The organism is Pseudarthrobacter sp. CC4 (assembly GCF_048957775.1).
In the GTDB taxonomy this organism is placed as follows: Bacteria; Actinomycetota; Actinomycetes; order Actinomycetales; family Micrococcaceae; genus Arthrobacter.
Genome location: NZ_JARCCZ010000010.1, coordinates 1 through 173208 on the forward strand (window position 1 = coordinate 1; position 173208 = coordinate 173208).

At 66.8% G+C, this 173208-nt stretch carries 165 protein-coding genes, 3 tRNA genes, 1 pseudogene and 2 riboswitches; of the genes and pseudogenes, 121 read left to right on the top strand and 48 right to left on the bottom strand.

What is annotated here, in order from left to right; all coding sequences use genetic code 11:
- Positions 1 to 420 (bottom strand): annotated as a pseudogene (locus PV768_RS08115) (endonuclease); the annotation flags it as partial.
- A gap of 172 nt (positions 421 to 592) precedes the next feature.
- On the bottom strand, positions 593 to 1231 hold the full coding sequence (locus PV768_RS08120; protein ID WP_157238649.1) for a VOC family protein: 639 nt from the start codon (positions 1229 to 1231) through the stop codon (positions 593 to 595).
- Between the two features lie 165 nt (positions 1232 to 1396).
- Positions 1397 to 1512: riboswitch (SAM riboswitch) on the top strand.
- 43 nt (positions 1513 to 1555) lie between these two features.
- On the opposite strand from PV768_RS08120, the gene PV768_RS08125 reads away from it, so the two are divergent.
- The 4 genes from PV768_RS08125 to PV768_RS08140 all read left to right on the top strand — a co-directional run bounded on the left by PV768_RS08125 (position 1556) and on the right by PV768_RS08140 (position 7002).
- Positions 1556 to 2881, top strand: coding sequence for a bifunctional o-acetylhomoserine/o-acetylserine sulfhydrylase (locus tag PV768_RS08125; protein WP_157238648.1), 1326 nt, complete (start codon positions 1556 to 1558; stop codon positions 2879 to 2881).
- Between the two features lie 98 nt (positions 2882 to 2979).
- Positions 2980 to 3095, top strand: a riboswitch (SAM riboswitch).
- A gap of 12 nt (positions 3096 to 3107) precedes the next feature.
- Positions 3108 to 4223: a homoserine O-acetyltransferase MetX gene (metX, locus tag PV768_RS08130; protein WP_157238647.1), complete on the top strand. Its 1116-nt coding sequence runs from the start codon at positions 3108 to 3110 to the stop codon at positions 4221 to 4223.
- Between the two features lie 180 nt (positions 4224 to 4403).
- Positions 4404 to 5786, top strand: coding sequence for an MFS transporter (locus PV768_RS08135; RefSeq protein WP_321215801.1), 1383 nt, complete (start codon positions 4404 to 4406; stop codon positions 5784 to 5786).
- A gap of 97 nt (positions 5787 to 5883) precedes the next feature.
- Entirely contained in the window at positions 5884 to 7002 is a 1119-nt protein-coding gene (locus PV768_RS08140) for a zinc-dependent alcohol dehydrogenase family protein (protein WP_421092769.1), read from the top strand.
- A 38-nt stretch (positions 7003 to 7040) separates the two neighbouring features.
- Here PV768_RS08140 and PV768_RS08145 read toward each other — a convergent pair whose 3' ends face one another.
- On the bottom strand, positions 7041 to 7964 hold the full coding sequence (locus PV768_RS08145) for a LysR family transcriptional regulator (RefSeq protein WP_157238644.1): 924 nt from the start codon (positions 7962 to 7964) through the stop codon (positions 7041 to 7043).
- Between the two features lie 114 nt (positions 7965 to 8078).
- Between PV768_RS08145 and mmsB the strand changes: the two genes are divergently transcribed.
- Positions 8079 to 8981: a 3-hydroxyisobutyrate dehydrogenase gene (gene mmsB, locus PV768_RS08150; RefSeq protein ID WP_157238643.1), complete on the top strand. Its 903-nt coding sequence runs from the start codon at positions 8079 to 8081 to the stop codon at positions 8979 to 8981.
- 12 nt (positions 8982 to 8993) lie between these two features.
- Positions 8994 to 10478 carry a CoA-acylating methylmalonate-semialdehyde dehydrogenase gene (locus PV768_RS08155; RefSeq protein ID WP_157238642.1) on the top strand — a complete coding sequence of 495 codons (1485 nt, stop codon included), beginning with the start codon at positions 8994 to 8996 and terminating at the stop codon, positions 10476 to 10478.
- A gap of 727 nt (positions 10479 to 11205) precedes the next feature.
- On the opposite strand, the gene PV768_RS08160 is transcribed toward PV768_RS08155, so the two are convergent.
- Genes PV768_RS08160 through PV768_RS08170 form a run of 3 tightly spaced genes read right to left on the bottom strand, consistent with a single transcriptional unit; the run spans position 11206 to position 12976 of the window.
- Positions 11206 to 11724 carry a hypothetical protein gene (locus PV768_RS08160; RefSeq protein ID WP_321215805.1) on the bottom strand — a complete coding sequence of 173 codons (519 nt, stop codon included), beginning with the start codon at positions 11722 to 11724 and terminating at the stop codon, positions 11206 to 11208.
- Between the two features lie 13 nt (positions 11725 to 11737).
- The gene (locus tag PV768_RS08165; protein WP_421092826.1) at positions 11738 to 12160 is read right to left on the bottom strand and encodes a DNA glycosylase AlkZ-like family protein; all 423 of its coding nucleotides are present in this window, start codon (positions 12158 to 12160) and stop codon (positions 11738 to 11740) included.
- Between the two features lie 18 nt (positions 12161 to 12178).
- Positions 12179 to 12976: an SGNH/GDSL hydrolase family protein gene (locus PV768_RS08170; RefSeq protein WP_421092827.1), complete on the bottom strand. Its 798-nt coding sequence runs from the start codon at positions 12974 to 12976 to the stop codon at positions 12179 to 12181.
- A 151-nt stretch (positions 12977 to 13127) separates the two neighbouring features.
- On the opposite strand from PV768_RS08170, the gene PV768_RS08175 reads away from it, so the two are divergent.
- Positions 13128 to 13778 carry an alpha/beta hydrolase gene (locus PV768_RS08175; protein WP_157238640.1) on the top strand — a complete coding sequence of 217 codons (651 nt, stop codon included), beginning with the start codon at positions 13128 to 13130 and terminating at the stop codon, positions 13776 to 13778.
- A 42-nt stretch (positions 13779 to 13820) separates the two neighbouring features.
- On the opposite strand, the gene PV768_RS08180 is transcribed toward PV768_RS08175, so the two are convergent.
- Complete coding sequence (locus tag PV768_RS08180) at positions 13821 to 14048, bottom strand: RNA-binding S4 domain-containing protein (protein ID WP_421092770.1); 228 nt, start codon at positions 14046 to 14048, stop codon at positions 13821 to 13823.
- Between the two features lie 33 nt (positions 14049 to 14081).
- On the opposite strand from PV768_RS08180, the gene PV768_RS08185 reads away from it, so the two are divergent.
- From PV768_RS08185 to PV768_RS08195, 3 genes are all read left to right on the top strand, one after another.
- Positions 14082 to 15080, top strand: a complete 999-nt coding sequence (locus PV768_RS08185) for a DMT family transporter (protein WP_323057642.1) — start codon at positions 14082 to 14084, stop codon at positions 15078 to 15080.
- 144 nt (positions 15081 to 15224) lie between these two features.
- Positions 15225 to 16610, top strand: a complete 1386-nt coding sequence (locus PV768_RS08190) for a glycine--tRNA ligase (RefSeq protein WP_421092771.1) — start codon at positions 15225 to 15227, stop codon at positions 16608 to 16610.
- A gap of 2 nt (positions 16611 to 16612) precedes the next feature.
- Entirely contained in the window at positions 16613 to 17647 is a 1035-nt protein-coding gene (locus PV768_RS08195) for a GNAT family N-acetyltransferase (RefSeq protein WP_421092772.1), read from the top strand.
- A 76-nt stretch (positions 17648 to 17723) separates the two neighbouring features.
- Here the strand turns inward: PV768_RS08195 and PV768_RS08200 are convergent, their stop codons facing one another.
- The gene (locus tag PV768_RS08200) at positions 17724 to 18548 is read right to left on the bottom strand and encodes a lysophospholipid acyltransferase family protein (protein ID WP_421092773.1); all 825 of its coding nucleotides are present in this window, start codon (positions 18546 to 18548) and stop codon (positions 17724 to 17726) included.
- Between the two features lie 8 nt (positions 18549 to 18556).
- Complete coding sequence (locus PV768_RS08205) at positions 18557 to 19312, bottom strand: alpha/beta hydrolase (protein ID WP_157238635.1); 756 nt, start codon at positions 19310 to 19312, stop codon at positions 18557 to 18559.
- 142 nt (positions 19313 to 19454) lie between these two features.
- On the opposite strand from PV768_RS08205, the gene PV768_RS08210 reads away from it, so the two are divergent.
- From PV768_RS08210 to PV768_RS08235, 6 genes are all read left to right on the top strand, one after another.
- Positions 19455 to 20906: a YibE/F family protein gene (locus tag PV768_RS08210; protein ID WP_421092828.1), complete on the top strand. Its 1452-nt coding sequence runs from the start codon at positions 19455 to 19457 to the stop codon at positions 20904 to 20906.
- A 55-nt stretch (positions 20907 to 20961) separates the two neighbouring features.
- Positions 20962 to 22140 carry a tRNA dihydrouridine synthase DusB gene (gene dusB, locus PV768_RS08215; protein ID WP_321215811.1) on the top strand — a complete coding sequence of 393 codons (1179 nt, stop codon included), beginning with the start codon at positions 20962 to 20964 and terminating at the stop codon, positions 22138 to 22140.
- Positions 22124 to 23422, top strand: coding sequence for a deoxyguanosinetriphosphate triphosphohydrolase (locus PV768_RS08220; RefSeq protein WP_157238634.1), 1299 nt, complete (start codon positions 22124 to 22126; stop codon positions 23420 to 23422). Before dusB ends, PV768_RS08220 begins: the two co-directional genes overlap by 17 nt.
- 52 nt (positions 23423 to 23474) lie before the next feature.
- A complete protein-coding gene (dnaG, locus tag PV768_RS08225; protein ID WP_421092774.1) occupies positions 23475 to 25415 on the top strand; it encodes a DNA primase in 1941 nt (646 codons plus the stop codon).
- A 71-nt stretch (positions 25416 to 25486) separates the two neighbouring features.
- Positions 25487 to 25559, top strand: a tRNA-Asn gene (locus tag PV768_RS08230).
- A gap of 125 nt (positions 25560 to 25684) precedes the next feature.
- Positions 25685 to 25760 (top strand) — tRNA-Asn (locus tag PV768_RS08235).
- Positions 25761 to 25810: 50 nt separating this feature from the next.
- Here PV768_RS08235 and PV768_RS08240 read toward each other — a convergent pair.
- The 3 genes from PV768_RS08240 to PV768_RS08250 form a co-directional block, all read right to left on the bottom strand.
- Positions 25811 to 26218, bottom strand: coding sequence for a hypothetical protein (locus PV768_RS08240; protein ID WP_421092775.1), 408 nt, complete (start codon positions 26216 to 26218; stop codon positions 25811 to 25813).
- An 80-nt stretch (positions 26219 to 26298) separates the two neighbouring features.
- Positions 26299 to 26490: a hypothetical protein gene (locus PV768_RS08245; protein WP_421092776.1), complete on the bottom strand. Its 192-nt coding sequence runs from the start codon at positions 26488 to 26490 to the stop codon at positions 26299 to 26301.
- A gap of 4 nt (positions 26491 to 26494) precedes the next feature.
- Positions 26495 to 27724, bottom strand: a complete 1230-nt coding sequence (locus PV768_RS08250) for a multidrug effflux MFS transporter (protein ID WP_370460766.1) — start codon at positions 27722 to 27724, stop codon at positions 26495 to 26497.
- Positions 27725 to 27894: 170 nt separating this feature from the next.
- Here PV768_RS08250 and PV768_RS08255 point away from each other — a divergent pair, with 170 nt between their 5' ends.
- The 6 genes from PV768_RS08255 to PV768_RS08280 all read left to right on the top strand — a co-directional run bounded on the left by PV768_RS08255 (position 27895) and on the right by PV768_RS08280 (position 33221).
- Entirely contained in the window at positions 27895 to 28746 is an 852-nt protein-coding gene (locus PV768_RS08255) for a phage holin family protein (protein WP_421092777.1), read from the top strand.
- Between the two features lie 95 nt (positions 28747 to 28841).
- On the top strand, positions 28842 to 29465 hold the full coding sequence (locus tag PV768_RS08260; RefSeq protein ID WP_321215816.1) for a CDP-alcohol phosphatidyltransferase family protein: 624 nt from the start codon (positions 28842 to 28844) through the stop codon (positions 29463 to 29465).
- The gene (locus PV768_RS08265) at positions 29465 to 30373 is read left to right on the top strand and encodes a DMT family transporter (protein WP_157238629.1); all 909 of its coding nucleotides are present in this window, start codon (positions 29465 to 29467) and stop codon (positions 30371 to 30373) included. The genes PV768_RS08260 and PV768_RS08265 overlap by 1 nt, the downstream gene beginning before the upstream one ends.
- Positions 30374 to 30538: 165 nt before the next feature.
- Entirely contained in the window at positions 30539 to 31735 is a 1197-nt protein-coding gene (locus tag PV768_RS08270; RefSeq protein WP_321215817.1) for a glycosyltransferase, read from the top strand.
- A 76-nt stretch (positions 31736 to 31811) separates the two neighbouring features.
- Positions 31812 to 31885: transfer RNA gene (locus tag PV768_RS08275), tRNA-Ile, on the top strand.
- A 145-nt stretch (positions 31886 to 32030) separates the two neighbouring features.
- Complete coding sequence (locus PV768_RS08280) at positions 32031 to 33221, top strand: acyl-CoA dehydrogenase family protein (protein WP_421092778.1); 1191 nt, start codon at positions 32031 to 32033, stop codon at positions 33219 to 33221.
- Between the two features lie 36 nt (positions 33222 to 33257).
- On the opposite strand, the gene PV768_RS08285 is transcribed toward PV768_RS08280, so the two are convergent.
- Entirely contained in the window at positions 33258 to 33827 is a 570-nt protein-coding gene (locus PV768_RS08285) for a M23 family metallopeptidase (protein WP_321215819.1), read from the bottom strand.
- A gap of 470 nt (positions 33828 to 34297) precedes the next feature.
- On the opposite strand from PV768_RS08285, the gene rpsB reads away from it, so the two are divergent.
- The 6 genes from rpsB to PV768_RS08315 all read left to right on the top strand — a co-directional run bounded on the left by rpsB (position 34298) and on the right by PV768_RS08315 (position 39321).
- Complete coding sequence (rpsB, locus tag PV768_RS08290; protein WP_157238627.1) at positions 34298 to 35191, top strand: 30S ribosomal protein S2; 894 nt, start codon at positions 34298 to 34300, stop codon at positions 35189 to 35191.
- Positions 35192 to 35320: 129 nt separating this feature from the next.
- Positions 35321 to 36157, top strand: coding sequence for a translation elongation factor Ts (gene tsf, locus PV768_RS08295; protein ID WP_157238626.1), 837 nt, complete (start codon positions 35321 to 35323; stop codon positions 36155 to 36157).
- Positions 36158 to 36298: 141 nt separating this feature from the next.
- Entirely contained in the window at positions 36299 to 37036 is a 738-nt protein-coding gene (gene pyrH, locus PV768_RS08300; protein WP_013600472.1) for a UMP kinase, read from the top strand.
- 129 nt (positions 37037 to 37165) lie between these two features.
- A complete protein-coding gene (gene frr, locus PV768_RS08305; RefSeq protein WP_321215821.1) occupies positions 37166 to 37723 on the top strand; it encodes a ribosome recycling factor in 558 nt (185 codons plus the stop codon).
- Positions 37723 to 38646: a phosphatidate cytidylyltransferase gene (locus PV768_RS08310; protein ID WP_157238625.1), complete on the top strand. Its 924-nt coding sequence runs from the start codon at positions 37723 to 37725 to the stop codon at positions 38644 to 38646. The genes frr and PV768_RS08310 overlap by 1 nt, the downstream gene beginning before the upstream one ends.
- Before the next feature lie 90 nt (positions 38647 to 38736).
- Positions 38737 to 39321 (top strand): DivIVA domain-containing protein, encoded by a 585-nt coding sequence (locus PV768_RS08315; protein ID WP_323057635.1) that lies wholly within the window; start codon positions 38737 to 38739, stop codon positions 39319 to 39321.
- Positions 39322 to 39353: 32 nt separating this feature from the next.
- Here the strand turns inward: PV768_RS08315 and PV768_RS08320 are convergent, their stop codons facing one another.
- From PV768_RS08320 to PV768_RS08335, 4 genes are all read right to left on the bottom strand, one after another.
- Positions 39354 to 40820, bottom strand: a complete 1467-nt coding sequence (locus PV768_RS08320; protein WP_321215823.1) for a cation acetate symporter — start codon at positions 40818 to 40820, stop codon at positions 39354 to 39356.
- Between the two features lie 7 nt (positions 40821 to 40827).
- Entirely contained in the window at positions 40828 to 41178 is a 351-nt protein-coding gene (locus tag PV768_RS08325) for a DUF485 domain-containing protein (protein WP_157238624.1), read from the bottom strand.
- Entirely contained in the window at positions 41175 to 41891 is a 717-nt protein-coding gene (locus PV768_RS08330) for a LytR/AlgR family response regulator transcription factor (RefSeq protein ID WP_157238623.1), read from the bottom strand. The genes PV768_RS08325 and PV768_RS08330 overlap by 4 nt, the downstream gene beginning before the upstream one ends.
- A gap of 66 nt (positions 41892 to 41957) precedes the next feature.
- Positions 41958 to 43154 (bottom strand): sensor histidine kinase, encoded by a 1197-nt coding sequence (locus PV768_RS08335; protein WP_421092779.1) that lies wholly within the window; start codon positions 43152 to 43154, stop codon positions 41958 to 41960.
- Between the two features lie 183 nt (positions 43155 to 43337).
- On the opposite strand from PV768_RS08335, the gene PV768_RS08340 reads away from it, so the two are divergent.
- Positions 43338 to 43718: a DUF485 domain-containing protein gene (locus PV768_RS08340; protein ID WP_321215826.1), complete on the top strand. Its 381-nt coding sequence runs from the start codon at positions 43338 to 43340 to the stop codon at positions 43716 to 43718.
- Positions 43715 to 45331: a cation acetate symporter gene (locus PV768_RS08345; RefSeq protein WP_421092780.1), complete on the top strand. Its 1617-nt coding sequence runs from the start codon at positions 43715 to 43717 to the stop codon at positions 45329 to 45331. The genes PV768_RS08340 and PV768_RS08345 overlap by 4 nt, the downstream gene beginning before the upstream one ends.
- Before the next feature lie 116 nt (positions 45332 to 45447).
- Here PV768_RS08345 and PV768_RS08350 read toward each other — a convergent pair whose 3' ends face one another.
- The gene (locus PV768_RS08350) at positions 45448 to 46005 is read right to left on the bottom strand and encodes a hypothetical protein (protein WP_421092781.1); all 558 of its coding nucleotides are present in this window, start codon (positions 46003 to 46005) and stop codon (positions 45448 to 45450) included.
- 161 nt (positions 46006 to 46166) lie between these two features.
- Positions 46167 to 46640: an Lrp/AsnC family transcriptional regulator gene (locus tag PV768_RS08355; RefSeq protein ID WP_157238619.1), complete on the bottom strand. Its 474-nt coding sequence runs from the start codon at positions 46638 to 46640 to the stop codon at positions 46167 to 46169.
- Between the two features lie 194 nt (positions 46641 to 46834).
- Between PV768_RS08355 and pdhA the strand changes: the two genes are divergently transcribed.
- From pdhA to PV768_RS08370, 3 genes are read left to right on the top strand one after another with little or no spacing between them, the layout of a single operon-like run.
- Positions 46835 to 48004 carry a pyruvate dehydrogenase (acetyl-transferring) E1 component subunit alpha gene (gene pdhA, locus PV768_RS08360; protein ID WP_321215828.1) on the top strand — a complete coding sequence of 390 codons (1170 nt, stop codon included), beginning with the start codon at positions 46835 to 46837 and terminating at the stop codon, positions 48002 to 48004.
- The gene (locus tag PV768_RS08365) at positions 48004 to 49014 is read left to right on the top strand and encodes an alpha-ketoacid dehydrogenase subunit beta (RefSeq protein WP_421092782.1); all 1011 of its coding nucleotides are present in this window, start codon (positions 48004 to 48006) and stop codon (positions 49012 to 49014) included. Before pdhA ends, PV768_RS08365 begins: the two co-directional genes overlap by 1 nt.
- Before the next feature lie 8 nt (positions 49015 to 49022).
- Positions 49023 to 50396, top strand: a complete 1374-nt coding sequence (locus PV768_RS08370) for a dihydrolipoamide acetyltransferase family protein (RefSeq protein ID WP_421092783.1) — start codon at positions 49023 to 49025, stop codon at positions 50394 to 50396.
- A 46-nt stretch (positions 50397 to 50442) separates the two neighbouring features.
- On the opposite strand, the gene PV768_RS08375 is transcribed toward PV768_RS08370, so the two are convergent.
- Positions 50443 to 51126 (bottom strand): TetR/AcrR family transcriptional regulator, encoded by a 684-nt coding sequence (locus PV768_RS08375; RefSeq protein WP_421092829.1) that lies wholly within the window; start codon positions 51124 to 51126, stop codon positions 50443 to 50445.
- Positions 51127 to 51337: 211 nt separating this feature from the next.
- On the opposite strand from PV768_RS08375, the gene PV768_RS08380 reads away from it, so the two are divergent.
- Genes PV768_RS08380 through PV768_RS08410 form a run of 7 tightly spaced genes read left to right on the top strand, consistent with a single transcriptional unit; the run spans position 51338 to position 59287 of the window.
- Complete coding sequence (locus PV768_RS08380; RefSeq protein WP_157238616.1) at positions 51338 to 52945, top strand: carboxyl transferase domain-containing protein; 1608 nt, start codon at positions 51338 to 51340, stop codon at positions 52943 to 52945.
- Between the two features lie 8 nt (positions 52946 to 52953).
- A complete protein-coding gene (locus PV768_RS08385) occupies positions 52954 to 55122 on the top strand; it encodes an acetyl/propionyl/methylcrotonyl-CoA carboxylase subunit alpha (RefSeq protein ID WP_421092784.1) in 2169 nt (722 codons plus the stop codon).
- 2 nt (positions 55123 to 55124) lie between these two features.
- Complete coding sequence (locus tag PV768_RS08390) at positions 55125 to 56300, top strand: acyl-CoA dehydrogenase family protein (protein WP_157238614.1); 1176 nt, start codon at positions 55125 to 55127, stop codon at positions 56298 to 56300.
- Between the two features lie 20 nt (positions 56301 to 56320).
- Positions 56321 to 57130 carry a CoA transferase subunit A gene (locus PV768_RS08395; protein WP_323057629.1) on the top strand — a complete coding sequence of 270 codons (810 nt, stop codon included), beginning with the start codon at positions 56321 to 56323 and terminating at the stop codon, positions 57128 to 57130.
- Between the two features lie 2 nt (positions 57131 to 57132).
- Positions 57133 to 57900 carry a CoA transferase subunit B gene (locus PV768_RS08400; RefSeq protein WP_157238612.1) on the top strand — a complete coding sequence of 256 codons (768 nt, stop codon included), beginning with the start codon at positions 57133 to 57135 and terminating at the stop codon, positions 57898 to 57900.
- Positions 57897 to 58451, top strand: a complete 555-nt coding sequence (locus PV768_RS08405) for a MaoC family dehydratase (RefSeq protein WP_421092785.1) — start codon at positions 57897 to 57899, stop codon at positions 58449 to 58451. Before PV768_RS08400 ends, PV768_RS08405 begins: the two co-directional genes overlap by 4 nt.
- Positions 58448 to 59287: an HpcH/HpaI aldolase/citrate lyase family protein gene (locus tag PV768_RS08410; protein ID WP_421092786.1), complete on the top strand. Its 840-nt coding sequence runs from the start codon at positions 58448 to 58450 to the stop codon at positions 59285 to 59287. Before PV768_RS08405 ends, PV768_RS08410 begins: the two co-directional genes overlap by 4 nt.
- Positions 59288 to 59297: 10 nt before the next feature.
- Here PV768_RS08410 and PV768_RS08415 read toward each other — a convergent pair whose 3' ends face one another.
- Positions 59298 to 60767, bottom strand: coding sequence for a lipase maturation factor family protein (locus PV768_RS08415; RefSeq protein WP_421092787.1), 1470 nt, complete (start codon positions 60765 to 60767; stop codon positions 59298 to 59300).
- A gap of 113 nt (positions 60768 to 60880) precedes the next feature.
- Between PV768_RS08415 and dxr the strand changes: the two genes are divergently transcribed.
- From dxr to PV768_RS08450, 7 genes are all read left to right on the top strand, one after another.
- The gene (gene dxr, locus PV768_RS08420) at positions 60881 to 62065 is read left to right on the top strand and encodes a 1-deoxy-D-xylulose-5-phosphate reductoisomerase (protein ID WP_421092788.1); all 1185 of its coding nucleotides are present in this window, start codon (positions 60881 to 60883) and stop codon (positions 62063 to 62065) included.
- Between the two features lie 17 nt (positions 62066 to 62082).
- Positions 62083 to 63414 (top strand): M50 family metallopeptidase, encoded by a 1332-nt coding sequence (locus PV768_RS08425; RefSeq protein ID WP_421092789.1) that lies wholly within the window; start codon positions 62083 to 62085, stop codon positions 63412 to 63414.
- Between the two features lie 126 nt (positions 63415 to 63540).
- Positions 63541 to 64230 carry a MarR family transcriptional regulator gene (locus PV768_RS08430; RefSeq protein WP_323057623.1) on the top strand — a complete coding sequence of 230 codons (690 nt, stop codon included), beginning with the start codon at positions 63541 to 63543 and terminating at the stop codon, positions 64228 to 64230.
- Positions 64227 to 64742, top strand: a complete 516-nt coding sequence (locus tag PV768_RS08435; protein ID WP_421092790.1) for a hypothetical protein — start codon at positions 64227 to 64229, stop codon at positions 64740 to 64742. The genes PV768_RS08430 and PV768_RS08435 overlap by 4 nt, the downstream gene beginning before the upstream one ends.
- 76 nt (positions 64743 to 64818) lie before the next feature.
- Positions 64819 to 65112: a YciI family protein gene (locus PV768_RS08440; protein ID WP_157238606.1), complete on the top strand. Its 294-nt coding sequence runs from the start codon at positions 64819 to 64821 to the stop codon at positions 65110 to 65112.
- Between the two features lie 34 nt (positions 65113 to 65146).
- Complete coding sequence (gene ispG / locus PV768_RS08445) at positions 65147 to 66313, top strand: flavodoxin-dependent (E)-4-hydroxy-3-methylbut-2-enyl-diphosphate synthase (protein WP_013600504.1); 1167 nt, start codon at positions 65147 to 65149, stop codon at positions 66311 to 66313.
- Positions 66276 to 67166, top strand: a complete 891-nt coding sequence (locus tag PV768_RS08450) for a DUF4081 domain-containing GNAT family N-acetyltransferase (RefSeq protein WP_157242576.1) — start codon at positions 66276 to 66278, stop codon at positions 67164 to 67166. The genes ispG and PV768_RS08450 overlap by 38 nt, the downstream gene beginning before the upstream one ends.
- Here PV768_RS08450 and PV768_RS08455 read toward each other — a convergent pair.
- Genes PV768_RS08455 through PV768_RS08465 form a run of 3 tightly spaced genes read right to left on the bottom strand, consistent with a single transcriptional unit; the run spans position 67163 to position 69374 of the window.
- The gene (locus PV768_RS08455; RefSeq protein ID WP_323057621.1) at positions 67163 to 67801 is read right to left on the bottom strand and encodes a TetR family transcriptional regulator; all 639 of its coding nucleotides are present in this window, start codon (positions 67799 to 67801) and stop codon (positions 67163 to 67165) included. The genes PV768_RS08450 and PV768_RS08455 overlap by 4 nt on opposite strands.
- Positions 67798 to 68541 (bottom strand): ABC transporter permease, encoded by a 744-nt coding sequence (locus PV768_RS08460; RefSeq protein ID WP_421092791.1) that lies wholly within the window; start codon positions 68539 to 68541, stop codon positions 67798 to 67800. The genes PV768_RS08455 and PV768_RS08460 overlap by 4 nt, the downstream gene beginning before the upstream one ends.
- Before the next feature lie 11 nt (positions 68542 to 68552).
- Positions 68553 to 69374 carry an ABC transporter ATP-binding protein gene (locus PV768_RS08465; RefSeq protein ID WP_421092792.1) on the bottom strand — a complete coding sequence of 274 codons (822 nt, stop codon included), beginning with the start codon at positions 69372 to 69374 and terminating at the stop codon, positions 68553 to 68555.
- A 459-nt stretch (positions 69375 to 69833) separates the two neighbouring features.
- On the opposite strand from PV768_RS08465, the gene PV768_RS08470 reads away from it, so the two are divergent.
- Genes PV768_RS08470 through PV768_RS08480 form a run of 3 tightly spaced genes read left to right on the top strand, consistent with a single transcriptional unit; the run spans position 69834 to position 73896 of the window.
- Positions 69834 to 71645, top strand: coding sequence for a proline--tRNA ligase (locus tag PV768_RS08470; RefSeq protein ID WP_321215843.1), 1812 nt, complete (start codon positions 69834 to 69836; stop codon positions 71643 to 71645).
- A 7-nt stretch (positions 71646 to 71652) separates the two neighbouring features.
- Positions 71653 to 72447 carry a sulfite exporter TauE/SafE family protein gene (locus tag PV768_RS08475; RefSeq protein ID WP_421092793.1) on the top strand — a complete coding sequence of 265 codons (795 nt, stop codon included), beginning with the start codon at positions 71653 to 71655 and terminating at the stop codon, positions 72445 to 72447.
- Positions 72448 to 72504: 57 nt separating this feature from the next.
- Entirely contained in the window at positions 72505 to 73896 is a 1392-nt protein-coding gene (locus PV768_RS08480; RefSeq protein ID WP_421092794.1) for a pyridoxal phosphate-dependent decarboxylase family protein, read from the top strand.
- A 12-nt stretch (positions 73897 to 73908) separates the two neighbouring features.
- Here PV768_RS08480 and PV768_RS08485 read toward each other — a convergent pair whose 3' ends face one another.
- The 3 genes from PV768_RS08485 to PV768_RS08495 all read right to left on the bottom strand — a co-directional run bounded on the left by PV768_RS08485 (position 73909) and on the right by PV768_RS08495 (position 77056).
- A complete protein-coding gene (locus PV768_RS08485; protein ID WP_421092795.1) occupies positions 73909 to 74952 on the bottom strand; it encodes an aminoglycoside phosphotransferase family protein in 1044 nt (347 codons plus the stop codon).
- A 49-nt stretch (positions 74953 to 75001) separates the two neighbouring features.
- Entirely contained in the window at positions 75002 to 75769 is a 768-nt protein-coding gene (locus PV768_RS08490) for a VIT1/CCC1 transporter family protein (RefSeq protein ID WP_231754787.1), read from the bottom strand.
- A gap of 135 nt (positions 75770 to 75904) precedes the next feature.
- Positions 75905 to 77056 carry a DUF4439 domain-containing protein gene (locus tag PV768_RS08495; RefSeq protein WP_421092796.1) on the bottom strand — a complete coding sequence of 384 codons (1152 nt, stop codon included), beginning with the start codon at positions 77054 to 77056 and terminating at the stop codon, positions 75905 to 75907.
- A gap of 104 nt (positions 77057 to 77160) precedes the next feature.
- On the opposite strand from PV768_RS08495, the gene rimP reads away from it, so the two are divergent.
- The 5 genes from rimP (at position 77161) to rbfA (ending at position 83103) form a co-directional block, all read left to right on the top strand.
- The gene (gene rimP, locus PV768_RS08500; RefSeq protein ID WP_321215848.1) at positions 77161 to 77775 is read left to right on the top strand and encodes a ribosome maturation factor RimP; all 615 of its coding nucleotides are present in this window, start codon (positions 77161 to 77163) and stop codon (positions 77773 to 77775) included.
- Positions 77775 to 78755, top strand: a complete 981-nt coding sequence (gene nusA / locus PV768_RS08505) for a transcription termination factor NusA (RefSeq protein ID WP_104997387.1) — start codon at positions 77775 to 77777, stop codon at positions 78753 to 78755. The genes rimP and nusA overlap by 1 nt, the downstream gene beginning before the upstream one ends.
- A gap of 164 nt (positions 78756 to 78919) precedes the next feature.
- Positions 78920 to 79276: a YlxR family protein gene (locus PV768_RS08510; RefSeq protein ID WP_321215849.1), complete on the top strand. Its 357-nt coding sequence runs from the start codon at positions 78920 to 78922 to the stop codon at positions 79274 to 79276.
- Positions 79277 to 79428: 152 nt separating this feature from the next.
- Positions 79429 to 82344, top strand: a complete 2916-nt coding sequence (gene infB / locus PV768_RS08515; protein WP_321215850.1) for a translation initiation factor IF-2 — start codon at positions 79429 to 79431, stop codon at positions 82342 to 82344.
- Between the two features lie 249 nt (positions 82345 to 82593).
- Positions 82594 to 83103 carry a 30S ribosome-binding factor RbfA gene (gene rbfA, locus PV768_RS08520; protein WP_157238601.1) on the top strand — a complete coding sequence of 170 codons (510 nt, stop codon included), beginning with the start codon at positions 82594 to 82596 and terminating at the stop codon, positions 83101 to 83103.
- Positions 83104 to 83180: 77 nt separating this feature from the next.
- Here rbfA and PV768_RS08525 read toward each other — a convergent pair whose 3' ends face one another.
- Positions 83181 to 84314, bottom strand: a complete 1134-nt coding sequence (locus tag PV768_RS08525; RefSeq protein ID WP_321215851.1) for a ScyD/ScyE family protein — start codon at positions 84312 to 84314, stop codon at positions 83181 to 83183.
- A 180-nt stretch (positions 84315 to 84494) separates the two neighbouring features.
- On the opposite strand from PV768_RS08525, the gene PV768_RS08530 reads away from it, so the two are divergent.
- Positions 84495 to 84980 (top strand): nucleoside deaminase, encoded by a 486-nt coding sequence (locus PV768_RS08530; RefSeq protein ID WP_321215852.1) that lies wholly within the window; start codon positions 84495 to 84497, stop codon positions 84978 to 84980.
- A 2-nt stretch (positions 84981 to 84982) separates the two neighbouring features.
- The gene (gene trxA / locus PV768_RS08535; protein WP_157238598.1) at positions 84983 to 85420 is read left to right on the top strand and encodes a thioredoxin; all 438 of its coding nucleotides are present in this window, start codon (positions 84983 to 84985) and stop codon (positions 85418 to 85420) included.
- Positions 85421 to 85434: 14 nt separating this feature from the next.
- Here the strand turns inward: trxA and PV768_RS08540 are convergent, their stop codons facing one another.
- Positions 85435 to 86592 (bottom strand): pyridoxal phosphate-dependent aminotransferase, encoded by a 1158-nt coding sequence (locus tag PV768_RS08540; RefSeq protein WP_197432391.1) that lies wholly within the window; start codon positions 86590 to 86592, stop codon positions 85435 to 85437.
- A gap of 88 nt (positions 86593 to 86680) precedes the next feature.
- On the opposite strand from PV768_RS08540, the gene truB reads away from it, so the two are divergent.
- The 12 genes from truB (at position 86681) to PV768_RS08600 (ending at position 98375) form a co-directional block, all read left to right on the top strand.
- A complete protein-coding gene (truB, locus tag PV768_RS08545; RefSeq protein WP_421092797.1) occupies positions 86681 to 87619 on the top strand; it encodes a tRNA pseudouridine(55) synthase TruB in 939 nt (312 codons plus the stop codon).
- A 2-nt stretch (positions 87620 to 87621) separates the two neighbouring features.
- Positions 87622 to 87975, top strand: coding sequence for a hypothetical protein (locus PV768_RS08550; RefSeq protein WP_321215854.1), 354 nt, complete (start codon positions 87622 to 87624; stop codon positions 87973 to 87975).
- Positions 87976 to 87994: 19 nt separating this feature from the next.
- A complete protein-coding gene (locus PV768_RS08555; protein ID WP_321215855.1) occupies positions 87995 to 88462 on the top strand; it encodes a hypothetical protein in 468 nt (155 codons plus the stop codon).
- Between the two features lie 235 nt (positions 88463 to 88697).
- A complete protein-coding gene (locus PV768_RS08560; protein ID WP_321215856.1) occupies positions 88698 to 89729 on the top strand; it encodes a TerC family protein in 1032 nt (343 codons plus the stop codon).
- Positions 89730 to 89750: 21 nt separating this feature from the next.
- The gene (locus tag PV768_RS08565; protein WP_421092798.1) at positions 89751 to 90122 is read left to right on the top strand and encodes a helix-turn-helix transcriptional regulator; all 372 of its coding nucleotides are present in this window, start codon (positions 89751 to 89753) and stop codon (positions 90120 to 90122) included.
- Between the two features lie 134 nt (positions 90123 to 90256).
- Positions 90257 to 91240, top strand: a complete 984-nt coding sequence (locus PV768_RS08570; RefSeq protein ID WP_157238593.1) for a bifunctional riboflavin kinase/FAD synthetase — start codon at positions 90257 to 90259, stop codon at positions 91238 to 91240.
- 26 nt (positions 91241 to 91266) lie between these two features.
- Positions 91267 to 92121, top strand: coding sequence for a tryptophan 2,3-dioxygenase (gene kynA / locus PV768_RS08575; RefSeq protein WP_321215857.1), 855 nt, complete (start codon positions 91267 to 91269; stop codon positions 92119 to 92121).
- Entirely contained in the window at positions 92118 to 93377 is a 1260-nt protein-coding gene (kynU, locus tag PV768_RS08580; protein ID WP_321215858.1) for a kynureninase, read from the top strand. Before kynA ends, kynU begins: the two co-directional genes overlap by 4 nt.
- A gap of 181 nt (positions 93378 to 93558) precedes the next feature.
- Entirely contained in the window at positions 93559 to 93828 is a 270-nt protein-coding gene (gene rpsO, locus PV768_RS08585) for a 30S ribosomal protein S15 (protein WP_321215859.1), read from the top strand.
- 243 nt (positions 93829 to 94071) lie between these two features.
- On the top strand, positions 94072 to 96330 hold the full coding sequence (locus PV768_RS08590; RefSeq protein ID WP_157242566.1) for a polyribonucleotide nucleotidyltransferase: 2259 nt from the start codon (positions 94072 to 94074) through the stop codon (positions 96328 to 96330).
- A gap of 125 nt (positions 96331 to 96455) precedes the next feature.
- A complete protein-coding gene (locus PV768_RS08595; protein WP_157238590.1) occupies positions 96456 to 97799 on the top strand; it encodes a M16 family metallopeptidase in 1344 nt (447 codons plus the stop codon).
- Positions 97800 to 97862: 63 nt separating this feature from the next.
- Positions 97863 to 98375 (top strand): DUF1579 domain-containing protein, encoded by a 513-nt coding sequence (locus PV768_RS08600; protein ID WP_323057605.1) that lies wholly within the window; start codon positions 97863 to 97865, stop codon positions 98373 to 98375.
- A 73-nt stretch (positions 98376 to 98448) separates the two neighbouring features.
- On the opposite strand, the gene PV768_RS08605 is transcribed toward PV768_RS08600, so the two are convergent.
- From PV768_RS08605 to moaA, 3 genes are all read right to left on the bottom strand, one after another.
- The gene (locus tag PV768_RS08605) at positions 98449 to 100200 is read right to left on the bottom strand and encodes an HNH endonuclease (protein ID WP_421092799.1); all 1752 of its coding nucleotides are present in this window, start codon (positions 100198 to 100200) and stop codon (positions 98449 to 98451) included.
- Positions 100201 to 100502: 302 nt separating this feature from the next.
- Complete coding sequence (locus tag PV768_RS08610; RefSeq protein ID WP_157238589.1) at positions 100503 to 100769, bottom strand: MoaD/ThiS family protein; 267 nt, start codon at positions 100767 to 100769, stop codon at positions 100503 to 100505.
- Positions 100770 to 100774: 5 nt separating this feature from the next.
- Positions 100775 to 101908 carry a GTP 3',8-cyclase MoaA gene (moaA, locus tag PV768_RS08615; protein WP_421092800.1) on the bottom strand — a complete coding sequence of 378 codons (1134 nt, stop codon included), beginning with the start codon at positions 101906 to 101908 and terminating at the stop codon, positions 100775 to 100777.
- A 294-nt stretch (positions 101909 to 102202) separates the two neighbouring features.
- Here moaA and PV768_RS08620 point away from each other — a divergent pair, with 294 nt between their 5' ends.
- From PV768_RS08620 to PV768_RS08650, 7 genes are all read left to right on the top strand, one after another.
- Positions 102203 to 103723 carry a molybdopterin-dependent oxidoreductase gene (locus PV768_RS08620; RefSeq protein WP_421092830.1) on the top strand — a complete coding sequence of 507 codons (1521 nt, stop codon included), beginning with the start codon at positions 102203 to 102205 and terminating at the stop codon, positions 103721 to 103723.
- A gap of 23 nt (positions 103724 to 103746) precedes the next feature.
- A complete protein-coding gene (gene glp, locus PV768_RS08625; protein ID WP_421092801.1) occupies positions 103747 to 105024 on the top strand; it encodes a gephyrin-like molybdotransferase Glp in 1278 nt (425 codons plus the stop codon).
- The gene (gene moaC, locus PV768_RS08630) at positions 105012 to 105506 is read left to right on the top strand and encodes a cyclic pyranopterin monophosphate synthase MoaC (protein ID WP_157238588.1); all 495 of its coding nucleotides are present in this window, start codon (positions 105012 to 105014) and stop codon (positions 105504 to 105506) included. The genes glp and moaC overlap by 13 nt, the downstream gene beginning before the upstream one ends.
- Entirely contained in the window at positions 105503 to 106033 is a 531-nt protein-coding gene (locus tag PV768_RS08635) for a MogA/MoaB family molybdenum cofactor biosynthesis protein (protein WP_321215864.1), read from the top strand. The genes moaC and PV768_RS08635 overlap by 4 nt, the downstream gene beginning before the upstream one ends.
- On the top strand, positions 106023 to 106496 hold the full coding sequence (locus PV768_RS08640) for a molybdenum cofactor biosynthesis protein MoaE (protein ID WP_321215865.1): 474 nt from the start codon (positions 106023 to 106025) through the stop codon (positions 106494 to 106496). The genes PV768_RS08635 and PV768_RS08640 overlap by 11 nt, the downstream gene beginning before the upstream one ends.
- A 96-nt stretch (positions 106497 to 106592) precedes the next feature.
- On the top strand, positions 106593 to 107363 hold the full coding sequence (dapB, locus tag PV768_RS08645; protein WP_421092802.1) for a 4-hydroxy-tetrahydrodipicolinate reductase: 771 nt from the start codon (positions 106593 to 106595) through the stop codon (positions 107361 to 107363).
- 3 nt (positions 107364 to 107366) lie between these two features.
- Positions 107367 to 107846: a hypothetical protein gene (locus PV768_RS08650; protein ID WP_421092803.1), complete on the top strand. Its 480-nt coding sequence runs from the start codon at positions 107367 to 107369 to the stop codon at positions 107844 to 107846.
- A 54-nt stretch (positions 107847 to 107900) separates the two neighbouring features.
- Here PV768_RS08650 and PV768_RS08655 read toward each other — a convergent pair whose 3' ends face one another.
- Positions 107901 to 109136, bottom strand: coding sequence for a heparan-alpha-glucosaminide N-acetyltransferase domain-containing protein (locus tag PV768_RS08655; RefSeq protein WP_421092804.1), 1236 nt, complete (start codon positions 109134 to 109136; stop codon positions 107901 to 107903).
- An 84-nt stretch (positions 109137 to 109220) separates the two neighbouring features.
- Here PV768_RS08655 and PV768_RS08660 point away from each other — a divergent pair, with 84 nt between their 5' ends.
- The 7 genes from PV768_RS08660 (at position 109221) to PV768_RS08690 (ending at position 117177) form a co-directional block, all read left to right on the top strand.
- Complete coding sequence (locus PV768_RS08660; RefSeq protein WP_370460360.1) at positions 109221 to 109580, top strand: hypothetical protein; 360 nt, start codon at positions 109221 to 109223, stop codon at positions 109578 to 109580.
- Positions 109581 to 109718: 138 nt separating this feature from the next.
- On the top strand, positions 109719 to 110627 hold the full coding sequence (gene dapA / locus PV768_RS08665; RefSeq protein WP_157238585.1) for a 4-hydroxy-tetrahydrodipicolinate synthase: 909 nt from the start codon (positions 109719 to 109721) through the stop codon (positions 110625 to 110627).
- Between the two features lie 41 nt (positions 110628 to 110668).
- Positions 110669 to 112360, top strand: a complete 1692-nt coding sequence (locus tag PV768_RS08670; protein ID WP_157238584.1) for a ribonuclease J — start codon at positions 110669 to 110671, stop codon at positions 112358 to 112360.
- A gap of 134 nt (positions 112361 to 112494) precedes the next feature.
- The gene (locus PV768_RS08675; RefSeq protein ID WP_421092805.1) at positions 112495 to 115413 is read left to right on the top strand and encodes a DNA translocase FtsK; all 2919 of its coding nucleotides are present in this window, start codon (positions 112495 to 112497) and stop codon (positions 115411 to 115413) included.
- Between the two features lie 23 nt (positions 115414 to 115436).
- A complete protein-coding gene (gene pgsA, locus PV768_RS08680) occupies positions 115437 to 116081 on the top strand; it encodes a CDP-diacylglycerol--glycerol-3-phosphate 3-phosphatidyltransferase (protein WP_421092806.1) in 645 nt (214 codons plus the stop codon).
- Positions 116078 to 116557, top strand: coding sequence for a CinA family protein (locus PV768_RS08685; RefSeq protein WP_157238582.1), 480 nt, complete (start codon positions 116078 to 116080; stop codon positions 116555 to 116557). The genes pgsA and PV768_RS08685 overlap by 4 nt, the downstream gene beginning before the upstream one ends.
- Positions 116558 to 116724: 167 nt before the next feature.
- On the top strand, positions 116725 to 117177 hold the full coding sequence (locus PV768_RS08690; protein WP_043793869.1) for a helix-turn-helix domain-containing protein: 453 nt from the start codon (positions 116725 to 116727) through the stop codon (positions 117175 to 117177).
- 78 nt (positions 117178 to 117255) lie between these two features.
- On the opposite strand, the gene PV768_RS08695 is transcribed toward PV768_RS08690, so the two are convergent.
- Positions 117256 to 117789 (bottom strand): MarR family winged helix-turn-helix transcriptional regulator, encoded by a 534-nt coding sequence (locus PV768_RS08695; RefSeq protein WP_157238581.1) that lies wholly within the window; start codon positions 117787 to 117789, stop codon positions 117256 to 117258.
- Between the two features lie 40 nt (positions 117790 to 117829).
- Between PV768_RS08695 and PV768_RS08700 the strand changes: the two genes are divergently transcribed.
- The 6 genes from PV768_RS08700 to dapF all read left to right on the top strand — a co-directional run bounded on the left by PV768_RS08700 (position 117830) and on the right by dapF (position 123394).
- On the top strand, positions 117830 to 118054 hold the full coding sequence (locus PV768_RS08700; protein WP_321215870.1) for a DUF3046 domain-containing protein: 225 nt from the start codon (positions 117830 to 117832) through the stop codon (positions 118052 to 118054).
- Positions 118055 to 118244: 190 nt separating this feature from the next.
- Positions 118245 to 119300: a recombinase RecA gene (recA, locus tag PV768_RS08705; RefSeq protein WP_066274884.1), complete on the top strand. Its 1056-nt coding sequence runs from the start codon at positions 118245 to 118247 to the stop codon at positions 119298 to 119300.
- Between the two features lie 135 nt (positions 119301 to 119435).
- On the top strand, positions 119436 to 119927 hold the full coding sequence (locus tag PV768_RS08710) for a regulatory protein RecX (protein WP_321215871.1): 492 nt from the start codon (positions 119436 to 119438) through the stop codon (positions 119925 to 119927).
- Positions 119928 to 119945: 18 nt separating this feature from the next.
- Positions 119946 to 121505: a tRNA (N6-isopentenyl adenosine(37)-C2)-methylthiotransferase MiaB gene (miaB, locus tag PV768_RS08715; RefSeq protein ID WP_323057596.1), complete on the top strand. Its 1560-nt coding sequence runs from the start codon at positions 119946 to 119948 to the stop codon at positions 121503 to 121505.
- 3 nt (positions 121506 to 121508) lie between these two features.
- Positions 121509 to 122417: a tRNA (adenosine(37)-N6)-dimethylallyltransferase MiaA gene (gene miaA / locus PV768_RS08720; protein ID WP_370460358.1), complete on the top strand. Its 909-nt coding sequence runs from the start codon at positions 121509 to 121511 to the stop codon at positions 122415 to 122417.
- A 32-nt stretch (positions 122418 to 122449) separates the two neighbouring features.
- On the top strand, positions 122450 to 123394 hold the full coding sequence (gene dapF, locus PV768_RS08725) for a diaminopimelate epimerase (protein WP_421092807.1): 945 nt from the start codon (positions 122450 to 122452) through the stop codon (positions 123392 to 123394).
- On the opposite strand, the gene PV768_RS08730 is transcribed toward dapF, so the two are convergent.
- Positions 123366 to 123989, bottom strand: a complete 624-nt coding sequence (locus tag PV768_RS08730) for a class I SAM-dependent methyltransferase (RefSeq protein ID WP_421092808.1) — start codon at positions 123987 to 123989, stop codon at positions 123366 to 123368. The two genes, dapF and PV768_RS08730, sit on opposite strands and share 29 nt — an antisense overlap.
- A gap of 433 nt (positions 123990 to 124422) precedes the next feature.
- On the opposite strand from PV768_RS08730, the gene hflX reads away from it, so the two are divergent.
- Complete coding sequence (gene hflX, locus PV768_RS08735; RefSeq protein WP_157238578.1) at positions 124423 to 126006, top strand: GTPase HflX; 1584 nt, start codon at positions 124423 to 124425, stop codon at positions 126004 to 126006.
- Positions 125999 to 128056 (top strand): ATP-dependent DNA helicase, encoded by a 2058-nt coding sequence (locus PV768_RS08740; protein WP_157238577.1) that lies wholly within the window; start codon positions 125999 to 126001, stop codon positions 128054 to 128056. Before hflX ends, PV768_RS08740 begins: the two co-directional genes overlap by 8 nt.
- A 33-nt stretch (positions 128057 to 128089) precedes the next feature.
- On the opposite strand, the gene lexA is transcribed toward PV768_RS08740, so the two are convergent.
- Complete coding sequence (gene lexA, locus PV768_RS08745; RefSeq protein WP_321215875.1) at positions 128090 to 128824, bottom strand: transcriptional repressor LexA; 735 nt, start codon at positions 128822 to 128824, stop codon at positions 128090 to 128092.
- A 325-nt stretch (positions 128825 to 129149) separates the two neighbouring features.
- Here lexA and PV768_RS08750 point away from each other — a divergent pair, with 325 nt between their 5' ends.
- From PV768_RS08750 to PV768_RS08785, 8 genes are all read left to right on the top strand, one after another.
- The gene (locus tag PV768_RS08750) at positions 129150 to 129566 is read left to right on the top strand and encodes a LysM peptidoglycan-binding domain-containing protein (RefSeq protein ID WP_157238575.1); all 417 of its coding nucleotides are present in this window, start codon (positions 129150 to 129152) and stop codon (positions 129564 to 129566) included.
- Positions 129567 to 129671: 105 nt separating this feature from the next.
- Positions 129672 to 130790, top strand: coding sequence for a histidinol-phosphate transaminase (locus PV768_RS08755; protein ID WP_321215876.1), 1119 nt, complete (start codon positions 129672 to 129674; stop codon positions 130788 to 130790).
- A gap of 59 nt (positions 130791 to 130849) precedes the next feature.
- Complete coding sequence (gene hisB, locus PV768_RS08760; protein ID WP_066274905.1) at positions 130850 to 131476, top strand: imidazoleglycerol-phosphate dehydratase HisB; 627 nt, start codon at positions 130850 to 130852, stop codon at positions 131474 to 131476.
- The gene (gene hisH / locus PV768_RS08765; protein WP_421092809.1) at positions 131473 to 132258 is read left to right on the top strand and encodes an imidazole glycerol phosphate synthase subunit HisH; all 786 of its coding nucleotides are present in this window, start codon (positions 131473 to 131475) and stop codon (positions 132256 to 132258) included. Before hisB ends, hisH begins: the two co-directional genes overlap by 4 nt.
- Positions 132259 to 132417, top strand: coding sequence for a hypothetical protein (locus PV768_RS08770; protein ID WP_197432389.1), 159 nt, complete (start codon positions 132259 to 132261; stop codon positions 132415 to 132417).
- A 40-nt stretch (positions 132418 to 132457) separates the two neighbouring features.
- Positions 132458 to 133204: a bifunctional 1-(5-phosphoribosyl)-5-((5-phosphoribosylamino)methylideneamino)imidazole-4-carboxamide isomerase/phosphoribosylanthranilate isomerase PriA gene (gene priA, locus PV768_RS08775; protein ID WP_157238574.1), complete on the top strand. Its 747-nt coding sequence runs from the start codon at positions 132458 to 132460 to the stop codon at positions 133202 to 133204.
- Between the two features lie 10 nt (positions 133205 to 133214).
- The gene (locus PV768_RS08780) at positions 133215 to 134096 is read left to right on the top strand and encodes an SseB family protein (protein WP_421092810.1); all 882 of its coding nucleotides are present in this window, start codon (positions 133215 to 133217) and stop codon (positions 134094 to 134096) included.
- A 53-nt stretch (positions 134097 to 134149) separates the two neighbouring features.
- Complete coding sequence (locus PV768_RS08785; protein ID WP_421092811.1) at positions 134150 to 135436, top strand: MFS transporter; 1287 nt, start codon at positions 134150 to 134152, stop codon at positions 135434 to 135436.
- A 166-nt stretch (positions 135437 to 135602) separates the two neighbouring features.
- On the opposite strand, the gene PV768_RS08790 is transcribed toward PV768_RS08785, so the two are convergent.
- Complete coding sequence (locus PV768_RS08790; RefSeq protein WP_157238571.1) at positions 135603 to 135989, bottom strand: DUF1844 domain-containing protein; 387 nt, start codon at positions 135987 to 135989, stop codon at positions 135603 to 135605.
- A gap of 385 nt (positions 135990 to 136374) precedes the next feature.
- Here PV768_RS08790 and infC point away from each other — a divergent pair, with 385 nt between their 5' ends.
- The 4 genes from infC (at position 136375) to PV768_RS08810 (ending at position 139156) form a co-directional block, all read left to right on the top strand.
- Positions 136375 to 137364: a translation initiation factor IF-3 gene (infC, locus tag PV768_RS08795; protein ID WP_421092812.1), complete on the top strand. Its 990-nt coding sequence runs from the start codon at positions 136375 to 136377 to the stop codon at positions 137362 to 137364.
- Between the two features lie 118 nt (positions 137365 to 137482).
- Entirely contained in the window at positions 137483 to 137677 is a 195-nt protein-coding gene (gene rpmI, locus PV768_RS08800) for a 50S ribosomal protein L35 (protein WP_009358635.1), read from the top strand.
- Positions 137678 to 137795: 118 nt separating this feature from the next.
- Positions 137796 to 138182 (top strand): 50S ribosomal protein L20, encoded by a 387-nt coding sequence (rplT, locus tag PV768_RS08805; RefSeq protein ID WP_066274920.1) that lies wholly within the window; start codon positions 137796 to 137798, stop codon positions 138180 to 138182.
- 62 nt (positions 138183 to 138244) lie between these two features.
- A complete protein-coding gene (locus PV768_RS08810; RefSeq protein ID WP_421092813.1) occupies positions 138245 to 139156 on the top strand; it encodes a TrmH family RNA methyltransferase in 912 nt (303 codons plus the stop codon).
- A gap of 183 nt (positions 139157 to 139339) precedes the next feature.
- Here the strand turns inward: PV768_RS08810 and PV768_RS08815 are convergent, their stop codons facing one another.
- Positions 139340 to 139615 (bottom strand): GlsB/YeaQ/YmgE family stress response membrane protein, encoded by a 276-nt coding sequence (locus PV768_RS08815; protein WP_066274925.1) that lies wholly within the window; start codon positions 139613 to 139615, stop codon positions 139340 to 139342.
- Between the two features lie 203 nt (positions 139616 to 139818).
- Here PV768_RS08815 and PV768_RS08820 point away from each other — a divergent pair, with 203 nt between their 5' ends.
- Positions 139819 to 140778 (top strand): cation diffusion facilitator family transporter, encoded by a 960-nt coding sequence (locus tag PV768_RS08820; RefSeq protein ID WP_321215881.1) that lies wholly within the window; start codon positions 139819 to 139821, stop codon positions 140776 to 140778.
- A 58-nt stretch (positions 140779 to 140836) separates the two neighbouring features.
- On the opposite strand, the gene PV768_RS08825 is transcribed toward PV768_RS08820, so the two are convergent.
- Entirely contained in the window at positions 140837 to 142045 is a 1209-nt protein-coding gene (locus PV768_RS08825; protein ID WP_157238567.1) for an MFS transporter, read from the bottom strand.
- 160 nt (positions 142046 to 142205) lie between these two features.
- Here PV768_RS08825 and PV768_RS08830 point away from each other — a divergent pair, with 160 nt between their 5' ends.
- On the top strand, positions 142206 to 142655 hold the full coding sequence (locus tag PV768_RS08830; RefSeq protein ID WP_321215882.1) for a (deoxy)nucleoside triphosphate pyrophosphohydrolase: 450 nt from the start codon (positions 142206 to 142208) through the stop codon (positions 142653 to 142655).
- Here the strand turns inward: PV768_RS08830 and PV768_RS08835 are convergent.
- From PV768_RS08835 to PV768_RS08845, 3 genes are all read right to left on the bottom strand, one after another.
- Positions 142652 to 143785, bottom strand: a complete 1134-nt coding sequence (locus PV768_RS08835) for an Rv2578c family radical SAM protein (RefSeq protein ID WP_321215883.1) — start codon at positions 143783 to 143785, stop codon at positions 142652 to 142654. The genes PV768_RS08830 and PV768_RS08835 overlap by 4 nt on opposite strands.
- 70 nt (positions 143786 to 143855) lie before the next feature.
- Entirely contained in the window at positions 143856 to 144599 is a 744-nt protein-coding gene (locus tag PV768_RS08840; protein ID WP_421092814.1) for an SIMPL domain-containing protein, read from the bottom strand.
- 3 nt (positions 144600 to 144602) lie between these two features.
- On the bottom strand, positions 144603 to 145082 hold the full coding sequence (locus tag PV768_RS08845) for a hypothetical protein (protein ID WP_157238565.1): 480 nt from the start codon (positions 145080 to 145082) through the stop codon (positions 144603 to 144605).
- 197 nt (positions 145083 to 145279) lie between these two features.
- On the opposite strand from PV768_RS08845, the gene pheS reads away from it, so the two are divergent.
- The 3 genes from pheS to PV768_RS08860 are packed head-to-tail and all read left to right on the top strand — an operon-like array spanning position 145280 to position 149576.
- Positions 145280 to 146341, top strand: a complete 1062-nt coding sequence (pheS, locus tag PV768_RS08850) for a phenylalanine--tRNA ligase subunit alpha (RefSeq protein ID WP_157238564.1) — start codon at positions 145280 to 145282, stop codon at positions 146339 to 146341.
- 2 nt (positions 146342 to 146343) lie between these two features.
- Positions 146344 to 148887: a phenylalanine--tRNA ligase subunit beta gene (gene pheT / locus PV768_RS08855; protein WP_421092815.1), complete on the top strand. Its 2544-nt coding sequence runs from the start codon at positions 146344 to 146346 to the stop codon at positions 148885 to 148887.
- 20 nt (positions 148888 to 148907) lie between these two features.
- Positions 148908 to 149576: a 4'-phosphopantetheinyl transferase family protein gene (locus tag PV768_RS08860; protein WP_321215886.1), complete on the top strand. Its 669-nt coding sequence runs from the start codon at positions 148908 to 148910 to the stop codon at positions 149574 to 149576.
- On the opposite strand, the gene PV768_RS08865 is transcribed toward PV768_RS08860, so the two are convergent.
- From PV768_RS08865 to PV768_RS08875, 3 genes are all read right to left on the bottom strand, one after another.
- Positions 149573 to 150955, bottom strand: coding sequence for a M1 family metallopeptidase (locus tag PV768_RS08865; protein WP_421092816.1), 1383 nt, complete (start codon positions 150953 to 150955; stop codon positions 149573 to 149575). The genes PV768_RS08860 and PV768_RS08865 overlap by 4 nt on opposite strands.
- A gap of 34 nt (positions 150956 to 150989) precedes the next feature.
- Positions 150990 to 154910 carry a Pls/PosA family non-ribosomal peptide synthetase gene (locus PV768_RS08870; RefSeq protein ID WP_421092831.1) on the bottom strand — a complete coding sequence of 1307 codons (3921 nt, stop codon included), beginning with the start codon at positions 154908 to 154910 and terminating at the stop codon, positions 150990 to 150992.
- Positions 154911 to 155106: 196 nt separating this feature from the next.
- Positions 155107 to 156072 (bottom strand): quinone oxidoreductase family protein, encoded by a 966-nt coding sequence (locus tag PV768_RS08875; RefSeq protein WP_421092817.1) that lies wholly within the window; start codon positions 156070 to 156072, stop codon positions 155107 to 155109.
- 150 nt (positions 156073 to 156222) lie between these two features.
- Here PV768_RS08875 and argC point away from each other — a divergent pair, with 150 nt between their 5' ends.
- The 10 genes from argC (at position 156223) to PV768_RS08925 (ending at position 166345) form a co-directional block, all read left to right on the top strand.
- Positions 156223 to 157266 carry an N-acetyl-gamma-glutamyl-phosphate reductase gene (gene argC, locus PV768_RS08880; RefSeq protein ID WP_421092818.1) on the top strand — a complete coding sequence of 348 codons (1044 nt, stop codon included), beginning with the start codon at positions 156223 to 156225 and terminating at the stop codon, positions 157264 to 157266.
- Positions 157263 to 158429 carry a bifunctional glutamate N-acetyltransferase/amino-acid acetyltransferase ArgJ gene (gene argJ / locus PV768_RS08885; RefSeq protein WP_421092819.1) on the top strand — a complete coding sequence of 389 codons (1167 nt, stop codon included), beginning with the start codon at positions 157263 to 157265 and terminating at the stop codon, positions 158427 to 158429. Before argC ends, argJ begins: the two co-directional genes overlap by 4 nt.
- A gap of 39 nt (positions 158430 to 158468) precedes the next feature.
- Entirely contained in the window at positions 158469 to 159428 is a 960-nt protein-coding gene (argB, locus tag PV768_RS08890) for an acetylglutamate kinase (protein WP_104999686.1), read from the top strand.
- Positions 159425 to 160678, top strand: a complete 1254-nt coding sequence (locus tag PV768_RS08895; protein ID WP_157238557.1) for an acetylornithine transaminase — start codon at positions 159425 to 159427, stop codon at positions 160676 to 160678. The genes argB and PV768_RS08895 overlap by 4 nt, the downstream gene beginning before the upstream one ends.
- Positions 160675 to 161685 carry an ornithine carbamoyltransferase gene (argF, locus tag PV768_RS08900; RefSeq protein WP_421092820.1) on the top strand — a complete coding sequence of 337 codons (1011 nt, stop codon included), beginning with the start codon at positions 160675 to 160677 and terminating at the stop codon, positions 161683 to 161685. Before PV768_RS08895 ends, argF begins: the two co-directional genes overlap by 4 nt.
- Positions 161685 to 162215, top strand: coding sequence for an arginine repressor (locus PV768_RS08905; RefSeq protein ID WP_104997445.1), 531 nt, complete (start codon positions 161685 to 161687; stop codon positions 162213 to 162215). The genes argF and PV768_RS08905 overlap by 1 nt, the downstream gene beginning before the upstream one ends.
- A 46-nt stretch (positions 162216 to 162261) precedes the next feature.
- On the top strand, positions 162262 to 163467 hold the full coding sequence (locus PV768_RS08910; protein WP_009359388.1) for an argininosuccinate synthase: 1206 nt from the start codon (positions 162262 to 162264) through the stop codon (positions 163465 to 163467).
- Entirely contained in the window at positions 163468 to 164883 is a 1416-nt protein-coding gene (gene argH, locus PV768_RS08915; protein ID WP_421092821.1) for an argininosuccinate lyase, read from the top strand.
- 141 nt (positions 164884 to 165024) lie between these two features.
- Positions 165025 to 165573 (top strand): pyridoxine/pyridoxamine 5'-phosphate oxidase, encoded by a 549-nt coding sequence (locus tag PV768_RS08920; protein WP_323057577.1) that lies wholly within the window; start codon positions 165025 to 165027, stop codon positions 165571 to 165573.
- A gap of 10 nt (positions 165574 to 165583) precedes the next feature.
- Complete coding sequence (locus PV768_RS08925; protein WP_421092822.1) at positions 165584 to 166345, top strand: maleylpyruvate isomerase family mycothiol-dependent enzyme; 762 nt, start codon at positions 165584 to 165586, stop codon at positions 166343 to 166345.
- Position 166346: 1 nt separating this feature from the next.
- Here PV768_RS08925 and PV768_RS08930 read toward each other — a convergent pair whose 3' ends face one another.
- Both PV768_RS08930 and PV768_RS08935 read right to left on the bottom strand, forming a co-directional pair.
- On the bottom strand, positions 166347 to 166841 hold the full coding sequence (locus PV768_RS08930; RefSeq protein WP_157238552.1) for a methylated-DNA--[protein]-cysteine S-methyltransferase: 495 nt from the start codon (positions 166839 to 166841) through the stop codon (positions 166347 to 166349).
- Positions 166838 to 168376 carry an AlkA N-terminal domain-containing protein gene (locus PV768_RS08935; RefSeq protein ID WP_421092823.1) on the bottom strand — a complete coding sequence of 513 codons (1539 nt, stop codon included), beginning with the start codon at positions 168374 to 168376 and terminating at the stop codon, positions 166838 to 166840. The genes PV768_RS08930 and PV768_RS08935 overlap by 4 nt, the downstream gene beginning before the upstream one ends.
- 116 nt (positions 168377 to 168492) lie before the next feature.
- Between PV768_RS08935 and PV768_RS08940 the strand changes: the two genes are divergently transcribed.
- The 3 genes from PV768_RS08940 to tyrS are packed head-to-tail and all read left to right on the top strand — an operon-like array spanning position 168493 to position 172796.
- Entirely contained in the window at positions 168493 to 169167 is a 675-nt protein-coding gene (locus PV768_RS08940) for a DNA-3-methyladenine glycosylase (protein ID WP_157238550.1), read from the top strand.
- A 52-nt stretch (positions 169168 to 169219) separates the two neighbouring features.
- On the top strand, positions 169220 to 171448 hold the full coding sequence (locus PV768_RS08945) for a HelD family protein (RefSeq protein ID WP_421092824.1): 2229 nt from the start codon (positions 169220 to 169222) through the stop codon (positions 171446 to 171448).
- A gap of 34 nt (positions 171449 to 171482) precedes the next feature.
- Complete coding sequence (tyrS, locus tag PV768_RS08950) at positions 171483 to 172796, top strand: tyrosine--tRNA ligase (RefSeq protein ID WP_321215896.1); 1314 nt, start codon at positions 171483 to 171485, stop codon at positions 172794 to 172796.
- Positions 172797 to 172801: 5 nt separating this feature from the next.
- Here tyrS and PV768_RS08955 read toward each other — a convergent pair.
- On the bottom strand, positions 172802 to 173208 hold a 407-nt coding region (locus tag PV768_RS08955), incomplete at its 5' end, for a hypothetical protein (protein WP_421092825.1).

Below are 173208 nucleotides of genomic sequence, written 5' to 3' on the forward strand. Positions count from 1 at the left end.
GTGCTGCCAGGAGATGGTTCCGTTGTGCAGGGCTGCGAGGGTCCGGGGCAGGGAGGTGGTCAGGGCGTGGGAGCGGGCCAGCAGGGCTCCGGCTGCCCGGTCACCGATGGCCATGACACAGCTGATCTCGGCGGCGATAGCCCTTTCAAGCGCCTGCACGGGCGGGTCCGGCGGGGCGGCCGCCCGTGCGGTGGCCGCGTAAGTCCCTGCAGCGCTGGCCACCAGCCCCGCCACCCTGGCCTGGACCCCGGCGGCCCCGGCAAGGATGTCCAGGCACCCGTCGGCCAGCCCGGCCAGCGGATCAGCAGCGGAAAACGGCTCCGAACCGCACCCGTCCGCCTCGGCAATGAGCACGGCAAGAGCGGCATTCATGTCCGCAAACGCCTTCGCCCACCGCCGCTTTTCCCATACCAACATCATCGCGGGAGGGTACGACATTATTGGGGGCCGGGTTTGGAGAGTCTGCTTCGGAAATGGATTCGGCCGCCATCGGCAGGTGACGCCGTTGTCACCTGCTGATGGCGGCCGAAGACGAGGAGAGCACGGGGCCCACACCGTGCCGGGCTTGCCGGCACGGTAACCAAGGTAAGGGTCAGATGGTGACGGCCCCGTTGCCGGTCTCGAAAGTTACCGAGAGGATCCCGGGGGTTCCGTGCGGCGCCACCCACTCCACAGCGACGTCCTCCAGCGGCTTCTCGACGGGTTCGCCCAGCCACTCCGTAACCCGGGCTGCGGAACCGGCAATGGTGAGGCAGCTCATCTTGACGTTGCTCTCGTAGGCATTGGACGGGTGCAGGGACGGATCCCCCTCCCACTTGAGCATGTAGGGAACCTGGGGGTCGGCAATCAGGCCCAGGATGCCAATCTGCTTCCAGACCAATTCGCGGCCATCAGGGAACTTGCGGTTTCCGTTGACGGCGGAGCGGCCCAGCCGCTCCTCAAAGGGAGCCAGGTCGTCCACCTCGACGCACCAGCCCATCCAGCCGCCACCCGCGGCAGACCGTGCACGCACAGCCTGCCCGAAAGGGGCCTTGTCGGAAGCGGGGTGGTCCAGGACCTCCACCACCTCGACGTATTTGTGCCCCGCGAGCGGGATGATCATATTCCGGGTTCCGAACCGCGGGTGCACCCCGCCCTTCACTGCCTCAACGCCGAGGGCAGAGGAAATACGTTCGGTGGTGGCAGCCAGGCCATCGTGTTCACAGGCGTAAGAGACGTGATCCATGCGCATGCCAACATCTTGGCACTTTGTGATCGGCCTCTCAGCTAAGGGTACCCTTACCAGGATTTTCCATCCGGGACCCCTGATTTCAACCCGTTCCCGGGCGGAGATCAGGGGGACTATGTTCGTCACAATCCTGTCCCGCACCGGTTTCATGTTCCTACACTGGGCTCAGGTCATGAGTGCCAGCGCCAAGCCCCGGCTCGCTGGCCGGCAACCCTCCATCCGCGGTGGGGTGCCCCGGATGAGGACCTGGCTGTCCGGCAACGGCCGGATGGCAAGCGCGGCCCGCGGTGCCTACAGCATGCCGGGCCCATGTCAGAGGAGCCTTAGTTGTCCAACGGATGGTCTTTTGAAACCCGCCAGATCCACGCAGGACAGGAGCCGGACAGTGCCACCGGCGCCCGTGCACTCCCTATCTACCAGACCACGTCCTTCGTATTCCCAAGCGCGGAAAGCGCCGCCAACCGTTTTGCCCTCGCTGAACTGGCGCCGATCTACACCCGCATCGGCAATCCCACCCAGGATGCCGTGGAACAGCGGATCGCCAGCCTTGAGGGCGGATTGGGAGCACTCCTGCTGAGTTCAGGACAGGCAGCAGAGACTTTCGCTGTCCTCAATATCGCCGAGGCGGGGGACCATATCGTTGCCAGCCCCAGCCTGTACGGCGGGACTTACAACCTGTTCGCACACACCCTAAAGAAGTTCGGCATTTCCGTGACCTTCGTGGCGGACCCGGACAACCTGGACCAGTGGCGCGACGCGGTCCAGCCAAACACCAAGCTCTTCTTCGCCGAAGTGGTGTCCAACCCCCGCCAGGACGTCCTGGATATCGAGGGCGTGTCAGGCATCGCCCATGATGCCGGCGTGCCCCTGATCGTGGACAACACCCTGTCCACCCCGTACCTGATCCGGCCGCTGGAATGGGGAGCGGACATCGTTGTCCATTCCGCAACCAAGTACCTGGGCGGCCACGGATCCGCGATTGCCGGGGTGATCGTGGACTCCGGCAAGTTCGACTTCGGCAAGGACCCTGCGAGGTTCCCGGGCTTCAACACCCCGGACCCCACCTACAACGGGCTGGTGTACGCCCGGGACCTCGGCAAGGACGGTGCCCTGGGCGCCAACCTGTCCTATATCCTCAAGGCCCGCGTCCAGCTGCTCCGGGACCTGGGCTCTGCCGTCTCCCCGTTCAACGCGTTCCTGATCGCCCAGGGCCTGGAAACGCTGAGCCTGCGGGTGGAACGCCATGTTGCCAACGCCACGGAAGTGGCGCGCTGGCTGGAAGGAAGGGACGACGTCGAATCCGTCGCCTACGCGGGGCTGCCCTCCAGCCCGTGGTACGAGCGGGGCCGCAAGTACGGGCCCAAGGGCACGGGCGCGATTGTCTCCTTCAACCTGGCTGGCGGGGCCGAGGCCGGCAAGCGCTTCGTTGACGCGCTGGAGCTGCACTCCCACGTGGCAAACATCGGCGACGTCCGCTCCCTTGTCATCCACCCGGCGTCGACCACCCACAGCCAGCTTTCCCCGGAGCAGCAGGCCGTCGCCGGCGTGACCCCCGGCCTGGTCCGGTTGTCGGTGGGAATCGAACACATCGATGACATCCTGGCGGACCTCGAAGCGGGCTTTCGGGCAGCAAAGGACGCGACCGGGGCCTAGCCGGACGCACAAAGAACCCGAGACGGCGGCACGCCGGGGAAGTCACAACCAGTCACACTCTTGGCAGCAGACGGGGGCTGTTTCGTACACTCGTACCAGGTCATGAGTGCCAGTGACAGCCCCGGCTTGCTGGCCGGCAACCCTCCTTCCGCGGTGGGGTGCCCCGGGTGAAGACCTGGCCTGCCGGTCATTCGACGGCGGGCAAGCGCGTAGAAGAGGTCTTGCCATGACGGTTACCGTCACCCGAACCACCGTCCCCGAGCACGGAATTGTCCGCTATGCCTCCATTGGGGGGCTGGAACTTGAAGCCGGGGGATACCTCCCGGACGTCACGCTGGCCTACGAAACCTGGGGCACGCTCAACGCCGATGCCAGCAATGCCATCCTGATCGAGCACGCCCTGACCGGCAGCACCCACGTGACCCGCGGCGACACGGACGAAGAAGGCTGGTGGGAACAGCTGGCCGGTCCCGGCGCTCCCGTGGACACGGACAAGTTCTTCGTGGTGTCCGTCAACATCGTGGGCGGCTGCTACGGCTCCACGGGGCCGTCGTCGGCCGCCCCGGATGGAACCCCTTGGGGCTCCCGCTTCCCCCTGGTTACCCTGCGTGACAGTACGGTGGCGGAGGCCCGGCTGGCTGACCAGCTGGGCATCAACAGCTGGTTCGCGGTCCTGGGCGGATCCATGGGCGGCGCCCGCGCCCTTGAGTGGGCCGTGACCTACCCCGAGAGGGTGCAGCGCTGCGCCGTCATCTCGGTGGGCGCCGCGAGCACGGCAGAACAGATCGCCTTCGCGCAGGCCCAGACCCTGGCCATCCGGCAGGACCCCCACTTCAACGGCGGCGACTACTACGGCGGGCCCTGCCCCGAAGCCGGGCTGGCACTTGCCCGGCGCATCGCCCACATCACCTACCGGTCCGCCGCTGAACTGGAGGGCCGCTTCGGCCGGGAACCCCAGGCGCCGGAGTCGCCCCTGAAGGGTGAGGCGCTGGCCGCCCGCGGCCGTTACCAGGTGGAAAGCTACCTGGACCACCAGGGCAGCAAGCTCGTGAAGCGCTTCGACGCAAACAGCTATATCGCCCTCACCGAGGCGCTGATGAGCCATGACATCTGCCGGGACCGGGGGACCCTGACCGAGACCCTGGCGAGATCCACCGCCAGGTTCTTCGTGGCCGCCGTGGATTCGGACCGGCTGTATTTCCCGTCCCAGTCCCGCGAACTTGCCGCGGCCCTGCCGGGAGAAGTGGACGTGCATGTCATTGAGGCGCCGATCGGCCATGACGGCTTCCTGACGGAAATAGGCCAGCTGGGCCATCAGCTTCGGGTGCACCTCTCGGCCTAAGGCCGCCCTCGCAGGCACACTTTTGTGCATTTATGCAGATAGCCTCTGCATGATTCGCCGTTGAGCTTGGCGTTCAGGCGGACCATACTCGTTGGGACCCGGCGGTTCGTGGCCAAAATCACACGTCTCCGCCACAGACTGTCCCAGTGGTGTCGAAGAAGACGCCGAAGGAGTTCATCAATGAGTACGGAAAAGTCCGCCGCGCGGCGGCCCGAGGAAACCGACGTCAAGGCCACAGGCCTGAAGAAAGTCGTCACGGCCTCCATGGCCGGCACCGTGGTTGAGTGGTACGAGTTCTTTCTCTACGCCTCCGCCGCCACGCTGGTGTTCGGCAAGATGTTCTTCCCGAACTCCGGAACCGAGCTGGACGGCATCATCGCAGCCTTCGTCACCTACGCCGTCGGCTTCGTTGCCCGACCCATCGGCGGCATCGTCTTCGGCCACTTCGGCGACAAATTCGGCCGCAAGCAGTTGCTGCAGCTGAGCATCATCCTGGTGGGTGTTGCCACCTTCCTCATGGGCTGCCTGCCGACCTTTGCGCAGATCGGCTACTGGGCACCGGCGCTGCTGGTGTTCCTGCGCTTCGTCCAGGGCTTCGCTGTGGGCGGCGAATGGGGCGGCGCCGTGCTCCTCGTCGCCGAGCACAGCCCGAACAAGTCCCGCGGCTTCTGGTCAAGCTGGCCGCAGTCCGCTGTCCCCATGGGCAACCTGCTCGCCACCGCCGTGCTGTTCACCCTGTCCTCCACCCTCTCCCAGGAAGCCTTCCTCGGCTGGGGCTGGCGCGTAGCCTTCTGGCTCTCCGCAGTGATCGTGATCATCGGCTACTACATCCGCACCAAGGTCCAGGACGCTCCGATCTTCCTCGAGGCCCGCAAGGAAGTCACGGTCGAGAACAAGGGCTACGGTGTTGCCGAAGTCTTCCGTCGGTACCCGCGCGGCGTCTTCACCGCCATGGGCCTGCGCTTCGCGGAGAACATCCTCTACTACCTTGTGGTCACGTTCTCCATCACCTACCTGAAGGTGGTTGTGCAGACGGACACCTCCCGTATCCTGCTCCTCCTCCTGGTGGCGCACTTCATCCACTTCTGCTCAGTCCCGCTGGTGGGCAAGATGTCCGACGCACTGGGACGCCGCCCGGTGTACATGGCCGGTGCAATCCTCGCCGGAACCTGGGGCTTCTTCGCGTTCCCCATGATGGACACCGGCAATGACATGGTTATCCTGGCGGCCATCACCATCGGCCTGCTGTTCCACGCCCTCATGTACGCCGGCCAGCCATCCATCATGGCGGAAATGTTCCCCACCCGGATGCGGTACTCGGGCGTTTCCCTGGGCTACCAGGTGACCTCCATCGTGGCCGGCTCGCTCGCGCCGATCATCGCCAGCTCCCTGCTGGGCAGCTTCAAGTCCTCCGTTCCTGTGGCGCTGTACCTGCTGGGCGCCTGCGTGGTAACCGCTATTTCGGTGTACTTCCTCAAGGAAACCCGCGGCATCTCCCTTCATGATGTCGACGCCGCCGACGCCCAGGGCACCGCCGACCTTCTGGCCGCCGCCAAGAAGTAGGCACGGCCAAACGACAACAGAGCAACCCGACTGCCCGGACCTGCGGCCACGCAGGCCCGGGCAGCTGCCTGTCCACCAACATAAAGTCAGGAACACCATGCGAGCAGCAGTCCTCTATTCCACAGTTCCTCCCGGCACCAGCTATGCCGACGCGCAGCCCCTGGTGGTGCAGGACCTCGACCGGCCCGAACCCCGGGCCGGTGAACTGGGCGTCACCATCACCTACTCAAGCCTGTGCCACTCGGACCTGTCCGTGGTGGACGGATCCCGAGTCAGGCCGCTTCCCATGGCGTTGGGGCATGAGGCTGTGGGACGGGTTGCCACGGTTGGTGAGGGCGTCACGGACGTTTCCCCCGGAGACCATGTGGTCCTCGTCTTCGTCCCCAGCTGCGGTGCCTGCCGTGCCTGCCGGGCGGGGCGGCCCGCGCTCTGCCACCGGGCCGCCGAGGTCAACGGCTCCGGTGACCTTTTGCACGGCGAGGCGCTGCTGCGCACGCCCGCGGGGGAGCGGATCAACCACCACCTGGGGGTTTCGGCTTTCGCCGATTACGCCGTGGTGGCGCGGGAGTCAGTGGTGGTCATCGCCGACGACGTCCCGGACACCGTGGCGGCGATGTTCGGTTGCGCCGTGCTCACCGGGATGGGAGCTGTCCTGAACACCGCGGCCGTCCAGCCGGGCCAGGCCGTGGCTGTTTTTGGCCTCGGAGCCGTGGGACTTTCGGCCGTCATGGCCGCGTCGCTCGCCGGAGCGTCCGCCGTGATCGCCATCGATCCCAACGTGGGCAAGCACGGGCTCGCCCTGAAATGCGGCGCAACCGCCGTGGGGACCCCCGACGACGCCCCTCGGCTGATTGCCGAAGCCACCGGTGACGGCGTGGACACCGCCGTCGAAGCCGTGGGATCAGCGCGGGTCATCGCCTCGTGCCTGGAGCACGTGACGCGCGGCGGCGCCGTGGTCTCCGTAGGCCTGCCGCACCCCACCGCAGAATTGACGGTCCCCGCGCTCCAGTTCGCGGGGGCGGGCAAGCGGCTGCTCGGTTCCTACATGGGCGACGCCGTGCCCGGCCGGGACATTCCCCTGTACCTCGGGTATTGGCGCGAGGGCAGGCTCCCCGTTGAGCTGCTGCACACCGACACCAGGCCACTGGCGGAGATCAACGAAGGCCTCGATGCGCTCGCCGCCGGGCAGGTGGTGAGGCGGCTTTTCCAGGCGTGAGGCCGGCCTGGCTGCCTTCAGGCCAGACTGCCAACAGCCTAGGCTGCCAGCAGGTCCTGGCGTTCCGCCACCTCATGCTGAAGTGCACCGATCACGGCCTGCACCCGGGCGGACCGCAGCGATTCCGGCCGGGCCACCGCCCAGATGGGGACCTGGCGCTGGAACGCTTCGGGGAGCACCGGAACGAACTCCGGGTTGTGCGCCACCATGAAGTTCGGAAGCAGCCCGATGCCTGCGCCGCGGCGCACCGCCTCAACCTGGGCAAAGATACTCGTGGCCTGGAAGCTGGACTTCGGCATCGGCAGCTGCGAGGACCGGTGGCCCAGTTCGGCAACCTGGAGGGCCGACTCGACGTAGGAGACGAAGCCGTGCTGCCCCACGCCGTCGGGCGTCTCCGGCAGGCCGCGGGCGGCCGCGTAGGCGGGGCTGGCGTAGAGCCTGAGGAAGTAGTTGGTCAGGAAGATGGCCTGGGCGTTGCTTACGTCGGTGCGGCCGACCACCACTTCCAGGTCCACACCGGAGCGGTTCTGGCTGACCTTGCGCGTGGCGCTCAGCATCTCCACATCCAGCATCGGGTGCCGCTGCTGGAGCCGGACCAGCGCTGGCGTGACGAATTCGGCGCCGAAACCGTCGGAGGTGCTGATGCGCACCATGCCGGACAGGGCATCCCGGTCCTGGCCCGTGACGGCGGCCAGCGACCCCAGTGTTTCTTCAATGGCTTCCGCCGCGGCGACGGCCGAAGCCCCGAGTTCCGTCAGCTCCCAGCCGTGCGGGCTGCGCTCCAGGGTCCGGCCGCCCAACTGCTTGTCCAGGGCGAGGATCCGGCGCGAGATGGTGGTGTGCGTGGTGCCCAGCGTTTCAGCGACGGCGTTGAAACGCCCCAGCCGGGCTACGGTCAAGAGAATCAGCAGGTCGTCCGGACTTGGAAGCCGCGCCACCGCGTGCCTTTCGTTCGTGTGCATCAGTGCACATACCATCTGTGATTTTTCCCCTTGATTGCACTGTAGCAGGGTGTGATGGTGGACACGGACCTCCCGGCCGCCTTCGGCCGGATGCACAGCAAAGGAGCTTATGCCATGGCAGTTGTCGGTTGGATCGGGTTGGGAAACATGGGCGGTTCCATGTCCGGAAACCTCGCAAAGGCGGGGCACGACGTTCGGGGGTTTGACCTCAACCCTGCGGCGCTTGCCGCAGCCGAGGCCGGCGGGGTGAAGCCGGTGGGGAGCATCGCCGAGGCCGTGGCCGGAGCGGACGTGGTGTTCACCATGCTTCCGAAGGGCGAGCACGCCAAGGCTGTCTACCTGGGCGGGGACGGGGTGCTGGCGCATGCCGACACCCGCACACTGCTGGTGGATTCCTCCACCATCGACATCGCCGCAGCGAAGGAACTGCACGACGCCGCTGCTGCCGCCGGCTTCCGCTTCGTGGACGCCCCTGTTTCGGGCGGGATGAGCGGCGCCAAGGCAGGGACGCTGACCTTCATGGTGGGCGGTGAACCGGGCGCCGTGGCCGACGCGACCACCTACATCGGACCGATGGCCGCCAACATCATCCCTACCGGGGGAGCCACCACCGGCCAGGCGGCCAAGATCTGCAACAACCTGATGCTCCTGATCAACCTGGCCTCCACGGCCGAGGGAGCCGTCCTGGCGGACCGGCTCGGCCTGGACAAGAAGGTGTTCTGGGACATCGCCTCCGTTTCCTCAGGGGACAGCTGGGCCCTGAGGACCTGGTACCCCGTTCCCGGCGTGGTCCCCACCGCGGCCTCCAACAACGATTTCGAACCGACGTTTACGGCCGAACTGGCGAACAAGGACATCGGCCTGGCCATCAGCGCTGCCGAGGACACCGGCACACCGCTCGAAATCGGCAAGCACGTCCAGCAGCTGTACCAGCGCCTCATTGATGCGGGCGAGTCCGGCAAGGACTGCTCCATGATCATCAAGCTCGTTGACGGCTCACTGGATTCAACAAAGTAGAAGAGAGACACCATGCAGACCATCCCGCATTACATCAACGGCAGCCTCGTCACCGATGCCGAGCGCTTCGGCCCCGTCTTCAACCCCGCCACCGGAGAGCAGGACAAGCAGGTGGCCCTGGCCTCCGCGGCCCGGGTGGAGGAAGCCATTGCCGCCGCCAAAGCCGCGCTGCCCGCATGGAGGGCAACGAGCCTCGCCAAGCGGACCAACATCTTCTTCCGCGTCCGCGAAATCCTGACCCAGCGGAAGCCTGAGCTGGCTGCCATCCTGACCAGCGAGCACGGCAAGGTACTCTCCGACGCCGAAGGGGAGATCTCCCGCGGCCTCGAGAACATCGAGTTCGCCACCGGGCTGTCCCACATGCTCAAGGGCGAACGCTCAGAGCAGGTGTCCAGCGGCGTGGACGTCCACTCGGTCCGGCAGCCCGTGGGCGTCGTTGCCTGCATCACCCCGTTCAATTTTCCGGCCATGGTCCCGCTCTGGATGATCGGCAGCGCCTTGGCCTGCGGCAACACAGTGCTCCTGAAGCCCAGCGAAAAGGATCCGTCGTCAGCCGTGTTCATTGCGGAGGCCTTCGCGGAGGCGGGCCTGCCTGCCGGCGTGCTGAACGTGGTCCAGGGCGACAAGGAGGCGGTGGACGTCCTGCTCGAGCACCCGGACGTCAAAGCCGTCAGCTTCGTGGGATCAACGCCCATCGCGCAGTCGATCTACAAGCGTGCAGCGGACCATGGCAAGCGGGTCCAGGCCCTGGGCGGCGCCAAGAACCACATGGTGGTCCTGCCTGACGCTGACCTGGACATGGCGGCGGACGCGGCCATTTCGGCTGCCTACGGCTCTGCGGGTGAGCGCTGCATGGCGGTCAGCGTGCTCGTCGCCGTCGGCAATATCGCCGACGACCTCGTCGGGGCCATCAAAACCCGGATGGCCACCCTGAAGATCGGTCCGGGCACCGATCCTGCTTCGCAGATGGGCCCGCTGATCACTGCAGAACACCGCGACAAAGTGGCGTCCTATGTGGCGGGCGCGGAAAACGAGGGCGCCACGGTGGTTGTTGACGGGCGCTCGCAGCAGTTCGATTCAAACGGGTTCTTCATCGGTGTCAGCCTGGTGGACCACGTGAAGCCGGGAATGAAGGTGTACGACGACGAAATCTTCGGCCCCGTCCTGTCCGTGGTCCGCGTGGACACCTACAGTGACGCAGTCCGCCTGGTCAACGACAACGAGTTCGGCAACGGGGTTGCCATCTTCACCCGCGACGGCGGCGCCGCGCGGCAATTCGAGTTCGACGTCGAGGCGGGCATGGTGGGCGTCAACGTGCCCATCCCGGTGCCGGTGGGCACTTTTTCCTTCGGCGGCTGGAAGAACTCGCTGTTCGGGGACACGCACATGTACGGGCCGGAGAGCATCCGGTTCTACACCAGGGGCAAAGTGGTCACCACGCGGTGGCCGGACCCCGCAACGTCGGTGATTGACCTGGGCTTCCCGCAGGTGGACTGAAACCAGCGGCACCCCGTAACAGCAACGCGGGGTCACTTCGCGCCCATCCGCTGCCGGATCTTGGGCCGGACGTGACCTCGCGTTGCTTTCCGTTCAGTTATCGGACCAGAACACCCGAGATCCGGCCTACACCAGTTCCACCCGCTGCTTCACCCTCGTCGACTCCATTCCCCGCCAGCCCGGCGTAGTCGCCCGTACCGCCCTGCAGGCTAATGTGTCCGGAGTTCGTGGAGGTGCCATCGTCTGCAAAGGTGATGAAACATGCTTCATGGCATTGAACGTGCCGGTCCCGTCGTCGCAGGTGTAGACGGTTTTGTTCAGGATCACCAGTTTCCCGGATGTGCCATTATCGGCGGCAAACGCTTTTGGCGAATTCCGGAACGTCCGCCCGCGCGGATCCGGTGCCGAGGGCGATAGCCCCGATGGTTAGTACTGCGACGGCCAATCTCCTGACGGTGGCCATGCTCCACGACCTTTCGAACCTTGTGCTTTTGGAAGGAATCCAGTTAGGGCATCCGTGCCGAATTCCGGGACGGATGCGGACCCCAAAAACGGGGAACGGTCGCGTCAGGCTTCAGGGCCGAGACTTTAGGGCACAGTATCCGCCTGGGGGAGGGGGCTGTTCATAGAATTTGGCCCCCTGAAAGAGCAACGCGGGGTCACTTCATGCCCGACCGTAACGGGATATCGGGCATTAAGTGACCCCGCGCTGCTTTTGCGGGAAGGACTAGCCGTTCATGATTTCGCTGCGGCGGGTCATGTACTCCTCCATGGAAAGTTCCCCGTTGCTGTACTTTTCATCCAGTTCGGCAAGCTTGCGGGCGCGGTAGCCCTGCGGGGCAGACGGCGGCGGGGGAGTTGCGGGTGCTGCGGGCTGCTGCGGGGCTTCAGCGTGGGGGGCCTGCCGGTCGTGGCCCGGGTGCGGCTGCCCGTACGGCGGAAACTGCTGATCCATGGGCGGGACCGGCTGTACGGGCGGCAGGGGCTGGCCGGGCGGGAGCGGCGCGGGCCGGCCAAGCTGGCGGAATCCGCCGCTGAAGTAGTCCTGCTGGGTGAAGCCGTCCCGGGGCTGCTTGCTCTGCGGGCCGTTGGAGCCGGGGAAGATTCCGCCGCCCGGGAACTGCTCGGGGTACCGTCCGGAGAAGCTTTGATCCTGGTTGCGGCGGGCCACGGACTTCCGGTACATCCGCATGGCCATCGGGATCAGGAATGACAAAATGATGATCCAGAAAAACAAGTTGCTCACGGTGCCGTGCCTCTCATGTGTGTCCTTCCAGCTTAGCCCCGCAGTGGATCCGGACGGCCGGGAGCGCGAGGAAGGCGGCGTACCGGTCCACGGCTTCCCGGACTGCCGCTGACAACACTGCCGCTGACAATGGCGGGCGCGGGGAATCACCGGAACCAGGGAGCCGGATATCCAGGTCGCACCCGTCCGGATGCAGCGTATGCCGCCAGGACCCCACCATCCGCCCGTCCAGCAAAACCACGTGCATGGGTTGGCCCTGGAAAAGGAAGGCCGGAGCGCCGCCGCCGATGTAATGCCGCGTGGCGGAGGAGCCCATGATGTATTCGTCGTTGCACTGGATCAGGTCGATCCGTGGCCCGGCTTCGGAGGCAAGCTGCGGGCCCCCGCAGCATTTGGGCGTGAAGCCGCAGCCGCACTGCCGCGTCGGGTTCCATATCCCGGAAGCCTGCCCGCGCTAGCGCCGGGCAGCCTCGGTGCTGCCCAGCGGGCCCTCGCCCGAACCCAACGGAACGCCCGGCCCGAAAACGGGGCCCGGCGTCGGCCGTTTCGCGGTAATGCCGTCACCGGAGGACTGGTTGCGCAGCCGCCGAAGCACCCACGGCACGAAGTACTGCCGGGCCCACACCAGGTCCCCCGAGCGCGCCTCGCGCCATGTGCGGGGCGGAAACGGCTTGGGCTGCAGGGGCTCCAGCGTGTGCTCCACGTTCAACGAGTCCAGCACCATGGCGGCGATGGTGTGGTGGCCCAGGGGGGAGAAGTGCAGCCGGTCCTGGTCCCACATCTGGGGATCGCTGAGCTGGCGGAGGGACCACATGTCCGCGATCACGGCGTCGTGCCTCGCGGCGACGGTCCGCAGGTTTTCGTTGTAGATGGCCACCTTGCTGCGGATCCTGCCGAGCACGGAAGTGCCGGTGTCCGGGCCATTGAAGAGCACCACTGTGGCGCCGCCTATGGCCAGGATCTGGACCACCGAGTCGAGCTTCTCGGCGAGGATGTCGGGGTCTCCGCCCGGACGCAGCAGGTCATTGCCGCCCGCGGAAAGGGTGACAAGATCGGGCTTCAGCGCAAGGCACGGTGCGAGCTGCTGGTCCACGATCTGCTGCAGCAGCCGGCCGCGGACGGCCAGGTTTGCGTAGGCGAAGTCCGGCTTGGTGCGGCTGAGCTCCTCCGCAACCCTGTCTGCCCAGCCGCGGAACGCGCCCGGGCTAGACGGCTCGGGGTCTCCGATGCCCTCGGTGAAGGAATCGCCCATCGCCACGTAGCGGGTCCAGGGGTGGGATCCGGAATGCGCGGGCGGGGTCTGGATGGCACTTTCTTCAGTCACGGTCCCTATCCTGCCTTTCGCTTCGCTGGCTACGCGAACGTAGGTTGTTACCACAAAGTAACTGGTAAGAATGGAAACCATGACTGAAGCCGAAGTATTTCCTGCCCCTGTCGTTTTGTGGTCCCATCCGGAGGACCAGCGCGACGGCAAGCCGCTGCTGGTGCTGCTGCACGGCTACGGAGCCAACGAGCAGGACCTGCTCAGCCTGGCCGACCTGCTGCCCGGCGACTTCGCGGTCGCCTCGATCCGGGCACCCATCGCCATGGGCCCCGGGTTCACCTGGTTCCCGCTCACCGCGTCCATCGACTACTCGCTCGAGCGCGTCAAAGCCGCGTCCTCCTACGTGCTCGAGTGGATCGACGCCATCAGGGTGGGGCACCCGTCCGTGTCCCTGCTCGGCTTCTCCATGGGCATGGCCATGGCCACCACGCTCCTGCGGCAGCGCCCCACGGACTTCGCGGCCGTCGTCGGACTCTCAGGCTTCGTGGTGGACGCCGGCGACGATCCCAGCTTCCGGGATGACGAACTGGACGGGAGCATCCCGATGTTCTGGGGCCGTGACCAGCAGGATCCCGTGATTACTCCGGACAAAATCGACTTCACCATGGGATGGGTGCGCAAGCACGTCAAGCTCACCAAGGTGCTCTACACGGGCATGTGGCACGGGATCAACCAGCAGGAAATCGGGCACGTGGGCGAGTTCCTCACCCACGAGGTGCTGAAGAAGTAGGAAGTACGACGGCGGACGGCGGGCCAGTGCCGGACTGCGGCGTCAGGCCGCGGGCGCTACCACGTGCACGGTCTGCCCGTTCACCGTCACGGTGTCCCCGTTGTGCAGCTGCCGGCCGCGGCGGTCGTCGATCTCTCCATTGACCTTGACGAGCCCGTTCTTGATGAGCTCTGCCGCTTCCACCCCGTCCTCCACCAGGTTGGCGAGCTTCAGGAGCTGGCCGAGGCGGATCATGCTGTCGCGGATGGTGATCTCTTCAACATTGCTCATAGAAGCAATGATGCCTGACGTAAGGTGGATTCAATGACCCCCAGCCCCCGCCTGCCGCTGATCGCAGGCCTTCCCCTGGCGGTGGGCGCTGGCCTCGCCATTCCCGTCCAGGGCCGAATCAACGGGGCCCTCGGAGCCCGCCTCAACGACGGCATCGCCGCTGCTGTGGTGAGTTTCAGCACAGGCCTGGTGTTGATGGTCCTGATCTCGCTGATCCTGCCGCGCGGACGTGCCGGACTTGCCCGGATCCTGCCCGCGGTCCGCACCAGGGCCTTTCCGCGCGTGTATGTCCTGGCCGGCGGCATCGGCGCGCTCTTCGTCTTCGCCCAGTCCTTCACCGTGGGCATCCTTGGCGTTGCCCTGTTTACCGTGGCCACGGTCACCGGCCAGACAGTCAGTGGTCTGCTGGTGGACCGGCTGGGCATTGGGCCGGCGGGCAAAAAATCCGTCACGGGGATCCGGATCATTGGCTGCCTGCTGACCATCGCCGCAGTGGCCTGGGCCGTGTCGCCCCGCTTCACTGGATCGTCGGGGATGGCCTCCGCCGGCGCAGGACCGGACGGCGGCGCGGAGGCCCTCCTGGTTCCGCTCCTGCTGCCCGTGGCGGCAGGGTTCCTGATGAGCTTCCAGCAGGCCATGAACGGAACAGCCACCGTCCACTACGGCACGCCGATCGCTGCAACCCTGGTCAACTTCGTGGCCGGCTCCGCCGTGCTGTGGGCCGCGTACGCCATCAAGGTCTCGGTGGCCGGATGGGGCAACCCGCTGCCGCCGGAGTGGTGGTACTACGCAGGCGGTCCCATGGGCTGCGTGTTCATCGGCCTGGGCGCGCTGCTGGTCCGCAGCCTGGGGGTCCTGGTTACCGGGCTGGGCATGATTGCCGGGCAGCTGCTCGGCTCGCTCGCCCTGGATGTTGTGCTGCCAACTCCGGGAACGGTCGTGGCGCCAGCCACGGTACTGGGCACCATCCTCACCCTCGCCGCCATCATCCTGGCCACCCTGCCGTGGCCGCGGGGCGCGCTGCGCAGGTAGCGGCCGGTAGGCTAGGGCACGCAGCTTTTTCGCTTTCCCTTCATCCGCCCCGCCCGGCAGCCAGAGGTATCCCACCGCTGGTTCCACCGGGCCAGCAAACCGCGGACCGCACCCAGCGGCCCTGTAGAAATTGGAGTTACCCCCATGGCAGCAAAATCCGTTCTCGACCAGGTCATTTCCCTCTCCAAGCGCAGGGGATTCGTGTTCCAGGCCGGTGAGATCTACGGAGGTTCGCGCTCTGCCTGGGACTACGGGCCCCTCGGCGCCGAACTGAAGGAAAACATCAAGCGCCAGTGGTGGCAGTCCATGGTCCGCGGCCGCGAGGACGTGGTGGGCCTGGACTCCTCCGTCATCCTGCCCCGCCAGGTGTGGGAAGCCTCCGGCCACGTGGAGGTCTTCTCCGACCCCCTGGTGGAATGCCTCTCCTGCCACAAGCGCTACCGGGCAGACCACCTCGAGGAAGAGTACGAGGAAAAGAAGGGCCGCCCCGCCGAAAACGGCCTCAAGGACATCGCCTGCGCCAACTGCGGCACCCGCGGCCAGTGGACCGAACCGCAGGAATTCTCCGGCCTGCTCAAGACCTACCTCGGTCCCGTAGCCAGCGAAGAGGGCCTGCACTACCTGCGTCCGGAGACTGCGCAGGGGATTTTCGTGAACTTCAACAACGTCCTCACCACCTCGCGGAAGAAGCCGCCGTTCGGCATCGGCCAGATCGGCAAGTCCTTCCGCAACGAGATCACCCCGGGCAACTTCATCTTCCGCACCCGCGAGTTCGAGCAGATGGAGATGGAGTTCTTCGTTGAGCCCGGCACCGATGAGGAATGGCACAAGTACTGGATGAACGAGCGCATGGCCTGGTACACCGGCCTGGGAATCCGCGAGGAAAACCTGCGCTTCTTCGAGCACCCGCAGGAGAAGCTGAGCCACTACTCCAAGGGCACCACGGACATCGAATACCGCTTCGGTTTCCAGGGCTCCGAGTGGGGCGAGCTCGAAGGCATCGCCAACCGCACCGACTTCGACCTCTCCACGCATGCCAAGGCCTCCGGCACGGACCTGAGCTACTTCAACCAGGCCACCAATGAGCGCTACATCCCGTACGTGATCGAGCCCGCAGCCGGCCTGACCCGTTCCTTCATGGCCTTCCTGGTGGATGCCTACACCGAGGACGAGGCCCCCAACGCCAAGGGCGGCGTGGACGTCCGAACCGTCCTGAAGCTGGATCCGCGGCTGGCCCCGGTCAAGGCTGCCGTGCTGCCGCTCAGCCGCAACGAGGACCTGTCCCCGAAGGCCAAGGCCCTGGGCGCGCACCTGCGCAAGAACTGGAACATCGACTTCGACGACGCCGGCGCCATTGGCCGCCGCTACCGCCGCCAGGATGAAATCGGCACCCCGTTCTGCATCACAGTGGACTTCGACACCCTTGAGGACCAGGCCGTGACCATCCGCGAGCGGGACACCATGAGCCAGGAACGCGTCTCCCTGGACAAGGTGGAGGGCTACCTGGCCGCACGCCTGATCGGCGCCTAGCCATGGCCATCGAATACCGCGAATGGCGGGAAGGTGACGACCTGGCCCTGCTGGAGATCTGGGGCGACCCGGAGACCCAGCAGACCCGCCAGTTCCGGGGCGCGTTGACCCTGTCCTCCGACGGGGGCGGCGGCACGCCGTGGCGCCGCTGCATCGTTGCCGAGGACGTGATCGACGGCGTCGGCATCCCGGTGGCGGCGGGCGTGGTCTACGAGGCGTCGCTGCACCCTGAACGGCTCTGGGCCTACATCGAAGTGGCGCGCGACCACCGGCGCTCCGGCATCGGTGCCACCCTCCTGACGATGCTGCGCCGCGAAGCCGGCCAGTCGCCGTCGGGCGTGTCCAAACTCCGTGCCAAAGTGGAGCCGGGCACTCCGGGGGCCGCTTTTGCGGAGGCCTTCGAGCTGGCCCCCATCCAGCGTTCCCGGCTGGTGGTCATAGAGCCTGGCGCCCTGCGGCTTCCCGTGTTTCCTGCCAAGGACGACGGCGGCGGGCCATCGAACGATGAAAATGCGGGCTCCGACATCGTGATGGACCTGGCCACGGGTTCCGTGGAACTGACCGACGTCGTGGGCAGGTACTACACCGCCATCCACGGCTGGGATTCACCGGGCGTACTGTCAATGGGCCAGGTGCAGAAGCTCTTCCTGGACGACCTCACCGGCGCCCACGGCGCAATCGTGCTGCGGGCCCGGCCTGAATCGGCTTTCGGGGCAGGCGTTGCACCCAGCAGGAAGGGCAGGATCCGGGCCTTCGCCGTGAGCTACGCAGCGCCCGCCAACCCGGACGCGGCACCCGGTCAGGAAGCCGCCGGACCGGAAACGCCCACGGACGTTTTCGTCGGCCATGAACCCGCCCTCGCCGCGGATGATGCTGCAGAAGCGGTCCGCGACATGCTCGCGCTGATCGCGTACCAGCACCCGGTGATGCTGGAACTGGACGACTCCATGACTGCCCTCCGCGCCGCCGTCGAACCCCTGCTCGAAAGCGGCAAGGCGCGGCTGGCCGGGCCGGAAACCCTCATCGTCTCGGACTAAGCAGCCCGGCCGCAACTGAGTAGCGCCAAGTGTCGTTTTGACCGCCCAAAACGACACTTGGCGCTACTTACTTGGGCTACGTTCTGCGGAAAGTACGACGGCGGCGCGTCAGCACGTCTTCGGCGTCCAGCAGCTGCCGCTCGGGTTCAGTCGGGGCGCTGCCGCCCAGGTGCGCGGGCATCCACCAGGCGGCGGGTTCCGGCCGCAGTGGAAAATCGGCGATGCACTTCCCGATCCCGTCCTGGAGCCTGGCCCGGAGTTCCGCAGTGCCGGCGCCAGCATCGTCACCCGGCGCGAATACCAGCGGCTCACCCACGTGGATCCGGACCGGTGCGCGCCATGTCCTTCCGGCCGAGAAGCCGCGGCCGCGGGTGAGGATCCGGTGGGCGCCCCAGACCGCAACGGGGATGACCGGAACGCCGGCTTCGGCCGCCATCCGGACTGCCCCGGTCCTGCACTCGCGCACGGTGAAGCTGCGGCTCACGCCCGCCTCCGGGAACACGCCAAGGTATTCGCCGGCGCGCAGCTTGGCCACCGCTGCGTCATAGGCGTCCGCCCGGCCGGTGTACCCGACCACCACGTGCCCGGCGGCGCTGATGGCGGGCCCGGCAAGCCAATGATCGGCTGCACCCTGGTGGACCAGGAATCGCAGCTCCCCGCGGGACTGTTCCCACAGCAGCAGTTCGGCGGCGGCAAAATCGACATAGCCGAAGTGCGTCACGGCGAAAACGGCGCCGCTGCCCGGAACCACAGACCTGGACGTCCCCGTCCGGGGGCCTGCAGGCGGCAGGTGCTCTGTTCCGCTGCTGATGATCCGGATCCGGAAGATCCGCCGAAGCAGCAGTCCGCAGCCGACGATGACGCGGTAGAAGAGGTCATTGGGTGCGGGTCTCCATGCCATCGAACGTCCTACAGGGTCACCTGGACGGCCGATTCCGGCAGCAGCCTGCTGTAATCCGCAGGCAGGGGAAGCTCAGTCCCGATGCTTTCGGAGAAGGCATTCATCACAAAGCCGGTAGTCAGCGTCTGCCACACCCTGATTTTGCGGAGCATGAAGTGGCCGGCCCCCTTGAGGGCAACATACTGCATGCTGGCTGCCTCGGCAGAGGCACGCCGGGCGAATAGCAGGGACGCCGAGGCGCTGGTCCACCTGTCCGTGGTTCCGTGCACAATAAGAACCTTGCGGTTGGCCACCCCGGATGTGGGAGTTGCGGGGTTGAGCCAGGGGGCAAGGGCGACGACGGCCTCCACACTTGGGTGGTCCGCGGCGATCACAGCGGTGAGCCCGCCCATGGAATGGCCTACCAGGAACACAGGCACGTCCGGGTGCTGTTCCCGGATCTTGGCTAGTGCCCAGCGGGCGTCCTGCAGCGGAGACATGTCATGGCCATTCCAGCCGCGAACGCTGTTGCGGAGCGACCACACGGCCAGCCCGTGCTTCCGCCCGGCGCGGTGCAGGTGCCAGGCGAAGGGCACCATCCTTGCCGGACTCAGGTGCCTGGCCTCCACCGGCTCATGGCTCCGGGATTTGCCCCCGTGCAGGACCAGGGCAACTCCGCGGGTGGGCCCTGACGAATTCCGGACGCTGAGCACTGCCTGCCGCGCAGCGCCGGGTGCTTCGGCAGGACGGGATTCGCCGTTTTCCTCAGTACTGCTGCTGGCCATGCCTGGTACCTCCGAGTCCCCGATGATCCATTTATCAACCCTACGGCGCCGGAAGTAGAGTTCAATGTATGAGGTGCTACTGCTGATGGGGTCCGGTCACTCCCACGCTTCCACAGGCCATTCGGAGCCGACGCCGGAAGCGATGGCCGCCCGACGGAAAGCCAACCGCATCCTGGCGGCGGTGCTGATCCCGCTGACGCTGCTCACGCTGGCGGGAATGGCGATGCTTTGGCCCTCGGGCAGCAAAGAGGGCATTTCCCTGGCCAACCCCTACGCTGCCGCCCCCGGGGTCACCTTCGACACCGGAACCATCCAAAGCGTGGTGACGGAAAACTGCATGCAGGGCGCGTCGCAGCAGGGCCAAAGCCAGCAGGGCCAAAACCAGCAGGCTTCGGGCGACCAGGCCCAGGGCCGGCAATCCCAACAGGGATCGGACTGCACTTTCGCGTTCACGGAGCCGGACAAGGGCGGCAGCCCGGTCAAAGTGGTCATCAACCCGGACGTCGCGAAGTCCCATGGGGTGAAGTCCGGGGACCAGATCCGGTACCTGAACCTGTCCAACGCCCCGGGCGCCTCAGCGGCCCAGGGCTCGCCGGCCTTCATTTTTGTGGACTTCGTCCGGACCCTGCCCATCGTCCTGCTCGCACTGCTGTATGCGGCGGTGGTGATCGCCGTGGCCCGCTGGCGGGGCCTGCGTGCCCTGATCGGGCTTGTCGGCGCCTACTTCGTGCTGGCCAGCTTTATGCTCCCGGGGCTGGTGGAGGGGAAACCGCCGCTGCTGCTGGCCCTGGTTGGGTCCACGGTGATCATGATCGGCGTCCTGTACTTCGCCCACGGATTCTCGGCACGGACCTCCACTGCACTCCTGGGCACCATGTTCGGGCTGGGGATCACGGCGCTCCTGGCCGCCTGGGCCACGGGCGCTGCCAATCTCGCCGGGGTGGGCAGCCACGACGCCACCACCCTGGTGAACACCTCTGCCAATATCTCCATCTCCGGCGTCATCCTGTGCGGGCTCATCATCTCCGGGCTGGGTGTCCTCAACGACGTGACCATCACCCAGTCCTCCGCCGTCTGGGAACTCTATGAACTGGCGCCGGGGAGCAGTGCCCGGAAGCTGTTCACCTCAGCCATGCGGATCGGCCGCGACCACATCGCCTCCACGGTGTACACCATCGCCTTCGCGTACGCCGGCGCGGCCCTGCCCATCCTCATCATCGTGATGCTGTACGACCGCCCGCTCGCGGACACGCTCACCAGCGCGGAACTTTCAGAGGAAGTCATCCGGACCCTCGTCGGCTCCATCGGACTGGTGCTGGCCATCCCCGTCACCACGCTGATCGCGGTTCTGGTGGTCAAGGCCACCGGCGTCCGGGCCGGCGCAGAGGCCGCTGCCCCTGCCGTGGAATCGAAGAGGCCGGGCCGGACACCGGCGGACTCAGCCAGCGGCAACGGCGGCCACACCATCGTGGACGACGTCGAGGACACAGGCGCCCTCGCAGCCGCCGCACTGGAGGGGCGCTCCAGGCGGTCGGCTGCAGGGGAGGACAGCGGGCTTCCCACCCGGCGGGGACGCCGGGCGGAACGGGGCTGACCGGCCCCACACGGGCACGGACTCCCGATTTGCCCGGCTTTGCAACAATAGACAGGTGACTGTTGCAGCAACTACTCCTGCCCCCAAGCTGGAACTCCCGCCCCTGAAGCTGGGTCCCATTACCGTGGACACGCCGGTGATCCTGGCACCCATGGCCGGCATCACCAACTCAGCGTTCCGCCGTTTGTGCCGGGAGTACGGCGGCGGCATGTACGTGGCGGAAATGGTCACCTCCCGCGCGCTGGTGGAGCGGACGCCGGAGTCACTGCGGATCATTTCCCACGACGACGACGAAAAGGTCCGGTCCGTCCAGCTGTACGGCGTGGACCCGGTAACAGTAGGGGCCGCCGTACGCATGCTCGTCGAGGAGGACCGCGCCGACCATATCGACCTCAACTTCGGCTGCCCCGTTCCCAAAGTCACCCGCCGGGGCGGCGGCTCGGCCTTGCCCTGGAAGATCGACCTCTTTACTTCGATCGTGCAGACGGCCGTCAAGGAAGCCTCCAAGGGCAACGTCCCGCTGACCATTAAGATGCGCAAGGGCATCGATGACGACCATCTCACGTACCTCGACGCAGGCCGCATTGCGCGCGATGCCGGCGTTGCCGCCGTCGCCCTTCACGGCAGGACAGCCGCGCAGTTCTACTCCGGACAGGCCGACTGGTCCGCAATCGCCCGCCTCCGCGAGGCGCTTCCGGACATCCCGGTGCTGGGCAACGGCGATATCTGGTCCGCGGAGGACGCGGTCCGGATGGTCCGCGAAACCGGTGTTGACGGCGTGGTGGTGGGCCGCGGCTGCCAGGGCAGGCCCTGGCTTTTCGGGGACCTGCAGGCGGCGTTCGAGGGAAGCGACACCCGGCACAGGCCCAACCTGGGCCAGGTTGCGCAGGGCGTCTACCGGCACGCGGAACTGATGGTGGAGACTTTCGGCGACGAAGGCAAGGCGCTGCGGGAGATCCGGAAACATATTGCCTGGTACTTCAAGGGCTATGTGGTGGGTGGTGAACTCAGGACGCGGATGGCGCTGGTGAACAGCCTCGAAGAGCTGCGCGCCGCGCTGGACGAGCTGGACGTCGACTCGCCCTACCCGGGAGGCGACGCCGAAGGCCCGCGCGGCCGCGCCGGCTCACCCAAGAGGCCTGCGCTGCCGAAGGACTGGCTGGAGTCCCGTGCCCTCAACGCCGACCAGTCGCGGGATATCTCGGCGGCGGAACTGGATGTTTCCGGTGGCTGAAACGCGCACTGCCGCCCCCGTCCTGCCGGGCTACGACACCCATGACTCCGCCCGGTGGGTGGAGGAACCGCCCAAGAACGTCTATCGCTCGGATTTTGAGCGGGACCGCGCCCGCGTGCTGCATTCCTCGGCGCTCCGCCGGCTGGGTGCCAAGACCCAGGTGGTGGCCCCGGACACGGACGACTTCGTGCGGACGCGCCTCACGCACAGCCTGGAAGTGGCCCAGGTGGGACGCGAACTGGGCCGTGCGCTCGGCTGCGATCCGGATGTTGTGGACACTGCCTGCCTGAGCCACGACCTCGGCCATCCGCCGTTCGGCCACAACGGTGAGTCCGCGCTGAATGAAGTGGCCCACGCCATCGGCGGGTTCGAAGGCAACGCCCAGACGCTGCGGCTGCTAACCAGGCTGGAACCCAAGGTGCTGACCCCGGACGGCCAGCCCGCGGGGCTGAACCTCACCAGGGCCAGCCTCGACGCGGCCGCAAAGTACCCGTGGTCCGCGCTGGAGGCCCCGGTGATCCACGGCCAGCGGACCAGCAAGTTCGGCGCTTACGAGGACGACCTCCCCATCTTCAACTGGATCCGGGAGGGTGCCCCGGAGCGCCGGTCCTGCCTCGAAGCCCAGGTCATGGACCTCGCCGACGACATCTCCTATTCGGTGCACGACGTGGAGGACGCGATCGTGGCCGGGCATTTCCAGCTGCGCTGGATGGACAACCCGGACCACCGCGCCCGGGTGGTGGGGTACGCCAAGCAGTGGTACCTGCCGCACAACGACCCGGCCGCCATCGACGCCGCCCTGGCCCGGCTCGAGGCCACGGACGTCTGGGTCCGCGAGGCCGACGGCAGCCGGAAATCCATGGCGGCCCTGAAAAACATGACCAGCCAGCTGATCGGCCGGTTCTGCCAAAGCGCGCTGGAAACCACCCGTGCCGTCTACGGCCCGGAGAACCTGACCCGGTACAGCGCCCAGCTGATGGTGCCGGACGAAACAGTGATGGAAATCGCCGTCATGAAGGGCCTGGCCACCACCTTCGTGATGACCACCGAGCACCGCCAGCCCATCTACGAGCGCCAGCGCGAGGTGCTCCACGCCCTGGTCACGGCGCTGAGCGCCACGGGCGACCGGCACCTGGAACCAATGTTTGCCGCCGATTGGCGGGATGCGGCCGACGACGGCGCCCGCCTTCGCGTGGTGATCGACCAGGTGGCGTCGCTGACCGACGGCTCCGCGCTCGCCATGTACGAACGCCTGGTGGGCAGCCTGCCGTCATTGTGGTGACCGGAATCAGGCGCGGAACTGGAAGGTCAGTGCCCGGGGCTAGGATGGCTCTGTGCCAGGGCTGATCAAACGCGAAGATATCGACGAAGTACGCCAGCGCACGGACATCAAGGAAGTGGTTGACGGCTACGTCACACTCAAGGGCGCCGGCCTGGGCACCTTCAAGGGCCTCTGTCCCTTCCACGACGAACGTTCCCCCTCCTTCACTGTCCGGCCGCAGGTGGGCCGCTACCACTGCTTCGGCTGCGGTGAAGACGGCGACGTCATCGCGTTTGTGCAGAAACAGGACCATAGCTCGTTCCAGGAGGCTGTTGAGAAGCTGGCCGCCCGGATCGGCTACGAGCTCCGGTACGAGGACGGCGGCACCGGCCCCAACCGGGAGGAAGTGGGCCGCCGGCAACGGCTGCTGGATGCCCACAAGATCGCGGACGAGTTCTTTCGCGCCCAGCTGCTGACACCCGGGGCTGCGGAGGCGCGGACCTTCCTGCACGGCCGGGGCTTTGACCGGGCGGCAGCGGAACACTTCGGCGTGGGCTACGCCCCGCAGGGTTGGGACGCCCTGCTCAAGCACCTGCGCGGGCGTGGCTTCACGGACGCCGAGCTGAAGCTCACAGGCATGTTCTCCGCCGGGGGACCCGGAAACCAGCAGAGAATCTATGACCGTTTCCGCGGCCGCCTCATTTGGCCCATCAAGGACATCGCGGGGGACACCATCGGCTTCGGCGCGCGCAGGCTCTACGAGGACGACCAGGGCCCCAAGTACCTCAATACCCCGGAGACGACGCTCTACAAGAAATCCCAGGTGCTGTACGGGATCGACCTCGCCAAGCGCAGCATCGCCAAGGACCGCCAGCTGGTGGTGGTGGAGGGCTACACGGACGTCATGGCGTGCCACCTCGCGGGAATTACGACGGCGGTGGCCACCTGCGGCACAGCGTTCGGCACCGAGCACATCAAGATCGCCCGCCGGCTGTTGTCCGACGACGGCACCGGGGGAGAGGTCGTCTTCACCTTTGACGGCGACGCCGCCGGGCAGAAGGCCGCGCTGCGCGCCTTCGAAGAGGACCAGCGCTTTACCGCCCAGACGTACGTGGCCGTGGAGCCCTCCGGCGCCGATCCCTGCGACCTGCGCCAAAGCAGGGGCGACGAAGCCGTGCACGCCCTGGTCCAGTCCCGCCGGCCGCTGTTCGAGTTTGCCATCCGCACCACCCTGAAGCAGTTCAACCTGGATACGGTGGAGGGCCGGGTGCAGGGACTGAAGGCCTCCGTGCCCGTGGTGGCTGCCATCCGCGACGCCTCCACCCGTACGGGCTACTGCCAGGCGCTGACCGGCTGGTTGGGCATGCCGGACCCCAACGAGGTGCTGCGGCTGGTCAATGCCGAAGTCAAAAACGCCGGCAAGCGCGGCGACCAGGGCGGGGCTCCCGGGCCGGGGCCGCGGACTTCCGCCCCCACCGCCCAACCAGGCGGACCCGGCGTGGCTGCAGGGCCGCCGTCGGGCGCTGTTCCTTCCTACCACCGTCCGGACCCCCGGGACCCCGTGGCGTCCATGGAGCGGCAGGCCCTTGAGGTTGCCCTGCAGGAACCATCGCTGCTGGCCGGCGGGATTTGGGAGCGCTTTTCGGCCGCGCGTTTCGCCACCCCTGCCTTCCAGGCTGTCCATGATGCCATGCGTGCCACGGACCCTGCGCTGACCGGCGACCCCGTCCGATGGGTGGAGCAGGTGATGCACGAGGTCCCCGAACCGTTGCGGCCCCTGGTGTCCGAACTGGCCGTGGTGCCGCTGCCCGCGAGCACTGAGGAAGCCGTCCGGAAGTACTGCCGCGACATCCTGTCACGGCTGTTCGAGCTTCAGATCACACGCGTCAAAGCGGATAAGATGGGCCAGCTCCAGCGGCTGGACCCCGCAGCGGATCCGGAAGCGTACCAGCGCCTTAACCGGGAACTGATGATGCTGGAGATGGAACGCCGGTCCCTGCGGGCGGAAAACTAGCTCCGGACCCCCGGCCGCTCCCTCGATTTCGTTTCCAGCCGGGGTCTTTGCTAGGCTGATACCCGCTTCATTCCTCCTTAGCTCAATTGGCAGAGCATTCGACTGTTAATCGAAGGGTTGCTGGTTCAAGTCCAGCAGGAGGAGCGCACAATCCCCGTTCCGGTCCTCCGGAGCGGGGATTTTTTATGCCCCCGAAAGCCGTCCCGGGCGGCCGGGATCGCCGATTTCACTTTGGCTGGAAACCTTTGCTAATGTCATACCTGCTTCATTCCTCCTTAGCTCAATTGGCAGAGCATTCGACTGTTAATCGAAGGGTTGCTGGTTCAAGTCCAGCAGGAGGAGCCACTAAAAAATCCCCGTTCCTCCGGTGTGGAGGGACGGGGATTTTTGCCTTCCTAGACGAAGTCCATTTCCACCTGCAGGAAGCGCTCCGCTTCGGCGATGGCAGCGATGAACGCCTCCTGCTCGGTGGGGGACTTCCGTGGCTGGCGGGGGTTCCACTCATGGGGCGCCGAATGGATCCGGACGAAGCCGGTTTCCGGCGGGGCGTAAAAGATTCCAAAGCGCTGCACGGGCCATTCGGGGGATGTTTCCGGAGCCACCAGCAACGCGGCCTTGAAGGCGGGGTTGTACCACTGGGCGATGGGACGGCGGCGGTCCTCGGTGAACAGGCCTGCCGCGTAGAGGGCGGCGGACTGGCCGCCGCCCTGGGCACACAACCGCTCCCACCACAGTGGCAGTATCCGGTTATCGCACCGTTGCCACGTGGCCGGAAGTGGCGGTTGATCCTGCCAGTTGGGCACGGACAACATTTTATCGCGCGGGCGGGGTTCGGCGGCAGAGGCCGGCACCGGCACAGGTCGCAAGCCCGGGCGCGGCAGGGTCAGGGACGGTTCCAGGGGCCGGGGTTGACCCGGTACAGCAGGGCCGATCCGGCCACCATCCCCAGCACAATTCCCATGGCAGGATTCCCCAGGGCGCGGCCGGCGAAATAGCCCGCGACGGCGCCGATCACCGCCCCGAGGAAGAGTCCCCTGCGGTTGCGGTGCGGCTTTCGTCCGGCGGTGTTCTTCATGGCGTCAGTGGATCGATGGGACGGTGCGCGGCCGGACTACCAGCCAGAGCGCCGCGATGGCCAGCAGGATGCACACTGCCTGCACCGCTCCCATGGGAGCAGCGCTGGTGATGCCCAGCCAGCCAACCACGGGGGAGATGAGGCCGGCCATCATAAAGGTCGAGAAGCCCAGCAGGGAGGCTGCAGTACCCGCCTGGGCAGCGTGGCCGGCCAGGGCCAGCACCTGGACGCAGGGGAACATGAAGCCCGTACCCATGATGTAGAACCACAGCGGAACCATGACTCCCCACAGGCCAAACCCCAGCTGGTCGAACACCACGATCAGCATGGCCATCAGGAACATCCAGGCTGTGGCGCCGGCAAGGATCCACTGCGGCGGCACCCGACGGATGAGGCGGGAACTCGTTTGGATGCCGGCAACAATGCCCAGCGAGTTGATGCCAAAGAGCAGGCCGTACTCCTGGGGCGAGAAGCCGAAGATGTCCTGGAACAGGAACGGCGAGGCTGAAAGGTACGTGAACAGGCCGCCGAAATTCAGGCCGGCCACCAGGAGCAGGCCGACAAACACGCGGTCGCCGAAAAGGATCCGGTAACGCTGGCGGACCGTCATGCCGCCATGCCGGCGATTTTCCGGGGGAAGGGTCTCCCGCACCAGGAACAGCGAGGCGATGATCACCAGCGTGCCGTAGGCGGCAAGGAACACGAAGATCCCGGGCCATGCCATTACCAGGAGCAGCTGTGAGCCGATCACGGGGGCCAGGATCGGCGCCAGGCCGTTGACCAGGGACATGCGGGAAAACATCTTCACCATCGCGTAGCCGGAGAAAAGGTCCCGGACCATCGCCATGGCCACGACACCGCCGCCGGCAGCACCCACGCCCATAAGGACGCGGAATATGCCCAGGGCGGTGATGTCCGTGGAGAGGGCAGCCCCCAGGGACGCCGCGATGTGCAGCGCCGTGGCCAGGATGAGGGGCGTCCGGCGGCCGAACTTGTCGCTGAACGGGCCCACCACGAGCTGTCCGATCGCAAAGCCCACGGTGGTTCCCGCCAGGGTCAGCTGGACCTGTGCCTCGCTCACTCCCAGGCTCGCCTCCAGGGCGGGGAACGCAGGAAGGTAAAGGTCGATCGTGAACGGACCCAGGGCGGTCAGGGCACCGAGGAGGAGGATGTACAGGAGTTTCCGGCGGCGGCTCAACAGATCGCCCGGATTGCTGGGGATGGTCACGGAGATCAATCCTAGGCCCGCAGCGGCCAACTTTGCAGCGTTGTAGGAGGTGCCGCCCGGCAAGCCCCGAAGTTCGTCCTTAACCTGAATGATAGTTTTGGTGCGGGGACTGTGCGGCTGCACTTTCCCGCAGCACACGGAAGCCGATTCGACCCATGACCAGTAAGGCGGAACCGATGAGCGGACGTCACAGCGGGCGTACCAGCCAGGGATTGCGCATCACAGCGCTCCCAGGGACGCTAAAACTCCTTTTCCGGTTGGCGCCGCGCCAGCTCAATGACGAAATCGCCTTCGCGAAGATCGAGCTCAAGCGCAAGGGAATCCAGGTCGGAGTAGCCGCTGCGTTCTTCGCCGTAGCCCTCGTCTTCCTTTTGTTCCTGGTGGTGGGCCTTATCGTTGCGGCCATCATGGGCCTGGCAACCATCATGCCCGCCTGGCTGGCCGCGCTCCTGGTGTCGGCGGCCTTCCTGCTGATAGCACTTATCGGCGGCCTGATCGGTGCAAGGAAATTCAAGAAGGCCATGCCGCTCCTCCCGGAGGAGACCATCCGCGGCATCAAGCACGATATCGGTGTGGCCAAGGAAGGTTCCGCCTTCAACGCCGCAATCCTGGATCCGCAGAGTCCGGAAGGCAAGGCCGCCAAAGCCGCGAAGGATGAAGCCGCGGCAAAGGCCAAGGCCGAGAAAGCGGCCAAAGCGGCTGAGCACGACAAGGAATTCCCGCACGCATCCGAGCCGGAGCTGGCCCGCCGCCTTAACCAGCGCCGCCACCACCTCACCGAAGTGCGCGACGAACTCGGCACTGAACTGGATGTCAAGACCCAAGCCCGGTACCTGCTGGCCTCCGCCCAGGACAAGCTGCGCGAAGGGCAGGCCCTGGCCGGCCACGGCCGGGATGTTGCAGGGCGGAAGTTCGCCGCCCTGTCCGGGTCCGCCGACCTTGACAAGCGCTGGAAGCCGCTGGCGGCCTTCATCGCCGCGGGGACTGTCTTCCTGGTGCTGGTCCGGAAGCTCCTGCGAACGTACTAGGGCAGGTGGCGGGCCCGTCCCGGTAACCCGCAGAAGGTCCATGGCTGGAACGGCAAGGCGCTCGCAGGGGGCGGCAGGAAGGAAAGGGGCACGGGGTGAAGTTCATTGGTGCCGGCTCCCGTCCCGGACGCCCCCAGGTGGACCATGACCGGGTGTTCACCATTCCCAACCTGCTCACCGTGGTGCGCTTCATGGGCGTCCCGCTCTTCATCTGGCTTGTCCTGGCGCAGAAGGAATACGGTGCCGGCGTAGTGGTCCTGGCGGTCATGGCCGGCACGGACTGGATTGACGGCTACATCGCCCGCCGATTCGACCAGACCTCCAAGCTCGGCCGGGTCCTGGACCCCATCGCCGACCGCCTCGCCCTGATCGCCGTGGCTGTCACGCTGGTGATCGCCGGCGTCGTCCACTGGCTGTACCTGGCCGCGCTGGTAGTCCCGGACGCCGTCCTGCTCGCCCTGACGCTGTCCTTCTTCCGGGGGCACCCGGACCTCCCCGTCAGCGTGGTGGGCAAGGTGCGCACCGGCCTGCTGCTGCTCGGGACGCCGATGCTGGTCCTTTCACGGCTGGATACGGGATTCTCCGGCGAGCTGTTCGTTGCCGCCTGGATAGTGCTCGGGCTTGGCCTGGTTGGCCACTGGATTGCCGCCTACAACTATTTCTGGGCCATCCTGCGGAAGGGCAGAATGCAGGCACAACACGACGACGGGACCACCTGATGGTGTGGATGGCGGTGGTGCTTGCGCTGCTGGGCGCCTTCTGCCTGGCCCTCGGCGCACAGCGCCAGGGAAGCGCCGTCAAGGCGGACACCGGCGGCCTTGCCCTGAGCTCCAACGGCTTCCTGCGACTGCTTCGGAATCCCCGCTGGGTGTTCGGCCTCCTGCTGCTGTGCGCCGGCATGGCCATGAATGCCGTGGCACTCGTATCCGCCCCGCTCACGGTCGTCCAGCCCATCGGCGCCATCGCCCTGGTGATCACCACCATCATCAATGCACGGGACCAGGACCTCACCATCAACCGGGCAACGGTGGTGGCCATCGCCGCCTGCGTGACGGGCTCCGCGCTCTTTGTCCTCCTGGCGGTCAACGTCACCCAGGAAAACCACCACGTGAGCGTGGAGGACGAGCTCACGATCGTGCTGCTGCTTGCCCTCGCCGTTGGAGTCTTCGGCACGCTCGCCGTCATGTTCAAACACCGGATCAATGCCTTCGTCTACATCCTGGGCGCCGGGGTGCTCTTTGGCTTCGTAGCCGTCCTCACCCGGATCATCGGCAAGCATCTGCTCGACCCGAACGGGCTGTTCCTGCTGAACGTTCAGTGGTACTCCGTGGTGGCCCTAATCGCCGCCGGCGGGCTGGGGTCCTGGTTTGTCCAAAACGCCTATTCCTCCGGCCCGCCGGACCTCGTGATCGCAGGACTCACGGTGATTGACCCCCTGGTGGGCATCGCGATCGGCATTGTGATCCTCGGTGAACTGCGCCCGGATGTCCACGCCGTGATGGCCATTGCGATGGGAACCGCGGCCTCCCTTGCTATCGTTGGGGTGATCGCCCTTTCCAGGCACCACCCCGAGGTCACGAAGCGCAAGAAGGACGCGCGGAAAGCCGTGGGCCGGGCGGTGCGTTAGCCGGCTGTCCAACACATCTTGTCCAGCAAATACTGTCCAGCAGATTTCCACCCCAGATCCAGATCCCGTCAACCCAAATTCACCACGAGGCCAGGCACCATGTGCATCGGCCAGCCGTGCTGCCAGTTCATGCTGTCCGCACCGTGACCATCAGGAGCTCTCCACGTGACCACGCCCGCCGACCAGCGTCCCCTGACCATACTGATTGCCGCGGACACGTATCCGCCCCATATCAACGGAGCAGCCCAGTTCGGCTACCGCCTGGCCAAGGGAATGACCGGCCGGGGACACGACGTGCACGTCCTGGCCTGCCGCGCGGACAACGGAAAGAGCTTCACCGAGTTCCGCCCGGAAGGAACGGTCCACAGGCTCCGTTCCCATGGGGTTCCCACACACGAATACTTCCGGATCTGCCTCCCCTGGGAAATCAAGAAGGAAATCAGCCTTCTTTTCGACCGCGTGCAGCCGGACGTGGTGCACATCCAGAGCCACTACATGATCGGCGAGCACGTCCTGTACGAGGCCGTGAAGCGCGGTGTGCGGATCGTTGCCACCAACCACTTCATGCCGGAAAACCTCAACCCGTTCCTGCCGTTTCCGCAGTGGTTCAAGGACATCATCGGCCGTATCTCGTGGAAGGACATGGGGAAGGTCATGGGTAAGGCGGACGTAGTCACCACGCCCACCCCGCTGGCGGCAAAGGCCATGCACCAGCACGCCTTCCTGCGCAAGGTGTTGCCGCTGTCCAACGGCATCGACTCCGCAGCCTACGAACTGCAGCCGGGGGAGCAGATCGATCCCCACCCGTACCCAACGGTGATGTTCGCCGGCCGGCTGGCCGAGGAGAAGCACGTGGACGTGCTGATCGAGGCCATCAGCAAGACCCCGCCGGAACTGAACGTGCACCTGGAGGTTGTTGGCGGCGGCGAGGTGCGCTCCGCCCTGGAGGAGCTCGTCGATCGGCTCGGGCTGCGGGACCGGGTAAAGTTCCTCGGGCTCGTCACCGACGAGGAGCTGCGGAAGGCCTATATCCAGGCGGACCTCTTCTGCATGCCGGGAACTGCCGAGCTGCAGTCGCTGGTGACGCTGGAGGCGATGTCTGCTTCCACCCCGGTGGTGTTGGCGGATGCCATGGCGCTGCCGCATCTGGTGCGTGACGGCGAGAACGGGTACCTCTTTACCCCCAACGACAGCGACGACCTCGCCAAGAAGATCACGCGGATCCTGGAGCTGCCGGCCGCTGAGCGCGCTGCCATGGGCCACGCCAGCCGGCAGATGGTGGAGCCGCACAGCATCCAGGGAACGCTGCAAACCTTTGAGGACCTTTACCGGGGCGCGGCGTTCGAGGACAAAGTGGTCTGAACGCTTTCCCGGGTTTGCTAGAGTGTTTTTGCCCTGCAGGTACGCCTCGGTTTGAGGCGGGCCGCCGCGGGGATTCGGGGCTATAGCTCAGCTGGTTAGAGCGCGGGACTCATAATCCTAAGGTCCTCGGTTCAAGTCCGAGTAGCCCTACATCTGCGGAAAACCGCGGCCGACGACCATCGTCGGCCGCGGTTTTCTTCCTTTAAGGCCACAATGTGCGGTATGTTACTCATCAGTAACTTACCGGGCTTCTTCCACGGAGCACGGGTCACCGCTGATCACTTGTGAGGTAACCATGTCAACAGCCGCTGCAGGCCTCAATGACCTTCCCTATGCTGACGGCGACTTCTTCGCCTTCGAGCAGCTGCTCAACGGAAAGGAACAGGACCGGCTGGCAGAGGTCAGGGAGTTCCTGGCGCGGGAGGTCAAGCCCATCGCCGTGGACTTCTGGAACCGTGGCGAATTCCCGATGGACCTCATCCCCAAGCTGGCCAACATCGACCTGGTCAGCCCGGTACGCCGGCAGGGCTATTCCAACCTCTTCGCGGGCCTGGTCCATGCAGAGGTGACCCGGGCCGACGCCTCCATCTCCACCTTCATGGGCGTCCACGACGGCCTGTTCACCGGCTCCATCGAAGCCCTTGCATCCCAGGAACAAAAGGACGCCTGGCTTCCTGACATTTACGCCCTGAAGAAGATCGGCGCCTTCGGGCTGACCGAACCGCTGGGCGGCAGCGACGTTGCCGGCGGAACCCGCACCACCGCCCGCCGGGAGGGCGGCAGCTGGATCCTCAACGGAGCAAAGCGCTGGATCGGCAACGCAACGTTCTCCGACTGGGTGGTCATCTACGCCAGGGATGTGGACGACAACCAGGTCAAGGGCTTTCTCGTGGACACCACGCTGGAGGGCTTCAGCGCCACCAAGATCGAGAACAAGATCGCACTGCGGACTGTACAAAACGCCGACATCACCCTGGACAACGTGCTGGTCCCGGACTTCTTCAAGCTGGCACACGCCAACAGCTTCCGCGATGTCAACAAGGTCCTGAAGGTCACCCGGCTGGGCGTCGCCTGGCAGGCCGTGGGCCAGCAGCTGGCCGCCTTCGATGTGGCCCGGCGCTACGCCGTTGAACGCCACCAGTTCGGCCGGCCGCTCGCATCCTTCCAGCTGGTCCAAAGCCAGCTGGTGCAGATCCTGGGCAATGCCGTCAGCTCCATGGGCATGATGGTCCGGCTCTCGCAGCTGGAGGACGCAGGTCAGGCGCGCGACGAGCAGTCCGCCCTCGCCAAGGCCTTCACCACGGCGAGGATGCGCGAGAGCGTGGCGATCGGCCGGAGCATCCTGGGCGGCAACGGCATTGTGACGGACTTCGAGATGGCCAAGATCTTCGCCGACGCTGAAGCCATTTACTCCTATGAAGGCACCCACGAGATCAACACCCTGGTCACCGGCCGCGCCATCACCGGCATCTCCGCGATCGTCTAGCCTTGCCGGCCTGCCGCGGCGCCCCCGGGCCGGGCATCAGGGCGGCGCTTCGAGCGGCAGGAGGATGGACGGCCGCAGATCCATGACGAACTGCAGCGGATTGACGTAGTCGTCCCCGCGCCGCACACCCCAGTGCAGGCAGGGCGCTGCCGGGCAATGCCCCGGAAGTACCGTGCCGACAGGCTGCCCGGCTGCAACCGCGCTGCCTGGCGCCAAGGTGCTAGCAACCGGCTCAAAGCTGCTCCGCAGCCCGTTGCCATGGTCGATGGTGATTACCGGGCGGTCCACCACCACTCCCACGAAGCTGACGGTGCCCGCGGCCGGCGACGTGACGTGTGCGCCGTCGGACGCTGCTCCCAGGTCCACGCCCCGGTGGCCGCTGAGCCAGGGCTTCGGGGGCGGGTCAAAATCCCGCAACACCAGGGGGCGGGGGCTGAGGGGCCATTGCCAGGAGGGTGTGGCCAGGCCGGCGGTGGGGTCCGAAGCCGCCTTCACCATGGCTGCCGGGGGTTCAACGTAGGCCGGCGCCGCGGCGAGTGGCTCCCCGGCCGGGGACAGCGAGGCGGGCACCAGGAGGAACGCCGCGAGCAGCAATGGTGGTCTCATGCCACCAGCGTGCGCCCGCCCTGAATCATGCGGCGAGTGGCGGGTGCGGCTATGTGGATAAGGCGCGGGCCGGCGCCGTTCCTGTCCTCGTCAGTGTCCTCTGGCCGAGGGTGCCTGTAGTACACTTGATGGAGCAGTTTGCTGCGCCCTCAACGCCTTCCGTCCAGCGGCTATCCAGTGGTTCTTCCAACGGTATATGTTCCTGTCCGTGCGGCGTCGGCACATCTCATTCAGGAGTGTGGGGGAGCGGCGGCTGACTACGCGCATCCAGCCCTCCATCAGCAACGCCCAGGCCAAGCTGGCGGAGGATCAGGCCTCTTGCGGTCGGGACTCCGGTCCCGATGGGAAGCCTGATGGATGCCAGGAGCACGGCCCGTCCGGGCCACGCTAATCAACCGTCAACTATTGGCAGGGTAAGAAGCCTCCGGGTTTTCTCATGAATGACCTGCCGGAAAATAAGGAGCGTCGGAATGCCCGTCGTAACCATGCGCCAGCTGCTTGACAGCGGCGTCCACTTTGGACACCAGACCCGCCGTTGGAACCCGAAGATGAAGCGCTTCATCTTCACCGAGCGCAACGGCATCTACATCATCGACCTTCAGCAGTCGCTGTCCTACATCGACCGCGCCTACGAGTTCGTGAAGGCCACCGTTGCCCACGGCGGCACCGTCCTCTTCGTCGGCACCAAGAAGCAGGCCCAGGAAGCGATTGCCGAGCAGGCAACCCGCGTTGGCCAGCCCTACGTCAACCAGCGCTGGCTCGGCGGCATGCTGACCAACTTCCAGACGGTCGCCAAGCGCATCCAGCGCATGAAGGAACTCGAAGAGATCGACTTCGACGACGTCGCCGGTTCCGCGTACACCAAGAAGGAGCTGCTGCTCCTGAAGCGCGAACTCACCAAGCTGGAGTCCAACCTCGGCGGTATCCGCAACCTGACCAAGGCACCGTCCGTGCTCTGGATCGTGGACACCAAGAAGGAACACCTCGCCGTCGACGAGGCCAAGAAGCTGAACATCCCGGTTGTTGCCATCCTGGACACCAACTGCGATCCGGATGAGGTCGACTTCCCGATCCCGGGCAACGACGACGCCATCCGCTCCGTCAACCTCCTCACCCGCGTTGTTGCAGACGCCGTTGCCGAAGGCCTCATCGCGCGCAACAGCCGTGGCACGGGCGCTACTGAAGCTCCGGAAGAGCCGCTGGCCGAGTGGGAGCGCGAGCTCCTCGAAGGCAGCAAGGCCGAAGCTGCAGCGCCGGCAGAAGAAGCTGCCGCACCCGCCGCCGCTGAAGCTGCCGCACCCGCCGCTGCTGAAGCTGCTGCTCCGGCGGAGGAAGCTGCGGCTCCTTCCGAAGAAGCCAAGTAACACAAGTAGATCCGGATTTTCCGGCGCCGTCCTGCGGCAGCCGGAGCTGCTGACAGGATGGCGGCCCGCCACGGGCTGCCGTCCTGTCGGTCCGTACACCACAACAAATTTCTAGACAGAGGGGTTCACATGGCGAACTACACTGCCGCGGACATCAAGGCCCTGCGCGAGCGCACCGGCGCCGGCATGATGGACGTCAAGAAGGCTCTTGACGAGGCCAACGGCGACGCCGAGAAGGCCATCGAGATCATCCGCATCAAGGGCCTGAAGGGCGCCACCAAGCGCGAAGGCCGCTCCACCGCTGAAGGCCTGGTGGCCGCAAAGGTCAGCAACGGCGTCGGCGTCATGATCGAGGTCAACTGCGAGACCGACTTCGTTGCCAAGGCTGACAAGTTCATCCAGCTGGCGGACAAGGTCCTGGCTGTTGCCGTCGAGTCCGGCGCTGCCGACCTCGAGACCCTGCTCGCCGCTGATGTTGACGGCAAGCCCCTCTCCGAGGTCGTCGTCGAAGAAGGCGCCGTCCTGGGCGAGAAGGTTGTTGTCCGCCGCATCTCCCGCATCGAGGGTGCAACGGTCGACGCTTACCTGCACAAGACCTCCAAGGACCTGCCGGCCCAGGTCGGCGTGCTGTTCGCTGTTGACGGTGAAGGCGAAGCTGCTGCCACCGCAGCCCACGATGTCGCAGTCCACATTGCTGCCATGGCCCCGAACTACCTGACCCGCGAGGACGTTCCGTCCGACCTGGTGGAGTCCGAGCGCCGCATCGCCGAAGAAACCGCCAAGGCCGAGGGCAAGCCCGAAGCCGCCCTCACCAAGATCGTGGAAGGCCGCGTTACCGGCTTCTATAAGGGTGAGGTCCTGGTTGACCAGGCATTCGCCAAGGACGCCAAGAAGTCCGTGGCACAGGTCCTCGCTGAGGCCGGTGTCAAGGGAACCGCGTTCACGCGTTTCCGCGTCGGCTCCTAGCCGAAACTGCAAGGGGGTGGCCACTTCGGTGGCCGCCCCTTTTGCATGCGCGGGGGAAGGCACCGTCCGGGACAGGCCCGCATGGGACCTTTGGCCGCGCAGCAGGATAACCTTTTTAGAGTTCACCAACGGGAAGGCATCATGGAAGCCGTCAACACTGTAATCCAGCCAGAGAAAAGTCGACGCCGGGTCCTCCTGAAGCTCTCCGGCGAGGTCTTTGGCGGCGGGAAGCTGGGCGTTGACCCGGAGACCGTCCGCGACGTCGCCAAGCAGATCGCCGCAGCCGTGCCCCAGGTGGAGGTGGCCATCGTCGTGGGCGGCGGCAACTTCTTCCGCGGCGCCGAACTTTCCCAGAGCGGCATGGACCGCTCCCGCGCCGACTACATGGGCATGCTCGGCACCGTGATGAACTGCCTTGCCCTCCAGGACTTCCTGGAACAGGCCGGCGTCGAAACCCGCGTCCAGAGCGCCATCACCATGGGCCAGGTCGCCGAGGCCTACATTCCCCGCCGCGCCATCCGCCACATGGAAAAGGGCCGCGTGGTCATTTTCGGTGCCGGCGCCGGGCTGCCGTACTTCTCCACCGACACCGTCGCGGCGCAGCGGGCCCTCGAGGTCCACGCCGACGTCGTCCTGATGGCCAAGAGCGGTGTGGACGCCGTCTACACCGCCGACCCCAAGAAGGACCCCACAGCAGAGCGGCTGGAAACCCTTAGCTACGACGATGCGCTCCGCCGGGACATCCGGGTCATGGACCAGACGGCCATGACCATGTGCAAGGACAACAACCTTTCCATGGTGGTCTTTGGGATGGAAGGCGAAGGCAACGTCACCCGCGCCATCCTCGGCGAAAAGCTGGGCACCCTGGTGACCGCCTAGCTGCGGCTAGGATGTTTTCAGGACAGTTCCGTCCGTGCCCTTAGGGGCACGGACGGACCAGCAACAGAGAACCACGTTGTGTGCAGCGACCCGGCCACCCGGCCTGCACCAGGACCTTCAGGAGAGACCGTGATCGAAGAAACCTTGCTCGAAGCCGAAGAGAAGATGGACAAGGCAGTAGAGGTAGCCAAGGAAGACTTCGCTTCCGTCCGCACCGGCCGCGCCAACCCGGGCCTGTACAACAAGGTGCTGGTGGAGTACTACGGCTCGCCCACGCCGCTGCAGCAGCTTGCCTCGTTCGCCATCCCGGACGCCCGCACCATCCTCATCACCCCCTTTGACAAGACGGCCCTGCGCGACATCGAGCGTGCCCTCAGCGATTCCGAGGTGGGCGCCAACCCCTCCAACGACGGCAACGTCATCCGGATCACCATCCCGGAGCTGACCAAGGAACGCCGCAAGGAATACGTCAAGATCGTCAAGACCAAGGGCGAGGACGCCAAGGTGTCCATCCGCAACATCCGCCGCAAGGCCAAGGAAACCCTGGACAGGCTGGTCAAGGACGGCGAGGCAGGGGAGGACGAGGGCACCCGCGCCGAGAGGGAGCTGGACAGCCTCACCAAAGCCCACGTGGACGGCATCGATGAGCTGCTCAAGCGCAAGGAAGCAGAGCTGCTCGAAGTCTGATGGGCCAGGCAGATCAGGCCCCGGCAGCCAGGGCGCGCATACGGGGGAAGCAGCCCAGGAGCAACCCGACGCCAAAGGCCGGACGTAACCTTCCGGCCGCCGTCGTGGTGGGTCTGGCCATGTTGTTTGCCGTGCTGGGTGGCCTGTTGCTGCTCCCGCTCGGCTTCGTTGCGGTAACCACCACCTTCGCTATCTTCGGCGTCTGGGAAATCTACCGCGCCTTGGAGGCAAACGGGACCAGGATGCCCATCGTGCCGGTCATGACCGGTACGGTGGCCATGCCTTTTGCCGCCTACCTCGGGGGCATAGAAAGCCTCCTGTTCGCCATGCTGCTGAGCTCTGTGGCGGTGCTGCTCTGGCGATCCGTCGAAAGCGCCGCCGGCTCGGCCAACAGCATCTTCGCGGGCGTCTTCACACTGGGCTGGGTGCCGTTCTTCATCAGCTTCGCCGTGCTGCCGCTGCACGCCGCCGGCGGTGCCACCCCGCTGGGGCTGTGGCCGGGCGGGACGATCCCCCAGGGCGCCTGGCAGGTGGCAGTGATGCTCCTGCTGGTGGTTTCCAACGACACCTTCGGCTACCTGGTGGGGGCGTCGCTGGGCAAGCACCCCATGGCACCCAAAATCAGCCCCAAGAAGTCCTGGGAAGGATTCGCCGGGTCCATCGGCGGGGCCATGCTCATCGGCATCCTTGCCTGCCTGTTTGTCCTCGACAAACCCTGGTGGGTGGGCATCGTCCTGGCGGTTGGCCTGGTTGCCGCTTCCACCGCCGGAGACCTCGCTGAATCGATGGTCAAGCGCGAACTGGGCATCAAGGACATGAGCAGCATCCTGCCCGGGCACGGGGGAGTCATGGACAGGCTGGACTCGATCGTCTTTGCGTCGCCGGCAGCGTTCATCCTCTACGGGCTGGTGGCCGGTGCCTGACACAAACACCGCCGGAACGGCAGATCACCCCCGGGCACAAATAAGCTGGTGCGGAAGTACTACGGCTGAAGAGCATTGAAGGAAGCAAAAGTGGCATTGGACATTCATCGGCAGATCCCTGCATCCTTTGAACGCGTGAAGCGCGGTGAGTATGGCTACAACGCCAAACAGGTGGACCAGTTCCTGCAGCGTGCCCGGGTGTCATTGGAGACTCCGGAATCAGCGGCCCAGCCCATCAACAGTTCAGACGTCCGGGCTGTCTCCTTCGATCCCGTCAAAGGCGGGTATTCGGCCGCGGTGGTGGATGCCGCGCTGGACCGGCTTGAGGACGCCTTCGCCCGCCGGGAGCGGGACGAGCTGATCGCAGCCCGCGGCGAAGAGGCCTGGCTGCGCGAGATCGGAAACCTTTCCGGCATCCTCCGCGGGCGGCTGCACCGCCCCGACGGCGACCGCTTCCGCCGCCCCGCCAAGAAGAAAGCGCGCAGCTACAACACGGCCGACGTCGACCGGCTGTGCCGCGAGCTGATTGCCTACCTTGAGCAGGACAAGCCCCTCAGCGTGGACAGTGTGCGCCGGGCCGTGTTCCGCCCGGCCGTGGGCAGGGACGGGTACGAGGAATCGCAGGTGGACGCGTTCCTGGACCGCGTCGTGGAGCTGATGGCTGCCATCGACTGAGCCGCCGGCCAGCCGCCGGCCTGCAGGGGAGCTCAGCGCTCGGTGGCGAGCGGGCGCTCCGGGGTGTGCAGCCGGGTCATCACCCTGGCCATGGTTCCCGGGATCCGCTGCACCGTTGCGCGGGACACGATGACCATCACGGCGAAGGCCGCGGGAACAGTCCACGCTGCCGGCTGGGCGAGCCAGCCGGGCGTGTTGGCTGCCCCGGCCAGGGCGCCGATGACCATTGCCCCGCCGCACAGGACTCCGCCGGTCAGCATGCCGGCGATGGCACCGGCGTCGGTAAGTCCCCGCCACCAGATCCCCAGCAGCAGCACTGGGCACACCGTTGAGGCGGTAAAGGCGAAGACCAGCCCCACGCTCCCTGCCAGGGCGGAGGAGTCGGTCATGAACGCAAAGCCCAGGGGAACAACGGCCGAAATGACGGCTGCGAGCCGGAAGCTGCCGACGCCTGCGCCCAGGACGTCCTGGCTGATGACGCCGGCCAGGGAAACCACCAGCCCCGAGGTGGTGGAAAGGAAGGCCGCGAAGGCACCCGCCACCACCAGCGCGGACAGCAGGTCGCCCGCCGTCCCGCCCACGAGTTCTCCCGGCAGCAGCAGCACCATGGCGTCCGCCTGGCCGGCGCGCGCCAGGCCGGGAGCGAACATCCGCCCCACGAGCCCGTAGGCGGTGGGAAACAGGTAGAACACGGACAGCAGGCCCAGGACGATCAGCGTGGTGCGGCGGGCGGACTGGCCGTCGGGGTTGGTGTAGAAGCGCACCAGCACATGCGGCAGGCCCAGGGTTCCAAAGAGCAGGGCCACCAGCAAGGACACGTTCTGGTACAGCCCGGCAGGAGCCACGCCGGTGGGATTGACCGCAGGCGCAGCCAGGGCAGGCGCCCCGGTGTCCGCGAGCACGAAGATGATGAACAGGATGGGAACGGCCAGCGCGGTGAGCTTCAGCCAGTACTGGAACGCCTGGACGAACGTAATGGAGCGCATGCCGCCTGCCACCACGGTGAGGCATACCACGATCACCACCGCAACGGACCCCACCCAGGACGGCAGCCCGGTGGTGATGCGGATGGTGAGGGCGGCGCCGTGGAGCTGGGGCACGATGTACAGCCAGCCCACCAGCACCACCACCAGGCTGGTGACTTGCCGCACCGGCCGGGAGTCAAGCCTGGCCTCGGTAAAGTCGGGGATGGTGTAGGCGCCGGACCGCCTCAGCGGCGCCGCCACGAAGAGCAGCAGCATCAGGTACCCGGCCGTGTACCCGACAGGGAACCACAGCGCGTCCGTTCCGGACAGCAGGATGAGCCCGGCGACACCCAGGAAGCTGGCAGCGGACAGATATTCGCCGCCGATCGCGGACGCGTTCCACCATGGCCGGACCGTGCGGGAGGCGACGTAGAAATCACCCGTGGTCCGCGATATGCGCAGGCCGTAGAAGCCGATGACGGCGGTGGCCAGGGAGACACCCACCAGGGCAGCTATTGCGATGCCGGGGTTCACGGTTCCCTCACTGGTCCTCGGCCAGGTCCCGGTACCGTGCCTCGTTGCGGGCCGCCGTCCGGATGTACAGCCAGGCGCTGAGCCCGATCACCGGGTAGATCCCGGCCCCCAGCAGGAGCCAGGCGAACGGAATGCCGGCCACCGGGGTTTCGGCCAGCCCGGGGACGGCCGTGAGCAGCAGGGGGAAGGCGGCAAGGATCACCAGGAAGCCTCCGGCCACCACCAGGGCCAGCCGCAGCTGGGACCGGATCAGGGACCTGACGAAAACTTGTCCGACTTCGGAGTCCTGGGCGGCTTCCCGCGTCTCCTTGGCCGGCCGCACCGCAGTCCGCGGCGCCGTTACGCGCACCCTGGTCATGTATTGGGCCTGATCCGGGTGGCCTCGAGCTTCTCCCGTACCGTGGGCAGGTGGCGCCTGCTGATCGGCAGGCCCGCGCCCGCCACCGTGACGCTGGGACCGTCGGCCGCGAGCTTCATCGAGGTCACGTGCTTCAGGGCCACCAGGTAGGAGCGGTGCGTCCGGATGAATCCGGCGTCCGCCCACTGCTGCTCAAGGTCGGCCAGCGGAACCCTGATCAGGTAGCTGGCCTCGGCGGTGTGGAGGCGCGCATAGTCGCCCTGCGCCTGGACGTAGGTGACGTCGTCGCGCCTGATCATCCGCGTGGTCCCGCCCTGGTCAACCGTGATCATCTCAGGGGCGGCGCCGCCGTCGCGCAGTTCACTGATGCGCCCCACGCAGCGGGCCAGGCGCTCGGCCCGCACCGGCTTGAGCAGGTAATCCACCGCAGCGAGTTCAAAAGCGTCGAGCGCGTGGTCCTCGTCCGCCGTCACGAACACGACGGCGGGCGGACGGCTGCTCCCTGCGATGGCGCGGGCAATATCCAGCCCGGACATCGCAGGCATATGGATGTCCAGGAAGACGGCGTCGACTGAGGCGGAGGAGAGGGCGTGGAGGGCTTCGCTGCCGGAGGTGGCCCGGAGGACCGTTCCAACGCGTTCGTCTCTGCCCAGCAGGAACGCCAGTTCCTCAACGGCGGGCAGCTCATCATCAACGACGAGGACGTTAATCATGCTCCTAGGGTAGCTTTCCGGAGCCTGCGGCTGGCGCCGGAGGTGGCCGGCACGGGCCGGGGCCGGTCACGCATCGTGGCCCGGCTGCGACTTGGGTACCCGCATGGTGATCAGGGTTCCTTCTCCGGGGGCGGTCTCGATCACCAGCCCGTGGTCGTTGCCGTAGACCTGGCGGAGGCGGGCATCGACGTTCCGCAGGCCCACATGCTCGCCGTCGGTGTGGCCGGCCAGCATGGACTGGAGCTGGGCAGGGTCCATGCCCACGCCGTCGTCCTCAATGGTCACCTCGGCGAAGGCACCGGCGTCGTTGGCCGTGATGCTGATGTGCCCGGGCCCCTCCTTGGCTTCGAGCCCGTGCCGGACGGCGTTCTCAACCAGCGGCTGCAGGCTCAGGAACGGGATGACGGTGCTGAGTACCTCCGGCGCCACGCGAAGGCTCACCTGGACGCGCTCGCCGAACCGCGCCCGTTCCAGGAGCAGGTACCGGTCGATGCAGCGCAGCTCCTCGGCGAGCGTGGTGAAATCCCCGTGCCGCCGGAAGGAATAGCGGGTGAAGTCGGCGAACTCCACCACGAGCTCCCGGGCCCGGGCGGGATCCGTATTGATGAAGGACGCGATGGCGTTGAGCGAGTTGTAGATGAAGTGGGGGCTGATCTGGGCCCGCAGCGCCCGCACTTCGGCCTCCATCAGCTGGGTGCGTGAGGCGTCCAGCTCCGCGAGCTCCACCTGTACCGCCACCCAGTCCGCCACTTCGCTGGTGGCCCGGACAAGTCCCGCGCCGGCGGTCGGGGCGAACGCTGCGACGGCGCCCACCACCCGGGAGCCGGCCCGCACCGGCGCGATCACGGCAGCGAGCGGGCCCCCGGTGGTGTCCGTGGCGGGGCCGGCGTCCCCGGCCGGGAGCACGGCCGTCCGGCCGCTCGCCAGGACACCGGCGGCAAGGTCCATCAGCCGCGGTTTGAGGTCTTCACCGGCACCGTCCCATGCCAGCACGCCGGAGGTGTCCATGATCGCCAGTGCGTCGCAACCCAGCAGGGCACGCAGCTGGCGGCTGGCCTTGGCTGCGCCCGCGGGGTTGAGCCCGCGGCGGAGGTGCTGGCCCGCCTGGGAGGCGGCGTGCAGCGTGTGGTAGGTGGCGCGCTCGGCGTCGGTGCCCAGGTCCCGGAAGGACCGGAGCACCTTGAGTCCCACGCCGACGACGACGGCGATGGCCATGGCGATGACGGCCACGGCTGCGGCAGTCAGGAGGGGGGAGTCCGGCATGGTGCCCAGCGTAGCCGCGGGTGCCGTTTGTCGCAGCATCCCAACCGTTGAGCGACCGCCTGCGGGCTAAGTCTGGATTGTGGCACCCCGCACGCAGCAGAGTGATTGCAGTCACATTTGCGGTGCCCCGTTTCCGGGGCCTGCCGTTGGGTGTGTCCAGGCAAGTCTCAACGAGGAGGAACGATGGGTAACGATGCCCACACTCCGGACGCAGCGGCGTCCGTGGACTTCGAGCAGGTCCAGTCGACGGAGCAGTTCAAGGAACTGCGCAAGCGTCACCGCAGCTTTGTCTTTCCCATGGCAGTCGCATTCCTGCTGTGGTACTTCGCATACGTCCTGCTCGCCGACTACGCCGTGGACTTCATGTCCACGAAGGTCTGGGGCAACATCAACGTGGGCCTGATCCTCGGCCTGCTCCAGTTCGTGTCAACGTTCGCCATCACCGGCTGGTACGTCAGCTACTCCAACCGGCGGCTGGACCCCATCGCGAAGGAGATCCGGGACGAGATCGAGGGTCACGAATTCGACAAGCACGGGAACCGAGTGAGCGGAGTTAACAAATGATCGGCATCGCCACCGCGGTGGACGTGGCCGCCCTCAAGGACACCACGCTGCTGAACATGGGGATTTTCGGGCTGTTCGTGGCCGTCACCATGGTGATCGTCTTCCGCGCCAGCCGGAACAACAAGACGGCCGCCGACTACTACGCCGCCGGCCGGTCCTTCACCGGCTCGCAGAACGGCACCGCCATCGCGGGCGACTACCTCTCCGCGGCCTCGTTCCTGGGCATCACCGGCGCCATCGCCATCAACGGCTATGACGGCTTCATGTACTCCATCGGCTTCCTGGTGGCCTGGCTCGTGGCGCTCCTGCTCGTGGCCGAGCTCCTGCGCAACACCGGCAAGTTCACCATGGCCGATGTGCTGTCCTTCCGGCTGAAGCAGCGGCCCGTCCGCATCGCCGCCGCCATCTCCACCCTCGCCGTCTGCTTCTTCTACCTCCTGGCCCAGATGGCAGGCGCAGGCAGCCTGATCTCCCTGCTCCTTGGCATCAGCGACTGGGGCGGACAGGCGCTGGTGATCATTGTCGTCGGCGCCCTGATGATCATGTACGTCCTGATCGGCGGCATGAAGGGCACCACCTGGGTGCAGATCATCAAGGCCATCCTGCTCATTGCCGGCGCCGCCGTGATGACCCTGTGGGTGCTGGCAATCTACGGCTTCAACCTCTCCAGCCTCCTGGGCGCCGCAGTGGAGACAGCCAATAACCCGGCCGTCCTCAACCCCGGCCTGCAGTACGGCAAGACCGAGACCTCCAAGCTGGACTTCATGTCACTCGGCCTCGCCCTGGTGCTGGGCACTGCAGCCCTGCCGCACGTGCTCATGCGCTTCTACACGGTCCCCACGGCCAAGGAAGCCCGCAAGTCCGTGGTCTGGTCCATCTGGCTGATCGGCCTCTTCTACCTCTTCACCCTGGTGCTGGGCTACGGTGCAGCTGCCCTGGTGGGTGCCGATACCATCAAGACCGCACCGGGCGGCGTGAACTCGGCTGCCCCGCTCCTGGCCTTCTATCTCGGCGGACCGCTGCTGCTGGGCTTCATCTCGGCCGTGGCGTTCGCCACCATCCTCGCCGTCGTGGCCGGCCTGACCATCACGGCTGCGGCTTCCTTTGCCCATGACATCTACGCCAGCGTCATCTCCAAGGGCAAGGCCGACGCCGACACTGAGGTGAAGGTGGCCCGGCGCACCGTCGTGGTCATCGGCGTCCTTGCCATCCTGGGCGGCATCCTCGCCAACGGACAGAACGTGGCGTTCCTCGTGGCGCTCGCGTTCGCCGTCGCCGCCTCCGCCAACCTGCCCACGATCATCTACTCCCTGTTCTGGCGCAGGTTCACCACCCAGGGTGCGGTCTGGAGCATGTACGGCGGCCTGGGCTCCGCGATCGTCCTGATCATCTTCTCGCCGGTGGTCTCCGGTGCGGCCACCTCGATGATCAAGGACGCCAGCTTCGCGCTCTTCCCGCTGAGCAACCCCGGCATCGTCTCCATCCCGCTCGCGTTCTTCCTGGGCTGGCTGGGTACCGTCCTGGACAAGAACCGGGAGGACACCGCCAAGCAGGCCGAAATGGAAGTCCGCTCCCTCACAGGGGTGGGGGCCGAAAAGGCCACCAGCCACTGACCTGCGCCAGCCGCCGGCCTTCATCAACCGCCGGCCTAGGGCACAAGCAGCGAAGAGCCTCCGTACCGGGAACATTCATTCCCGGTACGGAGGCTCCTCCGTTCCTGCCGGAGCCGCTAGCCTGCGGGCCTGAGTTTGATGTTGGTCATCTTGAGCTCGTCGGCTCCTTCAAAGCGGTAGGTGAGGTCCACCTCTTTGCCCTCGCAGGTGATGAGTCCGACGATGTCTGCCGACTTGGTCCCGTTCTCGGTGCCGACCTTAAGGTCGTTGTACGCCGGCTTGCAGGACTCATCCATCTCCAGGCTTTTGATGCCGGAAATGAACGCCTCCTTGGACAGCTGCTCCTTCAATGCCGGGTCGAGGTACTCGTCGTAGGCTTTGGAGCTGTCCCCGGCGATCACCAGCTTTGTGAAGCCGTCCGCCAGGCCGCGAGCCTGGTTGGTGGCGCTGCCCGCTATGTTGACCAGGAGGATGATCCCAAGGACCACCAGCAGCAGGACGCCGCCGGCGCCGGCCAAAATGATCCACAGTTTCCGCCGGTTCCTGGGCGGCGGCTGTCCCGGGAGCCCGAAGGGTGCGGCGTCCGGGTCCTGCCCGAAGTGCGGCTGCTGCGGCAGTTGCCGGGACCCAAGGCCGGCACCGCCCGGCTGGTACGGTTCCTGAGGAGTGCTCAAAATGGAGCCTTTCGGGAAAAGTGGTGCTGCGCACCGCTCGGTGGCGGGGATCCTGTGCCGGCCCCGCCAATTAACTGGCACCAGCCTATAGTGCGGGCCGCCGGCGTCGTACTCCAGCCCGCCTCCCGCCGTCGTACTTCCCGTTGATTCGGGACAGCCTGCTAGCCGCGTTCTGAACCACGGTCAAGCAGGGGCTGCACGCGGAAGGGAATGAGTTCGCCCATGGCCAGGGCCGTGTCAGTCCTGTCCACGCCTGCGCACGCCAGGATCTTCCCGTTGATCCGGAACAGGTCCTCGGCGTCCAGTGCAACCACCCGGAGCAGCAGGTCCGCCGACCCCGTCAGGCCATAGCCCTCAAGGATCTCGGGGATGGCTGCAAGTTCCTTCGCCAACTGGGCGAGCCGCTGCTGCTGGACATGGACGGAGATGAAAGCCATCAGCGGGTAGCCCAGGGCGGCCGGGTTTATCCGCCGCTCGAAGGACAGGAAGACGTGCCTTTTTTCCAGCTGCGCCATGCGCGCCTGCACGGTATTGCGGGACAGGCCAAGCTTCTGGGCCAGGGCCACCACCGTCTTCCGGGGATCCTGGGCCAAGGCCGAGAGCAGGCGGGTGTCGGTGCCATCCAGGGCTTGCATAATGCGCAACGTTAGCACGGTCCCGCGCCGCCCCGCAGAGCATTTTGCTCAATGATCGCGCCGGTGGTTGTACCTCCTGAGCATTGTGAGTAGGGTCACAATATCCGGGGCAAAGACGCCCGGGCGGCCGGCGGCGAGCGGGACCACAAGTCCCAAAACCGCAGGTCAACCACGTGAGAAGATTGCGGGCTATCGTGTCTACAGACCAAACGGGCCAGGGCGGTTCCACCGCCTCCACCAGCGCCCGGTACCCCCATGGACAGGGACGTGACCTGGTCCAGTTGGTCACCCCTTCCGGCGAGCGGGTCAGCCATCCGGAGTTCGACTACTGGGTCAGGGACATCACTGACGAGCAATTGTGTTCCCTTTATGAGGACATGACCGTCATCCGGCGCATCGACGTCGAGGCAACGGCCCTGCAGAGGCAGGGTGAGCTAGGGTTGTGGCCGCCGCTGCTGGGACAGGAGGCGGCGCAGATCGGTTCGGGCCGCGCGCTGCGCAGCGACGACTTCGTCTTCTCCAGCTACCGGGAGAACGGGGTGGCTTACTGCCGCGGAGTGGACCTGACGGACCTCGTGCGGGTGTGGCGCGGCAACGCGTCCTCGGGCTGGGATCCCTACACGGTCAACATGGCCACCCCACAGATCATCATCGGCGCCCAGACCCTGCATGCCACCGGCTACGCCATGGGCATCCAGAACGATGGCGCAGATTCCGTGGCCGTGACCTATTTCGGCGACGGCGCCACCAGCGAAGGCGACGTCAACGAGGCAATGGTGTTTGCCGCAAGCTTCCAGGTGCCCGTGGTGTTCTTCTGCACCAACAACCACTGGGCAATCTCCGAGCCTGTCCGGCTCCAGTCCCACATCCAGCTCGCGGACAGGGCTGCCGGGTTCGGCATCCCCAGCCTGCGCGTGGACGGCAACGACGTCCTGGCGGTCATGGCGGCAACCCGGGTGGCCCTGGACCGGGCACGGCGCGGCGGCGGCCCAACCTTCATCGAGGCGGTCAGCTACCGGATGGGCCCGCACACCACGGCGGATGACCCCACGCGCTACCGCGACGCCAACGAACTCGAGGACTGGGCTGCCAAGGACCCGATCAGCCGGATTGCCGCCCTCTTGGACCGGAAGGGCCTGCTCACCGAAGAACTGCAGCAGCAGGTGAAGGACAAGGCCGACGCCGTGGCGCACGAGATGCGCACGGGGTGCACCACCATGCCGGACCCGGAGCCCCTGGACGTCTTCAAGCACGTCTACAGCACACCCAATTCCTGGCTGGACCGGCAGCAGGACCACTATGCCCGCTACCTGGCCTCCTTCGGTGATCCCGCAGGGGCCGTCTCAGAAGAAGGTGCACGCTGATGACCCAGATGACCTTTGCCCGTGCCATCAATGCCGGCCTGCGGAAGTCCCTCGAAAACGACCCCAAAGTGGTTCTCCTGGGCGAGGACATCGGCACCCTCGGCGGCGTGTTCCGGGTTACCGACGGGCTGCAGAAGGACTTCGGGACGCACCGGGTGGTTGACACGCCACTGGCTGAATCGGCCATTGTGGGCACCGCCGTCGGCCTGGCCTACCGCGGCTACCGCCCGGTGGTGGAAATCCAGTTCGACGGTTTCGTCTACCCCGCATTCGACCAGATCGTCAGCCAGGTTGCCAAGATCCACTACCGCACCCGCGGGGCCGTGAAGATGCCCATCACCATCAGGATTCCGTTCGGCGGGGGCATCGGCTCACCCGAGCACCACTCCGAATCTCCGGAGGCCTACTTCACCCACACGTCAGGCCTCCGCGTGGTGACCGTTGCCAATCCCCAGGACGCCTACACCGTGATCCAGCAGGCGATCTCCTGCGACGACCCCGTGCTCTACTTTGAACCCAAGCGCCGCTACCACGACAAAGGCGAGGTTGACGAGGCCCTGGACCCTGCCGCCGCGGAGCCCATGGGCCGGGCACGCGTCCTGGCCACTGGCACCGACGTCACGCTGGTGGCCTACGGCCCGCTGGTCAAGACCGCCCTCGATGCAGCCTCCGCGGCCGCCGACGAAGGGATTTCAATCGAGGTCATCGACCTTCGCTCGCTGGCGCCGGTGGACTATGACACGGTTGTTGCCTCCGTGCGCCGGACCGGGCACCTGGTCGTTACCCACGAGGCCGGGCAGTCGGGCGGCCTGGGCGCAGAAGTGGCAGCGAGCATTACCGAGCGGTGCTTCTACTACCTGGAAGCCCCGCCGGTCCGCGTCACCGGGTTCGACATCCCCTACCCCTACTCCAAACTTGAAATGCACCATTTGCCAGGCCTGGACCGAATCCTCGACGGCGTGGACCGTGCCCTTGGCCGGCCGAACTCCCTCAGCGGGCTGGAAGGATGAGCGCCACCATGATCAAGGAATTCCGGCTGCCGGACCTGGGCGAGGGACTCACCGAATCGGAGATCCTCAGCTGGAAAGTGGGAGTGGGCGATACCGTCAGCCTGAACCAGGTGATTGCGGAAGTTGAAACGGCCAAGGCAGTGGTGGAGCTCCCGTCCCCGTTTGCCGGGGTCGTCAAGGAACTGCACGAACAGCCGGGCACCGTCGTGGAGGTGGGCAAGCCTATCGTCTCCTTCGAGGTGGCGGACGACGCCGGGCAGGCACCTTCGGGCGGAGCGCGGGAGGCCGCGCCTGAAGCGCCGAAGCGGGAACCGAACCTGGTGGGCTACGGCGCCGTCCCCGAAAGCACCGGCCGGCCCGCGCGGCGGCCGCGGAACTTCCCGGTGGCAGGGAATGTGGCAACCCGTGTCCAAACCAAACCTGTTGAACCCAAACCTGTCGAAACAAGCCATGTCCAAAGCGAACCTGCGGCCGAGCGCCCCCGGTCCACGCCGCCGGTCCGGAAGCTGGCGAAAGACCTCGGGGTGGACCTGGCATCGGTGGCCGGCACCGGTCCGCAGGGGCTGATTACCCGCGAGGACGTGCACCACTTTGTGGAGGGCACGTCCACCGGTGTTGGTGCAGGCGCTGTCACGGGCCAGGAGGCTGCCACTCCGACCGCAGGGCAGGCGTATCCGGGTGGACGGGAATCCCGGACCCCCATCAAGGGCGTCCGGAAGCTCACGGCCGCCGCCATGGTGCAGAGTGCTTTCACTGCACCGCATGCCACGGAATTCCTGACCATCGACGTCACTCCCGCCATGGAGCTGCTGGCCAGGCTCCGGGACGGCAGGGAATTCGCGGGATACAAGCTGACCCCGCTGACCCTGGCGGCGAAGGCACTGCTGATTGCGCTCCGGCGGAATCCGTCGCTCAACTCTCACTGGGATGAGGAAAACCAGGAGATCGTCACTTTCAACTACGTCAACCTCGGCATAGCGGCCGCCACGCCGAGGGGCCTCACGGTGCCCAACATCAAGGACGCGGACTCACTCTCCCTGGCCCGGCTGGCAGAAGCACTGACAGCGCTCGCAGAAACCGCCCGGGCCGGCAAGACCTCGCCGGCGGACCTGTCCGGAGGCACCATCTCCATCACCAATATCGGCGTCTTCGGTATAGACGCCGGCACCCCGATCCTGAACCCGGGGGAAGCGGCGATCCTGGCACTTGGAGCCGTGCGGAAGATGCCCTGGGAGCATCGCGGGGAAGTTGCACTGCGCCAGGTGATGTCCCTGAGCCTGTCCTTCGACCACCGGCTGGTGGATGGTGAGCAGGGTTCGCGTTTCCTCGCCGATGTGGGTGCCATCCTGGCCGACCCCGGCATGGTCCTCACGATGGTCTAGGTCACGGACGGCCCTGGCCCGCTTGAGCGTTGCTGCCCGGCACCGCTTATGCGGTCCGGGGCCGTTCGTGGGACGTGGCGTCCACCAGCAGCGCAGCCAGCGCCATGCTCTCGAGCAGCGGACGGGCGGTTCCGGCGGCCACCTTCCGGCCGTGGCTGCGGACCGAGTGCGGGGTGGAGTTGATCAGGCCAAACGTGGCATGGGCCCTCATCCGGAGCTCTGAACCCTCCGTCGCGGGATGGAGCCTGGCGAGGACGTCCACCCAGACCTCCACGTAGCTGCGCTGGAGGATCCGCACCGCCTCCTGGTCCTGTTCGGACAGGCTGCTGAAGTCCCTGTCCTGGACGCGGATGACGTCCGGCTTGCCGAGGGCAAAATCCACCTGGAACTCCACCAGTCCCCGCAGGGCGGCCAGGGGATCGGCATTGTCCGCCACCACCCGGCGCCCGCCGTCGAGCAGTTCCTGGCTGACAGTGACCAGCAGGTCGGCCAGTACCGCCTGCTTGCCCGGAAAGTGGCGGTACACGGCCGGGCCACTGACGCCGGCGGCAGCACCGAGGTCCTCCAGGGACACCCGGTTGAAGCCGTGCAGGGCAAAGAGTGACGCGGCAGCGGACAGCAGCGCCTGGCGGCGGTTCTCCTTCGCCCTGCTCCGCTGCGTTGTACTGCTCCGCTGCGTTGTACTGCCGCGCTGGGTGGTGGCGCTGCGCTGCTGGGTGTTGCCGGGCAGCGCAGTATTGCTGCGCTGGGTTGTACTGCTGCGCTCGCCGGCCGGCGCCGCGTCGGTGCTTCGCACGATTCCTCCTCGGACCCGGAGAGTCTAGCAAGGCAGTCCCTGTGTTGGACATCACAGTTAATCGAGACTAACCTGAATTTCAGTTACTCAGTACTAACCGAGTTGGCTTTTCGCCGGCCGGTCCAAAGATGAACAGGATGCGTCAATGGAGACCCTTGCCACCCGGCTCGATCCTTCCGGCGGGGCCTTCGCGGCAAACCGCGAAGCACAGCTGGAGCTGGCGGAGGACCTGCGGAAAAGGCTGGCGGACGCTGCGCTGGGCGGGCCGGAGAAGTCCCGGCAGCGCCACGTGGCCCGGGGGAAGCTGCTGCCGCGCGAGCGGATCGACCAGCTGCTGGATGAGGGCAGCCCGTTCCTTGAGATTGCCCCGCTGGCCGCCAACGGAATGTACAACGACGAGGCCCCCGGCGCCGGCGTCATCGCCGGCATCGGGCTGGTCCACGGCCGCCACGTGCTGGTGATTTCGAACGACGCAACGGTCAAGGGCGGAACGTACTATCCGCTGACCGTCAAGAAGCACCTGAGGGCCCAGGAGATCGCCCTCGAAAACCGGCTGCCCTGTATCTACCTGGTGGATTCCGGCGGAGCGTTCCTGCCGAAGCAGGACGAGGTCTTTCCGGACAAGGAGCACTTCGGCCGCATCTTCTACAACCAGGCGAGGCTGTCCGCGGCCAAGGTTCCCCAGATCGCCTCGGTCATGGGCTCCTGCACCGCCGGCGGCGCCTACGTGCCGGCCATGAGCGATGAAACGGTGATCGTCCGGAACCAGGGCACCATCTTCCTTGGCGGGCCGCCGCTCGTGAAGGCCGCGATCGGCGAGATCGTCACTCCGGAGGAGCTTGGCGGCGGAGAGGTCCACTCAAGGATCTCGGGCGTGACTGACCACCTGGCCGAAAACGACGAACACGCGCTGCAGATCATCCGGGACATTGTGTCCACCCTCCCGCCGCCGGCCCCGCCCGCCTGGGAGGTGGAGGCCGCCGTCGAACCATCAGCAGACCCTGACGGGCTGTACGGTGCCGTGCCGACGGACGTCAACGCCCCGTACGACGTCCACGAGGTGATTGCCCGGCTGGTGGACGGCAGCCGGTTCCATGAATTCAAGAGGGAATACGGCACCACCCTGGTGACCGGCTTCGCCCGGCTGCACGGGCACCCGGTGGGCATCGTGGCGAACAACGGCGTGCTCTTCAGCGAATCGTCCCTCAAGGGCGCACACTTCATCGAGCTCTGCGACCAGCGCGGCATCCCGCTCGTTTTCCTGCAGAACATCTCCGGCTTCATGGTGGGCAAGGACTCTGAACAGGGCGGCATCGCCAAGAACGGGGCCAAGATGGTGACGGCCGTGGCTACTGCCCGGGTGCCTAAACTGACGGTGGTCATCGGCGGTTCCTTCGGCGCCGGCAACTACTCCATGTGCGGCCGCGCCTATTCGCCGCGGTTCCTGTGGATGTGGCCGGCAGCCCGGATCTCGGTGATGGGCGGCAACCAGGCCTCAAGCGTGCTGGCCACCGTAAAGCGTGACCAGTACGAGGCTGCGGGCCAGGAGTGGTCCGCCGAGGACGAGGAGGCCTTCAAGGCGCCCATCCGCCAGCAGTACGAGGACCAGGGCAGCCCGTATTACTCCACCGCCCGCCTCTGGGACGACGGCGTGATTGATCCAGCCGACACCCGCACCGTGCTGGGCCTGGCATTGGACGTCGTGTCCCGCACGCCGCTGCCGGAAACCTCCTTCGGCCTCTTCAGGATGTGAGCCAGCATATGACCACCCCTTCCTTCACCGGCACCGCCACGGCAAGCAGGCCCTTGTTCAGCACTGTCCTGGTGGCCAACCGTGGCGAGATCGCCTGCCGCGTGATCCGCACCCTCCGGGCCATGGGCATCCGGTCAGTTGCCGTTTACAGCGATGCCGACGCCGGCGCGCGCCATGTGCGCGAGGCTGACACGGCCGTTCGGATCGGCCCCGCCGCGGCCACGGAGAGCTACCTGAAGATCGAGGCCATCATCGATGCGTGCCGCAAGGCCGGGGCGGAAGCCGTGCATCCGGGCTACGGCTTCCTGAGTGAGAACGCCGACTTCGCCCGCGCCCTGGACCGGGCCGGCATCACCTTCATCGGCCCCGGCATTGATGCGCTGAGAATGATGGGGGACAAGATCCGCTCCAAGAACCACGTGGCCGGTTACGGCGTCCCCGTGGTTCCCGGAGTAGCGGAGCCCGGCATGACGGATGAGCAGCTGGTGCAGGCGGCCGGCGGCGTCGGGTTTCCGCTGCTGATCAAGCCTTCCGCAGGCGGGGGCGGCAAGGGCATGCACGTGGTGGAACGCCCGGCAGACCTCCCCGCGACGCTGGCCACCGCCCGGCGGGTGGCTGCCGGCGCCTTCGGCGACGACACCCTTTTCCTGGAACGGCTGGTATCCACCCCGCGGCACATCGAGGTGCAGGTGCTCGCGGACAACCACGGCAACGTCATCCACCTGGGCGAGCGCGAATGCTCGCTGCAGCGGCGCCACCAGAAGGTCATCGAGGAGGCGCCCTCACCCTTGCTCGAAGCGCACCCGGAGGGCGCCGCCCTTCGCGCCCGCATCGGCGAGGCAGCTTGCAATGCCGCCCGCAGCGTTAACTACAGCGGTGCCGGGACCGTCGAATTCCTCGTCTCGGACGACGCGCCGGACCAGTTCTACTTCATGGAGATGAACACCAGGCTGCAGGTGGAGCATCCCGTCACCGAAATGGTCACCGGCATCGACCTCGTCGAATGGCAGGTGCGGATCGCCGCCGGCAGGGCACTCACCATCCGGCAGGCCGACGTCGAACTTAACGGGCACGCGGTGGAAGCACGCGTCTACGCGGAGGTTCCCGAGAAAAACTTCCTGCCCTCCACCGGGACCGTGCTCCTCCTGGATGAACTGCCCGGGCAGGCGGCCGGCAGGGTGCGGGTGGATTCGTCCCTGGCGGAAGGACTGGAGGTATCGTCCAGCTACGACCCCATGATCTCCAAGGTGATCGCGTGGGGGGAGGACCGTTCAGCTGCCCTGGACACCCTGGACGCGGCGCTCGCGGGGTATACGGCGCTTGGGCTGGACACCAACGTCGAATACCTGAGGCTGCTGATCAACGATGCCGATGTCCGCGCGGGACACCTGGACACGGGGCTGATTGAACGCAAACTGCCGCACCTCGCCTTCCGCCGCGTTGGCGAGGCCGAACTGGCGGCGGCGGCGCTCTTCACCATCCAGGCGGAGGAACAGGACAGCACCCCCCTGCCGCCGGGCCCCTGGCAGGCCCGCAACGGGTGGCGCCTAGGCACACCGGCGCCGCGCCGCGTCAGCCTGGGAACGTCCGACGGCGGCGTGGCCACCGTGCGTATCAGCGGCAGGAACGCGGCCGGCCCGGTCGGGGACGGGGCTGTCCCCGAAGGCACTGCACTGGTGGCCGTGGACGGCGGGCCGCACCGTCCGGCACGGCTGGAAATGATTTCCCGCCGACGCGTTGCGCTGACGTTCAACGGGCGCACCACCACGTACGCCGTCGTGCCGGGACCTTCAGCGCTCTTCCTTGGCAGCGAGGGCTGGTCCTGCCGGCTGGAAGTCCTGACGCGTGAGTCGCGGCTGGAGCGGGTACTTGCAGCGATTCAGCGGGAGGTGGGTGCTGCCGACCCTGCGGTGCGCTCACCCATGCCGGGAACCGTGGTGTCCGTTCCGGTCACCGACGGTGCGGACGTCACGGCCGGGCAGGTGCTGGTTTCGGTGGAGGCGATGAAGATGGAGCACCAGCTGCTGGCTCCGCTCGACGGGACAGTGCACCTCAGCGTCCGGCCCGGGGACCTGGTGAAGGCGGACCAGGTCCTGGCGACCGTCCACCCCCGCACCGCAGATACAGACACAGATACAGCCACAGATACAGACGTACTTAATGGCGAAGGAGCCTAGACATGGCAGGTTTTGAACTCAGCGAGGAATACCAGGACCTCAGCGACACCGTCCGGGACTTCGCGGACACCGTGGTGGCACCCGTTTCCGCGAAGCACGACGAGGAGCACAGCTTCCCCTACGAAGTGGTGAAGCAGATGGGCGAGATGGGGCTGTTCGGCCTGCCTTTCCCCGAGGAGTTCGGCGGAATGGGCGGCGACTACTTCGCCCTTGCCCTGGCCCTGGAACAGTTGGGCCGGGTGGACCAGTCCGTGGCAATCACCCTCGAGGCAGGGGTGTCGCTGGGCGCCATGCCCATCTACCGTTTCGGGACGGACGCGCAGAAGCAGGAGTGGCTGCCCATGCTGGCATCCGGCCAGGCGCTGGCAGGTTTCGGCCTGACTGAGCCGGAGGCAGGATCGGACGCGGGCGGCACCAAGACCCACGCCCGGCGCGAGGCTGACGGCGGCAGGACAGAGTGGGTGATCAACGGCAACAAGGAGTTCATCACCAACTCCGGAACGGACATCACGCGCCTGGTCACCGTCACCGCCGTCACCGGCCGGAAGGAACGGGGAGACGGCTCAGTGCAGAAGGAAATTTCCACCATCCTGGTGCCCACCGATACCCCTGGCTTCAAGGCGGAGAAGCCCTACAACAAAGTGGGCTGGAACGCCTCGGACACCCATCCGCTGACCCTGAAGGATGTCCGGGTCCCGGAGGCCAACCTGCTGGGAGTGGAGGGGCGCGGCTACGCCAATTTCCTCTCCATCCTGGATGAGGGCCGCATCGCCATCGCGGCACTCGCCACCGGCGCAGCCCAGGGCTGCGTGGACTTGTCGGTCAAGTACGCCCGGGAGCGGAGCGCCTTCGGGCAAAACATCGGCAAGTACCAGGCCATTTCGTTCAAGATCGCGCGCATGGAGGCCCGCGCCCACACCGCCCGCCTTGCCTACTACGACGCGGCGTTCCGCATGCTTGCCGGCAAGCCGTTCAAGACCCAGGCCGCCATCGCTAAGATGGTCGCAGGCGAGGCAGCCATGGACAACGCGCGGGATGCCACCCAGGTATTCGGCGGCTATGGCTTCATCAACGAGTTCACCGTGGCAAGGCACTACCGCGACTCCAAGATCCTTGAAGTGGGGGAGGGCACCACGGAGGTCCAGCTGATGCTGATCGCCCGCGAACTGGGACTGTAGCCGGCCTGAGAGGATCACTGATGATTGACAAGGTTGTTGCCAGCGCTGACGAAGCCGTCGCGGACATACCGGACGGAGCGTCCCTGGCCGTGGGTGGATTCGGCCTCTGCGGTATCCCGGTGACCCTCATCGATGCGCTGCACAGGGCAGGAACGGCGGACCTCGAAACCGTCAGCAACAACTGCGGCGTGGACGACTGGGGCCTGGGCATCCTGCTCCGGGACGGCCGGATCCGCCGCACCATCAGCTCCTATGTGGGCGAAAACAAGGAGTTTGCCCGCCAGTACCTGGCCGGCGAACTGGAGGTGGTGCTCACCCCGCAGGGCACCCTGGCCGAGAAGCTCCGCGCTGGCGGCGCCGGCATCCCGGCGTTCTACACGAAGGCGGGAGTTGGCACGCAGGTGTCCGACGGCGGCCTGCCGCAGAAGTACGACGCCCACGGCGGGATCGCGGTTGCTTCCGCGCCGAAGGAGGTGCGGTCCTTCGGCGGAGTGGACTACGTCCTTGAGGAGTCGCTGACGCCGGACTTCGGGCTGGTCCACGCCTGGAAGGGCGACCGCCACGGAAACCTGGTGTTCCATGCCACCGCAATGAACTTCAACCCGCTCTGCGCCATGGCCGGCAGGATCACCATCGCCGAGGTGGAGGAACTGGTGGAGCCGGGGGAACTGGACCCGGAACACATCCACACTCCGGGAATCTTCGTCCAGCGGGTGGTGCTGGCCGCCAACGCGGAGAAGCGCATCGAAAAACGGACCGTTGCCCTTCCCCGGCCAGGCACTGGAGCGCCCGGTACCGGAACCGGCACCAACCAGCAGGCAGGAGCATAGCCATGGATCCCAACAGCCCCTACGCTCCACGGCCCGAAGGCGTGCGCCCCGAATACCGCCGGGCGGCAGCCCAGCAGCACGAGGTCCAGGCAGACGGGACTGCCGCCAAAGGCTGGACCCGCAACGAACTCGCCGCCCGCGTGGCGAAGGAGCTCAGCAACGGCCAGTACGTCAACCTGGGCATCGGCATGCCAACCCTGATCCCCAACTACATTCCCGACGGCGTGGAAGTGGTGCTCCACTCCGAAAACGGGATCCTCGGTGTCGGCCCTTATCCCGCGGAGGATGCCGTTGACCCTGACCTCATCAACGCCGGCAAGGAAACTGTCACGGTCAACAAGGGTGCCGCTTTCTTCGACTCGGCTTCTTCCTTCGGAATGATCCGCGGGGGCCATGTGGACGTGGCTGTCCTGGGCGCCATGGAAGTTGCGGCCAACGGTGACCTGGCCAACTGGATGATCCCGGGCAAGATGGTCAAGGGCATGGGCGGCGCCATGGACCTGGTGTTCGGCGCCAAGAAGGTCATCGTGATGATGGAGCACGTGGACCGCAACGGAAACCCGAAGATTGTCCAGCAGTGCTCCCTGCCCCTGACCGGCAAGGGCTGCGTGGACCGGATCATTACGGACCTGGCGGTCATCGACGTTGTTGCGGACGGGTCCGGGTCCAGGCTGGTGCTGCGCGAACTGGCACCCAACGTCTCGGTGGAGGACGTGGCCGCCGCAACCGGGGCAGACCTGTTCGAAGAAGACCGGGAACTGACCGTATGAGCGGCGGTGACGGCGCCGCGGCGGGATCAACCGGCGGCGAGCCGCAGGTGATTGAGCAGCGCGGGCTGTACTTCGAGGAGCTGCAGGAGGGCGTCACGTACGCCCACCGTCCCGGCCGCACCGTGACGGAGGCCGACAATGTCCTGTTCACCACGCTGACGATGAACACGCAGGCGCTGCACCTGGACGCCGCCTGGAGCGCCGGCCAGCCGTTCGGCCAGCGGCTGGTGAACTCGATGTTCACCCTGGCCACCATGGTGGGGCAGTCCGTCTCGCAGCTGACCCAGGGCACCATCATCGCCCAGCTGGGCCTGGCCGATGTCTCGTTCCCGCATCCGCTCTTCCATGGCGACACCCTCTACACCGAGACGGTGATCAGCGGAAAACGGCTCTCGGGTTCCCGGCCGGGGCAGGGGATCGTCACCATGGAGCACACCGGCCGGAACCAGGACGGGACGGTGGTGGCACTGGCCACCCGAAGCTGCCTGATGTGGACCCGCGGGGCCCATGCCAAGCAGGAGGACCACGGACAGGAGACAATGCAGTCATGACTTTTGTGATGGGCCCCGCCCTGCTCTTCTGCCCTGCCGACCGGCCGGAGCGCTACCAGAAGGCGGCCCGCAGGGCCGACGCCGTCATCCTGGACCTTGAGGATGCGGTGGCTCCCGCCGATAAGCAGCGCGCCCGCGGTGCCATCCTGGCCCAGCTGGGAACCACCGGCGTGGAGCCGGAGCTGGAACCCAGCTGCACTATCGTGCGGGTGAATCCGGTGGGCACCGAGGACTTTGAGAAGGACCTTCACTGCCTCGCCCACACCCCTTACCGGACGGTCATGCTTGCCAAGGCGGAAACCGTCCAGCAGCTCGGCGCCCTGGAGGGCTATAAGGTGATTGCGCTGTGTGAAACAGCGCTCGGAGTCCTTAACGCCCCCGCCATTGCCGCCGCCCCCAATGTGGTGGGCCTGATGTGGGGGGCAGAGGACCTGCTGGCATCGCTGGGCGGTACGTCCAGCAGGAAGGCCGACGGCGGCTACCGGGCGGTGGCGCTGCACGCCCGTTCCGCCGTGCTGCTGGCCGCGCGGGCCTGCGGCAAGGAGGCGGTGGATGCGGTTTACACGAACATCCCGGACCTTGCCGGGCTGGAGGAGGAGGCGGCCGACGCCGTGGCCTCCGGCTTCAGCTCCAAAGCGTGCATCCATCCGAGCCAGGCAGCCGTGGTCCGGGCCGCCTACGCGCCCTCCGACGCCGAAGTGGCGGCGGCTGAAGCCCTCCTGGAGGCTGCAGAGTCGGCAGGGTCAGGAGTGTTCCAGTACCAGGGAAAGATGATCGACGGGCCCATCCTGAAGCATGCCCAGGAAATCATCCGCCGGGCCCAGGGCATGGGCTAGCTGTTCCGCCTCATCCCGGCCGCCCGTGCGACCGCCGCAATGACAGCGGGGGGATCGGCTCGTACAGCACCGTCCGCACCCACCGGTTTCCGGTTTCCCGGAACTCCTTGCGGCTTGCGAACCGGTAGTGGTAGCTGCGCACGCGCACCCAACGCGGCGGGGCGCCGTCGAACGGGTCATGGCGGAGGAGCCGCAGCGTCTGCCGGTCCGCCTCCAGGAGCTTGCCTAGGAAGGCGTAGAACCACTCCTCATGGACGGTCCTTAGCGGCAGGAACCACATCAGCCAGTCCAGGCGCAGGTGGTAGGGCGCCCACTGCCGCGGGAGCCTGCCGGGATCGCCGGGCTTGCCCTTGAATCCGTACTCCCGCCACTCGGAGGAGTCGTCCGGGTCCTCGTCGGAGGTGCCCTCCACCACTATTTCAATCCGCTGCTTGGTGACCGTGCCGAACGCGCCGTAGGTGTTGACCAGCTGCCACCGGTTGAAACTGGCATTCATCAGCTGCCGGCGCGAGAAGAGGTTGCGCAACGGCCAGTAACTGAGCACAACCAGCAGCAGCGTGGCAGCCAGTGTGATGGCCAGCCACCACAGCGGCGTCTCCCGGTCCACGCCCGGCGCTCCGTGCCAGTCCAACGGAATGGCCGGCAGGACGGCGTGGGCAACCGGATCACTCACGGCGGCGAAGGCCAGCACAATGGCAATCCAGTTAAGCCACGCGAAGTTGCCTGTGGCCACCAGCCAGAGCTGGGTGGCGATGACAATGCCTGCCGCGACGCTGGCAACAGGCTGCGGAGCAAACAGGAAGAACGGCACCACCAGCTGGGCGAAGTGGTTGCCCAGCACTTCCACCTTGTGCAGCGGTTTGGGCAGGAGATGCGCCTGCCGGCTGAGCGGACCCGGCATGGGCTGCGTCTCGTGGTGATAGTAGAGGGCAGTCAGGTCACGCCATTCCCGGCCGCCGCGGATCTTGATCATCCCCGCGCCGAACTCCAGCCTGAACACCAGCCACACGATCAGGATCAGGATGGTGCGGGGAGGGTCCGTCTGGTCCGAGCCCAGGAAGGCCACCGTGAAGCCTGCCTCCAGGAGCAGCATCTCCCAACCGAACCCGTAAAAGGTCTGCCCTACGTTCACGACGGACATGTACAGCAGCCACAGGACAAGGAACGCTATCAGCGGAACCCACGGCGGGCCCTGCTGCGGGATGCCGGCCACGAGCAGAGCCGATACCAGCAGCCCTGCGGCGCACACCCAACGCAGCAGCCGGTCCGAATACCGCCACCGGAACAGGGTGGGCCGGCGCAGGCGGCTGAAGCCGGAAAGGTATTCGGGGACGGGGAGAAGGCCGCGTTCACCCAGCAGCGCCGGGAACTGGTTCAGCGAGGAGAGGAACGCAACGAAATACAGTGCCGCCACGCCTCGCTGCAGCACCTGCCGGGCGAATTCGTATTCCGGCGCATCAAACCAGGAGAGCCAGTCCACGCAGTCCACGTTACGCCCGCTCCCAACAGTGCTGCCACTGGGGCCAAAGGGATGTTGAGTGGCTCCGCTTAAGGCGGCGGCTGTCCGGCAGCGCGGTGCGGGATACTTAAGCAATGCAGCCACGCAGAATCGTCCTCCTCGGATCCACCGGTTCCATCGGCACCCAGGCGATTGACGTCGTCGACGGCGCCCCGCACCTTTTCGAGGTGGTGGCCCTCAGCGCCGGGGGAGGCAACCTGGAGCTCCTCGCGCGCCAGGCGGTGCACACGGGTGCCTCTGTGCTTGGCATAGCCGCCGGGGACCCCGGTCAACTGGCCTCCTTGGTGGCCGAAGCCGCAGCCGCTGCCGGCAAGCAGGGTTACCGGCCGGAAATCATTGCCGGACCGGACGCGTCCACCCGTATTGCGGGGGTCGAGGCTGACGTGGTCCTGAACGGGATCACCGGTTCCATTGGCCTGGCGCCCACTCTGGCGGCCCTCAAGTCCGGTGCCACGCTGGCGCTTGCCAACAAGGAGTCCCTGATTGTGGGCGGTTCGCTGGTGAAGGCCGCTGCCCGCGAAGGCCAGATCGTGCCGGTCGATTCCGAGCACTCGGCGATCGCCCAATGCTTGCGTTCCGGATCTGCGGCGGAAGTGGAAAAACTGATCCTCACCGCGTCCGGCGGTCCCTTCCGCGGCAGGAGCAGGGACGAACTGCACGGGGTAACTCCACAGGAGGCGTTGGCGCATCCCACGTGGGATATGGGTGTCATGGTCACCACCAATTCCGCTACCCTCGTCAACAAGGGCCTGGAAGTCATCGAGGCGCACCTGTTGTTCGATGTTCCCCTGGACCGGATCGATGTGGTGGTGCATCCGCAGTCCGTGGTGCACTCGATGGTGCAGTTCATCGACGGGTCCATCATTGCCCAGGCGTCCCCGCCGGACATGCGCCTCCCCATTGCCCTGGGACTGGGCTGGCCGGACCGGGTGCCCAACGCGGCCGCGGCCTGTGACTGGACGCGGGCCGCTTCGTGGACATTCGAGCCGCTGGATACGGAAGCCTTCCCCGCCGTCGGACTCGCCAAGGACGCCGCGAAGCAGGGCAGCACGTTCCCCGCCGTGTTCAACGCCGCCAACGAGGAAGCCGTGGCGGCCTTCCATGCCGGGCGCATCAGGTTTACCGACATCGTGGCCACCATCGAGTCCGTCCTCAGCGAACATTCAGGCTCCTCCGGGCTGACGGTGGAGTCCGTGCTGGATGCTGAGGACTGGGCACGCGCCCGCGCCCACGAACGTTTAGCAGTCAGCAGTCTCTAGGAAGCAGCAGCACGTCAATGACCCCCGTTCTCCTTTTTGTCCTCGGCGTCGTCTTTGTGGCGATCGGCATCGCTGCCTCCATCGCGCTCCATGAAGTGGGCCACCTGCTGCCTGCGAAGCTCTTCAAGGTCCGCGTCACCAAGTACATGATCGGCTTCGGCCCTACGCTCTGGTCGCGACGGAAAGGCGAAACCGAGTACGGCGTCAAGGCCATCCCGCTGGGCGGCTACGTCTCCATGATTGGCATGTATCCGCCCAACAAGGAGGACGGTTCGGTCCGGCCCTCCAGCACGGGCATGTTCCAGACCCTGGCCACCGAAGCCCGGTCCGCGGCCCATGAGGAAGTGGGCCCCGGCGATGAGGGCCGGGTGTTCTACCGGCTTCCGGTCTGGAAGAAGATCATCGTGATGCTGGGCGGGCCGGCCATGAACATGGTGCTTGGCGTGCTCCTCACCGCCGTCCTGCTGATGGGCTTTGGCGTCGCCACGGCCACCACCACCATCTCCGACGTCTCCAAATGCCAGGTGGCGGCGGGGGAGACAGTGGATCCCGACTCTGCGGACTGCCGGCTCACACCCGCCGCGGCGGCCGGCCTCAGGCCCAACGACAGGGTCATCGCCTTCGACGGCAAATCGGTGGCCAGCTGGGACCAGCTGACGGAATGGATCCGGGCTTCCGCGGGGCGCGAGGTAGCCATCACCGTGGAGCGGGACGGCACCCGGGTGTCCGCCACGGTGACTCCGGTGCTGTCGGCTCGCCCCGTCATCGGCACGGACGGACGCCAGGAAACGGACGACGCCGGCAACCTCCGTTACCAGGACGTCGGCTTCCTGGGCATCGGTTCCCGGACTGAACTCGTGGCCCAGCCGGCGTCGTCCGTTCTTCCGTTGGCGGGGGAGAACATCCGCCAGGTGGCGGGAGTGGTGTTCAACCTGCCCGCACGCGTCGTGGGCGTGGCGAAGGCTGCCTTCAGCGAGGAGCCCCGCGACCCCAACGGCCCCATCAGCGTGGTGGGCGTGGGACGGGTGGCCGGTGAAGTGGCCGCCATGGAAGAAATCCCGGTGCAGTCCCGGCTGGCCGCACTGATCGGGCTGCTCGCCGGCCTGAACTTCGCGCTGGCCGTGTTCAACCTGGTACCGCTGCTGCCTTTGGATGGCGGACACGTAGCCGGCGCCCTGTACGAGGGTGCGCGGCGCCGCGTGGCCAAGCTGCTCGGCAAGCCGGACCCGGGAGCCTTCGACATCGCCAAGCTGCTGCCGGTGACCTATGTGGTGGCCGCCCTTCTCATGGGCATGAGCGCGCTCCTCATTTATGCCGACATTGTGAAGCCCGTGAACCTCTTCGGCTGACGCCTGCGGGTCCTTCGGGAGAGCAGGACCGGGGGCTGATTTCCGATTTTCAGCTAAATATGACTGATATTTAATAATCAGCCGCAGATGGTTGATTCGGAGGAATCAGCTGCCTAAGGTTGGAACATGTTCGTTCTCACCATTGACCAGCGGGGGAGCACCTCGGATGTGGACCGCGTCCCGGACCTGATCGCCGCACTGCAGAGCCGCACCCCGGTTCCGTTTGAGCGCTCAGTGGGTGACGAACTCCAGGGTGTAGTGGAACAGGCTGCGGACGTGGTGGACGTCGCCCTGCATGCACTGCGCAGTGGGTACTGGTACGTGGGCATCGGCATTGGCGCCGTGCACCTCGCTCCGGGTGCCAGCCCGCGGGAAGGGTCCGGAAGCGGCTTCGTGGCGGCGCGCAAGGCAGTGGAACTCGCTAAAAGCGCGGCCGGCCAGGTCCCGTTGTCAGTGGTGTCCGGCACCATGGTCCGTGGGAGGGACATTCGGTCCCCGCAACAGAATGATGCAGCACAGGAAGGCGTCATGGCCTGCTCCAACGCACAGGCAGTGCTTCGGCTGATCGGGCGCCTGGTGCAGCAGCGCACGGAGGCCCAGTGGCGGGTGGTGGACCACCTGCGCGCGCAGGGGGACGGCAGGCACGGCAGCCAGAAGCAGGTGGCCCGGGAACTGGGAATCACCGAGCAGTCGGTGAGCCGTGCCGTGCTGAGGTCCGGTTGGCAGGAAGAATGGGCGGCGAGGCCCGCAGCGGCAATGCTCCTTGACTATGCGCAGTCCCTGATTGCGGGCACCCGGACGGAAGGAAACCAGTGAACGCACTCTGGATCACGGTTGCGCTGCTCGTGGCAGGATTCGCCGGCTGGCCCGTGACCGCACTGGTGTTCCGGCTCGCCAAGACCATTGATGACAAGGCAGACGCAGCCAAGGCGGCCGAGGAAGCCGGAGGGACAGCCGACGATCCGTCCGCGGACGTCACCGTCGACCCTCCGCCTTCCGGCCGGGGCCAAAATGTGGACGATGAGCTGACCGCCGTGGCCAGCGCACCGCCGTCGGCCGGTCCTGGCTCCGGACCGGCGGCTCCCACCCAGCGGATCCTTCGGGGCGGCGCCATCATTGGAGTCCTGGAGCGGCTCGGAGTTTGCCTTGCCATCCTCACCGGCCAGCCGGTGGCCATCGCCTATATCGTGGCCATCAAGGGCCTGGGCAGGTTCGCGGAGTTGAAGGAAACCCCTGTGGCTGCTGAACGGTTCATCATCGGAACGCTGGCGTCCATGCTGTGGGCGGCCGGAACGGCCGCGGCCGTCAAGGTCATCTTCCTGGCGTGACAAAAGGGTCTGCCCGTCCGGTGGCAGGCGGCCCACCGGATGCGTCCGGAGGCCTGCAGGGCGATAGGGTAGCGGTATGACAGTTTTTGCCGTTGAGTACGTTTATGCCGCCGAATCCACTGACGAACGCAATGCCGTTCGGCCCGCGCACCGTGAATGGACTGCCGGCCTGGCCCAGGACGGCGCCATTCTGGCCAGCGGGCCGTACGGTGACGGTGCCGGGGCGCTGCTGATTTTCAAGGCAGCTGATGAGGCCGCCCTCAACTCGATCCTGAAACAGGATCCGTTCGCAGCAGCCGGAGTCATCGCCGGAACCCGCATCACCGAATGGTCGCCAATTACCGGCGTGCTGGCCGGCCTCGCCGCCTAAGCCGCCTCCACTTTTCGAACCTCTAGGAGTCCTCGTGACCTCGGTCAGCCTGGGAATGCCCTCAGCACCGCCACCCGTCCTTGCCCCCCGCCGCAAGACGCGGCAGATCAAAGTCGGTTCCGTGGGGGTCGGCTCGGACTCGCCCATCAGCGTGCAGTCCATGACTACGACGCCCACCACGGACATCAACGCCACCCTCCAGCAGATCGCGGAACTGACGGCGTCGGGCTGCGACATCGTGCGCGTTGCCTGCCCGTCCGCCGACGACGCCGAGGCGCTGCCCATCATCGCCCGGAAGTCCCAGATTCCCGTCATCGCGGACATCCACTTCCAGCCCAAGTACGTCTTCGCGGCGATCGAGGCCGGCTGCGCAGCGGTGCGGGTCAACCCCGGCAACATCCGCAAGTTCGATGACCAGGTCAAGGAGATCGCAGCGGCTGCCCGCGATCACGGGACGTCCATCCGCATCGGCGTGAACGCCGGCTCCCTGGAGCCCGGAATCCTGAAGAAGTATGGAAAGGCCACCCCGGAGGCGCTCGTGGAGTCTGCCGTCTGGGAAGCATCCCTCTTCGAGGAGCACGGTTTCCACGACTTCAAGATTTCCGTGAAGCACAACGACCCCGTCATTATGGTGGCCGCGTACGAGATGCTGGCGGAAAAGGGCGACTGGCCGCTGCACCTCGGCGTCACCGAGGCAGGCCCGGCATTCCAGGGAACCATCAAGTCGGCCACGGCCTTCGGGGCGCTTCTGTCCCGGGGCATCGGCGACACCATCCGGGTTTCCCTCTCCGCTCCGCCGGTGGAGGAAATCAAAGTGGGAAACCAGATCCTCCAGTCCCTCAACCTGCGTCCGCGCAAGCTGGAAATCGTCTCCTGCCCCTCCTGCGGCCGCGCCCAGGTGGACGTCTACACGCTGGCCGAGCAGGTTACGGCCGGGCTTGAAGGAATGGAGATTCCACTGCGCGTGGCGGTCATGGGCTGCGTGGTCAACGGCCCGGGCGAAGCCCGCGAAGCAGATCTTGGCGTTGCCTCGGGCAACGGCAAGGGCCAGATCTTTGTGAAGGGCGAGGTCATCAAGACTGTCCCTGAGAGCCAGATTGTTGAGACACTGATCGAAGAGGCCATGCGTATCGCGGAAGAGATGGGGGAGGCCGATGGCGAAGATGCTGTCAAGGGTAGCCCCGTGGTTAGCGTCTCGTAAGGACGTCCCCGCCCCGCCGGGGATTTCCGTCCGTACCCTGGACCGGGAGGACACTGCAGCGCTGAGGCTCCTGGCGCAGCGTGATCCGGTCACGAACGTGTTCATCCTGGCGCACCTGCGTGCCGCCGGTTCCGCCGCAGCCACCAGCGGCGGAGCCGGGGTCCTCGGCGTGTTCGACGACGGCGTCCTGGCGGGTGCCTGCTGGGCAGGGGCCAACCTGGTTCCCGTGCAGCTGGACCCGGACCTGGCCGGAGTGGTGGCTGCGGCGGCCAGCGCATCCGGACGCCGCTACGCCTCCGCCTTCGGCCCCGCCAGTTCCGTACTGGCCCTTCACGCAGAATTGGTTGAGTTGGGGCACCGGGCCCACGAGGTGCGCCCGGACCAGCCTTTGATGACAATCGGCGGGCCCCCGTCCGTTGAGCCGAACCCGGGGCTGGGGCTGGGAAACCTAGCGGATTTCGACCGCATCCTGCCGGCGTGCGCCGCGATGTTCGAGGAAGAAGTGGGATATTCCCCTTTCCTGGGCGGCAGGGAGTTCTACAGCCGCCGGGTGGAAAGCCTGATTCGGCAAGGGCACTCCCTCGTGCACCTGAACGACGCCGGCGAAGTGGTGTTCAAGGCCGAACTCGGGGCCGTCACCTCCGACGTAACGCAGATCCAGGGCGTCTGGATGAACCCCCTCTACCGCGGCCAGGGGCTGAGCCCCGGGTATATGGCGGCAGTGGTGGAGCAGGCACAAAGGGTGGCGCCCACCACAAGCCTTTACGTCAACGGCTTCAACACCCGCGCACGGGCCACCTACGAGCGGGTCGGTTTCCAGCAGGTGGGGACCTTCGCCACCGTTCTCTTCTAGGACTGCGTCCCCTTCCTGCCGTCCAGGTCTCCCGTCAGGTAGCGCTGCACATTGGGTGCGACCAGCCGGACCACGTCCTCGGGTGCCGCGGACGCCAGCGGCTCCAGCCGGACCACGTAGCGGACCATCATCAATCCCACCATCTGCGTCGCCACCAGGCCGCCGCGAAGCGCCACGTCCTCCTTCGGCCCGGGCACGCCCGCCATGATGCGGCTGATGATGGCCCGGGTGGCGGTCTCCCGGAGGAGGGCGGTCTTCGCCTTCGATCCAATGGTCCCGCGCAAGAATGCCACCAGTCCTGGCTGGGCAGGGCTCTCCCACAGGCGCAGCACTGCTTGGACGATGAGCTCGGCCCGCTCGCCGGGGGGAGAATCCTCCACGCCGGCCAACACCTCCCCGGGATCCGCCGGAAGCTCCACGCTGAGGGCGAAGAGCTCGTCTTTCCCGTTGAAGAAATGGTGGATCATGGCCGGATCCACCCCGGCCGACCGCGCCACCTGCCGCAGGCTGGTCCCCTCAAAGCCGTGCTCGGCGAAAAGCCGCCGCGCCGCCTCGAGGATGTGGCCCCGCGATGCGTTTGTCCCGCCCCGGCGTCCCCGCCGCACAGCCGGGGGCTGTCCGCCCGGTGCGCTCACGGGCTCTGCCTGCGCAGGGTGAGGGAGGCCAGCACCAGGACTCCCACAACAATCACCACCATGATCCCGGCGTCCTGCCATAGCTGTTCCGTGGCTTCCGTGTTGGCAGCTATCTCCTGCAGGGCGTCCACGGAGAATGTCAGGGGAAGGACGTTGGAGATCGCTTCAAGGACATCGTTCATGCGGTCCCGGGCCACGAACAGTCCGCACAGCAGGATCTGCGGCACCACCACCACGGGCATAAACTGCACCGCCTGGAACTCGGTCCTGGCGAAAGCTGAACACAGCAGTCCCAGGGCCACCCCCAGGACCGCGTTGATCACGGCGACCAGGACCACGAAGCCGGGCGGCCCCTGGATATCAAGATCGAAGATCCAGTAGGCAACGGCGGTGGCCACCAGCGACTGCAGGGCGGCCATGATGGAAAACGCCAGGCCGTAGCCAAAGAGGAGGTCGGCTTTGTGCACGGGTGTGGTGAGCAGCCGTTCCAGGGTTCCGGAGGTGCGCTCGCGCAGCATGGTGATGGACGTGACCAGGAACATCACCACGAAGGGGAAGATGGCCAGCATCATCAGGCCTACCCGGTCGAAGGTCCGGGAGGCTCCCGGAGGCAGCGTCTCGTTCTCGTACAGGAAGTAGACCGCAGTGAGCAGCAGCGCGGGCACCACCAGGATCATCGCGATGCTCCGGTGGTCGTGGCGGAGCTGGTCCAGCACCCGGTGCGTCGTGGCGAGCATCATTCGGACATCCATCACCGCACGCTCCTGGTCCGTGCCTTGGGTTCCCGGGTGCCGGCAGCCGCTGCCCCGGGCATCTCCGGCGCCGTCGTCTCCTGGATGATGTGGAGGAACGCCTTCTCAAGGTCGCTGCTGTGTCCGCGCCGGCTGAGTTCCCCGGGCGTCAGCCGGGCGAGCAGCCTGCCCCCACGGAGGAGCAGCAAGTCGTCACACCGGCTGGCTTCCTCCATCACGTGGCTGGACACGAGGAGGGTCGTTCCAGCCTCTGCCATGGCCTGGAACCGGCTCCAGAGGTCCGCCCGCAGTACCGGGTCCAGTCCTACGGTCGGTTCGTCCAGCACCAGGAGCGGGGGATGCGCCACCAGTGCGCAGGCGAGGGAGGCGCGGCTGAGTTCGCCGCCGGACAGGTCCGCCGTCTTCTGCCGGGCCTGCCGTTCAAGCCCGACGGCGGCAATCGCCTCCGCCGCCTCAAGCTTCGTTTTCCGGTGCATGGCTCCGAAGTAGCGGACATTCGCTTCCACAGTCAGGTCCGGGTACAGACTCGGCGACTGGGTCACATAGCCCACCCGGTGGCGCAGGGCAGCGCTGCCGGCGGGCAGGCCCAGGACCTGCACCGTTCCGGACGCAAGCCGCTGGACACCGACGATGGCCCGCATGAGGGTCGTCTTTCCGCTGCCCGAGGGTCCCAGCAGTCCGGTGATCCTGCCGGCCGGGATGGTGAAGTCCAGCCCGCGAAGCACAGGGACCTTGCCTCGCGTGACATTCAGGCCGGCGGCGACAATGGCGTCTCCGCCCGTTCGGCCCTGACCTTCCGGTATTGCCGCCGCATGGGACATGATCGCCCTCCGTTGCCAGGAGCAGGGCTGCCGGCGCCTGGTGGCGCCGTAATTCATCACCTGATGAATTAAAGCTAGGGCGCCGGAAAGGCCCGGTCAACAGCAAGAAATGAGAAACACTTGTCAATGTGCCTCCCATCACATAGGTTCGATCTAGCTGCGCTGGAGTGGCGTGGGCGGTCTCACCAGTCCTCACCAGTACTTAGGCGATAACGGCGTCGAGCCACGCCCGGATGCGATGACCAGCCTCATGGGGGGCCAGGGGCTTTGCATCTCCGGGCGTGGCTCAACTGCGTTCCGGGAAAGTGCCGGGCGGCTGTACCGCTGCCGGGCGGCCGGTGCCCGCACCGGCTGCGCTGCGTACCCGCCAGCGGGGAGTGGCCGTGCCAGCCGGTAGATTAGTACCAGACGAAATCCCGGCCCTGCTCTCCAGCACTCCCCAGAAACGGATACCCACCCGTGGTTACAAGACTGTCCCAGCTATTCCTGCGCACCCTCCGCGAAGATCCCGTCGACGCCGAGGTGGCCAGCCACCGGCTCCTGGTCCGCGCAGGTTACATCCGCCGTGCCGCCCCCGGCATCTACACCTGGCTGCCGCTGGGACTGAGCGTCCTGCGCAAGGTGGAAGCCGTCATCCGCGAGGAGATGGCCAGGATCGGGGCGCAGGAAGTCCACTTTCCGGCCCTCCTGCCCCGTGAGCCCTACGAGGCCACCAACCGCTGGACCGAATACGGCGAGGGCCTGTTCCGGCTCCAGGACCGCAAGGGCGCCGATTACCTGCTGGCCCCCACGCACGAGGAAATGTTCACGCTGCTGGTCAAGGACCTGTACTCCTCCTACAAGGACCTGCCGCTGAGCCTCTACCAGATCCAGAACAAGTACCGCGACGAGGCGCGTCCCCGTGCGGGCCTCCTGCGCGGCCGCGAGTTCATCATGAAGGACTCCTACTCCTTCGACGTGGATGACGCCGGCCTGGACGCAAGCTACGCCGCCCACCGCGGCGCCTACCTGCGCATCTTCGAGCGCCTCGGGCTGGAGGTCATCCCGGTTACCGCGACGGCCGGTGCTATGGGCGGCTCCAAAAGCGAAGAGTTCCTGCACCCCACCGACATCGGCGAGGACACCTTCGTGCGGTCCGCCGGCGGCTACGCAGCCAACGTTGAAGCCGTGACCACCGTGGCTCCGGCGGAAATCGACTTCACCGATGCTCCTGCCGCCGAGGTGCTCGACACCCCGGACACCCCCACCATCGACACCCTGGTGGCAGCCTCAAATACACTCGCCCCGCGCAGCGAGGCCGACGGCGGTGCCTGGACCGCCGCCGACACGCTGAAGAACGTCGTGCTCGCCGTTACCCTGCCCACCGGGGAGCGCCAGCTGGTGGTCATCGGGGTGCCGGGCGACCGCGCCGTGGACCTGAAGCGCGTCGAAGCGAACATCGGATCCTTCCTGCCCATCGGCGGGGAGATCGGGCTGGAAGCAGCCAACGACGACGACCTCAAGAAACAGCCGCTCATCGTCAAGGGCTACCTCGGCCCCGGCCTGTCCCTGGAGGAGCCCCTGCTGGGAGCCGAAAGTGCAACGAAGCTTCTGTACCTGGTGGACCCCCGCGTGGTCCGCGGCACTTCCTGGATCACGGGCGCCAATGAGGCCGGCAGGCACGTTTACGGCCTGGTGGCCGGACGCGACTTCACCTGGGACGGCGTCATCGAGTGCACCGAAGTGCGCGAAGGTGATCCCGCCCCGGACGGCTCCGGCCCGCTGGAGACCGCCCGTGGCATCGAGATGGGGCACATCTTCCAGCTCGGCCGCAAGTACGCAGAAGCGCTGGAGCTGAAGGTCCTGGACCAGAACGGCAAGCAGGTCACCGTGACCATGGGCTCCTATGGCGTCGGCGTCACCCGGGCCGTTGCAGCGCTGGCCGAGGCCAACCACGACGCACGGGGACTCGTCTGGCCGCGTGCTGTTGCCCCTGCCGATGTCCATGTGGTCGCCGTGGGCAAGGGCGAGGAGATCTTCGCCACCGCCGAGCGGCTGGCGGCCGACCTTGAGGCAGCAGGCCTGGATGTCCTGCTCGACGACCGGCCGAAGGTTTCGCCCGGGGTCAAGTTCGGCGATGCCGAACTGTTGGGCGTTCCCACCATCCTGGCCGTTGGCCGCGGCCTGGTGGATGGTGTGGTCGAGATCAAGGACCGCCGCAGCGGTGACGCCGAAAACGTGGCAGTGGACAAGGCGGTTGACTACGTAGTCAACGCTGTCCGCACCAGCTGACCCGGCAGTGGAGTTCGGACTCGAATCGCTCGGGCTGACAACACTCCTCTTAATCGTGCTTGCCGGTTTTGCCGCCGGCTGGGTGGATGCAGTGGTAGGCGGGGGCGGGCTGATCCAGCTCCCCGCCCTGCTGCTGGTCCCGGGGATCACCCCCGTCCAAGCGCTGGCGACGAACAAGATGGGGTCCATCTTCGGCACAGCCACCAGTGCTGCCACCTACTACAGGCGCGTAGGACCGGACCTTAGGACGGCGCTGCCGATGGCCGCGATCGCCCTGGCGGGCAGCTTTGGCGGCGCCGTGCTGGCAGCGACGCTGCCCGCCACTGTCTTCAAGCCCATCATCGTCACGGCGCTGGTCGCCGTCGCCCTTTTCACAGCACTGAAGCCGGACGTTGGCGGCATCACCGCCCTGCGGCATGATGGCCGCAGGCACTACGTGGTTGCCTGCCTGATCGGGGCCGTCATTGGTTTCTACGACGGCCTCATCGGTCCGGGGACAGGCTCCTTCCTGGTCATCGCGCTGGTCTCGGCGATGGGGTATGCCTTCCTGGAAGCCAGCGCCAAAGCCAAGATCGTCAACATGGCCACCAATGCGGGCGCACTGCTGTTCTTCCTGCCCCACGGCTCCCTCCTGTGGGGCCTGGGCCTGCTGCTGGGGGCAGCCAATATGGCGGGCGGATACCTCGGAGCCAGGACAGCAGTGAAACAGGGAAGCCGCTTTGTCCGGGTGGTCTTCCTGGTAGTGGTGTCGGCCCTCATCATCAAGCTCGGCTACGACGCCTGGCAGGAAAACTTCGCCTGATACCGCCCTGGAAAAGCAGGCTCGGAGGCCCGGCCGGCGGAGGCGTAGCATGCAGATATGTCACATGGCTATGACGAGTACGCCCGGGCCCTGGCGGCAGCGGCAGGCCACGCCGCGGCCTGGCTGCGAAGCCTCCCCGAGAGGCCCGTGGGACCGGCGGCGGCCGCCCATGACCTTACCGGCGCCTTTGGCGGCCCGCTGCCGCGTGAGGGGATGCCGGCTGAGAAAGTGGTGGACCTGCTGGCAAAGACGGCAGAACCGGGGCTCATGGCCATGCCCTCCGGCCGGTTCTTTGGCTGGGTGATCGGCGGGACGTTACCTGCCGCCCTTGCCTCCGACTGGCTGGTGAGTGCCTGGGACCAGAACGCCGGACTGCGCTACGCCACCCCTGCCATGGCGGCGGTCGAGGAGGGCGCGGGCAGTTGGCTCCTGGAACTGCTGGGACTTCCTGGACAGTCCGACGTCGGGTTCGTTACCGGCGCCACGATGGCGAATTTCACCTGCATGGCGGCCGCACGGTGGCGGCTGCTTGCGGACGCCGGCTGGGACCTGGACAGTGACGGGCTGTTTGGCGCTCCGAGGGTCCGCTGCCTGGTGGGGCGGGAACGGCATGACACCGTGGACCTTGGCCTGCGCTACCTGGGCCTGGGCAAGCCCGTGGTGGTGGACGCCGACAGCCAGGGGCGGTTGATCCCCGAAGCCTTGGACGCAGCACTGGCTGGAGGCTCAGGCCCCGCATTAGTCTGCCTCCAGGCGGGGAACGTCCATTCAGGCGCTTTTGACCCGTTCCCCGAAGCCATCCGCGTTGCCCGGAAACACGGAGCCTGGGTCCATGTGGATGGCGCCTTCGGCCTGTGGGCCGCCGCAGCCCCCGAACTGCGGCATCTGATCCGTGGCTATGAGGATGCGGACTCCTGGGGAACGGATGCCCACAAAACCCTCAACGTTCCCTACGACTGCGGCATCGCAATTGTGCGGGATGCTGCAGCCCTTCGCTCTGCCATGGGCCTGCACGCCAGCTACCTGGTGCATGACGCGGAAGGTCCCGGCGATCCCTTCGAAAAGGTCCCGGAGCTGTCACGGCGGGCGCGCGGCGTGACGGTGTGGGCAGCCCTGAAGAGCCTCGGCTCCGACGGCGTTGCAGCCCAGGTGGAGGGAATGGCCGCCGCGGCCTCGGAAATCGCCGCGGGGCTGGCCGGGCTGGACGGCGTGGAAGTGCTGAACGACGTCGGCTACACGCAGGTTTGCGTGGCGTTCGGCGACGACGCCACCACCCGGGCGGTGACGGCCCGCGTCATCAGGGACGGCAGGGTATGGATGTCCGGCTCACGGTGGCGGGACCGGGACATCCTCCGGGTGTCGGTCAGCAACTGGCGCACCGAAGGGGACGAGGTGGGCACTGCCGTGGACGCGATCCGTTCCGCACTGGCCGCCGTGCGCGGCAGCTGACCCGGGAACCGGTCAGCCTGGCCCCAGGGCCTGGCCGGGCTCCGGCAAGGCGTGGGCCGGTGGCAGTCCTTCCAGGGTGCGCCCGGCGAGGGTGCTGGCAACCCAGAGGGACCTCGCCAGGTCGCCGCGATGGCCAGGCTTTCCGGCGTACCCCAGCGCGTTGGCCACTTCCCTGGCCACGGCCCAATGCCGGGCCGCATCGGGGTCCAGGCCGGCTGCGGCACTGAAGTCCGCGCAGCGTTGACGCAGGCCGGCTTCGGGCTGGTTCAGCGGCAGGTCCGGCAGGCGGTTCCACAACAGCGGGGCCACGCCGAACTCCGGTTCACCGATCATGGGCTGGGGGTCAATGGCTGCGAAGCCGCCCGGCGTCGGCTTTCCGCCTGTTCCGCGCGTGCCCGGCCTGGCCAGGATGTTGAGGTAGTGCAGGTCAGTATGGACCAGGACGTCCCGCGCCGTGCGGCGGCCCACCGCCCCGCGCGTCTGGCAGACCTCCAGCGCCGCTTCCAGCAGCCAGCGCGGAAAAGGGCGTCCCAGCTGGTCCCAATCCGCAGGCAGGTCATCGCTCCACTGTTCGGCACGAGCGGCGATGTGCTCGAATTCCCGCCACTGCGGCCGGTCGTCCGGAACAATGCTCAACTGGCGGACCAGTCCACCCCACACGGCCGCGGCGTCAGCCATTGGCAGGTTGCTGAGCGGGCGCCCGGCGTCGAGCCTTTCGAGGAGCATGGAACACGTGCCTGCATCCGACGCCAACAGCGCGACGGCGCCCCGCCCGTTCCACAGTTCCAGCGCATGCCGCTCCGCCCGCGCTTCGTCGTGGGGGAAGGCGATCTTGAGGGCAGCGGGGGAGCCGTCCTCCCGGACCACCGGAATGACGATCGCACCATGGCCGTTCCAGGGCGCGACGCCGGGACCAAGGCCGGAGGCAAGGCGCCACCGGGCAAGCAGGCTTTCGGCGGTGCCGGGCAAGGAAGCCAGCCAGGCCCGGCCTTCCGGGGTGCCGCCGTAGCGCGCGGCAAGGTCCGGAGGGATGGGGAGTACCGTTGGCTGGCTCATCAGTCCCAGCCTAAGGGCAACGGCCGTGCTGGCCCGGGGGATGCAGGCCCTACACCACGCCCGTGGCGCCGAGCAGGCTGCCGATGCTGAACGTGGCGGCGAGGGCCAGGGCGCCGCCCACCACCACCCGGACCGCGGCCCTGGATTTGGAACCGCCGCCGATCCACGCGCCCAGTGCTCCTGTCAGGGCCAGGGCCACCAGGACCGCAGCAAAGGTCAAGGGAACACGGATTTCCGGCGGCGGAAGAAGGATTGCCAGCATCGGGAGGACCGCGCCGATGATAAAGGCCACGGCCGAAGCGAAGGCCGCGTGCCAGGGGCTCACGATGTCTGTCTCGTCGATGTTGAGCTCGGCGGTGAGGTGCGCGGCCAGGGCATCATGGGCCGTGAGTTCTTGGGCCACCTTGCCGGCTGTTTCGGGGCTGAGGCCCTTGGCAAGGTAGATGGCGGTGAGTTCCGCCAGCTCCTCCTCCGGTTGCTCGGCCAGCTCCCGGCGTTCCTTCTCTATCAGGGCTTTTTGGCTGTCGCTCTGGCTGCTCACAGATACGTACTCGCCCAGCGCCATGGACACCGCTCCGCCCACCAGTCCCGCGGCCCCCGCGGCGAGGATGGGACCGGACTCGGCGGTGGCCCCTGCCACGCCAACCACGATGGCCGCCACCGAGACGATGCCGTCGTTGGCGCCCAGGACGCCCGCCCGCAGCCAGTTCAGCCGCTGGGCGGTGTCGTTGCCGTGCGGTTCAGTCTCCAGATGGCGGCGAAGTTCCGGGCTCCCGGCGTCCGCTGCACCCTGTTCGGCCGGTTCGTATGCGTCCATGCTCTTCAGCAAACCATTAGAAGTCTTCCGGGGCCACCCTGCCCTGGCAGGAAAGACGCCGCCCGGAGCGGGTTCGTCGGAGTGGGGGTGGGTGCCGTAATGATGGGAGAAGAAGTGCTGCCGCGCCCCCGGAGCTCATGGTCCTGTCGGCGCAGTGGCGGAACTGGCGGGAAGGTCCGGCAGCTGGTCCTGGTCGAGGACGACGCCGGGAACCGGCCCCGGGTCGCCGCCCCAATGGCCAGCCCGGCGTGCCGCGGACTGAAGGGCGGAGATGGCCCACTCCCGCGTGCCGCCGTCGGCAAGGGCAATGACGTCCCCGAAGGCAGGCAGCGACCCCAGCTCCAGGCGGGCAAGCCCGGCAGCCGGGGCGGCAAGGAAATCCGGGTCCAGAACGTAGCCGGGCTGCTGCGCCTGTGCGGCACTGCATGCTGCCCGGGTGTGCGCCGTCGCTTCGGCGGCAAGGTCTTCATGCTCGGCGAGGAACGCTCCCGCCGCGCCGGCGTCCTTGGCCGCCAGGCGGGGGAGGGCCGCCTGGTAGGCGTAGACGCTCTGCTGTTCGGCGGCCAGGGCTGCTGAAAGCGCACCGGCGACAGCTGCAGCCGTCCCTGCGCCGGTTGTTTCCTGTCCAGCAGATGCAGGCGCCGCGGGCGTGGGAGGGCCCTCTGGCGCCGGAGGAAGTGACGGGCAGGCGGATCCCGCGGGGGACGAGGTTGGGGTGGCTGCGGGGGTCCCTGCGGCTGCGTGCGGCAGTGTTTCCACGGCGATGCCGCCGGCCGCGGCCACATCCTCGGCGGCAAGCAGCTGGGCGGTGCCGGCGCCGGCCAGCAGCCGTGCCATCCCGCCGTCTGCCTTTGCTGCGTCAGCGAGGCGCTGCACTCCGCTGGCCGAGAGCGCGGAAGCCAGCCCTGCAAGGCCGGGAAGCGGCGTCGTGGGAAGCGCCGTCGGCTGTTGGGGGAGAGGGGAGGAATCCGACGGCGAAAGGAGGGTGCGCGCCTGCAGCGTCAGCAATGTCACAGCCGCGTCCACGGCGGCCGTTTTTCCGGCAGTATCCGGGGCGCCGCCGGCTGCGGTCGCGGCAGACAGCAGCCCGGCGGCAGTCCGCAGCTCCAGCGCATCATCCAGCGCGGCCATCCTCGCCTGCTCGGAGAACGGCGGATCCGCGGGCGGCGGCGGTTCCGCGGGGATCAGGGCGAATCCGAGGCTGAGGACAAGGAAGGCCGTGAACGAAACAACGGCGTACCGGAAATAGCGCTGCACTGGGCGGTTTTCCCGATTGTCGTCTTTCACAACAGACCATGGTGTCACGCCGGCTGGGAATCTCCGTCCCGCCGGACCGGTAAAATAGCTACGCTAGTACACACAACATCATCTATAGGGAGGCGGCGGGCATCGTGAGCAATTCAGAAGCCACGGCTTCATCGGACCTGACCGGAACGGGTAAGGCTGATGCCGCACCCGCAAACAACCCCGAAGCTGCCCGCCTCCGCGCGCTCCTTGAACCAGCGGTGCAGGCGAACCGCCTGTACCTGGAGGATGTGGCCATCCTGGCGGGTTCCCACCGGGTGGTCCACGTCGTCGTGGACCTGCCGCAGGAGGAATCCGGCGGCGTCGGCCTTGATGTCATTGCCGACATCTCGAGAGTCCTGTCCGACGTCCTGGACAACGATCCCGCCGACGACGGCCGGCCCTACGATCTCGAGGTTTCCTCGCCCGGCGTGGGGCGCCCCCTGACCGAGCCGCGCCACTGGCACCGCGCGAAGGGCCGCATGGTCAAGGTCAATGTTGTCCAGGGGGACAACGTCACCGGCCGCATCCAGTCAGTGGATGACGGGGGAGTGACGATCATCCCGGAGATCGCCGTGAAGAAGGGCATGAAGCCCAAGCAGGGCGATCCCATCAAGCTTCCTTTCGACAGGATCCGCAACGGAAAAGTCGAGATCGAATTCAGCCACCTCTCTGAGGACGGTCTGGAACCTGAACACAATGGACCTTCTGAGGAGGCCTGATGGATATTGACATGAGCGCACTGAGACTTCTGGAGCGTGAGCGTGAAATTCCGCTGGACCTCCTGATCCCCACCATTGAGCAGGCGCTCCTGGTGGCCTACCACAAGTCGCCCGGCGCTTTCGAAAAGGCCCGTGCCGAACTGGACCGCAAGAGCGGCCACGTGACCATCTGGGCTGTGGAGATTGACGACGACGGCGCCCCCATTGGTGAGTTCGAGCACACCCCTGAGGGGTTCGGCCGGATCGCTGCCAGCACCGCGCGCCAGATCATCCTGCAGCGCCTGCGTGACGTTGAGGACGACAACGTGCTGGGCGAATTCAAGGGCCGCGAAGGCGAGCTGGTGTCCGGCACCATCCAGCAGGGCAACAACCCCCACATGATCCAGGTCAACCTGGGCTCCGTCGAAGCGCTGCTGCCGCCGCCCGAGCAGGTTCCCGGGGAGAAATACATCCACGGCAACCGGCTGCGCGCGTTGGTCATTGACGTCCACCGTGGTTCAAAGGGCCCGTCCGTCACCCTGTCCAGGTCCCACCCCGGCCTGGTCCGCAAGCTCTTTGAACTGGAGGTGCCGGAGATCGCCGACCGCTCCGTCGAGATCGTGGCACTGGCCCGGGAAGCCGGCCACCGTACCAAGATTGCGGTCAAGGCCAACGTTCCCGGCATCAATGCCAAGGGTGCCTGCATCGGCGAGATGGGGTCGCGTGTCCGCGCCGTCATGAACGAGCTCAACGACGAAAAGATCGACATCGTCGATTTCAGCGAGAATCCGGCTACCTTCATTGCCAGCGCGCTGTCGCCGTCGCGAGTGAATTCCGTCACCATCACCGATGAGGCCACCCGGTCCGCCCGCGTGGTGGTTCCGGACTACCAGCTCTCCCTGGCAATCGGGAAAGAGGGCCAGAACGCGCGGCTGGCGGCCAAGCTCACCGGCTGGCGGATTGACATCGTGTCCGACGCCGCCCAGGCCCGGGACAACTAGGCGGCCTCCCGCCGTCCTCCCGCGCCGGAAACGCCCCCGCAGTTTCGGGCAGAACGGCCGGGAGGGGCTAGAATAGTAAAGACCGCGCCTAACGGCCGGCAGTCGTGCGCCTTGGGCGTGCCCGTTCCGCTTACCGCGGAGTGGGCCGTCTGCGGCCAGCAAGTATGAACGTCAGGAAGATGACCGTGCCAGTAGCAAGCGGGAATCAGCCGGAGCGTACCTGCATCGGATGCCGAAAGAAGGGGCTGCGGTCTGAGTTACTCCGGCTCGTCGCCGAAGGCAGCGGTTCAACCGCTGTCCTGGTGGATGAACGACGCCGGATGGCTGGCCGGGGTGCATGGCTGCATCCCAGCGAATCGTGCCTGGCTCTGGCCATCAAGCGGCGTGCATTCGGACGTGCCCTGGGGGGCGCGGCCGGTACCGCCGCCGTCGAACGCCGGATCAAGTCAGGCGCGTACGTTGCAGGCGCTCCGGTAACTGCAACACCAACCGTCCAACCTGAAAGCGGGTCAGAAATCTGATGGAAACCCGATGAGTTCCCAGCGATGAGTGCGTAACGATGACAACTTTGTTGCGCTCTGCAATGGGCCCTGCTGCAGTAATCGCGGCTTGGGCCCGCAGTAAGAAGTAGACGGTTCGTGCCTGGCTCGGTGCGGACCGAGACAGGAGAAATGTGGCCAAGGTCCGCGTACACGAGCTCGCAAAAGAGCTCGGTATTACTTCCAAAGATGCAGTGACAAAACTGCAGGAACTGGGCGAATTTGTTCGCTCCGCCTCTTCCACCATTGAGGCCCCCGTTGTGCGGAAGCTGCGCAACGCCTTCCCGGACGCCGCCCCCAAGGCAGCAGCTCCGGCAACAGCCCCCAAGGCTCCCGCCCCGGCGGCAGAAGCACGCCCCTCAACCCCCGCTCCCGGACCGGCCGCCCCCAAGGCTCCCGCTCCGCAGGCGCAGGCACCGGCCCCCGCCGCTCCGGCAGCACCGGCACAGGCGGCTGCTCCGGCAGCACCCGCTGCCAGCGCACCGGCTGCTCCGGCCGCCCCTGCCCAGGCCGCTCCGACCACCGGGGCAAAGCCCGGCGCCCGGCCGGCACCCAAAGCCGAAACGCCTGCTGCACCCACCCGCTCCGGCGGATCAGGGCAGGGCAGCTCGGCACCACGTCCCGGCGGTCCCCGTCCGGGCAACAACCCCTTCGCTACGTCCCAGGGCATGCCCCGCGGCCGTGGCGGCGACGGCGAGCGTGCTCCCCGTCCCGGCAACAACCCGTTTGCCACCTCCCAGGGCATGCCCCGTCCGGGTGGAAGCCGTACTGACGGCGACCGTCCCGGTGGTCCGCGCCCCGCAGCAGGCGCAGGCGGTCCCCGTCCGGGCGGCCCCCGCCCCGCGGCAGGTGCAGGTGGCCCCCGTCCCGCAGCAGGTGCAGGCGGTCCCCGTCCGGGTGCACCGCGGCCAGGTGGTGCCGGTGGAAACCGTCCCACCCCGGGCATGATGCCCAACCGTACTGAACGCCCGGCTCCGGCCGGTGCGGGACGTCCCGGTGCCGGCGGCCGTGGTCCCGGACGCCCGGGCGGCGCTCCAGGAACCGGTGGTCCCGGTGGCGGCGGCGGTGCTCCCGCCGGCGGTGGCTTCGGCAAGGGCGGACGCGGCCGCGGCGGTACCCAGGGTGCCTTCGGCAAGGGCGGCGCCGGACGTGGCAAGCAGCGCAAGTCGAAGCGTGCAAAGCGCCAGGAACTTGAGCAGATGAGTGCCCCGTCGCTGGGTGGCGTGAGCGTACCCCGCGGCGACGGCAACACTGTGATCCGGCTGCGCCGCGGCTCGTCCATCACGGACTTCGCCGACAAGATCGAGGCAAACCCCGCCGCGCTGGTGACTGTCCTCTTCCACCTCGGTGAAATGGCCACGGCCACGCAGTCGCTGGATGAAGAGACCTTTGCCCTGCTGGGCGAGGAGCTGGGCTACAAGCTCCAGGTTGTGTCTCCGGAAGACGAGGAGCGCGAGCTGCTGTCCGGGTTCGACATCGACTTCGATGCCGAGCTCGAAGCCGAAGGCGACGAAGAACTTGAGGCCCGTCCTCCGGTTGTCACCGTCATGGGCCACGTGGACCACGGTAAAACCCGCCTGCTCGATGCCATCCGCAAGTCCGACGTCATGGCCGGCGAGCACGGTGGAATCACCCAGCACATCGGTGCCTACCAGGTCACGCACAACCATGAAGGCGACGACCGGAAGATCACCTTCATCGATACCCCGGGCCACGAGGCGTTCACCGCCATGCGTGCCCGTGGTGCGAAGGTCACCGATATCGCCATCCTGGTGGTCGCAGCGGACGACGGCGTTATGCCGCAGACCGTTGAAGCCCTCAACCACGCACAGGCGGCCAACGTGCCGATCGTTGTGGCCGTGAACAAGATCGACAAGGAAGGCGCCAACCCGGACAAGGTCCGCGGCCAGCTGACCGAGTACGGCCTGGTTCCGGAAGAGTACGGTGGCGACACCATGTTCGTGGAGGTCTCTGCCCGCCAGAACCTCAACATCGACGAGCTGCTCGAGGCCGTCCTGCTCACCGCGGACGCTGCCCTGGACATGCGCGCCAACCCGAACAAGGACGCCCGCGGTATCGCGATCGAAGCCAACCTGGACAAGGGCCGCGGTGCGGTTGCCACCGTCCTGGTGCAGTCCGGTACCTTGCGCGTCGGCGACACCATCGTTGCAGGCACGGCCCACGGCCGCGTCCGCGCAATGTTCGACGACGACGGCAGCGCCCTGACCGAGGCCGGCCCGTCCCGCCCCGTCCAGGTGCTGGGTCTGTCAAACGTCCCGCGTGCAGGCGACACCTTCTTCGTGACCGCTGACGAGCGCACCGCCCGCCAGATCGCCGAGAAGCGCGAAGCCGCGGACCGCAACGCCGCACTGGCCAAGCGCCGCAAGCGCATCAGCCTGGAAGACTTCGACCAGGCCGTCGCCGAAGGCAAGATCGACACCCTCAACCTCATCCTCAAGGGTGACGTGTCCGGTGCCGTGGAAGCCCTCGAAGACGCCCTGCTCAAGATCGACGTCGGCGAAGGCGTGCAGCTGCGCGTCATCCACCGCGGTGTTGGTGCCATCACGCAGAACGACGTCAACCTGGCAACAGTGGACAGCGCCGTCATCATCGGCTTCAACGTCAAGCCTGCCGAGCGCGTTGCCGAACTGGCAGACCGCGAAGGCGTGGACATGCGCTTCTACTCCGTCATCTACTCCGCAATTGATGACATCGAGATGGCGCTCAAGGGCATGCTCAAGCCGGAATACGAAGAATTCCAGCTGGGTACCGCCGAGGTCCGCGAAGTCTTCCGCTCCTCCAAGTTCGGAAACATTGCAGGCTCGATCGTCCGCTCCGGCATCATCCGCCGTAACAGCAAGGCACGCATCAGCCGCGACGGCAAGATCATCGGTGACAACCTCACCGTTGAGACGCTCAAGCGCTTCAAGGACGACGCCACCGAGGTCCGCACGGACTTCGAGTGTGGTATCGGCCTTGGGTCGTACAACGACATCAACGAAGGTGACATCATCGAAACCTTCGAGATGCGTGAGAAGCCGCGCGTTTAGGCTGTTCCAGCCTTAAAAGGGTGCGGGGTCGTTGGGATTTTTCCGGCGGCCCCGCCCCTTCGCTGGGTGGCCAACGTCTTACGACGTCGGCCACCCAGCTTCGGCAGGCCCGATGCCACTCCCAGGCCGCCGGAAAAAATCCCAACGGGGGTCCGTCTTTGGCCCGCCTAGAGTGCGTGGCATCAATCGAACGTGGGTACGTCAGCTGCAACACGCCGTCGTACGTTCCAAAATTTTTAGGAGTTGTTCATGGCTGATCCGGCACGTGCTGCCAAGTTGGCGCAGCGGATTAAGGTTGTTGTTGCTGAGGCCCTGGGCCGGAAGGTTAAGGATCCTCGGCTGGAGGGCATTACCGTCACTGATGCCCGGGTGACCAATGATCTGCAGCATGCCACTGTGTATTACACCGTCTTTGGCGACCAGGCTGTCCAGGCTGACGCCGCCAAGGGACTGGAGAAGGCCAAGGGGGTGCTTCGGCAGGAGGTTGGCCGGAACATTACCGTCCGGCTGACTCCCAGCCTCGAATTCGTCGCCGACCAGATTCCCGTGGTTGCCTCCAACCTGGAGGAACTGCTGCGGGAGGCCAAGAAGCGTGACGCCGAGGTGGCCGCGCTTGCCGCCCAGGCAAAGCACGCGGGCGACGCCGACCCCTACAAGAGTGACGCTTCCGCTGATGTGGACATCGACGAGGACGACTTCGACGAAGAGGACCTTGACCTCGGGGACGACGAGGAACTCGACGAAGACGGCCACAAGTAACCGTTGAGCGCAGCAGAAGGCCCGGACCGCTATGTGTGGTCCGGGCCTTCTGCTTCCCAGAAGATCTCTATCGCCCGCTAGCGGAGGTCGGCCTCGATGACCTTCCCGGCCGGCGGCCCTGCGGGCGCCCCGCCGGGACCGTGCGGGGGTCCCGCCAATGCGTTCACCGTGGCGTACAGCGTGCCCCCGCGGATCTCGACGTCCGCCGGTGATTCGACTGCGAGGAACTCGGTACGGTGTCCCTTCGATGCGATGAACCTCAGGACCTGGTTGCCGAAAAGCGATGCAACGTACACGTCGCCGTTATTCGCCACTGCCAGGCCCGTGGGGCTGAGGATGTAGTCGACCCAGAGCTTCGTCTGGCCGGTCCAGGGATTGACCTTGAAGATCGCGCCGCGGTCACCAAGCGAGGGGACCTCCGGGCCGCCGGGCAGGGACGACACGTACAGCCAGCCGTCCGGACCCATTTCCACATCCGTGGGAACAGGCTCGAATGCATACTCGAACCCTGCGCAGCCAGGCGCCCCCAGCGTGGCCGCAGCTTCCGCCGTGAGCACTGCGGGCCGCGGCGGCAGGACCGCCAGTGTGGTGATGTCGCCGGAGCTGATGTTGACCTTGAGGATTGCGTTCGCTCCGGCATCTGCCACGTACGCCGTGTTGGCCTGCACGTAGGTGGCGTACGGATTTGAGTCCAGGGCGCCTGTGTACTGGGGCGGCGGGGCATCCGGGATGCCTGCGGCTTCCTCAAGGCACTGGCCGCTTGTGCCGGAGGCGAAACCGTAATGCTGGCCGGCGTCCGGGTTGATGGTCCGCTCGTATTCAGCGAGGTCCGCTATCGTATCGGCCTCGCCTCCGGGGCGGATCGATTTCAGGTACCCGCCCAACGCCGCCGGCACACCTTGGCCCGCCCCCTTGGCTTCAAGGAAGAAGGCCGTGGCGCCACGTGTTTCCACCCCGGCCACGCCCCAGCCTTCCGGAGCCTGGTAAACGGCATCGACAGTCCTGTCACGGTCCACGCGGCTCAGCGTCCCCGCGAAGTCCTGGGTGACGTAGACCGACTTGTTTGTTCCCACGGCCAGATGCAGGGGCGAAACGAGGCCGTCGGCCAGGACGTCCTGGTCCTGGGCTTCGTCGCGGGCCCAGGACGGAGCTGCCGGTGCGATGACGGCTGCAGCCGCCACGCAGGCGATGATGGTTAGCCTTCTCGTCATTGGGTACTCCGGGGTTGGCGCCCAAAAGTGGGCCGGGATATGAAGCCTCACGGGAGGAAATGATTCAGGGACCCCTGGCCGCCAGAGTATGCCCCCGACCGCCGGTTTGTCGCCGCGATTTCCCCCTATTCCGCCCCCTATTTCGTCCCCTAACGCCAACCCCTTGGCTAGGATCAAGCTATGACCGAGCCGAATGACACTGACCACACCGCAAGGTACTTGGAGCAGGCCGTGGAACTGGCCACCAGGAACGTCGGCGAAGGAGGCGGACCGTTCGGAGCGATTGTTGTGACGGCGGACGGGCGGGTGCACGAAGGCGTTAATCGCGTCACCCGCGACAACGATCCCACCGCCCACGCCGAAGTGGTGGCCATTCGGGCGGCAGCAACGGCGATAGCCAACTATGACCTGCAGGGAGCGGTCCTCTATGCAAGCTGCGAACCGTGCCCGCTCTGCCTTGCCTCCGCGCTCTGGGCCCGGATCGACCGCGTCCATTTCGCCGCAGACCGCCATGGCGCGGCCGCGGCCGGTTTCGACGACGCCGTCTTCTACGAGTACTTCGACGGGACCCGGCCGGAACTGTTGCCCGTCACCCGAAGCGACATCCCGTCGTCGGACGCGCCGTTCCAGGCGTGGGGCGCGTTTGAAGACAAAAAGGAGTATTAGGAATGGAAGCTGCGCTCACTGCCTGCCCGGCCTGCGGCAAGACCAACCGGGTCCCGGCGCAGGCGGCCGGCCGGCCGCGGTGCGGCAACTGCAAAGCTGACCTGCCCTGGATTGTGGACGCGGGGGACGCGGACTTTTCCGCCGTCGCCGAGCAATCGCCGGTTCCGGTGCTGGTGGACTTCTGGGCGGCCTGGTGCGGTCCCTGCCGGATGGTCAGCCCCGTGCTGGACAAGCTGGCCAGGGAACGGCCGGGCCGGATCAAGCTCGTCAAGGTGGACGTCGACAAGTCGCCGGGCCTGTCCCGGAGGTTCGACGTGCAGGCCATTCCCACGCTGATGGTCCTGGTGGACGGCAAGGTGGCAGCGCGCCAGGCCGGGGCTGCTCCCGCGGAGGCTTTGCGGACGTGGCTGGACCGGGCCCTGTCCGGAAGCCGGAGCTAGCCGGACCGGCCCCTTCAGCCGTGACGGCCGGGCAGCCGGTTCAGGCCCTCTACGAGGTCATCCTGCTTTCCGCACAGCGCAACCCGGACCCAGCCCTCGCCGATGGAACCGAATGCAGTCCCCGGCGCCACGGCAACGCCGGAATCCGCAAGGAAGCGGCGCACCCAGCTGCGGACGTCCCCGCCGCTGGCGTGGGAAACATCCGCCCACAAATAGAAGGCTCCCTGCGCCTTCAGGTAGGGGATTCCCTTGGCATCGAGGACGGCGGATGCGGCGTCCCGGTTTGCCCGATAGTGCCGGTGCGCGTGCTGGACGTAGTCCTGCGGTCCGGTCAGGGCGGCGAGCGCGGCGTACTGGGACGGTGACGCGACGCAGGAGACGATCGACTCCATCACGTTGTCCATCTCCTGCTTGATCCCGGGCGGGCAAATCAGCGCCCCGATCCGCAGCCCGGTGAGCCCGTACGTCTTGGACAGGGTCAGCGAAGTGAAGACCCGGGCATCTTCCGGCGTATCGCCGTCGAACCTGGCAGGGCTGATGTGCGGCACATCGTAGGTGAACGCCTCGTAGCATTCATCAGAGATGACCCACAGATCGTGCCGGCGGGCCAGGTCCATCAGGTCGCGGGTGAGGTCCTCAGCCAGCACGGCGCCGAGCGGGTTGGAAGGAGAGTTCAGGACCAGCACCCGTGTCCGGCCGGTCACCAGCGCCTCGATATCGCCGGGCCTGGGCTGGAAGCCGTGGTCCGGGTACAACGGATAACCCACCGGAACAGCGTTCAGCAGGCGGCTGGTCATGGCAAACGTGGGATAGCCAGGGTTGGGGACCAGGATTTCGTCACCGGGGGAGAGCAGCAGGCTCATGGCAAAGTGCAGGCCCTGCTGCGCCCCGTCCACCACATACACCCGGTCCGCGGCAATGTCGCAGCCCTGCTGCTCCCGGAACCGGGCCGCGAACGCCTCGCGCAGCCCCGGGATGCCCGCGTTAGGGGTGTAGTTGGTCTCGTCCCTGTCCAGGCACGCCATGCCTGCATCCAGGACGTGCCGGGGGAGCGGAAAGCCGGGTTCGCCGATGCTGAGCACCAGGGCGCCGGGAGTCCGCCACGCGGCTTCGGTGATCTCGCGGATCTGGTTGACGGGCACGTCGCGGACATGGGCGGCAAGCTCAGGCATGCCTGCCATCCTAGTGCCGCTGCAGGGCGCTGCAGGTTGCTGCAGGGCGTGCGCCGGGGCATCAACCAGCGCCGATATACTGGGAGGCGTGCTTTCTGGACTGGTGATAGTGGACAAGCCGCAGGGATGGACCAGCCATGACGTGGTTGGCCGGATGCGGCGCCTCGCAGGTACCCGGAAAGTAGGGCACGCCGGAACCCTCGATCCCATGGCCACGGGCGTCCTGGTGGTGGGCATCAACAAGGCCACCCGGCTGCTCACCTACATCGTGGGCACCTCCAAGACCTACACCGCCACCATCCGGCTGGGCCAGACCACCGTCACGGACGACGCCGAAGGCGAAGTTACTGCCACGGCAGGCACTTCGGGGGTCAGTGAGCAGGCAATCCACGACGGCGTCGCCGCGCTCACAGGTGACATCCAGCAGGTGCCCAGCAGTGTCAGCGCCATCAAGGTCAACGGTGAACGCGCCTACGCCCGGGTGCGTTCGGGTGAGGATGTGAAGCTTGCCGCCCGCCCCGTCACCATCCACCGCTTCGAGGTGCACGGCATCCGGCGGGACCCGGAAGCGGACGTCATGGACCTGGACGTCACCGTGGAGTGCTCCTCCGGAACCTATATCCGCGCCCTCGCCCGTGACCTGGGCAAGGCGCTGGGAGTGGGCGGGCACCTGACCGCGCTCCGCAGGACCCACGTGGGCCCGTACTCCCTGGAGCAGGCGCGCACGCTCGAGCAGCTCGCCGAGGAACTCAACGTCCTGGAAATGTCGCAGGCTGCCCGGGCACTGATGCCCAACCGTGAGCTGACCGCGGAGGAAGCCACCGAGATCTCCTTCGGCCGGAGGATCGCTGCCGGCGCCGCCCCGGGCAGTCCCGCGGCGGCCACCGCCGACCACCCGGCCGCCGCCTTCGCACCGGACGGGAGCCTGGTGGCACTGCTTGCCGATGCCGGCAGCTTCGCCAAGCCCGTGCTGGTGTTTGCCCCGGGCAACGGCAGCTCCGCAACCCGCACCCCCGGTGAAGGCTGAGCGTGGACGCCTATTTCTACATCATCCTGGTGGTCGGGCTCCTGTCCACGGGCGTGTGCCTCACGGCAGGAATCCTCAAGAAGGCGCCGAACGACGTCACTATCCTGTCTGTGGCGGCGGTGGAGGTCTCCCTCCTGGTCTACCTGGTGGGCTCGATCATCCGGGTCATCGCCGGCGAACCCATCGCCGGCGAGGCATGGGAATTCTGGGGGTACCTGGTCACGGCCATGCTCCTGCCGCCGGCTGCCGTCTACTGGTCCATCCTGGAGCGGACCAGATGGAGTAACTTTGTCCTGGCCGCCGTCGGCGTCACCGCACTGGTGATGGCGGCCCGCATGAACCAGATCTGGTACTGAAGTGGAAGAAGCACACAACGTGAAAGACCAGCAGGCAACAAGCGCCGCCGGAGGGCACACCCCGGGCAACAGCCAAGCCGGCGTCAACAGCCGCAATACCGGCCCGGGGCGGCTGCTCATCGCCGTGTACGCCGTCTTTGCCATCTCGGCGTCCGCCCGTGCCGGCTACCAGATCCTCACCAAGTTCTCAGAGGCTCCGCTCGCTTACCTGCTGTCCGCCTTCGCGGCCCTCGTGTACGTGGTGGCCACCGTGTCGCTGGCCAAAGCCGGCACCACCTGGTTCAAGGTTTCGGTTGCCGCGGTGCTGGTTGAACTGGTGGGCGTGCTGGTGGTGGGCGCCCTGAGCCTCTTCGACCCCGTCCAGTTCCCGCACGAGACGGTCTGGTCGCTGTTCGGCCGGGGCTACGCCTTCATTCCGTTGCTGCTGCCCGTCCTGGGCCTGGTATGGCTGTACCGGCGGCGCCCGGGTGCACGGGCCGCTGCCTGAGGCACGCTTTCCACCAGGCCGCGGCCGCGAAAGGCGCCTGAAACTTCGTCCGGAAACCTCGTCAAGAACCCTTGTCCGGACACATGAAGTCTGCTTCACTATTTCGTATGGAGGGGAGTATCCCCGAATGCTTCGTCGTCAGTCCGGCCGCCCCTGAGCGGCCCGGTGAAGCAGGCTCCCGCGGGAGCCGGGAAAGACCTCCGGTTGGTTTATCTGACTGGAAGTGGGTTCCTTCATGTATGTTCCCCTGTGGGGCTGGCTGGCTGTCCTGCTCTTTATCGTCCTGATGCTTGCCTTGGACCTCTTTGCCCACCGCAAGGCGCACGTGATCGGCGTGCGGGAGGCGGCGCTGTGGTCCGCCGTCTGGGTGGCCTTTGGCGTTGGTTTCGGTGTCCTGGTGTGGCAGCTGTACGGTGCGGAGTTTGGCCAGCAGTACTTTGCCGGCTACCTGATTGAAAAGTCCCTCGCCGTGGACAACGTGTTTATTTGGGCAATCATCTTCACGTACTTCGCCGTACCGCGGGAGTACCAGCACCGCGTCCTGTTCTTCGGTGTCCTCGGTGCCCTGGTGTTCCGAGGCGTCTTCATTGCGGCCGGCGCCGCCATCATCGCCAGCGCCGGGTGGGTGCTCTACCTGTTCGCCGCGTTCCTGCTCATCACCGGCTACCGGATGATCCGGCACCGTAACGACCACGTGGATCCGGAGAAGTCCCGGGCGTTGAACTTCTTCCGACGGCACGTGCCCATGACGGACGACTTCCACGGGCAGAGGTTCCTGATCCGGCGCGGCGGCGTGCTCCTGGCCACTCCGCTGCTCGCGGTCCTGGTCCTCGTTGAGGCGACTGACATCATCTTCGCCGTCGATTCGATTCCTGCCATCTTCGCCGTCACGGATGACGTGTTCCTGGTGTTCACCGCGAATGCCTTCGCCATCCTGGGCCTTCGCGCCATGTACTTCCTCCTGGCGGACCTTATCCACCGGTTCATCTACCTGAAGACCGGCCTGGCCCTCGTCCTGATCTGGGTGGGCATCAAGATGTTCCTGAAGATCGATATCTACTACATCCCCACTCCGGTGTCCCTGGCAGTTATTGCCGCGATCCTCTCCGTGTCGATAGGGGCCAGCCTGTGGGCAACACGGGGCCAGGAGCGCCGGCCGCTGCCCGCACCGGAGCGCGCACCGTTTGGATCCGCCGCCCCCGAGGACCTGGAAGCCCTGGAACCGCTGTGGCGCCGCAGGCAGCCCAACAGGTCCAGCCACCTGTGACCCCCAAACGATGGAGCATCCATGACAGCTGAACGTTCCGCCGACAGCGGTCAGGAGGCTCCGGGTCCAGGCGGGCCTGCCCGGCCTGCCTGGACCTTCCTCACCAACCACGGGCATGTCCTGCTGTCCGTGGCACAGGAGCCGGACATCCTGGTTGCAGACATCGCTGAGCGGGTGGGCATCACCACCCGGGCCGCCCTGCAGATCCTCAAGGACCTTGAAAGTGCGGGCTATCTGCTGCGGACAAGGGTGGGGCGCAGGACCCACTACACCATCCGGCCCCACCAGCACTTCCGGCATCCCGCCACTGCCGCGCAGGAAGTGGACGGCTTGATCAGCCTGTTCACAGCGGCTGCGCCGGGCGATGCTCCGGCGGCACCGGCGGAACCGTAACAGCCAAACCCGCTGCTTTCCCGGCACCCGCCCGGCTTGGCAAAGTTGGCCAGGCGAATGCAGGTAATCTTAGAGAGTTCCGCGGCCGGTACCGGCCCGAACATTGATACTTGCAAGCGTTTAAGGCGAGGGTGATGGTCTACATCTGGAACGATCCGTCCGAGGTCCCGGCGGACTTCGGCCCATCTGTTGTCACCATCGGAAACTTTGACGGAGTGCACCGGGGACACCAGCAGGTGCTCTCCGAACTGGTCCGCACGGCCCGGATCACAAGGTCCAAAGCTGTTGTGGTCACCTTCGATCCACACCCGGCCCTGGTCCACCGTCCCGAGTCCGCGCCCGAGCTGATCATGGGCCTGCAGGACAAGCTCGAGGCGCTGGGGGAGCTGGGCCTGGACGCCATCCTGGTCATGAAGTATTCGCTGGACCTGGCCAGCCTCACCCCTGAAGAGTTCGTGGAGCAGTACCTGGTGGACTGCCTGCACGCCGGCCATGTGGTCATCGGCCACGACGTACGCTTCGGACGCAACAATTCGGGGGACCTGGACACCATGAAGGCCCTCGGCCAGAAGTTCGGGTTTGAGGTGCAGGTGATCAGCGAGTTCGGCTCTGAGGGCTACCCCCTGCATGACGACGACGGCACGGACCGCCGCTGCTCCTCCACCTGGGTGCGGGAGGCCCTGCAGGAAGGCGACGTTGCCACGGCGTCCGCTGTCCTGGGGCGTCCGCACCGGATGCGCGGCGAGGTTGTTCACGGCGCCGCACGCGGCCGCGCACTTGGCTTTCCCACCGCCAACCTCGCCAGCAACGCCAGCGGCCTGATCCCAGCCGACGGCATCTACGCCGGCTGGCTGGTGGACCAGGCGGGTACCCGGTGGCCCGCGGCCATTTCCGTAGGGTCGAACCCCACGTTCGACGGCGTCAGCCGCCAGGTGGAGGCCCACGTGATCGACCGGCCGAAGGAGGACGTGGAGGACTTCGATCTCTACGGCCAGACAGTAGTTGTGGAATTTGTTGCCCGGCTCCGGGGCATGGTGGCTTACCGTGGGCCGGAGGCACTCGTGGAGCAGATGCGCCTGGACGTCATCCAGGCACACGGGCTGCTGGCCAGGCGCTAGGCCGCCACCAACGAAAGGCAGTACCCGTGTCCGTCGAGAAGAACACCCGGAAGCTGGACAAGGGGATTGTCCGCGACTTCAGCTCGCGGATGAGCTACGCGTCCTACCTGCAGCTGCCAACCCTCCTGAGCGCGCAGCAGCCGGTCAGCAAGCCCGAACACCACGATGAACTTCTCTTCATCATCCAGCACCAGACCACGGAACTGTGGCTGAAACTGGTGCTCCATGAACTGCGCAGCGCCGCCGCCTGGCTCCGGGCAGACGACCTGGGGTCGGCGCTCAAAGGCATTGCCCGGGTGAAGCACATCCAGAAAACCCTCACCGAGCAGTGGTCCGTCCTGGCCACCCTGACCCCCACCGAGTACTCCCAATTCCGCGGCTTCCTCGGCAATTCCTCCGGCTTCCAGTCGAGCCAGTACCGCGCAGTGGAGTTCGTGCTGGGCAACAAGAACCACAAGATGCTCCCGGTGTTCGAGTCGGACCCCGAGGCGCACGCCATGCTTGAGGAACTGCTGGCCGCTCCCAGCATCTACGACGAATTCCTCGCCTACCTCTCCCGGCAGGGTTTTGATGTGCCGGCGTCCGTCCTGCAACGGGACGTCACCAAAGCGCACGAGTACACCCCGGAACTGGTGCCGCTGTTCAAGCACATCTACGAGAACGCGGCGGGCAACTGGGGGGCTTACGAGGCCTGCGAGGAACTGGTGGACCTGGAAGACAACTTCCAGCTGTGGCGCTTCCGGCACCTGCGGACCGTTCAAAGGACCATCGGCATGAAATCCGGGACCGGGGGATCCAGCGGTGCTGCGTTCCTCCAGAAGGCCCTCGAACTGACCTTCTTCCCGGAACTTTTCGCTGTCAGGACGGAGATCGGACAATGAGCATCCACCAGGAGAATGCAGCTGCGCCGGCTGCGGAGCAGTTGCAGCAACGGGCCGCGGAACTCGACCGGGAGGATCCGCTGGGGCACTACCGCGAGCACTTCATCGGCACCGACACGGCCGTGTCCTACCTCGATGGAAACTCACTGGGCCGGCCGCTGAAGCGGACCGCGGAGGACATCGCAACCTTCATCCGCGACGACTGGGGAGGGCGGCTGATCCGCGGCTGGGACGAGCAGTGGCTGGGCCTGCCGCAGTCCATCGGCGACCAGCTCGGACGGGCAGTCCTCGGCGCCGCGCCGGGCCAGACCACCATCGCCGACTCCACCACCGTGGTGCTCTACAAGCTGATCCGTGCCGCCCTCGCAGCGGTTGCCGATCCGGACCGCAACGAGCTGGTCCTTGACACCGAAAACTTCCCCACGGACCGGTACCTCGTCGAGGGCATTGCACTGGAGGAGGGACTTACCCTGCGCTGGATCCAGGCGGATCCGGCCGCCGGGGTGACCGTCGAACAGGTGCGCCAGGCAACCGGGCCGCGTACCGCCGTCGTACTCCTGAGCCAGATCGCCTACCGCTCGGGCCACCTGGCGGACCTCCCCGCCATCACGGCCGCAGTGCACGACGCCGGCGCGCTGGTTGTGTGGGACCTGTGCCACTCCGCGGGGTCAGTGGAGATCGCCCTGGACAGTGCCGGCGCCGACTTCGCCGCCGGCTGCACCTACAAATACCTCAACGGCGGACCGGGGTCGCCGGCCTTCGCGTACGTGAACCAGCGCCACCTGGCGTCGCTCAACCAGCCGATCTGGGGATGGATGGGGCGCAAGGACGCGTTCGAAATGGCTGCCGGCTATGAGCCGGCAGCCGGAATCCGCGGGTTCCTCAGCGGAACGCCGGCGATTTTCGGGATGCTGGCCATGCAGGGCACCCTCGATGTCATTGAAGAAGCGTCCATGGCCGCCATCCGGGCCAAGTCGGAGAAGCTCACGGCCTTCGCCGTCGAGGTCTTTGATGCCTGGCTCGCGCCGCTGGGCGCTGAACTTGCCTCACCGCGGAATCCGGCAGAGCGCGGCAGCCACATCACCATCGACCATCCGGATTTCACCAAGGCGACAGTGCAGGCGCTGTGGGACCGGGACGTGATCCCGGACTTCCGCGCTCCGCGCGGTATCCGCGTGGGCCTTTCGCCGCTGAGCACCAGCTACCGGGAGGTTCTGCGGGGCATGGAGGCGATGCGGGACTGCCTGCAGGGATAACGGGGCTGTTTCGACAACATTAGGCAGTGGCCGGTAAACTGGACGATGGATCCAGCTGCAGTCCGTGGCGGCTGGTTCCTGTTGCGTACGGCCCGCCCCGGTTTTCCGGCAACGGCTGCGGCGGCAGACCCGGCAGTGAGTTACTGACCTGGGCCCTCACGGCACATCCCTAGGAGTTATTGTGGCACTTGACGCCGCTGTAAAGCAGTCCATCATCAAGGAATACGCAACCGGCGAAGGCGACACCGGTTCGCCGGAGGTCCAGGTTGCCGTCCTGACCCAGCGGATCAAGGATCTGACTGAGCACATGAAGGAGCACAAGCACGATTACCACACCCAGCGCGGTCTGCTGGCCATGGTTGGTCGTCGCAAGCGCATGCTGGGCTACCTCAAGAAGACTGACATCGCCCGCTACCGTTCGCTCATCGAGCGCCTCGGCCTGCGCCGCTAGTCGGACTTAGGGGCGGCCCATTCCAGCATGGAACGGGCCGCCTTCTTCAAAAGAAAAACTAAACAGGAGGATCAACCGCATCACGCATTCGCGGTCCTCGGTAGTGATCCCCGGGAACGGCTTCGTTGACTGAAGCCGGCGGCCCGTGGGTCTCGATCGATGACCGGGTGCAGGGCCAGTAGACAGATGCTGGCTGGGTTGATGCGGCTGGACTTCCGTAAAACAGAAACGGAGGTGACTCTCTTGGAGGGTCCCGAAATCCAGTTCTCGGAAGCAGTCATTGACAATGGCCGTTTCGGCAAGCGCGTAATCCGCTTTGAAACCGGCCGCCTTGCCAAGCAGGCAGCCGGCGCAGCCATGGTGTACATCGACGATGACACCGCACTGCTGTCCGCCACCACTGCAGGCAAGCACCCGCGTGAAGGCTTTGACTTCTTCCCGCTGACGGTCGACGTCGAAGAGCGCATGTACGCTGCCGGCCGCATCCCGGGCTCGTTCTTCCGCCGTGAAGGACGCCCGTCCACCGAAGCCATCCTGGCCTGCCGCCTGATGGACCGTCCGCTGCGCCCCGCCTTCATCAAGGGCCTGCGGAACGAGGTCCAGATCGTGGTCACCGTCCTGGCGATCAACCCGGACGAGCTCTACGACGTGGTGGCCATCAATGCCTCCTCCATGTCCACGCAGCTGTCCGGCCTGCCGTTCTCCGGCCCCATCGGCGGCGTCCGCGTTGCCCTGGTTGCTGACGAAAACGGGTCACAGTGGGTGGCTTTCCCCAAGCACTCCCAGCTGGAGCACTCCGTCTTCAACATGGTGGTTGCCGGCCGCATTGCCGGTGACGACGTCGCCATCATGATGGTCGAAGCCGAAGCCACCGACAATTCATGGAACCTCATCAAGGAACAGGGCGCCACCGCCCCCACCGAAGAGGTTGTCTCCGAGGGCCTCGAGGCTGCCAAGCCGTTCATCAAGGCACTGTGCGAAGCCCAGGCCGACCTCGCCGCCCGCGCTGCCAAGCCGACCGTTGAATTCCCGGTCTTCCTGGACTACGAGGACGATGTTTACGCCGCCGTCGAGGCCGCTGCCGCTGAGAAGCTCGCCGCTGTCTTCCAGATCGCGGACAAGCAGGAGCGCGACAACGCTTCGGACGCCCTGAAGGACGAGGTCACCGCCTCCCTCGCCGGCCAGTTCGAAGGCCGCGAGAAGGAGCTGTCCGCAGCGTTCCGCTCGGTCACCAAGCACGTTGTGCGCCAGCGCATCCTGAAGGACCAGATCCGCATTGACGGGCGTGGCCTCACGGACATCCGCCAGCTCACCGCCGAGGTCGAGGTCCTGCCGCGCGTTCACGGTTCGGCCATCTTCGAACGTGGTGAAACCCAGATCATGGGCGTCACCACGCTGAACATGCTGAAGATGGAACAGCAGATCGACTCGCTGTCTCCGGTGAAGACCAAGCGCTACATGCACAACTACAACTTCCCGCCGTACTCCACCGGCGAGACCGGCCGCGTCGGTTCGCCGAAGCGCCGCGAAATCGGCCACGGTGCCCTGGCTGAGCGCGCGCTCGTGCCGGTCCTGCCGTCCCGCGAGGAGTTCCCGTACGCCATCCGCCAGGTATCCGAAGCCCTCGGTTCCAACGGTTCGACGTCGATGGGCTCCGTTTGCGCCTCCACCCTCTCGATGCTGAACGCAGGTGTGCCCCTGAAGGCCGCCGTCGCCGGCATCGCCATGGGCCTGGTCTCCGACCAGGTGGACGGCCAGACCCGCTACGCTGCGCTGACCGACATCCTTGGTGCCGAAGATGCCTTCGGCGACATGGACTTCAAGGTTGCCGGTACCTCCGAGTTCGTTACCGCCATCCAGCTTGACACCAAGCTCGACGGCATCCCCGCTTCCGTGCTGGCAGCAGCCCTGAAGCAGGCCCGCGAGGCACGCCTGCACATCCTCGAGGTCATCAACTCGGCCATCGACACCCCGGACGAGCTCTCCGAGTTCGCACCGCGCGTCATCGCCGTGAAGATCCCCGTGGACAAGATCGGCGAGGTCATCGGCCCCAAGGGCAAGATGATCAACCAGATCCAGGAAGACACCGGCGCCGACATCTCCATCGAGGACGACGGCACGGTCTACATTGGCGCCACCAACGGCCCGTCTGCAGAAGCAGCGCGTTCCGCCATCAACGCCATTGCCAACCCGCAGGTCCCGGAAATCGGCGAGCGCTACCTGGGTACGGTCGTCAAGACCACCACCTTCGGTGCCTTCGTTTCGCTGACCCCGGGCAAGGACGGCCTCCTGCACATCTCCGAGCTGCGCAAGATCGCAGGCGGCAAGCGCGTGGACAACGTCGAAGACGTTGTCTCGGTGGGCCAGAAGGTCCAGGTGGAAATCACCAAGATCGATGACCGCGGAAAGCTGTCGCTGTCTCCGGTAGTGGCTGAAGAGGAAGGCGCCGGGGAGACCGAGCGCGTTCACGCCACGGAGCCCGCTGAAGGCGCAGAGGTCTAGCACACCGCACAGCGGGCTCGCCCGCAGCATGAAGAGGCGGGGGGGGGGGGGGGGGCCCCCCCCCCCCCCCCCCGCCGCTGTTACGATGGCAGCCAGATCCCGGCTGCCCCTCTTGAAAGGCCTCAATGACTGTTGTACCCCTGCCGCTTGAGCAGAACCACCGCGGCGATACCCTGGTCCACGGGGCCGACGGCGGCTCCGAAGTGCGGCGTTCGGTGCTGCCCGGCGGAGTGCGGGTACTTACCGAGGCGATGCCCGGGCAGCGGTCGGCCACCATCGGATTTTGGGTGGGGGTCGGTTCCCGCGATGAGGCCCCGGGCCAGCACGGCTCAACGCATTTCCTCGAGCACCTCCTGTTCAAGGGAACCAAGCGCCGGACTGCGCTGGAGATCGCCTCTGCATTTGACGAGGTGGGCGGCGAGTCGAACGCGGCCACGGCGAAGGAAAGCACGTGCTACTTCGCACGGGTCCTGGACTCCGACCTGCCGATGGCCATCGACGTCATTGCAGACATGATCACAGGCGCCGTCATCGATCCTGCCGAGATGGAGCAGGAACGCGATGTCATCCTTGAGGAAATCGCCATGGATAGCGACGACCCCACGGACGTCGCCCACGAACACTTTGTCTCAGCCGTCCTGGGCAGCCATCCCCTGGGACGCCCCATTGGCGGCACACCGGATGCCATCAAGGCGGTGGCCCGTGATTCTGTGTGGGAGCACTACCAGCGCTATTACCGGCCGGACGAACTGGTGATTACCGCAGCCGGCGGCCTGGAGCACGACGTCGTCTGCGGCCTTGTGGTGGATGCGCTTGAGTCTGCCGGCTGGTCACTTGAGTCCGATGCGGCGCCGGTGGAACGCCGGTCCACCGAACGTGCCCTCATCACCGGGACCGCAGGGCTCCACGTCGTCAAGCGCGCCGTGGAGCAAGCGAACATCATCATGGGTTGCCCCACGATCGTGGCCACGGACGAAAGGCGCTACGTCATGAGCGTCCTCAATGCCGTGCTGGGCGGGGGAATGTCCTCACGCCTGTTCCAGGAGATCCGCGAGAAGCGCGGCCTGGTGTATTCCACGTACTCCTTCGCGTCCTCCTACGCGGATGCCGGCTACTTCGGCATGTACGCCGGCTGCACGCCGTCCAAGGTACGGCAGGTGCTGGACCTGCTCGCTGTTGAGCTGGACAAGCTGGCTGAGCACGGCATCGCCGAGGACGAACTCCGCAAGGCGGTAGGCCAGCTGGGCGGCGGGATCGTGTTGGCCCTGGAGGACACCGGTTCGCGGATGTCCCGGCTGGGCCGGGCCGAGCTAGTGTCCGGCGAGTACCAGGACATTGACGAAACCCTGCGCCTGATCAAAGCTGTCACCACCGAACAGGTCCAGGAATTGGCAGCCGAACTCGCTGCCGCTCCCAGGACTGTGACCGTCGTCGGACCATTCGAGGAGACGGAAACGTTCGGACTCTGACGCGTCGGAACGGCAGGACTTAGCTCGCAAACGGCAGGACTTGGCTCTGGAGGTGAGGGGACAGTGGAACGGACCCCTCCCAGCCGTGCGCCGGGAGCTCTGGCCGCTTTCCTGGGCCGCTGGCGGGGGAGTACCCGGTTCGCCGCCGGTCCTTGGGGGCCCGAACGGACCGTCGACGCCGAGGTGACCTACACCCCGGTGGCTGGCGGATCTGCCGTCGTCCAGAGCTACCGCCACCTGGAACCGGACGGGACGCATTCCGAAGGCCACGGGATCTTCACTGTCGACCCGGATCACCAGGATGTTTTTTGGTACTACGTGGATAATGCGGGCCCGGCACCTGCAGCCGCCGCCCGCTGCACGTGGCATGACGGCGCCCTTAGGGTGGAACGCCGGGGCGGTGCCGGGTGGACCCGCCATACGTTGCGCGTCGACGGCAACGTACTCACCCACATCACGGAGCTACGAACCCGTGGCGGCAAGACCACAAGCACCACAACGGACGGGTCCGGCGGGGACGACGGGACCGGCCCGGCCTATGTTCCCTTCATGACGTCGTCGTTCCAGCGGAGCTGACGCGGTCAGACGAAGCACACCAAAATGACGGCTCATCCAGATGGCGGCAGATTCAGTCAGGTTCAAAGCGACGTCACCAGTGCACCAAGCCCCACTCCCACTCTTTGAGCGGGTCCTCGGGCAGTTTCGGGGGCATGGCGTAGAAGTCGACCCATACAGAATCCTCTTGCGAAAAGACCTCGGGATCCACAAAGTTGTCGCCCACTGGCTCTTCAAGCGGAAGTTCCGCCGGCTGGGACCCCGGGGGTTCAGCGGCAAGGAGTCCAGGCGGCCAGTGGGGTGGTTCCCAGTCGTGGTGTTCGGGCTTGTAGTGGCGGCCGGTGGGTGAGGTCCAGCCGGGTGGCTGGGTTTTGGTGCCGGGGGTGGGTTTCCAGCGGCTGTTGTGTTTGAGGCGGTGGTGTTTGGGGCAGAGTTGGGCCAGGTTGCTGATTCCGGTGGTTCCGCCGTGGTGCCAGGCCTGGAGGTGGTCTGCCTCGTTGTCCGAAGTCCGGTTGTTGCAGCCGGGGAAGGTGCATTTTCCGTCGCGGAGGCGGAGTGCTTGTTTCATGGCTTTGGTGAGGCGGTAGCTGGTACGGCCGATTTCCAGTGGCGCACCGTCCCGCGGGTCCACCAGGACGCGATGGAACGAGGCGGCGCCGTCAGCGACGAGTTTGCGGGCCATGGAAGCGGGAATGGGCCCGTAGCCGTCCAGGTTTGCGGGTTCGTCGGTGAGGCCGAGGAGTGAGAACACAGGGACGGTGACCAGGACGTCCGCCTTGGGCACCGGAACGTTGGCAAGATCGGCGCACGCGCTGTTGACGTCAGTGGCAGCGCCGGCAGAGGCCTCCCCGACAGTTGGTCCCGCGGCATCTGTGCGGATGGTTGCGGCATCTGCTTGGTCATTGACGGAAAGGAAAGCCAGCCCTACAGGGGCGTCGGTGCCCTCTACAGTGCTGTGTTCCGCCGTGCCGGTTTTACCTGGGGTGCCTTCCTGTGCGTGGCTAAGGGCTGGTCCTGCGCTGAGGAGCAGGTGGGCGGCGACGTCTGGCCGCAGTTGCGTGAGCGTCCGGGGCTCATTGGGGCCTTGGAGTCCGCGGGCGAGGGCGGTGGTGCGGTTCCAGATGGCGGATGCGGTGCTGCCGGGCAGGTAGAGCGAGAGCCAGGCCATGCCGTCGCGGTCCGGGGCGTATTCCATCCGCCGGTCCGCGGCACATTTGCTGTGGCGCTTCTCCAGGGTCTCGGGGTGGTGGCGTTCACGCCAGCCGCGGACCTTGGCGCGGAACCGGTTAGGTACGAGTTCACCGGCGGCGGCTCCGCGGGCGGGCTTAGGTGCGTCGGGGTCGAGGAAGTGCGCAACGAGGGCGGCCGCGCCGGTAGGGCCGAGGGCATCGGCTTCGTCGACGAGGATTTTCGCGTGCTGCCAAGTGATGGTCCCGGCCGCCAGTGCGTCCATGGCCAAGGGCAGGGTGGCGAGTTGGCGGGCCTGGGTGACGAGGGCCCCGGCGGCGGGGGAGCTGAGGGTCAGGACCCCGGCGATTTCCTCAACCGCCGACATCTCGGCGTAAGTCCGTTCGTGCACGGGCGCGTCCGGCGGGGTCATGGCGTTCTGGATTCCGACGGCCTCTGCCGCGTCCCCGGCCTTTACGGCGGCGATCTGCGCTTCGAGTTGCTTCGCCACGGCCATCCGCTCCAGGCGGAGCTCATAGCGGCGCTGGAGCACATCAACCCCGGCGGCGGCACCACCGCCGGCTTCCAGGGCGGAATCTTCGAGAAACAGCGCATTCAGGCGGGAGGTGGAGGCCTGAATGCCCTCCATCGCTGGTGCCGTGCCCGCGCCGTTTCCCATATCAGCATCATCTATTGAGGCACTGACATTCTGTCCGGGCCCAAGTCTGGGAGCGGCTGACGGGCGGACGTGCGCAGCATGGACGGCAGGAAACAACGCCGTAGCGCTGATCATCTCACCTGTCGTGTCTGTGTCCACGTGGATATCATCCATCGAGGCACCGACATTTTAGGGCTTGTGGGTGCGGGTGTGCTCGTGGGTGCGGGTCCAAGTGAAGGGCGGAGTGGCGTGTCCCGCCGAGCTGGACACCGCAGACGCTACCTGGTCGCCTACGACCACTAGATCCGGTAGGACTCGATCATCTAGCCCCCGGCGAACGGAGGCAGCACATCCACTACGTCGTCGGCCTTCAACACAACCGAATGATCGCGCACGGCGACTTCATTGAGGAGGAAGCTGCTCCGGGACAGGATGCGGGGCAGCGGAGGAGTGCCGGTGGGCGGTTCAGGGCGCTCGACTGCCAGGACAGCCTCCAAGAGATCCGCAACAGTGGAACCCGCCGCCAGGTTGAAGCGCTCTTCCTCGACGCCGGAGGCAGCGCGTGCGGCAGCGAAGTAACGTACGTTCAAAAGTTTCAGCCCCCGATGGCGCTCATGCTGCGGTCCGGCTGGACGAAGTCCGGAGCATCGAGTCCCACGTGGTCCATTCCGTGGGCTTTGGGCTTAAGCCACATGGCGTCCTGCCAGCGCTGGGCGAGTTCGCCGTCGCTGGCTCCCGAACGCAGGAGCCCCAGCAAGTCAATCTCTTCCCGGGAGAACAGGCAGCTCATGATCTTGCCCTCGGCGGTGATCCGGGTCCGGCGGCAGTCTGAACAGAACGGTTCCGTCACGGAGGCGATGATCCCCACCGTGCCCAGGGCCGGGCCGGACAAAACGTCGGAAACAGACCCGGCCTCCCGCCGTCGTACTTCAAAGCGTTCCGCCGGGGCGCCGTCACGGGCGCGGGGGTCGGGGCTGAGGACAAAGTCGGACGAGACCAGCCCACGGATCTCGGCGGCCGTTATCATGTTCCGACGCGTCCAGCCATGGTCTGCGTCGAGCGGCATCTGCTCGATGAACCGCAGCTCGTAGCCGCGCTCCAGCGCCCATGCGAGCAATGACGGCGCCTCGGCATCGTTGATACCGCGCATCAGGACGGCGTTGAGCTTGACGGGGCCAAGACCTGCCGCCCATGCGGCATCCACCCCGGCCAGCACCTGGTCCAGGAACGGCCGGCGGGTCAGCTGGGTGAAGGTTTCCTCGTGCAGCGAATCCAGGGACACGTTGATCCGGGTCAGGCCGGCCGCCTTCAATGCAGCGGCTTTCTTCGCCAGCCCCACACCGTTGGTGGTCATTGAAATGGGCAGCCCGGGATGGTTCCGGCGGAGTGAGGCAATGATGTCAACCAGGTCGTGCCGCACCAGCGGTTCGCCACCGGTCAGGCGCAATTCGCGCACACCCAGCTGGTCCACGCCGATCCGCACGATCCGCACGATTTCCTCCGCGGACATCACTGCCTGCTTGGCGAGCCATTCCAAACCCTCGGCGGGCATGCAGTACGTGCAGCGGAGATTGCATTTGTCCGTCAGGGACAGCCTCATGTCCGTGGCCCGGCGGCCGTACCGGTCCACGAGTCCGGCAGCAGCGCCGGCGGGGCGGGCCGCCGGGACGGACGGCAGCGCTGCGCCCGCTTCCTCCCGTGGCTGCGGCATGCCTAGCTGGACACTCATGGATTCAGGCTACGCCACGATGGGCTCTGCATCACACCCGGGACGGTGCGGGCAGGGCAAACAGAATGTGTGGCCGGCAACGGGGACGCGGGTATCCGGCGAATCTATGCTGGAGATGTGGACAGCTCCCAGCCAGAGCAGGCAACGCACGACGGCGGGACACGGCTTCCGGAGCGCCCGGCGCCTTCCCTGCGGCATGGACGTGGGCGCGAGCAGCGGAGCGGGCATGGGCAGGCGCTACGGCGCCGCGCGTGGCTGGCAGCCGCGGCGGGTGCGGTCGCGGTGGGCAGCGCCCTGGTCCTGGGGGAACTCTTGGCAGCGGTGTTCAGTCCGTCGCTGTCACCTGTGACTGCTGTGGGCGGTGCCGTCATCGATGCCGTTCCTCCCGGTGTCAAGGACTGGGCTGTGGCAGTGTTCGGGACAGCGGACAAAGTTGCCCTCCTGGCGGGCATGGCGCTAGTCATCGCCGGATTCGCGGTGCTGGCAGGGGTCGTGGAGGACCGGCGGCGCTACGCCGGCGCCGCCATGGTTGGCGTCTTTGGCCTGGCCGGCCTTGCGGCCGTCCTGACCCGTGCCCAGGCCAATGTCAACGCAATGAGCCTGGCGGTGTTCACCGCCGTCGTGGCGGTCGTCCTGCTTCGGTTCCTGGTCCGCATGCTTCAGGAGTGGGGGAGCCAGGCAGCGGAGCCCGACCCAGCCGCGACGCCCGCCCCAACCCCGACCGCCGCCTTAGCAACTCCCGCCCCGGCCCGCCGCCGCTTCCTGCAGGCTTTGGCCGGGGGAGCCGCTTTCACGGCAGTCGGCGGCGTGCTCGCGGCAGCCTGGCGCGGTGCCGCCGCCGTCGTCAGCGAGGCCCGGGGCCGCGTGGCCCTGCCGGCTCCCGCGTCAGCAGCTCCGGCCATACCGGCAACTGCCGAGGCTGGAGTCGAGGGCATCACCCCGCTGGTCACCCCGAATGCCGACTTTTACCGCATCGATACCGCACTGTCCGTTCCCGCCGTCGATCCCGCCACCTGGGTCCTGAGGGTCACGGGAATGGTGGACAGGGAGGTTGAGCTGTCCTTCGCCGATCTCCTGGCCAAACCCCTGGTTGAACGCCATGTCACCCTCGCCTGCGTGTCCAACAACGTGGGCGGCGACCTTATCGGCAATGCGCGCTGGCTCGGCTGGCCGGTCCGCGAGCTCCTGGCACTGGCAGGCCCCCGGCCCGGCGCGGACATGGTCCTGTCAAGGAGCGCCGACGGCTGGACCGCAGGAACGCCCCTTGAGGTGCTCAGCGACGGCAGGGATGCGCTGCTTGCCATTGGAATGAACGGCGAGCCGCTGCCCCTTGAGCACGGCTTTCCCGTGCGGCTGGTGGTGCCCGGACTCTACGGCTACGTCTCCGCCACCAAATGGGTCACCCAACTCAAGGTCACCAGGTTCGCGGATGACGTCGCCTACTGGACACCCCGAGGCTGGTCGGAGCGGGGTCCCATCAAGACCTCCTCGAGGATCGATGTGCCGCGTGGCGGCCGCCCCGTGAAGGCGGGAAGGGTGCTGTTCGGAGGCGTGGCCTGGGCGCAGCACACCGGCATCGGGAAGGTGGAGCTGAGGGTGAACCGGGGCCCGTGGCAGCAAGCTGAACTGGCGGAAGGAATCTCCCGGGACACCTGGTACCAGTGGAAGCTGGGATTGGACCTGACGGAAGGGCAATACGAAATCCAGGTCAGGGCAACGGACCTCTCCGGCCAAGTCCAGGACGAGCAGAGCCGCCCTGCCGCCCCCAACGGAGCCACCGGGCTCCACACCATTAGAGTGGACGTGAAACCCTGAAGGCTGACACTGAAGGCGGAACCATGACCAGCCCGCAACCGCATGGCACGCCTGTAGACCAGGCACTGCACCGTTCCCCGCACCACGCACGGTCCGCGGCTGGCCATGTCGCCGCCGTCGACGATCTGTTGCGGCCCTTGCGGTCACCGGAGCGGACGGAGCGCCTGCCGCTGCGTGAGGCCCTGGGCCGGGGCCTGGTCGGCGACGTCCCGGCTCCCATCAGCCTGCCGCCCTTCCCCAACTCCCAGATGGACGGCTACGCCGTCCGCTCCGCTGACCTGCCCGACGGCGGCGGAGAGCTGCGTGTTATGCCTCCCGTCCCCGCCGGTGCCAGTCCGGACGGACTAAAGCCTGGCATGGCCGCGCCGATCATGACGGGAGCCATGCTCCCGGACGGAGCGGACGCCGTCGTTCCCATCGAGCGGGCCGTTCCGGACCGGTTCCTGCCGCCCGCCGCGCAGTCAGCGGAACAAGCAACGGTGCGTCTGCCCCCGGCAGCGCCCGGAACGTTTGTGCGCGCAGCAGGCAGCGACGTCCTCGCCGGGGAGACGGCCCTGGCAGCCGGTACTTTCCTGGGGCCGGCCCAGCTGGGACTGTTGGCGGCACTGGGGATCCCGGACGTGACGGTCTACAAGGCTGTGACGGTCCTGCTGGTGACCACCGGCGACGAGGTGGTGGAGCCCGGCCAGGAGCTCCCCGCCGGCAAGATCTACGACTCCAATGGCACCCTGCTGGAAGCGGCCATGACGCAGGCGGGGCTGGTGGTCCGGCGGGCAGGCATTGCCACGGACAACCCGGACGCGCTGCGGGCGCTGCTGCGGGCCGAAGGCAGCGCGGCGGACCTGATCGTCACCACCGGAGGGGTCAGCAAGGGCGCCTACGAGGTAGTCCGGCAGGCCATGGAGGACCAGCCGGTGGAATTCCTCCATGTGGCAATGCAGCCGGGGGGCCCGCAGGGGATCGGCAGCTTCGACGGGCGTCCCTTCCTGGGCTTCCCCGGCAACCCTGTCAGCTGCCTGGTGTCCTTCGAGATGTTCCTCCGCCCGGTGCTTGCGGGTTTGCTGGGAACGCCCGCACCCCGCCTGCCCCTCCGCGCCCGCCTCGCCCACCCGCTCACGTCTCCCGAACACAAGCACCAGGTCCGCCGGGGAACGTTGCAGTCCGACGGGACGGTGGAGCTGCAGGGCGGGGAAAGCTCACACCTGATGCACGCGCTCGCGGGTTCCAACGTGCTGGTTCACGTCCCCGAAGGAGTGGCCGCGCTCGCGGCCGGTGCGGAGGTGGAAGTATGGATGCTGTGAATGCAGAACAAACCCCGGCCGCGCTGACGCACCTGCGCCAGGACGGCAGCGCCCAGATGGTGGACGTGTCCGCCAAAGCCGAAACCACCCGCGAGGCCACCGCCACCGCCACGGTCCACACCACCTCCGAGGTGATGGACCTGCTCGGCTCGGGCGGACTGCCCAAGGGGGACGCCCTGGCCGTGGCACGGGTTGCCGGGATCATGGCGGCCAAGAAGACCCCGGAACTGATACCGCTGTGCCATCCGCTGCCGCTGTCCAAGGTCACCGTGGACTTCGAACTTGGCGCCGCGACGGTTTCGATCCTCGCCACCGTGAAGACCCGCGGCGTCACCGGCGTGGAGATGGAAGCCCTCACGGCAGTCTCCGTTGCGGCGCTGAGCGTTTACGACATGATCAAGGCCGTGGACAAGCACGCTGTCCTGACCGACATCAAGGTGCTGGCCAAGAGCGGCGGCAAGAGCGGGGACTGGGCACTGTGACTACTCCCGGCACCATCAATGCCCCCGAGCCGCACCGGCACGGCGACGTGCAGGGCCGGAAGGCCGGCGTCGTGATCGCCTCCACCCGCGCTGCGGCCGGCATCTACGACGACGAAACCGGCCCCGTGATTACGGACTGGCTGACCGAACACGGCTTCGACGTGTTCCCGGCCATGGTGGTCCCCGACGGCGAGCCCGTGGGCGCAGCCATCCGCGCGCTCCTCACCCAGCACCCCGCCGTCGTCATCACCAGCGGCGGGACAGGCCTCAGCCCGGACGACCGCACCCCGGACGTCACCCTTCCGCTGCTGGACCGCGAGATTCCCGGCATCATGGAGGCAGTTCGCCGCGCCGGTGCCGCGAAGACCCCGCTGGCGGCCCTGAGCCGCGGCTATGCCGGCGCGGCCGGCAGTACCTTCATCATCAACCTGCCCGGATCACCCAAAGGGGTCATGGACGGACTGACCGTCCTGGACCCCGTGATCGGGCACCTCTGCGACCAGCTGGAAGGCGGACATGGGCACTGAAGCAGTTTTCGAGGTAGTCAACGCCGTCCTGAGCGCGGAGCCAATCTCCGTTGACCAGGCCATTGCGGCAGTGGAGAGCGACACTGCGGGGGCAGTGGTCAGCTTCAGCGGCGTGGTGCGGAACCACGACGGCGGCAAGCCGGTTGAGCGGCTCAGCTACAGCGCGCATCCCACGGCACACCAGGTGATGGCCGACGTCGTCGCGCGCCTTGCCGGGGAACAGGCCGCCGGAAGCGGAGACAGCAGCGTGCCCCCGCAGCCGGTGCGGATTTGGGCGGCGCACCGGATCGGCATGCTGGAGATCGGCGATCCGGCGCTGGTGTGCGCGGTGTCCGCAGCCCACCGGGGCCAGGCCTTCGCCGTGTGCTCTGAGCTGGTGGACCGGATCAAGGAACAGGTGCCCATCTGGAAGGAACAGTTCTTTACTGACGGCACGGTGGAGTGGGTCGGCGCCGGCAGCTGAGGCGTCCGCTGGTGCCGGCCGGCACCATGCTTCCTGCGAGGTAACGCACAGTCCCTGGTTCCTGTGCGGCGCGGCCCCACCGGTAGGCTTAACGGCATGACCGAACAACTCCCTGCTCCCTTGCCCGTTGCCGTGCTGGGCGCGAACGGGCGCATGGGCGCCGAAGCCGTAAAAGCCATTGAAGCCGCACCGGACATGAAGCTGGTGGCGGCCCTGGGACGCGGCGATTCGCTGGACCAGATCACGGCTGCCGGTGCCCGGTTCGTGGTGGACCTGACGGTTCCGGAAAGCACCGAAGCGAACGTCCGGTTCGCCGTCGAACACGGCATCCACGCTGTTGTGGGAACCACCGGCTGGGACGCGGGCAGGCTGTCCGCGCTGGAAAGCCTGCTGGCCGGCCATCCGGAGACAGGTGTCCTGATCGCACCGAACTTCGCCCTCGGATCCGTGCTGGCCTCCGCCTTCGCCGCCAAGGCCGCCAAGTACTTCGAATCAGTCGAGATCATCGAGCTCCACCACCCGGACAAGGTGGACGCACCCTCGGGCACGGCGGTCCGCACCGCCCAGCTCATCGCCGCCGAGCGCGCTGCGGCGCAGGTGCCGCCCAGCCCGGACGCCACCACCAGCGAACTGGCCGGAGCACGGGGCTGCGACGTTGACGGCGTAAGGGTCCACAGCGTGCGCCTCCGGGGGTTGGTGGCGCACCAGGAAGTCCTGCTGGGCGGTTCCGGCGAGCAGCTGACGCTGCGCCACGATTCGTTCGACCGCGCCTCCTTCATGCCCGGCGTCCTGCTGGGCGTCCGCAACGTGGCGACACACCCCGGACTGACCGTAGGCCTGGACGGCTACCTGGACCTGGGGCTCTAGGCCATGAACGGGCTGCTGGCCGGCTTTCGGAAGAACCGCACCAAGATCTGGGTGGGAGCAGTAACCCTGCTGCTGGTCTTCTACCTGGTGGTGTCCTTCCAGCGCTCCATCCTCCTGCTGACGGACAGCAACCTCGCGGCGCAGGCTATCGGTGCGGCGTACCTGGTGCTGCCCGCCATTGGTGCATGGGCCCTGATCCGGGAGCTGATGTTCGGTGCCCGCACGGAGCAGATGGCCAAGGTCCTGGAGGCGGAGGGCGGACTGCCGGTGGACGAGCTGCCCCGCACGCCGGCCGGCCGGATCGTCCGGACAGCCGCGGATGCGGAGTTCGAGAAGTACCGTTCGGAGGCTGAGGCGGCTCCGGATGACTGGCGCTCCTGGTTCCGCCTGAGCTGCGCCTATGACGCCGCCGGCGACCGGAAGCGCGCCCGCGCTTCCATGCGGGACGCCATCAAGCTCTTCCGCGGGAACGTTCCAGCCTAGGAGCCCCCTGCCGCCCGGTGCCCGCTGGTTGAGCACAGCTAGTGTTGAGCACAGCTAGCGGATGGACCGCGGCTCGCCCCGGCCCGCCCGGTTCGCGGCGTGTCCCAGCCATTCCAGCGGCCCCCGCCACTTCAGCAGCACGAACACCATGCCCACAATTACTGCGGTGGCGGCATGAGCGAAGTACATTCCGTCCTCCGTCCAGCCGGCCGGCAGCGGTTTGAGGTAGAAACCGGAGACCACCCAGACGTGGACTGCGTAGAGGCTCAGGGTCATCGCTCCCGCACCGCGCAGCGGCAGCAGCAGGTCCAGGTCCACCCACTCGGCCAGCCGGCCCAGCAGCAGGCATGCCCCGATGGCCGCCACAGCCACGCCCGACGTGTGCAGCAGGTCCAAGGTGGTGGCCGAGTGCGGTGCGGCGGACGCCAGCCACCACCAGGACCCCTCCTGGGGGATTCCCGTCAAGTTGACCTGCAGGATGCTCTCGAGTGGATACCCCGGTGAATTCAGGAGCTCCTCCAGTGCAGCCCGGCCGCCCCAGCTTTCCATTGCCGTAACACCCAGGGTCTTGGCCAGGACTGCGACGATAGTGCCCCCTACCAGCAGCACCACCGGGACCATTGCCCTGCCCAGCACCAGCCTGCCCACGATGAGTCCGACGAGCAGGTATGAAAGCCACTGGAACACAGGGTAGTAGCCGGTGAAGAACAGGTCCGCCAGCAGGCTTGCCGGTGTTGAGAGGTCCTCCCAGGAGGGGTTGTGGCCCAGCTGCATCGGCGGTTGGGCGGCGAGGAGCCACGGGCGCAGCAGGTATGCCAGCACCGGTGACCCCAGGACCCAGCCGCCGGCCCAGGCGCAGAGCTGCTTCAGCGCCATTCCCAGGAAAGGCAGGACACACAGGAACAGCACCGCGTAGTGGACCAGGATGATGGCCAGGTTCACCTCCAGCCCGCCCAGGGAAAGTCCGACGGCGGCAATCACCAGGGCGCGCAGGGCAACGCCGCGGCGGGCGGCGGCCAGGTCAGGGCCCTGCAGCGGCTTGTGCTTTCCGGTGGACAAGGCCAGGCCCACCCCCGCAAGTACCGCAAACAGTGCCGCAGCCCGGCCCGAGAAGGTGAGGCCAATCCAGGTGGGGGTCAGGTCCGCGTTCGACTCGAAGGTGGGAAGCAGGTGGGTGGCCATCATGCCCAGCAAGGCCAGGCCACGGGCAGCGTCGATGCCGTGGAGCCGCGCCGTCACGGGCCGCCCGGCAGTCTTGCGGGACGTTCTTGCCGGGGTACGGGACGTCATGACCAGATCGTCTCATACCTGACTGTGCCGGAGCTGTCAGGAAACTCCTTGTATTCGAATATGTGTTCGAATAATATGGGCTGCATGCACACTCCATCATCCGGAATTCCCGCCCATGAGTCCGGCAATGCAGGGCTCATGAAGGCCATGAGTCCAGGGGTTGTTGACTTTCTCTTCCGCCAGCTGGTGGCGGGCCGGCCGCCCGAGGATGTCGAATGGGAGCAGGAAGGCATCAGCCTTGCAGCCCAGCCCGAGGGTCCCGAGCTGGCCCGCCGCCTCGCGGAAGCGGACCTCGACGCACTGACCCCGGTGGAGCTGTTCCACTATGTCCGGGCCGCCCAGCGGCTTGCCTCATGGGCGGAGGAACTGCGGCAGGCCGCCGTCGGACGGTATTGCGGCCCGCCGGCAGGGGCGCCCCGCTCCGCAGGCCGGCACGCTCCCTGACTGCCCCGAATGCGGTGCGGGGGAGGTGCCGGGGAGGGGAGAGGAACCGCTGGCGCCGACGGGCGCGGCCGCCTGTTTGACGTGCATCACGCTCCCGGCATTGTCCTAACCAGCCGCTGACAGGGTAACGTTTTTTCCATGGCTGACAATTCCGCGCATCTCCCTGCCCTTGGTACTCTTCTGACCGCCATGGTCACACCGTTCACCAAGGACGGCGCAGTGGATTACGAGCAGGCCGCTGAACTGGCCAGCAAGCTGGTGGATGACGGCTGCGACGGCCTGGTGGTCACCGGAACCACGGGCGAAACATCCACCCTCACCGACGAGGAAAACCTCGGCATGTTCCGCGCCGTCAAGGACGCTGTCGGCGGCCGCGCTGCCATCATCGCCGGCACGGGCACCAACGACACCGCCCACTCGGTGCACCTTTCCCGGCAGGCGGCGGCCCTCGGCGTCGACGGCCTCCTCCTGGTGACGCCCTACTACAACAAGCCCAGCCAGGCCGGGGTCCGCGCCCACTTCGAAACGGTGGCCTCCGCCGTCGACGTGCCCGTCATGCTGTACGACATCCCCGGCCGCTCCTCCATCGCCATTGAGCCGGACACCATGATCCGGCTGGCGCAGCACCCGAACATCGTGGCAGTCAAGGACGCCAAGGCCGACTTCGTCGCCGCCACGCGCGTCATGGCCGAGACGGACCTCCTCTTCTACTCGGGCGACGACGGACTGACCCTTCCGTGGATGGCCCTTGGCGCCGTCGGCCTGGTGGGCGTCACAACCCACGTGGCCACGCGCCGCTTCCGCGAGCTCATCGACGCCGTCAACGCGAACGACCTCAGCACTGCCCGGAAGATCAACTTTGAACTCCTGCCAGTGGTCCGGGCCACCATGACGCGGGTCCAGGGAGCCGTTGCGGCCAAGCAGATTCTTAAATGGCAGGGAGTCCTGCCCAACTCGATTGTCCGTTTGCCCCTCGTGGAGCCGGACGAAGCCGAGATCGAAACCATCCGCGGGGATTTGGCGGAAGCGGGGCTGGTCTTTTCCTGAGGAGTAAGACCAGCACCCTTCCGCCTGGAAAGTAGTGCAATATGACCCAAACTGCCCTCACCGGCCTTGTCACCCCTCCCCGCCTGCCGCAGGGAACCCTCCGGATTGTTCCGCTGGGCGGACTGGGGGAGATCGGCCGGAACATGGCCGTGTTCGAAATCGACGGCAAGCTGCTCATCGTGGACTGCGGTGTCCTTTTTCCCGAGGAAACCCAGCCCGGCGTCGACCTGATCCTGCCTGATTTCTCCTACATCGAGGACCGGCTGGACGACATCGTGGCCGTTGTCCTCACCCATGGACACGAAGACCACATCGGAGCCGTTCCGTACCTGCTGCGCCGCCGCAACGACATTCCGCTGGTGGGCTCGCAGCTGACCCTCGCCCTGATCGAGGCGAAGCTGCAGGAGCACCGCATCCGGCCGTACACCCTCACGGTCGAGGAAGGCCAGATCGAAAAGTTCGGCCCGTTCGAGTGTGAGTTCGTGGCCGTCAACCACTCCATTCCCGACGCTTTGGCCGTGTTCATCCGGACCGCCGGCGGCACCGTCCTGCACACCGGCGACTTCAAGATGGACCAGTTGCCGCTGGACGGACGCATCACCGACCTCCGGCACTTCGCCAAGCTCGGCGAGGAGGGCGTGGACCTCTTCATGTCCGACTCCACCAACGCCGACGTCCCCGGCTTCACCACTGCCGAGAAGGAAATCGGGCCCACGCTCGAACGGCTCTTCGGCCAGGCCACCAAACGGATCATCGTGGCGTCCTTCTCGTCGCACGTCCACCGGGTCCAGCAGGTGCTGGACGCAGCTGCCAAGCACAACCGCAAGGTGGCCTTCGTGGGCCGCTCCATGGTCCGCAACATGGCCATTGCCGAGAAGCTCGGGTACCTGGACGTCCCGCCGGGCCTGATCGTGGACATCAAGAACGTGGACAACCTTCCGGACAACCGCGTGGTGCTGATGTCCACCGGTTCGCAGGGTGAGCCCATGGCAGCCCTGTCCCGGATGGCCAACGGCGACCACCGCGTGGTGGTGGGCGACGGTGACACCGTCATCCTTGCCTCCAGCCTCATCCCCGGCAACGAGAACGCCGTCTTCCGGATCATCAACGGGCTGCTCAAGCTCGGCGCCGACGTGATCCACAAGGGCAACGCCAAGGTCCACGTCTCGGGCCACGCCGCCGCCGGTGAACTCCTTTACTGCTACAACATCCTCGAGCCGCTCAACGCCATGCCGGTGCACGGTGAGACCCGCCACCTGATCGCCAACGGCAAGATCGCCATCGAGTCCGGCGTGCCCGAAGCCAGCGTCATCCTCGCGGACAACGGCACCGTCATCGACCTGAAGGACCACCGGGCAGACGTCGTGGGCCAGGTGGAAGTCGGCTTCGTTTACGTGGACGGCTCCAGCGTCGGCGAGATCACGGACGCCGACCTCAAGGACCGCAGGATCCTCGGCGACGAAGGCTTCATCTCCATCATCACCGTCATCCACCGCGCCACCGGCAAGGTGGTATCCGGCCCCGAGATCCACGCCCGCGGCGTGGCGGAGGACGACTCCGTGTTCGACGAAATCATCCCCAAGATCAACGCGGCGCTGGAGGAGGCGGTCCTCAACCACGCGGACCACACCAGCCACCAGCTCCAGCAGGTGGTCCGCCGCGTGGTGGGCACCTGGGTCAACCGCAAGCTCCGCCGGAAGCCGATGATCATCCCCGTGGTGCTCGAGGCCTGACACCAGCCTGCCTGCTCCGGCCCGCGCTCCCGTCCGACGGGGCCGCGGGCCGGACGCGTTTAAGGGCCGCGAACCGGCGGACCAGGGGGTCCAAATCCCCGGAAAACCAGCCCAACTCGGGTACCGTGGCTGGTATGGCCACTCGTACTACGTCCGCGCCCAATGGCTCCAGCAGGGGCAGCGCCGGAAGCAAAACCGGCAGCTCCTCCGGCCGCGGTTCAGGCTCCACGGCGGCCAAATCGGGGCGTGCCGGCGGCTCTTCCAGCACCGCGCGCACCCGCCAGCTTCCCGCCGTCGAGCACCACCAGCCGTGGCTGCTGCGCGTGGTGGGCGGAGCCTGGCTGGGAGTGGGCCACCTGGTGGGCGGAGGCGTGCGGCGCATCGGCCACGACGTCAGCGACCTCCCCGCGGAAGAACGCCGTGACGGCGCCGCCCTGTTCAACCTGGCCCTTGGCATCTTTATTGCCACCTTCGCCTGGTGGGGCCTGACGGGCTGGTTCCCGGACGCGGTGTACGCCGTGGTCAACGGCACCTTCGGGTGGATCTCCCTGCTTCTTCCGCTGATGCTGTTTGTCTGCGCGTTCCGGCTCTTCCGCCAGCCCTCGGACGGGCGGGGCAACAACCGGGTGGGCATCGGCTTCCTGATCATGACGTTCGCCGGCTGCGGACTGGCCCACATCCTCGGCGGACAGCCCACCGTCGCCGACGGCTTCGACGGCCTCCGCCAGGCCGGGGGCATGCTGGGTTTCCTCGCTGCGTCGCCGTTGGCCGCCATCCATCCCGCCGTTCCAGTCGTGTTCTACTTGCTGCTGGCCTTCATTTCCCTGCTGATCATTACGGCTACTCCGTTCACCGCGATTCCGCGCCGACTGCGCGCCGGCTACGAGCACCTGATGGGCATTGACCTGCTGGATGACCAGGACCGGGACGCCCATGACCGCAGCTACCTGGAACGGACCGCGCCCGCCACAGCGTCCAAGGCCCCCAAGAAGAAGCGCCGCTTCTTCGGCAAGGATGAGGAGGACGCCGACGCCGGACTGGAGGGCTATGTAGGGGACGAAGCCTTCGAGCACGCGGTGATCGACGACGATGACGCAAAGGGAGGCGCGGCGGCCCGCCCGGCGCCGGGAGTCCGGCGGCCCACCCAGGCGGAGATCGCCGTCGAGAAGATCAAAGCTGCCCAGGGCCTGGGCAGCGCGGCGCAGGGAGCGGCTCCGGCGGGGGAGAACGCAACCGAAGCCATCCCCATGATCACCCCCGGCATGTCCGCAGCCGCTGCCAAACCGGCAGCCGCCCCCACAGTGCCATCCAACCCCGTGGCGCCCGCCCCGCCGCCGGTTCCCATTCCGCAGCGCACCGAGCAGCTGTCCCTCGCCGGCGACGTGACGTACACGCTCCCGGCATCGGACTACCTGACGCCCGGCTCCATCCCCAAGGAGCGCACGGAAGCCAACGACGCCGTCGTCGCTGCCCTGACTGACACCCTCCAGCAGTTCAACGTCGACGCCACCGTCACCGGCTTCAGCCGCGGCCCCACCGTTACCAGGTACGAGATCGAACTCGCCCCCGGAACCAAGGTGGAACGCGTCACCGCGCTGTCCAAGAACATCTCCTATGCCGTAGCCTCCAGCGACGTGCGGATCCTCAGCCCCATCCCGGGCAAATCGGCCATCGGCATTGAGATCCCGAATACGGACCGCGAGACCGTCTCGCTGGGCGACGTCCTGCGGAGCCAGAACGCCCGCCGGACGGACCACCCCATGGTGATGGGCGTGGGCAAGGATGTGGAGGGCGGCTATGTCGTAGCCAACCTCGCCAAGATGCCCCACCTCCTCGTGGCAGGCGCCACCGGTGCCGGCAAGTCATCGTTCGTGAACTCGATGATCACGTCCATCCTGATGCGCGCAACCCCTGACGAGGTGCGCATGGTGATGGTGGACCCCAAGCGCGTGGAACTGACCGCCTACGAGGGCGTGCCGCACCTGATCACGCCCATCATCACCAACCCCAAAAAGGCCGCCGAGGCACTGCAATGGGTGGTCCGCGAAATGGACGCGCGCTACGACGACCTCGCCAACTACGGCTTCAAGCACATCGACGACTTCAACAAGGCGGTGCGGGCCGGCAAGGTCCAGCCGCCGGTGGACTCCAAGCGCGTCATCCGGCCGTATCCCTACCTGCTGGTGATCGTGGACGAGCTCGCGGACCTCATGATGGTTGCCCCGCGCGACGTTGAAGACTCGATCGTGCGCATCACGCAGCTTGCCCGGGCGGCAGGCATCCACTTGGTCCTGGCCACCCAGCGGCCTTCCGTGGACGTCGTCACCGGCCTGATCAAGGCCAACGTTCCGTCCCGCATGGCGTTTGCCACGTCCTCCGTCACGGACTCGCGCGTTGTCCTGGACCAGCCGGGTGCCGAGAAGCTGATTGGCCAGGGTGACGCGCTCTTCCTGCCGATGGGCGCGTCCAAAGCCATGCGCGTCCAGGGCGCCTGGGTCACGGAGTCCGAAATCCACAAGGTGGTTGAGCACGTCAAGGGACAGCTTCAGGCAAGCTACCGTGACGATGTTGCCGCGGAGGCGCCGAAGAAGCAGATCGATGACGACATCGGGGACGACCTCGAGGTCCTGCTGCAGGCTACCGAGCTCGTGGTCACCACGCAGTTCGGCTCCACCTCGATGCTCCAGCGCAAGCTCCGCGTCGGCTTCGCCAAGGCTGGGCGCCTTATGGACCTGCTGGAATCCCGGGGCGTCGTGGGCCCGTCCGAAGGGTCCAAGGCCCGTGACGTCCTGGTGAAGCCGGACGATCTTGCCCCCGTCCTGGCGGCCATGAAGGGCCAGGACGCACCCGCTGCGCCGGACTCGCAGACCGCAGCCCTGAGCGACAACGCCAATGCGAACATCGCCCGGGGCGGATACGCGGAAGACCTCGTGGCTGCGGACCTCGACCAGCGGAAGCAGAGTGCCGAATATTACGACGGCTCGGATTCCCCGCCCGGCGGCTACGACGACGAGGACGGCTCCGAAGATGCCTGGTCCCTCACCGGGCGCTAGCCCAAAGACTGTAGCCTAGGAACGTGACTAGCACCGATGCCACCGCGGCCGGCCCAGGCCGTGCCGGGGTCTGGAACCTTCCCAATATCCTGACCATGATCCGCATCGCGCTGGTCCCGTTCTTCGTGTGGTTCCTTATCGCGGACGCGCCGGGGCTGCAGAGCGCGTCCGGGCCGTGGCGGTGGGCGGCGGTCGCGGCGTTCGCCGTCGCCATCTATACGGACAAGCTCGACGGCGACATCGCCAGGAGCCGGAACCTGGTGACGGACTTCGGCAAGATCGCTGATCCCATTGCCGACAAGCTGCTCACCGGCTCCGCACTGGTGATGCTGTCCGTGCTGGGCGAACTGCCTTGGTGGGCCACACTGGTGATCCTGGTCCGCGAGTGGGGCATCACCGCGCTGCGCTTCTTCGTGATCCGCTACGGCGTCATCCCTGCTTCGCGGGGCGGAAAGCTCAAGACCGTTGTGCAGACTGCGGCCATCTTCCTGTACCTCCTGCCGCTGGGTGCCTTCGCTCCATGGCTGGCCTGGGTGGCGTTCGCCGTCATGATGGCGGCCGTGGCCATCACAGTCTGGACCGGCATCCAGTACGTGATTGAGGCACTGCGCCTTCGGGCGAAGGGAAAGCTGCAGGCACGCAGCAGCAAAGGACAGGAGCCGGCATGACCAACCTCCACCATCTGTCCGCGGAAGCAGTCAGGAAAGCCCTCGACACAGGACGCACCGTGGCCGCCGCAGAATCCCTGACCGCCGGGATGGTGTCCGCAGTCCTTGCCGACACGCCCGGCGCCTCCGGGATCCTGCAGGGCGGGGTGGTTGCCTACCAGAACTCGGTCAAGGAATCGGTCCTGGACGTCCCGGCCGAGTTGCTGGCCCGCGTCGGATCCGTCGACCCCGGCGTCGCCGCAGCCATGGCGGCCGGAGCCCGGACAGTCCTGCGCGCTGACATCGGCGTCTCCACCACCGGCGTTGCGGGGCCGGATGAGCACGACGGAAAGCCGGTGGGAACCGTGTATGTAGGCATAGCCACCGCCGCCGGGACGGAAGCCTTCGAGTATTCCTTCGCCGGCAACCGTGCAGAAATCCGCGGACAGGCCTGCGGGGCTGCCTTGGAACGGCTTCTGGAGGCCCTGTCCCGGTGAACCCGGCCGGCCGAAGTTACCCGGATGTAAAGTTGGCGGGAACAAAAGCCGGTACCGATTAGTTATTACATTGTGTCGCTTCCGGATAGCGGAGGCGCCTAGGATGAAATGACCACGACGGTTCGCGCCACCGCGGACCTGACCTATGAGGGAGCAAGGCGATACAGATGGTAAAGCAGCCCGTATCCGTTAACGGCGTTGTCCGCTGGAAGGATGTGGGCCTCGCCGATCAGGCTAAGAGCGAACAGAAGGAGCGCAAGATGGTTGTACTTCGTCACGAAATCGGTGATGTCCTGCGCGATGTCCGCCAGCGTCAGGGGCGTACGCTCCGTGAAGTCTCGCACAGCGCCCGTGTCTCCCTGGGTTACCTCAGTGAAGTGGAGCGCGGCCAGAAGGAAGCGTCATCCGAGCTCCTCTCTTCGATCTGCTCGGCGCTGGATGTCCCGTTGTCCAGCATGCTCCGCGAAGTGAGCGACCGTGTGGCAGTTGCCGAAGGCGTTGCCGTTCCGGACACCGTTCCGCAGGAGTTCTCCCAGCGTTATGGCCGCGACCTTGAGCGCGACCTGAACACTGAACTCAACGACGAACTTTCCACCGGCCTTCTTTCCGGCGCCCGGTAAGCGCGCCGCCGCAAGGCGGCCTTGGAAACAAGACACACTGAAGCCTCCGGCCGTGCCGGGGGCTTCAGTCGTATCCGCCTACGTGTCTTCCGCAGGGGCGGCCGCCGGCCCGTCCTTCGGGAACCCGTCACGCTCGTACGTGGAGTTCAATTTGGCCATGTACCGGGCCAGTTCTTCCAAGTCCTCCACCGGCCATTCGCCCAGGCGTTCACGAAACACCTGCCGCCGGGCATCCTGGACCTGGTGCATCTTCTCCTCACCCTTAGGAGTGAGCCGGATGGCCTGGGCGCGCCCGTCCAGCGGATCTGCCTCCTTGGACACGAGTCCCAGGCTCTCGAGGAACGCAATCTGCCGGCTGACGGACGGCTTGCCCACGCCAATGTTCATGGCCAGGTCGGTGAGCCTGATCGGGCCCTCCCTGCGGATCACCGTCAGCAGGCCATAGGCGGCCGGCTCCATGTCCGGATGGACCTGGCGGGAGAGTTGGTTGGAAATGGCCCGGGCGCGCCGCCAGAAGAGGCTGATCTGGTGCTCCACGTTCTGCAACGCGGCGTCCACGGTGGCTTCGTCGTGGCGGCCTTGCAGGGAGGGGACGTCGGGGGAGCTGCTCATGGCAACAATTCTAGGGTGCGGATCGTGAGAGACTTTTCTGGTGCGAATCAGCGATTATTGGCGGCTTATGGACGACGAATTCGGCGCCGGGTACTCGCGGGTCCTCAGCAGCACGCTTGTGCTGGCCGGGGTGGGCGGGCGCACTGCGGACCAGGCGCTGGCTGCCGGGGTGGAACCCCGCAAGGTGTGGCTGGCAGTCTGCGACGTCCAGGACGTCCCCGCCGAGCGCAGGCTGGGCCGGGACCTCAAGCCCCGCGCGAACTAGCCTGATTCTCCTGACACGCCGCGCTCCTGTTCGAATACCTGTTCGGGTAAAGCTATGCTTTTCATAGCGGGTTATCCACATAGCCGCCGTTATCCGGCCGGAATGTCAGTGGGTCCCATTAGCGTCAGAGATGACCAATAAACGGCCGCTGAGGCCACTCCAAAGCGAGAAAGCATTAGAGGTGTGAACCATGGCGGCAGCCCCGGATCGTGCAAAAGCGCTCGAAGCAGCGCTGGCCCAGATCGACAAGCAGTTCGGTAAAGGCTCGGTCATGCGGCTCGGCGATGAAGTCCGGGCCCCCATCGAGGTCATCCCCACAGGCTCCATCGCCCTGGACGTTGCCTTGGGAATTGGCGGCCTTCCCCGGGGCCGCGTCGTTGAAATCTACGGCCCGGAATCTTCCGGTAAAACCACCGTTGCCCTGCACGCAGTGGCCAACGCCCAGCGACTGGGCGGCATCGCCGCCTTCATCGACGCCGAGCACGCCCTCGATCCTGAGTACGCCGCCAAGCTCGGTGTGGACACGGACGCCCTCCTGGTCTCCCAGCCGGACACCGGCGAGCAGGCCCTCGAAATCATGGACATGCTGGTGGGTTCAGGTTCCCTGGACGTTATCGTGATCGACTCCGTCGCGGCGCTGGTGCCCCGTGCCGAAATTGAAGGCGACATGGGCGACAGCCACGTGGGCCTGCAGGCACGGCTCATGAGCCAGGCCCTGCGTAAGATCACCGGCCGCCTGAGCCAGACGAAGACCACCGCCATCTTCATCAACCAGCTCCGTGAAAAGATCGGCGTCTTCTTCGGTTCCCCCGAAACCACCACCGGCGGTAAGGCCCTGAAGTTCTACGCCTCCATCCGTATCGATGTGCGCCGCATCCAGACCCTCAAGGAAGGCGCGGATTCGGTCGGTAACCGGACCAAGGCGAAGATCGTCAAGAACAAGATGGCCCCGCCCTTCAAGGTGGCCGAGTTCGACATCATCTACGGCCAGGGCATCTCCCGCGAGGGCGGCATCATCGACATGGGCGTGGAGCACGGCATCATCAAGAAGTCCGGCTCCTGGTTCACCTACGATGGCGACCAGCTGGGCCAGGGCATGGAGAACTCGCGCCGGTTCCTGCGCGACAACCCTGAACTGGCCGCCGAACTCGAGCGCCTGATCAAGGAAAAGCTTGGTGTCGGCGTCAAGCCTGCGGAGCCCGAATCCAAGGATTCCCCGAAGCTGAAGGCCGTTGACGGGTTCTAACCGTTGACCAGCCCTGAAAATGCGCGCCCCCGCCGGTCCAGAGCCGGCGGGCGGCGCGCCGCTTCGTATGCCGATGACCTCCAGGACGGCCCGGCTCCGGACTCTCCCGTTGCAGGGGATGCCGAGCCTGATCCGGTGTCGGTTGCGCAGTCCATCGTCTATCGGCAGCTAACAGCCTCAGCCAAGAGCAGGTTGCAGCTCGCACAGAAGCTTGCAGAGCGGAACATCCCGGAAGACGTCGCAGAGGCAGTGCTGGACCGGTTCCAGGAAGCCCGCCTGATCAACGACGCCGACTTCGCCGACATGTGGGTTCGGAGCCGCGCCCAGTCGCGGAAGCTGGCAAAGGGCGCACTCCGGCGCGAGCTGGCGGAGAAAGGCATCGACCAGGAGACTGCCGCCGCGGCGCTGGAACAGTTGTCGGACGCAGATGAAGAAGCCGCAGCAAGGCAACTCGTTGAGCGGAAGCTCCGCCCAGGGACGGATCTTCAGGACCGGGCGGAACGGGACAAGGCTGCGCGCCGGCTGGCCTCCATGCTGGCCCGCAAGGGCTACCAGCCGTCCCAGGCATTCCGGATCGTCAACGACGTCCTGGAGTCCCGGGCCGCAGCCGACAGTGGCGAACGGTAAAACCGGTACCCTTAACAGGTGAGTTTGACCATCCCTTCCCCCCTTTCCGGTACCGGCACCAGCACAGCGGCCGCCGACGCTCCGCAAGCGGCTGCCCAGAAGCCACGCACCTACCAGGTGCGCACCTTCGGCTGCCAGATGAACGTCCACGACTCAGAGCGCATGGCAGGCATGCTCGAGGACGCAGGATACGTACCGGCCGAGGGTGAGCAGGCCGACGTCGTGGTGTTCAACACCTGCGCAGTGCGCGAAAACGCCGACAACAAACTCTATGGGAACCTGGGAATCCTCGCGCCGGTGAAGGCCGCGAACCCCGGCATGCAGATTGCGGTGGGCGGCTGCCTCGCCCAGAAGGACCGGGAAACCATCCTGAAAAAGGCGCCATGGGTGGACGCCGTCTTCGGCACCCACAACGTTGGCGCCCTGCCCGCCCTGCTGGACCGCGCGCGCCACAACAACGAGGCCCAGCTCGAAATCCTCGAGTCCCTGGACGTCTTCCCCTCAACGCTTCCCACCAAACGCGATTCCGTCTACTCGGGCTGGGTATCTATTTCCGTAGGCTGCAACAACACCTGCACCTTCTGCATCGTGCCCGCCCTCCGCGGAAAAGAGAAAGACCGCCGGCCCGGCGACATCCTGGCCGAAATCCAGGCCCTGGTTGACGACGGCGCCATCGAAGTCACCCTCCTCGGCCAGAACGTCAACTCCTACGGCGTCGAGTTCGGCGACCGGCAGGCCTTCTCCAAACTCCTCCGGGCCTGCGGCGATATCGAAGGCCTGGAACGCGTCCGCTTCACCAGCCCGCACCCTGCCGCGTTCACAGACGACGTCATCGACGCCATGGCGGAGACCCCCAACGTCATGCCGCAGCTGCACATGCCGCTGCAGTCCGGCTCGGACAAGGTCCTGCGGGACATGCGGCGCTCCTACAGGTCCACAAAGTTCCTTGGCATCCTGGACAAGGTGCGGGAAAAGATTCCCCACGCCGCCATCTCCACCGACATCATCGTGGGTTTCCCGGGTGAAACGGAAGAGGACTTCCAGGCCACCCTGGACGTGGTCGAGAAGTCCCGCTTCGCCACCGCCTTCACCTTCCAGTATTCCAAGCGCCCCGGCACCCCGGCGGCCGACCTGCCGGACCAGTTGCCCAAGGCCGTGGTGCAGGAACGCTTTGAACGGCTTACCGCCCTCCAGGACAGGATTGCGGCAGAGGAAAACCGGCGCCAGCTGGGCCGCAGGGTTGAGGTCATGGTCACAGCGCAGTCCGGGCGGAAAGCCGGGGAAACCCACCGGCTGTCCGGCCGCTCGCAGGACCAGCGGCTGGTGCACTTCTCCGTCCCGGAGGGCGCCCAGGCTCCGCGTCCGGGAGACCTTGTCACTGTCACCATCACCGAGGCTGCCGCCTTCCACCTCGTGGCCGACCCCACCCTGGCCGACTACAGCCTGCGCCGCTCCCGGGCCGGCGACGCCTGGGACAGGTCCCAGGCGGATTCCTGCGGAGCCCCCGCGCCCGGTGCCGGTACCGGCGGCAAGGGCGTCTCGCTGGGCATGCCCTCGCTGCCCGTCCGCACCCGCTGACCGGTGGGCTCCCCGCCTGTCATCGCCGTCGTCGGTCCCACCGGTTCCGGCAAATCCGACCTTGCCGTCAGCCTTGCACTGGAACTTGGCGGCGAAGTCATCAACGCCGACGCCATGCAGTTCTACCGCGGCATGGACATCGGCACGGCAAAAATCACCCAGGCCGAACGCCGGGGAGTGCCCCACCACCTTCTGGACATCCTGGATGTGACCGAGGAAGCCAGCGTGTCCCGGTTCCAGCAGCAGGCGCGCGCCCTGGTCTCGGACATCCACGCCCGCGGTAAGCGCGCCATCCTGGCCGGCGGCTCCGGCCTGTATGTGCGGGCCGCACTGGATGTCCTTGAATTTCCCGGAACGGATCCGCTGGTTCGCCAACAACTTGAGGCTGAGCTCGCGGAGAACGGGCAGGCGGTGCTGCTGGAGCGCCTGCGCGAAGTGGACCCGGTGTCGGCAGGGAGGTTGTCCGACGCCCGGCGCATCATCCGTGCACTGGAGGTCCACCGGCTCACCGGCCGGCCGTTTAGTTCCTTCATGCCGCAGCGCGAGTACGTCCAGCCGGCCGTCCAGGTGGGCCTGGCCGTGGACCGGGACGTGCTCCGCGACCGGCTCGCCCGCCGGGTGCACCGGATGGTGGACGACGGCCTGCTCGCGGAAGTCCAACGGCTGGACAACCAAGGGCTGCGCCAAGGGAAAACCGCGTCCCGCGCCCTCGGCTACGCGCAGTTCCTCCGGGTCGTCGACGGCGCGTCGACCGTAGCGGAGGCCGCGGAAGACACCATCGTGGCCACCCGGCAGTTCGCACGGCGCCAGCTCACCTGGTTCCGTGCCGATCCCCGCATCTCCTGGCTGGATTGGCAGGACCCGTCGTTGGTGGCCAAGGCCGCAGCGCTGTGCGAACGGCCGCGTATTTAGGGCTGCCCCGCCCGGCCGGTACCCTTGGAAACATGGACGCAACCCTCGCAGAAACCACCGAGCCGGCCCTCCGCACCCTGAGCGGGCTCCGCTTTTCCAAGGGACACGGCACCGGCAACGACTTTGTCCTGGTGGCCGATCCCGACGGTGTCCACACCATATCCGCCCACGACGTTGCAGCGCTCTGCGACCGGCACCGCGGGATCGGCGGCGACGGGCTCATCCGCGCCGTTCCGTCGCGCTTCCTGCCGGAGGGCCGTGAGCAGCTCGCCACGGCCCCGGGCGCCGAATGGTTCATGGACTACCGCAACGGTGACGGCTCGTTGTCCGAGATGTGTGGCAACGGCGTCCGCGTCTTCGTCCACTTCCTCCGCACTGAGGGGCTGATTGACCTGCCCGACGGCGGGGCCCTCACCATCGGCACGCGCGCCGGCGTCAAGACCGTGGTGCGGACAGGCGAAGACTACGCCGTGGACATGGGGCCCTGGGAGTTCATTTTCCCCGGGGACGCCACAGCCAAGGCGATGGATTCACTGGTCACCGCAGAAGGCCTGGAAGTTCCCCGCCCTGCCCTCTCCGTCAGCATGGGCAACCCCCATACTGTCGTGGCCCTGGCGGAGCTGTCGGAACTCACGGCAACCCGCCTGTTCACAGCGCCCGTGGTTGACCCTGTCCCGGCCCACGGAACCAACGTTGAGTTCGTGGTTCCGTCGGAACCCCTTGTGCACGACGGCGTCGGCACAGTCACTATGCGCGTGCATGAACGCGGGGTGGGGGAGACCCAGTCGTGCGGGACCGGGGCTTGCGCCGCCGCAGTGGCCATTCGGCACTGGGCGGGTGCGGAAGCCCCCGACACCTGGCGCGTTCAGGTCCCCGGCGGGGTGGTTGGCGTCAAGTTCTTCGCCGGCCCGGCGGGCCATGAACACGTTGAGCTGAGCGGCCCGGCAGTTATTGTGGCAACCGGGACGCTTTCCTGACCTTCAGGATCCGGAAGGACTTGGACGTTGATTCGCGGCTGACGCTGAAGGAGTCGTCCAGCTCCCCGGCAAGCCAGCGCTGCAGCGAGTCGGCCCCCAGGTTCTTCTGCACCACCAGCCACGCCGTACCGCCCGGCGCGAGGCGGGGCAGCCACAGCTTCAGGAGTGAATGGAGCTCGTCCTTGCCGATCCGGATGGGCGGATTGGACCAGATGGTGTCAAAGCGCACCTCCGGGTCCACCGCTTCCGGGGTACTGGCGGTGACGTTTGCCAGTCCCAGCGCGGCGGCGTTCTCGTTCGTCAGCGTGATGCAGCGCTCGTTCACATCCACTGCGTAGACCCGGGCGGAGGGCGACTTCAGCCCCATGGTCAGGGCAATCGGGCCCCAGCCGCAACCGATGTCCAGCAGGTTTCCCTGCGGCGCGGGGGCCGGGACCTCGGCAAGGAGGATGGCCGTGCCCTTGTCGATCCCGTCCGGGCTGAAGATGCCGGTGGAAGTCTGCAGCCTGCGCGTCTGCCCGGCGAGTTCGACAGTCAGCGGCTTGCGGGTAAAAGGGCCGGCGGGCGTTGCGCTGAAATAATGTGCGGACTCCATAACTGGCCAGAGTAGTTCCCCTTGCAGCGTAAAGGGAAACTGCCGCGTGTGGCCCTCTGCTACGCTGGAGAGCATGTTCCTGATCTTTGAGTAGCCGGCACGGGCCCAGCCCGTCCCGAAGCCATGTCCCACCCAGCGATGCAGGTTTTCCCACCTTCCGCTGCGTGCACCGGGCCGAACGCAGAACGCGTTTTCCGGTCGCCGGACGACACTCGAAGGTCAGCCTCCGCTGGACTTCCCGCCGTTTTTCCGGCTGTTTCCATGTCCGCCACGAATCTGAGTCGTGGCATCTCCGCCGGCGCCGCCTCCTGCAGCGCCCGGCCCAACAAGCCAGGAGGCTTGGATGACCGCAGGCCGTCAGCCCAGCGCGAATACTTCACCAATCACCGGCATTCGGCACTATTCTGGAACTGCCGAATCTTCAAAGGAGACCATGACCAGCCAGCCCAACACCGGATCAGATCCAGCCGCCCAGGACATGAGTCCTGCGGAAATCCAAGCTGTCATCGACCGGATTCTCTCCAAGGACGTACCGGCCAGGAGCCTCAGCGCGCCAGGCGGCGGTGACGAGGGCCGGGACGGGAAGGCAATGCTCGGCAAAGCCCAGGCGATTTCCCGCCTGGACGAAGAACACACAACGTACGACGGCGACCAGCAGGATCTTGAGGAACGCCGCGCCCTGCGCCGAACGGCCGGGCTTTCCACCGAACTCGAAGACGTCACCGAGGTTGAGTACCGGCAGCTGCGCCTTGAACGCGTGGTCCTGGCCGGGCTCTGGTCCGAGGGGACCCTGGCCGACGCCGAGAACTCGCTGCGGGAGCTCGCAGCCCTCGCAGAAACTGCCGGTTCCGAGGTCCTGGACGGGCTGGTCCAGCGGCGCGACAAGCCGGATCCTGGAACGTTCCTCGGTTCGGGCAAGGCCTTGGAGCTCCGGGACATCGTGGCGTCCACCGGCGCGGACACCGTGGTGGTGGATGCCGAGCTCGCGCCCTCCCAGCGCCGAGGCCTGGAGGACATCGTCAAGGTCAAGGTCATCGACCGGACAGCCCTGATCCTGGACATCTTTGCCCAGCACGCCAAGAGCCGCGAAGGCAAGGCCCAGGTGGAGCTGGCCCAGCTGGAGTACCTCCTGCCGCGCCTGCGTGGCTGGGGTGAGTCGATGTCCCGCCAGGCCGGTGGCCAGGTGGGCAGCGCGGCTGCCGGCATGGGTTCGCGCGGTCCCGGTGAGACAAAGATCGAGCTGGACCGCCGCCGGATCCGTACCAGGATGGCCAAGCTGCGGCGCGAGATCGCCGCGATGAAGCCGGCCCGCGAGACCAAACGGGCCAACCGCCGTCGTAATGCCGTGCCGTCCGTGGCGATCGCAGGGTACACCAACGCGGGCAAGTCCTCGCTGCTGAACCGCCTGACCGACGCCGGTGTCCTGGTGGAGAACGCCCTGTTCGCCACCCTGGATCCCACCGTCCGCAAAGCGGAAACCGCGGACGGCCTGGGCTACACCCTGGCCGACACCGTGGGGTTCGTCCGTTCACTGCCAACCCAGCTGGTGGAAGCGTTCCGCTCCACGCTCGAGGAAGTTGCGGACGCGGACCTCATCCTGCACGTGGTGGACGTTTCGCACCCGGATCCCGAGGGCCAGATCGCCGCAGTCCGCAAGGTCTTCAGCGAGGTGGATGCCCGGAAGGTGCCCGAAATCATCGTGCTCAACAAAGCCGACGCCGCTGATCCGTTCGTGGTGGAACGGCTCAAGCAGCGCGAGCCGCGGCACGTGGTGGTCTCGGCCCGCACGGGGGAAGGCATCGCCGAACTGCTGGAGGCAATCAGCGACGCCATTCCCCGGCCCGGCGTCAAGCTGGAACTGCTCATCCCGTATGAGCGCGGAGACCTGATCAGCAAGCTTCACGACTCCGACGCCGAGATCATCAGCGTCGACCACGTTGAAGCCGGCACCAGGGCCGTCGTGATGGTCCGGGAAGGCTTCGCGGCTGAACTGGAACCCTTCGTCAGCAATGACTGAGGCCGTGGCAGGAGAAGCCACGGAAACGGCCGGCGAGCAGTTCGTGATCGAACTGCTCGACCGGGCCGTGGCGGGCATGGGCGGGCAAAGCCGTGCCGGCCAGCATGAGATGGCCAGGCAGGTGGCCCGCGCCATCGAAACGGGGGACCACCTGCTGGTCCAGGCGGGGACCGGCACCGGCAAGTCCCTGGCGTACCTCATACCCCTCATCGCGCATGCATTGCAGAGCAACAAGCCCGCCCTGGTGTCAACGGCCACCCTGGCCCTCCAGACACAGATTGTGGGCAGGGACCTGCCCCGGCTCCTCAAGGCCATCACCCCCGCCCTGGACAGGCCGGTCAAAGTGGCCCTGGTCAAGGGCCGCTCCAACTACGTTTGCCGGCACAAGCTGGAGGGCGGCTTCCCCAGCGAGGAGCCGGCCGAAGGCCAGCTTTTCAGCCTGGGCGAGGACACCAGCGTCCCGCATTTCGCCGCAGCCGTGGGCGGCCCCTCGTCCCAGCTCGGCAAGGAGGTGGTGCGGCTGCGGGAGTGGGCGGAGAAGACCGCCACCGGCGACCGGGATGAACTGCTGCCGGGCGTCACGGACCGTGCCTGGCGGCAGGTTTCGGTGACGTCCATGGAGTGCCTGGGCTCCCAGAAGTGCCCCATGGCTGCGGAATGCTTCAGCGAACTGGCGCGCCAGGACGCTGCTGAAGCGGATGTTGTGGTCACCAACCATGCGATGCTCGCCGTCAGCGCGTTCGAAGGCCTGGCCGTCCTGCCCGAATATGACGTGGTGGTGGTGGATGAGGCCCATGAACTCCAGGACAGGGTTACCGGGGCGGTCTCCGGCCAGCTCTCGGTGGCCATGGTCCACGCCGCTGCCGCCGGTGCGCGGAAGCACACGGCCATCACCGTTGATGCGTTGAACGCCGCAGCCGCCAACTTGGAGCTTGCCCTGGCAGGCGTGCCGAACGGGCTGCTCCCGAACGGGCTCAATGATGAACAGCTGGACTGCGTGGACCAGCTGCGGGACGCCTGCCGGGCTGCCCTCTCGGATTCAAAGGGGGACAGCAGCGCCACGGCCGACGGCGGCAGGCAGCTCGCGCGGTCGCGGCTGCTGCTCATCCTGGAACTTTGTGAACGGCTCCTGGCAGCCCGGGAGAACCGCGAAGTGGTGTGGTTTTCCCGTGCCAGTTCCTTTGACCCTGCACAGGGATTCTCCCCGCCGGACGAGACCGCTCCTGCGTTGATCAACATCGCGCCGCTGTCCGTTGCCGGGAGGCTGCGCGAAGGACTCTTCGCCGGCCACACGGTGGTGCTGACCTCCGCGACGCTGGCCATCGGTTCCGCGTTTGAACCTGCCGCGGGCGGACTGGGCCTGGTGGGTGACGGCGCCCCGAGCTGGACAGGCGTGGACGTGGGATCACCCTTCGACTACCCAAAGCAGGGCATCCTCTACGTGGCCGGGCACCTGCCGAAGCCCGGCAGGGGTGCTTCCCCGGAAGCACTGGACGAACTGGAAGCCCTGATCCGTGCTTCCGGTGGCGGGGCGCTGTGCTTGTTCTCGTCCCGGCGTGCGGCAGAGGAAGCGGCCGAGGCACTGCGCCCCAAGCTGGGGATGACCGTCCTCTGCCAGGGGGACTCCACCATGACCGGCCTGGTAAAGCAGTTCGCCGACGAGCCCGATACCTGCCTGTTCGGGACCATGTCCCTTTGGCAGGGCGTGGACGTCCCCGGCGGCTCGTGCCGGCTTGTGGTGATAGACCGCATCCCGTTTCCGCGGCCGGACGATCCCCTCATGACGGCGCGCTCACGGGCAGTAGCCCAGGCAGGTGGAAACGGCTTTATGTCGGTTTCGGCCACCCACGCCGCGATCCGGCTCGCCCAGGGGGCAGGCCGGCTGATCCGTTCCACGGGCGACAGGGGAGTGGTGGCCGTGCTTGACTCCCGGCTTGCCACTGAGCGCTATGCAGGGTTCCTTCGCGGGGCCCTGCCGCCCTTCTGGTCCACAACAGACCGGAAGACGGCGATTGCCGCCCTGGAGCGGCTGGCCCGGGAAAACGCCTGAGGCCGTCTCGCTGCAGCGGGCGGAGTTTCCCTGCTACAGCGAGCGGAGTACCGACACAACCTTGCCCATGATGGTGGCGTGGTCCCCGAGGATGGGCTCGTACTGGGTGTTCTGCGGGAGCAGCCACGTGTGGCCGTCGCGCTGGCGGAATGTCTTGACGGTGGCTTCGTCATCCAGGAGCGCGGCCACGATATCCCCGTTGGCCGCATCCTGCTGGCGGCGGACCACAACCCAGTCGCCATCGCAGATGGCTGCATCCACCATCGAATCCCCGGCTACCCGAAGCATGAACAGTTCCCCCTGGCCCACCAGTTGCCTGGGGAGCGGCATCACGTCCTCCACCAGCTGGTCGGCAAGGATGGGGCCGCCTGCGGCGATCCGGCCCACCAGGGGAACCATCGCCGTGTCCAGGGCGGTGGGCAGTTCGGTGACAGTCGCTGCACCGGGTGAACGGACGGCGGACGCCTGGCTTGCCGGCTTTGCGGCTCCGCCGTCCAGGGTCAGCGGCATCAGGACTTCCATGGCCCGCGGCCGCTTGGGGTCGCGGCGGAGGTAGCCAAGCTTCTCCAGCTGGGAAAGCTGGTGCGTCACGCTCGAAAGGCTCGCCAGTCCCACGGTGTCGCCGATCTCCCGCATGGACGGCGGGTACCCGTTTTCGTTGACCGAGCGCTGGATGGTTTCGAGGATCTTCTTTTGCCGTGGAGTCAGGCCCTTGGCGGTCCTCTTCGGTTGCGCGGTTGCCCTGCCCCCGGCGGCTGCTGCTGCCATATTCGCCAATGCCTTTCGGTTCCGCCGGCCCTCTCCATGGCCATGCCCTGGAAGTTCCCGCCCCTAAATGTCAGACCCTGCTGATCGACTGTCCAGGTGGTTGTTCTTTGGTTCAAAGCTAGGCCAGCCGCATTGCTTTTTCAAACATTTGTTCTAGCGAGTCTCGACAATGTTCGTTGATAGGTGCTAAAACAGAGAAAGCAAAGTTCGAATATATGTTCTACTCATTGCCCTGGTCATTCGAAGACTACGCCGGAAAAGGTCCGGCCGGGGGCGGAGGGAAGGACGTCCGGGCAGCACAGTACGGTCCAGGAGGGCTCAGATCATGTCAGCTACATCTGTTTCGCGGGGTTCACGCCACCAGCTGCTTTCGGTGCAGCAAATCCTGTCCCAGGCGGACAATCGGCAGGCCGGACGGCCTGCGCCTCTTCCGCCCCTTCGCCTGACCCGTCGCGGTCGCATCGTGCTGATCGGCATTCCGCTGGTCCTGCTCGCTGCCCTGCTCCTTTCGCTGGCAGGCTTTTTCAATGCCCCGGCCAAGGCGTCGGAGTCTGCGACGGATCTTGCAACGACGCCCACTGTCACAGTCACGGTCCAGCCTGGCGAGTCACTGTGGGGCATTGCGGCCGGTGTCGCACCGGAGCGTGATCCGCGGGACGTTGTGGCGGACATCGTGCAGCTCAATAACCTCCCGGCCGGCGCGGTCTTCCCCGGCCAGCAATTGTTCGTGCCCGCAAGTTAGGACCCGGCATTTTGCCTCTCCAGGGGCGGCAGGGCGCGGCGCTCCGGGAGCGAACAGGAAACCGTCACATTTTCCGGTGTCCGGCCCGGGCACTAAACTGTTCAGGTGAATGACCAGCTAGAGCGCCTGAACCGGCTTCCCCTCCGCAGCAACCTCCGCGGGCTTACGCCCTATGGCGCGCCCCAGTTGGACGTTCCAATCCTCCTGAACGTGAATGAAAACACCCATGGGGTTCCGGCTGACGTCAGGGCGGCCATTAGCGCAGCGGTGTCAGAAGCGGCAGCAGGACTCAACAGATACCCGGACCGGGAATTCACCGACCTGCGGAAGGCGTTGGCGGAGTACCTGGGGCACGGGCTGGATGAATCCAACCTTTGGGCGGCCAACGGCTCCAACGAAGTCCTTCAGCAGATACTCCAGGCCTTTGGCGGCCCAGGACGTACAGCGCTCGGATTCCCTCCCACGTACTCCATGTATCCCCTGCTGGCCAGCGGAACGGACACCGAATACATTGTGGGCGAGCGTGCCGGCGATTACGGTCTCAGCGCCGAATCGGCCGCGCGGCAGGTCAAGGAGCTGCAGCCCAACATCGTCTTCCTGTGCTCACCCAACAACCCCACGGGAACCGGCCTCGGGCTGGACGTGGTGGAAGCCGTCTACGAGGCCGGCGAAGAAAGCCAGTCCATCGTCATCGTCGATGAGGCGTACCACGAGTTCGCGCATGACGGAACGCCCAGTGCGCTGACCCTGCTGCCAGGGCGGGAACGGCTGATCGTCTCAAGGACCATGAGCAAGGCGTTCGCCTTGGCCGGCGCCCGCCTCGGCTACATGGCGGCGGCCCCCGAAGTGGCCGACGCGCTGCGGCTCGTCCGTCTCCCGTACCACCTCTCCGCCATCACGCAGGCCACCGCCCTCGCCGCCCTCCGGCACCGGGAGGCGCTGATGGCGGATGTGGAGGACATCAAGAAACAGCGCGACCGCATTGTGTCCGAGCTGCTCAGGATGGGACTCAAGCCTGCCGCGTCAGACTCCAACTACGTGTTTTTCGGCGGCCTGGAGGACCCCCACCAGGTGTGGCAGGAACTGCTGGACGCCGGTGTCCTGGTCCGCGACGTAGGAATCCCCGGCCACCTCCGCGTCACAGCCGGAACTGAGACCGAAACCACAGCTTTCCTCACCTCCCTTGAAAGCATCCTTGCCCGCCAGGCCAAGCTTCCCGCCTAGACTGGAAGAACCGGCGCTGGACGCCCCGAACCACCCCTTCTGCCCAAAAGGACCCAAGCATGAGTACCACCGGATCGAATGTTGCTGCGGCCCGCACCGCGCGCATGGAACGTGCCACCAGTGAGTCCTCTGTGCTCGTGGAAATCAACCTTGACGGTACCGGCACCTCGGACATCGACACGTCGGTGCCGTTCTACGACCACATGCTCACGGCGCTCTGCAAGCACTCCCTGATCGACATGACCGTCAAAGCCACCGGTGACATCCACATCGATGTCCACCACACGGTGGAGGACGTAGCCATAACCTTCGGTGAAGTGCTGCGCACCGCCCTGGGGAACAAAGCCGGGATCCGCCGGTTCGGAGAAGCCACCGTTCCCCTGGACGAAGCGCTGGCGCACGCCGTCGTCGACGTGTCCGGGCGTCCCTACCTGGTGCACGGCGGCGAGCCTGCCGGCCAGGAGTACCACCTGATCGGCGGCCACTTCACCGGGTCGCTCACCCGCCACGTCTTCGAAGCAATCACCCTGCACGCCGGCATCTGCCTGCACATGAACGTCATCGCGGGCCGGGACCCCCACCACATCGTCGAAGCCCAGTTCAAGGCCTTCGCCCGGGCACTGCGCGCAGCAGTTGAACCCGATCCGCGCGTTGAAGGAATCCCCTCCACGAAGGGTGCGCTGTGAGCGGACAGGTCCTGAAGGACGGCGCCATCATCGATCCCTCGGCCTCCCGGAAACTCCCCTCGCCGGAAGGCAAGCCCACCGTCACGGTCCTGGACTACGGTTCCGGTAACGTCCGGTCCGCCGTGCGCGCCCTCGAACGCGCCGGCGCGGAAGTCATCCTGAGCTCCAAGCCCGAGGACGTCCTGAACGCCGACGGCCTGGTGGTTCCCGGTGTCGGCGCCTTCGAAACGGTGATGCGTGAGCTCAAAGCCGTCGACGGGATCCGCCTCATCGGCAGGCGGGTGGCAGGCGGCCGGCCGGTCCTGGGGATCTGCGTTGGCCTCCAGGTGCTCTTTGAGGCGGGCGTCGAACACGGCACGGAGGCGGAGGGCATCGGCGAATGGCCCGGCAAGGTTGAACTCCTGCCGGCTGGCGTGGTGCCGCACATGGGCTGGAACACCGTGAAGGTGCCTGAGGGATCCAAGCTGTTCGCCGGCGTCGAAAACGAGCGGTTCTACTTTGTGCACTCCTACGGGGTGCAGGAATGGAACTTCGATGTTGTGCAGCCGCGCATGGCTGCACCCCTGGTCACCTGGTCCGAGCACGGCGGACCATTCATAGCAGCGGTCGAAAACGGTCCGCTGTGCGCCACCCAGTTCCACCCGGAGAAGTCCGGCGACGCCGGCGCGCGGCTGCTCCGCAACTGGGTGCAGAACCTCAAGAAGCCGGCTCCGGGCGGCCCGGTCCCCGCCGGCGTCCCTTCAACGGAAGACGGCGCTCCAGCGGAAGACGGCGCCGCCTAGATGTGGTCCATCGTCCTGATGGGGCTGGCCGGCCTGCTGGTGGGCGGGGCCCTGTCCTTCAGGCAGCAGCACAAGCCGCTCTGGACCCAGATTTCGTTTTATGTTTTGGCGGGCATGTCGCTGCTCGCTGCCTACCTGCTGACGCTGCCGGGCAACTGACCGGCGGCTGGCCATACTGACCCCGACCCGAAGGATTGACATGACCACCGCAACCGACCTGCCGGTTCTTGAACTGCTGCCCGCCGTCGATGTCGTCAACGGCCAGGCCGTCCGGCTGGTCCAGGGGGAAGCGGGCAGTGAGACCAGCTACGGAACCCCGCTGGAGGCAGCGCTGAACTGGCAGCAGCAGGGTGCCGAATGGGTGCACCTCGTGGACCTGGACGCCGCTTTCGGGCGCGGCTCCAACGCGGAACTGCTCCGCGAAGTGGTGGGCCGGCTGGACATCAAGGTGGAACTTTCCGGCGGTCTCCGTGATGACGAAACCCTTGAAGCGGCCCTGGACCTTGGCGTTGCCCGTGTGAACCTGGGAACCGCCGCGCTGGAAAACCCCGAATGGACGCGCCGGGCAATCGAACGCTTTGGCGACAAGATCGCCGTCGGACTGGATGTTCGCGGCACCACGCTGTCCGGCCGGGGCTGGACAAAGGAAGGCGGGGACCTCTGGGACGTCCTGGGCCGCCTTGAGGAAGCCGGCTGCAGCCGCTACGTGGTCACAGACGTGACCAAGGACGGCACCCTGCAGGGACCCAATGTGGAACTCCTGCGCCAGATGGTGGAAAAGACCGGCAAGCCGGTGGTTGCTTCAGGCGGCATCTCCAGCCTCGACGACCTGCGCGTCCTGCGCTCGTTGGTTCCCTTGGGCGTCGAAGGCGCCATCGTGGGCAAGGCCCTTTACGCCGGGGCCTTTACGCTGCCCGAAGCGCTCGACGTCGCCGGCCGCCGCTAAACAGCCCGGCATGGCCAGCAACGCACCGGGCTCCCCGTCCCCGCGCCAGCTGCCGGGGCACATCGCTGCGGCGCTGGCGGGCGCCGGCGGCGCTGCGGACTCTGCAGGCCAGCCCTGGGCGGGCCGGAGCCTGGCCGGAGACGATGCCAAAATCCACAACTTCGAGAACGACGACGGAACCGCCAGCGATGCCTACCTCGCCGCAGTTGCGGCCTTGCGGGAAGGAACAGGGGATGAAGCCGGCGTGGTGGCTTCGCTGGCCACCGCCCGCGTGTTCATCCCCATCGTGGCCCGGCTCGCCGAGGAAGCGGAAGGATCGCACGGCTTGAACTCCGACAAACAGGCGGACATGGCCCTGGTTACCCTCAAGGCTGCCGACGGCAGGACAGCCATGCCGGCCTTCACCTCAACGGCGGCACTGGCCGCCTGGCACCCGGGGGCCAGGCCGGTTGCGGTGTACGCGGCACGTGCGGCGCTCTCCGCCGTCGCGGAGGGCGCAGAACTGCTGGTCCTCGATCCGGGCTCCGGGTTCACGTTCGTGGTGCGGCGGCCCGCGGTCTGGGCCCTGGCACAGCAGCACGGGTGGGTCCCGTCGTACAGGGACGAGGAGCTCGCGCAGGAGATGGGCCGGGCAGCCGCCGGTTTCCCCGCCGTCCGGAACCTCGAGCTGGTGCCGGGCAGGGGAGTGGCCGCCCGCGCCGCCGATGGAACCATGGTTGCAGGCGGCGGTGCGGGGCCGGAACTGCAGGTGGTGCTCTACCTCGAAGACGGACTCGATGCGGCGGGGGTGCAGGAACTCGTAGCCGGCCTCCAGGCGCAGTGGTCGCGGAATGTATTGTTTGGGGAGCGCGTCGACTCGATCGAGGTCAAGTTGAGGCGCGCAGACCGCTAGCCGCAGAAAGGCGGGGTGATCCCCGGCCCGCTGCGGCAGACATGAGGATCACCGTGAATTTCGCTCTCTACCGGGAGTTGCTCGCCGTCGGGCCCGTCCGCAGGCTGCTGCTGGTGGGCATGGTTGCCCGTATTCCCCATTCCGCGGCCGGCGTGCTGCTGACCCTGCACATCGTCCTCACCCTGGACCAGGGATATGCCGCCGCGGGCGCCGCCGCCGCCGTCATGACCATCGGCATGGCCGTTGGCGCGCCGTGGCGCGGGCGGCGCGTGGACACCGTGGGCCTGCGCACCGCACTGATCCCTTCCGTGATCTCGGAAACCGTCATTTGGTCTGTGGTTCCCCACGTGTCCTACCAGTGGCTGCTTCCGCTGGTGTTTGTGGGCGGCCTGCTCACGCTCCCCATCTTCAGTGTGGTCCGCCAGTCCCTGGGCGTTCTGGTCGACGGCGACCAGCGCCGTACGGCCTTCGCCCTCGACGCGATCACCACCGAGATAGTGTTCATGATCGGCCCCGCTGCGGGTGCCATCGTGGCCACCAGCGGGTTCACAGTGCTGGGCCTGACCGTGGTGGGCGTTTCCACGTCGCTGGCCGGCCTGTTCCTGATGTGGTTCAACCCGCCCACCCGCAGTGCTGCGCAATCCGAGGAATCCAGCGCTGACGAGTGCCGCGCGGCAGAGGCCGCCGTCGTGTCCGCCGCCCCCGCGCATTTGCAGGAGGCGGCGGCGGAACTGGCGCCTGCGGAAGCCCGGGGCCGTGCCGGCCTCCGCGGCAAGGTTGCTCACAACTTCACATGGTTCACGGCCGCCGTGGCCGCGGTCTTTGCGGTGGCAGCGGGCGCCGGCATGGTCCTGAGCGGGACGGATGTGGGAATTGTGGCAGCCCTGGAGACGGGCGGCCACCAGCGCGATATCGGCATCGTCTTCGTCTTCTGGTGCGCAGCGTCGGTGGTAGGCGGCCTGGTGTACGGCGCCATGCACCGTCCCGTCTCTCCGCTGGTCCTGCTGCTGGGGATGGCGGCACTGACGATCCCCATGGGCTTCGCCCATGACACCTGGACCCTGGCCTTCGCCTCGCTCCTGCCGGGACTGCTGTGCGCGCCCGTGCTGTCATCAGCATCAGAAAAGGTGGCGGACCTGGTGGCCGAGGAACGCCGCGGGGAGGCCATGGGCTGGTACGGCTCAGCGCTGACGGCAGGCGTGGCCCTGGGTGCGCCGCTCGCGGGCGTCTTCATCGACGGCACAGGACCGTCCGGAGGGTTTGTGTCGGTGGGGGTCGCCGGCGTGCTGCTGTGCTTTGCCGGGCTGTTCCTCCAGCAGCGGCGGCGCCGCGCTGCCTGACGCGATTTCTTCCATCGGTTGCTCCACAGTTGTCCTTTTGGTCGCGCTAAACGGCAGCTACGGAGCAATCGATGGACCGCGGAGGTACTTCGCCCGGGAAACGACGACGGCGGGACGACCCGTAAAGGCCGTCCCGCCGTCGCAAGGCGCTTGGGTGGGTTCTTCCTTAGTTCACTGCCCCGGTGTACTTCTCTCCCGGGCCCTTGCCCGGGGCATCGGGAATCAGCGACTCTTCGCGGAACGCCAGCTGCAGCGACCGCAGGCCGTCACGCAACGGCCCTGCGTGCTGCGATCCGATCTCCGGGGCGGCCGCCGTCACCAGGCCGGCCAGGGCCGTGATCAGTTTCCGGGCCTCGTCCAGGTCCTTCAGTTCCTCGGCGTTGTCCTCCGCCGCCAGCCCCAGCTTGACGGCGGCTGCGCTCATCAGATGGACGGCTGCGGTGGTGATGACCTCGATCGCCGGAACCTCGGAAATATCGCGGACCTGCCGGGAGACATCGGGACCGGCGGGCGCGGGCTCGAAAACGTGTGAATTACTGTCTGGGGTGCTCATACTGGTAAGCTTGACACAGACCAACTGGATGTCGTTATTTCAGAGATTGATCCAACAATCAAGGTTCCCACCGGCGCTGCACTGCGTTGACGGGAATTTTTTCTGTAAGATGGCATGCAGTTTGCAAGCGGAGTTCTCTCCCACCCGCGTCAGCCGCTGTTCCGAAGTTTAGGAACTCAAGGTTGCCGGGTACCTGGTTGGGCATGGAACCGGCATCGGCCGGAACTGTGCGTGCAGTCCCTGGAAGGGAGCTGTATCCGATCTTTCAGAGGCCTTCGATTGCTCCGGCAATTGGGGGCCTTCTCTATTTGCCGGATTCCACAACAAAAACAGGAGCTTTAACATTAGCGAGCCAAGAATCAATGAGCGTATCCGCGTCCCCGAGGTGCGGCTGGTCGGCCCTGCAGGTGAACAGGTAGGAATCGTCCGTATTGAGGATGCCCTGCGTCTGGCTGCCGAGTCCGACCTTGATCTCGTTGAAGTTGCACCTCAGGCGAAGCCTCCGGTGTGCAAGCTGATGGACTTCGGCAAGTACAAGTACGAGGCCGCGGTTAAGGCACGCGAAGCCCGGAAGAACCAGACGAACACCGTTCTGAAGGAAATCCGCTTCCGCCTGAAGATCGACACCCACGACTACGAGACCAAGCGCGGGCACGCACTGCGCTTCCTCGGCGCCGGGGACAAGGTCAAGGCCATGATCCAGTTCCGTGGCCGTGAGCAGCAGCGTCCGGAAATGGGCATCCGCCTCCTCCAGCGCTTCGCCGACGACGTCGCTGAAGTGGGCGTTGTGGAGTCCAGCCCCCGCATTGACGGCCGCAACATGGTCATGGTGGTTGGCCCGCTGAAGAACAAGGCAGAGGCCAAGGCCGAAGCCCGTCGCGCCACCCAGCGTGCCGAGGCGAAGGCACAGAACGAAGCCAAGGCTTCCGGGCGTGTTGACACGTCCGGCGACGATCAGGCGCCTTTGACGCAGTCCCTGGCGGATCTGCTGCCCGAAGGATTCACCGTCTCGACCGAACCTGAGGCAGTAGCCGAGGCCCCTGCGCAGGAGCCGGCCGCCGTCGTCGAGCCTGCTGCAGCCGAAGCTCCCGCCAAGGCCGCGGAAGCTCCGAAGCAGGAGGCTCCGAAGCAGGAGGCTCCGAAGGCAGTTGCGCCGAAGGCGGCCCCCAAGGCTGCTGCTCCGAAGGCTGCTCCCGCCCCCAAGGCTGCGGCCGAGAAGCCCGCCGCGGCTGCTCCGGCGGCTCCGGCAGCAGCGCCGAAGCCCGCAGCGGTTCCTGCTCCGCCGAAGCCGGTGGCCAGGCCCGCCGCGCCGAAGCCTGCTGCCCGCCCTGCCCCCAAGGCAGCGCCGAAGCCGGCAGGCAAGAAGACCACTTAGTTCATAGCTGCCCGGGGTTCCGTCCCCGGACAGTCAGCAACCAGCATGCCGCCCGCAGGGGCGGCTGCGCGAGAGAGCCGCAGGCCCAGCCTGCGGATACGTAAGGAGATCGGTTCCCATGCCGAAGATGAAGACCCACAGTGGTGCCAAGAAGCGCTTCAAGCTGACCGGCAGCGGCAAGCTGCGCCGCCAGCAGGCCAACCGCCGCCACTACCTCGAGCACAAGTCCTCACGGCTGACCCGTCGCCTTGCCGGCGACAAGATCGTCTTCAAGGGCGATGCCAAGGTCATCCGGAAGATGCTCGGCATCTAGTTTCCAAGTTCTTTGACTGACCACCACCTGGTGGCCGGTCACCTACCAAAAAGCCTTCTCAGGCCGCCGGGAAACCGGCAGTAGATGCTTGGGATCAGATTTTCGAAGGAGTACGCACGTGGCACGTGTGAAGAGGGCGGTCAACGCCCACAAGAAGCGCCGGGTTATCCTTGAACGCGCAAAGGGCTACCGTGGACAGCGTTCACGCCTGTACCGCAAGGCCAAAGAGCAGCTGCTGCACTCGTTTGTGTACAGCTACGGCGACCGCAAGAAGAAGAAGGGCGACTTCCGCCGCCTGTGGATCCAGCGCATCAACGCTGCATCCCGCGCCAACGGACTCACCTACAACCGCCTGATCCAGGGCCTGAAGGCCGCTGAGGTTGAGGTTGACCGCCGCATGCTGGCCGAGCTGGCCGTTTCCGACGCCAACGCTTTCGCAGCGCTGGTCAAGGTTGCCAAGGATTCCCTGCCTGCCGACACCTCCGCCAAGAAGGTTGTTGCCTAGCAACCGGCTGTTCCGCCAGGGACGGTTCAGGAACCCGTGGCCCTAGCCACTAAAGTTCTTATATGAACGAAACCGGGCGCCCGCAAGATTTTCCGCTGTCCAATCCCCGAGCTGATCGGGTGAGGGACGTGGCAAAACTTGCCGGGCGCCCGGCCCGTTTAAAGCGCGGCCTGTTCCTGGCTGAAGGGCCCCAGGCAGTCCGCGAAGCCCTCAGGCTCCACCAGCAGCGCATTGCCGCCGGCGCCCCGGGTGTGGTCACGGAGGTTTTTGCCAGCGAAAGCTGCCTGGACCGGTTCCCGGAATTTGAGGAACTGTCCCAAGGGGTCAACGCCCGCCTTGCCACTGACGAGGTCCTCGCGGCCATGGCGGACACCGTCAACCCGCAGGGGATCGTCGCCGTCTGCCGCTTCCTGGACGTGGCGCTGGAAGAAGTGCTCGACGCCGGGCCCCGCCTGATTGCCGTGCTGTGCCAGGTCCGTGACCCCGGGAACGCGGGAACCGTCCTGCGGGCAGCGGACGCCGCCGGCGCGGACGCTGTCATCCTCACATCCTCCAGCGTGGACATCTACAACCCCAAGGCGGTGCGCTCCACGGCCGGCTCGCTCTTCCACCTCCCGGTGGTGCTGGGTGCCGACATCGGCGGCCTGGTTGCGGCCTGCCGGGCACGGGGGATAGGCATCCTGGCGGCGGACGGCTACGGTTCCCTCAACTTGGACACCCTGCAGGATGAGAACGCCCGGCGACGGCTGACCGGTGAAGGTCCGGAGTCGGCCTATGCCCTGGAGCAGCCCACCGCGTGGCTTTTCGGGAACGAGGCCCAGGGCCTGTCCCAGGAGGAGCTTGCGCTGGCAGACCATCGGGTGGCCGTGCCGGTGTACGGCTCCGCGGAGAGCCTGAACCTGGGTACCGCGGCCACGGTCTGCCTGTACGCCAGCGCCCGGTCCCAGCACCTGCCCGCCCGGGTGACAGCCTAGGCTTTCGCAGCCCCGAAGGACTCTGCCTCGCAGGACTTTGCCCGGCAGGACCCGTCGGCGTTCTCCGCCCGGACCCGGCAGCAGTGCCTTGCCCGGCTGCTTGAAAAACCCGGTTGGTTGAAAAATATAAGGGCTCCGGATTTTCCGGAGCCCTTGCTGTTGATGTTCAAACAGGGAAGCAAATCAGGGTGCGCGGGTAGCCTTGCCGCGTCCGGTGATAGCCCCGTAGATGCCGGCAACAACAAGGCCGCCGACGATAGCGAGAATCCAGGTGCCCAGGTCGAAGAAGGCAAGATCGCCCTTGTTGAACAGGAGGCTGCCGATCCAGCCGCCCACAATGGCGCCCACTACACCCAAAACAAGGCTGGTGACCCAGCCCCCGCCAACCCGTCCGGGCATGACGGCCTTAACAATGGCCCCTACGATAAGGCCGAGGATAATCCAAGCAAGAAAACCCATGTCTCCTCCTTATAGTGGCCGGGATCTGATGGTCCCGATGAGGCTCAAGCTAACATAGGGCCCCGCCAATGTCAGCAGGCTTAGGGTCAGTCGCTGGCGCATGCAGGACATTGCGGCGGGTACGGTGACTATGGGCGGGCCGGGGCCGGGGCCGGATCCGCATTTGTCCTAACTGAACCGTAAACGTAAAGAGGTGAAGCCCCTTGGCTGCACATGGCGGTACCAAGGCGATTGTGGCGGCCCTGGCTGCCAACCTGACCATCGCTGCCCTGAAGTTCGTGGCGTATGCCCTCACGCTTTCCTCGTCAATGCTCGCCGAAGCCATCCACTCCGTGGCCGACTCAGGCAACCAGGTCCTTCTGCTGGTAGGAGGCAAGAAAGCGAAACGGGCTGCCAGCCCCGAGCACCCCTTCGGCTACGGCCGGGAGCGCTACATCTATGCCTTCATTGTCTCCATCGTCCTGTTCAGCGTCGGCGGCCTCTTCGCCCTCTATGAGGCATGGGACAAGTTCCAGCACCCGCATGCCATCGAAGGGGACTTCTGGTGGGTTCCGTTGGCCGTGCTGCTGGGTGCGATCATTGCCGAGTCCTTCTCGTTCCGGACCGCCATCATCGAGTCGAACCACGTCCGCGGGCAGCAGTCCTGGGCCAGGTTCGTGCGGAGCGCCAAGCAGCCTGAGCTGCCGGTGATCCTGCTCGAGGACCTTGGCGCGCTCGTGGGCCTGGTCTTCGCCCTTATCGGCGTCAGCCTGACGCTCATCACGGGTGATGGACTCTGGGATGCCGCCGGCACGGCGATGATCGGCCTGCTGCTGGTGGCCATCGCCGTCGTGCTCGCACTGGAAACCAAGTCCCTGCTCCTGGGCGAGTCCGCAACAAAGGACGACGTCGGGAAGATCGCCGCGGCGATCGAAGCCGACGGCGGGCGCATCATCCACCTCAAGACCCTGCACCTTGGCCCGGAGGAGCTCCTCGTGGCCGCCAAGATCGCCATCAGCCATTCCACCACGGGGGTCGAGATCGCACGCGAGATCGACGCTGCTGAAGCGAGGATCCGCGCGGCCGTGCCCATCGCCCGGGTCATCTACCTGGAGCCCGACCTTCACCGGGCCGATGCCACAGAGGCGGGCCAGCAGCCTGCCGCCGCAGCCCCGCAGCCGTAACGGTGCTTCCGTAACTACTGGCTGGCCGGAAGCCGCCGGCCGCCCCGGTCCCAAAGGATCAGGCGGTCAGCGGCTTCTTGCGTTCCAGGAGTCCGCTGGCGATGGCGACGCCGAGTCCCAACAGGGCGAGGACGGCGCCTACCAGCGCAGGGGCAACGTAACCCCAGCCGAGCGCGATCACTACCCCGCCCAGGAAGGCCCCCAGCGCATTGGCCACGTTGAGCGCGGCATGGTTCAGTGACGAAGCGAGGGACGGCGCGTCCGGCGACGCATCCAGGAGCCGGGTCTGCAGCGCCGGGACCAGCATGGACCCGGAAGCGCCCACCACGAACACCATGACGAAGGCAGACCACGGCCAGTGGACGGCCACGGCGTAGACCACCAAGGCAACAGCTATGGCGGGCAGCACCTTGTACAGGGTTCCCATCACGGACTTGTCAGCGAACCTGCCGCCCACGATGTTGCCGGCTACCATTCCCAGGCCATAGAGCGCCACCACCATCGGAATCAGTGACGACGGCATGCCTGCCACGAGTGTCATGGTGTGGGCGATGTAGGTGTAGGTGGCGAAGAAGCCGCCAAAGCCTACGATGCCGATCAGGATGGCCAGCCAGACCTGCAGGCGCTTGAGGGCTCCCAGTTCACGCCGGATGCTTGCGTCCGGGTGGGCGTGGTGGAACGGGACGAATTTCCAGACCAGGGCAAGCGTTAGCAGTCCTATCAATCCCACCAGGATAAAGAGCAGCCGCCAGCCGTACGTTTGGCCCATCCAGGTGGCAAAGGGCACCCCCACCACGTTGGAGATGCTGAGCCCCGCCATCACCATGGAGATCGCCCACCCGCGCCGCGTTGGCGGAACCAGCGAGGCTGCAATGACCGCCGCAACTCCGAAGAACGCGCCGTGCGGCAGGCCTGCGGCGAAGCGCGAGGCCAGCATGGTCCCGTAGTCGGGCGCGAGGAAGGAAAGGAAGTTGGCCACCGCGAAAAAAAGGATGAGCCCGAGGGCCAGGTGCTTGCGGGGGAGCTTGGCCCCGACGGCGGCGAGCAGCGGGGCCCCGACTACAACGCCCAAGGCATAGGCGGAGATGAGGTGGCCGGCTTCCGGTGTTGATATCCCGAGGCCCTGCTCCACTTCCTTCAGCAGGCCCATCATGGTGAATTCCGTAACCCCGATGCCCACCCCTCCCATGGCGAGGGCAAAGATGGCCATGGCGATGTTGGGGGATCGGGTGGGGGCTGCCGTGGATGTTTCGAGGACGCTGCTCATGGGCCTGCTTTTCGGGGTAGAAACTGGTGATGGGACCGATGCCACGGCAGTGGGGCTGGTGAAGTCCGGACCCTGCCAACAACCCCGGGAAGGGGGATTGGTATTCCCTCTGCAGGAATGGTGTGTCCGGCCCCACCATTGTCCCCCATAGAATGAGCCAGTGACTGGACTGATACAGGTGGTAGGCGGAGCCGTCGTTGACAGCCTGGCGGAACCTTCGCTGCTGCTGGTGGCGCGGCGCAGCGCGCCGGAGGATCTGGCCGGCCTCTGGGAGTTCCCCGGCGGCAAGGTGGAATCCGGAGAGCAACCGGAAGCCGCGCTGGCCCGCGAGCTGTACGAGGAACTCGGCATCGGCGTCCGGCTCGGCCCCGAGCTTCCGGCCGGGGCACCGCAGGGGTGGCCGCTGAACAGCCGTGCCAGCATGCGGGTGTGGCTCGCGGAGGTGACCCGCGGGGAAGCGCGGCCGCTTGAAGACCACGATGACCTGCGGTGGGTGGCACTGTCTGATCCGGAAGCGGTCCTGGGCCTGCCCTGGATACCTGCCGATTTCCCGATCGTCAGGGCGCTTCTTTCCGCCCTGGGTGTCCAGGCTGAGGCTGCGCGCTCCTAGAAGAGCGTTGCCTGTTCTGCCGGTCCTCCCTGTGCCGGCAGCCCGGGTACGCCGGGCACGGAGCTACCCGCATCATGCCCTGCCGCTGCCGGAATGGCGCCTGCCGGGTAGGCAGCCTCCTCGCCGCGGGGGTCGTCCTCCAGGTCCCTGTGGCTGAAGCCGGATGAATTGGTGAAGCCATGGCGTGCCTTGAAGTAGCGGACCTTGCCGGCCAGCCAGGAGCGGTACTCCTTGGAGGCATACGAGCCGGAGCCGTAGAGCCCGCGGTAGCGGCCGGCCAGTCCGGGATGGTTGGCGGCGATCCACTTCATGAACCACTCCCTGGTGCCCGGTTTGAGGTAGAGGGCTCCGGCGGTCACTCCGGTGGCCCCGGCGGCAGCCAATGAAGCGAAAAGCGCATCCAAGGCGTCATCGCTGTCCGAAAGCCAGGGGAGGATGGGCATGGCCATCACCCCGCAGGGGAGTCCGGCCTCGCGAAGGCGGGAGACGAGCTTGAGCCGTGCCCGGGGCCCCGGCGTTCCCGGCTCGACGGCCTCGGAGAGCGCTTCATCGGTCATGGCGAGGGAGATGCCCAGGCCCACGGGCACCTGGGCTGCGGCGCTCTTGAGCAATGGAATGTCCCGTGCCAGCAGCGTCCCCTTGGTGAGGATCGAGAGGGGAGTTCCCGAGTCAGCAAGGGCGGTGATGATGCCGGGCATCAAGCGGTAACGGCCCTCGGCACGCTGGTAGGGGTCCGTGTTGGTGCCGAGGGCCACCTGGTGGCGGCCCCAGGAAGGTTTGGCCAGTTCTTTGCGAAGGACCTCCGCGGCGTTGACCTTGACCACCACCTGGCTGTCGAAGTCCAGGCCGGGGTCGAAATCCAGGTACGTATGGCTTTTCCGGGCGAAGCAATAGACGCAGGCGTGGCTGCAGCCCCGGTAGGGGTTGATGGTCCACTCGAACGGCATCCTTGAACCGGGCGGCACCTTGTTGAGCACCGATTTGGCGGTGACCTCGTGGAAGGTGATGCCGGCGAACTCGGGAGTGGTGACCGAGCGGACCAGGCCGGCCAGCGGTAGCAGGGCGGGTGAGGCGGTGCCCGGAGCAGTTTCTCCCGGCCGGGGCATCAGTGCTTGGGCGTCCCATCTCATGCCCCTATTCGAATGTATGTTCGAACTAAAGTCAAGCATCGGCCGGCCCGGCCGGCGTGCCGAAGCCCGCCTACGTGAGGTCCTGGAGCTCCCACACCACCGTGATTGCAGCGGCCACGGTGGAGTCCCCCGGCTCCACGGCGACCTGTTCCACGGAAGCGGCGCGCTGCATCCGGGCCAGCGGCACCGGACCCTGGACCGGGACGTTGTCCACTATGGAAAGCACCCGCCCCAACCGGGCCGAGGCAAGCTGGGCGTACTGGCGTGCGGTACTCGCTGCATCCAGCCAGGCAGCTTCACGCGCCCGTGCCCGGACTGCGGCGTCGTCGCTGAACGTGAGTTCGAGGCCGTTCAGCCGGACGTCGTTGCCGCCCGCCCCAACGGCTTCGGAGATTGCGGCGGAGGCGGAACCAGGCGCCCGCAACCTTATGGTGAGGGTGCAGGCTGCAACGTACCCCGTGACCCGCTGGCCCCCGCCTTCCCGCCATGTCATATCCGCCCGCACGTTCAGGGCCGCAGTGCGGATGTCGGCACCCTCAACGCCGTGCCGGCGGAAGGCGGAGGCAACGGCATCGGAGCCGGCGCCGGCCCGGGAGTAGGCGGCCTCCACGGATTCTGCGCTGCACTCCACCCCGATGGAGACCACCATCAGGTCGGGGGCAGCATCCGCCGAACCGGTCCCGGTGACGGTGACAGTGCCGCGCGGCTCAGTGCCGCGGGAGCCATTTCCAGGGGAATCCACGGCCCCGGGCTGATACCCGGGAACCCCCACTCCGCCCCTTGCCCCGCCGCCGCTGCCGGAATCCGCTGCCATGGGTCACGCCTCCACTTCTGACGGTCCCCGGCGCCGGGGGCGGCGGGGGCGTACCGGGTAGCCGCCGGCGGCAAGTCCGGCGTGCCGTTCAAAAATGTTGGCGGTCCCTGGGTTCCCGGTGCGCAGCATGGACCATCCGGCGCTGAGGAGATACAGCGGCAGGAAGGGGAAGCCCAGGCACCAGGCGTACTGGCTGCAGTGTTTTTCTTCGTGGCCCAGCAGGGCCGGCTGCGCCGCCAGCTTGTCGGCCGGGCAGCGGCAGAGCACCACGTTGCCCAGGGTGAACGCTCCCGCGAACGGCAGCCGCCAACTGTACCCGCCCGCAAGGACCAGGCCGCGCGGCCCCCTGCGGACGTCGGTGCGGGCGGCGACAGCGACAGCGACGCCGAGGACAGTGCTGCCGTTGACCAGGTTGGCGACCTGCCTCAGCCGCTGCGCGGCCGTGAGGCCCTCCGGGGCTTCCTGGCTTCGAGGCGCAGTCATGAGGCCATGCTAGCCGGACGGTTCAATTAGACTGGAGGATAGTGGCCGCCGGTTCCGCCGGTGTGCCCTGACCTGGTCATTGAACGCCCTGCACTTGGGGCATTCATCCATGACCTGCCAGTGATGGACGCGCCGCCGGGAAACCGCGCTGGCTGTCCCGTTCACCGGCAGCCACGACTCGTAGCTAAGAACAGTAGATGACTGAAACTTTGCCGGGCGCCGCCATCCCGAACCCCACGGATGAAGCCGCCATCACTGCCGCCGTAGACCAGGCCGTTGCCGCCATCACCGGCGCGGCCACCCTTGACGAGCTGAAGGCGGTGAGGCTCGCCCACACCGGCGAGAAGTCTCCCCTCAGCCTTGCGAACCGCGAAATCGGCAAGCTGCCCAAGGACCAGAAGGCCGTGGCCGGAAAGCTGATGGGTGCCTCCCGCGGGCGGGTCAACAAGGCGCTCGCGGACCGCACGGCCGAGCTGGAAGCCGAAAACGACGCCCGTATCCTGCTGGAAGAGACGGTTGACGTCACGGCCGCCCCCCGCCGTCGTCGTGCCGGTGCCCGGCACCCCCTGTCCACCCTCCAGGACCGCGTGGCGGACATCTTCGTGGGCATGGGCTGGGAAATCGCCGAGGGTCCGGAAGTGGAATCGGAGTGGTTCAACTTCGACGCCCTGAACTTCAAGCCGGACCACCCGGCCCGCGAAATGCAGGACACCTTCTTCGTGGAGCCGCCCGAGGCCCACCTGCTGATGCGCACGCACACGTCCCCGGTGCAGGTCCGCTCCATGCTGGAACGCGAGCTGCCCATCTACGTGCTGTGCCCGGGCAAGGTGTTCCGCACGGACGAGCTGGACGCCACGCACACGCCGGTATTCCACCAGTTCGAAGGCCTCGCCATCGACAAGAAGCTCAGCATGGCGGACCTGCGCGGCACCCTGGAGCACTTCGCCCGGCAGATGTTCGGTGACGAAGCCCAGATCCGGCTGCGGCCCAACTACTTCCCCTTCACGGAGCCCTCTGCCGAGCTGGACATCTTCCACCCCGGCGCCAAGGGCGGCCCGGCGTGGATCGAGTGGGGCGGCTGCGGCATGGTCAACCCCAACGTCCTGCGCGCCGCCGGCATCGACCCGGACGTCTATTCAGGTTTTGCCTTCGGCATGGGCATCGAGCGCACCCTCATGTTCCGCAACGAGGTGGGGGACATGCGCGACATGATCGAAGGCGATGTACGTTTCAGCGAGCACTTCGGGATGGAGATCTAACAGTGCGTATCCCAATTTCCTGGCTGCGTGAATTCGCGGAGGTACCGGCCGGAGCGACGGCCGAAGACGTGATGGCCGAACTGGTCAAGGTGGGCTTTGAGGAAGAGGACGTCCACCGTCCCACGGACACCCTCAAGGGCCCGATCGTGGTGGGCCAGGTCCTGAGCCTGGTCAAAGAACCGCAAACCAACGGCAAGACCATCAACTGGTGCCAGGTCCGCGTTGTCCCCGAGGGGCAGGAGCAGACGCTCACCGGCAAGGGCATCGACCCCTCCGGCGTGCAGGGCATCATCTGCGGCGCCCATAACTTCGTAGAGGGCGACAAAGTGGTGGTCACGTTGCCGGGCGCCGTGCTGCCGGGCGATTTCCACATCTCCGCGCGCAAGACCTACGGCCACCTTTCCGCCGGCATGATCGCCTCCGTTCGCGAACTGGGCATCGGCGAGGACCACGACGGCATCCTGGTGCTGTCCCGCATCGGACTGGACCCCGAGGTGGGCACCGACGCCATGGAACTGCTGGGCCTCTATGACGAAGCCGCGGAAATCAATGTCACCCCGGACCGCGGCTACGCCTTCTCCATCCGCGGGGTTGCCCGCGAATACGCGCACGCCACGGGGACCACCTTCACGGATCCCGCGTCCCGCGTCAACGCTCCTGCGGAGCTCTCCGGCGGGTATGGCGTCAAGCTCAACGACGACGCGCCCATCTACGGGAACGCCGGCTGCGACCGCTTCGTGGCACGGACCGTCCGCGGCGTCGACGCCACCAGGCCCACCCCGCCGTGGATGGTGTCCCGGCTCCGGCTGGCCGGCATCCGCTCCATCTCCCTGCCGGTGGACATCTCCAACTACGTGATGCTGGAACTCGGCCAGCCCACGCACTGCTACGACCTGGACAAGCTGTCCGGGGACATTGTGGTGCGCCGTGCCGCGGCCGGCGAGAAGATCACCACCCTCGATGACAAGGTACGCACCCTCGATGCCGAGGACCTGCTGATCACCGATGACTCCGGCGCCATCGGCATCGCCGGCGTGATGGGCGGAGCCGACACCGAGGTATCCGATGACACCACGAACATCCTGGTGGAGGCGGCGCATTTCGATGAGGTGTCCATCTCCCGTTCCCGCCGTCGCCACAAACTGCCGTCCGAAGCGTCCAAGCGCTTCGAGCGCGGCGTTGACTGGCAGGTGGCCGGCATCGCCGCCCAGCGGGTGGTAGACCTCCTCGTGGAACTCGCAGGCGGCACGGCAGACGAGGCGGGAACCGACGTCGGCACCGCCCCTGACTCCGTGGCGATAGAACTTCCGGCAGCCTTCGCGGCCGCACGGATCGGCATCGACTTCACCGAAGAGCAGATTGTCACCTCCTTGGAGGACCTGGGCGCGGCCGTAGAGAAGAGCGACGGCGGCTGGACCGTGACGGCCCCCAGCTGGCGCCACGACCTGGAGACCAAGGAGGACCTCTCCGAGGAGATCGCCCGGCTGGTGGGTTACGACCAGATTCCCGCGACGCTGCCTGTGGCGCCTCCCGGCCGCGGCCTGACGCGCGTGCAGCAGCAGCGCCGCCGCCTTATCCAGGCGCTGGCTGATGCCGGCCTCACCGAAGTCCTGGCCTACCCCTTCGTGTCCAAGGCGTCCAATGACACCTTCGGCGTGCCTGAAGAGGGGGCCGTCCGGACCGCGGTCAAGCTGGCCAACCCGATCAGTGAGGAGCAGGGCTTCCTGCGCACTTCCATCCTGCCCGGGCTGATTGAGGTGGCAAAGCGGAACCACTCCCGTGGATTCCGGGACCTGGCACTCTTCGAATCGGGCCTGGTGTTCCTGCCGGCAGAGGTAATGGGCACGGACTCCATCCCGCCGCTCGGTGCCAAGCCTGCCGATGAGGTGCTGGACGCGCTGTACGACGGCGTTCCCGCCCAGCCGTTCCACCTCGCCGCAGTCCTCACGGGCCATGATTCGCCCGCCGCCGCAGGCCACACGCCGCGGCCGTGGGACTGGGCGGACGCCGTGGACATCGCCCGCCTCGCCGGGGACGTCCTGGGCGTGGACATTGTGGTCAGCCAGGGTGCGCACCAGGCGTTCCACCCGGGCCGTGCCGCCCGGTTGTCCCTGCGCACCGGCGAAGTAGTGGGCTATGCAGGAGAACTGCACCCCAAGCTGCTGGCGGCTTCCGACATGCCTCCACGCTCCGTTGCACTGGAGCTCAACGCCGACGCGCTGTTCGAGGCCGCGCCTGATGTCATCGTGGCGCGGCACATCTCCACGTTCCCGGTGGCTACCCAGGACGTGGCGCTGGTGGTTCCCGCCGGGATCCCGGCTGATGACGTACTGGCCGCCCTCCGCGAGGGTGCCGGTGAACTGCTGGAGGACGTTGCGCTCTTCGACGTGTACGCCGGCAAGGGGATCGAGGAAGGCAAGAAGTCCCTGGCTTTCGGACTCCGCTTCCGTGCCGACGACCGCACCCTGACGGCGGACGAGGCATCGGCCGCACGCGAGAGCGCCGTGGCACTGGCCGCTGAGCGCTTCGGCGCAGTCCAGCGCTAGGCGGGCAGTACCCAGGTCCCATGGACGCCAGGCTGGCCCTGCGGGCAGTGGATATCACAACTGATGTCCGCTGCCCGCAGGCGCATCAGGACGGCCCGGAAGGGTTCGTCCCTGAACGTGCAGAGGAACTGCGGGCCGCGGCCCTGGAGCCGGCTGCTGCGCAGCGTTTCCTGGCCGGCAGGGCAGCGCTGCGCCGTTTTGCGGGCGACGTGCTCGATCTGCCGGCATCGCAGCTGCGGTCCTCCTACTCCTGTCCCCAATGCGGCTCCGGACCCGGACTCTCCCACGGCCGGCCGGGCTTCACGCACCGGGGCCGGCGCTTGCCCCTGTTGCTGAGCATGGCCAGGACCGGCAACTGGGTGCTGCTCGCCGCGGTTACGTCGCCGGGCAGGGGAGAACGGCTGGGGGTGGACGCCGAAAATCCGGAACGGCTCGGCTTCGAGGGGTTCGACGCCGTGGCGTTGTCCCGCTCGGAGGAGCTCACCCTCGCGGGGCTGGAAGGAAAGGCGCTCCTGCGCGAACGTGCCCGGCTCTGGAGCCGGAAGGAGGCCTGGCTCAAAATGACCGGCGAGGGGCTTCGGGTGGATCCCCGCACGGTAGCCGCGTTGGAGGAACCTGGAGTACAGGACCTGCCGTCTGCTGCTACGGGGCTGCCGGCGTCGCTGGTCGCCGCCGTCGCCTTGGGCTAACCCCGCCGACTTCGCGCGGCAGGCAACGGCGGGAGCGCCAGCTCGAAGAGCCAGGGGTGGAGCACTGCTTCGGCGTCGATGCCCGCTACGCCGTTCGCCATCAGGATGAAGTCGGCCGTTGAGACTGAGCCGTGGCGGTGGGTCCTGGTCCATTCCTGCAACAGGGTGAAGAACGCAAGGTCCCCGCAATGCATGCGCAGTGCGTGCAGCGCCAAGGCCCCGCGCTTATAGACACGGTCGTCAAACATCAGGGCCGGTCCGGGGTCGCCGATGAGCAGGTCCTGCCCGGCGGCGGAAAGCCTGCGCCAGGCCGCGGCCGCCCTGTCCTGGGCGGTCATCACTCCGGCCGCCTCGGACCAGATCCATTCGGCGTAGCAGGCAAACCCCTCGTGCAGCCAAATGTCGTGCCACCCGCGGACTGTCAGGGAGTTTCCGAACCACTGGTGCGAGAGTTCATGGGCGATCAGGCGCTGGGCATCCCAGTCCAGGCTGAGGTGGTTGCGGCCCAGAATGGCCATGGTCTGGGCTTCCAGCGGAATTTCCAGGACATCGTCGGCCACCACAACCGTGTACTCGGAAAATGGGTAAGGCCCAAAGCACCTGACGAAGGTGCGCATCATGTCGGGCTGGAGGCGCAGCCCCTGGCGGGCAGCCCCTGCCAGTGCGGGCGGGACGGCCGCGGTCTGGAGCACGCCTCCCGGAGCGGCACCCGGGTCAAGGACCAGGGATTCATACCGCCCGATCTGGACCGTGGCCAGGTAGGTGGCCATGGGCTCCTCCTGCTCGTAGGTCCAGGTCTCCCGGCTGGCCCTGGTGCTGTGCCCTACCAGCCGGCCGTTGCAGACGGCACGGTAATTGGCGTCGGTAGTTACCGTGATCCGGTAGCTTGCCTTGCTCCGCGGATGGTCGTTGCACGGAAACCAGGACGGTGCGCCGTTGGGCTGGCCAGCCACCAGCACGCCGTCGGTCAGTTCCTCCCAGCCCACCTCGCCCCACAGCCCGCGGCGCGGCGCAGGATTGCCCTCATAACGGACGTCTAGGGTGAACGTTTCGCCGACGGCGAGGCCGGCGTCGAGCTGGACCACCAGTTGTTCAGCGCGCTGCGAGAACCTCCGCACGCGCCGCCCGTTCAGCTGCACCTTAACGGCGCGAAGGCCTGCCAGGTCCAGGACGACGGCGGACGCCTGCCGGGCCGCCGTGGCGTGAATGACGGCACGGCCGCTGAGCCGGTTGGCGGCCATCCGGTAGTCGAGGTCCACTTCGTAGCGGGACACGCGGTACGAGTCGCTACCGTGGCCCGGCATGTAGGGGTCGGACAGCACTCCCGGGATGGCTGTCCCGGCGGCAGGTCCGGAGGTTGCTGGTTCAGGAAGACTCATGGACGCGGGCCTCAATCACAAACGTGGCGGGTACTTACTTCGGGCGGGGTGCAGGAACGCCGGGGCCGGCCCATGGACTGACGGGGTTGCCCATCCAGTAGGTTCCGGCCGGAACCGTTTCCCCGCGCATGACCAGGGAAGCCGGTCCCACCGTTCCGCCGTGGCCGATGCGCGCCTGCGGGAGGATGACACCGTGCGGTCCCATCGTTGCGCCGTCTTCGAGCGTAACAGGGCCGATGCTCATGATGCGGTCGTGGAACAGGTGCGTTTGCACCACGCAGCCGCGGTTGACCGTGGAGTTCGCTCCCAGGGTGACAAGGTCGGCTTCCGGCAGCCAGTAGCTCTCGCACCATGTTCCGGGGCCGATCCTGGCGCCCAGTCCCCGCAACCACCACACAAGGGCCGGCGTGCCGGTGGCGGCCCGGGCGAACCACGGTGCGCTGACCATTTCTATGAACGTATCCACCACTTCGTTCCGCCAGATGAACGAGCTCCACAGCGGGTGTTCCCCGGCCCTGATACGGCCGATGAGCAGCCATTTGGCAACCACGGCACTGGCCGCGGCCACGGCACCGGCCAGCAGCATCACTATGCCTCCCAGCAGGGCCGCCGCGGCGTAGTTGAAGGATGCGGCGAGCCAGTCCAGGGCCAGCAGCACGCCCGCGGCAAGGCCCAAAGTGAGCGCCACGGGAACGAACCGGCAGGCCTCCCACAACGCACGTGCCAGCTTCAGCCTGGGAGGCGGCCGGTAGGTGAGCGAACTGTCCGAGGCGATAGCCGTGCGCCGCAGCCGGACAGGAGGGCTGCCCAGCCAGGAGGTTCCGGACTTGGCCTTGGACGGCGTCGCGGACAGCACGGCCACCAGCGAGTTCTTGGGAACATTACGGCCGGCTCCCGTCATGCCCGAGTTGCCCAGGAAGGAGCGCTTGCCGATCTTGGCCGGGGCGATCCGCAACCAGCCGCCTCCAAGCTCGTAGGAGGCCACCATCGTGTCATCCGCCAGGAACGCGCCCTCTCCCACGGTGGTCATCTTGGGAACCAGCAGCACGGTGGAGGCCTCGACGTTCTTGCCGACTTTTGCTCCCAGCAGGCGAAGCCAGACGGGCGTGAAGAGGCTGGCGTAGACGGGAAACAGGAGGTCCCGGGCCAGGTCCAGCACACGCTCGGTAGCCCAGATCTGCCAGCCGATCCGGCTCCGCACGCGGTAGTAGCCTTCACGCAGGCCCAGCCCGAGCAGTCGGGTGGTTCCCAGGACCAGCAGCAGGTTGGCGCTGAACCAGGCCAGGGCGGCAAGGGGCAGGGAGGCCAGCAGGGGAAGCCAGGCCTCGGACAGGGAGCTGTGGCCCCTGATGAACAGGAAGGCCACCAGGCAGGCAGCGCCTGCGGAAAGGTAGGGGATCATGGCCAGCAGTGCGCTGGCGGCCGCGAAGGCGGTAAACCAGAGCCGGGCAAGCATGGCGCCGGTGTCCGGCTGGGCCGGCCAGTTCTGTTTCGCCTTGCCCCGGCGTTCTGCCGGCGAGCCGGCCACAACCTGGCCCGCCTTGACCTTGCCCAGGACCGCCGAACCGGGCTCCACCTGGCCGCCGGCGCCGATGCTGGCGCCGGGCATCAGGGTGCTCCGGGCCCCCACGGTGGCGCCTGCGCCGATCCGGATGGCTCCGATGTGCACGCTGTCACCGTCGATCCACCATCCCGAAAGGTCGACTTCGGGCTCCACGTTGGCTCCGGTGCCCAGCGACAGGAGCCCGGTCACCGGCGGCAGCGAGTGCAGGTTAACGTTGCTGCCGATCTTCGCGCCGAGGGCGCGGGCGTAGTACGGCACCCAGGGTGCGCTCGCCAGGCTGACCGCTCCCGCAAGGTCCTGGATCTGCTCAGCCAGCCAGAGCCGGAGATGGACTTTCCCCGATCTGGGATAGGTGCCCGGCTTGACGTTCCGGAGCAGGATCCGGGCTGCTGCGACGGAGAGGAGCATGCGACCGGCAGGGCTGACGAACACCAGCCAGGACGCACCCACCCACCACCAGGACACCGTGGCTGCGGCGGTGAAGCCGGCCAGTCCTGCCAGCAGGTTATTGGCCGCCATCAGGTAGGTCAGCCACCGCATGCCCACGAGGATGTGCAGCGGGACGCCCATCAACGTCTGGAAAACCTGCGACTTCCGGGCCGTGGGCCGGACAGTTCGGACCTCGGCAGGGCCGGCGGGAGTGCCGTCCGGCAGTGACTGCCGGGCCACATCGATCAGGGCCCCGACGCGCGGCGTCGCGTAGATGTCTGCCACTGTGATGGTGGGGTAGCGGACGCGCAGCGCAGAGACGAGCTGCGCGGCGGCAAGGGACCCGCCCCCGGCCGCAAAGAAATCCGCGTCGAGGCTGGTTGCGTTACTGCCAAGGACCGCGCCCCACTGCTCGACGATCCACTGGGCGTCATCGGGAAGGTTCAGCGGGGCCTGGCCTGCTTCGTCGGCTCCGCTGCCGGTGAGCGGCCAGGGCAGGGCATGGCGGTCCACCTTGCCGCTGGTCTTGGTAGGCAGGGAGTCGACGACGGCCAGCAGCGGAATCAGCGCAGCCGGAAGGCTGTCAGCGAGGAGCTTGCGGGCGGCGGCCAGGTCGGGCCCAGGTGGTCCCGCCGGCGCAAGGTACCCCACCAGGATCTGGTTCCCCGCCGCCGTCGTCCGGACGGCGGCAGCAGCGCCCGCGATGCCCGGCAGGGCCTGCAGGGCTGCGTCGACTTCGCCGAGTTCGATCCTGCGGCCACCCAGCTTGACCTGCTCATCGGCACGGCCCATGAAGATGAGGCCCTCGGCTTCGTAGCGGACGAGGTCCCCCGAGCGGTAGGCGCGGTCCCAGCCGAGCGTGGGAAACGACGCGTACTTGTCGGCATCCTTGGCCGCGTCAAGGTAGCGGGCAAGCCCTACGCCGCCGATGATGAGTTCGCCAACGCCTCCCTCGGGAACGGGAATCCCGCCCTCGTCCACCACAGCCAGGTCCCAGCCATCCAGCGGACGGCCAATCCGCACCGGACCCGGCCCGCCCAGCGGTGCAGCGCAGGCCACCACGGTGGCCTCGGTGGGGCCATACGTGTTCCACACTTCCCTGCCGTCAACGGCCAGCCGCTCCGCCAGTTCCGGCGGGCATGCCTCCCCGCCGAAGATCAGCAACCGGACGTTCTCGAGCGCTTCGGCGGGCCAGAGGGCTGCCAGGGTGGGGACCGTGGACACAACGGTGATCCCGTGGCTGATGAGCCAGGGGCCCAGGTCCATCCCTGTTCGCACCAGGGCGCGGGGGGCAGGGACCAGGCAGGCACCGTGCCGCCAGGCAAGCCACATTTCCTCGCAGGACGCGTCGAACGCCACCGACAGCCCCGCCAGCACCCGGTCTGCCGTTCCGATCGGCTCCGCCGTGAGGAAGAGCCGGGCTTCGGCGTCAACGAAGGCGGCAGCAGAACGGTGCCGTACGGCAACGCCCTTCGGCGTTCCGGTTGAGCCGGACGTGAAGATCACCCAGGCGTCGTCGTCCACATCCGCGGTCCGGGCCGCGGGGTGGGGCGTGGGCCTGCTGCCGTTGAGGGTGATGCCCTTTTCCGTGACCACGGCGGCTACCCCGGCTTCAGCGAAGACGAGCCTGGCGCGCTCTTCGGGATCGTCCGCGTCGACGGGGACGTAGGCGGCGCCGATGAGCAGGATGGCAAGGATGGAAACGTACAACCTGTTGGTGCCGGAGGGGATCCGCACGCCGATCCTGTCGCCTGCGCCCAGTCCGGCGTGGTGCATCGCCCGCCCGGCGGAGCGTACTTCCGCCAGCAGCTGGGCGTAGCTCAGGGACCTGCGGCCGTCGTCGAGGGCTGAGGCATCGGGAAACCGTTGCGCGGTCTCCAGCAGGATGTCCACCAGCGTCCGTGCCGGGGGAGCGGCAGCGGCGCCGGCCAGCTGCGGCTGGTGGCGGGCCTGCTCCCGGATCTTGTCAGGGGCCCGTTCCGGGGCTGGGTCCGCGGCATAGCCGTCGGCTGCCCGGCTGCCGCTCTGTTGCTCGGTCACCTGTGCAGTGTGCCGGGCCAAGATGAACGGGAAGTGTCCTGGTCTGCCTGCCGTCCACCCGGTGTTCGACATGTGTTCATGGTGCTTCCTTAATGTGCGCCCCCCGACAAGTGACGACCTACGGAACCAGGACCACCTTGCCGGTGGTGCGGCGCCCTTCAAGGTCGCGGTGCGCCTGGGCGGCCTCGGCCAGGGGATAGGTCCCGCCCACCCTCACTTTCAGGCTGCTGTCGGCGGCGGCGGCGAAGATTTCGTCCGAGCGCCAGCGCCGTTCCGCCGCGTCCAGGAGGTGGTGCGCGATCGTGGGCCGGGTCAGGAAGAGCGAACCGCCGGCGTTGAGCCGTTGCGGATCCACCGGGGGAACGGGACCCGAGGCGGCGCCGAAAAGCACCAGCGTCCCCCTGATGCGCAGGGCGGCCAGCGAGCCGTCGAAGGTGTCCTTTCCCACGCCGTCGTACACGACGTCGGCGCCCCTGCCGCCGGTGAGGTCCCTGACGGCGTCGGTAAATCCGCTGTAGCGCAGCACATGGTCCGCGCCGGCGTCGAGGGCGAGCCGCTCCTTTTCATCCGTGGACACCGTGGTGACCACGGTAGCGCCCTTGGCTTTGAGCAGCTGGATCATCAGCAGGCCAACACCGCCCGCGCCAGCGTGGAGCAGTACAGTGTGCCCCGGCTCCACCTTGAAGGTGGAGTTGATCAGGAAGTGGGCGGTCATTCCCTGCAGCGGGAGGGCGGCGGCGGTGAGGTCGTCGAGTCCCTCGGGCACTGGCAGGGCCTTGTCTGCATCCACCACGGCGTAGCCGGCGTAGCAGCTGGTGCCCTCGGCGGTGGCCACGCGGTCTCCTTCGGCGAATCCCGTCACTCCTTCGCCCAGTCCGGCAACCGTGCCCGCTGCTTCGGAACCCGGCGTGAAGGGGTACGGGACCTTGTACGCGCCGCTGCGCTTGTAGGTGTCGATGAAATTCACTCCCACCGCACCCACTTTGAGCAGCAACTGGCCAGGGCCGGGGACCGGCCGGTCCACCTCCGCGTATTCGAGGACTTCCGGGCCGCCTGCCTGCCGTGCGACGATTGCATGCGTCATGGCTCTCCTTCCCCGGGCCTGGCCTTTCCAGCCCCGGCTGCACGATCCATCCTAGGGAAACCGAAGGGAAACCCGGTGCCGAGGCAAACATCCAGGATCTGATGCATAAATATCGGGACCAGTGCATATTCTTGCTGTAAGGTGGAGTCCATGACTATTTCTGTTGCAGTGTCAGGCGCCAGCGGTTATGCCGGTGGAGAAGTCCTGCGCCTCCTCGCCGGACACCCGGATGTCACCATTGGGGCCATCACGGCCCACAGCAATGCCGGCTCCCGGCTCGGCGAGCTGCAGCCCCACCTGCACGGACTGGCCAGCCGAATCCTCGAGGACACCACCGTGGAGAACCTCGCCGGCCACGACGTCGTATTCCTTGCCCTGCCGCACGGTGCGTCCGCGGAGATCGCGGCGCAGCTCCCGGAAGGGACAATCGTCATCGACGCCGGGGCGGACCACCGCCTCGAGGACCCCGCGGCCTGGGAGAAGTTTTATGGCTCTGCCCACGCGGGCACCTGGCCGTACGGCCTGCCGGAACTTCCCGGCCAGCGCGAGGCCCTGAAGGGCGCAACCCGCATCGCCGTGCCCGGCTGCTACCCGACGTCGGCCCTGCTGGCCTTGACGCCAGGGTTCGCCGCGCATCTCCTGGAGCCCGACGACGTCGTGATCGTTTCCGCGTCCGGTACCTCCGGTGCGGGGAAGGCAGCGAAAGTGAACCTGATCGGTGCCGAAGTGATGGGCTCCATGAGTCCCTACGGCGTGGGCGGCGGCCACCGGCACACCCCCGAAATTGAACAGGGCCTGTCCAATGCGGCGGGGGAGCAGGTCACCGTCTCCTTCACGCCCACCCTGGCTCCGATGAGCCGCGGGATCCTCACCACGGCGACGGCGAGGGTAAAGCCGCAGGCACTAAGCAGTATCACGCCGGAACAGTTGCGCCAGGCCTGGACCGACGCGTACGACGACGAACCCTTTGTGCACGTCCTGCCGGAGGGCCAGTGGCCCGGCACCAAGTCGGTGCAGGGGTCCAACCACGCGGCCATGCAGCTGGCTTTCGACGCCCGCACCGGGCGGGTGATCGTTACCTGCGTTATCGACAACCTCACCAAAGGAACGGCCGGCGGCGCCGTCCAGTCCATGAACATCGCGCTTGGCCTGCCGGAAACCGCCGGCCTCGACCTGCAGGGAGTAGCTCCATGACCATTACCGCACCTTCCGGATTCCGGGCTGCCGGCATCACCGCAGGACTTAAGGCTTCCGGCAAGCCGGACCTTGCCCTTGTGGTGAACGACGGCCCCGCCAAGGCCGCCGCCGCGGTCTTCACCAGCAACCGGGTGGCTGCGGCCCCGGTCCACTGGTCCCGCCAGGTGGTTTCCGACGGCCGGGTGGACGCAGTCATCCTCAACTCCGGCGGCGCCAACGCCTGCACCGGGCCCACCGGTTTCCAGAACACCCACAGCACAGCCGAAAAGGTGGCTGAGGTGCTGGGTATCTCGGCCACGGATGTGTTTGTATGCTCCACCGGCCTGATCGGCGAGCAGCTGCCCATGGACAAGATCCTTCCCGGCGTGGAGGCAGCAGCTGCGGCCTTGAACGACGATGGCGGGCCCGAGGCGGGCGTGGCCATCATGACCACCGACTCGGTGCCGAAATCTGCACTGTTCATCGGAAGCGACGCCGACGGCCAGGAATTCAGCATTGGCGGTATTGCCAAGGGCGCCGGCATGCTCGCTCCCGGCCTGGCCACCATGCTGGTGGTGCTCACCACGGACGCGGCGGTGGATGCGGACATGCTCGACGTCGTCCTTCGCGATGCCACACGCGTCACCTTCGACCGGGCAGACTCGGACGGCTGCATGTCCACCAACGACACCGTGGTCCTGCTGGCCTCCGGCGCCTCCGGTGCTGTCCCTTCCGCCGAAGCGTTCAGCGAAGGCCTGATCAAGGTCTGCGCCGAACTGGCCCGGAAGCTCATCGCGGACGCCGAAGGCGCCAGCCACGACATCGCCATCCGGACCTTCAACGCCGCCAGCGAGGCCGACGCCGTAACCGTGAGCCGGTCCGTGGCCCGCTCCAACCTCTTCAAGGCCGCCATCTTCGGCAAGGACCCCAACTGGGGCCGGGTACTCTCTGCGGTCGGCACCACGGACGCCGCATTCGAGCCTGACCAGCTCAACGTGGCCATGAACGGCGTCCAGATCTGCCGGAACGGCAGCATCGGTGACGACCGGAGCCTCGTGAACCTGGAACCACGCGAAGTGCGGGTGGACATTGACCTGCAGGCCGGCGACGCCGAGGCCACCATCTGGACCAACGACCTCACCCTCGACTACGTGCACGAGAACAGCGCCTACTCCAGCTAGGGCCTGTCCCCGGCAGAAACCGTTGCGGAAAGTGACAGCATGAACACCCAGACGCGTGAAACCACCAGCATGTCCGACGCCCAGGACAAGGCAGCAACCCTGATCGAGGCCCTGCCCTGGATCCAGCGCTTCGCCGGCACCACCATGGTGATCAAGTACGGCGGCAACGCCATGGTCAACGATGATCTCCGCCGCGCCTTCGCCGAGGACATCGTCTTTCTCCACCACGTGGGCATCCACCCCGTGGTGGTCCACGGCGGCGGTCCGCAGATCAACTCGATGCTGGGCAGGCTCGGCATCGAGTCTGAGTTCAAGGGCGGCCTCCGGGTCACGACGCCCGAGGCCATGGACGTTGTCCGCATGGTCCTCACCGGCCAGGTGGGGCGTGAGCTGGTGGGACTGATCAACTCGCACGGCCCCTACGCGGTGGGCATGTCCGGAGAAGACGGCGGGCTGCTCCGCGCCGTCCGGACGGGCACTGTGGTGGACGGCGAAGAAGTGGACCTCGGGTTGGTAGGCGAGGTGGTCGGCGTCGACCCCGCAGGCATCGAGGACATCCTCGGCGCCGGCCGCATTCCGGTGATCTCCACAGTCGCCCCGGAGATCGTGGACGGCGGAGAAGGCGTGGCCGGCACCGCCCGCTTCCAGCCCACCGGCCAGGTCCTCAACGTCAACGCGGACACCGCCGCGGCGGCCGTCGCCTCGGCGCTGGGCGCCTCCAAGCTGGTGATCCTGACCGACGTCGAAGGGCTGTACGCCAACTGGCCGGACAAGTCATCCCTCATTTCCTCCCTCACGGCCTCGGAGCTGCGGGACATGCTTCCGCGGCTCGAATCAGGCATGATCCCGAAGATGGCTGCATGCCTGAAGGCCATTGACGAGGGTGTGGAACGCGCGCACATCGTGGACGGGCGCCTGCCCCATTCCATGCTTCTTGAAACATTCACGACGGCGGGCATTGGCACCCAGGTAGTCCCGGACGAGGAGATCAACGCATGAACTCGGTGGAAAAGCCATCCGTGACAGAACTCGTGGAGACCACGGGCCACGCCGGAGCCGAGTGGCTGGAACGCTACTCCACCTCCCTGATGGGCGTGTTCGGCACCCCGCAGCGTGTGCTGGTGCGCGGCGCCGGCTGCCTGGTCTGGGATGCCGACGGCAAGGAATACCTCGACCTCCTTGGCGGGATTGCGGTCAACGCCCTGGGCCACGCGAACCCGTTCGTCACGTCCGTGATCTCCAGCCAGCTGGCCACGCTCGGGCATGTCTCCAACTTCTTCACCAGCCCCACGCAGATCGCCCTGGCCGAAAAACTCCTGGCCCTCACCCAGGCGCCGGCCGGCTCCAAGGTGTTCTTCACCAACTCCGGCACGGAGGCGAACGAGGCGGCCTTCAAGCTGGCGCGCCGCAATACGGGTGGCAGCGGCGCCAAACGGACCAAGATCATCGCCCTCGAAGGCGCCTTCCACGGCCGGACCATGGGCGCGCTTGCCCTGACCGCCAAGGAGGCCTACCGCGAGCCGTTCGAGCCGCTGCCCGGCGGCGTGGTGCACATCCCGTTCGGGAACGCCGAGGCGCTCAAGGCTGCCGTTGATGAAACGGTGGCCGCCGTTTTCCTGGAGCCCATCCAGGGCGAGGCGGGCGTCCGGCCCCTGCCGCCCGGGTACCTTCGGGCCGCGCGGGAGCTGACAGCCAGGGTAGGGACGCTGCTGATCCTGGACGAGGTGCAGACCGGCATTGGCCGCACCGGCAAGTGGCTTGCCAGCGAGGACGCCGGCATCATGCCCGACGCCGTCACCCTGGCCAAGGGACTGGGCGGGGGCTTCCCGATCGGTGCGCTGGTCACCTTCGGCAGCCATACGTCGTCGTTGCTGTCCGCCGGCCAGCACGGCACCACGTTCGGCGGCAACCCGGTGGCCACGGCAGCTGCCCTCGCCACGCTCCACGCGATCGAAAGCCAGGATATTCTGGCGAACGTGGCTTCGGTAGGGGAGCACCTGCGTTCGGGGCTGGCGGCCATCCCGGGCGTCACCGAAGTCCGGGGCGAAGGCCTGCTGATCGGCTTCGACCTCGACGCGGACGTGGCCCCGGCCGTGGTGCAGGCCGGCCTGGACGCCGGCTTCATCGTCAACAGCCCGGGTCCGCGGACCATCCGCCTTGCGCCGCCGCTGGTCCTCACGGCAGCGCAGGCAGACACTTTCCTGGCCGCCTTCCCGGCCATCCTCCAAGCAGCTAAGGACGCCCAGTGACACCAGCCACCGGCACCACCCGGCACTTCCTCAAGGACACGGACCTCAGCCCTGCCGAGCAGGCAGAGGTCCTGGACCTCGCCATGCGCATGAAGGCCGCCCCGTACAGCGTCCAGCCGTTCGCTGCCGAGGGCAGCGGCCGCAAGACCGTCGCCGTGATCTTCGACAAAACCTCCACCCGGACCCGGGTGTCGTTCGCCACCGGCATCGCGGACATGGGCGGCAACGCGCTGATCATCAACCCGGGCGAGGCGCAGATCGGCCACAAGGAATCCGTGGAGGACACCGCCAAGGTCCTGGAACGCATGGTGTCCACCATTGTGTGGCGGACCGGCGCCCACGCCGGCCTGGTGGCCATGGCCGAAAACTCCAGGGTGCCGGTCATCAACGCCCTGTGCGATGACTACCACCCGTGCCAGCTGCTCGCGGACCTGCTGGCCGTGAAGGAGCACAAGGGCGAACTCAAGGGGCTCACCATGAGCTACCTCGGGGATGCCGCCAACAACATGGCGAACTCCTACCTGCTGGCCGGGGTGACGGCCGGGATGCATGTCCGGATTGCCGGGCCCGAGGGCTACCTCCCCGCGGCGGACATCGTGGCAGCCGCGGAGGAACGCGCCGCGGAGACCGGTGGTTCGGTGCTGGTCACGACTGACGCGGCGGAGGCCTTGAAAGGGGCCGACGTCGTGGCAACGGACACGTGGGTGTCCATGGGCCAGGAAGCCGAAAAGGAAGCCCGGCTCCAGCTGTTCCGGGAGTACTCCGTCGATGAGGCGGCCATGGCACATGCTGCGGAAGACGCCGTCGTGCTTCACTGCCTCCCCGCGTACCGCGGTTACGAAATCTCTGCCGGCGTCATCGACGGGCCGCAGTCCATCGTCTGGGACGAGGCCGAAAACCGGCTGCACGCCCAGAAGGCCCTGATGGCATGGCTGATGCACCGCTCCGGCCTGGCGTTCGTGGACGGCCTCGCTCCGGTTGAAGGCACCGGGGAGAGCACGTTCTAGTGTCTGCCCAACCGGCGTCGCCGGGCTCCAGCCCGGCCACTAAGACGGCCCGCCAGGCCCGGATCGCGGCCATCCTGACGGGTGAATCGGTGCGCTCCCAGGCGGAGCTGGCAGCCCTGCTGGCGGACGACGGCGTGCAGGTCACCCAGGCGACGCTGTCGCGGGACCTGGTGGAACTCGGCGCGGTCCGGGTGCGCGGCAAGGAGGGCGTGCTGGTGTACGCGGTCCCCGGCGAGGGCGGCGAGCGGGCCGCAAAAAGCGGGGTGAGCCAGGAGATCCTGGACGCCCGGCTGGCCCGGCTGTGCAGCGAACTGCTGGTCACCGCGGAGGCCTCAGCCAACATCGCCGTGCTCCGTACTCCGCCGGGCGCCGCCAACTTCCTGGCCCTGGCCATCGACCACTCGGTGATGCCGTCCATCCTGGGGACCATCGCCGGGGATGACACCGTGCTGCTGGTCTCCCGGGATCCGCAGGGCGGCCAGGACCTCGCCGCCAGGTTCCTGCAACTGGCTGAAGAAGCCGGGCAATAAGCTTGAAGACAACATCTACAACCCCCCAATCCCAAGGAGCATCCAAGTGACTGAACGCATCGTGCTGGCCTACTCAGGCGGCCTGGACACCTCAGTAGCCATCGGCTGGATCGGCGAAGCCACCGGCGCCGAGGTCATCGCCGTAGCGGTCGACGTCGGACAGGGCGGCGAGTCCCTGGAGACCATCCGCCAGCGTGCCCTCGGCTGCGGCGCCGTCGAAGCCTACGTGGCCGACGCCTCCGACGAGTTCGCCAACGAGTACTGCGTCCCCACGCTGAAGGCCAACGCCCTCTACCAGGGCCACTACCCCCTGGTTTCCGCCATCTCCCGCCCGGTGATCGTCAAGCACCTGGTCAAGGCGGCCCGTGAATTCGGCGCCACCACCGTTGCCCACGGCTGCACCGGCAAGGGCAACGACCAGGTCCGCTTCGAAGTGGGCATCCAGACCCTCGGCCCGGACCTGAAGTGCATCGCCCCGGTCCGCGACCTCGCCCTCACCCGCGACAAGGCCATCGCCTTCGCCGAGGAAAAGGGCCTGCCCATCGAGACCACCAAGAAGAACCCGTACTCGATCGACCAGAACGTCTGGGGCCGCGCCGTCGAAACCGGCTACCTCGAGGACATCTGGAACGCCCCCACCAAGGACATCTACGACTACACCGCCACCCCGGAATTCCCGCCGGCACCGGATGAAGTCACCATCTCCTTCGAAGCCGGCGTGCCGGTGGCGATTGACGGCGTCAAGGTCACCCCGCTGCAGGCCATCAAGGAACTCAACCGCCGCGCCGGCGCCCAGGGCGTGGGCCGGATCGACGTCGTCGAGGACCGCCTGGTGGGTATCAAGTCCCGCGAGATCTACGAGGCTCCGGGCGCCATGGCGCTGATCACCGCGCACAAGCACCTCGAGGACATCACCATCGAGCGCGAGCAGGCCCGCTTCAAGGCCACCGTTGGCCAGCGCTGGGCCGAACTGGTCTACGACGGCCAGTGGTTCTCCCCGCTGAAGCGCTCCCTGGACGCCTTCATCGAGGACACCCAGAAGTACGTCTCCGGCGACATCCGGATGACCCTGCACGGCGGCCAGGCCATCGTCAACGGCCGCCGCTCCGACACCTCGCTCTACGACTTCAACCTCGCCACCTACGACACCGGCGACACCTTCGACCAGTCCATGGCACGCGGCTTCATCGAGCTGTGGGGCATGTCCGCCAAGGTTGCCTCCGGCCGCGACATCCGGGTCGCGGGAAAGTAAATGGTCTCGGCAACAAATGAAGGCGCTCTGTGGGGCGGCCGGTTCGCCGGCGGCCCCGCGGACGCCCTGGCAGCACTGAGCAAGTCCACGCATTTCGACTGGCGGCTGGCCCGCTACGACATCGCCGGGTCCAAGGCGCACGCCCGCGTCCTGCACAAGGCCGGGCTGCTGGATGACGCCGAACTCGAAGGCATGCTGGCTGCCCTGTCGCAGCTGGATGAGGACGTTGCGTCCGGCGCCTACCTGCCCGCGGAGTCCGACGAGGACGTGCACGGCTCGCTGGAGCGCGGACTCATTGAGCGTGCCGGGACCCAGCTGGGCGGCAAGCTCCGCGCCGGCCGCTCGCGCAATGACCAGGTGGCCACGCTGGGCCGCATGTTCCTGCGTGACCACGCCAGGATCATCGCACGGGGCGTGCTGGCCACAGTGGACGCGCTGGTGGAACAGGCCAAGGCCCACCATGGTGTGGCCATGCCGGGCCGCACCCACCTGCAGCACGCCCAGCCGGTGCTGCTCAGCCACCACCTGCTGGCCCATGCCTGGGCGCTGCTGCGCGATGTGCAGCGGCTCCAGGACTGGGACAAGCGCGCCGGCGTTTCGCCCTACGGGTCGGGTGCCCTGGCGGGTTCCTCGCTAGGCCTGGACCCGGAGGCCGTGGCGGCGGACCTGGGCTTCTTCTCCGCCACGCACAACTCGATCGACGGCACCGCGTCCCGCGACGTCTTCGCCGAGTTTGCCTGGGTGTGCTCGATGATCGGTGTGGACCTGTCCAGGATTTCGGAGGAAGTCATCTTCTGGGCCACCAAGGAGTTCTCCTTTGTGACCCTGCACGATTCCTACTCCACCGGTTCCTCGATCATGCCCCAGAAGAAAAATCCGGATGTGGCGGAGCTGGCCCGCGGCAAGGCCGGCCGGCTGATCGGCAACCTCACCGGGCTGCTGGCCACGCTCAAGGGCCTGCCGCTGGCGTACAACCGTGACCTGCAGGAGGACAAGGAACCGGTGTTCGATGCCGCCGACACCCTGGAGCTGCTGCTCCCGGCCGTCTCCGGCATGATCGCGACGCTGAAGTTCAACACCGAACGGATGGAGTCCCTGGCACCCCAGGGCTTCGCGCTGGCCACGGACATCGCCGAATGGCTGGTCCGCCAGGGCGTGCCGTTCCGCGAGGCGCATGAACTCTCGGGCGCGGCCGTCAAGCAGGCGGAATCCCGCGGCGTGGAGCTGTGGGACCTGACGGACGAAGAGTACGCGGCCATCTCGGAGCACCTGACGCCGGAGGTCCGCACGGTCCTGTCCACGGAAGGTTCCCTGAACAGCCGCAACTCGCAGGGCGGAACGGCGCCGGCCGCCGTCGAACGCCAGCTCGCTGCGCTGGAAGCCGAACTTGCCGGCGTCCGGGAGTACGCCGGCTAGAACGCTCTCTCACTTAACGCGCCGTTTCTGCCAAGGCTCTCTCACTTTCCCTAAGAAAGTGAGAGAGCCTTGGCGATTTTCAAGCATCAAGTGAGAGAGCGTCGGGGGTTCACGCGGAGGACTCACCGCTACCATGGCGCAATGAGCGAAACCTTCCGGAAGTTCCTTCGCACCCTGCCCGACTTTCCATCCGACTTGCCCGGCTTCGACCCTGACAAGTCGCCGCAGGACCCGGTCCTGCTCTTTAAGCAGTGGTTGGACGAGGCCCTGGCGGCAGGGGAACCCCAGCCCCATGCCTGCAGCCTGGCCACCGTTGGCCGCGGTTCCGGCGGTGGGCAGCAACCGTCGTCGAGGATGCTGATCCTGAAGAACATCGACGACGACGGCTGGCACTTCGCCACGTCCCGCACCTCGCGCAAGGGCAGGGAACTGGGCGCCAACCCCTACGCCGCCCTGAACTTCTACTGGCCATCGCTGGGCCGGCAGGTCCGTGTGCTGGGTCCGGTGACGGAATTATCCGCGGAAGCTTCGTCCAGGGATTGGGCTGAACGGCCGCGTGCTGACGGCAGCGAAAACCCTGACTGGCAGCTCTATGCCATCCGCCCGGAGGAGATCGAGTTCTGGCAGGCCAGCCACGACGGCTCCCATATCCGCCACCGCCTGGGCGCGGACGGCGCACGGCTGGACTAGGCTGGGCGGCATGACCGCTCCCGAACCCGACCTCCTGCTCACCGGGCTTCACGCAGCTGCCGACGACGTCACCTCCGACGCCGCCAAGCTCACCGACGACGACGTGAAGGCTCCCTCCGCCCTGCCCGGCTGGACGCGGGGACACGTCCTTGCGCATCTCACGGGGATCTCCAACGCCATGGCCCGGCAGCTCGAGTACGCCGCCCGGGGGGAAACCATCGAGCTCTACGACGGCGGCATGGACGGCCGGAACAGGGCGATCGGCATGGCGGCCGGCCACGACGCCGCCACCCACAAGGCGGACCTGGCCGAGGCCCTGGAGCGGGTCCTGCGCGCGTTCGATGCGCTGCCGGGCATCAAGGACTCGTCGGCCAACCGCACCGGCTGGTGGGCGCCCATCTCCTATCGGGGTGGAGTGGTCCTGGACGGAGGCCTGGCCCTGTGGCGCGAGCTCGTCATCCATGACTCCGACCTCCTGACCGGCAGGGGACCGGAAACCTGGAGCCGGCCGTTTTGCGAGCACCTGTTCGATTTCCTCGCAGCCCGCGTCCCGCCAGGGGAGAAACTGGTGCTGCAGCCGCTTGGCCTGCCGCCCGTGACTGTCGGCAGCGGCAACCGGTCCACCGTGGTCAGCGGCATGGTCACTGATATCGCCGCGTGGCTGGCCGGCCGCGAACCCACGTTGGGGAGCCTGCGCGCTTCTGCAGCGGCCGACGGCGTGGACCTGCCGACGCTGCTGCCATGGCCGGCGGGAACGCCCGCGCCCAAGTGATTCAGGCGGCTTCGCGTGCCAGCAGGCTCTGCTTGATGGGCAGTCCCCACCGGAAGCCGCCCAGTGAACCGTCCGTGCGGATCACGCGGTGGCAGGGCACAAACAGGGCTGCCGCATTGAAGGCACAGGCGCTGGCGGCCGCCCGGACAGCTTTGGGGTTGCCGGCCAGCCCGGCGTACTCGGTGTACGTTACCGGGGAACCAGGCTGCACCAGCCGGAGCACATCCCACGCGTGGGCACGGAACGGCCCGGACTTCTGCCGCACGGGCACCCGCATGGCCGGCGCCGGATCGCCCGCATAAAACGCCTCCACGGCAGCCGAGATTTCCCCCAGGCTGGTGACCAGCTCAATCGAGGCCGGCCGCAGGGAAGGGTGGACCTGGCCGGTCAGGTCGCCGGGATTGCCGGTCCAGCCGCTGGAAAGGACCACGCCGTCCCGGGCAAGGATGGTGAACGGTCCGTCCGGGGTGGACATCTGGAGCAACTGGGCCTTCATCGGTTCGCCTTCTCTGTTGTGCCGGTGCCTGTTGTGCTGGTGCCTGTTGTGCTGTTGACTGCCGCGGCAGGGCGCGCCGCCGCCCGCCACAGGTGCATGGTGGCATAGGAGCGCCACGGGCTGACGTCATGGAAGCCAGCGCTTGGGGCCGCAGCACCGTGGAAATCGGGTCCCGCATCCGCCACACCGCTCAGCGCCTTGATTCCGTTCCGCACCGCCGCATCGTTGGCAAGGAATATGTCCGGGGCGCCGAGCACCCGCATGGCGAGGTAGCCCACCGTCCATGGTCCAACCCCCGCCAGCGGCAGCAGCTTCGCGCCAAGGCTGGCCAGGTCGTCGCCGTAGCCGAAATCGAGCCTACCTTCCGCCAACGCGGAAGCGGCTGCCCGGAGTGCCTCGGTTCGCTTCCGGGGCCCGCGCAGGAGGGCGTGGCCGTCCGCGGCGATTTCCGCTGCGGTGGGGAACATGCGGTCAAGGCCTTCGCCGGGGCTTTGGCTGGGGCGTCCGACGGCGGCCAGCTGAGTGAGTGCGGTCCGCGCCGCAGCTACGGTGACCTGCTGCCCGATCATCGCGCGGACCAGCATTTCCGCGGGATCCATCGCTCCGGGCATCCTGATCCCCGGGGCGCCTGCCACCGCGGCCGCCAGCCGGCCGTCCCCGGCCAGCGCGCTGTCGATGGCAACCGGATCCGCGTCCAGGTCGAACAGCCTCCGGACGCGGCTCAGCAGGGCCGGCAGGTCGCGGAGGTCCACCGCGCCGATGGTGAGGGTCAGCGGCCGCCCGGGAGCGCCGTCGTCGTAATCCACCCGGAACCTCGCGTCCCCGTGCGGAAGCCGCAGCGTGCGGGCGTAGGACGCCGCGGTGCCGGTTTCGATTCCGGGGAGGGCGCGAACGGCAAGGAACGTGAAAATCCCGGGGTCGAAGGGTTCCCGGTAGGGGAGGCGGAGGGTGATGGCGGTGGAGCCGGCGGGGGCCTTCGGATGCCGCGCCGCGCGCAGGGCAGTGGGGGTCATGTCGAAGACCTCCAGCATGGTGTCGTTGAACTGGCGGACGCTGCTGAAGCCGGCCGCGAAGGCGATGTCCGCTAGCTTCATGGAAGTGGACACCAGCAGGGTGCGGGCGGTTTGCGCCCGCCCGGCCCGGGCCAGCGACAGCGGCCCCGCCCCCAGTTCCTGGCTGAGGATGCGGTTGAGCTGGCGGGACGAATAGCCCAGGCGGGCTGCCAGGCCCTCCACGCCGTCCCTATTGATCACGCCGTCGTTGATGAGCCGCATGGCGCGCCCGGCAACATCCTGGCGAACGTTCCAGGCCGGTGTCCCTGGAACAGCCTCCGGAAGGCAGCGCTTGCAGGCCCGGTAGCCGGCGTCGTGGGCCGCTGCGGAGGTCTCGTAGAACGTAACGTTGGCCGGCTTTGGTGTCCGGGCCGGGCATGACGGGCGGCAGTAAATGCCCGTGGTCCGGACGGCAGTGTAGAACTGCCCGTCGAACCGGGTGTCCCTGGCATCGATTGCCCGGTAGCGCTGCCAGAAGTCCATTCCTCCATCCTGCCAGCCGCACTGGGTCCGGGCTAGCGGAAATCGGACAGGGCCGTTTCCCCTGCCCGTACCAAAAATGATCCGTATTGGCCGCCGGCTTTGGATAGAGTCTGGCCATGAGCAGAAATCCGCTGGCCGGCACATCGCTGCGGGATTTCCTTTCCGGAGATGCCCGCCAGTTGGCGCCCCTGCTGCTGGGGGCGGTGCTGACGCACGAGTCCCGGGAAGGCGTGGTGTCCGTCCGGCTCACCGAAGTGGAGGCCTACCTCGGGCCCGAGGATTCGCTCCACCCGGACCCCGGCTCGCACACCTACCGGGGCCCCACGCCTCGCAACGCACCCATGTTTGGCCCGGCGGGGCACCTGTATGTCTACTTCACCTACGGGATGCATCACTGCACCAACCTTGTGTGCGGACCGGAAGGAACGGCTTCCGCCCTCCTGCTGCGGGCCGGGGAGATCGTGGACGGCGTGGACCTTGCCCGGCGCCGGCGCCCCACGTCCAAGGATCCTGCCGACCTGGCAAGGGGTCCCGCGCGGCTGGCCAAAGCCATGGGGATGACGACGGCGGACAGCGGCCGCGATGCACTGGCGCCGCCTTTCGGGCTGGTGCTTCCGCCCCGCCCCGGCCAGCCGGTGAGTTCAGGCCCTCGCGTGGGAGTGTCCGGTGCAGGTGGAACGGACCAGTACTCCTGGCGCTTCTGGATCACCGGCGACCCCACCGTCTCCCAGTACAAGGCCGCCAAGCCCAGGAGGGCAAAACCGGATCCGGCCGGGTTTCACGGGCGTTAACGGAAATGGTTGTAGAATGGTAGGTCTGTCTTTTGCGATAGGGGAACGTTAAATGCTCGACGCCGATTTGGCCCACGAACGGGACTATGTTGCCGGCCTGTATGCGCGGCTGGAAGAGCTGCGCGAGGAAAAGCGCCGCCAACTGGCCCAGGTCCGCCGGGCCGGGGCCGTGGGCACCATGCAGAACGTTTCGGAACGTGACGCGTTCGCTGCACTGTATGAGGACCGCCTGGCGCAGCTGGATGCTGTAGACGACCGCCTGGTCTTCGGCCGCCTGGACCTGGACTCAGGCGAAGCGCAGTACATTGGCCGCATTGGCCTCACCACCGAGGACCTGCAACGGCTCATGGTGGACTGGCGCGCGCCCGAGGCCGGCCATTTCTACCAGGCCACTGCGTTTGACCGGCAGGGCGTCCGCCGCCGCCGGCACCTCATCCTGCAGGGCCGTGAGGTCAAGGCCATCGAGGACGACGTCCTTGACGCGGACATGCTTGCGGACAACGAGTCGCTGCAGGGCGAAGGCGCCCTGCTCGCCGCGCTGAACTCCAAGCGGACCGGCCGGATGTCGGACATCGTCAGCACCATCCAATCCGAGCAGGACCGGATCATCCGTTCGTCGATTTCCGGCGCGCTCGTGGTGCAGGGCGGTCCCGGTACCGGCAAGACCGCTGTTGCCCTGCACCGCGCCGCCTACCTGCTCTACACCCACCGCGACCGCCTCAAGACCGCCGGCGTCCTGCTGGTGGGCCCGTCGTCGTCGTTCATGAAGTACATCGAACGGGTGCTGCCATCCCTCGGTGAGACCGGCGTGGTCATGGCCAGCGTCGGCCGCCTCATGCCCGGAATCCACGCTGTCCCCGAGCCGGACGCCGCGGTTGCCGCCATCAAGGGCCGGCTGGACATGGCCGGCGTGGTGGCCAATGCCGTGGCCAACCGGCAGCGAATGCCCGCCGAGGACCGCATCCTTGAAGTCGACGGCCGGAAACTCGTGCTGACCCAGCGCCAGGTGCGCCGGGCAAGGGAACGGGCACGCTCCACCGGCAAGCCCCACAACGAGGCACGCGTGACGTTCGTCAAGATCCTGCTCCGGGAACTGACCGAACAGATGACGGAGCTCGTGGAAGCCGGAAACATCGGCAACAACGCCGACCGCTCCTACCTTGCCGAGGATGTGCGCAGCGCCCGTGACGTGCGGATCGCCCTCAACCTTTGCTGGATGCCCATGACGCCGGAAAAGCTGATCTCCGAGCTCTTCAGTAAGCCTGCCATCCTGGAAGCCTGCACGCCCAAGCTCGCCCCGGCGGAGCGCGCCCTGCTGCTGCGCCCCGCGGACGCGCCCTGGACGGAATCCGACGTACCCCTCCTGGATGAGGCTGCGGAGCTGCTCGGCGAGCTTGATCCGGCTGCGGGGCGTGGCCTGGCCCAGCAGGAACACGACCGCGCCCGGGACCTTGCGAACGCGAAGCAGACGCTGGTCAACATGGAGGCGGCGGGCGTGGACCCGCTGATGTCGGCCGAGGAACTGGCCGAGCAAAACCAGGAGCAGGAAACAAGGCAGACCGCTGCCGAGCGCGCCACCAGCGACCGCACCTGGGCCTTCGGCCACATCGTGGTGGACGAGGCGCAGGAGCTATCGCCCATGCAGTGGCGCCTGCTGGTCCGCCGGTGCCCCCTGAAGTCCTTCACGATCGTCGGGGACATCGCGCAGACGAGTTCGGTGGCCGGCGCGAATTCGTGGCAGGGCGCGCTTGCTCCGATGTTCGGTGAGCGCTGGCAGTTGGAGGAGCTGACGGTCAACTACCGGACCCCCTCCCAGATCGCCGAAGCCGCGGTCCGGATGGCCAACGCAGCCGGACTGGTGGTCTCGGCGCCCAAGGCTGTCCGCGAAGGACGCTGGTCGCCCGTCATCGACGAGGTGGATCCGGGCCAGGTGGTCAGCCGCCTGGTTGAGGTCCTGCCCGAGGAACTGGACGCGCTCGACGGCGGACTCCTTGCCGTCATCGCGGACGGCGCCTTTTTGCCGGAAGCCACTGCGGCCCTGCGCGCCGCCTACGGGCGCCGCGTGGGCGCGGGTGCAGGCAGCTATGAGCAGGACATCGTGGTGATCAGCCCCCGGGAAGCCAAGGGGCTGGAGTTCGACGGCGTCGTGGTGCTGGAGCCGTCCATGATGCTGAACCATGAGCACGGCAAGGTGGGGGACCTGTACGTCGCGATGACCCGCGCCACCCAGCGGCTGCGGCTTATTGCTTCGGAACCTGTGCCGGCCGGGATCAAGCGCTGATCCTGCCTGCCGCAATACTGCTAACTTAGAAGGCGTGCCAGAACTCAACAGCCTCGAATCGCAGCAGAACGACGCCACTTTTGCCAATGTCTGGCAGGAGCTGAAATGGCGTGGCCTGGTCCACGTCTCCACCGACGAAGCAGAACTCGAAAAACTGCTCGCCGGCGCCCCGGTGACGTACTATTGCGGCTTCGATCCCACCGCGCCGAGCCTGCACCTGGGCAACCTCGTCCAGCTCCTGCTCATGCGCCGGCTGCAGTTGGCCGGCCACAAGCCCCTCGGGCTCGTGGGCGGTTCCACCGGCATGATCGGCGATCCCCGTCCCACGGCCGAACGCACCCTGAACACCAAGGACACCGTCGCCGAGTGGGTGGGCTACCTCCAGGCGCAGGTCCGCCGGTTCCTCAGCTTCGAGGGTGACAACGCAGCCCGGATGGTCAACAACCTGGACTGGACCGCGCCGCTGAGCGCCATTGACTTCCTGCGTGACGTGGGAAAGCACTTCCGCGTGGGCACCATGCTGCGCAAGGACGCCGTGGCCTCCCGGCTGCACTCGGATGAGGGCATCAGCTACACGGAGTTCAGCTACCAGATCCTGCAGGGGATGGACTACCTCCAGCTGTACCGGGATTATGGCTGCGTGCTGCAGACCGGCGGCTCGGACCAGTGGGGCAACCTCACCAGCGGAACCGAGCTGATCCGCAAGGTGGAGGGCAAGAGCGTCCACGCCCTGGGAACTCCGTTGATCACCAACGCCGACGGCACCAAGTTCGGTAAGAGCGAGGGCAACGCCATCTGGCTGGACGCCGGCATGTGCAGCCCTTATGCCTTCTACCAGTTCTGGGTCAACACGGCGGATGCCGACGTCGTGAACCGGCTGAAGGTCTTTACCTTCCTTAGCCGGGCCGAGATTGAAGAAATCGCCGTGGCTGTTGCTGAGCGCCCGTTCGCCCGCGAGGGACAGCGGAAGCTTGCCTATGAAGTGACGTCCCTCGTGCATGGAGTGGAAGCCACCGAGAAGGTCATCGCGGCCTCCGCAGCGCTTTTCGGGAACGGCGACCTCACAGCCTTGGACAAGCCCACGCTGCAGGCGGCAACGTCAGAGCTTCCCTCTGCAACTGTCCAGGTGGATGCGATGGGAATCGTGGACCTGCTGGTTGCCTCCGGCCTCTCCGAAAGCAAGTCGGCCGCCAGGCGGACGGTTGGTGAAGGCGGAGCCTACGTCAACAACGAGAAGGTGTCCGACCCCGAAGCCGTGATTTCGGAGTCCGAACTTCTGCATGGGCAGTACCTGCTCCTGCGCCGCGGAAAGAAGAACCTCGCTACCGTGGAAGTCCTGGTTCCCTAGGCTTATCACCCGCCCCGCGAAGACCCCCTGCACGCTCCTCCGCAGCCGATTTGCACGGCCGCGGGGGAGCGTGTAATGTTTTCTGAGTCGCCGCCGCTGAAGCGGAAAAATAGCGACCAACCCCCACCAAAAAGTGAAGCAACTTCACGATGTGCAGAAGCACTGACGGAAGAAATTGCTCCGGTTTTTGATGGGCGGATTCGTTCCGCAGAGTGAATTCCGGGAAAACAACCGGATTTGCAAAGTGAAAATGAATGAAATAAGATTGAAACATCGCAGCGAAGAAATACGAAATAGAAATTCATTGAATTGAATTGTTTTCGGGAATATTCGAATGTGTCTGTTGTTTGAGAACTCAATAGTGTGCCAAGTTTGTTGATACCAATTGTTTTAGTGATTGGTTGAATTGACC

Bases quoted from the DNA above. Each gene is read 5' to 3' on its own strand.
- PV768_RS08345 (WP_421092780.1), top strand. From the start codon at position 43,715: ATGATCGGCATCGCCACCGCGGTGGACGTGGCCGCCCTCAAGGACACC.
- PV768_RS08740 (WP_157238577.1), top strand. From the start codon at position 125,999: ATGACTGAGGCCGTGGCAGGAGAAGCCACGGAAACGGCCGGCGAGCAG.
- PV768_RS08365 (WP_421092782.1), top strand. From the start codon at position 48,004: ATGACCCAGATGACCTTTGCCCGTGCCATCAATGCCGGCCTGCGGAAG.
- tsf (WP_157238626.1), top strand. From the start codon at position 35,321: ATGGCGAACTACACTGCCGCGGACATCAAGGCCCTGCGCGAGCGCACC.
- PV768_RS08430 (WP_323057623.1), top strand. From the start codon at position 63,541: ATGTTCGTTCTCACCATTGACCAGCGGGGGAGCACCTCGGATGTGGAC.
- PV768_RS08530 (WP_321215852.1), top strand. From the start codon at position 84,495: ATGACCGAGCCGAATGACACTGACCACACCGCAAGGTACTTGGAGCAG.
- PV768_RS08525 (WP_321215851.1), bottom strand. From the start codon at position 84,314: ATGACGAGAAGGCTAACCATCATCGCCTGCGTGGCGGCTGCAGCCGTC.
- moaC (WP_157238588.1), top strand. From the start codon at position 105,012: ATGGATGCTGTGAATGCAGAACAAACCCCGGCCGCGCTGACGCACCTG.
- PV768_RS08185 (WP_323057642.1), top strand. From the start codon at position 14,082: ATGACCCCCAGCCCCCGCCTGCCGCTGATCGCAGGCCTTCCCCTGGCG.
- argC (WP_421092818.1), top strand. From the start codon at position 156,223: ATGACTATTTCTGTTGCAGTGTCAGGCGCCAGCGGTTATGCCGGTGGA.
- PV768_RS08510 (WP_321215849.1), top strand. From the start codon at position 78,920: ATGAACGTCAGGAAGATGACCGTGCCAGTAGCAAGCGGGAATCAGCCG.
- PV768_RS08860 (WP_321215886.1), top strand. From the start codon at position 148,908: ATGGACGCCAGGCTGGCCCTGCGGGCAGTGGATATCACAACTGATGTC.
- PV768_RS08480 (WP_421092794.1), top strand. From the start codon at position 72,505: ATGTCACATGGCTATGACGAGTACGCCCGGGCCCTGGCGGCAGCGGCA.
- moaA (WP_421092800.1), bottom strand. From the start codon at position 101,908: ATGAGTGTCCAGCTAGGCATGCCGCAGCCACGGGAGGAAGCGGGCGCA.
- PV768_RS08200 (WP_421092773.1), bottom strand. From the start codon at position 18,548: ATGGCATGGAGACCCGCACCCAATGACCTCTTCTACCGCGTCATCGTC.
- PV768_RS08685 (WP_157238582.1), top strand. From the start codon at position 116,078: ATGACCAACCTCCACCATCTGTCCGCGGAAGCAGTCAGGAAAGCCCTC.
- PV768_RS08925 (WP_421092822.1), top strand. From the start codon at position 165,584: ATGACCGCTCCCGAACCCGACCTCCTGCTCACCGGGCTTCACGCAGCT.
- PV768_RS08465 (WP_421092792.1), bottom strand. From the start codon at position 69,374: ATGTCCCATGCGGCGGCAATACCGGAAGGTCAGGGCCGAACGGGCGGA.
- PV768_RS08140 (WP_421092769.1), top strand. From the start codon at position 5,884: ATGCGAGCAGCAGTCCTCTATTCCACAGTTCCTCCCGGCACCAGCTAT.
- dapB (WP_421092802.1), top strand. From the start codon at position 106,593: ATGACCGAACAACTCCCTGCTCCCTTGCCCGTTGCCGTGCTGGGCGCG.
- priA (WP_157238574.1), top strand. From the start codon at position 132,458: ATGACCACCGCAACCGACCTGCCGGTTCTTGAACTGCTGCCCGCCGTC.
- PV768_RS08675 (WP_421092805.1), top strand. From the start codon at position 112,495: ATGGCCACTCGTACTACGTCCGCGCCCAATGGCTCCAGCAGGGGCAGC.
- PV768_RS08355 (WP_157238619.1), bottom strand. From the start codon at position 46,640: ATGCAAGCCCTGGATGGCACCGACACCCGCCTGCTCTCGGCCTTGGCC.
- PV768_RS08340 (WP_321215826.1), top strand. From the start codon at position 43,338: ATGGGTAACGATGCCCACACTCCGGACGCAGCGGCGTCCGTGGACTTC.
- PV768_RS08380 (WP_157238616.1), top strand. From the start codon at position 51,338: ATGGAGACCCTTGCCACCCGGCTCGATCCTTCCGGCGGGGCCTTCGCG.
- PV768_RS08410 (WP_421092786.1), top strand. From the start codon at position 58,448: ATGACTTTTGTGATGGGCCCCGCCCTGCTCTTCTGCCCTGCCGACCGG.
- PV768_RS08395 (WP_323057629.1), top strand. From the start codon at position 56,321: ATGATTGACAAGGTTGTTGCCAGCGCTGACGAAGCCGTCGCGGACATA.
- PV768_RS08385 (WP_421092784.1), top strand. From the start codon at position 52,954: ATGACCACCCCTTCCTTCACCGGCACCGCCACGGCAAGCAGGCCCTTG.
- PV768_RS08895 (WP_157238557.1), top strand. From the start codon at position 159,425: ATGAACTCGGTGGAAAAGCCATCCGTGACAGAACTCGTGGAGACCACG.
- PV768_RS08650 (WP_421092803.1), top strand. From the start codon at position 107,367: ATGAACGGGCTGCTGGCCGGCTTTCGGAAGAACCGCACCAAGATCTGG.
- rbfA (WP_157238601.1), top strand. From the start codon at position 82,594: ATGGCTGATCCGGCACGTGCTGCCAAGTTGGCGCAGCGGATTAAGGTT.
- PV768_RS08810 (WP_421092813.1), top strand. From the start codon at position 138,245: ATGAACGAAACCGGGCGCCCGCAAGATTTTCCGCTGTCCAATCCCCGA.
- rpmI (WP_009358635.1), top strand. From the start codon at position 137,483: ATGCCGAAGATGAAGACCCACAGTGGTGCCAAGAAGCGCTTCAAGCTG.
- PV768_RS08210 (WP_421092828.1), top strand. From the start codon at position 19,455: ATGGCCGCCCGACGGAAAGCCAACCGCATCCTGGCGGCGGTGCTGATC.
- PV768_RS08815 (WP_066274925.1), bottom strand. From the start codon at position 139,615: ATGGGTTTTCTTGCTTGGATTATCCTCGGCCTTATCGTAGGGGCCATT.
- PV768_RS08935 (WP_421092823.1), bottom strand. From the start codon at position 168,376: ATGGACTTCTGGCAGCGCTACCGGGCAATCGATGCCAGGGACACCCGG.
- recA (WP_066274884.1), top strand. From the start codon at position 118,245: ATGGCGGCAGCCCCGGATCGTGCAAAAGCGCTCGAAGCAGCGCTGGCC.
- PV768_RS08560 (WP_321215856.1), top strand. From the start codon at position 88,698: ATGTATGTTCCCCTGTGGGGCTGGCTGGCTGTCCTGCTCTTTATCGTC.
- PV768_RS08205 (WP_157238635.1), bottom strand. From the start codon at position 19,312: ATGGCCAGCAGCAGTACTGAGGAAAACGGCGAATCCCGTCCTGCCGAA.
- PV768_RS08540 (WP_197432391.1), bottom strand. From the start codon at position 86,592: ATGCCTGAGCTTGCCGCCCATGTCCGCGACGTGCCCGTCAACCAGATC.
- PV768_RS08265 (WP_157238629.1), top strand. From the start codon at position 29,465: ATGGTGTGGATGGCGGTGGTGCTTGCGCTGCTGGGCGCCTTCTGCCTG.
- PV768_RS08145 (WP_157238644.1), bottom strand. From the start codon at position 7,964: ATGCACACGAACGAAAGGCACGCGGTGGCGCGGCTTCCAAGTCCGGAC.
- PV768_RS08450 (WP_157242576.1), top strand. From the start codon at position 66,276: ATGCTGTCAAGGGTAGCCCCGTGGTTAGCGTCTCGTAAGGACGTCCCC.
- dapA (WP_157238585.1), top strand. From the start codon at position 109,719: ATGGCTGACAATTCCGCGCATCTCCCTGCCCTTGGTACTCTTCTGACC.
- PV768_RS08780 (WP_421092810.1), top strand. From the start codon at position 133,215: ATGGCCAGCAACGCACCGGGCTCCCCGTCCCCGCGCCAGCTGCCGGGG.
- PV768_RS08180 (WP_421092770.1), bottom strand. From the start codon at position 14,048: ATGAGCAATGTTGAAGAGATCACCATCCGCGACAGCATGATCCGCCTC.
- glp (WP_421092801.1), top strand. From the start codon at position 103,747: ATGACCAGCCCGCAACCGCATGGCACGCCTGTAGACCAGGCACTGCAC.
- dapF (WP_421092807.1), top strand. From the start codon at position 122,450: ATGGACGCAACCCTCGCAGAAACCACCGAGCCGGCCCTCCGCACCCTG.
- PV768_RS08660 (WP_370460360.1), top strand. From the start codon at position 109,221: ATGCACACTCCATCATCCGGAATTCCCGCCCATGAGTCCGGCAATGCA.
- metX (WP_157238647.1), top strand. From the start codon at position 3,108: ATGACGGTTACCGTCACCCGAACCACCGTCCCCGAGCACGGAATTGTC.
- PV768_RS08670 (WP_157238584.1), top strand. From the start codon at position 110,669: ATGACCCAAACTGCCCTCACCGGCCTTGTCACCCCTCCCCGCCTGCCG.
- trxA (WP_157238598.1), top strand. From the start codon at position 84,983: ATGGAAGCTGCGCTCACTGCCTGCCCGGCCTGCGGCAAGACCAACCGG.
- mmsB (WP_157238643.1), top strand. From the start codon at position 8,079: ATGGCAGTTGTCGGTTGGATCGGGTTGGGAAACATGGGCGGTTCCATG.
- PV768_RS08285 (WP_321215819.1), bottom strand. From the start codon at position 33,827: ATGAGACCACCATTGCTGCTCGCGGCGTTCCTCCTGGTGCCCGCCTCG.
- PV768_RS08190 (WP_421092771.1), top strand. From the start codon at position 15,225: ATGGCAGCAAAATCCGTTCTCGACCAGGTCATTTCCCTCTCCAAGCGC.
- dxr (WP_421092788.1), top strand. From the start codon at position 60,881: ATGCAGCCACGCAGAATCGTCCTCCTCGGATCCACCGGTTCCATCGGC.
- PV768_RS08875 (WP_421092817.1), bottom strand. From the start codon at position 156,072: ATGACGCATGCAATCGTCGCACGGCAGGCAGGCGGCCCGGAAGTCCTC.
- PV768_RS08400 (WP_157238612.1), top strand. From the start codon at position 57,133: ATGGATCCCAACAGCCCCTACGCTCCACGGCCCGAAGGCGTGCGCCCC.
- PV768_RS08605 (WP_421092799.1), bottom strand. From the start codon at position 100,200: ATGGGAAACGGCGCGGGCACGGCACCAGCGATGGAGGGCATTCAGGCC.
- PV768_RS08335 (WP_421092779.1), bottom strand. From the start codon at position 43,154: ATGCCGGACTCCCCCCTCCTGACTGCCGCAGCCGTGGCCGTCATCGCC.
- PV768_RS08865 (WP_421092816.1), bottom strand. From the start codon at position 150,955: ATGAGTCTTCCTGAACCAGCAACCTCCGGACCTGCCGCCGGGACAGCC.
- argB (WP_104999686.1), top strand. From the start codon at position 158,469: ATGAACACCCAGACGCGTGAAACCACCAGCATGTCCGACGCCCAGGAC.
- PV768_RS08440 (WP_157238606.1), top strand. From the start codon at position 64,819: ATGACAGTTTTTGCCGTTGAGTACGTTTATGCCGCCGAATCCACTGAC.
- PV768_RS08565 (WP_421092798.1), top strand. From the start codon at position 89,751: ATGACAGCTGAACGTTCCGCCGACAGCGGTCAGGAGGCTCCGGGTCCA.
- hflX (WP_157238578.1), top strand. From the start codon at position 124,423: ATGACCAGCCAGCCCAACACCGGATCAGATCCAGCCGCCCAGGACATG.
- PV768_RS08460 (WP_421092791.1), bottom strand. From the start codon at position 68,541: ATGATGCTCGCCACGACGCACCGGGTGCTGGACCAGCTCCGCCACGAC.
- PV768_RS08310 (WP_157238625.1), top strand. From the start codon at position 37,723: ATGGGCCAGGCAGATCAGGCCCCGGCAGCCAGGGCGCGCATACGGGGG.
- PV768_RS08835 (WP_321215883.1), bottom strand. From the start codon at position 143,785: ATGAGATGGGACGCCCAAGCACTGATGCCCCGGCCGGGAGAAACTGCT.
- kynU (WP_321215858.1), top strand. From the start codon at position 92,118: ATGAGCATCCACCAGGAGAATGCAGCTGCGCCGGCTGCGGAGCAGTTG.
- argJ (WP_421092819.1), top strand. From the start codon at position 157,263: ATGACCATTACCGCACCTTCCGGATTCCGGGCTGCCGGCATCACCGCA.
- PV768_RS08940 (WP_157238550.1), top strand. From the start codon at position 168,493: ATGAGCAGAAATCCGCTGGCCGGCACATCGCTGCGGGATTTCCTTTCC.
- nusA (WP_104997387.1), top strand. From the start codon at position 77,775: ATGGATATTGACATGAGCGCACTGAGACTTCTGGAGCGTGAGCGTGAA.
- PV768_RS08695 (WP_157238581.1), bottom strand. From the start codon at position 117,789: ATGAGCAGCTCCCCCGACGTCCCCTCCCTGCAAGGCCGCCACGACGAA.
- PV768_RS08730 (WP_421092808.1), bottom strand. From the start codon at position 123,989: ATGGAGTCCGCACATTATTTCAGCGCAACGCCCGCCGGCCCTTTTACC.
- PV768_RS08930 (WP_157238552.1), bottom strand. From the start codon at position 166,841: ATGAAGGCCCAGTTGCTCCAGATGTCCACCCCGGACGGACCGTTCACC.
- rpsB (WP_157238627.1), top strand. From the start codon at position 34,298: ATGCCCGTCGTAACCATGCGCCAGCTGCTTGACAGCGGCGTCCACTTT.
- PV768_RS08655 (WP_421092804.1), bottom strand. From the start codon at position 109,136: ATGACGTCCCGTACCCCGGCAAGAACGTCCCGCAAGACTGCCGGGCGG.
- PV768_RS08120 (WP_157238649.1), bottom strand. From the start codon at position 1,231: ATGCGCATGGATCACGTCTCTTACGCCTGTGAACACGATGGCCTGGCT.
- PV768_RS08570 (WP_157238593.1), top strand. From the start codon at position 90,257: ATGGTCTACATCTGGAACGATCCGTCCGAGGTCCCGGCGGACTTCGGC.
- PV768_RS08170 (WP_421092827.1), bottom strand. From the start codon at position 12,976: ATGGGCGATTCCTTCACCGAGGGCATCGGAGACCCCGAGCCGTCTAGC.
- PV768_RS08330 (WP_157238623.1), bottom strand. From the start codon at position 41,891: ATGATTAACGTCCTCGTCGTTGATGATGAGCTGCCCGCCGTTGAGGAA.
- PV768_RS08825 (WP_157238567.1), bottom strand. From the start codon at position 142,045: ATGAGCAGCGTCCTCGAAACATCCACGGCAGCCCCCACCCGATCCCCC.
- hisB (WP_066274905.1), top strand. From the start codon at position 130,850: ATGAGTACCACCGGATCGAATGTTGCTGCGGCCCGCACCGCGCGCATG.
- PV768_RS08485 (WP_421092795.1), bottom strand. From the start codon at position 74,952: ATGAGCCAGCCAACGGTACTCCCCATCCCTCCGGACCTTGCCGCGCGC.
- argH (WP_421092821.1), top strand. From the start codon at position 163,468: ATGGTCTCGGCAACAAATGAAGGCGCTCTGTGGGGCGGCCGGTTCGCC.
- PV768_RS08155 (WP_157238642.1), top strand. From the start codon at position 8,994: ATGCAGACCATCCCGCATTACATCAACGGCAGCCTCGTCACCGATGCC.
- PV768_RS08845 (WP_157238565.1), bottom strand. From the start codon at position 145,082: ATGACTGCGCCTCGAAGCCAGGAAGCCCCGGAGGGCCTCACGGCCGCG.
- PV768_RS08425 (WP_421092789.1), top strand. From the start codon at position 62,083: ATGACCCCCGTTCTCCTTTTTGTCCTCGGCGTCGTCTTTGTGGCGATC.
- PV768_RS08750 (WP_157238575.1), top strand. From the start codon at position 129,150: ATGTCAGCTACATCTGTTTCGCGGGGTTCACGCCACCAGCTGCTTTCG.
- PV768_RS08640 (WP_321215865.1), top strand. From the start codon at position 106,023: ATGGGCACTGAAGCAGTTTTCGAGGTAGTCAACGCCGTCCTGAGCGCG.
- PV768_RS08255 (WP_421092777.1), top strand. From the start codon at position 27,895: ATGAGCGGACGTCACAGCGGGCGTACCAGCCAGGGATTGCGCATCACA.
- PV768_RS08405 (WP_421092785.1), top strand. From the start codon at position 57,897: ATGAGCGGCGGTGACGGCGCCGCGGCGGGATCAACCGGCGGCGAGCCG.
- lexA (WP_321215875.1), bottom strand. From the start codon at position 128,824: ATGGCAGCAGCAGCCGCCGGGGGCAGGGCAACCGCGCAACCGAAGAGG.
- PV768_RS08490 (WP_231754787.1), bottom strand. From the start codon at position 75,769: ATGGACGCATACGAACCGGCCGAACAGGGTGCAGCGGACGCCGGGAGC.
- PV768_RS08920 (WP_323057577.1), top strand. From the start codon at position 165,025: ATGAGCGAAACCTTCCGGAAGTTCCTTCGCACCCTGCCCGACTTTCCA.
- PV768_RS08325 (WP_157238624.1), bottom strand. From the start codon at position 41,178: ATGACCAGGGTGCGCGTAACGGCGCCGCGGACTGCGGTGCGGCCGGCC.
- PV768_RS08770 (WP_197432389.1), top strand. From the start codon at position 132,259: ATGTGGTCCATCGTCCTGATGGGGCTGGCCGGCCTGCTGGTGGGCGGG.
- PV768_RS08390 (WP_157238614.1), top strand. From the start codon at position 55,125: ATGGCAGGTTTTGAACTCAGCGAGGAATACCAGGACCTCAGCGACACC.
- PV768_RS08135 (WP_321215801.1), top strand. From the start codon at position 4,404: ATGAGTACGGAAAAGTCCGCCGCGCGGCGGCCCGAGGAAACCGACGTC.
- PV768_RS08595 (WP_157238590.1), top strand. From the start codon at position 96,456: ATGACTGTTGTACCCCTGCCGCTTGAGCAGAACCACCGCGGCGATACC.
- PV768_RS08370 (WP_421092783.1), top strand. From the start codon at position 49,023: ATGATCAAGGAATTCCGGCTGCCGGACCTGGGCGAGGGACTCACCGAA.
- PV768_RS08790 (WP_157238571.1), bottom strand. From the start codon at position 135,989: ATGAGCACCCCAGACAGTAATTCACACGTTTTCGAGCCCGCGCCCGCC.
- PV768_RS08175 (WP_157238640.1), top strand. From the start codon at position 13,128: ATGACTGAAGCCGAAGTATTTCCTGCCCCTGTCGTTTTGTGGTCCCAT.
- PV768_RS08220 (WP_157238634.1), top strand. From the start codon at position 22,124: ATGTTTCCGGTGGCTGAAACGCGCACTGCCGCCCCCGTCCTGCCGGGC.
- pheS (WP_157238564.1), top strand. From the start codon at position 145,280: ATGACTGAAACTTTGCCGGGCGCCGCCATCCCGAACCCCACGGATGAA.
- PV768_RS08280 (WP_421092778.1), top strand. From the start codon at position 32,031: ATGTCAACAGCCGCTGCAGGCCTCAATGACCTTCCCTATGCTGACGGC.
- PV768_RS08195 (WP_421092772.1), top strand. From the start codon at position 16,613: ATGGCCATCGAATACCGCGAATGGCGGGAAGGTGACGACCTGGCCCTG.
- PV768_RS08840 (WP_421092814.1), bottom strand. From the start codon at position 144,599: ATGGCAGCGGATTCCGGCAGCGGCGGCGGGGCAAGGGGCGGAGTGGGG.
- pyrH (WP_013600472.1), top strand. From the start codon at position 36,299: ATGGAAGCCGTCAACACTGTAATCCAGCCAGAGAAAAGTCGACGCCGG.
- PV768_RS08245 (WP_421092776.1), bottom strand. From the start codon at position 26,490: ATGAAGAACACCGCCGGACGAAAGCCGCACCGCAACCGCAGGGGACTC.
- PV768_RS08690 (WP_043793869.1), top strand. From the start codon at position 116,725: ATGGTAAAGCAGCCCGTATCCGTTAACGGCGTTGTCCGCTGGAAGGAT.
- PV768_RS08945 (WP_421092824.1), top strand. From the start codon at position 169,220: ATGCTCGACGCCGATTTGGCCCACGAACGGGACTATGTTGCCGGCCTG.